This is a genomic window from Janthinobacterium saanense (assembly GCF_014200675.1).
Taxonomy (GTDB): domain Bacteria; phylum Pseudomonadota; class Gammaproteobacteria; order Burkholderiales; family Burkholderiaceae_D; genus Janthinobacterium.
Map to the genome: position 1 here is coordinate 57,672 of NZ_JACHCI010000001.1, position 226,776 is coordinate 284,447.

Below are 226,776 nucleotides of genomic sequence, written 5' to 3' on the forward strand. Positions count from 1 at the left end.
CCTTGCTGCGCCAGCAGGCTTACCTGAACGGCGCCTGGGTTGATGCCGACAGCGGCCAGACTTTTGACGTGACCAATCCCGCCACCGGCGAGACCATCGGCACAGTGCCCCTGATGGGCGCGGCCGAGACGCGCCGCGCCATCGAAGCGGCCAATGCCGCCTGGCCGGCCTGGCGCAAGAAGAGCGCCAAGGAGCGCGCTGCCGTGCTGCGCCGCTGGTACGATCTGATCGTGGAAAACAGCGATGATCTGGCGCTGATCATGACCACCGAACAGGGGAAACCGCTGGCCGAAGCCAAGGGTGAAATCCAGTTCGGCTCGGCCTTCATCGAATGGTTTGCCGAAGAAGCCAAGCGCATTGCGGGCGACACCCTGCAGTCGCCCTGGGCGGACCGTCGCATCATCGTCACCAAGGAGCCGATTGGTGTGTGCGCCGCCATCACGCCATGGAATTTCCCTTCCGCGATGATCACCCGCAAAGTCGGCCCGGCGCTGGCTGCCGGCTGCCCGATGGTCTTGAAACCGGCTGAATCGACACCGTTTTCCGCGCTGGCGCTGGCCGTGCTGGCCGAGCGCGCAGGCGTTCCTGCCGGTGTGTTCAGCATCGTCACCGGCGCGCCGAAAGAGATCGGCGGCGAGATGACGTCCAACTCCATCGTGCGTAAACTCACGTTTACGGGGTCGACCCAGGTCGGCCGTCTGCTGATGGAACAATCGGCGCCAACCGTCAAGAAACTGTCGCTGGAACTGGGCGGCAACGCCGCCTTTATCGTCTTCGACGATGCCGATCTGGACGCCGCCATCGAAGGCGTGATGGCTTCGAAATACCGCAACGTGGGCCAGACCTGCATCTGCGCCAACCGCATCTATGTGCAAGACGGCGTGTATGAAGCGTTCGCCGAAAAACTGGTGGCGGCAGTCGGCAAGCTGAAGGTGGGTAATGGTACCGAAGCGGGTGTCACGCAAGGTCCGCTGATCGACGACAAGGCCGTGCAAAAGGTGGAAGGCTATGTGGCCGATGCGCTGGCCAAGGGCGGCCGCCTGCTGGCCGGCGGCAAGCGCCACGCGCTGGGCCACAGCTTTTTCGAGCCGACCGTGATCGCCGACATGACCAACGATATGCGCGTGGCGACCGAAGAAATCTTCGGCCCGCTGGCGCCGCTGTTCCGCTTCAAAACCGACGATGAAGCCGTCGCCCTGGCCAACAACACGGAATTCGGCCTGGCCTCGTATTTCTACTCGCGCGATATCGGCCGTGTCTGGCGCGTGGCCGAAGGCCTGGAAACGGGCATGGTCGGCGTCAATACGGGCTTGATTTCAAACGAGGTCGCCCCCTTCGGCGGCGTCAAGCAATCGGGCCTGGGCCGCGAAGGGTCGACCTACGGCATGGATGACTATTTGGTGATCAAGTACATCTGCATGGGTGGCATCTAAGTTGGCCTAGCGCGAGCCGCGGCGCGCAGCCAAACGGTCCAGCATGGCCTTGACCGCCGCCATTTGCGTGCCGCTCTTGCGGAAAAATTCCGGATTGAGCGGGTTGATGCTGGTGTAGCCCCAGAAATCCCAGCAGCCTTGCGGGTTGTAGGGGAAGACGGGGCTAGGCTCCGCTTGCGGATACAGCACGATGATCTTGTTGGTCTCTGCTACCTGGTTGTAGCCGGTGCGCGTGTAGAAACGGTCGCCGATATCCTGCGTGGTTTGCAGGCAGCCATGGAAGACTACGTGCACGCGGCAGGTCTCGCTGGTGCACGCTTGCGGTACATAGGCGTAAGCCGTATTGCTCATGCTGGACGCAATCGCGTTCTGAATAAAGCTGCGCTGGTTAAAGGCGATCAGCTTGCCATTCAAGGTGCTGGAGGATGGCTGCAGGTCTGGATACAGGTGCTGCAGGATATCGCGTGCCTGGACAAAATTGCAGTCGTTGATGAAGGGCGACGCCGTCAGGCCGCAAGCCTGGTCCTGGCTGTTGTTGGTGATGATGGCGTGGCCCGCGCCCACCGTATCGACGAAGCGGATTTGCGCGGCCGGCGTGCCGGCCAGTTGATAGAATTTAGCCACCTGTTCCACCACCGGCCGCGTCACGGTCTGGTCTTTCGTACCGCTGAACAGATATATGCGCTGGCGCTGCAGGTAGGCCGTATCGTCAATCTGCTTGTCCCTGGCAAAGCCTTGCGCCGAGCGCAGCAAGCCGCTGGCGTCGGGTGGCGCCACCTGCTTTTCAGCAGGATTCATGCAGGTGGTCAGGGCGTTGTTCAGGTAGGAAATATAGGGAAAGCGGCCAGGCTGGCTGGCGCAGTAATACGGTCCGCCCGCGATGATGCCGGCACCGGATACGGTGGCCGAATAAGCGACGGCAAACTGCGCCGCCATGAACGCGCCCGACGACAGGCCGGATACGGTGGTCTGGCTCAGGTCCACTTGATAGGCGGGCAGGGCGATGACGTCGCCCGTGGCGGCCGCAGTCGTGGTAGTGGTGGCTGCGATGGCTGGCATGGGCAGTGGCGCCAGCAAAACAAGGCTGAGAGCCAGCAGGCCGGTGGTGCGTAGGGCAACAGGGTAGCGCTTGGTCATGAGGATCTCCTCTGTAGGGGGCGTAATGCAGGCCTGAGGGTCGAGCATAAGCAAAAAAACAATCCGCTAGGCAAGTATTGGACGCTGCTTGATGTCGCTCAAGCGGCCCTGGTGCATCGCGGCACACGCCGTCCCGCACATGCTGGCGGTGTTTGGCATAGAATGATTCCTTTGTTCTTTTACTCTTTTTTGATGGTGCCCCCATGTCCAAGACCTTTGCCCAGCTGTTCGCTTTGACCGCCTTGTGCGCGGGCGCGACGATGACCGTCTCCGCTTCCGCCGCCCAGCCTGCAACGGCTGCGCCGGCTGCCGCTGCGGCAGCCCCCGTCGCCTGTCCTGCCATCCTCAAGCAGACTTTCAACCGTTTGCAGGATGAAACGCCGCAAAACCTGTGCCAGTATGCGGGCAAGGTCGTGCTGATCGTCAATACCGCCAGCTATTGCGGTTTTACCAATCAGTACGAAGGACTGGAAGCGATGTACGCCAAGTACGGCAGCAAGGGCCTGGTGGTGCTGGGCTTCCCGTCGAACGACTTTGGCAAGCAGGAGCCGGGCAGCAGCAAGGAAATCGCCGATTTTTGCTATAACACCTATGGCGTGAAATTCCCGATGTTCTCGAAATCGGTGGTGTCCGGCCCGAACCCGAACCCGCTGTACGCGCAATTGATCAAGCTGACCGGTAAAACCCCGGCCTGGAACTTCCATAAATACCTGATCGACCGCAACGGTAAAGTGGTGGAAAGCTTCCCCAGCAAGGTGACGCCGGACGACAGGCAACTGGTGGGCGCGGTGGAAAAAGCGCTGGCGATGTAAGCTGCCTACGAACATAGTGAAGCAGGCCGCTGGCCTGCTTTTTTTATTTCATTGCCGTGCTTGTTGTATTGCTATTGCTGTCCTAAGCTGTCTGTTCTGCTTCTTAAAACAACAGTCGAGGAGATCATCATGGCGTATGTCGATGGATTTGTTGTGCCCGTACCAAAAGCCAAGCTTGACGCCTATCTGGCCATGTCGCGCACCTGCGGCGCCATCTGGCGTGAACTGGGTGCGCTGGAATTTCGCGAATGCGTGGGCGACGATGTCAAGCCGGGAAAATGGACTTCGTTCCCGCAGGCGGTGGACTTGCAGGATGGTGAAGTGGTGGTATTTTCCTGGATCATCTACGAATCGCGCGCCAGGCGTGATGACATCAACGACAAGGTCATGAAAGACCCGCGCATGGCCGACATGATGGATCCGGCCAAGCTGCCGTTCGACGGCAAGCGGATGATCTATGGCGGCTACGAAATGCGCATTGACGCCTAGCTTGTCAGCTGCGCGGCCATCGCACCGCGCAAGGCATTACAGACGACGATGGCTTGCGCTTCGGCCAGCATGGCCCGCGTGATGACGGTTTCCTGCGCATCCCAAGCCGGGTCGGCCAGCATGGCCGCGCGCTGTACGCCCGGCAGCAGGCCGCAGGACAGGGGCGGCGTATGCCAGCGGCCGTCCAGTTTGACGAACACATTGCTGCGCCCGCCCTCCGTCAATTCATCGCGTTCATTAAAGAACAGCATGTCGAAGCAGCCGTACGCCTCGGCGGCGCGCCAGGCGGCGTCATAGCGCGTGCGCACGCTGCTCTTGTGGCGCAGGAACAGGTCGTTCGCCGTGGTGGGCTCTGGCGCCAGCATGATCTTTACGGTAGCTGGCAACGGCAGCAGCGCACCGCTTTGCACCGTGAACCTGCCATCGTGGCGCAGCGCCAGGCGCAGGCGGAAGGGGGCGTCGTCTGAGCGTGCTGCGCATGCAGTTTGCAGGGCGGCGCGGGCAGCGCTGTCATCCCAGACAAAGCCGAAATAGGCGGCTGACGCAGCCAGGCGCACCAGGTGGCGCTTCTGCTGGCGGCAGCCATCCGCACGGCTGGCATACAGGGTTTCAAACAGCTCGAACTCATTCACCAGGCCCGTCAGGAAGCGCGCCTTGAGCTGGCATTCGGCGTATTCATCCTGCGCATCGCTGTCGTAGACGATGCCGGCGCCCACGCCCATTTCGCCGCGCTGCACGCCGTCTGTGCCGGGCGGCTGCAGGGCCAGGGTGCGGATAGGCACGGACATGCAAAAGTCGCCCACGGCGTGGCCTGCACCGGCTACGGGTGGATCGAACCAGCCGATGGCGCCCGTGTACACGCCGCGCGGCGCCGGTTCCAGTTCGGCGATGATTTCCATGGTGCGCCGCTTGGGTGCGCCCGTGATCGAGCCGCACGGGTACAAGGCCTGGAAGATGTCAAGCAGGCTGGCGTCTTCGCGCAGGCGGGCCTGCACGGTGGAGGTCATCTGCAGCACGCTGCTAAAACGGTTCACTTCGAACAGGGCCGGTACATGTACCGAGCCGGTGGTCGCGATGCGGCCGATGTCGTTGCGCAGCAGGTCGACGATCATCAGGTTTTCCGCGCGGTTCTTCGGGTCCTGCGACAGCGCCAGTGCGCGGCGTGCGTTTTCCTCTACCTGTCCGGCCGCAGCGGCTGGCGCCGTGCCTTTCATGGGCCGCGCCGTCAATTCGCCCTGCACATGGCGCACGAACAGTTCGGGCGACAGCGACAGCAGCGCGCCGCCGTCTGGCAGCAGCACCAGCGCGCCATACGGCACCGGCTGGCGCGCCCGCAGCCGGGCATACAGGGCCAGGGGCGAGCCGAAGGCGTCGAAGCGCAAGCGGTAGGTGTAGTTGACCTGGTAGGTGTCGCCAGCGGCGATGTAGTCGTGGATACGGCTAAGTGCGCGCGTAAATTCAGCCTGGCCGACATTGGCAGTGATAGCGGCAATGCCGGCCGGCGTATCCGTGCTTGGCGCGTGATCTGCCAACCATTGCGCCACCTCGTCTTGCGACAGCTGCTGGCAGTGTTCAAACACCAGTATCTGCGCCAGCGGTGGTGCATCGGCAGCAGGAACCCGTGGCGGCATCTCCAGCAGATGCGCCCCCAGTTCATAGCTGCACACGCTGACAGCGTACTGGCCGCGTGCCAGGGCTGCTTGCATTGCGTCGAGCAGCGCCGGCCACTCGCCGGCGGTCTCGCAGCGCAGCATGGCCACCAGGCCCGTGTAGAGGCGCGAGCCGGCGCCTGAGGCGCTGGCGTCGTCGAGCAGGGCAAAGCAATCGGGATGCATGGAAACAGCGATAAGGGCGGCTTAGCCCAGCAGCATGGCGATTTGCAGCGCCGCTTCCTGGGAAGGCTGGATCTTGAAGCCGCTCTTGGCGTAGCGGTGCCAGCGTCCGATGACGAAGCTGACCATCATGGTGGCGCGCGCCGGCACTTCGCTTTCCTTGCCATGGCCTTCGGCGGCGGCCACGCGCAGCGACTGCTTGAGCGCCAGTTCCACGCGGTCGTAGAACTGGTTCATGCGCGCTTGCAGGCGCTCGTCTTCATTGACCAGCGCGTCGCCGATCAGCACGCGCGTCATGCCTGGGTTGCTGGTGGCGAAATTGAGCAGCATGCCGACGATGTCGCGCGTTTGCGTCATGCCGTCGCTGTGCTTTTCCGCGATCTGGTTGATCAGGCCAAACACGCTCGATTCGATGAATTCGATCAGCCCTTCGAACATTTGCGCCTTGCTGGCGAAATGACGGTACAGGGCCGCTTCCGACACGGCCAGTCTGGCGGCCAGTGCGGCTGTGGTGATCTTTTCGCCTTTCGGCTGCTCCAGCATTGCGGCGAGGGCCTGAAGAATTTGTAGCCTGCGTTGGCCCGGCGGTGTACTTGCCATGTTTTCTCTTGTAGTTAAAAAAAAATGCTGCCTTGAGACAGATACGCATGACCGCCGCTAGCGGCCCGGTCTCCGGTGTCAGCCGGAGCGGAGCATATCTGCTTCAACGCAGGCGATGAAGGCGGCGTACCAAATGCCGGACAGATTTTACTTTGACATCGACGTAAGCGGGGCGATTTAACGCTTTTGGCAATCTCGCCACACCGATCGGATCGGCCATTTTCAGGTATTGCGTGACCCAGGCCGTGCGCAGGCCGATTTTTTTTGCGCCCTTCAGGTTGGCCAGGGTATCTTCCACCAGGATGCAGTTACCGGGCCGGATGTGGTGCTTGCGCAGCAGTTTGCGCAGCATCAGGGTCGATGGCTTGGGCCGTAGCTGGCGGTGCACATGCATCGCCTCGATGGCGACATGGTGCGAAAAATGCCGGCGCAGGCCCAGATGGCGCATCACGTCGCTCGAATAGCGTTGCGGCGCGTTGGTCAGTAAAATTTTACGGCCAGGCAGGCGCTTGAGTAAAGTCCCCAATCCCCGTTCCGCCCGTATCATGGCGGTCAAATCGTCGAAGGTGTGCGTTTCGTGCAAAAAATGCGCGGCCTGCACCTGGTGATGCTTGACCATCCCCAGCAAGGTGGCGCCATAGCGGCGCCAGTACGCGGCGCGCGCGGCGTTCACCTCGGTCTCGCCGGCCGGCGTCACGCCATCGCCCAGCACGCGCGCAATATAGGTATTCATATTGGCCGTGATGGTGGGGAAGATGGCGTGCGAGGCGTTATGCAGCGTGTTGTCGAGGTCAAACAGCCAGACAGGCGACGAGCGGTTAAGATGGGGCTGAGGCACAAGAGTCTTTGCTAGTGAATAAAAAATCAACGATCAGGAAAACCATGCGACGCCAGATTATAGTGATGTTCTGCGGATTATTCTTGCTGCCTTTGCCGGCAGCCTTTGCCGAGGCGCCGCCAGTAGCGCAAAACCGGGGGGCCCTGTTCAAGGTGCAGGACGCCAGCCATACGCTGTATTTGTTTGGCACCATCCATGTCGGCGCGCCCGATTTTTTCCCGCTCGAGCCACAGGTGACGCAGGCCTTGCAGAACGCCGGCGCGCTGGCAGTGGAAGTTGACCTCACCGGCGACCAGAAAGCCACCGTCGCTGCCGTGCTCAAATATGGCATGATTGCGCCGGGCGAGGCATCAAAATATGCCTGCCGCGAGGCGCTGATACCCCGTTTGACGCCGCTGTTGCAAAAATACGGCATGCCTGTTGACGCGGTGGCGCCGATGAAACCATGGATGCTGGCCAGCATGCTGGCCATCGGCGAGTTTTCCAGCCTGGGCTACAGCTCGGAACTGGCGGTCGACAATTATCTGTCGCAGCAGGCCAAGCTGCGCAAGATCCCCGTAGTGGAACTGGAATCGACGGAAAGCCAGCTGGCGCTGTTCGGCGCCATGACGCCCGATGAACAGTGCCGCTTCCTGGAAGACGGCATCACCTCGATCAACGACGAGAATGAAAAGCAGGAAGCGCGCGAACTGGCGTTAGCCTGGCGTACGGCCGACAAAGTGGCATTAGACCGCCTGGCGCACGACATGGCCGCTGACCCCAGCTACGCCGCCCAGTTCATGCAAAAAGTCCTGCTCGACGGCCGCAACCCGACTTTGGCAGACGGCATCGCCAAACTGCTGTCGCGCGAAAAGAACAGCCTGGCAGCGATCGGCGTGATGCACCTGGTAGGCGACAACAGCGTCCCCGACCTGCTGCGCAAGCGCGGCCTGAAGGTCGAGCGGGTGTATTAAAAGCAGAAAAGCCGCGATAGACAGGCGGCAGAGCAGATGGAAAACTGTTCAGGGCAAGGCGTATCGCTGAAGACAGTACGCATGTACGGCGAAGCGATACAACGCCGCCATGGACATTTTTTCAGCTGCGGGGAAAATAGAGATAACTGGTGCCCTTGACGTGGATTGAACACGTGGCCTCTCCCTTACCAAGGGAGTGCTCTACCACTGAGCTACAAGGGCAAAAAAATCGGCGCTGCAGACATCGCGCCGAGTTTATTTTTTAGTGCGAACGGATCATAGTGCCAAAAGCTTGTTCGGTCAATACTTCCAGCAATAATGAGTGTTCAATACGGCCGTCGATGATGTGCACGGTGTTCACGCCGGACTTGGCGGCGTCGAGTGCCGACGAGATTTTTGGCAGCATGCCGCCTGAAATCGTACCGTCTGCGAACATTTCGTCGATCTCGCGCGCCGACAAATCGGTCACCAGATTGCCCTGCTTGTCCTGCACGCCGGCGATATTGGTCATCATGATCAGCTTTTCAGCTTTCAGGATTTCCGCGATCTTGCCCGCCACAACGTCAGCATTGATGTTGTAGGCCTGGCCGTCCTGGCCGAAACCGATAGGCGAGATGATGGGAATGAAGGCGTCGTCCTGCAGCGCCTTGACGACGGCCGGGTTGATCGCGTCGATCTCGCCGACGAAACCGATGTCGAGGAATTCACCCGGATGTTCGCGGTCCGGCATCTGCATCTTGCGCGCGCGGATCAAGCCGCCATCCTTGCCGGTCAGGCCCACAGCCTGGCCGCCGTAATGGTTGATCAGCATGACGATGTCTTGCTGGACTTCGCCGCCGAGCACCCACTCCACCACTTCCATGGTTTCTTCGTCGGTGATGCGCATGCCTTGCACGAAGCTGCCTTGCTTGCCGATTTTTTTCAGCGCGTTGTCGATCTGCGGTCCGCCGCCGTGCACCACGACCGGGTTCATGCCGACCAGCTTGAGCAGGATGACGTCGCGTGCGAAGCCGTGTTTCAGGCGTTCGTCCGTCATGGCGTTGCCACCGTATTTGATGACGATGGTCTTGCCGTGGAAATTACGGATGTAGGGCAGGGCCTCGGCCAGAATCTGCGCCTTGATTTGCGGCTCCACCGCTGTCAAGTCGTCATTCATGTCCAGGTTCAAGTTAGCAAGTTGATTCATGGCGAGTCCGGAAAATAGATTTGTGAGATTTTACAGGGAAGACGAAAATCTTGGAGGCATTATAGGACGATCTTGTTGTATTTTCCCTGAGCATCCTATAGTCTGGATCGATATGCTTCCCAGCCAGCCTTTTTACTGCTCCTTACATTTGCGTCATCTTTTGACGCTGCGCGTCACATAGTTATCAATTCATTATCTATCATGAGTCTGTGCACCCTGTGCGGCGCCACTTTTCATTGCGGCCAGGCCGACCCCGTCGCCGCCGGTGCGTGCTGGTGCATGGCCTTGCCACCCGCCGTCCCCGTGCCGGGCAGCACCGCCATCGGCTGCTGGTGCCCGGCTTGCCTGCAAGCGCATATCGCGGCCCAGACTGCAGCCAAGCGTGCGCCAACGTCGTCCAAATAAGCGCTACGGTTGTTAATTTTTTCATAAAATTACTTGCAAAGCATAGGGAAATCCGGTCAGACTTCGTTTTTAAGCGTTTCTGATAGGAAATAATCATGCGTTTCAGGGATCTCCGGATCGGCGTGCGCATCAATGCGGGCTACGCCATCCTGATCGTGCTGATGCTGGTCGTCATCGTGCTCGCGGGCAGCCGCATTTATGCGATACGGGCCGAGAGCGACGCCATCCTGCAGCGCGACTGGGTCGCTGCCAAGGCCACCAGCAAGATCCATGCGCTGGCGCGCGAGGCAGCCACGCGCATCGTCAGCCTGCCGATCCAGCCCAGCGAGGAACTGCGACTTGAAAACCAGGGGCGTTTGGAAACGATCAAGCGCGCGATCGACCGCCAGGTCGGCATATTGGAAAGCCTCGATACGCTGCCGGAAGAGCAGCGCTTGCTGGAGCAGGTGCACAGTGCGCGCGCCGAGTATTACGCCTCCTTGCAGCAGGTGTTCGGGCTGCTCGGTCATGGCCAGCGCGCAGCGGCCGAGCAGGCGATGAAGACGGTGACCCTGCCGGTGCTGGAACAGGTGCTGCTGCATGTGGGCCAGCTCGATGTCTTGCTGCAGCAGCAGATCCGCGATAGCGCCACCAGGATACGCGGCGATATCGACACGTCCTTGCTGCTGATGGGCGGCATCGGCCTGGCGGCGCTATTGGTGGGGCTGATGTTCGCCTGGTCGGCCCGGTCCATCACGCGCCCCTTGGGCCAGGCGGTGGCGATCGCCACGCGCGTGGCCAATGGCGACTTCAGTACCCATATTGAAGTCACGTCGCGCGACGAGACCGGCGAATTGATGCAGGCGCTGAAAAACATGAGCACCAGCCTGGCGGTGGAACAGGATTTGCGCCATGCGGTCGAGGTGGCCGAAGACGCCACCAAGATGAAGTCCGATTTCCTGGCCAATATGTCGCATGAAATCCGCACGCCGATGAACGGCATCATCGGCATGACGCATCTGGCGCTGCAGACGGAACTGACGCCGACCCAGCGCAATTACCTGGAAAAGGTCGAATCGGCGTCGAAGAACCTGTTGTCCATCATCGATGACATCCTCGATTTTTCCAAGATCGAGGCTGGCAAGATGAGCTTTGAAAAAGTCGATTTTTACCTGGAAGACGTGCTGGCGCAGATCGCCGACCTGTCCGTGATGCGGGCTCAGGACAAGGGGCTGGAACTGCTGTTCGATATCGCCGCCGACGTGCCCAATGCGCTGCAGGGCGACCCGCTGCGCCTGGGCCAGGTGCTGATCAATCTCACCAACAACGCCATCAAATTTACGGAGAAGGGCGAGATCGTCGTCAGCATCCGCCTGCAGCAACTGGAAGAGCATGCGGCCGTGCTGCGCGTCGATGTGCGCGACACGGGCATCGGCCTGACGCCTGCGCAGCGCAGCAAGCTGTTCCAGGCCTTTACGCAGGCCGACACGTCCACCACGCGCCACCATGGCGGCACCGGCCTGGGGCTGACCATCAGCAAGCGCCTGGTCGAGATGATGGAAGGCGAGATCAACCTGGACAGCGAGGCCGGTGTCGGCAGCACCTTTTATTTTACTGCCCGCTTCGGCCTGGCCGCCGTGCGCCGCGACAGCCTGCCCGTGCCGCCTTCGTTCAAGGGCTTGCGCGTGCTGGTGGTCGATGACAACCCAAGCGCACGCGCCATTTTTGCCGGCATGCTGGCGGCGCTGGGTTTCGAGGCGCGGGCGGTCTCTGGCGGCGTGCTGGCCATCGGCGCCGTGGCCCAGGCGCGTGCCGAAGGACGGCCCTATGGCCTGCTGCTGATGGACTGGAAAATGCCGGGCATGAATGGCCTCGATGCGCTGGCCGGCATCCGTGCCGACGCCGCTGGCGGCGATGCGCCTCCGGCCTGCATCATGGTCACCGCCTATCACCGCGAGGCGCTGCTGGAATCAGCCAGCCAGCGCGGCTTGCCGCTCGATGGCGTATTGAACAAGCCGGTCAGCCCATCGACCTTGCTCGACCAGATGGTGCAAGTGTTTGGCGGCGTGGCGGGGCAGAGCCGCAAGACGCAGCGCCAGAGCAGCTACAAGGATGACGCGCGCTCCTTGCGCGGCGCCTGGCTGCTGCTGGTGGAAGACAATGAGGTGAACCAGGAAGTGGCGCAGCAAATTCTCGGCGACGCCGGCATCCGTGTCGATATCGCCGGCAATGGCGCCATCGCGCTGGCGAAGCTCGCGGAAAACGCCTATGACGGCGTGCTGATGGATTGCCAGATGCCGGTGATGGATGGCTACCAGGCCACGCGCAAGCTACGCCAGGATGCGCGTTATTCCAGCCTGCCCGTGATCGCCATGACGGCCAATGCCATGGTCGGCGACAAGGAGAAATGCCTGGACGCCGGCATGAACGATTTTATCGCCAAGCCCATCGACGTGGCGCAGCTGTTTGGCACGCTGGCGCGCTGGATCGCGCCGGCCCGGCCGCAGGAAGTGGCCGTGGTGGTAGCGGTGCCGGAAGCGGCGTTGCCGGTAATTGCCGGCTTGAAGCTGGAGGAAGCCTTGCGCCGCATGGGCGGCAATGCGGGATTGATGCGAAAATTGCTGGACCGCTTTGTTGAAACCCAGTTCGACGCCATGCTGCGCATAAGCGCGGCCATCGCGCATGGCCAGCGCGAGACGGCCATCCGCGAAGCGCACACGCTCAAGGGCCTGGCCGGCAATATCGGCGCCGCCAGTTTGGCCGACAGCGCCGCGCGCGTCGAACATTTGCTCAGCCTGGACTCGCACGATGGCTTGCCGCAGGCGCTGGCCGCCTGTTCCCAGGTCCTGGATGCGCTGGTGCCGCGAATCGCCCAGGCCATGCAGTTGTCGGCCGCGCCCAGGGACATTGGCGGTGCTACGGCGCAGGTAGACCTTGCGAATCTGGAAGCGGACTTGCGCGAGCTGTCGCAACTGCTGCAGCAAGACGATGCGCAAGCCGTCAGACACCTTGAGAACATCGCGCCGGTGCTGGTGGCGGCCGGGCAGGCCGAACACGCGCGGCGCTTGAAGCGCATGCTGGGCTTATACGATTTTGAAGGCGCGCTGGTGCAGCTGAACGAAGTGGCTGCGGCGCTGAAGTTGACACTGCAAGGATGACGATGAAGAATGAAGGACGGGCATGGAAGCCTTGAACAACAAGCATGGCAAGCCGACTATTCTGGTGGTCGATGACACGCCCGACAATATCGATTTGCTGCGCGCAGTGCTGGAAAACGATTACCGCACCAAGATCGCCGTCAATGGCGAGCGCGCCCTGAAGATTGCCTTTGGCGCCGACCAGCCCGACCTGATACTGCTCGATATCATGATGCCGGGCATGAGCGGCTACGATGTGTGCCGCGCGCTGAAGGCCGATCCCGCCACTGTCAATATTCCCGTGATTTTTGTCACGGCCATGAGCGAGGTGGCCGACGAGCAGCGGGGCCTGTCGCTGGGCGCGGTCGATTACATCACCAAGCCGATCTCGGCGCCCATCGTGCTGGCGCGCATCAAGACGCAGCTGGCCATGAAGCGCATGCAGGATTTTTTGCGCGACCAGAATCACTATCTGGAAACTGAAGTGGAACGCCGCGTGCAAGAGATCAAGGCGCTGCAGGACGTGACCATCCACGCCATGGCCTCGCTGGCCGAGACGCGCGACAGCGAGACGGGCAATCATATACGCCGCACTTCGCACTACCTGAAGGCGCTGGCGGAAAAGGTGCGCGAGCTGCCCCGCTTCCGTGATTTCCTGACCGACAAGATGATCGAACTGCTGTTCAAGACGGCGCCGCTGCACGACATCGGCAAGGTGGGCATCCCCGACCATATCCTGCTCAAGCCGGGACGCTTCGAGCCGCACGAAATGGCCATCATGAAGACCCATACCACCCTGGGCTACCAGGCCATCCTGGCGGCCGAACAGGAACTGGGGATCGAAGTCGATTTCCTCAGGCTGGCCAAGGAGATCGCCTACAGCCACCATGAAAAATGGGATGGCAGCGGTTATCCACAGGGGCTGGCCGGTGAAGACATTCCCATCGCGGCGCGCCTGATGGCCCTGGCCGATGTGTACGACGCCCTGATCAGCCGGCGCATCTACAAGACGGGCATGGACCACGCGCACGCCGTGGATATCATCGTCGAGGGGCGCGGTACGCATTTCGACGCCGAGATTGTCGACGCCTTTTTACAGATCCAGGACCAGTTCATCGCGATTTCAAACCGCTATGCGGATGGCGTGTCCGAGATCGCCGCCAAGCAGAAGCAGCTGGCGTCGTTTGCCAGTAGCGTCAGCTGACGGTTTTAAAGAAGCGCATCATCTCGCGGCTGGCGTCAGGGCCCTTGGCGTCCGTGTAGCTGCCGCTGTTGCTGCCGCCCGACCAGGCGTGGCCGGCGCCATGGATCACCCAGTACTCGCCCAGCGGCGAGCCGTCGGCCTGGCTGTGCGTGGTGCGCGTGTAGCGGTGGCCATTCGGTACGCTGCCATCGGTGGACGCCGCCTTGGCCGCCTTGCCGCCCGCCTGGCTGCGCACGCCCTGGGCGATCAGTTCATCGCCGTTGCGCAGGTTGACGGTGGTGTCGCGGTCGCCGTGGAAAACGATGATGGGGACACCGCCGGCCGGCGTTTTGCGTTTCGGGTCCGGCATGGCGCCGCCCTTCATGGCAGCCAGCGCCGACGGCAAGTCTTGCGCCGAGGCGAAGGGCAAGCCCGAATGCACGCCCACGGCGGCAAACACTTCCGGATACAAGGTGCCGACGATGACGGCCATGGCGCCGCCCGCCGACAGGCCGGCGACGAACACTTCGTGTTCATTGACCGGGTAGTCGTCGATGATCTGCTGCGCGATGCCGGCGATCAGCGAAGGCTCGCCCTGGCCGCGCTGCTGGTCTATCGCATTGAACCAGTTCCAGCAGCGCGAACTGTTGGCGCCCTGCGCCTGCGCCGGGTAGACCACGAAACACTGCTTTTCTTCGGCCAGCGCATTCATTTGCGTGCCGGCCGCGAAATCGTCGGGGTTCTGCGTGCAGCCGTGCAGCATCACGACCAGCGGCATGGCCTGGCCGTGATAGCTGCTGGGGATATACAGCTTGTAGCTGCGCGTGCCCGCATGGTTGCTGTAGCTGCCAGCCATGAATTGCGCGCCGCTTGGCAGCGGTGCCTGTGTCGCGGCAGGCGCACCAAAGCCGGGCGGCTGGAAGTTCGGCATCTCGAAACTGGACATGTCAAAATCGTGCTGGCCCAGTCGCGCCATGAAATCCTGGGCCATGGTTTGTGCCGCCGATGGGGGCGCTTGCGCAGCTTCCTGTGCCGCTGGTGCAGTCTTGGCCGAGGCGCCTGCCGGCGGCGGATTGATGTCGTGCATGGTGTGCGCCTGCGGCACGTCAGCCTGCTGCGGCGCGGCGGCGCCTGGCGCCAGGCCTGCTGCGGCCAGCGCGCGCTGGATTGCCTCGGTCGCGGCGGCGGGGCTGCTGGCGGAACTGCCGCCCATCAGATTACGGCTTGCTGCGCGCATCTGCGCCAGCATGTCTTGAGCTAGTTTCATGGCCATCCTTTATCGTGCCGCGTAGAAGCTGGACTATCCGCCACCACTACTACGCTAGTGAATTCGCCCTGCAAGGGCGGCTTTGACGACGCTGCTAGCCTGCAGCGCGCCCAATACGAAAATCGATTCAATCGTGGCCAGCGCCAGTTCCACCGAGACGTCGCTGGCGATGCTGGCCATACCCAGTACCTGTATCTGCAAGCGCTGGCCGGCTGCCTGGATCGCCTCCAGGTCGGCACGCGAATAATGCTGCATGCCCAGCACCAGACTGCGGCGGGCCACGGTCTGTTTGACTACGTCTGCATGCGTGCCCAGCTGGTTGCGGATCGCCGTGCGTATCAAGTCCGTGCGGTTGGAATAAAACCCTTCCTGCACCAGCAAATCAATCTGGCCCAGGTCGATCATGCCCAGATTGATGGTGATTTTTTCCGATTCCGCAACTTTGGGCTTGCTATCCTGCTTATGTTCTGGCTTGCTCATAACGCTCCATACACTCCATGTGGCATCCATTTACCATCTGTGTGGATGGTATTATAGTAGTGAAATAAATCAAGTCAAGTCAGAATCTGCCTTTTGATGGCATGGCGTGTGCTCCTACAGCGACTTTGAAAATCATTTCGCGGCATAATGGGCGCTTACCTTTACCGATACTTTTGCCTGATGGTCGACACTCCACCCGCGCTGCCTCCTGTTTTATCCTCTCCCGTGCCGTCGCCGTGCGTCAGCCTGTGCAAGATGAACCGCGACAGCGGCCTGTGCGAAGGCTGCTTGCGCACGCTCGATGAAATCATCGCCTGGGGCAAGGCCGACGATGATTTCAAGCGCGCCGTCTGGGCCCAGTTGCCCCATCGCGACGCCATGCTTGATTTCGACTGAGGACACGATGCCGCTGCTGCCCGACTCAGTCCAGGTATTCGAGCGAGGCTGGCTATCGTCGAATAACATCTTGCTGCACGGGCGCGACGATACGGCCCTGATCGACAGCGGCTACGTGACGCATGCGCCGCAAACCCTGGCCCTGCTGCGCCACAGCCTGGGCGAGCGCCCACTCGACCGCCTGTTCAACACGCATCTGCATTCAGACCATTGCGGCGGCAACGCGCTGCTGCAAGCCCATTACGGCTGCCATACGGCCGTTCCCGTCTCGGAAGCGGACAAGGTGCGCGACTGGGACGTGGACGCCCTCAGTTTCAAGGCCACCGGCCAGCAGTGCGAGCGCTTTGGCTTTGACGCCACAGTCTCGCCTGGCGACAGCTTGATTTTGGCCGACCTGGCCTGGCAGGCGCTGGGCGCCCCCGGCCACGACCCCCATTCGCTGATTTTTTACTGTGCCCAGGAAGGCGTGCTTATTTCCGCCGACGCCTTGTGGGAAAACGGCTTTGGCGTGATCTTCCCCGAACTCGATGGCGGCTCCGGTTTTGCCGAAGCGCGCGCCACCCTGGACCTGATCGCCAGCCTGGATGTGTCGGTGGTCATCCCTGGCCATGGACGGCCATTTGATGATGTGCAAGGCGCGCTGGCGCGTGCCTATTCGCGTCTGGACTATCTGGCGTCCGACCCGGTGCGCAATGCGCAGAACGCCGTCAAGGTGCTGCTGAAATTCCTGCTGCTGGAACGCCAGCGCATCGTGCTGGCCGATGTGCCGGCCCTGCTGCAGGGCATGCCCCTGTTCGGCGAGGCGAACCGGCGCTTTTTGCACCAGGAAACGCTAGCGCTGGCTGACTGGGCCGTATCGCAACTGCTCAAGGCCCATGCCGCCCGTATCGAGGGTGAGTACTTGCTTAATGAAGTTTGAGTTGGATGATAATTAAATTCAGCACGATCGTACTTTTTTTAAACTATAATCGTTGCTCTGGTGTTTAATGCTTTCATCCGATTAACTTTTCAGCGAGTCCGCCATGGCACTGCCTGTAGCGTTGCAAAACCTGTCCCTTCCCGTTATCGGTTCGCCGCTCTTCATCGCCAGCGGACCGGCCCTCGTCGCGGCCCAGTGCAAGGCCGGCATCGTCGGTTCCTTCCCGGCCCTGAATGCGCGTCCCGCCGAACTGCTCGACACCTGGCTGACCGATCTGCAAGCCGAACTGGCTGCCTTCCAGGCTGCCAACCCGGATAAAAAAGTCGGGCCGATTGCCGTCAACCAGATCGTGCACCAGTCGAATGACCGCCTGGCGCATGACGTGGAAGTCTGCGTCAAGCACCAGGTGCCCATCATCATTTCGTCCCTGCGCGCGCCGCCCAAGGAAATGCTGGACGCCATCCACAGCTACGGCGGCATCGTGCTGCACGACGTGGTCTCGATCCGCCATGCGCAAAAAGCGCTGGAAGCGGGTGTCGATGGCTTGATCCTGGTGGCCAGCGGCGCCGGCGGCCATGCGGGCACCCTGTCGCCGTTCGCGCTGGTGGGCGAAGTACGCAAATTCTTTGACGGCCCGCTGGCGCTGTCCGGCTCGATTGCCACCGGCGACGCCGTGCTGGCGGCGCAAGCCATGGGCGCCGACTTTGCCTACATCGGCTCGCGCTGGCTGGCGACCAAAGAATCGAACGTCAGCGACAGCTACCGCGACGCCATCGTCGATTCAAGCGCGGCAGACATCGTCTACACCAATCTGTTTACTGGCGTGCACGGGAATTATTTGAAAAAATCGATAGTCGCGGCCGGACTCGATCCGGACGCGCTGCCTGAAGCAGACAAGAGCTCGATGAACTTCGGTTCGGGCAGCGCCAAGGCCTGGCGCGATATCTGGGGCGCTGGCCAGGGCGTGGGCTTGATGGATGACGTGCCGACGGTGGCCGAGATGGTGGCGCGCCTGAAAGCGGAATACGATGCGGCGCGCGCGCGGCTGAAGCTGTAACCCAACGGCGAAAGGGCCGGGGTCGGACCCTCAGGGTCCGACCCCAGTCTTTGCTACTGGGGTGAAAGTCTGCCTTTAGTTATTCCTGCTTCAAATCCTCAGGCTTGATCGCCCACAGGCCCGGCAGGTTGCGCCAGTAGCCGTAGGCGTCCATGCCGAAGCCGACCACGAAGCGGTTCGGGATCACCAGGCCGACGATATCGGCTTGCACGGGTTTTTTCTTGCCGATCGCCTTGTCGGCAAACACAGCCAGAATCACTTCGGCGGCGCCCATGTCGAGCAGGCGCTGTTTGACGTGGGCCAGGGTTTCGCCTTCGTCGAGTATATCGTCGAGCACGATCACGGTGCGGCCCGCTACGTTCGAACGTGGGATGACTTTCCACACCACTTCGCCACCCTTGTCGTCGTCGCCGTAGCGGCTCACATGAATGTAGTCGAATTCGAGCGGGAAGCTCAGTTGCGGCAGCAGATTGCCGGTAAACACGACGGCGCCGCCCATCACGCCCAGCACCAGCGGGAACTCTTTCGAGTCTTCGGCGTTGAAGCGCGTATTGAGCACGTCGGCCATGCGCGTGATGGACGCTTGCACGGCGTCCTGGTCGAACAGCAGTTCCGCGTTCTTGAACAGGTCACGGGCGCGGTTGTGGTGAAATTCTTGCATGGACTCTTGCATGGCGATGAGTAAGGCTGATGATTAATGCCGATATTATCCTGCAAATCGGCCCATGCGTGCTAGCGGCAGCTGTATAGCTCAGCCGTAGCTCAGCTGTAGTCGCGGATATCATCGATCACTTTGCCGTCCTGCGCCAGGCTGCCTATCGCCACCAGCCTTACCTCGCCCCGTAGCTTGGTCAGTTCACGCACCGTAGCGATCATCGCCGCGATGCCGCTATCGTCCTGCGGGTTTTCGACTTCGCAATGCAAAGTCATTTCATCGTTGGCCATGCGTCCCGACACCACCAGCCGCGCTTTCTTGATCTGCGGATGGCGCCGCGCGATGTCATGCACCTGGGACGGGTGCACGAACATGGCGCGCACCTTGGTGGTCTGGTCGGCACGTCCCATCCAGCCCTTGATGCGCGTATTCGTGCGCCCGCACGGCGAGGCGGTGGCGTCCAGCAGCACGGCCGACAAGTCGCCGGTGGCGAAACGGATCAAAGGGTAGTCGGCATTGAAGACGGTGACTACCACTTCACCCACCTCGCCGGGAGCGACGGGTATGCCGCTGCCGGGGTGGACGATTTCCAGCAGCACGTTTTCATCGATCACCATGCCGGGATTGAGCTTGCCATCGCTGGCCGTTTCATAGGCGATGCTGCCGATATCGGCCGAGGCATAGGTCTGGAACACGTGCGGCACGCCATTGGCGGCAAACCAGCTACGCAGCGACTCAGGCAGCGCTTCCGCGCCCATCACGGCCTTTGTCACGCTGCTGATGTCGGCGCCCATCTCGCGCGCCTTTTCGATGATCAGTTTCAAGAATGACGGCGTGCCGATGTACGTGTCCGGTTTCAAATCGGCCATCGCCTGCACCTGCATTTCCGTCTGGCCGATGCCGGCCGGGATTACCGTGCAGCCGATGCGCGCGGCGCCCCCTTCGACCATGAAGGCGGCTGGCGTGAAGTGATAGGAGAAACAGTTTTGCAGCAAGCCGCCGGCACGCACGCCGGCCGCATACATGGGCCGCGCGAAACGCCACCAGTCCGGCCCACGGCCTTCCGGGTCGAAGATGGGGCCGGGCGAGACGAACACGCGCGACAGGCTATTTTTTGGCGTGGTGTTCAAGCCGCCAAATGGCAAAATGGCTTGCTGCAGCTGTTGCAGGTCAGACTTGCGCGTGACGGGCAATTGCGCCAGCGCCGCGCGGCTGGTGATCTCGGCGGCATCGACGCCATCGAGGATGCGGGCCCAGCCCGGCGCCGCCTGTGCGCGCGCGACCAGCTGCGGCAAACCGGCCATCAATTCGCGTTCGCGCGCGTCAGGCGCGCGCGCTTCCAGACTATCCAGCGTGTCATGCATTACGTCTTCTCCAGGTGATCACAGTCATTCGTCAGCGTTTAGAAATCAAGCCAGCCAGCGCTTGCGCCGGCGATAAAACTTCATGTCGCGAAAACTCTTGCGTCCCGCGCTGGAGACACCCAGGTAGAATTCCTTGACGTCTTCGTTATTGGCCAGCTCCTGTGCCTGGCCTTCCATCACGACCCGGCCGTTTTCCAGGATGTAGCCAAAGTCTGCGTAGCGCAGCGCCACATTGGTGTTCTGTTCGGCCAGCAGAAACGAGACGTTTTCCTTGTGGTTCAGATCCTTGACGATGCCGAATATCTCTTCGACGATCTGCGGCGCGATGCCCATCGATGGTTCATCCAGTAAAATCATCGATGGTTTGGCCATCAGCGCGCGGCCGATGGCGCACATCTGCTGTTCGCCGCCCGAGGTGTAGCCGGCCTGGCTGCTGCGCCGCGTTTTCAGGCGCGGAAAATAGTGGTAGACCTTGTCGAGCGCCTCTTTCAGTTCGCCGCGCGACAGGCTGCGCGTGTAGGCGCCCGTCAGCAGGTTTTCCTCTATCGTCAGATGGCCGAAGCAATGGCGTCCTTCCATCACTTGCGACAGTCCCCGTTTCACCAGTTCATTCGGTGTCAGCTGGTCCACGCGCTCGCCCTTGAACTGGACTTCACCCTTGGTCACGTCGCCCCGTTCGCCGCGCAGCAGGGTGGAGATGGTTTTCAGGGTGGTCGATTTACCTGCGCCGTTCGCACCCAGCAGGGCGACGATCTTGCCCTGCGGGACTTGCAGCGACACGCCTTTCAAGACCAGGATCACATGGTCGTAAATGACTTCGATATTGTTGACCGACAGGTAGGGCGGCGGAACATCTACCTTGATGGCGTTGGCGGTGGTCGTGTGGGTCATGGCTGGTCTACTTCAGGCACGCAGGCGTGATGTTTTTCTCGGCCGCGTATTTGTTCGACGATTCTTCGACGAGTCTGCGTACCAGCGCCTTGTCGCCGACGATCCATTGCGGCGTGATGGCGTTCCATTTCTTGCCATCCCATTGCTGCACTTTTACGGCGCCCGAGCCTTCATGGTCTTCACAGCTGGTTTTCACGTTAGGGAACATGCCCAGCGCGCCGACGGCCTTCTGGCGCGCATCGTCCACGTTCAGGTTTTCCAGGCCCCAGCGCATCTGCTGACCCGTGACCGGTTTGCCCTTGCCGAATTTTTCCTGCGCCGTGCGTATCGCTTCCACCCACAGGATGCCGGCTGTCACGCCGCGCATGTGATACACGGAGCCGATGCGCGACTGGTCGGACAGATTGCCCTTGCCATTGGCGTAGAGTTTTTTGCGGATGTCCTCCAGCACCGGGTAATTGCCGGGTGTGTTGAAAGTCATCGCCGTGTAGCCCTTGGCAGCGTCGCCCGACGGTATCGTGTCTTCTTCGGAACCGGCCCACCACACGCCGAGGATTTTGTCGCGCGGGAAGCCGTTGCGCTGCGCCGTCTTGATGGCCACCGAATTCATCACGCCCCAGCCCCACAGGATCACATGGTCCGGCTTGGCCTGGCGGATCTGCAGCCATTGCGACTGCTGTTCGCTGCCGGGCGGCGCGACAGGAATTTTGACCAGCTCAAAGCCATACTGTTTGGACAGCGCTTCGAGCACTGGCAGCGGCTCCTTGCCGAAGGCCGAATCATGGTACAGGTGGACGATTTTCTTGCCCTTCAATTTGTCCATGCCGCCATCCTTGTCGCCCAGATATTTGATCATGGCGGCGGCCTGGCTCCAGTAGCTGGAGATCAGCGGATACACATAGGGAAAGACCTTGCCATTGGCGGCGTCCGAACGGCCATAACCGATCATGGTCATGGGGATCTTGTCTTGCGCCACGCGGTCAAGAATGCCGTAGGCGACGCCCGTGGACAGGGTTTCCACCAGGGTGGCGCCGCCCTGTTTGGTTTTCAAACGTTCATAGCATTCCACGCCGCGCGAGGGGTTGTATTCTGTTTCGCATTCCTCCCAGCTGATCTTGACGCCATTGACGCCGCCGGCCTGGTTGACCAGGTTGAAGTAATCGATGATGCCGCCGTAAAAACCGGAGCCGCCGGCCGCATACGGGCCCACGCGGTAGGAGGGCAGGGCGATGTATTGATCTTTATCCTGTGCCTGCGCGCTGCCGGCGATACCCAGCGCTGCACTGGCGATGGCGCTGGCCAGCAAAAGCGATTTGATGTGTTTCATTGTGTCTCCTTTTTTATATTGGTATCGGATGCGAATGAAGAACGGTTAATGCGGGAAGGGCCACAGTCTCAATTTCTCTTTGGCGATTTGCCACAGCCGCGCCAGGCCGTGCGGTTCGACGATCAGGAAGAAGATGATCAGCGCGCCGAACACCATCAATTCCAGGTTCGAGGCCACGCTGGTGGGCAGCGCCAGGCCATGCGCAAAGGTGTTCAGAAACACGGGCAGCAGCACGATGAAGGCGGCGCCCAGAAAGGAGCCGAGGATGGAACCCACGCCGCCGATGATGATCATGAACAGGATGCGGAAGGACAGGTCCAGGTTGTAGGCTTCCGGCTCCACCGTGCCCAGGTAGGCATAGGCATACAGCGCGCCGGCCACGCCGCAATAGAAGGAGCTGACGGCAAACGCCAGCAGCTTGGTGCGCATCAACCGGAAACCGATCACTTCGGCCGCCATGTCCATGTCGCGCACGGCCATCCATGAGCGGCCCACATTCGAGCGGATCATGTTCTTGGCCAGCAGCGCCATGCCGGCCACGATGGCCAGCACCAGCAGGTATTTGCTTTGCGGCGTGTCGAACTGGTAGCCCAGAATCGTCATCTTTTGCACCGTGATCACGCCCGAAGAACTGTAGTTGGTCAGGTAGGGAATCTTGGTCAGGCACCAGACGACAAAGAACTGCGTCGCCAAGGTGGACGCAGCCAGATAAAAGCCGCGTATGCGCAGCGAGGGCAGGCCGAAGGCGATGCCCACCATGGCTGCGCACAGGCCGCCCAGGATGAACGACACCAGCAGCGGCAGGCCGGGCAGGCGGGCCATGAAGTTATACGAAGCAAACGCGCCCACGGCCATGAAGGCGGCTGTGCCCAGCGACAGCTGGCCCGCATAGCCGGTCAAAATATTCAGGCCCAGCGCCGCCAGCGCGAAGATCAAAAAGGGAATCATGATCGCCGACAGCATATAGGGCGAGGCGAAATAGGGCAGCAGGAAGACGGCGGCAAGCAAGGTCGCGGTGAAGGCCAGCCTGTCCTGGCGTATCGGAAAAATCTGCTTGTCAGCCTGGTAGCTGGTCTTGAATTGTCCTGCTTCACGATAAATCATGGTCTGTCCTTTGCGATGGCGCGGTGGCGTGGTGTCTTGTGGTTGCTAGATGCGGCGGATGATTTTTTCGCCGAACAGGCCTTCGGGCCGCACCAGCAAGAACAGCAGGGCAAGCACATAGGGGAACCAGCCTTCGATGCCGCCGCCTACCATGGGGCCCAGGTAGACTTCGGCCAGTTTTTCAGACGCGCCGATGATCAGGCCGCCGACGATGGCGCCCGGCACCGAGGTAAAACCACCGAGTATCAGCACCGGCAGCGCTTTCAGGGCGATGAAGGTGAGGGCGAATTGCACCCCATTGCGCGCGCCCCACAGCAAGCCCGCCACCATCGCCACCAGGCCCGCCACGCCCCAGACGACGGCCCAGATGCGCTGCAGCGGGATGCCCACCGCCAGCGCCGCCTGGTGGTCATCTGCGACGGCGCGCAGGGCGCGGCCCACCCTGGTTTTCGAGAACAGCAGGGCCAGGCAAATTACCAGCAGCGCGCAGATGCCGGCCGCCACCACGTCGAACTGCGAAACGATGATATTGAAATGGTCCATCAGGAAGGGCATGGGCACGTCGTCGATGGGCAGGTCCAGCTTGTGCACCTGCGAACCCCACATCAGCTGCGCCAGGCCCTCGATAAAAAACGCCAGGCCGATGGTGGCCATGAAGAGGGTGATCTCGGGCTGGTTGACCAGCGGGCGCAAGACCACGCGCTCAATGGCCATGCCCAGCACGATCATGGTCACCATCGTCAGCGGTATGGCCAGCCACAGCGACAGGCCGAATTTGTCCATGATGCCGACGCAGGTCAGGGCGGCGAAAAACACCATTGCGCCCTGCGCAAAATTGAATACGCCGGAAGCCTTGTAGATCAACACAAAACCGATAGCCACCAGCGCGTACATGACGCCCGACAGCAGGCCGCCGATCAGCACTTCAAAGAAGAAATTGATATTCATACGGATCCCGGGGACTTAATGGCTGGAGCCCAAATAGGCGTTGATGACATCCTGGTTGCTGCGCACCTCGTCGGGCGTGCCGTCGCCGATCTTCTTGCCATAGTCGAGCACCACCACGCGGTCGGAGATATCCATCACTACGCCCATGTCGTGCTCGATCAGCACGATGGTCGTGCCCAGCTGGTCGTTGACGTCGAGGATGAAGCGGCACATGTCCTGTTTTTCTTCCACGTTCATGCCGGCCATCGGTTCATCGAGCAGTAAAATTTCCGGCTCGGCCACCAGCGCGCGGCCCAGTTCCACGCGTTTTTGCAAGCCGTAGGGCAAACGCCCCACGGGCGTCTTGCGGATGGCCTGGATTTCCAGGAAATCGATGATCTCTTCCGCCTTCTTGCGGTGCTCGATTTCCTCGCGCCGGGCCGGTCCCCAGTACAGCGCCTGCAGCAGGAAATTCGATTTCATCTTCAGGTTACGGCCCGTCATGATGTTGTCCAGCACCGTCATGCCCTTGAACAGGGCGATGTTCTGGAAGGTGCGCGCGATGCCGGACTTTGCCGCCGCATAGCAATCCATGCCGCGCCGGTGTTCGCCGCGATAAATGATCTCACCCTGCTGTGGACGGTACACGCCATTGATCACGTTCAGCATCGAGCTTTTGCCTGCGCCATTGGGGCCGATAATGGCGCGGATTTCATGCTGTTTGACGTCGAAGGAGATGTCGGTCAGCGCTTTCACGCCGCCGAAGGATAACGAGATGTTTTTCAGGTCCAGGATCACGGGGCCGGTCTTGCGCGAGGTGCCGAAGTGATTTTCAGGTTCATTCATTTGCATGGTGCTGTGCTCCTTCATGCGGCCAGGCCCTGGGGCCGATACGTTTTGCTGTCCCAGATCTGCAGGTTGGCGCTGGTCGAACCGCTGCGGCCATCCTCGAATTTCACCTGGGTCTCGATGTACTGCGTGGCCTTGCCCTCGTACAGGGCGGCGATCAGCACGGCGTATTTTTCGGCGATGAATTTGCGTCTTACCTTGCGCGTGCGCGTCAGCTCGTCGTCATCGGGATCGAGCTCCTTGTGCAGCACCAGGAAGCGGTGCACCTGCGTGCGGTCCATCAGCGGATCGGCCGCCAGTTCCGCGTTGACCTGTTCGATGCAGTCGCGGATCAAGCCATAGGTTTCGGCACGCGCGGCCAGGTCGGTATAGCCCGCATAGGCGATGCCGCGCCGCTCGGACCAGTTGCCGACCGCTTCGATGTCGATATTGATAAAGGCGCAGACCTGCTCGCGCGCATGGCCGAAGGCCACCACCTCCTTGATGAAGGGGAAAAATTTGAGTTTGTTTTCGATGTAGTTGGGCGCGAAGATGGCGCCGCAGGCCATCTTGCCCACGTCGGCTGCGCGGTCGATGATTTTCAAGTGGCCTTCGCTGTCGAATACACCCGCGTCACCCGTGTGAAAATAACCGTCTGCGTCGATCACTTCGGCTGTCGCTTCGGGGCGATTGAAGTAGCCGCTCATGGTGGTGGGCGACTTGACCAGCACTTCGCCATTGGCCGCCAGCTTGATTTCCACGCCCGGTGCGGGCAAGCCCACGCTGTCAAACTTGATATTGCCGTCCGGTTGCAAGCACACATAGGCGCAGGTTTCGGTCGAACCGTACAGCTGCTTGAGGTTGACGCCGATCGAGCGGTAGAAGCGGAACAGATCCGGGCCGATGGCGGCGCCGGCCGTGTAGGCGACGCGCACGCGCGACAGGCCCAGCACGTTTTTCAGGGGGCCATAGACGAGCAGCTCGCCCAGCTTGTACTGCAGGCTGTCGAGCAGCGGCACGGATTTTCCATCGAGGATCTGGGCGCCGCAGCGTTGGGCCACGCTCAGAAAATAACTGAACATGCGGCGCTTGATGCTGCTCGCGTCTTCCATGCGTATCATCACGCTGGTCAGCATGTTTTCAAACACGCGCGGCGGCGCAAAATAGCAGGTGGGGCCGATTTCGCGCATGTCTATCATCACCGTGTCGCTTGACTCCGGGCAGTTGACGGTGAAGCCGGCCACCATCGATTGCGCCAGCGAAAACAGGCAGTCGCCCACCCACGCCATGGGCAGGTAAGACAGGATATCTTCGCCGTCGGTGAGCTGGTCGAAGGCCACGCAGCCTTCGCCGGCGGCCAGCAGCGCGCTATGGCTCTGGCATACGCCCTTGGGTTTGCCGGTGGTGCCCGAGGTGTACAGGATCACGGCGGTATCGCTACCGCGGCCCGCGTCGACGGAGGCTTCGAAAAAGCCCGGATGTTCGCGGTCATACACGCGGCCCAGTTCCTGCAGGGCGGCGAAGGAAATCAGTTCGGGCTGGTGATAGTGGCGCATGCCCCGCTCATCGTCGTAAGCGATATGGCTGACGTGCGGATACAGGGTTGTGAGTTCCAGCAGCTTGTCGACCTGCTCCTGATCCTCGACGATGGCGTAGCGGATTTCCGCATCCTGCAGCACATAGGCCATATCAAGCGCTGGCGCATCCTGGTACAGCGGCACGGGCACGCCGCCCAGGCTTTGCGCGGCCAGCATGGCCCAATACAGGCGGGGTCGGTTGTCGCCGATGATGGCCAGATTCATGCCGCGCTGGAAACCGAGGGCGGCCAGCCCGCAAGCCAGGGCACGCACTTCATCGTTGACCTGGGACCAGGTCCAGGTTTGCCAGATGCCCAGGTATTTTTCACGAAAGGCGGGCTTGTCGGCGCGTAGTGCGCCGTGTTGCAATAGCCGCCGTGGAAAAGTCGGCATCGCTGCTGTTCTCGTTGTTTGCACCAGTGTCTCCGGTTGCCAGTCTCAGGCTGCCCATCGTTGTGGGCCGCTCTGTGTTTTTATATGTGTTACGTTTGTGTAATGATAGTAGCTTGCGTTGCTATACCGAGTTGTCTTTTCGGGGACATTTGCCCACTTTTCGATGGTGCGTCGCACAATGATGACAACTGATCCCAGCCTGAAAGAGGTCTTGCATACAGCCAATTGGGCGCAGCTGCTGGACGCCGCGCAATTGGCGCGCGTTGAAGCCGAACTGTTTGAAACCTTCGTGCCGAAAGGCGGTTTTGTCTGCCGCAAGGGCGATCCGGTCGAGAACTGGATCGGCATCATCAGCGGCATGGTGAAGATGAATAATTTTTCCGCCTCGGGCAAGGCCATGACCTTTATCGGCGTGCCGCCCGGCAGCTGGTTTGGCGAAGGCTCGCTGCTGAAACGCGAACCGCGCAAGTACGACACCATGGCCCTGCGCGATACGCGCGTGGCGCGCCTGCCCGCCGCTACTTTTCACTGGCTGCTGGAGACGAGTTTGCCGTTTACGCGCTTTTTGCTGATGCAGCTGAACGAGCGCCTGGGCCAGTTCATCGGCATGGTGGAAAACGAACGCCTGCTCGACTTGAATACGCGCGTGGCGCGCTGCCTGGCGTCGATGTTCAATTCACATTTGTATCCCGGTGTCGACAGGCTGGTGCAGCTGTCGCAGGAGGAAATCGGCCTCTTGTCCGGCTCTTCGCGCCAGCGCGCCAACCAGGCCTTGCAGGTGCTGGAGCGACAGGGCTTGCTGCGCCTCGATTACGGCGGCATCCGCATCCTGGACCTGGAAGGCTTGCGCCGCTACGAGGAGTAGCAAGAGTAGCGCAGCACCGGCCCTGCCGTGGCGGCGCAATCGCGGTATCATAGGCGCTTCCCAGTACTGTTCCAGCCGCTTCCATGCAGACTCCAGATCTCTCCAGCCCCGCCCTCCGTTTGTCGCAACTGCGCGTCGCCATGCGCGCGCAGCAGATCGACGCCTATATCGTGCCTTCGGCCGATCCGCATTTGTCCGAATACCTGCCGGGCCACTGGCAGGGCCGTGAATGGCTGTCTGGCTTTACGGGTTCCGTCGGCACCCTGGTCGTCACGCAGGACTTTGCCGGCGTGTGGACCGATGGCCGTTACTGGGAACAGGCGGAGACGGAACTGGCCGGCAGCGGCATCGTCCTGAAAAAAATCCCGTCCGGCGCCAGCGTGCTGTATATCGACTGGCTGGGCGAGACCATGCAGCCGGGGCAAACGGTGGGCGTCGATGGCGCCGTGCTGGGCCTGGCCCATGCACGCTTGCTGCAGCAGGCGCTGGGTGCACAGGTTACGCTGCGCACCGATACCGACTTGCTGCAACAGGTGTGGCAGGGGCGCCCGGCCATGCCGGCCGCGCCCGTGTTTGAACATGGCGCGCCGTATCCGGCCTTGCCGCGCACGGAAAAACTGGCCGCCTTGCGCGCCGCCATGGCGCAGAATGGCGCCAGCCACCACCTCATTTCCACGCTCGACGATATCGCCTGGCTGTTCAATCTGCGTGGCGCCGACGTGCATTACAACCCGGTTTTTGTCGCCCATGCGCTGGTCGGCCCTGAGCGCACGACTTTATTCGTTGCTGACGGCAAGGTGCCGGCCGCGCTGCGGTCCACGCTGGAACAGCAGGGCGTGGACGTGGCGCCGTACGAGCAGGCCGCCGCCGCACTGGCTGCCTTGCCCGCTGCCGCCACCCTGCTGCTGGACCCACGCCGCATCACTTACGGCACGCGCCTGGCCGTGCCAGCCACGGTGTCCGTGGTCGAAGCCATCAACCCGACCACCTTTGCCAAGTCGCGCAAGACGGAAACGGAAGCGGCCCACGTGCGCGCCGCGATGGAGCAGGATGGCGCCGCCCTGTGCGAATTTTTCAGCTGGCTGGACGCCACCCTGGCCGACCCGCAGCGTGCGCCCCTGACCGAAATCGGTGTGGATGAACACCTGACGGCTGCCCGTGCGCGCCGCACCGGCTTTGTCAGCCCCAGCTTCGGCACCATCGCCGGTTTCAACGCGCATGGCGCCATCATGCATTACCACGCCCATGCGGAGACTGCCGCGACGATCGAAGGCGACGGCTTGCTGCTGATCGATTCGGGCGGCCAGTACCTGGGCGGCACCACCGATATCACGCGCGTGGTGCCCGTTGGCGCCATCACGGCGGAGCACAAGCGCGATTTCACCCTGGTCTTGCGCAGCATGATCGCGCTGTCGCGTGCGCAATTTCCGCTGGGCGTGAAGTCGCCCATGCTGGACTCCATCGCCCGCGCTCCGCTGTGGGCCGAAGGCATCGATTTCGGCCATGGCACGGGCCACGGCGTGGGCTTTTTCCTGAATGTGCACGAAGGGCCGCAATCGATTTCGCAGTCCGCCATGCCGGAACCGCAGACGGCCATGCAGCCGGGCATGATCACCTCCGTCGAGCCGGGCATTTACCGTCCGGGACGCTGGGGCATCCGCATCGAAAACCTGGTGCTCAATGTCTCTGCTGGCGAGAGTGAATTCGGCCAGTTCCTGCGCTTTGAAACCCTGACCCTGTGCCCGATCGACACGCGCTGCGTGGAGCGCAGCCTGCTGCGCGACGACGAGGCGGCCTGGCTCAACGACTATCACGCCACGGTGCGCGCGCGTTTGTCGCCGCATCTGGCGGGCAGCGCCCTGGCCTGGCTGGAACAGCGCACGGGAGCCATCTGATGCGCTCGACCCGCGCCACCTCCGCCATCGACCGTCTCAAAGAGCGCACTGGCAACCGCCTGTACACGATGGCGCGTACCGGCGATGAACTGTTCTTCCTGACGGAAGGGCCGGGCTTGCCGCCTCTGTGCCCACCGCTGGAACTCGACGCCTTCGTCGCTTTCGTCAATGGCCTGGGACCGCAAAAGGCGCGCCGCGTCAGCAAGCTCGATGTGGCGTTTGAAAAGCAGCTGAACAAGAAAACCTGAGATGCCGACCGTCGACTTCCTGCGTGCGTACTGGTCGCCAGCTGAACTGGCGACGAATGGGGTGATCCTGCTCAATTTGCTGGGCGCGCTGCTGCTCGGCTTGTTGGTTGGCTATGAACGCTCGTACCACGGGCGTGCGGCCGGCATGCGCACCTATGGCCTGGTGTGCATGGCCTCGGCCGCGCTGACGGTGCTCGGCGGTTATCCCGAGTTCTGGTACGGCGGCCATGGCATGGTGTCGGGCAGCGATCCGACGCGCGTGATCCAGGGCATCGTCACGGGCGTGGGTTTCCTGGGCGCCGGCGTCATCATGCGCGAAGGCTTCAATATCAGCGGCCTGACGACGGCCGCCTCGATCTGGGCCTCGTCGGTGATCGGCGTCATGGTCGGCATCGGGTTTTATCTGTCCGCCATGGGCCTGGCCTTCATGTGCGCGATGGCCATGATTTTCCTGTCCAAGCTGGAAAACTGGCTGCCGTCGCGCCATGCGATTGCCATCACCATGCGCTTCAAGCGCGATTTTATTCCGCGCGAAGATGCGCTGCGGCGCATGGCCGCCAAGCGTGGTTACGACATCGCCGGCGGCTCGCTGACCATCGGCAGCACCGACGGCATGCAGGAATGGCGTTTCGTGGCCATCGCGCATGGCAAGAACACGGGCGCCAGCCTGTCGAACATGTCGGCCGAACTGGCCATCTTCGAGGGCATCGCCGGCTTCCAGCTGTCGCATGCCCGCAATTGATCAAACCCAGGAGAGCAGCATGGATGTGCAGGCGCAGGCAGTACTCGATTTCTGGTTCTTGCCACCCACCGATGCGGGCTACGGCCAGTCGCGGGTGGAATGGTTCCGCAAGGATGCCGCCTTTGACGCGTACATCGTCCAGCATTTCGGGCCGCTGATAGCGGCCGCCATCGCTGGTGGTTTGCGCGACTGGGAAACCACGCCGCAGGGCGCGCTGGCGCGCCTCATCGTGCTGGATCAACTGACCCGCAATGCCGGGCGCGATACGCCGCAGGCGTTTGCCGGCGACGCCCAGGCCCTGGCGCTGGCTTGCCAGTTGACGGACACAGGTAGTGATGAATCGCTGCTGCCGATGCAGCGCGCCTTCGCCTACCTGCCGTTCGAGCATGCGGAAGACCTGGCCATGCAGGCGCGCGCGGTGCAGCTGTTCCAGCTTTTGTCCCAGCAGCACCCGGGTTTCGACAGCATGCTCAATTACGCCGAACGGCACCAGGAAGTCATTGCCCGTTTTGGCCGTTTCCCGCACCGTAACGCCATCCTGGGCAGGGACTCCACGCCGGAAGAAGAGATTTTTCTGCGCCAGCCCGGTTCCCGTTTTTAATGCATTGTTAGGTCATCATGCGTTTTACCCTGAATATGATCGGCGCCGGCCATGTGGGCAAGGTGCTGGGCCGCTTGCTGGCGGCAGCAGATGGTATCGTGCTGCAAGACGTGCTGACGCGTTCCATGGCTACGGCGCAGGCAGCCGTGGACTTTATCGGCACCGGCACGCCCATTGACAGCCATGCCGCCTTGCGGCGCGCCGACGTGACCATGCTGGCGGTGAGCGACGACCAGATCGGCCCGGCCTGCGCCGCGCTGGCAGCGCAAGGCCGTCTGGCAGGGGCTATCGTGTTTCACTGCAGCGGCGCGCTGGCCTCGACCGCGCTGCTGGCCGCCACGCAGGCGGGCGCCTCGGTGGCCAGCGTCCATCCGATCCGCAGCTTTGCCGATCCGGCCCAGGTGGCAGCCAGTTTTGAGGGCACCTTTTGCGGCATCGAAGGCGATGCTCAGGCGCTGGCCGTGTTGAACCCAGCCTTGACGGCCATCGGCGCGCGCCCCGTGCCGATTGATCCGGCTGCCAAGACCCTGTATCACGCGGCTGCCGTGTTTGCCAGCAATTATCTGGTGACGGTGCTGGACGCGGCCTTGCGCGCCTACCAGGCGGCCGGCATCCCCGAGCCGGTGGCGCGCGAACTGGCGCAGCCTTTGGTGACGGAAGCGGTGGCCAATGTATTCCGGCTGGGCGCGGCACCCGCCTTGAGCGGCCCGATTGCGCGTGGCGACATGGCCACGGTGGCGCGCCAGCAGCAGGCGGTGCAGCAATGGGATGGCGCCACCGGCGACTTGTATGCCGCGCTGGTGGCCCCAACGCAGGCGCTGGCCAGGCGCAAACGCGCGCTGTGAATGCCATAAAATAAACACAAAGATGCAAATAGGAAATACTATCTGGGGTATCGTCGCCCACAGGGAGTGTTCCATGTTATTTCTAAAAAGTACTTCAGTGAGCAAGGCCCCCGGTATTTATGAGGTGGACATCGCTGCCAAGCCGCCAGGCAAGACCTTCGGCATCTTTCTCGCCACCGATCCCGATCAGCCCCCGCATGCGCTGCTGGGCCAGTTGAAGGCCCTCGGTTTCGAGAATACCTACAGCTCGGCTTATCTGCACAAGGATCAGGGCAAGGTACTCGACCTGCATTTCCAGAAGGATGGCACGGATATCTTCAAGGGCTGGAAGACAGACGAGTGCACGCACAATCTGGCTGCCATCACGGCGCTGTTCCAGGAACATGGCATCACGATCACGCCGCGCGTGATGTCGATGGCGGAAGCCTACGCCTGAAAGTGAAACATTTCCGGGAGCGTTACTTCTCTTAAGTTTCGCTTAAGTTCTGCCAACTTATTTCAAAATGCCATCATCCTCGTCCTGATGAGGCGTCTTACATCTCGTCACAAATCTTACGGGATCCTGAAGGACGTGGCTATTTCACGGTGTTACTCTTCCCTCATCGCACTTCGCTGAACTGCGAACCAAGGCACGTCAACTTATTGAGAAAGAGAGAACATGATGAAAAAGATCCTGTTTGCAATGATCGCTTCCGTTACTGCAGTCGCCGGTATGAGCGCTGCGCACGCTGATGGTGCTTATGTTGGTGGTGGTGTCACCGTCAACCGTTATAACTTCGATGTTCCTGACGCTACCAGCGCCGGTAACCACAGCGGCTACCAGGCTGGCGGCAAAATCTATGCCGGTTACGATATCGACAAAACCTGGGCGGTTGAAGGCGGCTATGCCGATTTCGGCAGCAAGGACTACAACTACATCACCAGCGCCGGTAGTGGCGCCGTGAAAAGCGATTCCCACGGCTACTACCTGGCTGGCAAGGCCACCATGCCTGTGTCGGAAAAACTGGGCGTGTTCGGCAAGCTGGGCGTGGCCCGCGTGAACACGGGCCTGACCGGCAGCGGCCTGTCGACTGGCATCACGGGTGACAACAAGACGGGCGTCTACGCTTCCGTCGGCGCCCAATACGCAATCAACGAGAAAGTTTCGCTGACGGCTGAGCTGGAACACTTCGGCAAGAGCGCCGATCAAGGCAACAAGGCTACTGGCCTGGCCCTGGGCGCACGCTACAACTTCTAAGTTTCTTTAGAGTTAGCTTGAAAAAAAGGCAGTCACCTCGCAGTGACTGCCTTTTTGCATTGCTACACCAGCTTTATACGGTGAGCGGCTTGTAGCGGATACGTTTTGGTTTCGCGCCTTCTTCGCCCAGGCGTTTTTTCTTGTCGGCTTCGTATTCTTGATAGTTGCCGTCAAAGAAGGTCACTTGCGAGTTGCCTTCGAATGCCAGGATGTGGGTGGCGATACGGTCCAGGAACCAGCGATCATGCGAGATGACCATCACGCTGCCGGCAAATTCCAGCAGCGCATCTTCCAGTGCGCGCAAGGTTTCCACGTCCAGATCGTTCGACGGTTCATCGAGCAGCAGGACGTTGCCGCCCATCAGCAAGGTTTTCGCCAGGTGCAGACGGCCGCGTTCACCGCCGGACAGATTGCCCACCAGTTTTTGCTGGTCCGAACCCTTGAAGTTGAAGCGGCCCAGGTAGGCGCGCGACGGCATTTCAAAGCGGCCCACGGTCAGCATGTCGGCGCCGCCGGACACGTCTTCAAACACGGACTTGTTGTCGGCCAGCGAATCGCGGTTCTGGTCGACGATGGAAACGCGCGCGGTCTGGCCGATGGCGACTTCGCCGCTATCCGGTTGTTCCTGGCCCGTGATCATCTTGAACAAGGTCGATTTACCGGCGCCATTGGGGCCGATGATACCGACGATGGCGCCGGCGGGAATCGTGAAGTTCAGGTTATCGATCAGCAAGCGGTCGCCGAAAGCTTTCGACACGTTCTTGAATTCGATCACTTCATTGCCCAGGCGCTCGGCCACGGGAATGAAAATCTCCTGGGTTTCGTTGCGCTTCTGGTATTCGTGCTCGGACAGCTCATTGAAGCGGGCCAGACGGGCTTTCGACTTGGCCTGGCGCGCTTTCGGATTCTGGCGCGACCATTCCAATTCCTTCTGCAAGGCTTTCTGGCGTGCCGATTCCGTGGCTTCTTCCTGTTTCAGACGGGCTTGCTTCTGGTCCAGCCAGGTCGAGTAGTTACCCTTCCATGGAATGCCATGGCCACGGTCCAGCTCCAAAATCCATTCGGCGGCGTTGTCGAGGAAGTAGCGATCATGGGTAATCGCGACCACGGTGCCCGGGAAGCGTAGCAGGAATTGTTCCAGCCAGTCGACCGATTCTGCATCCAGATGGTTGGTCGGTTCGTCGAGCAGCAGCATGTCCGGTTTCGACAGCAGCAGCTTGCACAGCGCGACGCGGCGTTTTTCACCGCCGGACAAGACGGCGATCTTGGCATCCCATGCCGGCAGGCGCAGCGCGTCGGCGGCCATTTCCAGCTGCAGATTCAAATTGCCGCCGTCGGAAGTCGAGATGATCGCTTCCAGGCGTGCCTGTTCGGTGGCCAGCGCGTCGAAGTCGGCATCTTCTTCGGCATACGCGGCGTACACGGCTTCGAGCTTGGCTTGCGCTTCAAATACTTCGCCCAGGCCAGATTCGACTTCCTGGCGCACGGTTTTTTCAGGATCGAGCTGTGGTTCCTGCGGCAGGTAGCCGATGTTCAGGCCCGGCATCGGCACGGCTTCGCCCTGGATGTCGGTGTCGATGCCTGCCATGATTTTCAGCAGGGTCGATTTACCGGAACCGTTCAGGCCCAGCACGCCGATCTTGGCGCCTGGGAAGAAGGACAGGGAAATATCTTTCAGAATCTGGCGCTTGGGCGGAACGATTTTGCCCACGCGATTCATGGTGTAGACGTAATTAGCCATTAGAAATCTCGGGTGATATACAAAGACGGACAGGATACGGTAAACGCCCGCTTCCGGCCAGCGCTGTGCGCTGCAGGAGTGGGCACTAAGCGGACAAGATCAATAGTGTCAAGCGGTGTTGCGCGAGATACGGGCCGTCCACATCCCTTCGAGCGCATACAGGGCCAGGGCGATCCAGATCACCATGAAGCCGAGCATGCGCTCGGGCGTAAATGCTTCATGGAAGACCCATACGCCGATCAGCAGCTGGCCGGTGGGGGCGATGTATTGCAGCAAACCCAGTACCGCCAGCGGCAAGCGGCGCGCGCCGGCCGCGAACAGCAGCAGGGGAATCGCCGTGATGGGGCCGGAAGCGAGCAGCAGGGCGCGCGTGCCGTGCGATTCCGTATTGACGAAGCCGCTCTGGCCTTGCCAGCCCAGCCACAGCATATAGGCCAGCGCCAGCGGAAACAAAATCAGTGTCTCAAACGACAAGCCTTCTAGTGCACCGAGCACGGCCGTCTTGCGCAGCAAGCCGTAGCCGCCAAAGGTGGCCGCCAGTATCAGGGCGATCCATGGAATTTGCCCTGCCTGCCAGGTCAGCCAGGCCACGGCGCAGCCAGCCAGGCCGATGGCCAGCCACTGCAGGCGGCGCAAGCGTTCGTGCAGCAGCAAGAAGCCCAGCATGACATTGACCAGCGGCGTGATGAAATAACCGAGACTGGCGTCCACCACGTGGTTGTTGTTGACGGCCCAGATATAGACGAACCAGTTGGCGGACAGCAAGAAGGCGCTGGCAATGAAGCTGGCTACCACGCGCGGCTGTGTTTTCAGCTTGCGCAGCCAGCCCCATTGGCGGCGTACGGTCAGCACCAGACCCAGGAACAGCAGCGACCAGACCATGCGGTGGGCCAGGATTTCCTGCGGCGCGACTTCTTCGACGGCATGGAAGTACAGTGGAAACAATCCCCAGCACAAGAAGGCGAGGGAAGCGTACAACATGCCTGGATTCATGATGGCGTTCGCTGGGTAGTAGACAATCTGTCATTATCGCTGAAAACACGGAGGACTGCCCGGCGCTGCTGGCGAGGCGTAGAATGGCAGCAAATCAGCGATACCCCGCTTTTATTCGCCCCTTGGGCAACAAAAAACACGACCTTGGAACAGCCAGCAACCATGCAAAAATACACTTGCTATTTGCCAATACCTATCATATTGTGCGATGCAACAAAACAAAATCGGGTGCTACCTTGACCTCCGAACATAAAAAAAGCAGCCTGGTCGGCTTGACCCTGGCTGCAGTCGGCATCGTGTATGGCGATATCGGCACCAGTCCCCTGTACACCCTCAAGACTGTCTTTGATCCCGCCCACGGCCTGGAACTGACCCACGGCAACTTGCTGGGCATCATCTCGCTGATCTTCTGGAGCCTGACCATCATCGTCTCGCTCAAATACGTGACTCTGGTGTTGCGTGCTGACAACCGTGGCGAGGGCGGCATCATGGCCTTGATGGCGCTGGTCCTGTCCTCCGTCAAGCGCAGTTCGCGCTGGTATTTTGTGCTGATGCTGATCGGCGTCTTTGGCGCCACCCTGTTTTATGGCGACAGCGTGATCACGCCGGCCATCTCGGTGCTGTCCGCCATCGAAGGCCTGGAAGTGGCCACGCCGGCCCTGAAACCGTATGTCGTGCCACTGACGATCTTGCTGCTGGTGGTGCTGTATTCGGTGCAGTCGCATGGCACGGCCGGTATCGGGCGCTTCTTCGCGCCCGTGATGGTGCTGTGGTTCGCGGCATTGGCCATCATGGGCGTGATCAATATCATCAAGGCGCCGGCCGTGCTGGCCGCGCTCAATCCCCTGCATGCCGTCACCTTCCTGCTCAATCATGGCTTCGTGGCCTTTGTTGCGCTGGGCGCCGTGGTGCTGGCGCTGACGGGGGCCGAGGCCTTGTATGCCGACATGGGCCACTTCGGCAAAAAACCTATCCAGGTCGCCTGGTTTTCGATCGTCTTTCCTGCGCTGGCGCTCAATTACCTGGGTCAGGGCGGCTTGCTGCTGATGCATCCTGATGCGATCTCGAATCCGTTTTACCAGCAACTGGGCGCCTGGAGCGTCTACCCGCTGGTGGTGCTGTCGACCCTGGCCACCGTGATCGCCTCGCAAGCGACCATTTCGGGCACCTTCTCGATGACCAAGCAGGCGATCGCGCTGGGCTTTTTGCCACGCATGCGCGTGCGCCACACCTCGGAAAGCGAAATCGGCCAGATCTACATCCCTGCCGTGAACTGGCTGCAGCTGGCCGTGGTATTGCTGGCCGTGATCGGTTTTGGTTCCTCGGAAAACCTGGCTGCCGCCTACGGTATCGCCGTCACGGCCACCATGATGGCCACCACCGTGCTGACCTTCTTCGTCATCCGCTACCGCTGGAAGATGAATCTGTTCCTGTGCTGGGCCGCCACCGGCTTCTTCCTGATCATCGATGTGATGTTCTTCTCGGCCAGCGCCTTGAAGCTGCTGCATGGCGGCTGGTTCCCGCTGCTGCTGGGTTCCATCCTGTTCATCGTCATGCTGACCTGGAAGCGTGGCCGCGAGCTGGTGTTCCAGAACCTGGAAAAACACGCGATTCCACTCGACGATTTCCTCTCCTCGCTGTTCATTTCGGCGCCGCAGCGCGTGGCTGGTACGGCCATCTTCCTGCGCGGCCAGACCGACGGCGTGCCGCATGCGCTGCTGCACAACCTGCTGCATAACAAGGTGCTGCACGAGCGCGTGATTTTCCTGACGGTGTATATGCATGAAGAGCCGTGGGTGGCGCCATCGGAGCGCGTGCGTGTGGAAGACCTGGGCCACCAGTGCTACCAGGTGAACGTGCATTATGGCTTCAAGGATGAACCCGATATTCCGGGTGCGCTGGCGCAGTGTGCGGATCAGGGGCTGGACTTCGAGATGATGGAAACCTCGTTCTTTATCGCCCGCCAGACCATCATTTCCACGCCGGGCGCCGGCATGATGCCATGGCGCGAACACCTGTTTGTCACCATGTCGCGCAATGCACGCACGGCAGCCGACTACTATCAGATTCCGAGCAACCGGGTCATCGAGCTGGGTACGCAAGTGGAAATTTAAGGGGGAGGGCGCGGCAGATAGTTATTTTGACAATGTTGTATTGTCACCCTATTTTCTGCCGTGCTTACCTCTGCTTACAAGTCGGCTTCCCGACACCTGTTAAACTGCGCTATGCACCGGTCCGCACCGTACGGACCTCAGTCACACTCCAATATTTAAAGGGAAACCATGAAATCGGTATTTCAATTGATTGCCAGTATCGCTTGTGCCGTAGTATTGACCGCTTGCGGCGCCGCCGCTTCCGACACCAAACCTGTCGTGATCGATCCAGCCACACAGGTGGCGGCATTAACTGTCACCGATCTGACCGTCGGTACCGGTGCGACCGCTGCCGCTGGCAATAATCTGATCGTGTCTTACACGGGCTGGCTGTACAACTCGGCCCAGCCGGATGGCAAGGGCAAACAATTCGATGCGAGCACGCCTGGTGCCGGTTTTTCTTTCGTGCTGGGCCGGGGTACCGTCATTCCTGGTTGGGACCAGGGCCTGGTGGGCATGAAGGTTGGCGGTACGCGCCGCCTGTTGATTCCGTCCAGCCTGGGCTATGGTCCTGGCGGCAGCCCCAAGGATAGCAACGGCAACCAGACCATTCCGCCGTATGCGGGCCTGGTGTTTGACGTGACACTGATTTCGGTGAATTGATCGTTGAATTGACGACATGAAAAAACGGGCGATCCTGCGGGGTCGCCCGTTTTGTTTTGGGCCCCGATTCAGGCAGGCGCCAGCTCCTGGAAATAATAGGTGGCGCCGCCCAGGTTCGCTGGCGCAGCGTATTGCAGCACTTGCGTGCGGCGCAGCGCGACGGGCGTGCTGAAGGCGGGACCATCGTAGACAAAGGTATGGAATTCGCCATTTTCTCCGCAGGCATCGACGCCGGGCGGCAGGTCGGCCAGGAAGCCGGCGTCGAATTCACGGCCGCAAAAGTCGCGTGACAAGTGCTGGCCATTGACGCAGACGACAATGGCCTTGAAGCTGGCGCCCAGGAATTCATCGACCAGCGCGCGGCGCACTTCTCCCCACAGCGGCAAATGTGCCGTCAGGCCGGCCGCGGCGCAGACTTTTTCTTCCCAGTCGCGGTGCGGCTGCAAATCGATATCGCCAAAGATGGCGTGCTCGATGCCGGCGGCTTTTGCTGCACGCAGCATGGCGATGAATTTTTCTTCGTAGCTGGCCCAACTGGCGTGATAGCGCTGCAATCGGGCGCCCAGGCTGGCCGCCTGCGCTGCCAGCAGCTCCGGTGGCACGCCGTGGGAACGGGACTTGCGGCCATCTTCATCCATCGCCGTGATCAGCAGCGGCACCGCGATGCCAGCGGCGCGTGCGCGCCACAGGGCCAGGCAGGAATCCTTGCCGCCGCTCCAGGAAATGAGCGCCGTCGTCATGCCGTTACCTTGGCGGCGGGGCGCAGCATATCGATGTGCGCGATGCCGTCTTCATCGTAAGGCGCACTGACGGTGACGAAACCGAACGACTGATAAAAGCGCTCCAGGTAGTGCTGGGCGCCGATGCGTATCGCGTGGCCAGGATGCTGCGCTTCGGCGCGCGCGATACCCTCGGTGAGCAACTGCTTGCCGGCGCCACCAGCGCGCGCCTCGGGCGCCGTCAGCACGCGGCCCAGCGACATTTCCGTGTATTTGGCGCCCGGCGCCAGGCAGCGCAGATACGCCGCCAACTGGCGCTGGCCATCGACGCTGCGCCAGCCCAGCAAATGCATGGCTTGCTGATCGTAGCCATCGAGGTCAGGGTAGAGGCATTGCTGTTCCAGCACAAACACGCGCTGGCGCAAGGCCAGCACCTCATACAGCGTGTGCGTGCCGAGTTCCTCGAAGGTGTGCCATTGCCAGTTGATCATGCGTGTTCCGAAAAGTCAGCGAAAGAGCATCATTTTAAAGGTGCACGCGAAAAAAAACCGTACTGCGGTGCAGGCAGCACGGTTTTGATGGCGATACGCTGGCTTGCCGCACCTGACAGAAGCGTAGCGAGCGACAGCGATTTGTGGCCGAGAAGCGCAACCGTGCTGAAGCACGGTGAGCATCGCAGGCCGCAAAGCGCGGCGCGCAGTAGCTTATGCCAGGTGTCCTCAGACGATGGTCAGCGTGACGTCGATATTGCCGCGCGTGGCGTTCGAGTAGGGGCACACGATATGGGCGGCGGCGACCAGCGCTTCGGCGGCGGCGCGTTCCAGGCCTGGCAGCGAGATTTTCAATTCCACTTCGATGCCGAAGCCGGTGTCGATGGCGCCGATGCCGACATGGCCTTCGATAGCCAGATCGGCTGGCACGGCGATCTTGTCGCGGCCGCCGACGAATTTGATGGCGCCGATAAAGCAGGCCGAGTAGCCGGCGGCGAACAGTTGTTCCGGGTTGGTGCCGACGGCGCCATTGCCGCCCAGTTCTTTCGGCGTGGTCAGTTTCACGTCCAGCACATTGTCGGACGAGACGGCGCGGCCTTCGCGGCCACCGGTAGCAGTTGCTTGAGCGCGATACAGGACTTGTTTGATCGACATGATGGTTTCCTTGGTTTTGATGAATAGATAACGACTAAATAGTGTGCTACTTGTTGCGTGCCTAGGCACCCTTGGAGGCCCGTTTGAAACTGTCGCTGCGGCATCCATGTGCTCAATATATATCGCACACTATTTAATTGCAAGCGATTTTATTTTGAGTGCTTTAGCATTAATACTTTATTTCCTTGCCTTTGTCGCCATGACAGGCCTTCCGTCGCATAATGTCCACCGCCGCAAACGCTGCTGCTTATGCTAGGCGCACTACCATATCCAGGGAAAAATCATGACCAGCCTTTTCTTTATTCTGCGCCTGACCTTGGCGACGATGATCACTTACATCATCGTCTCGGCCATTCTGGTCGAAAATTATTTGCGCCATATCTTTTGGCATCCTGATGATTTTTTTGTCACCCTGGGCTTCTTGCTCGCGGCTATCGTCATCAGCAACGCCTTTTCGCATGTGCGGCGGGTGCGCCTGATTGCCAATGAAGTCAATGCCAGCACCCTGTCGAGCCGTCAGCGGCGCCAGATCGAGATTCCGTTCGAGGCCGGTGAAGCATTCGACATGATCGATGCGGCCATCCGCGAGCTGCCTGGCAGCGAAGTGGTGGAAAGTGCGCGCGACAGCCTGCAGGTACAAGCCCGCGTGCGCCGCGCCGCGCCGTACACGCACACCGGTTTGCCACGCATGCGCTTGCTGGCTTTCATGGAACCGCGGCCGAACCAGATCCTGGCCACCATCACGCCGAATGGCGAAGCGGGCAGCGTGACCCTGATTTGCGAGCCGGCACGCAATGCCTGGACCGACTGGTTTATGGTCGATCATGGCAGCAACCTGGAAAACGCCGAAGCGGTGACGCGCGCCATCACGCGCCGGGTGGCGCAGCGCCGTCGCGGTGAACAGGCCGAAGCACGCCAGACGGTGACGGAAAAGGAACTCACGGTCGCCAAGCTGAGTCTGCTGCATGCGCAAGTCGAGCCGCACTTCCTGTACAACACCCTGGCCAGCGCGCAGCTGCTCACGCGCAGCGATCCGGCCCTGGCCGATGAGATGCTGGGCAATCTGATTCTCTACCTGCGCCACTCCTTGCCGCGTACCGAGCAATCGATGTCCACCCTGGGCACGGAACTGGAACGCGCACGCGCTTACCTCGATATCCTGAAGATACGCATGGGGGCACGCCTGAACCTGCAGATCGAGGTGCCGGCCTATCTGCGCCAGGTGGAATTGCCGCCGATGATGTTGCAAACCCTGGTGGAAAACGCCATCAAGCATGGCCTGGAGCCGAAAAGCGGCGGCGGCACCATCTGGATCATGGCGCGCAGCGGCAATGGCACGGTGATCGTCACGGTGGCCGACGATGGCCAGGGTTTCAGGGACGATGGCACGGGCACCGGCATCGGTCTGCGCAATGTGCGCGAACGCCTGCGGCTGACCTATGGCGCGGCCGCCTCGTTTTCCATCCTGGCCAATTTCCCCGATGGCGTGACGGCCACCATCACGGTGCCTGACACGAACGCCCAAGGAGCGGCATATGGATAAGCATACGGCTGGTATGAGCTGCATCATCGCCGAAGATGAATTGCTGCTGCGCGACGCGCTGGTCGCCATGCTGGGCGAAGTATGGCCCGACTTGCGCATCCTGGCTGTGTGCGACGATGGCGGCACGGCGCTCGATGCCATCGCCACCTTGCAGCCCGACGTGGCCTTTCTCGATATCCGCATGCCTGGCTTGTCCGGCATGGAAGTGGCGGCTGGCGCGCTTGAAGCCAGTCCGGCGACCCAGGTGGTGTTCGTCACCGCCTACGACCAGTATGCGATCGAGGCCTTCGACAAGGGCGCCGTCGATTATCTGCTCAAACCGATCGCCCGTGAGCGCCTGCAGGCGACCATGGCGCGCGTGCAGGCCAGGGCCGCGCGGGGCGATGCGCCGGACGCCGCGCTGGCAGGTTTGCTGCAGCAACTGACGGGCGCTCTGCCTGCGGTGTCCAAGGAGCCGCCGCTGGTGTGGGTGACGGCCAGCAGCGGCAAGGATACGCGTTTGATCATGGTCGACGACATCGTCTATTTTCAGTCGGACACTAAGTACACGGCCGTGATTACAGCCGAAGGCGAGGCCTTGCTGCGCAAGCCGATACGCGAACTGCTCGATGTGCTCGACCCGGCTATTTTCAAACAGATACACCGCTCGACCATCGTCAACATGAAGATGGTGGCGTCGGTGACGCGCGATGAAATGGGACGTGGTCTGCTGCGCCTGAAAACGCGGCCGGAAACGCTGAGCGTGAGCCAGCCGTTCATGACCTTGTTCAGGAATATGTAGCGCGGCTTACTCCGCCGTCTCGAAGCCTTCGAGCACGTTGACGACGTTAATGCCCAGCTCTTTCACCGCATAACCGCCTTCGAGGATGAAGGCGGTGGGCAAGTCCAGAAAGGCCAGGCGTTCGCCCAGGCGCAGGAAGTCGCCGCTTTGCAGGGTGAAGTGCGACAGCGGGTCGCCCGCATAGGTGTCGACGCCCAGCGAGACCACCAGCGCATCGGGGCCATACATCTTGATGCGCAGACAGGCTGTTTCCAGCGCGGCAAACCAGTTGGCGGCGGAGGTGCCGGCCGGCAGTGGCAGGTTGAGGTTGTAGCCGGTGCCGGCGCCGCTGCCTGTTTCATCGGCGTGGCCCAGGTAAAACGGAAATTCGTTGCGCGGATCGGCGTGCAGCGAGACAAACAGCACGTCGTCGCGTGCATAAAAAATGCTCTGCGTGCCGTTGCCGTGGTGGTAATCGAGGTCGAGGATGGCGACCCGGCGCGCGCCGTCGTCCAGCAAATGCTGGGCTGCCAGTGCGGCGTTGTTGAGAAAACAGTAGCCGCCAAAGAAATCGCTGCCTGCATGGTGGCCGGGCGGCCGCGTCAGGGCAAAGGTGGCGCGTTCGCCCAGGCGCAGCGCGTGGGCGGCATTGACGGCGCAGTCGGCGCCCGTCTTGGCAGCCGTCCAGGTGCCGCTGGTGAGCGGCGTGCCATTGTCCATCGAATACAGGCCCAGTCTGGCGGCGAAATTGTCGGGCTCGATATCGCTGCGCAAGGTGCGCACGGGCCAGACGGAGGGCAGCGCATCCTTGCTGGCGTTGTCGGGGTCGAGCGCCAGCCAGTCCTGCCAGGCGTGGCGCAAAAAATGCAGGTAGCGCGGCGTGTGGATGCGTTCGAGCGAAGTCAGCGGTACGCCGTGCGGCGTGACGATGCGGCCCAGGTTGCGCCGCCCCAGCTCGGCCACCACCATGTCGGCCCGTTCCGGTTTCTCGAAACAGGGCACCAGCTCGCCGCGGAACATTTCAAAGCGGCCCCGATGCTGGCTGTGCAGTTCATTGTAGAAGGTCAGCATGGGGCGCCTGGTGGAGTATCAATGACTCAAGTGTGGGAACACAGGGTGCTGGCGCGGTAGGCGGCGACGAAATCGTCGAAGCTGCCGGCCGGCGCCGTTTCCAGCGCGCTTTGCTCGGCCAGCGAACTGGCCGCCAGCTGGTCGAAATAGACGCTTTGTTCAGCCGTGGGTGGATGCGTGCGGAAGAAGGCTGCGTGGCGTTCACTTTGCTGCAGGCCGAAGGCCGCAAACGAGCCGCCGTTGGCCCGCACTTCGGCCAATACTTTGGCCGACGGCGTGGCATCCGGATCGGCCAGTTTGCGTGCCTGCGCGGCCAGGCTGTCGGCATGCGCCTTGCCACCCTGGCGCGCGTCGAGCAGGGCCGCCACGGGCGCGATACGCGCCAGCAGTTCTTCGCCCCAGGCTTGCAGGCCGATTTCGACGCCGTCGCGGCGCAGGGTCAAGCCTGGCGTGCGGCCTTCCTTGACGGTGCGCGCAAAGTTATTCGTGTAGCAGGCGCTTTGCTCGGCCGTGATCGGGGCGCTCTCGTCGAGTGCGCAGAACAGCAAAAAGGCGTCGAGGAAGCGGCCCGTTTCCAGGCTGATGCCGACTGGCTCGAATGGGTCGACGTCCATGCAGCGCACTTCGATGTATTGCACGCCGCGCAGGCACAGCGCCTGGATCGGGCGTTCGCCCGTGCGGATCACGCGCTTGGGGCGGATGGTCGAATAGTATTCATTTTCGATCTGCAGCACGTTGGTGGAGAGCTGTATCCACTCGCCGTCTTTTTTCGTGCCCAGCGCCTGATACGGCGGGTAAGGATCATTGACGGCGTGCGTCAGCGCGCTGACGTAGTCTTCCAGGCTGTTTTCGTGCGGACGCAGACCGGACTGGGCATCGTTCTGGTAACCGAGATCGCTCATGCGCAAGCTGGTGGCGTAGGGCAGGAACAGGGTATCGTCTGATAAAGTTTCCAGCTTGTGCGGGCGCTCGCGCAGGAAGCCGGCGGACAAGGCTGGCGAGGCGCCGAACAGATACATCAGCAGCCAGCTATAGCGGCGGAAATTGCGTATCGTCGCCAGATAGCTTTCCGATTGGATATCTTTCGCCGTGGTGCCAGTGCTGGCGCTGGAGGTGGTGCCAGCATCGGCGGCCAGCAACTGCCACAGGCGCTCGTCGAGCGAGTAGTTGTAATGGATGCCGGCGATGCATTGCATGGCCTTGCCATAGCGCAACGCCAGGCCGCGCCGGTACACATGTTTCAGCATGCCCATGTTCGAGCTGCCATAGTTGGCGATCTCTATGTCGGCTTCGGCCGGCAACTGGCTGGGCATCGACTGGCTCCACAGCAATTCATTGCCGAGGCGGCCGTAGGCATAGCGGTGCACGGTGTCGAGCTTGTCCAGCGTGATGCCGATATCGCTTTCGGCCGGGGTAATGAATTCGAGCAGTGCTTCGGCGTAATCGGTAGTGATTTCGGGATGCGTCAGGGCCGAACCCAGGGCGGCCGGATGGGGCGTGGAAGCGAGATGGCCGGCGCTATCGACGCGCAGGGTTTCACGTTCGATGCCACGCAAGCCGCCCAGCAGCGCGCGGTTGGCATCTTCGGTCAGCAATGCCAGGCGGCGAGTCAACAGGTTGGGCAATTTGAGCTTCCTTTCTTGTGCAGCATATAAATAATTTGTGCTGAGATTAACCGAAAATTGGTAAATGCGTCGGCGGCGCTCCAAAAAACGCCGTACCGCTTTTATCTACCCTGTGACAGGGCAGCGTTTCGGTCAGGAATGGGATGATATTTTAACAAACTGCGGGGGGATGCAGCGCATTGCCTGGTCAAGCAATGCGCATGGCAAGACTTCAACCCAAGCGCGCGCCGCTGACTCTTTCGATGCCGGCCAGGTCGCGCCAGCTTTGCGCCTCGGCATAGCCGGCGTCGCTCAGTAGTTGTCGCACGGACTCAGCCTGGTCATAGCCATGTTCCATCAGCAGCCAGCCGCCGGCCGTCAGATGGCGGCTGGAGCCGGCGACGATGGTGCGCAGCGCCGACAGGCCGTCGGCGTGGTCGGTCAGCGCGCCGACCGGCTCGAAGCGCAAATCGCCTTCGGCCAGATGCTGGTCGCCGCTGGCGATGTAGGGTGGGTTCGAGACGATCAGCTCGTAGCGTTCCGTGCCCAGCGCTTCAAACCAGTCGCTGGCCATGAAGGTGATATTGACGCCGTTGGCGCTGGCATTGCGGCGCGCCACGGCCAGCGCTGCACTGCTGACGTCGAGCGCGGTGACGACAGCGTCTGGCCGGTTGTGCGCCAGCGCCACGGCGATCGCGCCGCTGCCGGTGCCCATGTCGAGCAATCGGCCCTGGGCCGGCAAGCGGTCCAGCGCCAGTTCCACCAGTAACTCCGTATCGGGACGCGGTATCAGCACGGCCTCGCTCACTTCGAAGGGCAAGCCAAAGAATTCGCGCTGCCCGACGATGTAGGCGATCGGTTCACCGCGCAGGCGGCGTTCCAGCAAGGCGCTCAAACGCTGCACTTCTTCGTCAGTGAGTACTCGCTCTGACTGCGTGATCAAGCCCACGCGCGACAGGCCCAGCGCGTGGCTGAGCAGGATGCGGTTGTCGAGCGCATCGAGCTGCGGACGGATTTGCAGGGCGCCGACAGTGCTGCCGGCGGGAATCAGGGTTTCTGGCATTGAAATAAGTTGCTTACTGGTTGATTACTTTTGGCGGCGGAACAACATCCACAGCAGGGCGAGGGTAAAGATGCCGAAGCCGAGGAAGGACCATTGCGGGATCGACAAGCCGAAGAATGGCGCCGTGGCATCTTCGCACAGGCCGTCGGCGCGGAAGATGAAGGGCAGATAGGTGGCCGGGTAGATTTTATTCAACATCGTTTCCATCGGATCGATGCCGCAGGAAAAGCCGGGATGGGCCAGCACATACAGATGCTTGCCTGCCACGGCCAGGCCACCCAGCGCCGCCAGCAAGCCGACTCCCGCACCGATTTTTGGCCGCTGCGAGAACGCGCCATACAGGCAGGCGATGGCGATGGCCAGGAACAGATAGCGCTGAATCACGCACAGCGGGCAGGGCAGCATATCCATCACATGCTGCAGATACATGGCCACGCCCAGCATGACAAAGCAGAGGGCGGCGATAAACAGGAGTGCTGGGCGCGAACTTTTCATGGATGTTCCGGTGAAGTGAATGGAGATTTTAGCTAGGCATTCTCGCATATCGGCGAATTTTGATTGCTTAGCCGCTACTTAAACTTGGGGTCGGACCCTTCGGGTCTGACCCCAGCCTTTGCCCGGGGTGATCAATCGCCCAAAGCAGCGAGGAGTTCGGCTTGATGCTCAGCCGCCAGCGCATTGGTCAGTTCCGTCAAATCGCCATCCATGATGAAGTCGAGTTTGTACAAGGTCAGGTTGATGCGGTGGTCGGTCATGCGGCCTTGCGGGTAGTTGTATGTACGGATGCGCTCGCTGCGGTCGCCCGAGCCGATCAGGCTCTTGCGGGTGGCCGCTTCCTTCGATTGCTGTTCGCGCAGCTGCACGTCCTTGATGCGGGCGGCCAGCACTTTCATGGCTTGCGCCTTGTTCTTGTGCTGGCTGCGGTCATCCTGGCATTCCACCACGATACCGGTTGGCAAATGGGTGATACGTACGGCCGAGTCGGTCTTGTTGATGTGCTGGCCGCCGGCGCCCGAGGCGCGATAGGTGTCGATGCGCAAGTCGGCCGGGTTGATGTTGACGTCTTCCACCTCGTCCGCTTCCGGCATCACGGCCACGGTGCAAGCCGAAGTGTGGATGCGGCCCTGGGTTTCGGTGGCGGGCACGCGCTGCACGCGGTGGCCGCCCGATTCGAATTTCAGCTTGGAATAAGCGCCATTGCCCACCAGGCGCACGATCACTTCGCGGTAGCCGCCCAGGTCCGAGTCGGAAGCGGAGACCAGCTCCACCTGCCAGCGATTGCGTTCGGCAAAGCGCGTGTACATGCGCAGCAGGTCGCCGGCGAACAGGGCCGATTCATCGCCACCCGTGCCGGCGCGGATTTCCAGGAAGATATTGCGCTCGTCATTCGCGTCTTTCGGCAGCAGCATGGTCTGCAGCTCGCGTTCCAGCTGGACCATGGTGACTTTGCCCGCTTCGATTTCTTCCTGCGCGAAATCCTTCATGTCCGGGTCACCCAGCATCTCTTGCGCGGTGGCGATGTCGTTGCCCGCTTCCTGATAGCGGTGGTACAGCGCCACCAGCGGCCCCAGTTCGGCATGTTCGCGCGTCATCTTGCGGTAGCTGTCCATATTCGACGTGGCGTCCGGGTGCATCAACAGTTCGTCGAGCTCAACCAGTCGATTCGACAGTTGATCGAGCTTGTCCAGCATGGATTGTTTCATAGTAGTCGCGTCTAGTAAGGTGTAAGGAGGGCGGCACGCCGGAGGCGGTGCGCAAATCGGGGCATGGCTGCGCGGGCAGCCACGGGGCGGCGCTAACGGCGGGGGCGGAACAGTTTGGGCAGCAATGCAGCCAGTTGCTGGCGCTCATCGCCTTGCGCGCGGTGCAGCGCTTGCTGCGGGCCGTGCAGGAACTTGGCCGTCAAGCCTTTCGACAGCGCTTCGAGGACCGCGTCGATGTCGGCGCCCTTGGCCAGCATCTTGCGGGCACGCTCGACTTCCATCAGGCGCAAGGATTCGCTGCTTTCATGCAAATCCTGGATCACCGGCACCATGGCCCGGTCATCGACCCAGCTCATGAACGATTGCACACGCGTCTCGATAATGGCTTCGGCTTGCGCCACGGCTGCCTGGCGGCTTTCCAGGCCCGTTTGCACGACCTTGCCCAGGTCATCGACCGTGTACAAAAACACATCGTTCAGGCGGCCCACTTCCGCTTCGATATCGCGCGGCACGGCCAGGTCGACCATGAACATGGGCTTGTGGCGGCGTGCCTTGATGGCGCGTTCCACCAGGCCCAGGCCCAGCAGCGGCAGCGACGAGGCGGTGCAGGAAATGACGATGTCGAACTGGTGCAGCCGCTCGGGCAGGTCGGCCAGGCGGATGGCGGTACCGTTGAAACGGTGGGCCAGCGCCTCGCCCCGTTCCATGGTGCGGTTGGCGATCGTGATGCTGCGCGGGTTTTGCGCCGCAAAATGGGTGGCGCACAGCTCGATCATTTCGCCAGCGCCGATGAACAGTACATTCTGCTCGGCAATCTTGTCGAAAATACGTTGCGACAGGCGCACGGCGGCGGCCGCCATCGACACGCTGTGCGCGCCGATTTCGGTGGTGCTGCGCACTTCCTTGGCCACTGAAAAGCTGCGCTGGAACAATTGGTGCAGATAAGTGCCCAGGCCACCGGCTTCATCGGCGGTGCGGATGGCGTCCTTGATCTGGCCCAGGATCTGTGTTTCGCCCAGCACCATCGAATCGAGGCCGGAAGCGACGCGGAAGGTGTGGCGCACGGCATCGTGCTGCGGCAGCATGTACAGGTGCGGGCGCAGCTCGCTGTAGCTGAGCTTGTGATAATCGGCCAGGAAATGGGCGCCTGCATCGAGCGGATTCGGTACATGGCTGGCCGCATACAGCTCGGTGCGGTTACAAGTCGACAGTATTGCTGCCTCGTCATTGTCGCGCGCATCGATGCGCTGGAACCATGAGCGCGCAGCCATCACCGCCTGACCCAGATGCTCAGGCGCAAACGCCAGCTGTTCGCGGAGCGACACTGGGGCGGTGGTGTGATTGAGGCCGACGGCTAACAGTTGCATTTCGGGCGATATGAATTCGTTATGCCGACATTATAGCGCTTTGTGCCCGATCTTTGAGCAGTCCGCCCGTTTTGGGGCTGGCCTATACTCTGGCGCCGGCGTCATGACCGCCCAGTTTTTCCAGCCGATAACCATAACTGTAGACGGGCACCAGGCGGTAGCCATGCTCGGGCCTGAGCTGCAGCTTGTTGCGCACCCGCGAGACATGGGTATCCATGGTGCGCGAGGGCAAGGCTGTTTCCCGTTGCCACACCGATTCATGGATGTAGGCGCGCGACAAGGGGCGTCCCAGATTGCGGAAGAACAGCAGGGCCAGGGCGAATTCCTTGTGCGTCACGTCGAGCACTTCGCCATCCTTCAGCAGGCGTCCTGGCCGCGTTTCAAAGGTATATGCGCCGAATTGCAAGTGTTCGGCGCCGGTCTGGGCCGGGTAAGCCACCCGTAACAGGGCCTGGGTGCGCAGCGCCAGTTCGCTGCGCCGCAGCGGCTTGACCATATAGTCATCGGCGCCGGCCGTCATGCCTTCGACGATATCGTCTTCGCCCGAGCTGTTGGTCATGAACAACACGGGCGCCTTGGGCGCCAGTTTTTCGCGGGCGCGGCGCACCACCTCGCCGCCCTCCATATCGTGCACTTGCCAGTCGAGGATCAGCATGTCGCAGCTGTCCTTGCGCAATTGCCCCAGCAGTTCCTTGCCACTCCGAAATTCGTGGCAAGCATGACCGGCGGCAGTGAGCACCTGACAGATCAGTTCTGCCTGACTATGGTCGCTATCGAGTACGGCAATTCGCATAATGGACTGGAGTGTGTAGCAACAAACAGACGGTCTGCTCTGCTTATCGTAATGTTAAGGAATGCTCCTGTGAAATATAACAGAGATTGCAACTGTGTCCAGTGAATTCGGCGTAATACACGTTTCAGTTACACTTGGACATGTTCCCTTCCAAATGGAGTAGCCGTAATGGTCGAGCAGACTAGCCCTGATTGGACCCTGATACCGGGTAGTAGTGCGGAAATCGAGCAGGTGCGCGAGCGTTGCCGCAGCCTGGTGCGGCGCCGCGCCGTGATGTCGGCTGGCGCCTCGGCGATCCCGATTCCCGGTATCGATCTGATGTCCGACGTGGGCCTGCTATCGATGCTGATCAATGATATCAACCATGAATTCGGTCTGACGCCGGAACAGATCGAGCGTTTGAACCCGCAGTTCAAGCTGATGGCCTACCGCGCAGCGGTGGGCATGGGCGGCATGCTGGTGGGGAAATTGGTGACGCGTGAATTGCTGGTGCATCTGCTCAAGCGCAGCGGTGTAAAAATAGCTACCAAGCAAGTGGCGCGTTTCGTGCCGTTTGCCGGCCAGGCAGTGGCGGCGGCGCTCGGCTATGCCGTGTTTCGCCAGATCGGCTATCAGCACGTCAACGCCTGCGCCGCGGTGGCGCAGGAATTGACGGCGGTCAGGCCGCGTTAGCGTATTGCCATGGTAGTCACCCGGCGCATCAGGCGTCGGGCAGCACCACGTTGACGTCCAGCACTTCCAGGTTGCCCTGGCGGTCCAGCGAGATCTTGATGTCGTCGGCGTTGACCTTGGTGTATTTCGAGATGACTTCGATCAATTCCTTGTGCAAGGCTGGCAGGAAGTCTGGTCCATCGCGTCCGTTGCGTTCGCGGGCGATGATGATTTGCAGACGTTCCTTGGCCGCGACCGCCGTCTTTAGCTTGGGTGGAAACAGGAAAGAGAGCAATGCCATATCACTTGGCCCCAAAAATGCGCTGGAGTAGCCCAGGCTTTTCATAATTGGTAAAGCGCAATTCGACTTCTTCGCCGAGGAAGCGCGATACCACGTCTTCGTAGGCTTGCGCCACGTCGGTACCCTTGAAATGGATGGCCGGATTGCCCTGGTTCGAGGCCGCCAGCACTTGCTCCGATTCCGGAATGATGCCCACCAGCGGGATGCGCAGGATTTCCTGCACGTCCTGGTAGGACAGCATTTCATCCGATTCCACGCGTTTCGGCGAGTAGCGGGTGATCAGCAAATGTTCCTTGACCGGCTCGCCGCCCGTCTGCGCGCGGCGCGACTTGGCTTGCAAGATGCCCAGGATGCGGTCCGAATCGCGTACCGACGACACTTCCGGGTTGGTCACGATAATGGCTTCATCGGCAAACGTCAGCGCCATCAGCGCGCCATGCTCGATACCGGCCGGCGAATCGCAGATGATGAATTCGAAGCCCATGTTGATCAGGTCGTTCAACACGCGTTCCACGCCTTCTTCCGACAAGGCGTCCTTGTCGCGCGTTTGCGAGGCGGGCAGGATGAACAGGTTGTCGCAGTGCTTGTCCTTGATCAGCGCCTGGTTCAAGGTCGCTTCCTTGTTGATCACATTGATCAGGTCATAGACGACGCGGCGTTCGCAACCCATGATCAGGTCGAGGTTACGCAGGCCCACGTCGAAGTCGAGCACGGCTGTCTTGTGGCCGCGCATGGCCAGGCCAGTGGAAAAACTGGCGCTTGAGGTCGTCTTGCCGACACCGCCCTTGCCGGACGTCACAACAATAATTCTTGCCACAAATAGTCCTTTTTAGATATCTCTTGAATGGAGCAGCTGTTAAGAGCGGTTCACGGGGGTCACCGGATTGACAGAGTGTATATCGATTCTGTCTCCAGCCAAACGAATTTGCACGGGGCCGCGTGTCATCTCGGCCGGGAAGCCGTCCTCGAAGGTGCGGTACACACCCGCGATCGACACCAGTTCCGGTTCCATTGCCAGCGCAAAGATGCGCGCCTGCGGGTTGCCCGAGGCGCCCGCCAGTGCGCGGCCATACAGGGTGGAATACACGTGAATGCTGCCGTCGGCGATGATTTCAGCGCCATTATTGACGACCGCGGTAATGATCAGGTCGCAGCCGCGCGCATAAATGCGCTGGCCGGCGCGCACCGGCGTATCGATCACCATCACTTGCGCTTCGGCGCCCGTCTGGGCGGCGATGGTGGGGCCATCCTTGGGCGGCGCATCTTCGCGCGTCTTGCCGCTGTCCAGGCTCAAGCCTTGCGCCAGTATCGCTGCATGCAATTCCGGCGCTGCATTGCGCACGGCAACGGCGTTCAAACGGTATTTTTTCAGCAAGGCCACCAACGCCGCCCAGTCGATAGGCGTCTTGACGGTGGGCAAGTCGGCCACGTCCAGCACGGCCAGGTCGTCTTCGAAAAAGTCGGCCACGCCGCCCGTCATGTCGTGCAAGGCACTGTCGAGTGCCCGGATATCGGCGCTATGCAGGATGGCAGAGACAGCGACGACGGTGGAAATCTTGATTTCGATGGGCTTCTGCGACGAACTTTTTGGCATAAACAGTTATAAAAGAAGGGCTTGCTAAAGAGCGCCTGCCGCAGACACGCATCGCGCCTGCCGCCAGCCGGGTATCGTGCCTGCTGTCAAACCCTTGAAAGCAGCGGATTTTCTGCATTTTACTTGAAAAAAATCGGAAAAAGGGGCGCTGTCAACAGGAACCGGCATACCTGCCTGAAAAAAGGGCGCAAGCCGCATGTCAGCCTGATGGGAAGGCGGCAGGCCTGTGCCAACGCAAGCCTGGAGGCCAGGGGATATGCGATATGTATTTCTTCATTTTCAACGGGCAGATGACGCTAGCTGCTCAATAAATATGCAAGGAATATCAAATCATGATAGCATTGACTATGCCTGAAAATAAGTCGCCCCAAGCAGATACCGGCCTTGCGTATCTACTAGGGCTGGATGGAGAAATCCAGGTGCAGAATCAGGATGGGTATTTTATTAAGTTTGAGGTGCATCAAGTGAAGGCGACGCCAGACCGGCCGCACGGAATCAAGTACAGCCTGAGCTTGCATGACCCTCAGGGCCAGCGCCTGATCGGTTTTGATAATGCGCATGCGGGAGTCAAGCCGGCGGGGTCCAGCTTCAAACATGCGGGTATGCACTATCCATTCGACCATTACCACCGGCATGCGCAAGATGAGGGCGTGGCTTATATGTTTGAGACTGCGTACACGCTATTGCGTGATTTTTATACCGAAGTTGATCGCGTACTCACCGAGGTAGCCGTATGAAACACATGAAAATTGGCATCAAAACAGTGGCAGAGCAGCGGCAACGGGCGCTGGAAATTGCTGCTGGCACACTGCAGCCTGCACCGGATGATCCCAAGATATGGTTTCCGTCAGCGGCGGCCATGGCCCGCGTGATGTCGGATGAAAACCTGGCCTTGCTGAAAATTATCCGCGAACAGCAGCCGGCCTCCGTGTCTGCCCTGGCGAAAGCGGCAGGCAAGCACGCACCCAATGTATCGCGCTCGCTTGTTGCACTAGAGCAGTTTGGCCTGGTGCGGCTGGTACAAAAAGGCCGCACTAAAAAACCTGAAGCGACGGCCGATGCAGTGCTGGTTTCTTTTGCCTGAGATGTCAGCGGTATACATGCCAGAAGGGGACGCCTGCATGCTTGCCGGCGTCCCTTTTTATGGTCTTCCCCTCAGTGGGGCAAGAAGTGGGGGTGGAAATTCATGATGTCATCGAGATTTAATCTGGATACGCTAGAGTGTGCGGCAATCTGATTTATAATCAAAAAGAAATATTTTTCCGAATAACGTGAAAATAATTCACGTACAAACTCACACTTTCTCTCCATGTTAGAAATCCGTCACCTGCGCACCCTGAGTGCCTTGCGTTCCTCGGGCAGTCTGGTGCGCGCCGCGCAGCTGCTCAATCTGACCCAGTCGGCGCTGTCGCACCAGATCCGTTTATTGGAAGAGCGCTATAACGCGCCTTTGTTCGAACGCAAGTCGATGCCGATCGCCTTTACGGCTACCGGCAGCCGTTTGCTGGAATTGGCCGACAAGCTCTTGCCCGAGATCGAACTGGCCGAGCGCGATGTGGCGCGGCTGTCGCAGGGCGACAAGGGGCAATTGCGCGTGGTTCTCGAATGCCACACCTGTTTTGACTGGCTGATGCCGGTGATGGACGCGTTCCGCCAGCGCTGGCCGGAAGTGGAAATCGACCTGGTGTCCGGTTTCCATAGTGAACCAGCGGAATTGCTGCGTTCGGGCGAGGCTGATCTGGTGATCGGTTCGCCGTACGGCCCCGATTTCAGCGTGTTTCCGCTGTTCCGTTTTGAAATCCTGGTGGTGATGGCGCAGAAACACCGCTTGCAGGCGCAACGCCGGCTGGCTGCAAACGATTTCGAAGGTGAGACGTTGATTACCTATCCGGTGCCGGAAGAGCGCATCGACCTGATCCGCGAAGTACTGCGGCCCGCTAATATCCACTTTGAGCGCCGTACGGCCGAGCTCACGGTGGCCGTGCTGCAATTGGTCGCCAGCCGTCGCGGCATCGCCGCCTTGCCGAACTGGGCCATCAAAAACTATGTCGATTACGATTATGTGGTGGCGCGTCCGGTGGGCGATCACGGCTTGTGGAGCGACCTGTTTGTGTCGGTGCCCGATGCGCTGAAAGACAAGGCTTATGTGCGCGATTTTGTCAGTGTGATACGGGAACAATGCGCCGCTCGGCTGGACGGTATCAAGTTATTGTCTTGATTGCTGGCTTCTGGAAACAAATGAACAAAAAAAGCTTGAGCTACATCAAGGTTTGTTAATGAACGTCCGCTTAAAGTTGAGTACTGTGCGGTGCAACAAAGTGCCGCCATTTACCCGAGGAGAAAGAAGATGGTGTCATTTTCCGAGCAAGTGTCGCGTGCCAGCCTGGCTGTCTACGAAGCCCAGTTGATCAGTGCCCAGGCTTTCGTCGAGGCTGCCATCTCCAGTGGCGCCAGAGTCATCGATTTGAACCTCGATGCCGCCCGTACGACGCTGGCGGCCGCGACGGTTGTGAACAATCAGCTGCTGTCCGCCAAAGACCCGCAAGAGTTGTTGCAATTGTCGCGCGCGCAATCAAAATTGGCCATAGACCGCATCGGTTCGTATGGTCGCCAGGCAAAGGATGTTGCCCACGAAACCCATGAGAATTTCTCGACTGTGACAAAGGGTGAGTTTGCTGCGGCGCGTCAAAAATTTGGTGAACTCTTGCAGGTCGTAAAAGAAGTCCCGTTACCCCTCGTTATTCCCTTCAATAATTTTCTAAAAAGCCCTTTCAGCAAGCCAGATGAAGGGTATGATAAAAAATAAAACAGGCACGCTGGAAACTAAAACGGCGCCGTTTTCGGCCCGGTTGCGGCTATCCGCCGCGCCCGGTTGTGCGCCCATCACCGACGGCAGCCGAGCTTGCCAGTCACGACGGTGTGGCGTTGGAGTGTGGCCCAGGCCACGAGCAATAAAACACAGCTTGCTGTGTCTTCCCGGATTGATCAACACCTTGGCCATCGTGGCCAGCATATCGGAGAAATAAATGGATGATGTCGTAATCGTGGCCGCCGGCCGTACCGCAGTCGGCAAATTCGGTGGCAGTCTGGCCAAGATTCCTGCGTCCGAATTGGGCGCGCATGTAATCAAGGGCTTGCTGGCACAGACCGGCATCGACCCCAACCTGATCGGCGAAGCGATCCTGGGCCAGGTATTGACGGCCGCTGTCGGCCAGAACGCCGCGCGCCAGGCAGTCATCAAGGCTGGCTTGCCGAGCAGCATCCCTGCGTTCACCATCAACAAGGTGTGCGGCAGCGGTCTGAAAGCAACCCATCTGGCGGCGCAAGCGATCAAGTGCGGCGACGCTAACATCATCATCGCCGGCGGCCAGGAAAACATGAGCGCCGCACCGCACGCGATGAACGGTTCGCGCGACGGCTTCCGCATGGGCGATTTCAAGATGGTCGACACCATGATCGTCGATGGCCTGTGGGACGTGTACAACCAGTACCACATGGGCATCACGGCGGAAAACGTCGCCAAGAAATATGAAATCACGCGCGCCGAGCAAGACGAATTCGCGTTGCAGTCGCAACTGAAAGCGGAAGCGGCGCAAAAAGCGGGCAAGTTCAAGGATGAAATCCTGCCGCTGGAAATCGCCAATAAAAAAGGCACCGTGGTGTTCGACAGCGATGAATACATCAAGCCTGGTTCCAGCCTCGATTCCCTGACGGGCCTGCGCCCGGCGTTCGCGAAAGATGGCACGGTCACGGCCGGCAATGCGTCGGGCCTGAACGATGGCGCCGCCGCCGTCATCATGATGTCCGCCTCGCAAGCCAAGGAACTGGGCCTGAAGCCGCTGGCGCGCATCAAGGCTTACGCCTCGTCGGGCCTCGATCCCGCCATCATGGGCATGGGCCCTGTTTCGGCTTCGCGTCTGTGCCTGAAAAAAGCCGGCTGGACGCATGAAGAGCTGGACTTGATGGAAATCAACGAAGCGTTTGCCGCACAAGCGATCGCCGTCAACAAGGAAATGGGCTGGGATACCAGCAAGATCAACGTGAACGGCGGCGCGATCGCCATCGGCCACCCGATCGGCGCATCGGGGGCGCGCATCCTGGTCACCCTGATCCACGAAATGATACGCCGCGACGCCAAGAAAGGCCTGGCAGCACTGTGCATCGGCGGCGGCATGGGCGTCGCCCTGGCCATCGAACGCGATTAATTCGCTGACCGATGGTTTCGCGTGATTGAGTGACACATTTTTAGCAATAAAACGATATTGAGGTGATGAAATGGCAAGAGTTGCATTGGTAACTGGTGGCATGGGTGGTTTGGGCGAAGCCGTGTGCTTCAAATTGGCGGCACTGGGCTATCGCGTGGTCACCACCTATTCCCCTGGCAATCCCAAGGTCGCGGATTGGCTGGCGACCACCAAGGACATGGGTTATGACTTCAAGGCATTTCCTTGCGACGTGGCCGACTACGATTCGGCTGCCGCTTGCGTGGCAGCGGTGGAAAAAGAAATCGGCCCGGTGGACGTGCTGGTCAACAACGCAGGCATCACGCGCGACATGACTTTCAAGAAGATGGACAAACCGAACTGGGACGCCGTGATGGGCACCAACCTCGATTCCGTCTTCAACATGACCAAGCCGGTGTGCGATGGCATGGTGGAACGCGGCTGGGGCCGCATCATCAACATCTCGTCCGTGAATGGTCAGAAGGGTGCTTTCGGCCAGACCAACTATTCGGCGGCCAAGGCCGGCATGCACGGCTTCACCAAGTCGCTGGCGCTGGAAGTGGCGCGCAAGAACGTGACCGTCAACACCATTTCGCCAGGCTACATCGGCACCAAGATGGTGATGGCGATTCCACAGGAAGTGCTGGACAGCAAAATCATCCCGCAAATTCCGATGGCACGCCTGGGCAAACCGGAAGAAGTGGCCGGCCTGGTCGCTTACCTGGCGTCCGATGAAGCAGCGTTCGTGACCGGCGCCAACATCTCGATCAATGGCGGCCAGCACATGTCGTAAGCGTTGCTAGTTGTTGGTATAAAACAAGAAGACAGCTTAGGCTGTCTTTTTTTATGCGCGGATGCCGTGGGAAAGCAAGAAAGTGGGCAAGCGCGGGCTTGGGCTTAAAATCGGTGTTTCGCTTTTTTCATCTTTCATGATTGCTGCTTCCTCCCTGCGCCGCGCCAGCCTGGCTGCGGTCCTTTTCCTGGCTGCCACCGCCGCGCAGGCAGCTATCGTTTTGCAGATCACGGTGAGCAGCGAGCGCCTGAACCCTGCGGATGCGCCGGTGGCGCAGACGGCGGTGCTGGGCAAGCGTTACCTGAGCGTGCGTGACGGCAAGCGCATGACGGTGGTCGATTTTGCCGCGCGCCAGCGTTACAGCATCGACACGGCAAGCGCCACCTATGAGCAGGAATCGCTGTTTGCGGTGGTGGCTGAGCGTGCCGCCAGCATGCGCCAGCGTAAGGATGTTGCTGTGCTGACACCGCAGCAAGGCGATCAGGCTGTCATCTGGTCGCTGGCCGGCCAGCCGCTGCTGAAAATAGGCCTTGCCCGCCAGCCTGTCAGTGATGACGACGCCAGGGCCTTTGCCCAGTTCCTGCGCTATACCTGGCATGTCCATCCGCTGGTGCTGGACATGCTGGCAGGCGGCAGGCAGATTCCCCATGAGTTTGCGTTGTATCAGCGCGATGCAGCGGGCAGTATCGTGCGCCATTTCCATATCCACTCCTTCACGGCGGATGTGCCAGAGACCGATCCGCTGTCTGGCTACCGGCCGCTTGCGCTATCGGCCAGTGCGCCGCTGCTTGAGCGCTTGCTGGAGCAGGCCACGCGGCTGCAAGCCCTGGGGCCGGAGACCCATGCCACGATGCGGGCCCAGGCGGATCAGGTATTTGCTGCGCAGCACACATTCGAAGCTTTCTTGATGATGCTGGAAGATAATTTGTCCACCGGTGCGCTGGTCGAGCACCTGTCGCGCGAGCAGTTATTGGCCATGCAAGCGTCCGAACCGATACAGCAGTTGCTGCGCGCGCTGTCGGCCAAAGATCTGGAAATCATCGAGGAGGGGCTGGCGAGCGTGCAAGCGCTGCGGGCCCAGCTTGGGCCAGAGCAGCCTATGCTGGCGTTTTTCGAAGCTGGTTTGCGCGGCAAACTGGGGCAGTGGCCCGAGGCGCAGGTCCTGTATCTGCAGGTGCTGCAGGTCAAACCGCATCTGGCGGCGGCCTACAAGGAGCTGGGCGACGCGCTATATGCGCAAGGTCATATGCCCGATGCCTGGCGCAGCTGGGATGCCGGCCGGGCGCTGGCGCCCACGCACCGCGTTTTCAAGAGCGTTGATGCGCTGGAAAAAAGTTTGCTGAAACAATACCCCGCCTTCTTTTGAGCAGGCGGACGAGTTTGCCTATCCTTTTAGCCCATCACCAGCCGGCCCGCCAATAAAACAAACACGGTTGGCAGCACGAACTTGCCGTACGGCGAAGGTTTGCCGCGCAGGCGGCGCGCCAGACGGGCGGCCAGCACGGCATAGATGGCGTCGAACAGCAGTCCCATCAGCACCAGGGTAGCGCCCAGGCGCAGGTATTGCATGCCCATGCTGGCGCTGGCGACATTGACATTAACGAATTGCGGCAGAAACATGCTGCAAAACAACAACGCCTTCGGATTGAGCAGATTGGTCAGAAAACCGCGCACCAGGCTGGCGCGGGCGCCTTGCTCCGTGGCCGGTGCCGCTGCTTCGCTGTCTGGATTGCTCTTCGACAGAGCCGATTGCAGCAGGCGCGCCGCCAGGTAAAACAGATAGGCCGCGCCGGCCCATTTGACCCATTGCAAGGCTTGCGGATGGGCTACCATCAGGGTCGCCAGGCCGGCGCCTGACAAGGTCACGTGCACGGCGCGCGCGCCGGCGATGCCTACCGCCGTCACCAGCGCCGTGCCTACGCCGCGCGCCGCACCCGTTGCCAGCACCAGCGCCATATCGGGGCCAGGCAATAAAAAGGCGCCGGCCAGTGCCAGCAGGTACATCAGGAAGGTAGAATCGGACATGGCGCGTTTTGGCGGAAGAGGGTGTGCAGTGCTGCGCATTATGTTCTTGCGTGATTGAAATGTGCTTGCTATTTCTTCTCGGTATGCCCTAGTATTGAGGTAGATTCCACCCGTAAAAAAACAATAATTAGATGAAAATTTCAGATGTTAGCCTCGACGCCACAGATTTGCAGATACTCAGGCTGCTGCAGGAAGAAGGCCGGCTGTCCAACGCGCGCCTGGCCGAGCGCCTGAAGCTCAGCGAAACGCCCGTCTGGCGCCGCTTGCGCCGCCTGGAAGAAGAAGGTTTTATTACCGGCTATCAGGCGCTGCTTAACCGCAAGAAACTCGGTATTGGCCTGGTCGCCTTCGTGCGGGTGGTGTTTGCCAACCACGGCAACGAGCAACCGTCCCAGTTCGAGCAAGCCATCCTCTCGATCCCGGAAATCCTGTCCTGCCACAATGTGGCGGGCGAAGCCGATTATTTCCTGCAAGTGGTGGCGCGCGACCTGGAAACCTATGGCGAATTCGTCTCGACGGTGCTGCGCCGCCTGCCCGGCGTGGCGGAAATCCAGTCCAGCCTCTCGATGCGCGAAATCAAATCCTCGAACCGCCTGCCCTTGCCGCTGGCCTGAGTGCGCCGGCGCGCACTATAATTGGGCATAGTTGCTGACTCCCTGACCGCTTTCCGAGGACCGCCATGCCCGATACTTTGTCGCCTTTGTTTCCCGCCCTGTCACCCAACCGGCATGGCATGCTGGCGGTCGATGCGGTGCACACCATTTATTGGGAAGAGTGCGGCAACCCGGATGGCATCCCCGTGCTGTTCCTGCATGGCGGCCCGGGCGCCGGCCTGTCGCCGCAGCACCGCCGCTTCTTTGACCCGCAGCGTTACCGCGTAATCCTGTTCGACCAGCGCGGCGCCGGCAAGTCGACGCCGCTGGGCGAGTGGCGCAATAACACCACCCAGTTGCTGATCAACGATATTGAACAGTTGCGGGCCCAGTTCGGCATTAGCCAGTGGCTGGTGTTTGGCGGTTCCTGGGGTTCTACTTTGGCCCTGGCGTATGGCCAGACGCATCCTGAAGCGTGCCTGGGTTTCGTGCTGCGTGGTATTTTCCTGTGCACTCAGGCAGAAATCGACTGGTTTATCGAAGGCGTGCGCTGGTTTTATCCGGAATTGTACGAAGAATTTGCCGCCTTGATTCCGGCCGCCGAGCGCAGCGATCTGCTGGCTGCCTATGTGAAACGCATCCTCAGCAGCGACCCGGAAGTGTACTGGCCGGCCGCGCGCGCCTGGAGCCGTTTCGAAGGGCGCCGCGTGTATCTGATGCCGCAGCCGGAAGATACGCCCAACGATGCGCTGGACCTGGGTGTAGGCCGACTGGAATCGCATTACATGGCCAACCTGGGTTTCCTGGAAGAAGATCAATTGATACGCGACCTGGGCCGCATTGCGCATTTGCCGGCCGTCATCGTGCAGGGGCGTTATGACGCCATCTGCCCGCCGCTGTCGGCTTATCGTCTGCACCAGGCCTGGCCCGGCGCGCAGCTGGAAATCATTCCCGATGCGGGCCATGGCGCGCTGGAACACGGCATCGCCTCGGCATTGGTGCGGGCCACCGAACGTTTTGTGCCGGGACGTGGCTTCGCCTGACGCGATAATGAGCGGCTAAGCTTGTCAGCCTGCTACACTATCGCAATGCCCGCGTCAGGAGCGGGCGCCAGCGTGAACTGACAATTGATTACCCATGAATATACAGATCGGCGATATCGGCCATACCATCCAGCTGGCGATTGCGCCGGTATTCCTGTTGACTGGTATCGGCACCATGCTGGTCGTGCTGACGAACCGCCTGGGCCGCATCATCGACCGCTCGCGCGTGCTGGAAGACCGGCTCGATATCGGCTACAACGATCTCTATATGTTGGAGCTCGATACTCTGTACAAGCGCACCCATCTGATCAATTATTCGATTTCGCTGAGTACGGCCTGCGGTTTCTTTGTCTGCATCATTATCGCCATGCTGTTTCTGGGCGATATATTGAACCTGACCCTGGACAAGTATATCGCCGTGTTTTTCGTGCTGGCCGTGCTATGCCTGATCGGCTGTTTCACTTATTTGCTGCGCGAGATTTACCTCTCCGCTACCGCCCAGATTTTCCGGCGCCATGTGCGCCCGCCAGGCGCGCGGCAGGGCGCGCCAGTTTTACCGCCTGACAAGACCACCCACAAGCACCTCCAAGAGTAGAGATTGAGTCCAGTATGCAAGATTACAAACGCCCACCCACCCTGCACCGTTACGGCCAGCGCAGCGAACTTGAACTGGCCTTGAGCCTGGGCCAGTTCCGTTTGACGCCTGCAGGCAATTGTTTGACCCTCAGTTTTTCGCAAGTGTGGGACAAGAAACTGTTCGACCTGTTCTCGCCCGCCGACAGCTGTTTGATCATTCACAACACCGAAGAATTCGGCGAACGCCTGCACCGCGCCGTGCAGCGTACCTTGCCCAGCTGGGCCGGTATCGATGGCCTGGTGGAATATGGTCAGCGCGCCGCCCTGGGCGCCGTGTTTACCAAGACGCGCGCCGAGGCCGTGGAGCAGGAATGGTTGTTCGCCTGGCGCTCGATGCAGCCGCAAGCGAGCCTGAACCCCGTCACGGTCAAACTGGGCAACCTGGAAAACTTCGCTGAAATCCGCGACCGCGACACGTATTTAGCGTAAATGCTGGCCTAAGTCCGGTTCAGCGCACCTGCGGGCTGTCGATGCGCGCCAGCACGGCGTTCATCATGCGCTCGACATCGCTGCGTATCATGGTCGGGCCCAGCATGCCGGGCACATAGAAGCCCGGCATCAGCCGGCTGTTGAAGACGATGCGCGTGCCGCCCGTCTCGGGGATGGGATACAGGTTCCAGCTCGCTTCATAGTGGCGCATGTCGCCGGAAATGAGGTCGATGCTGATCGCCGAGAGCGGCGTTTCCGTGGCCCGCACCACCAGATGGATGGCGTGGTTCATGAACAGGAAGCGCGCCACGCCCTGTTGCTCGATGATCACTTCATTGCCGTTGCGCGACAGCACGCGGCAGGAACTCATGTCGGGCACGAACTCACTCATGCGCTCATAAGTGGTCAAGGTCTTCCAGACCGAGGCGGGCGGCGCTTGCACGGTGCCGCTGGCGTCCACTTCATACATGCGCTGTCCATCGACTTCGATGCGTCTGACATCGACTTTCAGCTTGGGCGTTTCCAAACGGGGCGCTTGCGCCAGTGCCGGTGTGGAACTGGTCACGGCGCACAGTAGCAGTAGGCAAAGAAAGAATCGCGTCATGGCGGCTAGCCTACGGTAAAGTTGCGTCGGGCACAAGATGCGCGTGCCATCGAGCGAGCGCTAGCGCACATTTAGAATTGCCGGTCTAGAGAAAAGCACTGCAGGCAGGGGCAATGCTTGCTACCGTACAGTCTGTATATTTCCTTTAAGACATCAGACCATGACTTCCTACCCCCATTTGCTCGCTCCTCTCGACCTGGGTTTTACTACCTTGCGCAACCGCGTCATCATGGGATCCATGCACACGGGCCTGGAAGACCGCTTCTACCATTATGGCAAGCTGGCCGCGTTTTACCGCGAGCGGGCGCGCGGCGGCGTGGGGCTGATCGTCACCGGTGGCATTTCGCCGAACCGGCAAGGCTGGCTGCTGCCGTTTGGCGGCACCTTGAATTTCCTTGGCGACGTGCCGAACCACCGCAAGGTGACGCGCGCCGTGCATGAAGAGGGCGGCAAGATCCTGATGCAGATCCTGCATGCGGGCCGCTATGGTTATCAGCCGTTCGTGGTTTCCGCTTCGGCCAGGAAATCGCCGATTTCTCCATTCCGTCCCCGTCCGCTCAGCGAGCGGGGTATCGAACGGACGATCTGCGATTATGTGCGCTGTGCGCGCCTGGCGCGTAAAGCCGGCTACGACGGTATCGAGGTGATGGGCAGCGAAGGTTATCTGCTGAACCAGTTCCTGTGCGCCCGCACCAACTTGCGCACCGACCGCTGGGGCGGCAGCATCGAAAACCGCATGCGTTTGCCGGTGGAGATCGTGCTCCGCATCCGCGCCGCCGTCGGCCCCGACTTCATCATCATGTACCGCCATTCCCTGCTGGATCTGGTCGAAGGCGCCAATACCTGGGCCGACGTGGTGACGGTGGCCAAGGCGCTGGAGCAGGCCGGTGTGACCATCCTCAACACCGGTTACGGCTGGCATGAAGCGCGCGTGCCCACCATCGTCACCTCGGTGCCGCGCGCCGCCTTTGCCAGCGTGGCAGGCCGCTTGCGCCGTGAAGTGAGCATCCCGGTCGTCGCCTCGAACCGCATCAATATGCCGCACGAAGCGAACGCCATCCTGGAGCGCGGCGACTGCGATCTGGTGTCGATGGCGCGCCCTTTTTTGGCCGACCCGTATTTCGTGGCCAAGGCGGCCTCCGGGCGCAGCGATGAAATCAATACCTGCATCGGCTGTAACCAGGCTTGCCTCGACCACACTTTCGCCAACCAGCGCGCCAGCTGCCTGGTCAACCCGCGCGCCTGCCATGAAACCACATTGCTGTACGCAAGGAAAGCCGTGGCCCGCAAGGTGGCCGTGGTGGGCGCCGGGCCGGCCGGCTTGTCGGCCGCCACGGTGGCGGCCGAATGCGGCCATCAGGTGACCTTGTTTGAAGGCAGCGGCAGTGTCGGCGGCCAGTTCAAGGTGGCCATGCAGATACCGGGCAAGGAAGAATTCGCGGAAACCATCCGTTATTTTGCGCGCCGCCTGGACTTGTTGAAAGTCGATGTGCGCCTGGGCCAGCGGATCACGCGTGAACAATTGCTGGCGGGCGGCTACGACGACGTGATCGTCGCCACCGGCATCAAGGTGCGCCTGCCAGCCATCCCCGGTATCGATCACCCGAAAGTTTTGTCCTATCTGGACGTGCTGCAAGCCAAGGCAGCCGTGGGCAAGCGCGTGGCCATCATCGGCGCGGGCGGCATCGGTTTTGACGTGGGTGAATACCTGCTGCACGACCCGTCCCAGCCGCTGCCGCAATCGGTCGCCACCTGGGCGGGCGAGTGGGGCGTGGACTTGCAAGCGCAGAGCGGCGGCGGCCTGGTGCCGGCCGTGGTGGCCGAACCAGTGCGGCAACTGTTTTTGTTGCAGCGCAAGACGTCCAAGGTGGGAGCCGGCCTGGGCAAGACCTCGGGCTGGGTGCACCGGGCGGCGCTGGCGCGCAATGGCGTGGCCATGCTGGCAGGGGTGCAGTACGACAAGATCGACGAACAGGGCTTGCACATCACGGTGGGTGGCAAACAGCGCTTGCTGGCGGTCGATAACGTGGTCATTTGCGCAGGGCAGGACAGCCAGGCGGAACTGATGCCGGAAACGGGCAAGGATGGCAAGCCGCTGGCTGCGGGCGGCCCGCGTTTCCATAAAATCGGCGGCGCCGCGCTGGCGGCGGAACTCGATGCCAAGCGGGCGATACGGGAAGGGGCGGAACTGGCTGCTAGTCTATAGCTGGCTTTTAATACCCCCCAGGTCAAAGGCTGGGGTCAAACCCCGGGGCGGGATGCGCCTTAGTATGAGGCGTCCCGGGCCCTGAGGGTCTGACCCCGGGGATCAATGCCCGCCGTGCGCTTTTTTCGCTTCTTCAAAACTATGCAGCACGTGCTCGGCCATGCCATTGGCCAGTTCGTGTTCGCCGATAAAGATCTTGCCCGCGTTTTCAGCGCGCAGCAGGTCGGCTTCTTCTTCGCTGTGGGTGCGCACCACCGTCAAAATGCCGGGGTTCAGCGCGCGCGCCGTCTCGATCATGGCGCGCACGTGGAAGGTGTCCGGCGTGGCGATGACCAGCATGGTGGCGTGCGTGATGTGGGCCTGGATCAGCACGGCCGGTTCGCCCGCATTGCCGGCCACGGCCGGAATGCCCTGCTTGCGCAGCTGGTCGACGATTTCGCGGTTTTCCTCGGCCACCACAAAGTGGATGCCCCGCTCCATCAGGGCGGCGGCGATGCGCCGGCCTACGCGGCCGTAGCCCACCAGCACGATCTGGCCTGACAGTTTTTCCTGCGGCACCGTCATCGGCAATTCAGCCAGCGGATCGGCCGTGCGTTCGAATTTGCGCGCAAAGTCGCTGTTATTGAGCACGCGCAACAGCGGATTGGCCATGCTGAACACCAGCGGATTCAAGGCGATCGACAGGATGGCGCCGGCCAGTATCAGGCTTTGGCCTTCTTGCGGCATCAGGCCCAGCGACAGGCCCAGTGCGGCCAGGATGAACGAGAATTCACCGATCTGCGCCAGGCTGGCCGAGACGATGATGGCGGTTTTTGGCGGATAACGCAGCGCCATCACCAGCAAAAAGGCGGCGATCGATTTACCGAAGATGATGATGGCGCAGACGGCCAGCACTTGCAGCGGTTTTTCCACCAGGATATTCGGCTCGAACAGCATGCCGACCGAAACGAAGAACAGCACGGCGAACGCGTCGCGCAGAGGCAAGGACTCTTCGGCAGCGCGGTGGCTCAGTTCGGATTCGCGCAGCACCATGCCGGCAAAGAAGGCGCCCAGCGCGAACGACACGCCAAACACTTGCGTGGCGGCATAGGCGATGCCGACGGCGGCGGCGATCACGCACAGGGTGAACAGTTCACGCGAACCGCTGCGCGCCACTTGCCACAAGATCCATGGAAACAGTTTGCGGCCCACCACCAGCATGAAGACGATGAAACCGGCAACCTGGCCCAGGGTGATGACCAGGGTATACCACAAGCTGACGTGTTCGCTACCAGGCGCTACCGTGCCGCCCAGCGCGCCGGAAAATGCCGGTAGCAACACCAGTACCAGCACGGTGACCAGGTCTTCCACCACCAGCCAGCCGACGGCGATGCGGCCATTCAGGGAATCGAGGATGCCCCGTTCTTCCAGCGCCCGCAACAGCACCACGGTACTGGCGACCGACAGCGCCAGGCCGAAGATCAGCCCGCCGCCAAGGCTCCAGCCCCACCAGTGGGCCAGGCCCATGCCCATCGCCGTGGCGACGGCAATCTGCAAGATGGCGCCCGGCAGCGCGATCTTGCGCACATCCCACAGGTCTTCGATGGAAAAGTGCAGGCCGACACCGAACATCATCAGCATCACGCCGATTTCCGCCAATTGCCCGGCCAATTCCGCATCCGCAACAAAACCTGGCGTGGCCGGTCCTATCATGATGCCGGCGGCCAGATAGCCGACTAATGCCGGCAATTTCATACGGGTGGCGATAAAGCCAAAAACGAGGCCGAAACCGAGGGCGGCGGCTATGGTGGTAATCAGACTGATGTCGTGGGGCATGCGCTATGGGTTCCTTATGATACAGATGTAAAAAGATAAATTGGAGCGCTTGAGTATAAACGCAACAAAGCTGCAGCTGGGACTTTTCCCGCCGCTTTTTTACAAAAAATCCATACCCTATCTTCGTCCAGGTGGCTGCGAACGCATGCCTATCCACCTGGAACAGCGCCTAATTCATGCAATCAGCGCTTTTTCAGATATCTATATTGAAGTTGCCGCTTAAAGTTTACGTACTACTACGCAACCGATCGAGTAACCGGCGCCAAACGAGCAGATGACGCCCATCGCGCCTGCAGGCAGATCATCTTGATATTTATGGAAGGCAATAATCGAACCGGCCGACGAGGTATTGGCGTAGGTATCGAGGATCACCGGGGCTTCATGCGCTTCGGCATCGCGGCCCAGGATCAGGCGCGTGATCAGCAGATTCATGTTCAGGTTCGCCTGGTGCAACCAGTAGCGGCTCACTTGCGCCACTTCCACGCCGGCCTTGGCCAGGGTCGCCTTGATCATGTCGGCGGCCATCGGGCACACTTCCTTGAAAACTTTGCGGCCTTGCTGGCGGAACAGCTTGTCGGCCTGGCCCACGCCTTCTTCATCAAAACGGTTGAGGAAGCCGAAATTGTTGCGAATGGCGTTGGAAAAACGCGTTTTCAATTCCGTGCCGACGATTTCGAACTGGTGCCTGGAGACGGCCGTCTCTTTCGCCTCGACCACGATGGCGGTGCAGGCGTCGCCAAAGATGAAGTGGCTGTCGCGGTCGCGCCAGTTCAGGTGGCCGCTGGTGATTTCAGGATTCAAGACCAGCACCGCGCGCGCCTGGCCGCTTTGCACGGCGGCCACCGCTTGCTGGATGCCGAAGGTGGCCGACGAGCACGCCACGTTCATATCGAAGCCATAGCCATCGATGTCCAGCGCATGCTGCACTTCCACCGCCATGGCAGGGTAGGCGCGCTGCATATTGCTGCAGGCAACCAGTACCATGTCGATATCGGCTGCCGTGCGGCCGGCGCGGGCCAGCGCCTCGCGCGCAGCGGCCACGGCCATTTCAGCCTGCAGCGAGATTTCATCGTCGGCCCGCTCGGCGATGCGCGACACCATGCGCGCCGGGTCCAGGATGCCTTCTTTTTCCATCACGTAGCGCGACTTGATGCCGGAGGCCTTCTCGATGAAGGCCACGCTCGACAGGTCCAGCGCCGTCACCGTGCCATCGGCAATCGCGGCCGCATGCTCGGCATTGAACTTTTCCGCGTAGGCATTGAAGCAGGTGACCAGCTCTTCGTTCGAGATCGAGAATGGCGGCGTGTAGAGGCCGGTACCGCTGATGACGACTTGTTTCATGTGAAATCTTTCAAATTAGGCAATCGACGCGACGCCGATAAGTGAAGCAAATTTTACACAAACAGACCGGGCTGTAGAGAGTTTCGTGCCACGCAGGCAGATTGCTGTGGCGTGAGGTGTGGCGTGTATGGCAGAAAAAGACCCGCCGCGCAGGCAGGTCCTTTGATCTTTGCTACGGGAAAATGCGACTTGGCTGATTATTTCTTCGGTTCTGGTTTCGCTTCCGCCTGCGCCACTACCGGTTCCGGCTTGGCCAGTTGCACCGGCAAGCCTTTCAGGTGATTCAGGGCCTGGTTCAGCTGGAAGTCATCCTTGCTGCCGAATTCCAGCGGTTTCTGGGTTTTTTCCAGGGCGATGATGCGCAGCTGCTCTTCCATCTCGTCGTTGACAGGGGCGGCCTTGGCCGTATCCTTGGCTTTGTCGGCATCCTTGTCGCGGTCGTTGATCAAGTGTTTCTGCAAGTCTGCTTCGCGGATGCGCAGGCTGTTCAAGCCGTCGTTGGTGGCGTTTTCATCGACCATCAGGTCGGGCACGATGCCCTTGGCCTGGATCGAGCGGCCATTCGGCGTGTAGTAGCGGGCCGTGGTCAGCTTGACGGCCGTATCGGCAGTCAGCTGGCGGATGGTTTGCACCGAACCCTTGCCGAAGGTTTGCGTGCCGATGATGGTGCCGCGCTTGTAGTCTTGCAGGGCGCCGGCGACGATTTCCGAGGCCGAGGCCGAACCCGTGTTGACCAGTACCACCAGCGGCACTTTCTTGATGGCATCCGGCAGTTTCGCCAGGGCGTCGCCTTCGCTGCGCAGGGAATAGTATTCGGCACGGCCGTAAAACACTTGCTTGGAATCGGGCAACTGGCCATTGGTCGAGACAATCGCACTATCCTTGGGCAAAAAGGCGGCCGCGACGCCGATGGCGCCCTGCAGCACGCCGCCCGGATCGTTGCGCAAGTCCAGCACCATGCCTTTGATATTCGGGTCTTGCTTGTACAGCGCCGTGATCTGGGCTGCCATGTCATCGACGGTCGGTTCCTGGAATTGCGACACGCGCACCCAGGCGTAACCGGGGGCGATCATCTTCGACTTGACGCTTTTCTGGTGGATTTCTTCGCGCGTGATGACGAAGGACAGCGGTTGCGGCTCATCCTTGCGGGCAATGGTCAAGGACACCTTGGTGCCCGGTTCGCCGCGCATGCGCTTGACGTTTTCATCGAGGCTGCTGCCTTTCACGGGCTGGCCATCGAGGCGGGTAATCAGATCGCCCGCCTTGATGCCGGCGCGGTAGGCGGGCGAATCTTCGATCGGTGACACAATCTTGATATAGCCATCATCGCTGAGGCCGATTTCTATACCCAGGCCGACAAACTTGCCTTCCGACCCTTCGCGCAATTCGGCGTAGGCTTTCTTGTCCAGGTAGGCGGAATGGGGATCGAGCGAGGCCACCATGCCGGAAATGGCTTCCGTCAGCAGTTTTTTGTCTTCTACCGGTTCCACATAGTCGGACTTGATCAGGCTAAACACGTCGGCCAGCTGGCGCAGTTCTTCCAGCGGCAGGGTAGGCTCGACGTTTTTTTGCGCCATCGCGGAAAATTGCAGCGAGACGGCAACCCCGGCCACGACGCCGAGGCCGATCAAGCCTGTGTTTTTGAGTTTGCCCATATGTCCACCTAGCTAGAATTGATTTTCTGTGTTGCACAGGCGCCAGTCCCTGTGGAGCGGCGCTGTCTGAAAGTATAGTCCTGAATCCCGGCCCGCGTGGCAGCGCACCGCTAATTTGGTTTAAAGCACAGTGTAGGCAGTAGAAACCGGCAAGTAACTTGCCATATGTTGCTGTTTTGTATGCGATGTATAGTTGTTCTTGAGGGGAGTAAGCATTTGTAATACTCGAAAAAAAGTCTCACACACCGTCATATAGTGAATTCGCATTCTCGACCCGAAGTGGTTTTGCCTGCGTCTCACGACGCAGGCTTTTTTTTATCTGGAGCCCTTATGACATCCCTGACTTTGTTGCCTTCCTTGCGTAGATTCAGCCTGGCCCTGCTGCTCGCCACGACGGCCGTGACGGCATCGGCCATACCGATCACCGAGATGCACCTGGAAGACTTGTTGCCCATGGCGCCAGATTTCAAGACCGAATTGAAGCTCAATGCGAATCAGAACATTTTATGGCAGCAGGTGGAAGCGAAGACGCGGCAACTGCTGCGCGAGCGCAAGGCGCGCCGCGAGCGCTTGCAAGCCAGTGTGCAGGCCGGCCTGGCAGCGCCGCAACTGGAGCTGCGCGACCTGGTCGGGGGGCTTGACAATGAAAGTGCGATCAGCCTGGCCGAAGAAAAACAGTTGCGCGAGTGGTGGCTGACCGTCAACGATGCGCTCGATGAAAGCCAGCGCCATGCCGTGGCCCAGTTTATCGCCGGCCAGATGGCGCGCGTGATGGATGGCGTCGTGCCGCACAGTGAAACGCCAGGCGCGCCCAGTGGTGGCGGACGCAAAGGCGGTGGCCGGGGTGGCGCAGGCGGCGGTTTTGGCGGAAATAGTATCGGCGGCAGCGCTGGCAGCGGCGCCGGCAATGTGGGTAGCGGCGTGAATATTCCGTTCAATTGAACGGTAGAAACTGAGGCGGCAAGCGCTCTGGCGGGGGGGATGGGCGGAAAGTGTTGTATGCGGTGGCAGGGAATTGTTGCTTAATTGTTGTGCAAATGTATCGTAAAGTAAAAAACGGCCACGGCGCCAGCCATGGCTGAGGTCAGGCACCTAGAATACGTTTTTTACATTGCTGAAGCCACAACATTAGCCACAGCGTCACCGTGATCCTGCCTCCTCCCCATGCGTAAATTGTTTTCCGCCGCCAGCCTGGCGCTATTGAGTTCCACTGCGCTGATGGCGCCTGCCTTTGGCCAGTCCGAGCCAGCCGATACCAGCGTGATGGTGAAAGACCAGGATGGCAAGGAGGTGCCGGCCGTCACCGTCAATGGCAGCCGCGCCAGCGACATGGATGAGCGGCGCCAGTCGACGGCGGGCAAGCAGGTGTATGGCCGCGAAGAACTGGACCGCAATGGCGATACCAGCCTGGGCGATGTGCTGAAACGTTTGCCGGGCGTGACCATGGGCGGTAAGCCGGGGCGTGGCGGCGAAATCCGCATGCGGGGCCTCGGTAGCGGCTATACCCAGGTGCTGCTCAATGGCGAGCGCCCGCCGGCCGGCTTTTCCATGGATTCGCTGTCGCCCGATCAGGTCGAGCGCATCGAAGTGATGCGCGGCCCGGTGGCCGAGCACAGCACGCGCGCCATTGCCGGCACCATCAATATCATCTTGCGCGACGGCTACCAGCAGCGCGATATCCAGCTGAAACTGACCGACAGCATCGAAAAGGGCCGGCATGGCCCCAATCTGTCGCTGATGGTGCCGGGCAAGGTGGACGGCCTGACTTATCTGCTGTCCGCTACCGTGTCGCAAAACCGCCAGCAAGACATCAACCGCACGCACAATCTCGATACCGACCTGGCCGATGGTGTGGTGGAAAAAGACCAGCAGGTGCAGGACATCAGCATGCGCCGCTCCACTTCGCTGCACCTGACGCCGCGCCTGTCCTACAAGTTCGACGGCGGCGATACGCTGAACTTCCAGCCTTTCCTGATGAGCAACCGCAGCGATGGCACGACCAGCAGCCTGCTGGACCAGTCCACTGGCCAAATCGCGCCTGAATACCACACCGCCGCCGGCAGCAGCACTTCGTCGAGCACCTTCTTGCGCGGTTTTGGCAACTGGCTGCACAAGATGGACGGCGCGGCCAAGCTGGACGTGAAGTTTGGCTTTGGCAGCGGCAAGAGCGACAGCGATGCGGTGCGCAATCAATATGACGGCAGCGGCAAGCTGCTCGACAACTTCCTCGATACCGACAGCACGCGCGACCGCAGTGTCAATACGGGCGGCAAATACACTTCGCCGCTGGGCAAGGGCCATTTATTGGCGGCCGGCTGGGATGCCGAATGGGGCAAGCGCGAGCAGACCCGCGTATCGCTGGACAATGGCTTGCCCGGTTTCGTCGATTCGGGCGACAACCTGACGGCCGAGACGCGCCGCTTCGCCGCTTTCGCCCAGGATGAATGGGATATCACGCCCCAGTGGGCCGCCTATTTCGGCTTGCGCTGGGAAGGCATCCGCACCATCAGCGACCGCAGCAGCGGCACCATCAGCAATACCAGCAGCGTCTGGAGTCCCTTGCTGCACGGTGTATGGCGCATTCCCGGCCATGAAAAAGACCAGGTGCGCATGAGTTTGACGCGCAGCTACCGCGCGCCAGCCCTGAACGACCTGATCGCCCTGCCGTCGCTGTCGCGCCTGAACAGCGCCACGCGGCCTGACCGCACCGGTAATCCGAATTTGAAACCGGAACTGGCGACCGGCATCGACCTGGCCTATGAGCATTACCTGGGCCGCGCCGGCATCCTCAGCGTGAGCGGTTTTACGCGTCAGATCGATAATCTGATGCGCCGTGAAACCAGCTTGCAAAACACGCTGACCGGTCCACGCTGGGTCTCCACGCCCACCAATATCGGCAATGCGCGTACCAGCGGCATCGAACTGGAGGCCAAGTTCCAGCTGGTGGAATTGATGGCCGATGCGCCCGCCATCGACTTGCGCGCCAATTACAGCCGTTTCTGGTCGAACGTGGACGGCATTCCCGGCCCGAACAACCGGCTCGACCAGCAGGCCAAACAAACGGCCAACCTGGGCCTCGATTACCGCATCAAGCAAGTGCCGCTGACCCTGGGCGGCAGTTATAACTGGACGCCGGCCACCACCATCCAGACCAGCCTGACGGAAACCGTGTATGGCACGGCCAAGCGGGGGCTCGACGTGTATGGCTTGTGGAAATTCGATGTGCGCACGCAACTGCGCATCTCCGCCAGCAACCTGCTGCACGACGATTACATCAATGGCCGCGACGTGCTGACGAATGGCTTGCTGCAAAGCGCATTGACGACGTCGCCGACCAATACTGTCTGGAACGTTCGTCTGGAAACCAAATTTTAATGTTAGTGTAATGCAACAAAGCCACTGCGCCGCAGGGGACTCGGGATGGTCAAGCCTGGACTTGACGTGCTACATTCCTGAAGCTTCTGGCGCGGCGGGCAACCCGCCACAAGCGATCAGCCCGATTTTTTTTGACATGCCCCATAAGGACAATTCGTGAACCGTTACCTCTTGAGCAGCCTGACCCTGACCCTGTTGGCCGCATTTGCCAACGCCGCCGAACCCGTAGCGAACGTTGCCGCACCTACCGTTGCGCCGACCGCAGCACCAGCCGCTGCCGCTGGCGCCATTTCCGGCATCGACGTGCAATACATCGACCCTGCCGTGCGCGTGCAGGACGATTTCTTCAGCCACTTGAATGGCAAGTGGCTGGCTACGGCCGAGATTCCAGCCGACAAGTCGAGCTGGGGTTCGTTCGCCAAGCTGCGCGACGACACCACGCCGCAACTGCGCGGCATCATCGAAGCGACGCAACAGGACAAGAATAAAAAAGCTGGTTCCGAAGCGCAAAAGATCGGCGATCTGTACGCCAGCTACATGGATGAGGCACACCTCGATGCGCTGGGCGTGAAACCGCTGGTTGGCGAACTGAACCGCATCCGCTCGCTGCGTGACAAGAAGGGTGTGCCTGCCCTGATCGCTCACCTGAGCCAGGTTGGCGTCGCCACCCCGTACGCCGTGTACGTGGGCCAGGACGCGCGCGAGTCGACCAAATATGCCGCCTACGTCAGCCAAAGCGGCCTGGGCATGCCCGACCGCGATTACTACCTGGAAGCCAAGCAGGCGCCCGTGAAAGAAAAGTACCAGGCGCACGTGGAAAAAATGCTGTCCATGGCAGGCGACAAGAACGCCGCCGCGCACGCCAAGGCGGTGGTTGCGCTGGAAACCTCGCTGGCCGAAGTGCAATGGACCAAGGTCGAGAACCGCGACCCGATCAAGCGCTACAACAAGACCGAAGTTGCCAAGCTCAATGACCTGACCCCGGGCTACGATTTGAAAGCCGGCCTGGCCGCGTCTGGCATCGCCAGCAAGGTCGATTACGTCATCGTCAACCAGCCTAGTTATCTGGCCGGTTATAACAAGGTGCTGGCCGCTACCGACCTCGATACCCTGAAAGCCTACTTCGAATGGCACTTGCTGCGCAGCTACGCCAGCTATTTGTCGAAAAACTTCGTCGATGAAAGCTTTGCCTTCTACGGCACGGCCCTGAGCGGCGTGACGGAAAATCAGCCGCGCTGGAAGCGTGGCGTGGGCGCTGTCGACAGCGTGCTGGGCGAAGCGGTGGGCAAACTGTATGTGGCGCAATACTTCCCGGCCGACCGCAAGGCGCACATGGAAGAGCTGGTGAAAAACGTGCTGGCCGCCTACAAGCAAAGCATCGACACCCTGGACTGGATGAGCCCGGAAACCAAGAAAGAAGCGCAAATCAAGCTGGCCAAGTTCACGCCGAAGATAGGCTATCCAAACAAATGGCGCGATTACTCGAAACTGCAAATCGTGCAGGGTGACCTGGTGGGCAACATGATGCGCGCAGCCAATTTTGCTTCCGCACGCAATGTGGCCAAGCTGGGCAAACCGATCGACCGCGAAGAGTGGGGCATGACGCCGCAAACGGTGAACGCCTATTACAGCTCGACGATGAATGAAATCGTCTTCCCTGCCTCGATCTTGCAACCGCCATTCTTCGACGCCAAGGCGGACGACGCCGTCAACTATGGCGCCATCGGCGCCGTGATCGGCCATGAAATCAGCCACGGTTTCGATGACAAGGGTAGCCAGTCCGACGGCGACGGCAACCTGCGCGACTGGTGGACACCGGAAGACCGCAAGAACTTCGCCGCCAAGACCGACGCGCTGACCAAGCAATACGATGGCTACAGCCCGCTGCCTGGCTACCACGTCAATGGCGCGCTGACCCTGGGCGAAAACATTGCCGACAACTCCGGCGTGGCGATTGCCTACAAGGCTTACAAGATCTCGCTGGGCGGCAAACCTGCTCCGGTGATCGACGGCTTGACGGGCGACCAGCGCTTCTACATGGGCTTTGGCCAGGTATGGCGCAGCAAAATGCGTGAAGCGCAACAAATCGTGCAAATCAAGACTGATCCGCATTCGCCTGGCCAGTACCGCGCCAATGGCACCATGGTCAACCAGCCTGGCTTCTACGAAGCGTTTGACGTGAAACCTGGCGACAAGATGTATGTTGCCCCGGAAAACCGCGTCATCATCTGGTAACACCACAGTTTGCTGCATTCTTTATGCGTAAATGATATAAACATAGACGCTTAAGCCCAAAAAAGACCACCTTGCGTGGTCTTTTTTTGCATTCCCAGAAAGTTCTTTCTTCCGTTCAATTGCTTATGCTACAGTCAAAAACCGGGCCAGAAGCCTGAGGCGTTCTGACCCTGATATTTCGTACAATAATTCCATATAATATTTGAGGACTACTGTGAATCGTTATCTGTTAAGTGCATTGACACTGAGTTTGCTCGCCGGCGTTTCTGGCATGGCTAGTGCCGCTGATGCATCCAAGAAAGTTGTCGCCACGGCCGCCGCGCCTGCTACGCTGGCTTCTGGCATCGCCACCGAATACGTCGATCCAGCCGTGCGTGCACAGGACGACCTGTTCCAGCACCTGAATGGCAAATGGCTGGCCGACACGGTGATTCCTGCCGATAAGTCGAGCTGGGGCAGCTTTGCCAAACTGGCAGATGACACGCAGACACAGTTGCGCGGCATCGTAGAAGCCGCAGCCGCTGACAAGAGCCGCGCCGCCGGGTCGAACAAGCAAAAGATCGGCGACTTCTATACCAGCTTCATGGATGAAGCCAAGCTGGAAAGCCTGGGGCTGACCCCGTTGAACGCGCAGTTGGCCAAGATCGCTGCTCTGAAAAATACCAGCGAATTGCCAGCCTTCATCGCTCAATTCAGCAAGCTGGGCGTGAGCTTGCCTTACGATTTCGGTATCCATCAAGATGCCAAGGATTCCACCAAATACGTTGCCGACATCGGCCAAAGCGGCCTGGGCTTGCCTGACCGCGATTACTACCTGGAAGAAGGCAAGGCCGATACGCGCGCCAAATACCTGAACCACGTGGAAAAAATCTTGAGCCTGGCTGGCGATCAGAACGCCGCCGCCAATGCCAAGGCCATCCTGGCGCTGGAAACCGAACTGGCCAAAGTGCAATGGAGCAAGGTCGAGAACCGTGATCCGGTCAAGGCCTACAACAAGGTGGACCTGGCCAAGCTGGCCGACGTGGCGCCAGGCTTTGACTGGGCGACCTACCTGAAAGACACCGGTATCGCCGGCAAGGTCAGCTATGTGATCGTCAGCCAGCCTAGCTACCTGAAAGGCTTTGCCGAGATCGCCAACAAGACCCCGATCGAGACCTGGAAAGCCTATTTCCAATGGCATTTGCTGCACGCGAACGCGAGCTACCTGCCGAAAGCCTTCGTCGATGAAAACTTCGCTTTCTATGGCACCACCCTGACGGGCGTGACGGAAATGCGTCCACGCTGGAAACGCGGCGTGAGCGCCGTCGAAGGCGCGCTGGGCGAAGCCGTAGGCCAACTGTATGTTGAGCAATATTTCCCGGCCGACCGCAAGGTACGCATGGAAGCCCTGGTGAAAAACCTGCTGACGGCGTACAAGCAAAGCATCGACAAGCTCGATTGGATGAGCCCGGTCACCAAGAAGCAGGCGCAAATCAAGCTGGCCAAGTTCACCACCAAGATTGCTTACCCGAACAAATGGCGCGATTACTCGGCGCTGACGGTCACCTCGGACGACTTGATCGGCAATATCGAGCGTGCCAATCTGGTGTCGTATAACCGTGAACTGAACAAGCTGGGCCAGCCTATCGACCGCGACGAGTGGGGCATGACGCCACAGACAGTGAATGCTTACTACAATCCGGAGATGAATGAAATCGTCTTCCCGGCGTCGATTTTGCAAGCACCGTTCTTTGACGCCAACGCGGACGACGCGGTCAACTATGGCGCCATCGGCGCCGTGATCGGCCATGAAATCAGCCACGGCTTCGACGACCAGGGCGCGCAATACGACGGCGACGGCAATCTGCGCGACTGGTGGACCAAGTCCGACCATAAAAACTTCGCTGCGAAAACCAAGCAACTGGTGGCCCAGTACAATGGCTTCAGCCCGGTCAAAGGTTATTTCGTCAATGGCGAACTGACCCTGGGCGAAAACATCGCCGACAACTCGGGTCTGGCGATTGCCTACAAGGCCTACAAACTGGCACTGCACGGCAAAAAAGCCCCGGTCATCGACGGCCTGACGGGCGACCAGCGCTTCTACAGCGGCTGGGCGCAAGTATGGCGCATGAAAATGCGTGAAGCGCAGCAACTGGTCTATCTGAAAACGGATCCGCATTCGCCTGGCCAGTTCCGCGTCAACGGCACCGTGCGCAACCAGCCTGGCTACTACGAAGCCTTCGGCGTGAAACCGGGCGACAAGATGTACTTGCCACCGAAAGAGCGCGTCATCATGTGGTAATGCGTTTATTTACGCTGTAATGGAAAGCCGCCCCGCGCAAGCCGGGCGGCTTTTTTACGCCAGCTGAAATGTGCCGGACGAAAAAAAACCGCCTGCGCAGGCGGTTTTTCATATGGAGACGGGTACTTATTTGGCCGGCGCGGAGGCTGCTGCCGATGCCGATGCCGATGCCGCCGCCGATGCGCCGTCAGCTGCTGCAGCAGGCGCCGGCACTTCCGGTTCCTTGAACTTGCCACCCGAAGCGTTGGCCATGTAGACCACCGCGCGTGCCACTTCCACATCGTCGAGGTCAGGATTGCCGCCCTTGGCCGGCATCGCGCGCAAGCCTTCGATGGCGTGTTTCAAGACCGTGTCATAGCCCTGCGCCAGGCGCGCCGTCCAGCTGGCCGCATCGCCAAACTTCGGCGCACCGGCCACGCCAGCGCCGTGGCAAGCCACGCAGGTCGAGGTGTAGATGGCTTCCCCGCTTAACAGTACTTTCGGGCCGCTGGCGTCCTTGAAGGTATAACCGTCATCGGCAACCGGGGCCAGGCGGGCCGCGATGGCATCCGGCGACTGGCTGTCCGAACCGGCCCCAGTCAGTTTTTGGGTCGTGACAAATTGCACCAGCAAGCTGATGGCGATGACGGTGACGAGGAAGAAACCGGCTACGGCGGCAAGCAATTGCTTAGGAGTTTTGATCGCTGATTGTTGTTCGTTATGTGCGTCGCTCATGATGTCCTTAATCCAGATTCGAAACTGATGGCCTTGTACGGTAGCATTTTTACATGCCTGGATGTAAACCTTTATGAAACTCCCAATTATAGGCATAAAAAAAAGGCCATGACATGCAATTGCCCGCGATACGACAGTTTCCATAGACGTAGGTAAAGAAAAACGGTATCCTTCGCATCACTCCAAGTTTCCCCCTACGCGGCTGTAGCTCAGTGGATAGAGTATTGGCCTCCGAAGCCAAGGGTCGTGGGTTCGATCCCCGCCAGCCGCACCAACATTCGCCAATAAATCAACGGTTTGCCATTGCACGGTGACGCGCTGTTGCGCGTGTATCTGCTCGCCTGCGTGCCGTTGCTGTGCCAATTGTCCGGTTTGTCTTCCTGATCTCCACTATTGTTTATCGTTATCTTCGGTGTCACGCAGCTGGCATAAGAGCGTAGAACGGACATATTGTTTCGGCTTGTGAAACGTGGTTGCGTTTATTTCGTTTGTTTCGTATGATGCGTTTATAATGGGGTTAAAGATGATGCCCATAGTCATAAGTCCTGCAAATTAGGAGAAAGTCATGTCGACCGTGATGGATAGGCTGGACAACAAGGAAGATGTCGAGCTTGCTAAAGCGGCCCAGCGCTGCATCGTGAGTGCATTGGATCATGCGCGGGCGGTGAATATTGCCATCGTTGAGGACGGCGTCGAGAGGGTAGCAGACTCGCCGTTGCTCAAGCTGCCACCCAAAGTGTTGCGTCTGTTTGCCGACTTGCTGGGGGCCATGGCTCAGGGCAAGGCGGTGGCGATCATGCCGAAAGAAATGGATGTGACAACCCAGGAAGCCGCGATGTTTTTGCAAGTTTCCCGGCCTTATCTGGTCCGGCTTCTGGATCAGGGAAAGATGCCTTTTCATAAGGTTGGCACGCATCGACGCATCCGCTTTGAGGACGTGGTGGCTTATAAAGAAGCGCGTCAAAAATCAGCACACAGTGCGCTGCAAGAATTGGTTGATCAGGCACAGGAACTTGATATGGGCTACTGATGGCTGGAAGTTATCGGTATACGGCAGTGCTCGATGCTTGTGTTTTGTATCCAGCACCCTTGCGTGACCTGCTTCTGAGTTTAGCGTCAGAGGAATTTTTCGCGCCCGCTGGACCGAGACCATCCATGCAGAATGGACACGGAACTTGTTGATAAAACGGCCCGATTTAAGCCCGGATAAGCTGGCTAGAACGGCCGCTTTAATGAACCAGGCCGTAGAAGATTGCCTGGTTGAGAATTACGAATATCTGATCGACTCCTTGACCTTACCTGACCCTGATGACCGGCATGTCCTGGCCAGCGCGATTGTTGGCCATGCGGATGCGATAGTGACCTTCAATCACAAGGATTTTCCAGAGGCAGCCGTTTCAAAGCATGGTATCGAGATACTCCATCCGGACGACTTCCTGATTGCTCAATACGATCTCAATCCGATTGGTATGCTGAGCATTATCAAAGCGCAGCGTGAACGATTGAGAAATCCTCCCAAATCAGTCGATGAGTTCATCACGACCTATGAACTTCAAGGGTTGCCACAACTGTGTGCCGTGTTACGCCAGGCTGTTGAGCTGATTTAAATTTCAACTAGTTCGCGTTCAACGCCCGATCTTCCCGCTTTCTTTTCCTCACCGCACCAAACTCTCCACAAAATCCAGCAATGCCCTTGTCTTGGCCGGCACATGATGCCGCGACGGGTAGTAGGCGTACAGGGGGAAGCGCTGGTCGGGCCAGTCGGGGAAGCGGCGGATCAACTGCCCTGAAGCGATGTAGTGCTCGAGACCCAGTTCAAGCAGTTGCGCGATGCCGAGGCCGGGCAGGCAGGTGCTGTAGAGGGGGCCGGGGTCGTTGACGGTCAGCGTGCCTTGCGGTTTGACGATCAGTCGCTTCTTGCGCTGATGAAATTCCCACGGGAAGGGCCGGCCGGTCACCGGTTCGCGGAACCGGATGCAGCGGTGCTGTCCATTTTCCAGTTCGGTGGGGGCAGCTGGATGGCCGTAGCGCACCAGATAGGCCGCGCTTCCAGGCGGGCAACAGCCCGGCTTACGCCCGATTGCGACATGTACAGCACTTCGGCGGCGCCGTTAACACTGCGCGTATCGACCACCGCCGTCAGCACGTCCACGCCTTCCAGCAGCTGGGAACTGAGCACCCTCGTTCTTGCCTCTCGCGCATGAATGTAATGCCTTTCATGTTATCGCTATTCAATCTTCACGCTCCCATAATACTTTCAACGCGGCGCCTTCTGACTTTCAGATAGACATGTCGCTACCTTGAAACTGACAGATTGGAGTTAGAAAATGGCACGTATTCTCATCACCGGTTCTTCTGACGGACTGGGCCAGATGGCTGCAAAGCTGCTGGTCGCTGAAGGCCACCAGGTCGTGCTGCATGCCCGCAATGCAGCGCGTGCGGAGCACGCCATGACGCAAGTGCCGGGCGCCGAAACGGTGCTGGCCGGGGACTTGGCCAGCATCGCCGAAACCAGGGCGCTGGCCGGGCGCATCAATGCCCTGGGCGCTTTTGACGCGATGATCCATAACGCGGCCGTTGGCTATCAGGAACCCAAACGTATCGCCACCGTCGATGGCTTGCCGCATGTGTTTGCCGTCAACGCGCTGGCGCCCTACATCCTGACGGCACTGGTGACGCCGCCCAAGCGCCTAGTCTATATCAGTTCCAAACTGCATCAGCATGGCGATATTTCCCTGGACGACCTGAGGTGGGAACAGCGGCCGTGGGATGGCACGCAGGCGTATTCCGATTCCAAGCTGCACAACGCGCTCTTGGCCTTTGCCGTGGCGCGCCGCTGGCCTGGCGTGCTGTCCAATAGCCTGGAACCGGGCTGGGTGCCGACCAAGATGGGCGGTGCAAGCGCGCCCGATGACCTGAACCTGGCGCCACGCACGCAGGCCTGGCTGGCCGCCGGCATTGACCCGGCAACGCAGCTGACGGGCGGCTACTTTTACCATCAACGGCCTGCCGTGGCGCTGAAGGCAGCACGCGATATCGCCATCCAGGAACGTTTTCTTTCGGCTTGCGCGCTGTTGTCCGGCGTCGTCATGCCTTAACCGTTTGCTGTATCTCAAGGAGAACATCATGAGCAACATTACCGTACTGGGCCTGGGTGCGATGGGATCGCGCATGGCGGCCAATCTTCTCAAGGCTGGCCATATACTGACCGTCTGGAACCGCACGCCAGAAGCGGCGGCAACACTGCTTGCGGCGGGTGCGCGGTTGGCGGCAACGCCGCGGGCAGCGGTGGCGGGCGCCGACTTCGTGCTGGCCATGCTGCGCGACGATGCCGCGTCGCGGCAGGTGTGGCTGGATGCCGAACATGGTGCGCTGGCTGGCATGGCTGCGGGTGCTATCGCCATCGAAAGTTCGACCGTCACGCCGGGCTGGATACGCGAACTCGATGCGCAGGCAGCTGAATACGGCGTCGATCTGCTCGAAGCGCCGGTGGCCGGTTCCCGTCCGCAGGCGGAAGCGGGGCAACTGATTTTCCTGGCCGGTGGCGATGCCGCGACCCTGGAGCGTTGCCAGCCGCTGCTCAAGGCCATGGGGGCTGCCGTGCACCTGGTGGGTCCGGTCGGCAATGGCGCTTTGACCAAGCTGTCCACCAATGCCCTGCTGGGCATACAGGTGACGGCGCTGGCCGAAGTGATTGGTTTGCTCAAGCGCAATGGCGCAGACGTGGAAACGGCTTTGAAAGCCATCTCGGCTACGCCGGTATGGGCGCCCGTCAATCACATGCTGGTGTCGACCATGCTTAGCAGCAATTTCGCTCCGCAATTTCCGATAACGCTGATCGAAAAGGATTTCGGCTATGCCGTTGCGGCGGCGGGCGATAGCGAATCTATTCCCACCATCACGGCTGCGCATGGTGTGTTCCAGCAGGCTATCGAGCAGGGTTTGGGCGAGATCAATATGACGGGTGTGGTGCAATTATTTGCTAAATAATTAAATTTTCTTGGCCGCAAGGTCTTGGTTTATGATGTTTCTAGCCATTCATCAACCATGACCTTGTGAGATGCCATGACCCGTGTTGCGACTTCCCCGTCTGTCTCTGTCAGTGCAGCCCCGTTCGGGGTATTGCCCGATGGCACGCAGGTGACTGCTTACACCCTGGTTAACCGCCAGGGCCTGCGCATCAAGGTATTGGACTTTGGCGCCATCATCCAGGCCGTGCATGCGCCAGACCGGCATGGTGCATTCGCTGACGTGGTGCTGGGCTTCGATGGCATCGCACCGTATCTGAGCAATAACTGGTATCTGGGCGCCGTGGTGGGGCGGTTTGCCAACCGCATTGCACGCGGACGCTTCAGCCTCGATGGCCGCGATTACAGCCTGGCCGTCAACAACGGTGTCAATCATTTGCATGGCGGCAAGCAAGGTTTTCACCAGGTACTGTGGTCTGCCGAAGCCTATGAAAAAGAGGGGGCGGCGGGCATCGTGTTGACCCGCAGCAGCCCGGATGGCGAAGATGGTTATCCGGGCCGGCTGGACGTGACCCTGGTCTACGAATTGAACGACGACAACGCTTTGAGCTTGCGTTATCACGCCACGACGGACCAGGCCACGCCCGTCAATCTGACCAATCACAGTTATTTCAATCTGGCGGGGCAGGGCGATATCCTGGCGCATGAAGTGATGATCGCGGCAGACCGCTACACGCCCGTCGATGCCGGCTCGATACCCACCGGGGAATTGGCCGATGTTGCTGGCACACCGTTTGATTTGCGCCGTGCCACGGCGGTCGGCGCCGGCATTGATGCGGTGCATGAACAGATCCGTTTTGGCCATGGCTACGACCATAATTTCGTGCTCAATAAAAAGGCAGGCTCGTCGCTGGACCTGGCGGCCACCGCGCGCGATCCTGCCTCGGGGCGGGTGCTGGAGGTGTACACGCAAGCGCCTGGCGTGCAGCTGTACACGGGTAATTTTCTTGATGACAGTCAACATGGCAAGCAGGGCCCGCTGCAGCGTCGCGGCGCCCTGTGCCTGGAAACCCAGCATTTCCCGGATTCCCCCAACCAGCCGCATTTTCCTGACTGCATAGTGCGGCCAGGTACACCGTATCAGACGCAAACGGTGTACCGCTTTACCACCGATGCCTGATCAGCGCGGCTGGTCTGATTCGGGCACTTCGAAGAAGAACAGTTGCACCAGCCGGCCATTGTCGGCCGTGTCGCCGAACACCTTGCTGATCGAATGAAAGTAATGGCCCTTGTACACAATCAAGCGGTTGTGGCGCATGGGCACTTCCAGCAAAGCTTCCCAGCTGTCGCGCTGGGCTTGCAGTTCGTTGAATTTCTGCACCTTGCTGTTGGGCAGCCAGCGTTTCTGGAATTCCTTGAAGCTGGGGTAGCCGCCCGCCTTGACGTCGGCCTCCGGCAGGCGCCGCGTCCAGCCGCTGGGACGGTGGCGCCAGAAGGTGGTGCCGCCGCTGCATTGTTCGGGTGGGTTCAGATACAGCACGCCCGCATAAAACTGGAAATTATTCCCCGTTTCATTATCGACGTGGATATCGGTGCGCGCCGTCGCATCGGCATGGCTGAGGCGGTAGGACGCGTTGTCGGGTGAAATGAAAAGGATCTCGCGGCCCAGGGCGGTGGCGATGCGCTCCATGATGTCCTGGCAAGGCTGGCCTTCCGTCTGGCTACCCGGATAGTTTTGTCCCGCATAGCGCTGCGGCGCGAAGGGCAGGGTGAGTGCATGGGCACGCCAGGCGGCCGGGTCGGGCAGGAAGTCGTCGATGATGTGCAGATCGATATCCTGCAGGAAGCCGCGCACTTCATTGGCGACCTCCAGCGCGCTCAGTTTTTCGGGCTGTTGCGCTTGCGGGCTGGCAAAGCCGATGCGGCAGGCTTGCGCCATGGCCGGGTGCAGGACCAGACCGGTGGCATAACGGGCGAGCGCCAGTTCTTTCTGCCCGGTACGGTAATACAGTTCGGCCAGCCCCTGCAGGTTTTGCCAGCGCTCGGGGCGCAAGGCGTGGGCGCGTTCCAGTTCGGCGATGGCTTCCGGCAAGCGTTGCTTGCCTAGCAGCAACTCGGAATGGAGGATGGCGAAATCGTGTTCCCCTGGCGCCAGCCGGGCAGCCGTGGCGTAGCTGGCCAGCGCTGCCTCGCTGTCTGTTGCGCGCAGTACATTGCCCAGGTTGTAATGAAACAGGGCGTTGCCGGGTTGTTGCTTGAGAGACAATTTGATCAGTCCCAGGCCCATGGCGTGCTGGCCCAGTTGCAGCATCGCCAGTCCCTGGCCATGCTGGGCCTCGGCCAGGCCTGGATCAAGCTTGTAGGCCGCCTGATAAGCGTTGATGGCTTCGATCAGCTTGCCTGCCTGGTGTAGCTGCTGGCCGGTTGCAAGTTGCTGCGTGGCTAGTGTACTTTTTTGTTCGCCCATGTTGTCGATTCCGCTGGAAGGTGGCAAACAGTGTAACTGAGTCAGCCTGAACGTGCCGAGGCCGCCGACTATGCTGTCAAACAGATAAACAGCTAGGGATTCCCCCTGTCATATGAGAAAATTTCCGCCACGTTTACAGGGATAGAACTATGTTGATCAGCCAGAAAAAAAATAAGACGGCCGCGCTGGCGCTGCTGTTGAGCATGTTCAGCACGGTTGCCCACGCCGATTGTATGGGCATGCAGGTACACGCCCATCGCGGTGCTGGAGATGCAGCAGAGAATTCATTGAGTGCGCTGCGCAATGCGTATTTCGGCACCTGGGATGGGGTTGAGACGGATCTGCAACTGTTGGCTGATGGCAACTGGGTGGCTTACCACGACTTGCTGACGGGCAGGGTGGTCGATACGGGCCAGCCGCGCGCCGTCAAGCAGATGGACAGCGATGACTGGCGCGTAGCCCGCATGAAAAATCACGGTGCGTTGACGGCGGAAACGCCGCCTTTCGTGGCCGACATCGCCGACCTGGCCACGGCGTTTCCCGAGAAAACCCTGAATGCGGAAATCAAGGATGTGGCGCCCTCGTGTGCGCCGGTGGAATCCCTGGTGGCGCAGTTGCGCAGCAACATCAAGCATGGCAACTGGTTCTTGACGTCCAGCGTGCCGAACAACCTCGTCTGCGCCCGCCGTGCCGATCCGCAAGGTTATCTGGGCGTGGTCGTGCTGGACCCTCGCCAGGCCCAGGCGGCTGGCGAAAGCAAGGTCAGCCGCCTTGCCGCGAAGGGGGCTCGTCCGCCCAAGCTGGACAAAGCCTGGCTGCAGCGCATGCAGCAGCAGATCGGCATGCCCATCGGCGTGCACATCGATGCGCGCAGCCTGGACGCCAATCCGCATTTGCTGGGCGACGCCGCCAACCTGGACATGCCCGTCTTCGTGTACGGCGCCGATGGCGACTCGGCCCTGGCCGCCTCCTTGCTGCGCGCACAAAAACGCAGCCACCGCTGGCCCAGCGGCGTAATACTCGACGGTAATCCCGATACCTTTTGCGCGATGCTGGAATAGACGAATCACCTTGCGTGTGGCGTATGCCAGTCGTTCAGGCAATCTGATCGGCTGGCAGCCGGTTGCGATCCTCCCATTGCGATGACAGTACCATCGAGGTGCTGGTCTTGCCGACTTGTCCCAGCGACTTCAGGCATGCCTGCAGGTGTTCCGGGCTTTTCAGGGCCAGGCGTATCAAGGCGCAATGGTTGCCTGTGGTGGCGTGCAGGGCCAGCACTTCCGGACGCGCTGCCGCCCAGGCATCGAGTGCATCGTGCGACTCCACCGTAATATTGATGAAGGCTTCAAAGCTGTAACCGAGTGCGCGCAAGTTGAGCTGTAGCGAGAATTTTCCGATCACGCCAGTTTCTTCCAGGCGCTTGACTCTTTCCGTCACGGCGGGCGCCGTCAGGTGGATACGGCGGCCGATTTCAGAGTAGCTGAGGCGGGAATTTTCCTGTAGCAGGGAGAGAATTTTCCGGTCATAGGCATCCAGTGCATCATTCAAGGCATAGACTCCAAAAAAACTTCAAAACTGTCCCCTTCCGCAGAGGAATTCCTTCGAACCTGCATGGTGTCATACGGTCGCGCTGCCTATCATAGCCACTACTGCAACGGAGGAGGAAAAATGCATCAGTTTTCAAAAGTTCGGCACGTGAATGGCATCCACGATTTTGATTTTCTGTTGGGACAGTGGCATGTGGAAAACCGTAGGCTGAAACATCGGCTGCAGGGTAGTCATGAATGGGAAGAGTTCAGCGCTACCCAGTGTAATCAAGCTTTGCCCGCAGGCATAGGCAATTATGACGACTATATTGCCGCTCACTGGAAGCCAGATTTCGTCGGCTTGTCCTTGCGTCTGTTTAATCCGCAAACACAGTGCTGGAGCATCTATTGGCTCGATAACCAAACCGGTGGACTTGCTGCCAATGGCTTGCTGCAGCCACCCGTGGTGGGCAAGTTCGAGTCCGGCGTGGGCGTCTTCGAGGGCGAGGATATGCTCGATGGGCGGCCGATACGCGTGCGCTATACCTGGAGCGATGTTGCTAGCGGTACGCCTTGCTGGGAGCAATCGATGAGTGACGATGGCGGGGGCCATTGGGAACTGAACTGGCGCATGCGCTTTCGGCGTGTGTCGCCATAAAATAGTGGTGAAAGCAGATGCGGATATGGGATGATTCCTATCCACAATCACACACTATTTACGCCACCGCACCGCTGGATACGCCATGACCATGCAAGCCTTGAACCCATCCGCGACACTCGCCGGCAGCGCCATCGGCGCCATGTTCTTTTCCATTTTCGGCGGCGCCTGGGTGGCGGCCTGGTGTGTGCAAAGCTATGGTCCACAGCCGCTCAAGGTGTTGCCGATCGCTGCCATTGCTGCTTTCCTGTTCATGCTGGCCTGGCGCCAGTTCAGCCGCAACCGCGTCGCCCACAAGGCGCAGGAAGCCACGCCCGAGGCCAAGCGTTCGGGCAGGCTGTTCAACATCATCAACGCGGTCCAGTGGATTGCCATTTTTATCGTCGGTAATGTGCTCAAGAATATGGGATGGCAGGCATGGTTCATTCCCGCTGTTATCCTTATCGTCGGCCTGCATTTCTTTCCGCTGGCCTGGCTGTTCAAGGCCCGCCGCCATGTGGCCATCGGCCTGGCGCTGTGTGTATGGGCCATCGGCTACCCCCTGACCTTGCGCCATGGTCCCGTCAATCCGGGCGGTTGCCTGGGCGCTGGATTGATCTTGTGGACGGCGGCCGTGTCGGCCTTGCGCGCCGGTTTTGCCGTGCAGCACAAGCCGCTCCCGCCCCACAACTAAGCTTTTCCAACGGCCCGGACAGGGCCGTTCCTGCCGCATCGCACCATCGATAATGTTTGCATCGGTTTGCTGCCTGGCTTATAAATGTAATCGATTACATTTATAAAGAAATCCCATGCCACCCGTCGTACCGAATCAGCCGCCGCCAGACTCTGCCGTCTCCATCAGCGCCGTTGCCGCGCATGCCGGGGTATCGGTGGCGACCGTGTCGCGCGTGATGAATCAGCAGAGCGGGGTGCGCATACCCACGCGCGACAAGGTGCTGGCTTCGGTGGCGGCGCTCGGTTACCGCATGAACCATTTGGCGCGCAGCTTGCGCACGGCCGAGAGCCGCATGCTGCTGACCATGGTGCCGGACGTGGGCAATCCTTTCTATGCCCAGATCGTGCGCGGCATCGATACGGTGGCGCGCGAGCATGGTTATTTCGTGTTGCTGTGCGATACGGGTGCCGATGCGGGCCGCGAACGTTCCTACTTTGATTTGCTGCGCATGCACCGCGCCGATGGCGCCATCTGCCTCGATCCCGACACGGTGCAGCATGCCTTGTCGCATGAATCGGCCAGCCTGCCGTGGGTGGCCTGCTGCGAATTCGATCCCGGCGTGGCCGTGCCCTATGTGGGCATCGACAATCACCGGGCGGCCTCCGAGGCGGTCGCGCATTTATTGTCCCGAGGACATACGCGTATCGGCTTGATCAATTCCGATGAGCGCTACCTGTATGCGCGGCAACGCCAGCAGGGTTATCTGGACACGCTGGCCGGCGCCGGCTTGCCCGTTTCGCCGCAATGGCTGAGCACGGTGCAAAGCCTGGACTATGAAGCGGGCAAGCTGGCCACGCTGGACATGATGGCGCAAGCTAATGCGCCCACGGCCATCTTTGCCGTATCGGACACGCTGGCCATCGGCGTGCTGAGTGCGCTGCGCCAGCTGGGCAAGCGGGTGCCGCAAGACGTGGCCGTGATCGGTTTTGACGATATCGCGATTGCCGCGCAAATCGATCCGGGCCTGACCACCATTGCGCAGCCGATGCGCGAACTGGGCGAGACGGCGGCGCGCTTGCTGCTGCAGCGCCTGGCGGACCCGGCGGCGCAAGTGCCTGGGGTGTTGTTAAACCATAACTTGGTTTTGCGAGGGAGTGCATAGTGAGCGTTGCTGTCGGTTTTGAGGGCATCTGCAAGGATTTCGGTCCCGTGCGCGTCTTGCATGGCGTCACGTTTAGCTTGTCGCCGGGGCGCGTGTACGGCTTGCTGGGGGAAAACGGCGCGGGCAAGTCGACCCTGATGAAAATCCTGGCCGGTTATGAAGCCGTGAGCGAAGGGCAATTGCTGATCGATGGCCAGCCGCAGCGTTTTAGCAGTTCGCGCGCGGCGGAGTCGGCCGGCATCGTGCTGATACACCAGGAATTCAACCTGGCCGAACACCTGACGGTGGCGCAGAACATGTTTTTGGGCCATGAAAAAACGCGGGGCTGGCTGCTCGACGAAGCCGCGATGAAGCAGGAAGCGGCGCGCTATCTGCGCCAGGTAGGGCTGGATATCTCTCCCGATACGAAAATCCGCGACCTGATCGTGGCGGAGAAGCAACTGGTGGAGATCGCCAAGGCTTTATCGCGCCGCGCCCGCTTTCTGATCATGGATGAACCCACTGCCACGCTCACGTCTTCCGAGACGCAGCGCCTGTTTGCCGTGATGGCGCAACTGAAGGCCGACGGCGTCACCATCCTCTATATTTCCCACAAGCTTGATGAAGTCGAGCGCAATACGGATGAAGTCATCGTCATGCGCGACGGGCGTTTCGTCACGCGCGAACTGACGGCCAGCCTGACGCGCCAGCAAATGGCGAACTTGATGGTGGGGCGTGAATTGTCGGACATGTTTCCTGCAAAAACGGCGGTGGCGGCGGACGCGCCGGTGCTCCTGAAAGTCGATGGTCTGTCCGTGCCGGGCTGGGCGAAAGAATTATCGTTCGAAGTGCGGGCCGGCGAGGTGCTGGGCTTTGCGGGCCTGGTGGGCGCGGGGCGCACGGAATCGTTTGAAGCCGTGCTGGGTTTGCGCTCGCGCAGCGCCGGCACGATTAGCCTGAATGGCAAGCCGGTCGATATCCGCACGCCCAAGCAAGCCATGCAGCATGGTTTGACCTATCTGAGCGAAGACCGCAAGGGCAAAGGGCTGCATGTGAACCTGGGTTTGCGTGAAAACCTGACCATGATGACGATGGAACGCTACGCCGCGCCCTGGCTGGACGTGAAAGCAGAAAAGGCGGCGCTGGCCACGGCGGTGCAGGATTTCAATATCCGCACGGGCGACCTGGAGAGCCGCGCGCGCATGTTGTCGGGCGGCAACCAGCAAAAGCTGGCGCTGGCGAAATACCTGCATTCCGATCCGCGCGTCATCGTGCTCGACGAGCCCAGCCGTGGCGTGGACGTGGGCGCCAAGCGCGACATCTATTTCCTGATCCACAGACTGGCCGCCGAAGGGCGCGCCGTGATCGTGATTTCTTCCGAACTGATTGAATTGATCGGCCTGTGCCACCGCGTCGCGGTGATGCGCGCAGGCAGTTTGCAAACCACGCTCGGCGCCGAGCACCTGACTGAAGAGGAGTTGATTGCCCATGCAACCGGCACGCACTGACACTACCGTAAATTCCCTGGGCAAACTGGGTGCGCGCATCAAGGGCTTTGGTCCCGTGCTGGGCCTGCTGGCCCTGTGCATCGCGGGCACCTTGCTCAATGGCGACTTCGCCACCATCGACAATATGATGAATGTGCTCACGCGCACGGCCTTCATCGGCATCATCGCCGTCGGCATGACGTTTGTGATTATTTCCGGCGGCATCGACCTGTCGGTGGGCTCGATGGCGGCCCTGATCGCCGGCTGCATGATTTATTTCATGAACCAGCTGGCGCAAGGGGTGGCGGGCGATTTGGCGCCGTTGACCATGCTGGTGCTGGGCATCGCCATGGCCCTGATCCTGGGCGCGGGTTTTGGCCTGATGCATGGCTTGCTGATCAGCAAGGGCAATATCGAACCATTCATCGTGACCCTGGGCACCCTGGGCATCTTCCGCGCCGTGCTGACGTACCTGGCCGATGGCGGCGCCCTGACCCTGGATGCCACCTTGTCCGACCTGTACAGCCCGGTGTATTACACCAGCGTGCTGGGCGCGCCGATACCGATCTGGATCTTTTTGCTGGTGGCAGCGGCCGGCGCCGTGATCCTGAACCGCACTACGTTTGGCCGCCATGTGCAGGCGATTGGTTCCAACGAGCAAGTGGCGCGCTATGCGGCCATCAATGTCGACCGCGTAAAAATCCTCACCTATATGCTGCTGGGCGTCTGCGTGGGCATCGCCACCGTGCTGTACGTGCCGCGCCTGGGCTCGGCCACCCCCACCACGGGGCTGCTGTGGGAACTCGAAGCGATCGCTGCCGTGGTGGTGGGCGGCACGGCCCTGAAAGGGGGCGAGGGACGCATCATCGGCACCGTGATCGGCGCCATCCTGCTCTCCGTGATCAGCAATATCCTGAATTTGACCAGCATCATCAGCGTCTACCTGAATGCCGCAGTGCAAGGTGTGGTGATCATCGCCGTCGCCTTCCTGCAGCGGGGCCGCAAATAAAAAACAGCGGTCTTTTGAAAGGGCAGCCAACGGGCGCCCACAACCTTGGAGGAGAGCAGCATGAAAAGCTTTATTCGTGTAGCAGGGATGGCAGTGCTGGTGATGCAGGCGTGGGCCTTGCCAAACGCGCAGGCGGCAGCGCCTGCTGATAAATTGGTGGTGGGCGTGGCGATTCCCACCGCCACCCACAGCTTTACCTCGGGCATCGTCTGGTGGGCCAACCAGGCCAAGGCGGAACTGGAAAAAGCCCATCCGGGCTTGAAAATCATCGTCAAGACGGCCGCCACGGCGCCCGAGCAGGCGAATCAGTTGCAGGATATGTTGACCGTCAACAAGATCAATACCCTGGTGATTTTCCCGATTGAATCGGCTTCGCTGACGCAACCGGTGGCGCAAGTGAAAAACAAGGGCGTCTATGTGACCGTGGTCGACCGTGGCCTGACCAATACCGAGGCGCAAGATGCGTATATCGCTGGCGACAATACGGCTTTTGGCAAGTTGCCGGCCGAGTACCTGGCCAAGAGCCTGAACGGCAAGGGTAATATCGTGGTGCTGCGCGGCATGCCGACCACCCTGGACAATGAGCGTTTCGACGCCTTCAACAGCGTCATGAAGGGCCACCCGGACATCAAGATACTTGACGCCAAATATGGCAACTGGAACCGCGACGATGCCTTCAAGGTCATGCAGGATTACCTGACCCGCTTCAAGCACATCGACGCCGTATGGGCGGCCGATGACGACATGGCCATCGGCGTGCAAAAAGCCATTCTGCAAGCCAAGCGCACGGATATCAAGCAAGTGTTTGGCGGCGCGGGCGCGAAGGGCGCCGTCAAGAAGATCATGGATGGTTCCGACCCGCTGATCGTGGCCGATGTATCGTACTCGCCGAAGTTCATGTACGACGCCATCAAGCTGACCACGGAAGCGCGCTTGAAAGGCGAGAAACTGCCGGCCAACACGATCATTCCCTCGGTGCTGATTACACGCGACAATGCCAAGCAGTTTTATTTTCCAAAGTCGCCTTTTTAATGTCACTGCCCCGGGAGTCGTTTTCCGGGGCGTAAGGATTTCCCATGAAAACCATCCAGGGCCCGGCCATTTTCCTGGCCCAGTTTCTCGGCGAAGAGCCGCCGTTCGATACCTTGGAACACTTGGCGCAATGGGCGGCGGGCCTGGGCTACAAGGGCTTGCAATTGCCGACGGCGCCACGGCTGTTTGACCTGGAGCAGGCGGCGGCCAGCCAGCAGTATTGCGATGAGGTGGTGGCCTTGCTGGCCCGTTATGGCTTGCAGGCAACGGAATTGTCCACGCATCTGCAGGGCCAGCTGATCGCCGTGCATCCAGCCTACGATGCGCTGTTCGACAACTTTGCGCCGGAGCACGTGCGTGGTGATCCGGCTGCCCGTACGGCCTGGGCCACGCAGCAATTGCTGTGGGCGGCAAAAGCATCGCAACGCATGGGCTTGAAGGCGCACGTGACGTTTTCCGGCGCGCTGGCCTGGCCCTATCTGTATCCGTGGCCGCAACGCCCGGCTGGCTTGGTGGAAACGGCGTTTGCCGAGCTGGCCAGGCGCTGGCTGCCCATCCTCGATGCGTTCGATGCGGCTGGCGTGGACCTGTGTTATGAGCTGCATCCGGGCGAAGACTTGCATGACGGCGTGACGTTCGAGCGCTTTCTTGCTGCGGTGAACGATCACCCGCGCGCCTCGATCTTGTACGACCCCAGCCACTTCGTGCTGCAGCAGCTCGACTACCTGGCTTTTATTGATATTTATCACGCGCGCATCAAGGCTTTCCACGTCAAGGATGCGGAATTCCGGCCTAACGGACGTCAGGGCGTGTATGGCGGTTACGGCGATTGGCAAGACCGGGCCGGGCGCTTCCGCTCGCTGGGCGATGGGCAAATCGATTTCAAGGCGATCTTTTCAAAGATGGCGCAATACAACTTTTCGGGCTGGGCCGTGCTGGAATGGGAATGCTGTCTGAAACACCCGGAAGATGGTGCGGCCGAAGGCGCGCGCTTCATCCGCGAGCACATCATTCATGTGGCGGAACGCGCGTTTGACGATTTTGCGGGCAGCGCTGTGGATCAACATCAGATCAATCATTTGCTCGGCTTGGGCTAAGGAGGCGCGATGCAGCGACGGATACGGCTGGGCATGGTAGGGGGCGGGCAGGGTGCTTTCATCGGCGCCGTGCACAGAATTGCCGCGCGCATCGATGACCAGTATGCACTGGTGGCGGGCGCCTTGTCGTCCGATCCGCAGCGTGCACGCGATAGCGGCGCAGAGTTGCATCTGGCGCCGGATCGTTGCTACAGCGATTACCTGGCCATGGCGCTGGCGGAAAGCGCGCGCGCCGATGGCATCGAAGCGGTGGCCATCGTCACGCCGAATCATTTGCATGCGCCGGTGGCGACAGCTTTCCTCGAAGCAGGTATCCACGTGATCTGCGACAAGCCATTGGGTATTTCTTTGGCCGAAGGACGGGCGCTGGCTGCGCTGGCGCAAGCTAAAAACTTGCTGTTTGCGCTGACGCACACTTACAGCGGCTACCCATTGCTGCGCCATGCGCGGGCGATGGTCGAGGCGGGCGAGATCGGCGAACTGCGGCTGGTGCAGGTGGAGTATTCGCAAGACTGGCTGGCCGAGGCGATTCCCGCTGGCGGCATGGCAGAGGGCAACTGGCACAACGATCCGCAAAAAGCCGGTTTTGGCGGCACCCTGCTCGACGTGGGTGTGCATGCTTATCACCTGGCGCAATTTGTCAGCGGCCAGACGCCGGAGCAATTGCTGGCGGAATTGTCGACCTTTGTTCCGCAGCGCACACTGGACGATCACGTGCAGGTGATGCTGCGCTATGCAAATGGCGCACGCGGCACCCTGTGGGCCAGCCAGGTGGCGACCGGCTGTGAAAACACGGTGCGTTTGCGTTTGTTCGGCAGCAAGGCGCAGCTGGATTTTGATCAGGAAGAGCCGAACGCCTTGTGGTTCACGCCGCAGGGCGGCAACCGTCAGTTGCTGCGCCCGGGCCGCGTGCACAGTGCCGCCGCCGCGCACGCCACGCGGGTGCCGGCCGGCCACCCGGAAGGTTATCTGCAAGCGTTCGCACAACTGTATCTGGATGCGGCGATCAGCATCCGCGCCTTGCAGGCGGGCAAGCCGGTACCGGCGGAAGCGCGCTGGCTGCCCACGGCGGACGATGGCGTGGCCGGGCTGGCCTTTGCCGAAGCGGTGCTGCGCAGCCATCAGCAGGGTGCGGTCTGGACCAGCCTCACCAGCTGATTTGTTACACTGGGGCATGCGCTCCTACACCATCACCCTGATGCCGCAAGGCTGGCAATTCACGGCAGAAGCCGGCACCACCTTGCTGGCTGCCGCCGAACTGGCCGGCATCCGCCTGCTCAGCTCCTGCCGCAACGGTACTTGCCGCACTTGCCTGTGCCATATGCCCGCAGGCCAGGTGCGCTACACGGTGGACTGGCCCGGCGTCAGTCCCGATGAGCGGTTTGACGGTTACATCCTGCCCTGCGTGGCGGTGGCCGAAGCGGACATCACCTTGCAGGTACGGGCCGTACGCCGCGAGTGACAAAAAAATTTCCTTTTTGGATAGAAAGTGTGACTTTTCAAGAAGTCTTTCATGTTAAAACAGGCAATGGACTTTTGGTATTTCGCCATGTTGGCGAAGCAGAAAGCTCTTACATGGAAGATTAATGATTACACCTATTCAATACGCGTTCCGGCCCATCGCCTTGCCCCTCGTATTATTGAGCTTGTTATCCATCGCGGGCTGCGGTGGTGGTGGTGGCGGTGGCGGTGGCGTCTTTGGGCCGACAGACCGTCATGTGCTGCATCTGTCTGAAGTGAGCAGCAACTGCAATATGGCGCCCGCAGAAAATTGTGGGGATATACATGTCGTGGTCAGCAGTGACCTTGCCGAGCGCCCGGAATGGAAGGCGAGCGACTCCAACGGCGTCGCCGTCTTTGATCGTGTGGACAAGGAAAAGCTATCGGATAACACCTGGCGTTTCACGTTCAGGCCGGCAACTGGCTTGGCGCCCGGCACGTACACGGGCAACATCACGCTTTCAACGCTGAACTTACTCCCGATAAACTACAATGATTTGCCTGAAACCATGGCATACAAGGTGACGGTGGCGCCATTGAAAGGCAATCTCTCTGCCTTGGCGCCCCTGCCCGGTGCGGGCGATTGGGAAGGTACGAATGGCAACGCCGCGCATACAGGTGCGGTACCGGTCAGCCTGAACGCCGCTAGCTTCGCGCGCCGCTGGACCTGGCAATACGATAGTGCAGGAAAATATAACCGGCTGAGCCCCGTTGTCGCTGCCAACGGCTTCGTGTATTTTTCGATGGATCAGGCCAGCATCGATAGCCAGGATCCGAACAAAACCATTTACACCACCAGCCTGACGGCCTTGTCGGAGCTGGACAGCACAGTGCAGTGGCGCACATCGCAAGCGCCGGGCGTTGTGCATGGGGCACCAGGCGTGTCAGGTACGCGCCTGGCCGCGACCGATACGAGCAAGGTGTATACCTTCGATGCCGTCAGTGGTGCCCAGTTGGCGAATGCCAAGCAGCCACAAAGCATAGGTTTGCTGTCCGCCGTTTCGCCGCTGACAGCGCCGACCTTGGCTGGGGGCAATGTGTATATCGGCGGCAATGACGATGTGATCAATGCTGACGCCTCGACGGCCCAGAATCTGTGGTCCACCAGCCTGGGATTGCCGATAACGGCTAGTGTGGATGAGTGGACGCCAGCCGTGAATAGCAGCACGGTGTACAGTAATACAGCAGGCACCTTGCGGGCCTTCAATCGTGTTTCTGGTGCGCAGCAATGGAGCTTGGCGGTGCCAGGGCAAGTACTGAGTGGCCTGAACAAGTCCAGCCTGCGCCAGGCGCCGGTATTGCCTGATGATCATACGGTGCTGTTGCTCAACCAGCGCTCGGCTGCCGGTTCCTCAACTGATAATAGTCTGAGCCTGGTCGATACGGACAGCCGCCAGCTGCGCTGGACCGTCAATGGCCAGTTCACCACGCAGCCGGTGACGGCGCAAGGTGTGTTGTACGTGGGTAACCAGGCGACGGCAGCGCTGGAAGCGCGCAGTATTGCAACTGGCGCCGTGTTGTGGAGCTGGCCGCTGTCCGCCGTGAATGAGGCACGTTTTGGCGGCGATGTGATCGTTACCAATAACTTGCTGTTTGTCGCCGGCGAAACTGCTACGTATGCGCTGGATTTGGCTAGTCAGAAAGTAGTCTGGAGCTACCGTGTGGGCGGCAAGCTGGCGCTATCGCGTAATGGCGTGCTGTATATCCGCGCGGTGGCGTCTAACTTCGTGGGAACATCGAGCCTGACAGCAATTAATCTGAAATAAAGCCTGCGATCTAACGTTTGCCGTCTTGCAAACGTTGCAGCAACGCCGCCACACTATCGCTCACGGGCAAGTCGTGGCGGCGCAGCAATTGCACGTGCAGCACGAGGTTTTCCAGCACCAGTTTGGCGGCCACTGCCAGCAAGGCCAGATTGCGGTCTTCCGGCGTGAAGCTTTCCATCGCATCGGCCATTTCGCATAAATGGCTGGCGATCAGGCTGCGCAACTCTTGTTCATCGAAGGGCAGGTCGGCAAAGTCGATGGGATCGGACAATTCCACTTCCTGCATCAGTACTGCGAGCTGGTCCGGGGTGATCGTCATGCCTGCCTCCTGGGTTTGTTTATGCTGGTTGTGGGGTCACGCTGTAGTAGCAAAGAAACATATCGACGGCGATATCCATCACTTCCAGCCGCCGGGCGGCAGTGAGCATGGGTTTGCCCAGGATGATCTGCGGCCAGAAGGCAAAAGTTTTCAGGGGCGCCAGCAGCAGATGCGAGACATCATGCATGTCGGCCTGCTTCAGGCGGCCATCTTTTTGCGCCGCGCGTATCCAATGGCTGAGACTGCTTTCCTTTTCATCCATGCGCGTCACCATCGCTTGCGCCCGTTCCGGCGAATGGATGGTTTCGGCCATCGCCACGCGGGCCAGGTCGAGGTAATGCTCATCGGCCAGCAAGGCCATTTTTTGCTGCACCAGTTCCATCACTTGTGGCCGCAATGCCTGATCTGCCTGGTAGGCGACTGCCGGCTGTGCCGCACTGCCTTCCCACATCCGCTGCAAGATTTCCGCAAATAGACTATCTTTGCTGGGGAAATGGTTGTACACGGTGCGCTTGGAAACGGCGGCCGTGGCGGCAATCTTGTCCATGCTGGTCGCATCAAAACCGTTTGTGCGGAACTCGGCGATGGCGGCATCGACGATGGCTACGCGCTTGCGGTCGGTCAAGCGTTGCGGTGAGGACATGGCAGTGAATCTCCTTTAAAAACAATATTTTACACCTCCTGGTTTACTTTGCTGAAAATAGGAACTACACTGTGTAGTGTAAATTACATCTTGTTTTCTACTGACTGGGCACCATATGTTCTTGCACCATCTTCTATTTCTGGGAATCCTGATCATCATGAGTTCTTGCACCCTGCGCGCCCAGCCTGCGGCCAACCTTGCTTCGGCACAGCAGCATGAAGGCAAATTCCGTAATCCTGTGCCCATGTTCAAGCTGGGCACGGCGGATACCGCCAAGCTGATGTGGACGTTCTTCTTCAACAAGCCGGACGGCACCGTGCCCACCAAGACGGTGCCGGTGCAAGCCCTGACCCAGGCGCAATTGCTGGCCGCGCCCGACAATACCTTGTTCCGTCTTGGCCACTCGACCCTGCTGCTGAAACTCAATGGCCAGTTCTTCCTGACTGACCCGGTGTTTTCCGAGCGCGCCTCGCCGGTGCAGTGGGCCGGACCGAAACGTTTTCACCAGCCGCCGATCAGCATTGCTGACTTGCCGCCGATCAAGGCCGTGATCCTGTCGCACAACCATTACGACCACCTGGACTATGCTGCCGTGCTGGAACTGGCGGCCAAGACCGAACACTTCGTCGCGCCGCTGGGCGTGGGCGATACCCTGGTGGAATGGGGCATACCGAAGGAGAAGGTGCAGCAGTTTGACTGGTGGCAAGGCACGACGATTGCTGACGTGAAACTGGTGGCGACACCGTCGCAACACTTCTCGGGCCGTGGCCTGTTTGACGGCAACAAGACCCTGTGGGCTTCCTGGGTCATCGACGCGCCCGAAGTGCGCGTGTTCTTCAGCGGTGATTCCGGCTATTTCGATGGCTTCAAGAAAATCGGCGAAAAATATGGCCCCTTCGACCTGACCATGATCGAGACGGGCGCCTACGACAAACAGTGGCCGGACATCCATATGCAGCCGGAAGAAACCTTGCAGGCGCACCTGGATTTACAGGGAAAATGGTTGTTGCCCGTGCATAACGGCACCTTCGACCTGGGCCTGCATGTATGGCACGAACCGTTCGACCGCATCGCCGGCCTGGCCGAGAAGAAGGGCGTGGAAATCACCACGCCGCAGATGGGCGAAGCCCTGGCGTTGAAGCAGCCGCACCGCGGCGAGAAATGGTGGTTGCCGGTGTTGCAGCAAGAGCTGAGCGAATAGACTAAGCAGTGGTATTGATCAGGCGGCCTATGGTCTGGCCGATGCTGTTGAGTTGTCCTCCCGGCGGCTGTGTCTGCGCCGGTTTCGGCGGGACGGGGATTTCGATGGCTCTGTCCAGCTGTGGCTGCTTGATGGCAGGCGCGGCGTCCGCCCGCGCCTGCTGGCTGCTGCGTTCGGTATCGCGCAACTGTTCCTGTTCCTTCACCAGCTGCTGACGGCTTTGCGCCAGCTGTTCGCTGTCGCGCTGCACCTGGTTTTGACCCTGCTCGACGCGCTGCTGCGCCGTTGCCAGCGATGCCTGTAGATTGTTGACGGAAGTTAGCGTTACCACGTTGGTCACCTTAGTAAAGGGTGGGGCGAAAGCGGCCGGTAGCGGCAAGCGTGTATTGATAGACGGGAACACCAGCCTGCTTACTTTACCAAAATCAAGATTAGGATAAATTCTCGCATAGTTCCAGTAAATTATGCTTTATTGATAATTCTATCGTGGGCAGAAAACATTGCCATCCTGGTAGCTACGTTTGGCAAGTCTCGTGCCGAGAGTAAGTGCCTGCTTCTTCCCGCTTCCATGAAAACCATGCATGCACGGTGGCCCATCATGCGGACTCAAGCGTACCTGTCGTCAGAAAAAGCCCTTTTCCATCACGTTTATATCGTTGTTTTCCTACCAATCGGCTAACTGCTGAGGCGTGGCTTGTTTGACGGGCTCGGCTATAATCTTGGGCCAGAGTTGGTTTTATTTGTCAGACAGACAGGTAGTTAATACATGAATCTCAAGAGCCTCGCAATTGCCCTCGGCATGTCGAAAACGACAGTCAGCAGGGCGTTGAACGGCTATCCGGAAGTCAATTCCCGCACCCGTGAAATCGTCCTGGCCGCCGCCCAAAAGGTTGGCTACCGGCCCAATCCCCTGGCGCGCAGCCTGGCGGTCGGCCGTAGCAATGTGCTGGGGATGATTTATCCCTTGCTGCCCGGCGACTTGGGCGACAGCCTGTTCCTGTCCGTCGTGAATGGCATGTCCGAGGCGGTGGAAGCGGCAAAGATGAGTTTGATCATCGCCCCGGTATCGCAGACAAATGAACTGGCTTCTTATGAAACCCTGGTGCTGGGCCGCCAGGTCGATGGCCTGGTAGTGTGCCGCACCCGCGTGCGTGACGAGCGCATCGCCTATCTGACGCGTGTGGGTTTTCCTTTCGTGGCCCAGGGCCGCACGCGCGTTGATGCGCCGTATGCGTATTTTGACTATGACAACGACACCGGCATCGACCTGGCGCTGACGTTTCTGCTGGCGCATGGCCACCAGCGCATCGCCCTGCTCAGTGCACCGCTGGATTTGCATTTCGCCCTGGAGCGCAAGGAAAGCTTTATGCGTGGCATGGCGCAAGCGGGCCTGCAGCCCGACCCCCGCTATATGCTCGACAATACCCTGGACCGGCGTAGCGGTTATCACGCCATGCAGCAATTATTGGCGTGCTCGCCACGCCCCTCAGCCGTGATAGTCGACAACCATTTGTCCGGCATGGGCGCCGTGCGTGCGCTGATGGATGCCGGCATCGAGATCGGCAAGGACATCTCGGTGATCGTCTGGGGCAGCCTGGAAGACAGCTTGATCGGCATCAATGTCACCACCATCGACCAGCCCGACCTGCCGCGCGCAGGCGCCAAGATGGTCGAAATGCTGCAAGCCCTGCTGGCCGGCACGCCGCCCGAAAAATTGCAGGAAATCTGGCAACCGGTGCTGTTGCCGGGAGCGACAGTGGGGCGCTGCCCCGATTGAGCAAAAAAAACGCAGAGCCTGGACTCTGCGTTTTTGTTTTTCAAGCTACTGCTTTATGCCGCGTGTTTGCTGCCCTGCGCTAATACCTCCAATAATCTCGCCTTGTCCTTGCGGTAAGTCACAACGGCGGCTTCCTTGACGTGGCCGAAGCCGCGGACTTTTTCGGGCAGGCTGGCCAGTTCCACGCAGGTGCCGTGGTTCTCTGCCGTCATATTGACCAGCAGGCCGGCCAGCATGTCACGGTACTCGACGATGAGGGCGCGTTCCATCTTGCGCTCGGCCGTGTAGCCGAACACATCGAAGGCGCCGCCGCGCAAGCCCTTGGCTTTCGCCAGCAGCTGGAAGGCGCGCCACATCCAGGAACCGAACTCGGCTTTCACGAGGTGGCCCTTGGCATCTTTCTTGGCAAACAGCGGTGGCGCCAGGTTGAATTTCACGGAGAAATTGCCTTCGAATTGCTGCTGCAATTGCTCCACGAACCGGCCATCCGTGTACAGCCGCGCCACTTCGTACTCATCCTTGTAGGCCAGCAATTTGAAGTAGGACTTAGCGACGGCAGTCGACAGTTTCTGGCCCAGTCCCAGGGTGTTTTCGCGGTCGCGCACCTGCTTGACCAGGGTCAAATAACCATCTGCATAGGCGGCATTCTGATAGCTGGTGAGGAACTCCACGCGCTTCTTGATTACGCTATCGAGGCTTTGCGGCATTTGCACGATGATCGCTTGCGACGGCGTGGCGATCTGCGTCACGCGGCGCACGTCGAACGCGGCGCGCCGGCCCCACAGGAAACTTTTCTTGTTCGATTCGATCCCGACGCCATTCAATTCGATGGCGCGCAGCAGGGATGCTTGCGTCAAGGGAATGCGGCCTTTTTGCCAGGCGTAGCCGAGCATGAACAGATTGGCGGCGATCGAGTCGCCCATCAGCGCGGTGGCCAATTTTGTGGCGTCGATGAAATCGGCCGCATCGGCGCCGCCCACGGATTCTTCGATCAGCTGGCGCACTTCGGCCGTTGGGTATTGCCAGTCGGCGTTTTGCGCAAACGTGCCCGGTGGCTGCTCGTGCAGGTTGACCACGGCCAGGCTGCGGCCCGGACGCATTTTCGAGACGGCGTCCTGCGCGCCAGCCGTCAGCATGTCGCAGCCTAAAATCAGGTCCGCTTCGCCGGTGGCGATGCGCTGGGCGCGGATGCGGGCCGGCGAGCCGGCAATCTTCACGTGCGAGGTGACGGAACCGTTCTTTTGCGACATGCCCGTCATGTCCAGCACGGACGCGCCCTTGCCTTCCAGGTGGGCCGCCATGCCCATCAGCGCGCCGACGGTGATCACGCCGGTGCCGCCGATGCCGTTGATCAAGATGTTATACGGCGCATCGCAGACCGGCAGTACCGGCTCGGGCAGGGGGCCGAAGTTGTCCACTTCATCTTTCTTGCCGGCACCGGTCTTGGTCTTTTTCAGGTTGCCGCCTTCGACCGTGACGAAGCTGGGGCAAAAACCCTTGGCGCAGGAATAATCCTTGTTGCACGAGGATTGGTCGATGGTGCGCTTGCGGCCGAATTCCGTTTCTTTCGGCAAGATCGACACGCAGTTCGATTGCACGCCGCAATCGCCGCAGCCTTCGCAGACGGCGTCGTTGATCACCATGCGCTTAGGCAAGTCGGGGTATTCGCCCTTCTTGCGGCGGCGGCGTTTTTCCGCCGCACAGGTCTGGTCGTAGATTAATACCGACACGCCTTGTACTTCGCGCAGTTCGCGCTGCACGGCGTCCATGTCCTTGCGGTCGTGCAAGGTCAGGTGGGCAGGCAGATTGCTGCGGTCGCTGTAGCGGCTCAGGTCTTCCGTCACCAGCGCGATGCGGGCGATGCCTTCGGCCGCCACCTGCTGCGCCATCATCGGCACGGTGATGAGTCCATCGACCGGCTGGCCGCCCGTCATGGCGACGGCGTCGTTGTACAAAATTTTATACGTGATGTTTACCTTGGCCGCTTGCGCTGCGCGGATGGCCAGGTAGCCCGAATGGAAATAGGTGCCGTCGCCCAGGTTCTGGAACACGTGCGGGATGCTGGAAAACGCCGCCTGCCCTATCCACGGCGCGCCTTCGCCGCCCATGTGGGTGGTCAGCTTGTTCATTTCCGGATAGATGGAAGTGGCCATCACATGGCAGCCGATGCCGGCCAGCGCCAGGCTGCCGTCGGGCACCTTGGTCGAGGTATTGTGCGGGCAGCCGGAGCAGTAAAACGCAGGACGGAAGGGCGTGTTGACGGCTTTTTTCAGGACCGCATCCTTGGCGTCGAGAAAGCTCAGGCGCGCCTTGATCAGGTCGCAAGTGACGGGGTCGGAAATCAGCCGCGCGATACGGCTGGCGATCACTCTTGCCACTTGCGAGACGGAAAAATCCGCCTTGGACGTCAGCAGCCATTCGCCGCGTGGCGCCACCCATTCGCCTTTTTCATCGAACTTGCCGATCACGCGCGGGCGCACATCGTCGCGCCAGTTGTACAGTTGCTCCTTGAGCTGGTATTCGACGATTTGGCGCTTTTCTTCGACCACCAGAATTTCATCGAGGCCTTGTGCGAATTCGCGTACGCTGTCCGGTTCCAGCGGCCACGGCATGGCCACCTTGAACAGGCGCATGCCGACCTCGGCCGCCATTTTTTCATCGATGCCCAGCTCTTCCAGCGCTTCCAGCACATCGAGGTAAGATTTACCCGAGGCAATGATGCCCAGCTTGGCGTTCGGGCTGTCGATAGTGGTGTGGTTGAGCTTATTTTCGCGCGCGTAGGCCAGCGCCGCATAGATCTTGTAATCCTGCATCAGCGCTTCCTGGTTGCGTGCTTGCTGGCCCAGCGGAATGCTGGACAGGCGCGCGTTCAGGCCGCCTTCGGGCATGACGAAATCCTGCGGAATTTTCACCTCCACGCGGAACGGGTCGGCGTCGATGGAGGCCGACGATTCGACCGTATCGGCCAGCGCCTTGAAGGCCACCGTACAGCCGGAAAAACGCGACATGGCCCAGCCGTGGATGCCCAGGTCCAGGTATTCCTGCACATTGCATGGGTACAGCACGGGAATCATCGAGGCCGAAAACAAATGGTCGGACTGGTGCGGCAGGGTCGAGGAATACGCGCCATGGTCGTCGCCGGCCACCAGCAGCACGCCGCCCAGTTTCGAGGTGCCCGCGTGGTTCATATGCTTGAAGACATCACCGCAGCGGTCCACGCCGGGGCCCTTGCCGTACCACATGGCAAACACGCCGTCGTACTTGGCCGGGCCGATCAAGTCGACTTGCTGGGAACCCCAGACGGCGGTGGCGGCCAGGTCTTCATTGACGCCAGGCACGAATTGCACGTGGTGCGCTTCCAGCTGCTTCTTGGCTTTCCACAGGTTTTCATCGAGACCGCCCAGGGGCGAGCCACGGTAGCCGGAAATGAAGCCGGCCGTGTTCAGGCCGGCTGCCTGGTCGCGCAGGCGCTGCATCATCGGCAGGCGCACCAGGGCCTGTATGCCCGATAAAAAGATGGCGCCGGAAGTGGCCGTGTATTTGTCGTCGAGGCTGACGGTGGTCAAACGGGAAGTGTCGGGGGGCGTAGATGGCGCGGCACCGGCGTTTCTGGCGAACGCTGCGGAGCCGTTTTCCGTGGTCACGGACATGGCTGTCTCCAAAAGGGTGTTTCAGATGACGTCTGCACAAAACGGCGCCCGGTAAGGCGCGCCCGGTGCAGGCGGAATTGCCGCGTGTGGGCGGCCAGCTCAGTGTAGGGCGAGGGGGAGGTGGTGGCTAATACGGTTTGACGATGGGGGTATAAGAAAAAATGATATGGCTGGCCAGCTGCCATCGCCGTTCGTCTTGTATGTCTACCGTTGATGCATAATGGCACTTCGATTGATGACGCATACCAGCGAGTTTAAGCATGACACATCCGACACATCCTGTTGCCCTGATCACCGGTTCCACTTCCGGCATCGGCGCCGCCATTGCACGCCGGCTGTCGCATGACGGTTATGCCGTGGTGCTGCATTCGCGCGGTTCGCACGAGGCGGGCCAGGCGCTGGCTGCCGAATTGAAAGTGGCCACGTATGTGCAGGCGGACCTGGCGATAGACGCCGAGCGTGTCGAGCTGGTGCGGCAGGCGGTGGCGCACTGGGGACGGCTCGATGTGCTGGTCAATAATGCCGGTATCAGCCAGGTGATCGCGCATGCCGACCTGGCGGCGGCCACCCCGGCAGTCTGGCAAAGATTGCACGAAATCAACGTGATCGCGCCGTTCCGGCTGATCGCCGAGGCGGAATCAGCCTTGCGCGAGTCGGCGCGGCGTGGCGGCCCCGCCTGTGTGGTCAATATCAGCTCGCATGCGGGTGTACGGCCCAAGGGTGCATCGATACCCTACGCGGCCGGCAAGGCGGCGCTGAACCACATGACGCGCTTGCTGGCCGTCTCGCTGGCGCCCGAGATCCGCGTCAACGCCGTCGCGCCCGGCCTGGTGGATACCCCGCTGACAGCCGACTGGACGGCCGCCCAGCAGCTGTGGCGCGAGCGCTCGCCGATGCGCCGCGCCGCCCAGCCGGAAGATATCGCCCAGGCCGTGGCCATGCTGGTCGCATCGAACTACCTGACGGGAGAAATCCTGTTATCCGATGGGGGCTTGAATCTTACGTAAGGGACTCAAGGCTGCGTCCATTGCAGCTTGCGCGGATGCAAGGGATAGGCGGCAGGCGTCAATTCCGGTATCAGGGCATTGAGCGAGTCTTGCGCCAGTTCCAGGGCTTTTTGCGGATTCAGTTCATCGATACTGACACTGCTGATGAAACTGAACCCGTCGCTAAAGCTGAGGTAAACGGGAGGACCGTTTTCTGTGATCGTGAAGGTCGTGCTCTTTTTGTAGAAGGCGAGTTCGTATGTGCCCGGCGGCAGCTCCAGCGCTACATGGGTCCTGGACTCATTATAGTAGCTGGTATCGTTCGCGCGGCCTTGCAGATGGCTGGCCTTGATATGGTAGAAGGTGCTGCCATCCGCGAATTTATTGCTGTCCACGCTTTCTTGTGGCTTGCGGTTAAAGATGATCAGATTGGCTTTTTTGTTGAGTGTCGTGCCGGCTTTACCAGGCTCATTGGAGGGTTCCAGAGCAGTCGTGCGGCGCATGCCTTGCTCCTCTGCTTCGTGCAGTTTTTTTTGCTCCATTATCCCGTTGAGCGTAATAGTGACGTGAAGTGGCCCAATACGGTTTGCCTCTTTGGTCTCGTATTTGAGTCCGTTCATCGCGGCACGTTTAGTTTCGATGGAATGCCAGATGGTTTTGGCGGCAATCCGGTCATAGACCACCGTTTCACTGAGCATGACGAGGGTAGAGTGGCAGCCATAACTGGTGCATTTTCCCAGCGTGGTATCGGCATATTTCCAGTCTACCAGCGCCACATAGCGCCGGCCGGTCGTGCTGGGAGGCAATCCCTGTAAAGTGTCGACGATGGATGGCCGTTTGAACGCAGGCGGCATGGGGATGAAAGCGAGTTTTTCTTCCGGATCATGGGCAGCATCGACATAGGCGCGGCAAGCCCAGCTTTTGAACAGGGAATCGTTGTCTGAAGAAACGATATTGCCCCAGGTATTTTCATGGGTCTTGGGGGTGCAGCTTTCCGGGGCGATAAATACCAGCACCTCGACGTCTTGCCTTTCAATTGGCTCAGTAACCTCGCTGAGCAGCACTTCGCGCAAGGGAAATTCGGATTGGGGGCGGGCCGCTTGGGCCCCCTGCATCAGCAACAGCAGGGCAGCGCCTGCTGCCAGGCGGCGCAGGGAGGTGGTGAAGAATGGCATGGCAGAATGGTGTATGAATAAAATAACATCATATTGCTTTTAAGAAATTATCGGGAGAAATAATGTCAAGTTTCTGGTTTGGTCGATGACAGCATCTGCGCGCCCACCCATCGTCCGCTGGCGCACAGCTCGCCGGCCACTTGCAGCACCAGGTTTTTCACGGCCGTGCCGGCATTGGTGAGCGGGATGTTTTTCGAGGCGCACAGGGCTACGGTGCGCGACAGGGCGGGGCTGTGGATGGCGTAGCTGCGCATGGCGCCGCTGTCCAGTTCGGCCAACAGCGGGGCGGTCGGCAGGATGGTGGCGCCCATGTCGGCCAGGATGGCCGATTTCAGGATGGCAATCGAGTTGATCTCGATCACCTTGGCTGTGTTCAGGCCCGCTGCGCGGGCGCGGCTGGCGATGCGCGGGCGCACGCCATGTTGCAGCGCGGGCAGGATCAGGGTGGTCGCCAGCGCCTGCTGGAACGACAGCGCGTTGCCGGCTGGCGCGAACGCGGAATGGGCGCGGCAAATGAAGCGCATCTCTTCTTCCACCAGCGGGCTGCAGGCAAACGGCGTCAGCTGGCCATCATCGAACAGTACGGCCAGGTTGATGCGGCCCGATTTCAGCTGTTCATTGAGGTTGCCCGTGATTTCTTCCGTCAATTGCAGGGTGATCTCGGGATAACGTTCGCGCGCGGCCAGCAGCAGGGGCAGGGCCAGGGCGCCAGAGATGCTGTGCGGCAGGCCCAGGGTGACGTTGCCCGATGGTCGGGTGGCGCTTTGCGTGACGGCCGAGCGGGCGTCGGCCACCTGTTTCAGGATCGCTTGTGCATGCTCATAGAAAATCTTGCCCGCGTCGGTGGACAGTACGCCTTGCGCCGAGCGGTGCAGCAATTGCACGCCCAGTTCTTCTTCCAGCTGGCGCAGTTGCTGCGTCAGCGCTGGCTGCGCCACGTGCAGGTTTAGCGCCGCGCGCGACAATGAGCCGTGGTCGACAATGGCGACGAAGTATCGAAGTTGACGCAATTCCATGTGCTGCCAGTCTCACAAGCGAAGTCGGTTTCTGCGGTGCGCCAGGCGCTGGCCACAGAGCTTTTGTAGCGGGAAAAACACGCGCTTTATTGGCGCTTGCGCGCACGTCCCCCGTCTTTGCATATTTGCTATACTCATTCTAGCGCTTCCGGTACACCAGCACGCTTATTTGTGGGACGACTGCATGTTCAAGAAAGTAGATTCTTCGCAATTAAAAGTCGGCATGTACATCCACGATCTGAGTTGTGACTGGATGACGCACCCGTTTGTGCGCAACCGCTTCCTGTTGCGCAGCGATGAAGAAATCCGCAAGATCGTGCAAGCCGGCATCCATGATGTGGTGATCGACAGCAGCAAGGGGCTCGACGTGCAGGATGCGCCCACGCTGGCGCAAGCGCAGGCCGCCACCGAGCGCGAACTGGTGCAGATCGTCAGCGCGCCGCCCGTGGTGACGCGCATTTCATTGGGCATGGAGCTGGCGCGGGCGACGCAGGTGCGCAGCCAGGCCACGCATCTGGTGCGGGCAGTGATGGCCGATGCGCGCCTGGGCAAGGCCGTCGAGCTGGACCGGGTGCAGCACACGGTGCAGGACATTACCGAATCGATTTTTCGCAATCCCGGCGCCTTGCCCGGTTTGCTGCGCATCAAGAGCAAGGATGATTACACCTTTTTGCATTCGGTCAGCGTGTGCGCGCTGCTGGTGGCGTTTTGCCGCTCGCGCGGCCTGGACGCCGAAACCACGCACCAGGCAGGCCTGGGCGGCTTGCTGCATGACACAGGCAAGGCGCTGGTGCCCGATAGCGTGCTGAACAAGCCGGGACCGTTGACGCCGGAAGAATTCGAGCTGATCAAGCGCCACCCGCGCGATGGCTACGATATCCTGCGCCAGTCGCCGGAAGTCGGACCGATCCCGCTCGATATCACCTTGCATCATCACGAGCGGCGCGACGGCAGCGGTTATCCGGACAAGCTGGCCGGCGACGCCATCAGCGACCTGGCGCAGATGGCCGCCATCGTCGATGTGTATGATGCGCTGACTTCGGACCGCAGTTATCACAAGGGCATAGCGGCTGCGGAAGCCTTGCGCAAGATCTATGAATGGAGCAAATTCCACTTCAACCCGGTGTTTGCGCAAGACTTCATGCGCTGCGTGGGTATCTATCCGGTAGGCACCATGGTGATACTGGAATCGGGCCGCCTGGCCGTGGTGATCGAGGCGCACGCAAGCAATCTGCTGGCGCCGAAGGTGAATGTGTTCTTCAGTACGAAAAGCAAAACCTACATCAAGCCGGAAACGGTCGACCTGTCGCGCGGCGTCGGTTTTGGCGGCGCCGACAAGATTGTCGGCCATGAATCGGCCGCCAAGTGGCAGGTCGATCCCATGCGCTTTTTATCGTTAGCAGACGCCTAGAAGAACTCCGCCGTGTCGTTGGAGGCGATGGTCGTGAGCATGCCTTTCGCTACCAGCTCATCATAATGGCAGGCAAGATTGCGGCCATGGCTTTTCGCGTAGTACAGCGCCTGGTCGGCCCGCCCCAGAATGATCACGGGCGCTTCGAAGGCGCTGATGCTGACGAAGCCCACGCTGACGGTGACTCTGCCCACTTGCGGGAAATCATGCGCCTCGACATTGGTGCGGAAGCGGTCGATGATTTTCTGCGCATTGTCCAGGGTGATCGAACGCAGCAGCACGACGAATTCCTCGCCGCCGAAACGGAAGATGCGGTCTTGCGAGCGGAATGATGATTGCAGCAGGTTGGCGATCAAAATCAATACTTCATCGCCATACAAATGGCCGAACTTGTCGTTGACCAGCTTGAAATGGTCGACATCGATCACGGCCAGCCACTGGCGTTCCGTATCGCTGTGGTGGCGCCGCTCGGCGTCAAACGGACGGCTCTTGTCGCTGTCGCCGTCGCTGCGGCTTTGCAGGATCTTGGCCAGCTGGTCGTCGAAGGTCTTGCGGTTCAACAAACCGGTCAGCGAATCGCGTTCGCTGTAGTCGAGCAGATTCTGGAAATTACGGTAGACGCTGACGATGCCGCCGATTACCTGGATGGTGGCGCCCGTGTACGGCGTCGGGTTGGTAATTTCCAGGCAGGTGGTGACCTGGTCGCCGATCCAGATTGGCAGCCACAGCAAATGGCGGCCATCGTCGCACAGGGTGTCGGCGCTCGCTTCATGGCGCGTGATGCAGGCCGCCAGCGCCGGATAGTCGGCCAGGGGCTCGCCGGGCGAAGAGGGATCGGGATTGTCTTCCATGCGCGCCACGCTGCCTGCCACGATGATGGCCCGCGAGCGCACGAACACCTGGCCACGCACGGTGGTCAGTGCCAGCACGCGGGTTTGTGACGCGGAAGCGAGTTCCTGGACCGCCGAGATCACCGAGATATCGAGCATCGTGTGATCGCGGTGTCCCGTCATGTCCACCATGTGTTTCAGTAGGGAGTCCATTGTCGTTCTCTGGAAAGTAGTCACACAAGTGTCGTCATACCAGCATTGCGTCAAGCAAGAGCATGTTCGCGTCCGTCTACAAGAAGCCAAGATTTATTTGGTGGCATGACACACCGCAGAGTACCTGAAAAAATGCCCAGTCCGGCATTGTCATGCCTGGGACCGCACGTTTTGATCAGCCACTTTTTTGCCGGGCGATAAGCCTTTCCAAAGAAGAACTAAGCAGGATAATGTCTTTTTGCCTAATAGGCAATTAACGTATGCAAGATTTCATGTAAAAGCATGTGATTCTTGCCTGCCGTTGTAAAAAAATGCTGTCAAGAAGTTTGCAACTCTTACTCGCAACATCGCCTCCGTCATCAGCCTATCTGGGCAGGCCTTGATAATTTCCATGAGGAAATTTGTGACGCGTCAATTTGTCGAACTGCAAGCGTCCTATAGTCACTGCAATGGCGCAGAAATTAACGGTAGGAAACATATTAGCAGGAATGGGCGATGTTTCACATCGGATTGCGCCAGGGACTTGTGATTCACTTTTGGGAGCTTGTCATGCATACCTTCCTGTCGGCAGTACAGCAGTTCGTCAAAGATGAGGACGGGATTACGGCAATCGAGTATGGCCTGATTGCGGCATTGATGGCAACCGCCATCACTGCCGGCTTCTTGCTGATCAAGACCAACTTGCTGTCCGTTCTCACCGAGATTTCAAGCAATCTGGTGTTGACGCCCTAAGCAGGTACCGCCATCGGCCGGCCGGTGGCGGTTTTTTCGAGAGGTATGCCCATGTCCGCCAAGGCACTGTGCGACTTGCTGCTGCTGCTCTTCGTGACGGCCGCCGCTGTCAGCGACCTGGCCCGCCGCAAGATCCCGAATACCTGGGTAGTGGCCGGTATTGCCACTGCGCTGGGCCTGCAATTGTGGCTGTCGCCGCAGCGCTTGCCGCTGGACTGGCTGGGTGGCATGGCGACCGGGTTTTTCCTGTTCCTGCCCTTGTACGTGTTGCGCGGCATGGCCGCCGGCGACGTGAAACTGATGATCATGGTGGGCGCCTTTGCGGGGCCGTGGCCGGCCGTGCTGATCTGCTTTAGCACTTTTGTATGCGGTGGCGTGATGGCGGTATCGATGATCCTCTGGCAGGGCAGCTGGCGTGACTGCCTGCGCAATATGCGCCAGTTGCTGTGGCCGATGATCGCGCGCGCCGCCGGTGCGCCGCTGGCGCCCACCCCGCTCGCTCGCCATGCCAGCGTGGGCAATATGCCGTATGGACTGGCGATCGCCGTGGGCACGCTGGTGGTGCAAGCCCATGATTATTTCTGAAACGCATTCATTGCTATTAATCAATGGGTACCGGGAGCTGCTCGCTAGAATGAATTTCTGATCGCTGTAGTCCTAATCTGCTTGGAGAAGCCGCAATGAGCGAGGTCGACTATTCCCTGCATGCCGAGCACGTGCCGCGTCCATCCGATGCGCAGCTGATGCCGCCTTTGCCGCCGCAGCCGAAGAGCCTGCGCGAGACGGGGCTGGAGCGGCAACTGGTGGTCGAGCTGATCGCCAAGGCTATTTTTTCCGGTGGCAAGACCCATCTGTCCGTGCTGGCCACGCGCTTGCGCCTGTCGATCAATGTCTTGCGCGAAGTACTCGATTTCATGGTGGGCGAACAATGGGCCGAGGTGGCCTGGCGTGGCGATTCCGAGATCGATGTGCAATATCAGCTGACCGGCCCCGGCAAGCAGCGCGCTGCCGCTTTCCTGGAGCGCTGCGCGTATGTCGGCGCCGCGCCCGTCACCCTGGAAGCCTACCGCGCCATGGTGGCGCGCCAATCCTGGCGGGCGCAGGAGCAGCGCGTGGCCAGCGATGACCTGGCGGCCGTGCTGGGCGGCGCCCATGCGGGACCGGGCATGCTCGATCTGCTGGGTGCGGCCCTGTATGCGGGACGCCCGCTATTATTGTACGGTCCGCCAGGCAGCGGCAAGTCGACCCTGGCGCTGCAACTGGGGCAATTGCTGCATGGCCTGGTGGCCGTGCCCTACGCCATCGTGGTCGGTCAGGACATCATTCAGCTGTACGATGCGGCGCAACACTTGCCGCCGGCGCCGCAGCATGTCAGCCATGCGCGTCAGGCGCTGGAGCGGCGCAGCACCGATATCCGCTGGGTGCTGTGCCAGCGTCCGGTGATACATGTCGGTGCAGAACTCGATGCGGACATGCTGGCGCTGCCCTATGACAGCAGCAATGGTTGCTACCAGGCGCCGCCCCATGTGCGTGCCAACAATGGCATGCTGATCGTCGATGACCTGGGGCGCCAGCGCGTGAGCGCAGCCGAGGTGCTGACGCGGCTGATGCGGCCGCTGGTGCAGGGCATGGACCTGCAGAGCTTGCGTGGTGGCATGAAAATCAGCATGCCCTTCGACAATGCCCTGGTGCTGGCCACCAACTTGCCGCCCGGCGATTTGCTCGACGCTGCGCTGTTGCGCCGCATCGGCTACAAGGTCGCCGTGGGGCCGCTCAGCGATAGCGCTTACCGTGCCCTGTTCCGCCAGCAATGCCGCGTCGCCGGTATCGCGATCGACGAGCTGGCGCTCAACCATCTGGTGCAACAGCTGCACGGCGCCGAAGGGCGGCCCTTGCTGGCCTGCTATCCGTCTCAATTGCTGGAGCGCATCGTTGATTTCGCCGGCTTTGCGGGCACGGCGCCAAGGCTGGCGGTGGCCACCCTGGAGCAAGCCTGGAACAGCCTGTTTGCCAGCTGTGATGTGCCGGTCGGCAGCTTGTGCGAGAGCATCGCATGAAAAACCGCCGCGCATTGCTGATGATGGGACTGGCCATTTTGCTGGGCTTGATGGCGGTGCTGCTGGCGTCGCACTGGCTGCTGCGCCAGACGCCTGTCGGCAAGGGCAAGATCGTGGTGGCCGCCGCCGACGTCAACCTGGGCCAGCGTCTGACGCCGGACATGTTGCGTTTGACGGAATGGCCAGCAGAAAGTTTGCCGCAAGGCGCTTTGCAAGATCCGCAGCCACTGGCGGGGCGCGTGCTGAAAAGCAGCATGCTGCGCGGTGAACCGCTGAGCGAGGCCAAGCTGGCGCCCGTCGGCACCCTCGGTGGTCTGTCGGCGCTGATTACGGAAGGGCGGCGCGCCATTACCGTGCGCGTCAACGATGTGATTGGCGTGGCGGGATTCGCCTTGCCCGGCAACTATGTCGACATCATCGTTAGCACCCAGCAGGACGCTGGCGACCGCAATTTTCCGCAGAGCCGCAATATCTCCAAGATTGTGCTCGAACGCATACTGGTGCTGGCGGTGGCGCAGGAAGTGGGGCGCGATGAAACCAAGCCGCGCGTGGTCAATGCGGTGACCCTGGAAGTGACGCCGGAGCAGGCGGAAAACCTCGACCTGGCACGCAGCGTGGGCAGCCTGTCGCTGGTGCTGCGCAACCAGGTCGACCCGCAGCCGGGCGTGACGGCGGGCGCGACCAAGCTGACCTTGCTGGGCGAGCCGCCGCCAGCGCCGCCGGCCGCCCCGGCCACCGTGATGACCGTTGCCGCAGCGGTCAGTCCGCCGCGCCCGGTAATGCGCAGCAAGGAAGAGCCGCCGCGTGATTGCAGCGCGCTGATCGATGGCACGCGCCAGTCGCGCGTATGTTTTTAGCCGCTCCGCAACGATCCACCATGGACCTCCACATGAACCGCGCCCTGCTGACTTTGTGTCTTGCCATGCTGCCGTATCTGGCGGATGCCGCCGCGCCTGTGGCGGGCAGCCCCCGTTGCGGCGGAGAGGCGGCCTCGCCCGGCAAGCTGCTGCTGGAGGTGGGCAAGTCGAGCATGCTGCGCCTGCCCGAAGCCGTGCTGCAGCGCAGCGTCGGCAATCCGGCCGTGGTGCAGGCGATCCTGATGGCGCCCGACACCTTGTATGTGGTGGGCGTCGATGTGGGCAGCACCAACATGATTATCCAGGGCAAGAGCGGTAGCTGCAGCGTGGTCAATGTGATCGTCAGCATGGACCCGGCCGGCTTGCAGGCAACCCTGGCATCCCTGATGCCGGAAGAAAAAGCCATCCGCGTCACGGCGGTGGCCGATACGCTGGTGTTGTCAGGCACGGTGCAGGATGCGGGCGCCGTGCTGCGCGCCGTGGAATTGGCACAGGCCTATGTGCGCCACACACTACAGCCGCTGGCGCTGCCCAAAGCGGCCGATGGCAGCGCACCACCCACGCCTGGCGGTGCGCCGGCCGCGGGTCGCGTCATCAATATGCTCGACGTCAGCGCACCGCAGCAAGTGATGCTGGTGGTACAGATCGCCGAAGTGTCGAAGTCCTTGCTGGAGCGGCTGGAAGTGGGCGCCACCCTGCGCTTTGCTTCCGGCAGCTGGGCCACGACCTTGCTGTCGAATTTCCTGACCGGCACGGCGAATGGCTTGCTCGATGTGCGCAAGTCGACTGGCCAGCAACTGACCATCGAGGCGCAGAAGCAGGATGGCCTGGTGCGCATCCTGGCCGAACCGACGGTGATGGCGATCAGCGGGCAAGAGGGCAGTTTTCTCGCGGGCGGCAAGATTTTCATTCCGGTCGGCCAGGACAATGGCAAGGTCACGCTGGAAGAGCGCGAGTATGGCGTCGGCTTGCGCTTCACGCCGACGGTGCTGTCGGGCGGACGCATCCATTTGAAGGTGGCGCCCGAAGTGTCGGAACTGTCGCGCGAAGGGGTGGGCATTTCCGCTGCCGGCGTCAGCGGGCGTTCCATCTTGCCGGTGATTACCACGCGGCGCGCCTCGACCACAGTGCAATTGTTCGATGGCCAGAGTTATGCCATCGGTGGCTTGATCAAGAATAACCAGGTCAGCAACATCACGGGTGTGCCCTGGCTCAGCGAGCTGCCCATCCTGGGCGCGCTATTTCGCAGCACGGATTTCCAGCACGACCGCACCGAGCTGCTGTTCGTGATTACGGCCCATCTGGTAAAACCCTTGCCGCCCGACACTGTATTGCCGACGACACAGTTGACGCCGCCATCGCGCACGAATTTGATGTTGAACGGCAAGCTGGAAGGGCCACCGCCAGCCCAGTCCAAGTCCAGTCCGCCAGCGCGTGCCGTGCAGGGTTTCGAGTTGAAATGAGACAGGGAGAAATGCCATGCCGAGATCCCATATGAGCCACCTGCTGGTGCTGGCCCTGGCGCTGCAATTGAGTGCTTGTGCGCATCAGAGTACGCCACAGCTGGACCTGCGCTTTGGCGACGCCGTGCGCCTGGCCATGGCGCAGCAGGTTCTGAACCCGGCTGCGGCGCGCAACCAGACCCCGGCCAACGGTCTCGATGGTCCCAGCGCACGCGCCGTGATGGACCGCTATCGCGCTTCGTTCGTCGAACCGAATGGGCAAGCGCAGCAACCGGTGCAGTTCATGCTGGGAGGCAGCGTTGGAAAATAAACGCCAACGCCAGCGGGGGGCGATGCTGATCGCCTTTTCCATCCTGCTCATCGTGGTGCTGGGCTTTATCGGCCTGGCACTCGATGTGGGGCAAGTCATCGGCCGCAAGACTGAATTGCAAAACCTGGCTGACAACGCGGCGCTGGCGGCGGCGCCGGAACTGGTGGGCACGGCCGCCGGCCTGGCCAATGCCGTGGCGAAAGCCAAGAGCAGCGCAGCCGACCGGAGTGCTTTTCAGCATCGCACGCAAGGCGCCGTCTTGTCCGACGGGAGTATCCGCTTCGCCAGTGCTTTTGATGCGCCCGCTACCGCCTGGCATGCGGCCGGCGCCGTGCCCGACCCTGCCAAGGCGCTGTTTGTGCGTATCGATACGCATGACAGCGAACCGTCGCTGGGCAGCGTGAAGACAGCTTTCCTGGGCGCCTGGTCGCCCGCCTTGCGCACGCTCAATGCAGGTGCGCGCGCCGTGGCGGGCCGGGTCAGCGTGCGCTTGACGCCGCTGGCAATCTGCGCGCTGTCGCCGGCGCCGAGTGGCTTGCGTACCAATCCCGGACCGCCCGAACGCAAGGAAGCGCTGGAATATGGTTTTCGGCGCGGCGTGGCCTATAACCTGTTCAACCTGAACCCGAATGGCCCCGCCCCCGCACACTTCCTGCTCAATCCCATGGGGACACTCGGCACGGTAGGTTCGTCGGCGCAAATGAGCAACGCTGCCGTGACGCCGTTTATCTGCAGCGGCAGCATGTTGCACACTGCCATAGGCGGCGCGTCCATCCACGCGCACCGGCCATTTCCCACTGAATTATGGTCGGCATTCAATGCACGCTTCAACCAGTATGCGGGCAATGGCTGCGACCCGCAGACGGCGCCGCCCGACACGAATATCCGCCCCTATCCGAACGCCTTGCCGGGCTGGTGGATGAATATGCCATCGGGGTCGAGCGCCTCTCCCAGCGCCAGTGCCACATCGTTGCTGTCGGTGGCCGACCTGCCGCCAGCGGCCCTGCCGGCCACGATTCCTGCCGCCAGCTATGGGCCGTTATGGTCGTTCGCCAAGGCGGTGCAATACGCCAGTCCGAAACCGGCCGGCGACTACCCGGCTTTTCCCACCAGCGCCTGGGCCGGCCTGTATCCGGGCTTGCCTGCGGCACCGGCCAGTAACGGTTTTTATCCCGCCAGCAGCACACCTTACTTCACGTCAGGCTTGCAGACGGCGCCGGTAGGCAATGTGGGCGTGGCGCAGCGGCGCGTGCTCAATATCGCCTTGCTATCCTGCCCCTTGCCGGGCGGCAGCGACATCCTGGTCAATGTGCTGGCCATCGGGCGTTTCTTCATGACGGCGCCGGCGGCCAGCGGCATGCTGAGCGCCGAATTTGCGGGCCTGGTATCCGAGCAGGCGCTGGCTGGCCCGACGGAGCTGCTGTTATGAGATGGCCGCCTCTGCAACGGCGTCAGCGCGGCGTGGCGGCCATCGAGCTGGCGCTGATCCTGCTGTTTTTCATGGGCCTGTTGCCGGTGGTGCTGCTGTTCGGCAGCGCGCTGCAGGCTTACACGGCATTGCAGAAAAGTACGCATGACGCGGCGCGCTATATGGCCACCTTGCCAATGGTGCAGATGACGAGTATCACAGCCGCCGCCCAGAACAGCGTGTTTGTCCGGAAGATGGTGCTCGATGCGATGGCCGAGACCTCGCCGGCCATGGATGCCAGCAGAGTCGCTTTGGAATGCGTTTACAGCGAGGATGTTTATCCCTGCGGTAGCTTTTCCAGCAAGCCGCTGCAGGTGCGCGTCCGGATCGGCGTGGATATGCCTGTCACTTTCTTGCCCAACCTGGTGCGCAAATGGCTGCCACAGGCGACGTCGATACCGTTGCGCGCCAATGCGACCTTGCGCTATGACAATTAATCTGCACCAGCGACTGCGGCGTCAGGACGGTGTGTTTGCCGTCGAATTTGCCATGCTGGCGATACTGTTTTTTATCTTTTTGTTTGCCATGCTGGAAGTGGCGCGTGCCGTGTACCTGTGGAATATGGTGCATGAGGTGACGCGGCGTGCCGCGCGCGGCGCCGCCGTGGCCGATTTCAGCAATGCCGCTGCGCTGCAAGCCGTGCGCGAACAGGCGATCTTGCGTGCCGGGCCGGGCCGCTTGCCGCTGGGCGGCGCCATCAATGATGCCTATGTGCGTATCGATTATCTGTCGCAGAGTGGCAGCAGTGGCAGTACCCTGGCGCCAGTGCCCGTCAGCGTGCTGCCCGGCTGTCCGCAGCGTAACCGCATCAATTGCCTGAACGACCCGCATGGCGCCAGTTGCATCCGTTTCGTGCGTGCCCGCCTGTGCGTGCCTGGTGGGGGGGCGGGCCAGTGCGAACGGGTGCCTTACCGGCCCATCTTGCCGATGCTGGACATGATGTTTCCGTCGGGAGCGCAAGCGGTGCGCCTGCCCAGCGGTACCACCATGGCCGTGGCTGAATCGCTCGGTTATCACGAGAATGCCGCGTTTTGCCCTTGAACGTATCCCTGCAATACCAGACAGAAGTGAGGACGGCCGATGAAAGCCTTGATGATTACCCGTGATGCCACCCTGCATGATGAAATCGCGGCGCAGGGGGCGGCGCGCATGCCGGTGCTGCGCCTGCTGGAGCGGCGCAGCGGTTTGCGCGATGCCGTCGACCACATGATGAGCGAGGCGCCCGAACTGGTGATCGTCGACGCCAGCGAGATCGAACTGGACGAAGCCGATTTGCTGGAGCGGCTGGCGCGCCAGTATCCGCAAGCCGCGCTGATGCTGCTGACGCGCGGGCAGCAGCAGGATGTGCTGATACGCGCGATGCGCGCCGGCATGCGCGAAGTGCTGCAATTGCCGCTGGTGCACAAGGCGTTTCACGAAGCGATGGACCGGGTGGATGTGCACGCGGGCGTGACGCAGATGCGCGACGGCAAGGTGCTTGCCTTCATCTCGTGCAAGGGCGGCAGCGGCGCCACTTTTCTGTCGACCAATTTTGCCTATGCGCTGGCGACCCTGGCCGGCTGCAAGGTGCTGCTGATCGATCTGCACGGACAGTTTGGCGACGCCACCCTGTACGTGTCGGACCAGAAACCGGCGATGACCTTGTCCGATATCTGCGCCCAGATCACGCGCATGGACGGCGCTTTTCTCGCCTCATGCCTGGTGCACATAACGCCCAATTTCGGCGTGCTGGCGGCGGCCGACGATCCGGCCCACAAGGTCGACATGCAACCCGAGCACATGGACCGCATTTTGGCCGTGGCGCGCCAGCATTATGACTACATCGTGCTCGATGTGGGGCGCCAGATCGATGCGCTGTCCTTGCGCGCGCTCGACAGCGCCGACGCGATTTATCCGGTGCTGCAGCTGGCCTTGCCCGATATCCGCGATGGCCGCCGCCTGCTCGATATTTTCCGCTCGCTCGGTTATCCGGGCGAGCGCCTGCGGCTGATCGTCAACCGCTATGAAAAGGGCGGGCGTTTGCGCCTGGCCGACCTGGAGCAGGCGCTGGGCGCCGAAGTGGTGCATACGGTGCCCAATGATTATCTGGCGGCCACCGATTCGGTCAACCAGGGCATCCCGCTGCTGCAGCTGTCGCGCAGCAGCGCCGTGGCGCGCAGCCTGGCCGACCTGGTGGAACTGGTGACGGCGCGCCGCGTGACGGAAAGCCGCGGCCTGTTCGACCGCCTGTTCAGCCGCAACGAAGTGTAGCGCGGCTCCCGCCGGGAGCCATTACGGGAGCCGAGATGACTTTACGCGAACGTCTGGCAGCCAATGAGCAGACGCGTCCTGCCAGCAATGGGCAGGATGCGCTGGCATTGCACGCCTATCAGGAACTGAAAAAGACCATGCACCAGACGATACTCGACCGTATCGACCTGGAGCGCCTGAAGCGCTTGACGGCCGAACAGTTCAAGCATGAGCTGGCGCTGCTGGTGCAGCGCGTCATCGAAGATGAACACATCGTGCTGAACCAGCATGAGCGGCATAGCCTGGTGCTCGACATCCAGCACGAGATGCTCGGTTTCGGTCCGCTCGAACCGCTGCTGGCCGACCCCAGCGTGTCCGATATCCTCGTCAACACCTGCGATAAAGTGTACGTGGAACGGGGCGGGCGGCTGCAACTGACCGACGTCACCTTTCACGACAATGCGCATCTGATGAAAATCATTGAAAAAATCGTTTCGCGCGTGGGGCGCCGGGTCGATGAATCGAGCCCCATGGTGGACGCGCGCCTGCCCGATGGTTCGCGCGTGAACGCCATCATCCCGCCGCTGGCGGTCGATGGTCCGATTTTGTCGATACGCCGCTTCGCCGTGCATCCCCTGAGCATCGCCAACCTGCTCGACTATAAAAGCCTCACGCCGCCGATGGTGCAAGTGCTGCAGGCGCTGGGCCAGGCCAAGGTCAATATTTTGATCTCGGGCGGCACCGGCAGCGGCAAGACCACCTTGCTCAATGTGCTGTCCGGTTTCATTCCCGGCAGCGAACGCATCGTCACCATCGAGGATGCCGCCGAGCTGCAGCTGCGCCAGCCGCACGTGGTGCGCCTGGAAACGCGGCCACCGAATATCGAAGGCAAGGGTGAAGTCAGCCAGCGCGCGCTGGTGCGCAATGCGCTGCGCATGCGGCCTGACCGCATCATCCTGGGCGAGGTGCGTGGCGCCGAAGCGCTCGACATGCTGCAGGCGATGAACACGGGCCATGAAGGCTCCTTGGCGACCATCCACTCGAACACGGCGCGCGATGCGCTGTCGCGGCTGGAAAACATGGTTGGCATGGCCAGCGTCAACCTGACGCCACGCGCCACGCGCCAGCAGATCTGTTCTGCCGTGACGGTGGTGATGCAGGTGTCGCGCCTGACCGACGGCGCGCGCAAGCTGGTCAGCCTGCAGGAAGTGACGGGCATGGAGGGCGACATCATCGCCATGCATGAAATTTTCCGTTTCGAGCAGACGGGCGTGGACAAGGATGGCAAGGTGCTGGGGCACTTCTGCGCGACCGGCGTGCGTCCCCGCTTCACGGAGCGTTTGCGCATGTTCGGCGCCGCCGTGCCCGACAGCGTGTTTGATCCCGACCGCATCTACGAATAAACAATGGGAGGATGGCATGGACCTGGTGTTCTACGGCTTTGCAGTGCTGCTGTTTGCCGCCTGCATCCTGTTGGTGGAAGGCGCCTGGCTGTGGTGGTCGGGCACGCATGGCAGCGCCGCCAAACGCATCAACCGGCGTTTGCGCCTGATGGCCACGCGTGGTGCGTCTGGCGGTGAACGGGTGTCGATACTCAAGCAGCGCCGTTATGCGCAGTCGCCCGGCCTGGACCGGCTGCTGCGGCGTTCGCCGCAGTGCGCCGCGCTGGACCGTTTGCTGCTGCAATCGGGCCTGTCCTGGTCGGTGGCGCAGTTCCTGGCGGGCGCCAGTGGCGCGCTGCTGGCAGCCGTGTGCGTGCTGCTGCTCTGGCCCTTGCCCTTGCCGGGCGCCTTGCTGCTGCTGGCCGTGGCCGGTGGCGGTCCTGCCATGTTTTTGCTGCGCGCACGCGCGCAGCGGCTGCAAAAAATCGAGGCGCAATTACCCGAGGCGGCCGATTTTTTGGCACGCGCCTTGCGCGCCGGGCATTCGTTTTCGAATGTGCTGCAAATGGTCGGCGAAGAGTTGAGCGAACCGATCAGCGGCGAATTCAAGATGGCGTACGAAGAGATCAACTATGGCGTGTCGATGAACGAGGCGCTGCAAAACCTGGCCACGCGCATTCCGCTGACGGACTTGCGCTACCTCGTCATCGCCGTGCTGGTGCAGCGCGAATCGGGCGGCAACCTGGCCGAAGTGCTGCTCAGCATTGCCCGCATCATCCGCGCCCGCCTCAAATTGCTGGGCCAGGTGCGCGTCCTGTCGGCCGAGGGCCGCATGTCGGCCTGGGTGCTGGGCCTGATGCCGGTGGTCATGATCGGCGTCATGGCGGTGGTCAACCCAAAATACATCAGCCTGCTATGGACCGACCCCAGCGGCATCCGCCTGCTGTGGTATGCGGCGGGGATGGTGGCGTTCGGTATCGTCTGGATGCGTAAAGTTATCCGCATCCGCATTTAAAGTGGAGAAAACACCATGACTGGCCCGCAACTGCTGTTTCTCGCGATCGTGTTTGGCGTGGTGGTGGCGCTGGCGCTGGTGGCCTTGCTGGTGTTTTTCCCCGGCACCTTGCGCCAGCGCCTGTTCGGTTTCATGGCGCCCGCCGTCAGGGATGCCGCAGCCGATGATGGCTGGGTGGAGCGGGTGGCGCGGGTGGCCCAGCCGTTCGGCAAGCTCTCCTTGCCCGAGGAAGGCTGGGAGCACTCGCCGCTGCGCACGCGCTTCATGAACGCGGGCTGGCGCAAGGCCAGTGCGCCGGCCCTGTATTTCGCCGCCAAATCCGTGCTGGCGCTGCTGTTTCCTACGCTGCTGGGACTGTATGCGGCCAGCGCCATGACGGCGCAGATGCGCAGCGTGCTGTTGCTGCTGCTGTGCGTCAGCGCCACTGTGGGTTATTACCTGCCTAACCTGGTGCTGGCCAGTACGGCCAAACGGCGCCAGCGCGAAATCTTTGAAAACATTCCCGACGCACTCGACCTGTTGACCGTGTGCGTGGAAGCGGGCCTGAGCCTGGAGCGGGCGCTGGTGAAAGTGTCCGGCGAGATACACATCAAGAGCGTGGTGCTGGCGCAGGAATTGCAGCTGGTGCTGATGGAAATGCGCGCCGGTTTCAGCAAGGACAAGGCGCTGCGCAACCTGGCCTTGCGCAGCGGCGTGGAAGACGTCGATACCCTGGTGGCCATGCTGATCCAGTCCGAGCGCTTTGGCACCAGCATGGGCGATTCGTTGCGCGTGCATTCTGAAAACCTGCGCGGCAAGCGCAGCCTGCTGGCCGAGGAAGCGGCCGCCAAGATCGCCTTGAAGCTGCTGTTTCCGCTGATTTTTTGTGTCTTTCCCACCTTGATGCTGGTGCTGATGGGGCCCGCCGTGATCGAGGTGTATCGCGTACTCGTGCCCGCCATGGCCAACCGATGAAAGGATCTTTATGCACCCCTCTCTATCCCGCATGGCTGCCGCCTGCGCCTGCCTGAGCCTGGGCGCTTGCGCCAGCAGTGCCGTTCACGCGCCGTCTGTGCAGATGCCTGATATCGCCGGCGCCGATGTGGCTTACGCTGCGGGCCGCCGGCATTTCGATGCCGGCGACCTGCTTGCGGCGCAGGCATCGTACACACTGGCCATGCGCAGCGCGCCTGATCACGTCGATGCGCACAATGGCCTGGCCGTGCTGCATGCGCAGCGGGGCGATCTCGGCGCCGCGATTGGCGTGTGGCAGGCGGTCACTGGCATGGAAGGTCTACGCCAGCCGCAGTACGCCTATGTGTTCGCTAACCTGGGACACGCTTATGCTTTGGCCGGCCGCCATGCCGACGCCTTGCCGATGCTGGAGCAAGCCTGTTTGCTGGCGCCGCTCAACGCGCGCCACTGGCAGCAGTTGGCGCAAGTGCTGCTGCAACTGGGCCAGCAGGAGCGCGCCGAATTGATGCTGGCCCAGGCGCAGAGCCTGCAGGCGCACGACGCGCGCAGCGACTATGCCTTGCTGCAGCAGCACACTGCGCCAGCAGCGGAAGAGAGCGTCGCCCGTGTCGAGATTACGCAAACAGATGGCCTCGCCCGCTTGCAACGCGTGCCGGCCCGCCAGGCAGCCGCGCCGAGCACAGCACCGGCGCAGGCGCCGGTGCTGGCTGTGCCGCTGCGGCCACGCCTGGAAATTTTGAATGGTAACGGTGTGCACGGCATGGCTGCCGCGATGGCGCGCAGCCTGGCTGCCAGTCCCCTGCAGGTGGTACGCCTGGGCAATGAACCGCCTTACCAGGTGCTACGCACGCGTGTCGAGTACCGGCCCGCGCAGGAGCAGACGGCGCGCTTGCTGGCCATGCAGCTGGGGCCGCAGGTCGATGTCATCGCCGCCGATGTCGCCGCCAGCGACTTGCGGCTGATCCTGGGCCGCGACTTCAGCGACCCGGCCATGCTGCACCGCTATTATCTGCAGCAGCTGCAACTGGCGCGCAAGGCGCTGGCGCAGCTCGGTTAAACCGGTACGGGGCGCCGGCGGCGCGTGTAGGCCAGCGCCGCCAGGCCGGTGGCCAGCAACAGCAAGGTGGCCGGTTCCGGCACGGGATCAAGTACGACGATATCGGTGCGGGTGGACTTGGAAAAGTTCAGGGTATAGGTACCGGCGGGCAGCTCGAAATTCGACGTCAGTGAGAATTGCGCAAAAGCATTCGTGAAGCTGCCCGGCGTGCCGGGGTCATTGGTGCCGGCCGTCATGTTCAGGTTGAACGGGTCCAGGCTGCCGGCGCTGTGGTTGCCGTTCACATCACCGCCGTTCATCGGATCGCCATCGGGTACGAACTGGAAGATCACGCCATCGGTCGTGGCGCGCGAGCGGCAGCCGACCGGACTGGCAGCATTGCAGGAAATATTAAAGATATCCATGATCGACACATTCGACTTGTCGCCCGCGGTCGTGACGCTGGTGCGCAGGTCGCGCCGCGCCATGAAACTGAAGGTGATGAAGCCGGTGCTCGACAGGGTCAGGTTGATCGAGCCGGTCAGCGTATCGCCTGCCGTGGCCGAGGCCGCGCCTACCGTGTTACGCTGCGCTTCCGACACGGCTTGCATGGTGGCGCCGCCAGCGGTCAGCATATTGCCGAAAGTATGTGCATCGCCACGCGCAAATTCCAGCACGGAACTGGGAGCGTAGTTGTTCTGTGGCAAGCCGGTGCAGCCGCTGCCGGAACACACTTGCAGCACATCGGCATTGGCGGCCGGCCCGGTATTGACGGCGCGCGGATTGACGGGCGCGCCGCCTTCAAAAAACGCGCTGTCGCTGGCGTTACGGTTGGCGCCCGTCAGCGACAAGGTGCCGGCGCTGGTGGTGATGCGGAAATTATTGATTTCATTGATGGCCAGGCCATAAGCGCCGGCGTGGGCCTGCCCTGTGAGCAGCATGCCAGCCGCAGCCAATGCACCCAGTATGCCCAGGGCCTTGCTTCGTGTGCAATAAACGTTCATCACAGCCTCGCTTTGTTGTTATCCTCGTCATTGGGGGGAGCATCAAACCAGACCCTGCTGGTTTGGATTGCCCTGCTGGACTTTGAGCTAAGCAGCTTGCGTGCCACACGAAAAAAGCGTTTTGTATCAAGGGCTTGCATCAGCCCGCTTGCAAGCGAAAGTGCCGGGTGTAAGAAAGCCCGACACGGCTAGCGAGAGGCTCGCTACAATGCATCATGAGCAAGAAAACTCCGCAATTTCCCGGTGCGCGCACCGGTCGTGGCCAGGTGCTGGCCGTGCTGCTGTCGAACCGCGATCAGGCAGGCGCCGAACCGCTGCAGGGCCGCATCTCGCTGGCCGCCATCGTCAAGGCCCTGAAACGCAAATACCACTGGCCCATCGAAACACATAGTTTTCCCGCCAATACCATCGATGGCCGCGCCAGCTGGGCTACCGTGTACAGCTTGCCGGAAGAAGTGATCGCTGCCGCGCTGGAAGCGGGCGGACGCGAGTGGCTGGAAGGGCGTGCGGCAGGCAAATAGAAAGGGCTGCCAGCGGCAGCCCTTGGGTACTGCTAACTACTTTACTTCAGGCATTACTCTTGCGGCAGCAGCGCCAGTGCCGCGCTGAAGTCGCCCATCGGCTTGCCGCCGTTGGCGATCAATGCCTTGTCGCGCACGCTCAAGCCGTTCAGCACGGGCAGCGAGAAGCGGTGGGTGATCGCGCGCAGGATCGATGCCGAGTCGTATTGCGTATGGTCAACCAGGCCTTTTTTCACGTAAGGCGATACCAGGATGGCTGGCACGCGCGTGCCCGGACCCCAGCGGTCACCCTTCGGTGGCGCCACGTGGTCGTAATAGCCGCCATTTTCATCGTAGGTGACGATCACCAGCATGTTTTTCCATTGCGGGCTTTGTTTCAGCTGGGCGATCACGCTGGCGATATGCGCATCGCCATCGGCCACGCTGGCGTAGCCGGAGTGCTGGTTCAAATTACCCTGTGGCTTGTAGAACGTCACGGCAGGCAGTTTGCCGGCGGCAGCGTCGCTCATGAACTGGCTGTCGAAATCGCGCAAGTGGGCAGCGCGGTAGGCGGGCGCCTTGACCGGGTCCATGTCAGCGAAATAGTTGAACGGCTGGTGATGGAACTGGAAGTTCGGCGGGCTGGGGAAGTTGTTGTTGCGTGCGCTGGCAGTGGCCAGGGCGGTGGTGTCTTTCCATGCGCCGGCATACCAGGCCCAGTCGATGCTCTTGGCTGACAGCAAGTCGCCGATATTGGTTTGCGTCTGTTGCGGCAAGGTGGTGGCCTTGCTGGTGTCGGCATACAGCTTGCTGCTGTCGCCGGCGGCCGGGGCGTTGCTGCTCGGCTGGAACGCTGGCTGCATGGTGTTGACGGCATAGAACATGCCGCTGCTGTCGGCTGGCGTCAAGGTGCTGTCGTTGGCGTACACAGGTGGGCCATTCAAGACCGAGGCGGGCGAGGTGGGCGCTGCCGTCAGGCGCACGAAGTTGCCATTGGCGTCGAGGTCGATCTTCGAAATCGAATTTTTCGCCACCGAGGTGTCGGCGTTCGGATAGGTCGGCGCGCAGGCGCAGATCAGGTATTGGTGGGTCAGGAAGGAACCACCGAAAGCGCCGATGAACAGGTTGTCGGCCAGTGCATATTGCTTGGCGATATTCCACAGCTGCATCTTGCTGCCGTCGTAGTAGCCCATGCTCAGGCCACCGGCGTCGGAATAAGCGGCAAACTTGTCGTTGGCGCCGCCGTTGATCTGCATCTGGTTGTTATAGAAACGGTGGACCAGGTCGCGCGTAATCACCGATTGCGGCAGATTGATCGGACCATTCGGATTGTCGATCTGGAATGGTTGGTTCGGCAGGTTGGCCGATTGCGCCTGGGTGATGACGGTGCTCTGGCCGGCGGCGGTCATGCCGCCCCAGGTAGGTGGCAGCACGGGCAAGACACTGCCGTCGACATCTTTTTGTGGAATGTAGGCCGAGCTCGATGTCGGGTTCACGCCCGGTACGCCGTTGGCGCCAGGGAACAGACCGTACAAGTTGTCGAAGCCGCGGTTTTCCGCGTAGATCACGACGATGGTCTGGATATTGTTCAGCGCCAGGCCGCTATTGAGCGCAGCCAATACGTCGGCCGGTGCCGCAGCGGCGCTGGCGGTGGCGATGACGGAAGTCACACTGGCATTTTCTGCCTTCAGCTTGGTGAGGTCATCACCGGTCGCCTTGTTGAAGTCGGCAGCCAGGGCAGCTTCGGACACGCCGATGCGCGCCGCCAGCTTGCTGCTGGCGCTGGCGAAGTCGCCGCCATTGCTGTCCATGACTTGGGTCAATTCGGTCGACAGGGCGCTGACAAAGTTGCCATGGCCGGCCGGGGCGCGCAGGATCAGCTTTTGCGTGACCTTGGTGCCGGCGTCGCCCAGCACGTCGTGGCGAATTGCATCGGTGCCGATCACGGCCAGTACCGGGCCCTGGCCGTTGACCGTGAAGCTGCCATCGGCGTTGGTTCTGGCCGGGGTCGAATTGCTGTCACAGCTCAGCTTGGTGGTGGCGCTTTCCATACACACCACGGCGTTTTCGTAATAGCTGCCGATCACCTGGCCCTTGGTGGTGACCGGGTTATCGCTGCTGCCGCAGGCCACCAGGCCAGCGCTCAGTCCCAGCGAGATCAATAATGGCAAGGGACGTAAAGCGAATCTTGCGTGCGAATTCATGTTTTGCATGCCTTAGGGGTGGAAAGGTTTGCATGCTATTGAGTAAATATTTCAACTTGATGAAATGTATACGACGTTACATTCCGTAATAATTGCGTTGTGAAATACCCCTTGGCTTTTGCATTTATCCGGCTTTGAGTGCGCTTGTCACATGCCGGTCATATTCGCCCGCTAGGCTGCAGGCCCATCCCATCTTGCGGCACTGCTCTTCGCTGATTTCCATTCATGAAACTGATGTCATCCCTGCTGGGCCTGCTCTGCGCCGGTTTGCTGTGCGCCTGCCAGCCGCAGAAAGACGCGCCCAAAGACGCGGCTGCCGCTGCCCCGGCTTACCTGACGGCTGCCTATGCGCCCACCCTGAAACGCCAGCCGTCGGTGCCGGAAATGACGGCCATGGGACGCGCCATGTTTTTCGAGCCCAGCCTGTCGGTGTCGGGCAAGATGTCCTGCGCCAGCTGCCATAGCCCCGAGCACGCCTATGGCCCGCCCAATGCGCTGGCGGTGCAGCTGGGCGGCCCTGAATTGAAAGATGCCGGCACGCGCGCCGTGCCCTCCTTGCGCTACATCCAGAATGCACCTTCGTTCACCGAACATTTTCACGACGACGATGGCGACGACAGCGTCGACGCCGGCCCGACCGGCGGGCGCAACTGGGATGGCCGCTCGCAATCGGGCCATGAACAGGCGCTGGGACCGTTGCTGTCGGCGCGCGAGATGGGCAACCCGGACGTGGCATCCGTGATCGCCAAATTGCAGCACGGACCGCTGGCGGCGCAATTCCGCAAGACCTATGGCGACGATATTTTTGCGCAGCCGGAACAGGCCTTGCGCTGGGCCTTGATGTCGCTGGAAGTGTTCCAGGAAAGCCCGGCCGATTTCTACCCTTACACCAGCAAATACGACGCCTTCCTGCGCAAGCAGGTGCAGCTGAACCCGCAGGAATTGCGCGGCCTGGCCCTGTTCAACGATGAAAACAAGGGCAATTGCGCCTCATGCCACATCAGCCAGCCGGCCGCAGGCGGCGGCTTTCCCCAATTTACCGACTATGGCCTGCTCAACATCGGCGTGCCGCGCAACCGCAACTTGCCCGTCAATGCAGACCCGGCATATTTCGACCTGGGCTTGTGTGGCCCGGACCGCAGCGACCTGAAGGAGCACAAGGAATACTGCGGCAGCTTCAAGACCCCATCGCTACGCAACGTCGCGCTGCGCAAGGTGTTCTTCCACAACGGCAGCTTCACCAGCCTGGAGCAAGTGCTGCGCTTCTACGTACAGCGCGACACTGCGCCGCAAAAATGGTATCCGAAGAACCTTGATGGCAGCATCCACAAATACGACGACATGCCGCCCGGTATGGAAGCCAACGTCAACGTCGAAGCCCCCTTCGACCGTAAAGCTGGCCAGGCGCCAGCCTTGAACGAAAAGGAGATTGCCGATGTGGTGGCGTTCCTGAAGACCCTGACGGATGGCTACAAGGCGCCCTGAATTGGCTAGGCTCTATTTTCCTGACGCATTGCCAGGCAAAGGAACGGGGCATGGCATCGCCCCGGTTTCCACTGGGGCATTCGTGATGATGGAGAGACGTCCCGCACAGCGTTATTTTTGTGCTTGACTAGCTACCTACTAGAAGGTAGAGTTCTGAGCATGAACAGTCCGCTCAATACTTCTGAAAAAATCCTGCAGTGCGCGCAAACGCTGGTGATTGCGGGCGGTTATAACGGCTTCAGCTATGCCGACATAGCGAAAGTCATTGGTATTCGCAATGCCAGCATTCACCATCATTTTGCCAGCAAGGCCATGCTGGTGCAGTCGCTGGTGCAGCAATATCGCGAGTCCGCCAGGATCGGGATTGCACATCTGGAAAGCAGCATTGCTGACCCGATGGCGCAGCTGCGCGCCTACGTAGGATATTGGGAAAAGTGCATCGCCGATCCCGCTTCCTCGTTCTGCGTGTGCGCCATGCTGGCAGCGGAAATGCCGATACTGCCCGCAGAAATCGCGCTGGAGGTCAAGACGCACTTCAGGATGTTGTCTGGCTGGCTGGCCTCTGTGCTGGAGCGCGGTAAACAACAGGGCGTTATCCGCCTGCACGGGGCGCCGCAGGTGGAGGCGGAAATATGCATGGCGACGGTGTATGGCGCCATGCTGTCGGCCCGCGCCTGCGAAGACGCGGCCATGTTTGGCCTGATCGTCCATCCGATGCTGGCACGTTTCGTGGTTTGAGGCTGAGGGAGCAATGATCCACACCTCAAGTTTGCTCTTAAGGCCTACCTACTAATAGGTATATTCAGGAATCGTTCTCCCTGGGAGCAGGATTCCTCTTGTCTGGCACTTACTTTTGAATAAAGGAAAACACCATGTTTGGCATCTCTCATCTGGGCTGGATTCATACGCTGGGCAGCTTGCCTGCGATTCCCTTGGTCGTGTACATGTTTGCGCGCTACGGACGCATCACGCCGCGCTCCACGCCCGGTGCCGTGTATTTTGTGTCGATGCTGGTGGGGGCCGTTACCGTGTTCCTGGTGGCGCATCAGCCGGTCAGCTATGTCATTGCGCTGGCCACCCTGGCGTTCCTGCTGGCGGGCTATGGCGTCGGGCGACTGCCAGGACTGGGACGTGCAGCACGCTACCTGGAAACCATATTCCTGACGATCACGGCATTCCTGTTGATGGTGCCGACCGTCACTGAAACCCTGCGCCGCGTGCCTGATGGGCACCCGTTTGTCTCCGATCTGAAATCGCCGCTGTTGCTGGGATTCCAGGCGGGCCTGCTGGCGCTGCTGGTGCTCGGCTTGAGCGCCCAGATGCTTTATCTGCGCAAGCAGGGCAAGGCTGCGGCGGCCGGGGCAAGATGACGCGCTTAACTGGAGATCAGGGATGGCGGGCGCCGTGAATTCGGGCACGTCACCGATCAAGGTCGAGATTTTGTTGCCTGGATGCCGGGTCTTCTGGCAAGTCGTCGGTTGATAAAGCCTTCAGTCCGAGGAATTCGGCAAACTTTCTCAGGCCGGCATCCTCGGAGTAAATCGTAGTTGCTCTATTGCATTTTGCGATAGCGACAATCTGGTGATCAAATTTGATCTTTTGCCATGCTGCATCGGGCTGGGCGGCCTTCTTGTCGCGGGAGCGTATGGCATCGGCTATACTGATGGAGCATTCCAGCGCTGCCTTTTCGTCGAAAGAAGCAATAATAAATGCAGATTTTCCCTTGAAATTGGCAAGCACATCGGGGTCTGCCTTGACATAAAATTCAGACAATGCCGGAGTCGGGATGAGGATTTTAGTTTTCGTCTTTTGCAATGATGCTATCAAATAATCCAATTTTTCACGTTGGCTATCGGGTGTTCTGGCATCCAGAAGCTTGATGAGTATTCCTGCATCAAAGAGCACCATCAATCTGATCCTCGTATCTGAAGATGTTCCTTGATGGGATCATCGAGTTCGCTCCAGCCATTGCCTTTGGTATTGCGCGCAGCGTTCACTATGTCGGCTATGGGCTTTTCATCCAGAGGCTCCCAGCCGGTAATCTTGAATTTCTCCAAGGTCCAGGCGCCATTTTCACCACGTAGCCAATCACCCTGCCCGGTGACCCTGATGGGGCTCGCAAGATATTCTTTGACAAGTTCGCGGGCCATGTCGCTATTTGCCTCGCACTTATGGATGGTGCCATCCAGGTCCTTGAGCCATACCGGTACCGTGTTGTCCTTGCCGCCGATACGAATGACCACGCCGTCAAGAACGCTTGCCTCTTTGACGCGATAGGTTTTTTGAAGCGGAGTATTCCTGCCAGGAAACGCCAGAATCACCACACCCTGCGGGTGCTTGATGTCGGCGATTGCCTGGTCAGACTTCAGCATGTCATTGAGATTTTGATAGGCTCTTTGCAGCTCCTCTGGTGCGGCGGCATCGTGCACCAGCCGCAAGCGTGACTTAACCGTTTCCGCTGCGGATGCTTCCACCACGGTTTCCAGGACGGTGCTTCCTGAGTGCAGGCCTTTGAAATGTACACACGGCTCGCTGCCATACAATGCAGCCAGCTGGCCCATATACTCGGCGAGCCGGGACATTGGAATGGTCTCGGGTTTGAATATGTCTATACGAAATTCGAGTGCTTGAGATGTTTCCATGGCGCTACCATACTACAGCTAGGAAATTCAGGAAATCGGGCGCTGAGGATTGCAGAATTATTTTGAGGAGTTGTTGTCAAATAACAAGCCGACTAAAGAACTAACTGTATTTTTATACAGTATCGGCGATGATCGTGAAATGTCAATGCATAGTCCATAGCAATTCTTGCACTCCTTGACCCGTCTGACAGCTGGCCCAAAAAGGGTTTACATCCCTGTAAACCCTACAATAACCTTGTTGCCGGCTACCGGCCTGGCGTGCCGAGAATCACGTTCAGCGCTGCCGCGCTTGGCGCGCCTTGTGCTGTTTGCATGATGCCGTCCGGGTCTTTGTAAAAAATGGTGGGTGTGGCGAAGAAGCCCAGTTCCTGCATCAATTTTTTGTTGCCGTCGAGCTTGGCGCGGATATCTGCTGGAATCGCCGCCATGGCTTGAATGCCGCCACTGGCATGCTGCTTTTCGTGTTGCGTCAGGGCAGCTGGTGGATCTTGGGCGCCCAGGAGCGCGGCGGCTTTGCCAGCGCTGCTGTCCTTGATGATGCCGACCATGATGTGGCGTATCTGTACCTTGCCGGCGTCGACCCAGGGGCGGGCGTCATTCCAGAATTTATTGCAATACGTGCAATTCGGATCGGTAAAGGTATACACGATGCGTTGCGCCCCCTGGCTGCCGTCGGCAATCCAGCTGCTCTGTTCCAGTTTGCTCCAGGTTTTCGCTGTCATCGGTTTGCTGATCAGCTTTTTCAAGGGGGCTGCGGTGAGATCTGCGCCCTTGGCATCGAGCATGGTGCCGACTATCGCCTGTTTGCCATCCGGCGTCAGATAAATACCGATCGGTTTATGTTGCAGGATGCCGGCATAGCCCTGCATTCCGCCTGGCGCATCAAAGCGTCCCATAATCTCGACACCTTGTGTTTGTAGCGCCTTGATGGGTGCCGGCCAGTTGCTTGCGGGGGCGGCCATGGCGGTAGCAATTGCCGCATACATTGCAGTGGCTAGCAGAAATGAGTGTTTGCGCATCTGTGATTTACTCCTGGTTTTTCAAAGTGACGTTGGCTTGTTTGGCAGGCTCATGTAGCTGCCCTAATTTGTCGGCGAGCGACGCTGCCGAGAGTTCGCCGATATGGGTGGCGCGCAGCTGGCCGCTGGCGTCATAGAACAAGGTGGTCGGCAAGGCCATCGAACCGACCGCCTTGCCTAGCGCTGTGTTGCGGTCAAGCACCACATTGGACAGGTTGATGCCGTTTCCGCTCAAATAATCCTGGACGATGTCCTGCTTTTCACCCTGATTGACAAAGACAAAGGCGATGTCGCCCTGTGCTTTCTGGGCCTGCGCCAGCAGCGGCATTTCACGCCGGCACGGTGGACACCAGCTGGCCCACAGATTGACCACCAGCGGCTTGCCGTCCGCCAGACGGGCAAGTCCGGTTGGTTCGCCGGCCAGGGTCGTCAGTGCCGTGGCCGGCAATGCCGCTGGCCCGTTTTTGATCGTCAGACTGGCGCCGGACAACACACCATAGGCCAGCACTCCTGAGGCCAGCGCCAGGCCCAGCGGCTTGCAGCTTGCCGGAATCCGCCAGCCATGCCAGGCCGCCACCAGCAGCGCGGCCCCGATGCCTGCCCAGGGCGTGTAGCCACCGTCGCGGATATCGAGCATGGCCCATGGTGTTGCCCGGTAGAGATCGAGCCACGTCACCACAAAGGCCAGGCGCGCCGTGAGCAGTGCCGCGATCAGCATGTCGGACAGGATGTGTCCGACGCCCCGGGTTTTCTGGCGCCGTCCGATGAGGTGGCTGACACTGAACGCCACTGCTACGGCCGCCATCAGCATGGCCAGCTGCACGGGCAGCACCAGCGGTCCTATGTTTACTGTGAGCATGATCAGGCTTTGTCCTGCGCGCGTTTGAGGCGCGCCAGGAATTCGCCGGCGCTCAGTTCACCGATGATGCGTTCGGCGCGATGTTCCTTGCCGTCCGGACCGATCAACAGGATGGTCGGCGCGCCAAACGCCTGGTATGCGCGCAGCATCGCGACGTCATCGGCAGTGTTGGCCGTGATGTCGGGCCGCAGCAAGCGCATGCCGCCCAGGGCCTGCTGCACCTGCGGATCGGAAAACACATCGCGTTCTATCGCTTTGCAGGAGACGCACCAGTCAGCGTAAAAATCGACCAGTGTCCACTGTCCGTGGCGGCCCGCCTCGGCGATGCCGTCAGCGAGTTGCTGCGGCGACTTGACGGTGGCAAAGCGCTGCATGAAGTCCGGTGTATCGCTGGCGTTCGCGGTGGCGCTGGCGCGGGAGGCAAACGCCAGTGGTTGCAGCGGGTCGTGTCCGCCGGCGGCTGCGCCCAGGACCATCATGCCGCCCCAAATGCCGATGAGTAATGCGATGCAGCGCAACAGCAAGCGGCCGCCACCGAGAACGAACTGCTGCGCCAGGGTGGACAGACTCAATGCGCATGACAGCAGCAAAGCCCCCCACAGTGCCAAGGCTAGGGAAGCTGGCAATACGCGGGCGACGAACAGTATGGCCATGGCCAGCAGGATGAAGCCAAAGCAGGCCTTGACGCGGTTCATCCAGTTGCCCGGTCGTGGCAGGAGTCTCGCGCCAACCGTGCCTACCAGCAGCAGGGGCACCCCCATGCCCAGACCCATGAACAGCAAGGCCAGGCCGCCGACCAGGACATTGCCTGTGTCGCCGATGTAGAGCAGGGCGCCGGCCAGCGGAGCCGTCATGCAGGGACCCACCAGCAGCGCCGACAGCACCCCCATCGCGGCGGCGCCGAGCACGGTGCCGCCACGCTGGCCCTGGCTGGCCTGGTCCAGCCGGTTGCGCAGGAATGCTGGCAGTTGCAGCTCGTAAAAACCAAACATTGCCATTGCCAGCGCGACAAATATCGCGCCAAACACGCCAAGCACCCATGGGTTTTGCAGCATCGCCTGCAGATTGGCGCCAGCCAGTGCCGCAGCTGCGCCAAACACGGCATAGGTCAAGGCCATCGGCAGCACAAAGGCCAGCGACAGGATAAAGCCGCGCCTGGGGCCGGCGCCGCTGCCGGCAATCAGGCTGGACAAGATGGGTATCATCGGCAGCACGCAAGGCGTAAACGTCATCAGCAAGCCCAGGCCGAAGAACACCAGCAGCATCCAGGCCAGGCTGGACTGTGACAATCGATCTGCCATGCTCTGGTCCTCGCCGCGCACATCGCTTGATGCATCTGATGCCGCGTGCAAGGCGATGGTCTGGCTTTGTGGCGGATAGCACAGGCCGGCGTCAGCGCAGCCTTGCCAGCCCACCGTCAAGGTACGGGCGCCAGCGGCGTTGACGATCAGCTCGACGCTGTCGTGGTATACCTCGCTTTCGCCGAAGAAATCATCGGTCTTCATCGTCCCGGCGGGATAGACCATCTGCAAGGCGCTGTCGGCAGGCTCCGCTGCTACCGTCAATTGTTTGCGATACAGGTAATACCCCTCGCTGATATGCCAGCTCAGGCGAACCCGCCCCTGATCCTCCTGAGTCGCGCTGAACTTGAACGCCTGCTCAGGGGGTAAAAAATTGTGCTCGGCATGGGCGGGCATCGCCAGCAGCAGGGGCAATAAAAATACCCATAGGTAGCGCAAAATACGTGACATGGACAGCTCCGAATAAGACAGGTTCCCATGCTGTTCCATGCAGGTTAAGGCTATGTTAACAATGCGATAATCTACGACTGAAATAATGGCCGGCATGGAGGAACACGATGCGTGTATTACTGGTAGAAGATGATGAATTGATCGCCCATGGCATCCTGGCCGGCTTGCGTGCGCATGGCTTGACGGCCGATGGCGTGCGCAATGCAGCGCAGGCCGAAGCCGCGCTGGCCACCTTGCATTGCGACATCGTCATCCTGGATCTCGGTTTGCCGGATGAAGATGGCATGCGCCTGCTGGCGCGCCTGCGCGCCGCAGGCATGGCGCTGCCGGTGCTGGTGTTAAGCGCCCGCGACGCCGTCGAGGACAGGGTGGCTGGCCTGCGTGCCGGCGCCGATGATTACTTGCTCAAGCCTTTCGATCTCGACGAACTGGTGGCGCGCCTGCACGCCTTGCTGCGGCGCGCTGCCGGACGCAGCGTCGACATCATCGAACACGGTCCTTTGCGCCTGGATCCCGGCAGTGGCGCAGTCTTTCTGCACGGCCAACCGGTTGATCTGTCGCGCCGCGAACTGGCGCTGCTGGCCGCGTTATTGCACGCCAGCGGACGCATTCTGAGCGCCGATCAGTTGAGGGATAGTCTGTATCACTTCAATGAAGAGATTGAAAGCAACGCCCTCAGCGTGCATGTCCATCATTTGCGGCGCAAGCTCGGTGCGGAGCTGATCGAAACCGTGCGCGGCCTTGGCTACAAGATTTCCACGGTGAAGCCATGAGCTTGCGGCTGCGGCTGTTGTTGCTTATCGGGATTTCGCTGAGCCTGTTGTGGGGCGCCGTAGCAATATGGATGTTGCGCAGCCTGGACGATGAAGTACACCAGACGCTGGACCAGCGGCTGGCGATGTCGGCGCAAATGGTCGCCGGACTGATGTCGCAGAATCCTGCCGCCTGGGACGGACGCAGCCACACGCAGGATAAATCCGCATTGAGCATGCCGTCCATGGCCAAGGGCTTCGACTGCCAGATCACTTCTTTGCGCGGCGATGTGATCATGCGCACGCCGGGAGCAACCGTGGATGCTGTCGCGATGCGCAAGCCCGGCTATTCCGAACGTGTCATCAAGGGCGAACGCTGGCGCAGCTACACGTTTGAAACCGATAGCTTGCGCGTGACTACCGCCGATCGCCTGGCCGAGCGCGATTTGCTGTTGCAAAATGTGGCGATTGCGGCAGTCGTGCCATTTGTCGTTGCCATGATAGGCAGCTTGATCGTCCTGTGGTTTGGCGTGAAAAGTGGTTTGTTGCCGCTGGAGCGCCTGCGCCAGGCACTCGCCAGGCGCACGCCGGAGACCATGACGCCGATATCCGAGCGGGCGATGTCGCGTGACCTGATGCCCCTGGTAACGACGCTGAACACATTATTGCAACGGGTGCATGTCACCATCCACCGTGAGCGCCGCTTCACCAGCGACGCCGCGCATGAACTCCGGACCCCGCTTACCGCCATCAAGACGCATTTGCAGGTGACGCGTATCACGCAGGGCAAGGACGCTGCGCTCGCGCTGGACTACGCCGAGGAAGGCGTCGCCCGGCTGCAGCGTACACTGGGCCAATTGCTGACGCTGTCGCAAATTGAAGGCCCCTTCTCCTGGGAGGATGGCAAGCTTGCCGATGCTGAAGAAGTGGCGCGGCTGGCCATCCGTGACGCCGGCGCCAGCAGCAATGCGGCCGCCCGCATCGTTTTCAAGACCACGGGCGAGCCGGCGCCATTGGCGTTGCCGCAAGCCCTGGCCATTACCGCATTGCGTAATCTGCTCGACAACGCGCTACGCCATACGCCGGCCGAGCAAGACATTGTGCTGGAATTGCAGTTGGCAGGAAACGCTTGTGTGTTCCGCGTGCTCGATCAAGGCGGCGGCCTCAGCGCGGAAGAACTGGCCATGGTCAAGCAGCGCTTCTGGCGGCGCGGATCTGGCCAGGGCAGCGGCCTGGGCCTGTCTATCGTGGCAGCGATTGCCGAGCGTTTCGGAGGAACAATAGAACTCAGGCCACGGCTGGAGGGCGGCTTGGAGGCCAGCTTGACGCTGCCCATAAAAAATTGAGCAAAAACAAAAAGGGCTTACATTGCTGTAAGCCCTTCCATAATTCTGGTGCCGACTGCCGGTTTCGAACTGGCCACCTGATGATTACAAATCAACTGCTCTACCAAATGAGCTAAGTCGGCAAAAACTGCGCGTTGCGAATTATACGCTATTTAATGCGTGTCAGGGTCGGACGGCCGCCTTTTTTTGGTGGTTCGTCATCACCTGGGGTGGTTGAATCGCGTTGTTCGGGGGAACTGGTCGGGACGGACGACAGGGTCGGCACGCTGGCCACGGGGGCTGGCGGCGGTGGCGGGGCGTCGCTTGATGCGGGGCTGTTGGTGGGGCTGGCGTCCGGGTCGTCGTTGCCGAGTACCGGTTCGAAGGCCATGCCCTGGCCGTTTTCGTTGGCGTAGATGGCCATCACGTTGTCGACCGGCACGTAGATTTCGCGCGAAACGCCGCCGAAGCGGGCGTGGAAGCGGATCGCGTCGTTGTCCATCTTCAGGCCGCTGGTGGCGCCGAAGCTGATGTTGAGCACGATCTCGCCTTTTTTCACGTATTCCATCGGTACCGTGGTGCGCGAATCGACTTTGACCGCGAGATAAGGCGTGTAGCCGCTGTCGGTGCACCACTCATAGATGGCGCGCAGCATATAAGGTTTGGTTGAGATTTCAGACATGATAGGCACTGTGAGGCGGGAGCGCCCCCGCTAGGCGGGCGCACCGGTATTTCAATGAGACGATAGGGCAACTAAGCAATAAACAACCAACAAAGATAGTTTGCCCAAGATGCCCCAGAAAGCGTAGCGAGCAAGCCCGATATCGGCTTCAGTAACGCAGCCGTACTTTAGTACGGCGAGTAACGCCAAGTCGAGAGCGAGCTGCGCAGTAGCTTTATGGGGATATCTTAACGGCGCATGACCTTTTCGGAAGGCGTCAGCGCTTCGATATACGCTGGGCGCGAGAAGATGCGCTCGGCGTATTTCATCAGCGGTGCAGCCGTTTTCGACAGTTCGATGCCGTAGTGGTCCAGGCGCCACAGCAGCGGCGCAACAGCCACGTCGAGCATCGAGAATTCGTCGCCCAGCATGTACTTGTTTTTCAGGAACAGCGGCGCCAGAGTCGTCAGGCGGTCGCGGATTTCCGCGCGTGCCTTGTCGTGGCTCTTGTCGTTGCTCTTGGCGCGTTCGCTTTCCAGCACGTGCACGTGCACGAACAGTTCTTTTTCGAAGTTGAACAGCATCAGGCGCGCGCGGGCACGCATCAGCGGATCAGCCGGCATCAGTTGCGGATGCGGGAAGCGCTCATCGATGTACTCGTTGATGATGTTCGATTCATACAAGATCAATTCGCGTTCGACCAGGATAGGGACCTGGCCGTACGGGTTCATGGTCGAAATGTCTTCCGGTTTGTTGAACAGGTCGACGTCGCGCACTTCGAAGTCCATGCCTTTTTCAAACAGGACCAGGCGGCAGCGTTGCGAAAATGGGCAGGTTGTACCCGAATAGAGAACCATCATTTTTTATAGTTCCTTAGAAACAAAGGGGGTGAAGCCGCGAACGGCTCACCCCAGGTCGCTTGTCCACTCGTGCGGACAACGCAGAAACAGGCACCGACCGGCCTTCGGCCGGCGCCTCACTTATTTGACTTCCTTCCAGAACGACGCGTTAAGGCGCCATGCCAGCAGAGCGAAAACCGACAGGAACAGCAAGACCCACACGCCCAGGCGTTTGCGCGTTTGCTGTGCCGGTTCGGCCATCCACTCCATGTAGCCGACCAGGTCGGCCACCGCAGTGTCATACTCGATCTTGTTCAACGTGCCTGGCTTGACTTGCTCAAAGCCGACAAATTTGTGAATTTTCTTGCCCGCGTCATGCGGATCAGTCTCTTCATCAAACTTGGCAGTCTGGATACCTTGCAACTCCCATAACACATGCGGCATGGCAACATTCGGCACGACCATGTTATTCCAGCCGGTCGGACGAGTGTCGTCTTTATAGAACGTACGCAGGTAAGTATACAGGTAGTCGCCGCCTGTGCCACCGGAAGATGATTTTGCGCGTGAAATTACCGACAAATCGGGCGGTACCACGCCAAAAAATGCCTTGGCATCCTTGGGCGCCAGCGCGGTTGTCATCAGGTCGCCTACTTTATCACCGCTAAACAACAAACTCTTCTTGATCTGGTCTTCCGTCAAGCCCAGGTCTTTCAGGCGGTTGTAGCGCATCGATACGGCGGCGTGGCAATTCAAACAATAGTTGACGAACAATTTAGCGCCATGTTGCAGCGCTGCCAGATTGGTCGAGCGGTCCGGCGCTTTGTCGAGCGGAAAGCTGTCTTCGCTGGCGAAAGCCATGGCAGGCACGAATGCCAGGATGGCGAGCAGTTTTTTTGCAATCTTCATGTGAGGTCCTTTGAGCGTGGCGTGGGATCGGCTTAGTGCGGGTGAAATGTCACACGCGACGGCACGGTCTTGAACTTGCCCATTGCACTCCACCATGGCATCAGCAGGAAAAAACTGAAGTAAATCAGGGTGCACACCTGCGAAATCAGGGTCTTGGTGGCTGTCGGTTCCTGGGTACCCAGATAACCGAGCGTCAGGAACGACAGGCCGAACACGGCATACACCAATTTGTGCCAATCCGGACGGTAGCGTATCGATTTCACCGGTGAATGGTCCAGCCAAGGCAGAAAGGCCAGGATCACCACGGAACTGCCGAAGAACACCACACCCCAGAATTTCGCATCGAGGATTTGCGGCAACATGCCGATAATGGCCAGCAAGGCGATCACGGCGATGATGGATTTCACGGTGATCGACAAGCGCGACTTGAGCCAGATGAACACCACATAGGCGGCCACGGCAGCCATACACACATACATGAACTCGGCCGTGGTGGCGCGCAGCACCGAGTAAAACGGCGTGAAGTACCAGGTTGGCGCGATGTGCGTAGGTGTTTTCAGCGAATCGCTAGGCAGGAAGTTGTTGTATTCCAGGAAATAGCCACCCATTTCCGGCGCAAAGAACACCACTGCGCTGAACAGGACCAGGAAGATCGATACGCCGAACAGATCATGCACGGTGTAGTACGGGTGCGAAGGGATGGAATCGAGCGGGTGGCCATCGGCGCCCAGGGTTTCTTTCACTTCGATACCGTCCGGATTGCTGGAACCGACTTCGTGCAGGGCGATCAAATGGGCTGCTACCAGGCCCAGCAACACCAGCGGAATGGCGATCACGTGGAAGGCAAAGAAGCGGTTCAGGGTGGCGTCGGACACCACATAGTCGCCGCGTATCCACAAGGACAGGTCCGGTCCGATCAGGGGAATCGCGCCAAACAGGTTGACGATCACCTGTGCACCCCAGTACGACATCTGGCCCCATGGCAGCAAATAGCCGAAGAATGCTTCGGCCATCAGGCACAGGAAGATGGCGAAACCGAACAGCCAGATCAGTTCACGGGGCTTGCGGTAGGAGCCGTACAGCAGGCCGCGCGTCATGTGCAGGTAGACAATAATGAAAAAGGCCGAAGCGCCGGTCGAGTGCATATAGCGCACCAGCCAGCCCCACGGCACTTCGCGCATGATGTACTCGACGGAATTGAAGGCCAGCGCCGCATCGGGCTTGTAGTGCATGGTCAAAAAGATGCCGGTGACGATCTGCAAGACCAGCACCAGCATGGCCAGCGAACCGAAGATGTACCAGAAATTGAAGTTTTTCGGGGCGTAGTATTTGCCCCATTGATCATTCCACAGCTTGGAGAGGGGGAAGCGGTCGTCGACCCAGCCTAATGCTTTTTGGGCCGCGGGGGCGTCGGGAGGTAATTTCGTTTCCTTGAAAGCTGCCATGATCAAGCCTCGCCTTTCTCGTCTTTACCTATCAGCAATTTGGTGTCGCTCAGATACATATGACGCGGCACTTGCAGGTTGTCCGGGGCGGGCTTGTTCTTGAACACGCGGCCGGCCAGGTCGAAGGTGGAGCCATGGCAAGGACAGAGGAAACCGCCTTCCCAGTCATTCGGCAACGATGGTTGCGGACCGGGCGTGAACCTGGCCGATGGCGAGCAGCCGAGGTGGGTACAGATACCGACGGCGACCAGGATTTCAGGTTTGATCGAGCGCCATTCGTTGACGCAATAGGGCGGCGTGAACTCGTCGGGGTTGCGTTCGGATTTGGCGTCGGCGACTTCATTGTCGGTTTTTTTGAGGGAAGCGAGCATCTCCGGCGTGCGCTTCAGGATCCAGACCGGCTTGCCGCGCCATTCGGCGGTGCGCATTTCGCCTGGTTGCAAGGTGCTGATGTCTACTTCGACCGGCGCGCCGGCGGCTTTCGCGCGCTCCGACGGCTGGAAGGTGCTTACCAAAGCTCCCGCGGTGGCCAAACCAACGACACTGCCCGCCGCGCACGTGGCGACGAGCAAGCCGCGACGGCCTGAATCGACCTGCTTTTCGTTACTCATGCAAACCCCAATCAGTCAAAATGCGAATCTTTATTATGAGTGGCACCCGCGAAAAGTACGCTGCCGAAGCGCTTTCCCATCGCTTGCCCCAGACCGTCTCTTTGTCCGGTAAAGTGGCAACATCTCTGCGGAACTTCGGGCAATATCGCAGCCCGTGCCGATTTTTTGTTGATGTGCCTGAAGTGCAAAAGCCGCCTCTGGCAACCGCAAATTATAAGTGAAGCAAACAACGAATTAAAGATAAACGTTGCCTGTACCATAATTTATATACTTTTGCAGGCAGTGGCTAGTTCTTTTGAACTATGTGCGCTGCAGCATGCCGGAATTGTTCGCGCACACAACCGCAAGTTGGTGATGATATGAATCAATAGTATGATCGGCATGTTTTTTATATCTACCCGAAGGAGAATAATTCATGGCAATGATGCAAGAATTTAAAGAATTTGCAATGAAGGGCAATGTCGTCGACCTGGCCGTCGGTGTCATTATCGGCGGCGCCTTCGGCAAGATTGTCGATTCATTGGTGCAAGACGTGATCATGCCACCAATCGGCCGTATTTTCGGCGGCCTCGACTTCGCCAATTATTATCTGCCCCTGAATGGCCAGGCCACCAGCATGACTTTGGTGGAAGCGAAAAAGGCAGGGGCCGTTTTAGCCTACGGTAATTTCCTCACCATTTTGCTCAACTTCATCATTCTCGCTTTCATCATCTTCCAGATGGTGCGGCTGATGAACAAGGCCCGCCGCAGCGCACCTGCCGCGCCGGCGCCGGAAGCGGTCACGCCGGAAGACATCGTGCTGCTGCGTGAAATCCGTGATTCCCTGCAGAAGGGCGCACAGAAAAACAACGATCTGGCACAATAAGCTGTCCCGGCATAGGCCGGCTGAACAGGGTAAAGCTCCATGCGACGATTTTGGTTATTGTTTGCGCAAACCGTGACGATCGCGTTGGCGCTGTACTTTGTGTATGGCGCGCTGCGCCCGGCCAGCCGGGTGCAGCAGCTGGGCTCGCAAGCGACCCCGGTGCCGGTGGTGGAAACGGCGTCCAGCAGCCTGGCGCCCGGTTCCTATCGCGACGCGGCGGCGCGGGCCATGCCCGCCGTGGTCAACATCCTCACCACGCAAGCGCCCAAGCGCAGCGCCCATCCGCTGTCGCGCGACCCCTTCTTCAAACGATTCTTTGGCGACCGCACGCCCGGCAATGACGACGATGGCGGCGACGACGACTTGCAAAACAGCCTCGGTTCGGGCGTGATCGTCAGCCACGAAGGCTATATCCTGACGAATAACCACGTGGTCGAAGGCGCCGATGAAATCGAAGTCGTGCTGGCCGATGGCCGCAAGGCGCCCGCCAAGGTCGTGGGCCTGGACCCGGAAACGGACCTGGCCATCATCCGTATCAACCTCGACAAATTGCCCGTCATCGTGCTGGGCCAGTCGGAACAGGCGCGCGTGGGCGATGTGGTACTGGCCATCGGCAACCCGTTTGGCGTGGGCCAGACAGTGACCATGGGCATCATCTCTGCCTTGGGGCGCAATAATCTGCACATCAACAGCTTTGAAAATTTCATCCAGACCGATGCGGCGATCAACTTCGGCAACTCGGGTGGCGCGCTGGTCGATACGCGCGGCAATTTGATCGGCATCAACACGGCGATTTATTCGCAAAGCGGCGGCTCGGTCGGCATCGGCTTTGCGATTCCCGTTTCCACCGCCAAGACCGTGATGGAAGCGATCATCAAGAACGGCCACGTGGTGCGCGGCTGGATAGGCGTGGAAATGCAGGACATCACGAAAGAGCTGGCCGACAGCTTCGGTTTGCAGCGTAGCAACGGCGCCATCATTGCCGGCGTGGTGCGCAACGGGCCGGCCGACAAGGCGGGCATCAAGCCTGGCGATATCCTGCTCAAGGTCGAAGGCAAGAGCGTGGGCGACACCACCGAAATGCTCAATCTGATCGCCCAACTGCCGCCCGGTGAAAAAGCTAAAATGACGGTGCTGCGCAAGAGCCGTGAAGCGGTGCTTGATGTGGTGGTGGGCAAGCGGCCCATCCCGAAAGACCCGTCCAAATAGTTGTGTATCGGAACCTGACACATGCATGTGCGTGATTTGACCCAATTTTTACGTGAACTGAGCGACAACAATAATCGTCCCTGGTTTGTGATGAACAAGCCGCGCTACGACATCTTGCGCGAAGAATTTCTGGCGCTGGTGACCTCCTTGATCGGCGAACTCGGCAAGTTTGACCCTGCCGTGAAATATTGCAACCCGAAGAAAGCCATGTTCCGCATCAACCGCGACGTGCGCTTTGCCCACGACAAGAGCCCGTATAAAACGCGTTTTTCGGCGGCGATTGCGCCGAACGACATGCGCCGTCCCAGCAAGGCTGGCGGCCCAACGTACTATCTGCAGATCGATGGCCAGGGCAATCTGCTGTTCGGCGCCGGCGAATACATGCCGCCGCCGGGCCGGCTGAAGGCGCTGCGCGAGCACATGGTCAACGACGCGCCAGGTTTTTCCAAAGTGCTCAAGAATAAGCGCTTGAAGGCGCGTTACGACACGATCCAGAATGAAGGCAAGCTGCAGCGTCCGCCCAAGGGCTTTGACGCTGACGCCGAGCATATCGAATTCATCAAGCTGAAGAGCTTTTTTGTCTGGACCGAAGTAGCGCTGCCCGTAAATGCACCGGAAAAATTGCTGCCTCTCCTGGCCGAAGGCTTGAAGGATGCATTTGCTCTGGTGGAATGGATGCGCGGCGCGAAAGAGCCGGACGAAGAGCTCGTATAACTACTGGAGGGTGTGATGGCTTTGCCGCATGCAGCATCAGGAGAAGTTATCGATATAGCAGCGAAAAACGGCGGCGACCTGTCGCAGTTTTCCGCCATCGCCCTGGCCAAGACGGATGAGCTGGAACTGATACGGCTATGCATGCCCAAGGGCAAGACCATGCCCGAACATCATGTGCTCGGTGAAATCACTTTGCTGTGCCTGCAGGGGCAGGTGGTGGTGCAGGCCCATGGCGGCCAGCAAGTGCTGGGGCCGGGGCAGATGCTATACCTGCACGGTGGCCAGGCCCATGCGGTGGAAGCCCGTGCAGACAGTTTATTGCTGTTGACTATCTTGATGGCCAAGGCGGGCCGCTAAGCCCGCTTGACCACTTATTGCGCTTCGTCGCGCGGATCACGGGCCAGCAGGCGCTGCACCATGTCTTGTGGCAAATCCCCATCGAACAGCACGCCGGCCACCGCATTGGTGATCGGCATGTCGACCTGCATCTTCTGCGCCAGTGCGCGTACGGCACGTGCGCAGGGCACGCCTTCGGCCACATGGCCCAGCTCGGCCACGATGGTGGCCAGCTGCTTGCCTTGCGCCAGAGCCAGGCCCACGCGGCGGTTGCGCGACAAATCGCCGGTGCAGGTCAGCAGCAAGTCGCCGATGCCGGTCAGCCCCATAAAAGTTTCCGTCTGGCCACCCAGCGCCGTGCCCAGGCGCGTGATTTCGGCCAGGCCACGCGTGATCAGCGCGGCGCGGGCATTCAAGCCCAGGCCCAGGCCGTCGGCCACGCCGGTGGCAATCGCCAGGATATTTTTGACGGCGCCGCCCACTTCCACGCCCACCAGGTCGACACTGGCATACACGCGGATGGTGCCGCCATGCAAGGCTGACACGACCTTGCTGCGCAGTTCGGCATTGTCGGACGCTATCGTCAGGGCGCATGGCAGGCCGCGCGCTACTTCCTGCGCAAACGAGGGGCCGGACAGGGCGCCGCCCGGCACTTGATGCCCCAGTTCCTGCTGCACGATCTGGTGCGGCAGCATGCCGCTGCCGTCTTCAAAACCCTTGCACAGCCAGACCAGGTTGGGAATCTGCTTGTGTTTGAGCTGCAGCAGCAGCGGGCGCAGGCCTGCCACCGGGCAGGCGGCGATCAGCAGCGCCTGCTCGTCGCCGGCATGCGCCACGGCGGCGTCGAAATCGGCCGAGATGAGCATTTGCGGCGGCAGGGCAAAGCCGGGCAGATAGCTGTTTTCGCCACTGGCGGCCATCGCCGCCATGGCGCTGCCATTGCGGCCCCACAGCAATACGTCATGGCGGGCCGCCAGGGCCATGGCCACGGCCGTGCCCCAGGCGCCGGCGCCCAGCACGGTAATCTTGCGGCGCTGGCCAGCAGGGATGGTATCGGAAATGATGTCAGGAGAAACTTGCATGCAACCTCAGTCGGGCAGGGGGAAAGGCGGCGCCGCTATCAGCGCCGGCGGCGCCAGCAGCGCTTACAGGCCCCAGACTTCGCTGGTCTTGACGTAGCCGGTCTGGCCATCCTTGTGGCGGACCTTGACCCAGCCGGAAGTAGGCTGTTCGCTCATTTCGAGCAGCACGCCCTTGTCGACCAGCAGCACCGGCGAGGCATTATCGTCGGGGCTGGCACGGACTTTCAGATTGGCGGTGCGCGCCACAACATTGCGTTTCGGGCTCAGGCCCTTCGCTTCGGTCCAGGCCATTTCGCCAGTGGCGTCGCGTACCTTGACCCATTCGCCATAGCTGAGGACGACTTCGAGCGGCATGCCGCGCGGCGCCACATACAGCTTGCCGCCCTTGACGGAAGGCGCGTCGTACAGGATGACCGGGGCGGCGCCCACCGATTTGAAATCGACGGCGTAGCTGGCCGCTGTCGCCAGCATCAGTACGGCGCCTGCGATCCAACGGAATTTGCTTGTGACCGGATTTTTCAACATGATATTTTTTGAGCCTTAACGAAACACGGCGGTCCAGCCGCCGTGTCATGCTGGCCCAGAGCGGGCCGGCGGGGTCTTGCTTGCAACTATTAGTGCGTTTCGCCAGCAGCGGGTGCTGCTGCGGCAGCGTCAGCAATAGCTTGCAGGCGTTGTTGGTAGAACACTTCGAAGTTGATCTCGGCCAGGTGCACAGGCGGGAAGCCGGCACGGGTGATCACGTCGGCGATGTTGGCGCGCAGGTATGGGTAGATGATGTTCGGGCAGCCGATTCCCAGCAGCGGATCGAGTTGATCGGCAGGAATGTTGCGTGCTTCGAAGATACCAGCTTGTTTGCCTTCAACCAGGAAAGCCACTTTGTCGCCGACTTTGGCGGTCACGGTGATGGTCACGGTCGCTTCAAAGATGCCGTCGGCCAAAGGCGCAGCGCCCACGTCCAGTGCCACTTCGATCGCTGGTGCTTCTTGTTCCAGGAAAATAGCTGGGGAATTTGGTTGTTCCAGCGACATGTCTTTCAGGTAGACGCGTTGGATTTGGAAGACTGGTTGCAGATTTTCGTCAGACATGGAACGCTTTCGTTGTAATGGACAAGAACGGCATACCGTTCAAATATAGTGTTTGCGGCAAACAAACCGCACCGGATAGGTGCGGCCTGATCAGGTGCGAGGCAATTGTATCAAAACAATACTGCCTAAAACCAATTTCGCTAACCGGCTTTATATCAGGCTGCCGTGCCATTTAACAAGGGGTCCAGCTTTCCGGCTTGATCGAGCGCATACAAATCGTCGAAACCGCCGACGTGGGTGTCGCCCACATAGATTTGCGGCACGGTACGGCGACCGGTGCGTTCCATCATCTTGATGCGCTCTTCAGGATCGAGGTCGACGCGGATTTTTTGCACGGCTACGCCCTTAGATTCCAGCAGGCGCTCGGCGCGCACGCAATAGGGGCAGACGGCGGTGCTATACACAATTACTGGGACTGTCATGATATTTTCCTTCAATGAACTGATGCTTACTTGGCCAAGGATAAGGTTTTCAGTGGCAAGCCTTGCTTGTTCCATTCGTCGATGCCGCCTTCCAGGCCGGTTGCTTCGGCGAAACCGGCTTTGCTCAGCAGGCCGACGGCCGTTGCCGAGCGCGATCCTTTCTGGCAAACCACTACAATGGGGCGCGTTTTGAATTTTTCCAGCTCGCCCAGGCGTTTTGCCAGTTCTGGCAAGGGAATATTTTTTGCGTCAGGCAAGTGGCCCTTGGCGAATTCTTCCGGGGTGCGTACGTCAACGATGACGGTTTTGCCACGATTGATCAGTTGTGTGACTTCCAGTACTGTGGCACGCTTGCCGCGCAAGGACAGCAGTGGCCAGAGGAGGGCGCCGCCGGAAATGATGACGATGGCAAACAGAAAAATGTGGTCGATAAAGAATTTCACGTAGGGTCCAATGGTTTAAGTCAATCCGCGCATTATAAAATAGAAGCTGGACGAGGTCTTTTTACGTTTTGCTTTTTTGATTTGAACCCCTTGAGAAGATAGAACTATGTATAAAATCGTTTTCATGCGTCACGGCGAGTCCACCTGGAACCTCGATAACCGCTTCACTGGCTGGACCGACGTCGATCTGACGGAAAAGGGCGTCAACGAAGCCCGGGCCGCCGGCCAGATCCTCAAGGAAGCCGGTTTCACGTTTGACGTGGCCTACACCTCGGTCTTGAAGCGCGCGATCCGTACCCTGTGGCTGTCGCTGGACGCGATGGACATGATGTATCTGCCGATCAAGCATGACTGGCGTTTGAACGAGCGTCACTACGGCGCCCTGCAAGGCCTGGATAAAGCAGAAACAGCGGCCAAGTATGGCGACGAGCAAGTGCTGGTCTGGCGCCGCAGCTACGACACGCCGCCGCCGCCGCTGGCCGAGGGCGACGATCGCGCCTCGTTCAACGATCCGCGTTATGCCGGCTTGCCAAAAGCATCGATTCCGCTGACCGAATGCCTGAAAGACACCGTAGCGCGCGTGATGCCTGCCTGGGATGAGGAAATCGCCCCGGCGATTCGCGCCGGCAAGAAAATCATCATTTCGGCCCACGGCAACAGCTTGCGCGCCCTGATCAAGATGCTCGACGGCATCAGCGACGACGACATCGTCGGCCTGAACATTCCAAATGGCCAGCCGCTGGTATATGAACTGGACGCCGATTTGAAACCGATCCGCCATTACTATCTGGGCGATCCGGCAGCGATTGCGGCAGCCCAGGCTGCCGTGGCGAACCAAGGGAAGGCCAAGTAACTTTGCAGTATTTCTTCCGCGGCACAGCCATCGCCCCCTCTGCTGAACCACCCCTGCCGGCCTGGCGCGCCGGCGCCATGCTGTGCCTGGCGCTGCTGTTTGCCAGCGGCGCCGCGCATGGCGCCAAACCCACCGAACGCAGCAAGCAGAAGGCGGCCGCGGAAGCCCAGCGCGCCGGATTGCAGCAAAAGCTGACGGCCCTCAAGCGCGACATCAGCGTGACGGAAACCGCCAAGGACGATGCTGCCGATACCCTGGCCGAGTCGGAAGAAGCCATTTCCAACGCCAACCGCTCCTTGCGCGACCTGGCGCAGGAGCAAAATGACACCGGCGTCAAACTGACGGCGCTGGGACGTGAGCGCGAGCAATTGACGGCCACGGTCAGCAAGCAAAAGGGGCAGTTGTCCGAATTGCTGCGCGAACAATATGTCGCCGGCAATGAAGACCGCATCAAGCTGCTCTTGTCAGGTGACAACCCGAACCGCATCAACCGCGATCTGCAACTGATGGCCTATGTGTCGCAGGCGCAGGCGCGCCTGCTCGAATCGCTGCGCGCCAACCTGGCGGCGGTGGAAAAAAACCAGGCGGAAGTGCAGAACGCCAAGGATGAACTGGAAGAAATTGCCCAGGAAGAGCGCGATCAAAAAGCCTTGCTGGTGCAGGAAAAAGCACGCCGCGCCACTTTGCTGGCCAATTTGTCGCAGCGCCTGGTGGCGCAGCGCAAGGAAGCTGGCAATGTGGAGCGCGACGAACAGCGCATGGGCAATCTGGTCGACAAGCTGGCCAAGATGATCGCTGAGCAAGCCGCAGCGGAAGCGGCCGAGAAGAAACGCCAGGAATTGCTGGCGGCCCAGCGCGCCGCCGCCAAGGCGGCAGCGGACGCCAAGGCTGCCGAGGAAAAACGCCAGCGCCTGGCCGCCGCGCGCGCCAAGGCGGAAGCCAAGGCAGAAGCGAAGGCCCAGGCTGACCGCGAGCGTATCGCCAGGGAGCAGCAGAACAAGAGCGGCAAGATCAAGCCGCAAACGCCGGCCCCGGTCCCGGTCCCGGCGCCAGCCGTCAAGCTCGATCCTATCGATAATGACGAGCCGCCGCAGGTGGCCAAGGTCGAGCCTAAACCCGAACCTAAAGCGGAGCCGCCGCGCCCCAGCCTGGGGCCGGCCGCGCCCGCTGGTGCTTTCGCCAGCCTCAAGGGGCAGATGCGCGCGCCCCTGCCGGGCAAGGTGGAAGTGCGTTTCGGCAGCAAGCGCGGCGATGGCCCCAGCTGGAAGGGCGTGTTCATCCGTGCCAGCGAGGGGACGGAAGTGCACGCCATCGCGGCCGGCCGGGTGGTGTTTTCCGATTGGCTGCGCGGCTTCGGCAACCTGATCATCGTCGACCATGGTGGCCAGTACATGAGTATTTATGGCAATAACCAATCCGTGCTGAAACGCGTGGGGGATGCCGTCAAGGCCGGCGACGCCATCTCCACTGCCGGCAACAGCGGCGGCAACGAGGAATCGGGGCTATACTTTGAGTTGCGCTATCAGGGCCGAGCCTTCGACCCCGCCGGCTGGGTGAAGTTTTAAAGTGAAATTTCAAATTCCTGCCATCGTTGCAGGATTCTGACTGCATCGTATTTGTAGATTGCGAAGAAGACATGGGCATCAAAGTAAAAAGTATCGGCTTGATCGGTTTGGGCGTATTGGCCGGTATCGGCGCAACGATGCAGTTCCCGGCGATTGCGCAGAAAGTGGCCACTTCTCCGCTGCCGCTCGACGAGCTGCGCCAGTTATCCGATGTCTTTGGCCTCATCAAGACCGATTACGTGGAAAAGGTTGACGATAAGAAACTGCTGACGGAAGCCATTTCCGGCATGGTGTCCTCGCTGGACCCGCATTCTGTCTATCTCGACAAGAATGCCTTCAAGGAAATGCGCGAGAGCGTGGAAGGCAAGTTCGTCGGCATCGGCATCGAAGTGAGCATGGAAGATGGCTATGTGAAAGTCGTCTCGCCGATCGAGGACAGCCCCGCCGCCAAGGCCGGCATCCTGGCTGGCGACCTGATTACCCGTCTCGACAATGTGCCCCTGAAAGGCTTGCAGCTCGACGAGGTGATCAAGAAGATGCGCGGCCAGCCGCACAGCAAGCTGGTGCTGACGATTTCGCGCAAGGGCGAAAGCAAACCGCTGGTGTTCCCCATCGTGCGCGAAGAAATCCGCGTGCAAAGCGTGAAGGCCAAGATGATCGCCCCTGGCTATGGCTGGCTGCGTATTGCCCAGTTCCAGGAACCGACCGTGGGCGACATGGTCAAGAAAATCAATGCCCTGTATGCGCAAGACCCCAAGCTCAAGGGCCTGGTGCTGGACTTGCGCAACGATCCGGGCGGTGTGGTGCCGGGCGCCATCGGCGTGGCCACTGCCTTCTTGCCAGGCAATTCCGTGATCGTCTCGACCAAGGGGCAATTGCCTGAATCGCAGCAAGTATTTTATGGTCGGCGCGAGTTTTATGCGGCGCCGGACAGCAAGACCGATCCGCTGGCCAAGCTGCCGGCCGCGCTGAAAACCGTGCCGCTGGTGGTGCTGGTCAACGCCGGTTCGGCTTCAGCCTCGGAAATCGTCGCTGGCGCCTTGCAGGATTACAAGCGCGCCACCGTGATCGGCACGCAGACTTTCGGCAAGGGTTCGGTGCAAACCCTGCGCCAGCTGACCGCTGATACGGCCGTCAAGCTGACGACGGCCCGTTATTACACGCCGAAAGGCCGCGCCATCCAGGCGCGCGGCATCGTGCCCGACATGCTGGTCGATGAAACGGCCGATGGCGATGGCTGGAACAGCTTGCGCGTGCGTGAAGCCGACCTGGACAAGCACCTGGCCAGCGATGATGGCAAGCCGGAAGCGGCCGCTCCTACCCTGGGCAGCGAGCAGGCGCAACTGGCGGAAGAGCAGCGCCTGATCACCTCGGCGAAAAAGCGCAAGCCACTGGAATACGGCGCCAAGGACGATTTCCAGCTGCAGCAGGCGCTGAACCACTTCCAGGGCTTGCCGGTGCAACTGGCCAAGGCGGACCTGAAAGCCGAAAAGATCAGCGACAAGCCCGAGATCCAGGCCGACATCAAGCCCGATGATAAGAAGATTCCTGTGCAAAAACCGTAAGTTGCGGCCATGAACGACGCCCAGCTGCTGCGCTATTCGCGCCATATCCTCATCGATGAAATCGGCATCGAAGGCCAGCAAGCCTTGCTGGACGCGCATGTGCTGGTGATCGGCGCGGGTGGCCTGGGGTCTCCCGCCGCCATGTATCTGGCGTCCGCCGGGGTCGGCAAGCTGACCCTGGTCGACGACGACACGGTCGACCTGACCAATCTGCAGCGCCAGATCGCCCATACGACGGCGCGCGTGGGCCAGCCCAAAGTGCTGTCGGCAAGCGAAACCTTGCGAAATATCAACCCAGAGATCGTGATTGCGGCCTTGCAGGAGCGTGTCGACGAGGCTCGCCTGGCCGAACTGGTCTTGCCGGCCACGGTGGTGCTGGACTGTACCGACAATTTCGCCACCCGCCATGCCGTCAACCGTGTGTGCGTGGCCCACAAGGTGCCGCTGGTGTCGGGCGCCGTGATCCGCTTCGATGGCCAGGTCAGCGTGTTTGACACGCGCGCCGGTACGCAGCCCTGTTATTGCTGTCTGTTTCCGCAAGACCAGGCATTCACGGACGAGGCCTGCTCTACCATGGGCGTGTTTGCGCCGCTGGTGGGGGTGGTGGGCGCCATGCAGGCAGCCGAAGCTTTAAAACTCATCATGGGCGTGGGCGAGTCGCTGGCGGGCAGGCTGTTGCTGCTCGATGGCTTGCGCATGGAATGGAGCAGCATGCGCGTGGCGCGCGACCCGGCCTGCCCTGTTTGCGGCTAGTCTGACGGCGAATAGCGGCAAGTGGTCTGGTCGGGCTGCAAGTTATCACAGAAAATTTTACCCATATGACAGGCTTTGTCATATTTCGGCTTTATACTCTGCACTCCACTGACCTACTTTTTCTCTTTCTTATGCAAAACGCAGCACACCGTTCGATACGCCAGCGCCTCGCGCGTGGCTTCACACTGATCGAAATCATGGTCGTGGTCGTGATCATGGGTATCCTCGCTTCGCTGGTGGTGCCGAAACTGATCGCCCGTACGGGTGAATCGAAGGTGGCGGCGGCGAAAGTTGACATGGCCACCATCATGCAGGCGCTCAAGCTGTACCGCCTCGATAACCAGCGCTATCCGACCACCGAGCAGGGCTTGCACGCGCTGGTGGAAAAACCCACCGCCGGCCCGGCCGCGAATGGCTGGAAGGCGGGCGGCTACCTGGAAAAAATGCCAAAAGATCCATGGGGCAACCCTTACCAGTACCTGTCGCCTGGCTTGAAAGGCGAAGTCGACATCATCTCGCTGGGCGCCGACGGCCAGCCTGGCGGTAGCGGTGACGACGCCGATATCGGCTCGTGGGAACTGTAAGCTACCTGCATGTGCACCATGACCAGGCAGGGCGCGTATCGCCAGCGGCGTAGCGGCGGCTTTACCCTGATCGAGCTGCTGGTGGTGATGGTCATCATCGGCGTCACCCTGGGGCTGGTGTCCTTGAACGCCATGCCGAATGGCCAGCAAGCCTTGCAAAAGGAAGCCGAACGCATCGCCCTGCTGCTGCAGCTGGCGCGCGATGAAGCCATCGTGCGCAGCCGGCAAGTGGCCTTCGAAGCCGATGAAAACCAGTACCGCTTCCTGGTCTTGAATGAAAAACTGTGGCAACCCGTGACGCAGGACGATTTGCTGCGCGAACGCAGCTTTTCCAATACTCCCATGCTGCTCAGCGTGCAGCCGTCCAATAGCGTGGCCCAGCCGTTGCGCATCATCTTCGGCCGCGAGCCGGTCGACAAGCCCTTCGTGCTGACCCTGGCCAGCGGCGAGCGCAGCGTCGCCATCCGCGCCGACGGCATCGGTCATTTTACGGTCGAACAATGATTTCCTTTCCTTTTCAACGTTCAGGGCGACAGTCCGGCTTCACCTTGCTGGAAGTGCTGGTCGCCCTGGTCATCGTCGGCACGGCGCTGGGGGCGTCCTTGCGCGCCGTGGGCAGCCTGACGCAGAACAGCGATGGCTTGCGCAGCGCCATGATGGCCACCTGGTCGGCTGAAAATCATTTGGTGCGCCTGCGCCTGGCGAAGACCTTCCCGCAGACGGGCACGCGCACGGAAGACTGTCCGCAGGGTGATTTGCAACTGATATGCGAGGAAGAAGTGGTGGCCACGCCGAATCCCCGTATCCGCCAGGTGCGCGTCAATGTCTACGACGCGCAATACCCGGCCCGGCGCATCGTGCGCCTGGTCCTGCTGTCGTTTAACGACTGATGGCGCGCCGTTTCTCCCCCGCCGCGGGCTTTACGCTGATCGAGCTGCTGGTGGCGATCGGCATCCTGGCCATGGTCGCCGTGCTGGGCTGGCGTGGCCTGGACAGCATCATGCGTTCGCGTGAAGTGCTGACCAGCCAGCTGGAACAGGCGCGCGGCATGCAACTGGCGTTTGCCCAGATGCAGAGCGATTGCGACCACCTGGCCGGCGCCGGCCTGAATAATAATCTGCTCAATGGCCGCACCAATCTGTCGGCAGAAGACGACCGGTTGACCCTGGTGCGCCTGGCTGCCTCGGAGCAGGAACCGCAGCAGCTGCAGGTGATCACCTATCGCCTGAGCAACGGCGTGCTGACGCGGCGCGAATCGAATGGCACGCGCGACCTGGCCGTGCTCGACACCTTGTGGCAGGCGGCGCGCGACGATACCAACACCAGCACGGCCGACGTGCCGCTGATGCGCGGCGTTGACAGCATGGTCATGCGTGGCTGGAGCAACGGCGCCTGGAACGTGCTGACGGCGGGCGCCGCCATCTCCACGCAAGTGCCGGGCCTGGAAGTGACCTTGCAGATGCCGGGCCAGGATGCGGGCCTGTCCAAAGTATTTTTACTGGGGCCAGGATGAGACCCAGGATGAAGCCATTTCGCATTCCAGCGCGCCAGCGTGGCGTGGCCGTCATCATGGCCTTGCTGCTGACGGCGCTGGCCATCACGGTGGTTGCCAGCCTGTTCTGGCAGCAGCAGGTGCAAGTGCGCTCGATGGAAAACCAGCGTTTGCGCCTGCAGACGCAATGGGCCATGCGCGGCATGGTCGACTTTGCCCGCTTCTGGCTGCGCCAGGACAATCCCTCGCTGACGGCCGCTGACGGCATCTGGGCCACGCCCATCGAGGAAGCGCGGCTCGACGATTATGTGGACCGTGAAAAGGTCGACACGGAAAAATTCGACGCCACGGTGTCGGGCCGTGCCTTCGATGCGCAGGCGCGTTTTAATATCAGCAACCTGGCCGACGTCATGGGCAACGTCAATCCTCCGCAGGTGAAGGCGTATCAGCGCTTGCTGGCCAACCTGCAGCTCGACAGCGGCCTGGCGCAGGCGACCGCCGATGCGGTGGTGCGCGCGCGGCCCAGATCGAACACACCGAATACCGGCAGCAATGACGGTAATAACGGTGGCACAAACGGTGGTGCAAATGGTGGTAGCAACACCACGGCCCCGAGTTCGGGCGGCGACAGCGCGCCGGTGGCGTTCACGCAGATCGAGGATTTGCTGTCCGTGCCCGGCTACACGCCGCAAGTGATCGAGAAGCTGCGCGACTTCGTCATCGTGCTGCCGACCACGACCCCCAGCGCCGTGAATGTCAATACCGCCCCGGCGGAAGTACTGTCGGCCGTGACGACGCTGTCGGTTTCCGAGGCCAGCGCCGTGACCTTGAGCAATCCGCGTAAAAAGTTTGTCGATGCAGGTAATTTCACGAATAATACCAATGGCAACCTGATCGACGGCGTGCCTATCGATGTGAAAAGCAGCTATTTCCTCGCGGTCATCCGGGTGCGCCTGGACCGCGCGGCGCTCGATGCGCAAGCGCTGGTGTGGCGCCAGCCGAATCCGCAGCGCACTACCAGCCTGGTCTGGTTGCGGGAAAATTAAAACCTGAAAGCGAGTCCCTTTGACAACTCTGTATATCCGGCACCCGGCCAAAGTGTCCACTGACAGTGCGGCGGCCTGCCCCTTCGTGCTGGCCGGCGACGGCGGCGCCCTGCTGCAGCAGGGCAGTACGCCACTGGGCAACCTGGGGCCGCTGATCGCTGGCGCAAAGCAGGTGGTACTGCTGCTGGCGGCAGCCGATGTGACCTTGCTGCGTCTGAAAACCCCGCCGCTGGCGGGCGCCCGCCTGCGCGCGGCCTTGCCCGGCCTGGTGGAAGAACACATCCTTGGCGACGCGCAAGACTGCGTGCTGGCTGCAGGCAGCAGCGATGCCGCCGGTCTGCGCACGGTGGCCGTGGTGCAGCGGGCCTGGATAGAAGTGCTGGTAAAAGCCTTGCTGGCGCAGGGCGCGCGCAAGGTCGCCGTGCTGCCATCGCAGCTATGCCTGCCTTTGCCGCCCGGTGGCGTGACGGCGGCCTTGCAGGCAAGCGGGCAGGGCCTGGAACTGGCTTTGCGCCAGGCGCCGCAAGAAGGCCTGGGCCTGATCCTGCCGGCCCAGCCGCAGCAGGCTTTGACGACCACGCGTGCGTTTGCCGGCGAGGCGCCCCTGACCGTGTATGTGGCGCAGGCCGACGTGGCCCACTACCAGGCGCTGGCCGCCGACATGGCGGGCGTGACGGTGGCAGCCGACCATTGGGCGCACTGGATCGCCGCTGCCCACGCGGCGGGCCTGGACCTGGTGCCGGCGCTGGGAGCCAACGGCGGTGCGGCGCGCGACTGGCAGCGCTGGCGCTGGCCATTGCGGCTGGTGGCGCTGGCCGTGATCGTCAACCTGATGGGCTTGAATATCGAATGGTCGCGCCTGAAGCGCGAGGCCGCTACCGTGCGTACCTCGATGCAGCAAACCTTCAAGGCGGCGTATCCGAATGAAGCGCCGGTGTATGGCATGGAAGCGGAGCAGATGCGGCGCAATATCACTGCCGCCAAGCTGCAAAGCGGGCAGGCCAGCATGGACGATTTCACCAGCCTGAGCGCAGCGCTGGGCGAGGCGCTGGGCGGCCTGGCCGGACGCGGCGTGGTGGCCTCGCTGGAATACCGCGAGCGCAGCCTGATCGTCAAACTGAAACCCGATATGGTGGACGCCAGCGCCCAGGCGCAGGTGCGTGAAGGCCTGGCCGCGCGCAAGCTGTCCTTGAATGTAACGGAGCCGGGCGTGTGGAAAATCACGCTGGCCACGGGAGCGAAAACATGAACGCCGTCGTCAACAAGGGGCGGGTGGCCCTGGCCAGCCGCCAGCAGGCGCTGCAAGTCTTCTGGACCGAGCGCACGCCGCAGGAACGCAAGCTGCTGACGACAGGCAGCGTCGTCGCCGGCCTGGCGCTGGTGTACGCCATCTTTTTTGACCCGGCCTGGAGCGGCCGCACCGATTTGCAAAAGAGCTTGCCCGAGCTGCGCCAGAGTGCGGCCCAGCTGCAGGCGCTGGCGCTGGAAGCGGGTGATCTGGCGCGCCAGACACCGCTGCAGGTGGCGGCCATGAGCAAAGAGAGCCTGGGTGCTTCCCTGAAGGCCAAGGGCCTGACGCCGCAATCGCTGTCGGTAACAGGAGAATACGTCAGGGTACAGCTCAATGACGTGCCGTTTGCGAGTGTCATGCTGTGGCTGGACGGTTTGCGCCGTCAAGACCGCGTCGCGGTGCAGGAAGCCAAGATCACGGCGCAGACCAAGGCTGGCCAGGTCGACGCCACGTTGACCTTGCATCAGAGTCCGGGCGCGACGCGATGAAGCGCCTGCTCGGATGGCTGCTGGCCATCATCGTCAGCGTGGCGGCGACCCTGCTGGTGTTTTTTCCTGCCGGCTGGGTGGCCGGCATCGTCGAGCAGCAGACGGCCGGGCGATTGACCCTGGGCGATGCGCAGGGTACCCTGTGGCGCGGCTCGGCGTTTATCGGCGGGGCGGCCAGCGCGAATGGCGCCGTGACGCCGCTGCTGCCAGGACGCTTCAGCTGGCGCATCTCGCCATCGGTGCTGTGGGGATCGGCCGACGTGGAACTGCAAAACCCCGAAGCCTTGTCGCAAACCGTCAATCTGCACGGTGGCTGGTCGCACTGGCAAGTAAGCCCGGCGTCCCTGCTGCTGCCGGCCGACGGCCTGGGTGGCCTGGGCGCGCCGCTCAATACGGTGGCGCCGACGGGCAGCATGCGCCTGTCGTGGACCACCTTGCAGCTGGCGCTGGAAAAACGGCAGTTTTCGGCGGTCGGGCGCACTACCTTGCAGATGACGGACATGGCCTCGCGCCTGTCGTCGCTGCGTCCGCTGGGCAGTTATGAACTCGATTTCGATTGGCAGGGGCAGCAGGCGTCATTGACCCTGCGCTCCATCAAGGGGCCGCTGCTGCTCGATGGCAGCGGCAGCCTGAATCAGGGGCGCATGCAGTTTTCAGGCCAGGCCCAGGCCGCAGCAGGATATGAAGAGACCTTGGCGAGTTTGTTGAATTTGCTGGGACAGCGCCGTAGCAATAGCGAAAAAAACATCATCGCCTTAGAGTTTAGACAATGAAAAAACCATCCGTGAGCCCAAACAAATCCTCCTTTTCGCTGCGCCGCCTTTCCGCCGCCGCTCTCTTGTGCTGTTCGGTGGCTGGCATGCCGGCGCCTGCCTGGTCTGCACCCGGCGATGAAGCCGCGCTCAATTTCGTCGGCGCCGATATCGAATCGGTGATCAAGGCGGTGGGGCATTACACCAACATCAATTTCGTCATCGATCCCCGCGTCAAGGGCACGATCACGCTGGTGTCGGAGAAATCGATCAGCAAGACCCAGGCTTTCGGCCTGCTCGCTTCCGCGCTGCGCCTGCAAGGCTATGCCGTGGTCTCGGGCGACGGTTACGCCAAGGTGGTGCCGGAAGCGGACGCCAAGCTGCAATCGGTGCCGACCCAGGTGGGCAGCGGCGCCAGCCAGGTCAAGGGCGACCAGATCGCCACCCAGGTGTTTTATCTGAGCTATGAATCGTCGGCCAACTTGCTGGCCGTGCTGCGCCCGCTGATTTCACCGAATAACACCATCAACGCCAATCCCGGCAACAACTCGCTGGTGATCACCGATTACGCCGATAACCTCAAGCGCCTGGCGAAGATCATCGCCGCGCTCGACGTGCCGGCATCGACTGACCTGGACGTGATTCCCGTGCGTTATGCGATAGCCTCGGACCTGGCCTCGATGGTCAACAAACTGATGGAAGGCGGCGGCGGCACGGCAGCCGGCGCCGATGCGGGCAAGGTCTCGGTACTGGCCGATCCGCGTACCAATTCGCTGGTGCTGCGCGCGCCATCGGTGGCACGCGCCAACCTGGCCAAGTCGCTGATCTCGAAACTCGACCAGCCGACTACGCAGCTGGGCAATGTGCACGTGGTGTACCTGAAGAATGCCGACGCCACCAAGCTGGCGCAAACCCTGCGCTCGGTGGTGACGTCCGACGGCACGGCCGCCGGCGGTCAGCAAAACAATACGAACAACGCCAGCAACCAGGGCTTGAATAACCAGGGCATCAACAGCAATAACAACAGTGGCGGCATCAACAGCACTGGCCTGGGTGGCAATACGCAAAACGGCACCTCGGGTGGCGCGTCGATGAACAACGGGCCGCAGCAGCTGTCCTCGGGCGGCGCGGCCGGCTTTATCCAGGCCGATGCCTCGACCAATACCCTGATCCTGACCTGTAACGAAGCTGTCTACCGCAACCTGCGTGCCGTGATCGACCAGCTCGACGTGCGCCGCGCCCAGGTCTATATCGAAGCGCTGATCGTCGAAGTAACGTCGGCCAAGGCATCCGAATTCGGCGTGCAATGGGCTGGCCTGTCGGGTAACAGCAATAGCAATTATCGCGTGGGCGTGCTGCAATCGTTCGCTGGCGGCACCAGCAACAATATCGGCGCCATCGCCACCGGCAAGGGCGCCGTGCTGCCGACGGATGGCCTGAACCTGGGTATTTTCAAGCAGATCAATGGTGCACTGGGTCTGGGCGCCATCGCCCATGCGCTGGAGTCGGATGGCAACGCCAACATCCTGTCGACGCCTAACCTGATCACTCTGGATAATGAGCTGGCGACCATCAAGGTGGGCCAGAACGTGCCTATCCTGACGGGCCAGTACACCAGTACGGCTGGCACCAACACCAATCCTTTCCAGACCATCGACCGCAAGGATGTGGGCCTGACCCTGAAGGTGCGTCCGCAGATTTCCGAAGGCGGCACCATCAAGCTGAGCATCTATCACGAAACTTCCAGCGTGGACCAGGCCACGGCGACGGCTGTCAGCGGCATCACCATCAACAACCGCGTGATCGAGAACAGCGTGCTGGCCGACGATGGCCAGGTCATCGTGCTCGGTGGTTTGATCCAGGACAGCACCAGCGACAATGCTGAAAAAGTGCGCGGCCTGGGCGATATTCCCGTGCTGGGCAATCTGTTCAGGTACCAGACGCGTTCGCGCACCAAAACCAATCTGATGATTTTCCTGCGTCCAGTCATCGTGCGCAGCAAGGAGCAAAGCGGCAGCCTGGCTTCCGACCGCTACGACTATATGCGCGCGGCCGAAGAAATGGCCGTGCCGGCGACGGGTAATCTGATGCTGAAAGACCTGGGCACACCGGTGATGCCGGCCTTGCAAAATGGCCAGCCAGTCGGTGGCGGCTTGATGTCGCGCCCCTTGCCGCCAGCGCCGGCGCCACTGGGTGCGCCGGGCAATGCGGTCACGCCGGCCGCTGAATCGCAGCAGCAACCGCAGCCGCAGAACTGATCGCCGTCATGAGTAATCTTTTACCTTACGCCTACGCCCGCGATTTCGGCTTGCTGGCCCGGCCCGGCGCGCAGGAGGGCGACGCGGTCGAAGTGCTGGTGGCTGCTGCCACTGCACCGGCGGCGATAGCCGAAGTGTCGCGCCGTTTCGGCCAGATCCAGCTGACGGTCATGCCGCGTGGTGAACTCGACGCCGCCATCGCCAGCGCCTACGCGGGCGGCGGCGGTGACGCCTCGCAGATGGCCGATGAATTCGACGCCGACCTGGACTTGACCAAGCTGCTGCAGGACGTGCCGGCCATCGAGGATTTGCTCGAATCGTCCGACGACGCGCCCGTGATTCGCATGATCAATGCACTGCTGACGCAGGCGCTGCGCGAAGGCGCATCCGACATCCATATCGAACCGTTCGAGCAGACCTCGGTCGTGCGCTTCCGCATCGATGGCAGCCTGCGCGACGTGGTACGCCCGCGCAAGGCCATCCACGGTTCGCTCATTTCGCGTATCAAGATCATGGCGCAGCTCGACATCGCTGAAAAGCGCTTGCCGCAGGATGGCCGCATCACCCTGCGCGTGGGCGGCAAGCCGGTCGACGTGCGCGTCTCGACGCTGCCGACCGGCCATGGCGAACGGGCCGTGCTGCGTTTGCTGGACAAGGAAGCGGGCCGCCTCGACTTGCAGCATCTGGGCATGAGCGCGCCGATGCTGAAACAGTTCGATGGCCTGATCACGCAGCCGCACGGCATCGTGCTGGTCACGGGGCCTACCGGTTCGGGCAAGACCACCACCCTGTACGCCGCGCTGTCGATGCTGAACGCCACCACCACCAATATCCTGACGGTGGAAGACCCGATCGAGTATGACCTGGCTGGCGTGGGCCAGACGCAGGTCAATTCGCGCATCGACATGACGTTTGCGAAAGCGCTGCGGGCGATTCTGCGGCAAGACCCGGACGTCATCATGATCGGCGAGATCCGCGACCTGGAAACGGCGCAGATCGCCGTGCAGGCTTCGCTGACGGGCCATCTGGTGCTGGCGACCTTGCATACCAACGACGCTTCGGCGGCCGTGACGCGTCTGCTGGACATGGGTATCGAACCGTTCCTGCTGTCGTCGTCCCTGCTGGGCGTGCTGGCGCAGCGCCTGGTGCGAAAATTGTGCGGCTCTTGCAAAACCTTCGATGGTACCTATTGGCAGGCGGTGGGTTGCGAGCATTGCGGCCACACGGGTTACCAGGGCCGGGTCGGCGTGTATGAATTGCTGCGCACGACAGAACAGATACGCGCACAGATCCACAACCGCGCCTCGGAAGCGGAAGTGCGCACCGTGGCCCTGAAGGACGGCATGACGGGCATGCGCGAGGACGGCGAACGCTGGCTGCGCGATGGCACGACGACGCAAGCCGAACTGCTGCGCGTGACCAAAGACTAGGCCCGCCACCATGCCCGCATTCCGTTATGAAGCCGTCGATGCGCAAGGCGCCACCCGCAAGGGCGTGCTCAATGCCGACAGTCCCCGTTCCGCCCGCGCCGAACTGCGCCTGCAAGGCCTGGTGCCACTGGCCGTCGACCTGATCGCCGCCCAGGTCGATGCGGCCGGCGTCACCAAGCGCCGCGGTTTTGGCGAGCGCCTGACGACCACCGAGCTGGCGCTGTTTACGCGCCAGCTGGCCAGCCTGCTGGAAGCGGGCCTGCCACTCGAGCAGGCGTTTTCCGCGCTGCTGGAGCAGGCCGAACGCCCGTATCTGCGCGACCTGATTGCCTCGATCCGTTCCGAAGTGATCGGTGGCGCGGCGTTTTCCGACGTGCTGTCGCGCCACCCGCGCGACTTTGCCGAGATCTACCGCGCACTGGTGGCGTCGGGCGAGCAGATCGGCCATCTGTCGCGCGTGCTGTCGCGCCTGGCCGATTACATCGAGCGGCGCAATGCGCTGGTGCAGAAGGTCAAGCTGGCTTTTACGTATCCGGCCATCGTGACGGTGGTGGCGTTTTCCATCGTGATTTTCCTGCTCACCTATGTGGTGCCGCAGATCGTTTCCGTGTTCGCCAATACCAAGCAAAAGCTGCCGGTGCTGACCATCATCATGCTGGCCCTGTCCGACTTCGTGCGCCATTACGGCATCGTGGTCGCCATCGCCCTGATCGGCGCCTGGGTGGCCTGGCGGCGCGCGCTGCAGCAGCCGGCCTTGAAGCGGCGCTGGCATACCTGGCTGCTGACGGCGCCTTTGTATGGCAAGTTCGAACGCAGCCTGAACACGGCCCGTTTCGCCAGCACGCTGGCCATTACGACGGGTTCCGGCGTGCCGATTCTGCGCGCGCTCGACACCAGCCGCGATACGCTGACCAATGTGGCGATGCAGGAGCTGGTGGAAGAAGCCAGCGGCGCCGTGCGCGAAGGCGTGAGCCTGGCGCGTGCGCTGTCGGCGCAAAAGCATTTCCCGCCCATGCTGATCCACATGATACGCGCCGGTGAAATCACCGGTGAACTGCCGGCCATGCTCGAACGCGCCGCCAGCGCCCAGGAGCAGGACCTGGAGCGCCGCACCCTGACGATCGCCGGCTTGCTGGAACCGGCGCTGATCCTGGCAATGGGCGTGGTGGTGCTGCTGATCGTGCTGGCCGTGCTGATGCCGATTATCGAGATCAACCAGCTGGTACGCTAACAAGAATTCAAGGAAGCCATGAAGCGTTTGCCTCAATTAACAAGTCTGATCGCCGTCGTGGCGCTGTCCGTGTCGCTGGCCTATTGGGCCATGCAGCTGTTCAAGGCGCCACAGCGGCCCATCAATCCGCCGGCCGTGCCGGTGGTGCAGGACGCCAGAGTGGAAGCCGGCGCGTCGCTGTTCGGTGGCCAGGTCAGCGTGGCCAGCGTCAGCAATTATCAGTTGCGCGGCGTGGTCGCTGCCGGCAATGGCCGTGGTAGCGTGGCCATCATTTCAACCGATGGCAAACCATCGGTGGCCTTGCCAGCCGGCGCCGAAGTGGCGCCTGGCGTGACGGTCAAGGAAGTGCAGCCGCGTTATGTGGTGTTGCTTGATGGCGGCGTGAGCAAACGGCTGGAACTGCTTGCCGACGACAAGGCGCTGTCGCTGCCGGGCACAGTGGGACCCGTGCCCGGGCTACAGCAGCCGGCGCCCAGCCTGGTGCCGCCACCGATGCCGGCCGAAGCACAGCAACGCCCGGGTGGCGTGCTGATGCCGGCGGCAGGGGGCGTGGTATCGCAACCACAGCCGGCCACACCACCGACGAATTGACGATCGCAGCGATGCATCACACCGGCGGCTGCCGTTCAGCCGTCGTCACAGGAGTTCCTATGTTCTTGATCCGCACCCTGCTGCTGGGCTGCGTGGCGACACTGTGCGCCTTGCCAGTTTTCGCCGCCACCCCAGCCACCCCAGCTATTCCAGCCACCCAGCCGGCTGCTGATGCCGCTGCTGCGCCGGCGCGCCCCCGTATCGCGCTGGTGCTGTCTGGCGGCGGCGCGCGCGGTTTCGCGCATATCGGCGTGTTGAAAGTGTTGCAAGAATTGCATGTTCCGATCGATATGGTGGTCGGCACCAGCATGGGCGGCGTGGTGGGCGGCGCTTATGCGGCCGGCGCTTCCGTGGCGGACCTGGAAAAAATGGCGCGTGAAACTAACTGGGACCGGGTGCTGGCGGACCGGCCTGCGCGCGACGACCTGATCTTCCGCCGCCGCGAAGAAGACTTGCTGCTGCCGTCGCGCATCGAGTTCGGCGTCAGCCGCAATGGCATTTCCACCCCGCCGGCTGCGGCCAGCAATGCGGCGCTGGAGATGGCCTTGAACCGCTTGCTGCCCGCTGGCATGCGCGACCGGCCTGCCAGTCAATTGCCGCTGCCTTTCCGCTCGGTGGCGTCGGACCTGGTCAACGGCGAGCTGGTGGAACTGGTCGACACGCCGCTATTCCTGTCGATGCGCGCGTCCTTGGCCGTGCCCGGCGTGTTTGCGCCGGTGCGCGTGAATAACCGCCTGGTGGTCGATGGCGGCCTGGTACGCAATCTGCCGGTCGACATGGCGCGCGCCATGGGCGCCGATATCATCATCGCCGTCAACGTGGGTACGCCGCTGGCGCCGGAAAAAGAACTGGGCAGCGCTATCGGCGTGGCGCAGCAGATGCTGCAGATACTCACGGAGCAGAACGTGCAGCGCTCGATCAAGGAACTGCATCCGCAGGATATCCTGGTGGCGCCCGACTTGGCTGGCGTGAGTTTTCTCGATTTCCAGAATTACGCGCGCGCCATGCGCGCCGGCGAGCAGGCGGCGCAGGCGCTGGCCGCGCGCCTGGCGCCGCTGGCGCTGCCGCCGGAACAGTATGCGGCCAGGGAGCAGCTGCGCCTGGCGGCGCCGGCCCTGCTGGACGTGGCGCTGCCGTTGACGCGTTTGACGGTGGAGAGCGAAGGGCAGATCAATCCACGCATCCTCGAGGCGCAATCGGGGCTGGTCGAAGGCCAGCTGGTGAGCCAGGAGGATGTGCTCAAGGCGGCCAGCAAGCTGTATGGCCGCGGCGACGTGGCGCGCGTGGAATCGGAAGTGGTCGATGTGGGCGAGCAGCGTGAGGTGACCCTGAAAGCTACCGAAGCGCCATGGGCCAGCAACCGCCTGCGCGTGGGCCTGGAACTGGCCAGCGATTTCAATGACAAGAATACCTTTGCCATCAAGCTGATGCATGTGCGCTCGAACCTGAACGACTGGGGCGGCGAGTTGCGCAGCCTGGTGCAGATCGGCACCGACCGCAATTTCTCGATACAGTATTTCCAGCCGCTGGGCGCGGGCAGCCCCTGGTATCTGGCGCCGACCATCCAGTACAACTCCTCGTCGCTCGACCTGTTCGACAAGGGCCGGCGCACTGCCCGCATGTCTTACAATGGCCAGGGCGCCTATCTGGCGCTGGGCCGCCAGTTCGGCTACTGGGGCGATTTGCAGGTGGGCGTGGCGCGCAGCGAGAGCCGGGGCAATATCTCGATTCCGGCCGACCTGGGCGCGCCTGAAGCACGCGCGCTGGGCACCACCAAATTCGTCAAATTCCGTGCCGATACGCTCGATGCACCGGGCTTCCCCACGCGCGGCATGCTGATAGACGCCACCTGGACGCAGTCGTCGACCACGGGTTCTGCCGAAAAAGCGCTGGGGCAGTCTTCGGTCTCGGTGATGAAGGCGCTCGGTAGCGGCAACTGGGCCGGCCATGTGTATGGCGAATGGGCGCGTGCGCAGCGCGGCGAAGCGCCGCTCAGCCTGGGCGGCTTCCTGCGCCTGTCCGGCACGCCATCCGATTCGGTCTCGGGACGCAGCATTGCGCTGGCTCGCTTTGTCATGGCGCGCCGCATCGGCTCCTTGCCCACCACGTTTGGCGGCGCTGTGCGGGCCGGCTTTTCGGTGGAGATGGGCGGCGGTTTCGACCAGAGCGAACCGTTGCGGCGCAGCGTCTTCACGCAGGCGTCCAGCGTGTTCCTGGCCGTCGACACGCGTTTTGGCCCCGCCTATCTGGCCACCGGCTCGAGCAAGGGTAATACGGGCACGGTTTATCTTTTCCTGGGACCGGTCTGGTAAGGCAGCGCGGCCGGCGTGTTCGCCGGTGCGCTGCGGCGCAGGGCCGTGAAGGCGCCAAATTCCCATGAGCGAAAACCCAGCAGCAAGGTAAATCCATCGCGCTCGGCCGGCGCCAAACGCCGGTCGCTCTGGTGCAGCCGCGCCAGTTCCTCGGCCAGCTGGCGTATCTTTTGCACCATTTCCTGGGCGCTGGGCAGGCACAAACGGGCCGGGATGCACATCAGCGTTTCACCGGCGCCATCGAAATGCCCGCTGAAATAATCGGCCACCACGTGCTCACGGAAGTACTGCTGCACGGGACCGTCGGCCAGCCAGTGAAAGGCGTTCGAGACACGCAGGCTGTAGCGGTTCAGCGGCTTGAGTTCGATCAGGCCCAGGCGGTCCAGTTCGGCCAGATAGCCTATGCATTCGGCTTCGCTCAGCGCATACGTTTCGATCACCTGTTCCAGATTCCAGTGCCCCAGGCAGCAGATCGCCACCAGCAGCAGGCGCGGGTGCGCGATCAATGATTTTTCCTGCACCAGGGTGAGCGTGTCGGCATGCGGCGTGATGTCGGCCGCGCCACGCAGCACATCTTCCATGGCGATGCCGGCCGCCTTGCAGATCAGGGCCAGGCGCGATAGTGACATATCGTTCTGGCCGAACATGCGCTTGACACTGGACTCGCTCATGTCGATGCGTTCGGCCAGTACCTTGTAGGTGATGCCGGCGGCGCGCAACTGGGTGCGCAGCACGCGCAAGACCAGTTCGGGCGAACTCATGGCCGTTCTTTCATGGCATATCCTTTTTACAAAATTGGTCGCAAATAACGGTACTCAATGTAGTCTTTAACGGCACTTTGCACAAGCAGATAGTACTTTTTAATAAAAGCACCGACACTGTATCTGCTCGCCCGCATAGCGCGCAAGCACCAGGAAATCCCACCACTTGCAGAGGTTATTCATGTCACCACAACACATCATTCCAGCGGCGATGCTGGCGCTCGCCGCTTTCGCTCCTTTTCACGCTTCGGCGGCAGATGCCAACGCCAACCCAGGTCCCGTCTATGCAGGCGCCAGCTACGGCTTCCGTACCAGCACCGGGCTCGATTGCGCGCCAGGCCAGCAAGATTGCGACAAGAACAGCAAGCGTAGCGCCAAGGCCTACGTGGGTTACAGTTTCGATGCACTGCCCTTTCAGGGCGGCGTTGCCGTGCCTGCGATTGAGCTGGTGGGGTACACCGGCGGCAGCGTCACCTCCGGCTTCGATACGGCAGCGGGAAAAGTGGCGGGACGCGGCAAGTTTAACGGCGCCGGCGTGCAAGGCGTGCTCGCTTACCACTTCGATGCGTTTTCCGTGAGCGGGCGCGCCGGCGTGGCTTACACGAACGCTAAAGTCGATTACCTGACAGGCGGTTCGGACAAGGAGAGCAAGGCGGGGCTGATGTACGGTCTCGGTACGGCTTATGCGCTGAACCAGAACTGGTCGCTGCATCTCGACTGGGACCGCGTGCCCGTGAAATATAACGGCAGCCAGAAAACCAGGGCCGACATGTTTTCGCTGGGCGCGTCTTACCGCTTTTAACGCTCGACTTTGAGCAGCAGCTTCGCCAGCAAGCGTTTTTCTTGCTGGCGCTGGCCAGACACCGTTTTGACGTGCGCCCCGGCCGCGCGCTGCTTGGCAGCGGCGGCAACCGGGTTGCGCGGTTTTTGCGAGGGTTCGACGCGGAACTGCATTTTTTGCCGCGTCGCCAGGGCCTTGTTTGCCACCGTTTCCTCCTTTGCCGTGATTACAGCATGCAGTTACAACACGTAGCGCGACAGGTCTTCGTTGACCGACAGCGCTTCCAGGCGCTGGTTCACGTAGGCGGCATCGATGACCAGCAGGTTTTCGCTGGTGCTACTGCCTTCGCTGGCCGTAAACGATACTTCTTCCAGCAGCTTTTCCATCACCGTGTGCAAACGGCGCGCACCGATGTTTTCCGTGCGCTCGTTGACCGAGTAGGCGATTTCAGCCAGGCGCGTGATGCCTTCCGGCGCAAATTGCAGCTTCAGGTTTTCGGTCGCCAGCAAGGCTTCATACTGCATCGTCAGGCAGGCGTCGGTGCTGGTCAGGATGCGCTCGAAATCGGAGATCGACAGCGATTCGAGTTCCACGCGGATCGGGAAGCGCCCCTGCAATTCCGGGATCAGGTCGGACGGTTTCGACAAGTGAAAAGCGCCCGAGGCGATGAACAGGATATGGTCCGTGCGTATCATGCCGTACTTGGTGTTCACCGTCGTGCCTTCGACCAGCGGCAGCAGGTCGCGCTGCACGCCGGCGCGCGAAATGTCGGCGCCGCCAGACTCCGAGCGCGAGGCTATCTTGTCGATCTCGTCCAGAAAGACGATGCCGTTCTGTTCCACGTTCTGGATCGCCTTCTGTTTCAGCTCGTCTTCGTTGAGCAGCTTGGCCGCTTCTTCCTCGATCAGCAGTTTCAACGCTTCGCTGATCTTGACCTTGCGCGCCTTCTTGCGTGCCTGGCCCGCGCCCGAAAACATGGACTTGATCTGCTCCGTCATTTCTTCCATGCCCGGTGGCGCCATGATTTCCATTTGCGGGCCCGCTTCGGCCAGCTCAATCTCGATTTCCTTGTCGTCCAGCTCACCCTGGCGCAGACGCTTGCGGAAAGTCTGGCGCGTGCTGTCGCCGCTGCCGCTGCCGCCGGTGTCGACTGCCGCTGCCGTATTCGGCGTGAAGCCGAAGTCGCGCGCTGGCGGCACCAGGATATCGATGATGCGGTCTTCCGCCGCATCTTCGGCGCGCACGCGTACTTTTTTCATTTCCGAGGCGCGCGTCTGCTTGATGCCGATGTCGATCAGGTCGCGGATGATGGTGTCCACGTCGCGGCCGACATAGCCCACTTCGGTGAACTTGGTGGCTTCGATCTTGATGAAGGGCGCCTCGGCCAGCTTGGCCAGGCGGCGCGCGATTTCGGTCTTGCCGACGCCCGTAGGGCCGATCATCAGTATATTTTTCGGCGTGATTTCATGGCGCAGCGGCTCGGCCACCTGCTGGCGGCGCCAGCGGTTGCGCAAGGCGATCGCGACGGCGCGCTTGGCCTTGCCTTGTCCCACCACATGCTTGTCGAGTTCAGCGACGATTTCCAACGGGGTCATGTTCATGATCATAATCTGCTCGGCTTTCGTGCTTAATCTAAAGTTTCGATGATGTGCGACATATTCGTATAAATGCACAGTTCGGCAGCGATGGTCAGCGACTTCTTGATCACTTCGGCTGGCGACAAATCCGTATTTTCCTGCAGCGCCTTGGCGGCCGACTGGGCGTAGGTGCCGCCCGAACCGATCGCGCCAATGCCGTCTTCCGGCTCCAGCACGTCGCCATTACCGGTGATGACCAAGGTCGATTCACTGTCGGCCACCAGCAGCATCGCTTCCAGGCGGCGCAGCACGCGGTCGGTGCGCCAGTCCTTGGCCAGTTCTACCGAGGCGCGCAGCAAATTGCCCTGGTGTTTTTCCAGCTTGCCTTCAAAGCGGTCGAGCAGGGTGAAGGCGTCGGCCGTGCCGCCGGCGAAACCCACCAGCACCTTACCTTGATATAGCTTGCGTACCTTGCGGGCCGTGCCCTTCATGACGATGTTGCCCAGTGTTACCTGGCCGTCGCCGCCCAGGGCGACTTGCTTGCCGCGCCGTACGCAGAGGATGGTGGTGCCGTGAAATTGTTCCATATTGACCTCAAAAGTTCGTGCAAAGCCGTGCGATGGCGCACCGATTGTTCAAAAATGGGGATGGAAAAGGCAATTGCAAGCCGGATTCAGGAGAGATGTGCTTGTTCCAGTGTAGCCGGAGCTGGACGAAAAAAAAGCATGCAAGGAAGTTGCATGCTTTTTTCAGGGATGGCCGCCAGGGCCGGGCGATCAGTCGCCGTACAGTTTCTGTTTCAGTTCGCGCCGTTGCTGGGCTTCCAGCGACAGGGTGGCGGTCGGGCGGGCGATCAGGCGGGGGATGCCGATAGGCTCGCCCGTTTCTTCGCACCAGCCGTAATCGCCGCCGTCGATGCTGGCGATCGATTGTTGTACTTTTTTCAGCAGTTTGCGTTCGCGGTCGCGCGTGCGCAGTTCCAGCGCATGCTCTTCCTCGATCGTGGCGCGGTCGGCCGGATCGGGCACCAGCACCGTTTCGCGCAAATGTTCGGTGGTTTCGCCTGCGTTTTTCAGCAAGTCTTTCTCGAGCTGTTGCAGACGCGCCTTGAAGAATGCCAGCTGGGCTGCATTCATGTAGTCGTCCTCGCTCATGGCGCGAATTTGCTCTTCGCTGATGAGAGGGATCTCTTGGTTGGCGGCCGGGGTCGATTTATTAGTTTTGGTCATAACTTCGCTTACCTTCGATACGACAGAGTTTTCAAATTGATCAGTTACTGCGGCGATGCCGAGCAACTGTACAGGTTCCGCTTGGCATTGCTGTCCGGCTGTACTGCTTGCGACCTTGGCTTGCCGGCAGACTGCTATCCGGCTGCATTTGCCATGTTGATAACTTTTTACCGCTATATGCCAGTCTCGCTGTTGCGTGCGTCGACCTGCGTAGTGGGGTGGATCGATTTCATGCCTGGCAATGGCCAGCGGCAGTTTGCCAGCATTTCATGACAGGTTAACGACAAGGGCCGTTTTCGTCGCTGATTTTGGCACGCTTTGCTTTATATTGCCATCCCGATTTGTTGACGGGCAGATCAGATACGGCCACTTGTTGGTTTATTCCAGCAAGTTCCAGCAAAATCGTCGTCAGACAGAGGGAAAAGCGTGTTTTCTTTCCCTTTCCTGTTTGCAACGGGCCTTTTGCAAAACCCGGCTAGTTTATACCAAACATTGTTCGAGTCCGCGAATAAAAATGTCTTTTGGTAGATTTTTGCCAATAAACACCATTTTGCTGCCGCGCACTTCATCTTCGCCCCATTTGGCGCCCAGGTCGCTACCCATCAGCTGGTGCACGCCCTGGAATACGACTTTACGCTCGGCGCCCTGCATCAGCAGCACCCCTTTGTAGCGCAACATGCGCGGACCATACACTTGCACCAGGCCACCCAGGAACTCGTCGAGCTTGGCGCTGTCGAACGGTTGCGTGCTCTTGAAAACAAAGGCGGCGATATCGTCGCTGTGCTGCGGGTGATGATGGTCGTGGTGGCCGCAGTCAGTAGCGCAGGCATCGCTGTGCTCATGCTTGTGCTCATCGGCGTGCTCATGCTCATGCGCATGGTCGTGGTCATGTACATGGGCGCTTTCGGTGGCCAGGAAATCCGGGTCCAGTTCCAGCTTTTCATTCAGGTTGAAACCGCGGATATCGAGCACTTCGGCAATCGGCGCACGGCCAAAATCGACTTTGCCTATCGGTGCGCGCGGATTGATGCGCTTGATGCGGCGCGTCAATGCGGCCACGTCGTCTTCGCTGACGAGGTCGGTTTTCGACAGCAAGAGCTTGTCGGCAAAGCCCACTTGCCGCTGCGCTTCTTCGTATTCGTCGAGCTGTTTCATGGCATGGCGCGCATCGACCACGGTGATGATGGCGTCAAGCATGTAATGACTGCCCACTTCTTCATCGACAAAGAAGGTTTGCGCCACCGGGCCGGGATTGGCCAGGCCCGTGGTTTCGATGACGATGCGGTCAAATGCCAGCAGGCCGGCGTCGCGCTTTTGCGCCAGCGCCGTCAGGGCCACGATCAGGTCGCCGCGCACGGTGCAGCAGATGCAGCCGTTGTTCATCTCGATGATGTGTTCGTTGCTGTCCTGCACCAGGATTTCATTGTCGATATTTTCCTGGCCAAACTCGTTCTCGATCACGGCGATGCGCATGCCATGGTCTTCCTGCAATATGCGGTTGAGCAAGGTGGTTTTGCCGGCGCCCAGGAAACCGGTGAGTATGGTGGTTGGTATCAGTGCCATGAAGAGTGCCTATGCTGTGTGTCGGTGGTGCCGCCGTACAAGTCGGCGAATCCGGACGATTATGCCGGAATTTTGCAAATGCTTGCAAACAGCGGCTATCCGCTTGATATGGATCAGGCTGCGGGTTTGCTTATTTGAGCTTGGCGCGCGGGTGGGCCTGGTCATACACCTGGGCCAGGTGCTGGAAATCGAGCGCCGTGTAGACCTGGGTCGAGGTGATGCTGGCATGGCCCAGCATTTCCTGCACGGCGCGCAGGTCGCCCGACGATTGCAGCACGTGCGAGGCAAACGAGTGGCGCAGCACGTGCGGATGCACATTGGCGGGAATCTCAGCGCTCAGCGCATGTGCTTTCAAACGCAATTGCAGCACCCTGGGCGAAATGCGCGTGCCACGCGTGCTTAAAAACAGGGCAGCGCTGCCATCCCGGGCCGGCGGGCGCACGGCCAGCCAGCTTGACAAGGCGACCAGGGCGGCCTTGCCAACGGGCACCTTGCGCATCTTGCTGCCCTTGCCGGTGACGATGACTTCGAAGCTGGCCATGTCGATCCAGCCCAGCGAGGCGGGCAAGCCGTTTTCTGCCTTGCAATAATGCGTATCGAGGCTGGTCAGCTCGGACACCCGCAATCCGCTGGAATACAGCAGTTCGAACATGGCGCGGTTGCACAGCTGTTCCGGCTCCGGCTTGCCTTGCGGGTGGGCCGCAGGCGCGACCAGGCGCACTGCATCATCGACCGACAAGGCCTTGGGCAGGCTCTTGGCCCGCTTGGGGGCGCGGATGCCGTCCACCGGGTTAGCGTCAAGCACCGTTTCACCGCTGAGCCAATTAAAAAAGCCGCGCCACGAGGACAGCTTGCGCGCGATCGAACGCGGATCGAGTCCGCCCGCATGCAGCTTGGCCGTGTAGCGGCGCACTTCGTTATGCGCCAGCGCGGTCCAGGCGATATCTGCGCTGAGCGTCAGCAACTCGCGCAGGTCGCGCGCGTAGGCCGCCACCGTGTGCGGCGACAGCTTGCGCTGCGTGGCCAGCTGGGCCAGGTAGGCGTCCAGCCAGTCAGCCTTGCTGCGCGAGGCAGGCATATCAGTGCAGCCTGGCTGCCACCAGCGCATGCAGCGCAGCGCTGGCGGTGGCGCCGATATGCACCAGGAAATCGGTGCCCATGCTGGAGGTGAAGCGTTCGCTGTCAGGCGAACCGAGCACCAGCAAGCCGAAGGTGTCGCCCGTGCCCGGCGTGCGCAGGGCGATCATGACGGTCGATTCCACCTTGTCTGCCTGCAGCCATTGCACGGCTTCAAAGTCGTGGTTGCTGCCGCAATACGGGGTTTGCAAGCCATTGGCGAACATGCGCACATCGGCCGTGATGTTCTGGCTATACCAGGCGTCGGCGTATTCGGGCGCCAGCTGCCACAGGCGCAGGCTGACATGGGGCACGCCGAAATTGCTTTGCAGGGCGTCGACCAGCACGCGCGGCATGGCGGCATCGTCGCGCACCTGCAGCATGGCCTGGTTCCAGCCGTGGAATTTGCTGGCAATTGCGCCATTTTCTTCGGCGACGCGGCTCAGTTTGGACATGCGCAGTTCCAGCGCCTTGTACTTGTCGCGCATCACTTCCATCTGCCGCTCCTGCAGCGAGATGGTACGTCCTGTCAGCGGACTGCTGAGCTTAACTTCACCGAGCAGGCTGGTGTGTTCTGCGAAGAAGTCCGGGTGCTCGCTCAGATACTGGGCGACGGTGCTTGAATCGAGTGTGGCAGTCATGGTTGGTGTCAGGAGGAAGAAAGATGAACGCTTGATTCTAACCGAGAGTGCGCTGCAGACGGGGCAAAGTTGGCACTGTTCCTTGTTGGCATGAAAAAAGCGGCATGGTTGCCCATGCCGCTTTGTTTTCTGCGCTGCGAAGGCGCCCGCTGCGGGCGCCCGTTGCCGGCATCAGAAGTTGTGGTGCAGACCGACGCCGATGTAATTGGCCGAGCTGACGGTTTTCTTGTTCGAAATATCTGCGTACAGATAGGTGCGTTTCGACAGATTGTAATCGTAGCCCAGCGATGCCTGCTTGGTCTTGGTGACGCCATCCGGCGTTTTTTGACCGTAACCAGCGCGAATCTTGCCTGGGCCGACATCGTAGTTGGCGCCGACCAGCCACGCCTTGGTGTTGGTGTTGATGATTTTGAAGTTTTCATCATTCTGATGCTGGTACGAAGCCATCAGTTTCAGTCCCGAATCCAGCGGATTGACCGAGCCGCCGACCGACCACAGTTTGGCCTGCAGGGCATTGCGCTCGTAAGCGCCCATCAGTGCAAACAGCGGGTTGGTGTAGGTCACCGAGACCGAGTAAGGATTCGAGCCTGCCTGCGCATTGGCTGCCACGGCGTAGTTGCCGCTCGGGTTAGCTGCCGATGGCGCTACGAATCCGATGGCGGCGTTGCCGGTACCTTCCTTGGACGCCACGGTGGCGTTGAACTGGAAGCCTTCGATGACGGGCGAGTTATAGAACACGGCATTCGAGAAGCGGTTACGCGAGTTGCCAGCCGGGCTCAGCGGATCGCTGCTGTAGCCGGCCACTTGCAGGTCGGTCTGGAAGCCGACTGGCGTAGGCATGCCCGACCATGGTTCAAAGTAGGTGCTCGTTTCCTGGAAAGCGGTCAAGCCACGGCCCAGGCGCACGGTACCGAAGTCGCCTTGCAGGCCGACGCGGCTTTGACCCTGGAACAGGGGACGGGTGTTGTTTTCCAGCGTGCCGGTATCGGATTCGTAGCGGATTTCCAGTTGGAACAGCGCTTTCAAACCGCCGCCCAGGTCTTCCGTACCCTTGAAGCCCAGTTTGTTGTTGTCACGTTTGGTGACGATGGCGGTGTTGCCGGTGGCTTTGGCGATGCCGGCATCGATCGTGCCGTAGATCTGGACGGACGACTGTGCATGTGCGGCACCGGCGAATGCGCCGAAGATGGCGATGGCAACGAGTGATTTTTTCATGTCTGATTCCCTATATAAAAGTGATTTCCGTCAGAGTCCCGAGCAGATTGAAACGCGGCAAATACTGCATTCCGATGAAGCAACCTTAAGTGTTCAGCACGCCAGCCACATGGGATTGGTCAAATAGGCGTGAAAAGATTGGTGAAAAGCACCATAAAGCGCATCGGCTGTTGTATTTTTGTAACGCTGCACAGGGTGGCGGTTCCAGCGTGTTCCCGCTGTCATTAGCTATTTCGCTATTGGTAAAATGATAGCAGCTAGGTGATGAGTGATAAAGAAAATGTTGCGCTAAATCAAGTTTTTGTCCGTTTTCCACGATTTTTTCGGGGTGAGGACGTTACACTGTGAGACAGGCTGATCAATATGACATCTCTTTTTGGGATGGCAGGCGTGAACAGACCCGGAGACTGCACATTATTAGAATCATTGACTCAATATCGAGAATCGATGGCAAATCGCGAAATACTAGGCTTGATCAAAGGGGCCAGGGCCGGCGATGTACGCTGCCAGCTGGCATTGGGCAGGGTGTATCTGTTTGGCCAGGGCGTACCGCGCAGTGTGCCCACCGCCTTGCACTGGCTGGCGCGGGCGGCGCAGGAGCAGAGCGAGGAAGCTTGTTTGCTGATCGGCACGCACGTGCCGTTCGAGGTGGCGCTGCCGTCGGCCAGGACGCTGATCCCCTATTATCAACAGGCGTTTGACGCCGGGCTGGCGCAAGCGGGCCTGGTGCTGGCCCAGCTGGTACTGGGCAACGCCAGTTTTGATTGCAACATCTTGCGGGCCAAGGCCAGGCTGGCACTGGAAGCGGCGGTGCGTGCCGGCTTGCCAGAGGCGCAATGGCTGCTCTCACGCGAAGATGGCCCGGGTCTCGCGGATAGCGATGTCTGCGAACCGGGCGGCATCCATGGCGCGCCGCTGTATGCCTGGCTGGAACAGGCGTGGTGCAGCGGCGACCAGGGCGGCTATGTGTCGCGCGCCTTGCCGCTGGCGCGGGAATTGTTGCGGCGCCAGGCGGTGCAGGGCGCTGGCCGCATGACACTGGAAAGGCAGCAGGTGTTGCTGCTATCGCGCTGTGCCCAGGCGCTGGCCCTGACTGACGCACCGGAAAGCTGGCAATGCTGCGAGCTGGCGGCCCATGGCGGCGACCGCACGGCACAGCTGGAACTGGGACTGGGCTTTGCGCGCATGGATGCGCACGGCCGGCGCCTCGCCACGCGCAGTGGCGCGGCCAATTTCAAGCGCGCCGTGCGCTGGCTGACGCAGGCTGGCGAGCAGGGTCTGGCGGACGCCTGGTTCGTGCTGTCGCGTATCTATATCAAACCTGAATTTTCGCAACGCAATGTGATCGAAGCGCAATCCTGCCTGGAGCGTGCCGCCGACCTGGGGCATGCACCGGCCCAGCTCGAATGCGGCATGCATGCCTGGCGTAACCGGCGCGAAGGCGGCAACAGCGATGTGCGCGCCGCCTACTGGTTGCTGCAGGCGCAAGCGCAGGGCTGCAGCGAAGCGGAGTTGGCGCTGGCGAAGATCGCCCCTTGTGGCGACACTGGCGAGTGGGGCCAGGGCAGCGTGGCCCATGGCGGATCGCAGCGGCGTCAATTGCTTCAAAGCCAGCCCTTGCTGGCGGCGCGGCTGGAACTGGCGCGCTGTTTTCATCTGTCGCGTGCGGAAGCCTTGTTGCTCGATATCCATGCGGCTGATCAGGGGCATTGTCTGGTGATCGATATCAGCGCCACCCACGGTCGTGGCAAACGGCGGCTGGTGCTGATACGCACGGCACAGGAACGCCATCTGCTCGACCGTGTAGTACGCGTGTTCGAGCAGGTCGATTGCGGTGTGGAGGGGGCGGAAGGCAATTATCGCCAGCGCCTGTACCGCTTGAAATGTTATCTGACAGAATTGGAAACACCGCCGGAACGGGAGTTCCTGGCGGCATAGTTGCTGTTGGCTTACAGCTCGATCGTGCCTTCAAACACGGTGACAGCCGGGCCCGTCATCAGCACGCTCTGGCCTTCGCCTTGCCAGGCGATCGACAGTTCGCCGCCGCGGGCGCTGATGCGTACGGGCGAGTCGAGCAAGCCACGGCGGATACCGGCCACGGCAGCGGCGCAAGCGCCCGTGCCGCAGGCCAGGGTTTCGCCGGCGCCCCGTTCATACACGCGCAGTTTTACGTGCTGGCGGTCCACTACCTGCATATAGCCGGCGTTGACCCTGCGCGGAAAACGCCGGTGGTGTTCGATCAGCGGGCCCGAGCTTTCCAGGTCTTGCCCATCGACATCATCGACCACTTGCACCGCATGCGGATTGCCCATGGAAACGACGGACACCAGCACCGTGGCGGCCGTGCCAGGCAGGGCCAGGTCCAGCGGCCACAAGGTGTCTGCACCTTCCGTCACACCGTCGAGGCCGCTCGCATCGAACGGCACCAGGCCAGGCTCCAGTACGGGGGCGCCCATGTCGACCGTGATGCTGCCGTCCAGTTCCAGCCGTGGCGTGATCACGCCGGCCATGGTTTCCACGCTGATGGAGGCTTTGCCGGTCAAGCCTTTTTCGCTGACGAACTTGACGAAGGCGCGCGCGCCATTGCCGCATTGCTCGACTTCGCCGCCATCGTTGTTATAGATGCGGTAGCGGAAGTCGCAGCCGGGCAGGCGGGCTTTTTCCACCACCAGTATCTGGTCGGCGCCGATGCCGAAGCGGCGGTCGGCCAGGCTTTGCCACTGGGCCGGCGTGAAATCGACCTGCTGGTTGATGGCGTCGATGACGATGAAGTCATTGCCGGCGCCATGCATCTTGGTGAACTGGAGTTTCATGGTAGGGCGATCACTGGTCTTGGTTATGGTAGAACGAAGCCTCGCCTTCGGGGCGCGTCTTGAAGCGTTTATGGGTCCAGAAGTATTCGGCCGGCGCTTCGCGCACGCGCTCTTCGATGAAGGCATTCATGCGGCGCGTGGCAGCCGTGATGTCGTCGCCGGGGTAGTCGTCCCACGGTGGATAATACGTCACTTTCCAGCCCTGGTAATCGGGCAGGAAGGTGGCGATCACGGGAATCACCTGGGCCCTGGCGGCCAGCGCCAGGCGCGCCGTGGCGGTCAGGGTAGCGGCCGGCACACCAAAAAAAGGCACGAATTCTGCGTCTTTTTCGCCGAAATCCATGTCAGGCAGCATGAAATAAGGCAAGTTATCGCGCAGGGCGCGCAAGATGGGCTTGATGCCATCCTGGCGGGTAAACAGTTTTGAAGGCTTGAAGCGCGAGCGCCCGTCGCGCAAGGCTTTATCGAACACGGCATTCTTTTGCTGTGCATACATCGACGAAGCGGAAATTTCCATCGCCGTGGCGGCGCCCGCGACGTCGAGGCAAACGAAATGCGGGCACAGCAAAATGGTTGGTTTGGAGGCGATCAGTTGCCCCGGAAACGCAGGCACCTTCTTGATCAGGCGGTTCAGGCGCTCTTCCGAAGCCCACCACAGGATGGCGCGTTCCCATACGCTGCGCGAATAGGCCTGGAAATGCTGGCGCGCCAGCGCCACGCGTTCCTTTTCCGACAATTCCGGCATGCACAGGCGCAAATTGGTCAGCGCGATCTTGCGCCGGCTGGGCATGGCGATGAACAGCAGGCTGCCGACGGCGACGCCAAAGCGGCCCAGAATCGGCAGGGGCAGCCAGTGCAGCAGCCACATCAGGGCAAGCAGCAACCTCATGCCTGCTCTCCTGCATCGCTGCTGGCGGCGCCCGGTGGCGGCGCACCGCGTGGCACTTTATAGCGGTTGTAGCTCCACAGATATTGTGCGGGGCTGCGCGCGATCAATTGTTCCATGGCCGCGTTGATGGTGCGCGCCTGCTGCGCCGAAGGGCAGTCCAGCGACTCGGTGAACGGCACGAAATGCACGCGGTAGCCGCGTCCGCCTGGCAGGCGCTCGGCATAGGTGATGATGACTTCGGCGCCGCCCATATGCGCCAGCTTGGCCGGCAAGGTCATGGTGTACGCGGGGCGGCCGAAGAAATCGGCCCACACGCCTTCGCCCTCTTGCGGCACCTGGTCTGGCAGCAAGCCGATAGGCTGGCCTTTTTTCAGGCATTTGGCAAAGATGCGCACGCCCGACATATTGGCGGGCGCCAGCATCAGGTTTTCGCGCGCGCGGGCGCCTTCGATCAGCGGTTTCAGCGCAGCCCGTTTTGGCGGGCGGTACATCACGGTCAATGCCGTGCGCAGGGCGATTTGCTGCGCGACGATTTCAAAGCAGCCCAGATGTGGCGTCAGGAACACGATGCCGCGGCCATGCGCCAGCGCGCGTTCGACCAGTTCCCAGTTTTCCACGGTGGCATGGCGCGCCACGCGCTCGGCGGGCGCGCACCAGATGAAAGGCAGTTCCAGCACGCTCTTGCCTGCTTCGGATACGGCTGCGTGCAAGTGTTGCGAAAAGCCTGCACGCTGCATGTTTTCACGCATGCGGCGCCGATAGGAGGGGGAAATGGCGTAAATTACCCAGCCAAGCGCACTGCCCACAGCGTGCAAAACAGGCAGGGGAAAAATGGATAAAAAGCGGAAAATGGGGACTAGCATGAATAATCTGTTTTCTACGGTTGGCGTGTTGCCGTGCTAAAAATTTTTAAGAAGCGTAAAATACCACGTATGCAGTACCGCCGAGTTAATAGACAACTTGCGAAGCGGAATATAAATATCGCTAAAGCGTCGCAGGCAAATCCTCTTTACTGCGACAGAACATTCATATCGTAATCAGGAGCTTGCAATGTCAAACGACTATCTCTTCACTTCCGAATCCGTCTCGGAAGGCCATCCGGACAAGGTTGCCGATCAAATTTCCGACGCCATCCTTGACGCCATCCTGACCCAGGACCCGACCGCCCGCGTGGCTGCCGAAACCCTGTGCAACACCGGTCTGGTGGTATTGGCTGGCGAGATTACTACCCACGCCAACGTGGATTATATTCAAGTTGCGCGCGAAACCATCAAACGCATCGGTTACGACAATACAGAATACGGCATCGACTATAAAGGTTGCGCCGTGCTGGTGGCGTACGACAAGCAATCGCCGGATATCGCGCAAGGCGTCGATGAAGGCGCTGGTATTGACCTGGATCAAGGCGCCGGCGACCAGGGCCTGATGTTTGGCTACGCCTGCGATGAAACGGCCGAGCTGATGCCAGCGGCCATCCACTACGCGCACCGCCTGGTCGAGCGCCAGTCGCAGCTGCGCAAGGATGGCCGTTTGCCATGGCTGCGTCCGGACGCAAAATCGCAAGTGACCCTGCGCTACGTCGATGGCCGCCCGGTCGGCGTGCACACCGTGGTGCTGTCGACCCAGCATGCGCCGGAAATCTCGCATTCGCAGATCGAAGAAGCGGTGATCGAAGAAATCATCAAGCCTATCCTGCCGCGCGAATGGCTGACCGACACCAAATTCCTGGTCAACCCGACCGGCCGTTTCGTGATCGGCGGCCCGCAAGGCGATTGCGGCTTGACCGGCCGCAAGATCATCGTCGATACCTACGGTGGCGCAGCGCCGCACGGCGGCGGCGCGTTTTCGGGTAAAGACCCATCGAAAGTCGACCGTTCGGCAGCCTATGCCGCACGTTACGTGGCGAAAAACATCGTGGCCGCCGGCCTGGCGCGTCAATGCCAGGTGCAGGTCAGCTACGCCATCGGCGTGGCCAAGCCGATCAACATCACCGTCTACACGGAAGGCACGGGCGTGATTCCCGATGCGGAAATCGCCAAGCTGGTGCTGGCGCACTTTGATTTGCGTCCAAAAGGCATCGTGCAAATGCTGGACCTGCTGCGCCCGATCTACCAGAAGAGCGCCGCCTACGGCCATTTCGGCCGCGAAGAGCCGGAATTCACCTGGGAACGTACCGACAAGGTCGCCCTGCTGCGTGACGCTGTCGGCCTGAAGTAATCTGGCTGTGTGAAGAAAAGCGCCCCGGCCGCAAGGCCGTGGGCGCTTTTTTACGTCTGTAAACAAAAAAAAGACAGGCGAACCTGTCTTTTTTGCTATTGCTGCTAAAGCTTACTTGGCGGCAGGAGCGGCTGCTGGTGCGGCTTCCGTTTTTGCGGCGTCAGCTTTGGCCTTGGCTTTTTTAGCGTGATGCTTGGTTTTGGTGACTTTGGCTTCTGCCTTGGTGTCGGTAGCTGCCTTCGCTTCGGCTGCTGGCTTGACGGCGGCTTTCATGGCGACCGGTGCGGAAGCGGCAGGAGCCGATGCGGCTGGCGCTGGTGCTTGAGCGAATGCAGCGGAAGCGAACAGGCCGGCGATCAGGGTAGCGATAACTTTTTTCATGATGCAATCCTCAAGTGGTTGTTTGTTTGTGCTGGGATGATTCCCGTGTCACTGAGCAAAAAACGCGGTGGCGCACTGATGCGTTGACGCACATTACAAACGCTTACATTTGCCTGGCGACGCCGAATCGGTTGGCGAAGAGTGGGCGCCAATGGTAAGATATCGGGTCCGAGGAGCGTTGCGACGAAGAAATTCGCCAGGCTCGGAATATCCTGCAACCGCGCTCACGTACCTTTTTCACACTGAAAGGAGGGCGTGATGAACGCCGTACTCAAATCGCAACACGATTATTCCATCGCTGATATCACTTTGGCCGCCTGGGGCGACAAGGAAATCAAGATCGCTGAAACGGAAATGCCTGGCCTGATGGCCATCCGCGAAGAATTCGCCGCTGCGCAGCCTTTGAAAGGCGCGCGCATTACCGGTTCCATCCACATGACCATCCAGACCGCCGTGCTGATCCAGACCCTGGAAGCACTGGGCGCGCAAGTGCGCTGGGCGTCGTGCAATATTTACTCCACGCAAGACCATGCCGCCGCCGCCATCGCTGCCGCCGGCACGCCGGTGTTCGCCGTCAAGGGCGAATCGCTGGACGACTACTGGGAATACACGCACCGCATCTTTGAATGGCCACATGCCGACGGCAAGGCTGTTTATTCGAACATGATCCTCGACGACGGCGGCGACGCGACCTTGCTGCTGCATCTGGGCGTGCGCGCCGAGACCGATCTGTCGGTGCTGGCCAACCCAAGCTCGGAAGAAGAAATCTGCCTGTACAACTCGATCAAGCAGCGTTTGCTGGTCGATCCGACCTGGTACTCGAAGCGTCTGCCGGAAATCCTGGGCGTGACCGAAGAAACCACCACCGGCGTGCACCGTTTGTACCAGATGCATAAAGAAGGCAAGCTGGCCTTCCCTGCAATCAACGTGAACGATTCCGTCACGAAATCGAAATTCGACAACCTGTACGGCTGCCGCGAGTCCCTGGTGGACGGCATCAAGCGCGCTACCGACGTCATGATCGCCGGTAAAGTGGCTGTCATCGCCGGTTACGGTGATGTCGGCAAGGGTTCTGCCCAAGCCATGCGCGCCCTGTCGGCGCAAGTCTGGGTGACGGAAGTCGATCCGATCTGCGCACTGCAGGCGGCGATGGAAGGCTACCGCGTGGTAACCATGGATTACGCTTGCGAACACGGCGACATCTTCGTGACCTGCACCGGCAACTACCACATCCTGACGCACGATCATCTGACGCGCATGAAAGACCAAGCCATCGTTTGCAACATTGGTCACTTTGACAATGAAATCGATGTCGCTTCGTTGAAACAATATGAGTGGGAAAACATCAAGCCGCAAGTCGACCACATCATCTTCCCGTCGGGCCGCCGCATCATCCTGCTGGCTGAAGGCCGTCTGGTCAACCTCGGTTGCGGTACCGGTCACCCGTCGTACGTGATGAGCTCCTCGTTCGCCAACCAGACCATCGCCCAGATCGAACTGTACGCCAACACGGCCAACTACCCGGTCGGCGTGTACACTTTGCCGAAACACCTGGACGAAAAAGTCGCTCGCTTGCAACTCAAAAAGTTGAACGCGCAGCTGACGGAACTGACTGAAGAGCAAGCCGCTTACATCGGCGTGCGTCAAGAAGGTCCATACAAGCCAGAACATTATCGTTATTAATCGGTAGTGCGGGGCTGTACATCACCCTCTGAAGGCCGGCGCCTGCCGCCGGCCTGACCCTTCTTTTTGACAGGCTAGAGAAATGCGCTTGCTACTGACTTGGTTGATCAACGCGGCAGCGCTGTTTGCCGTTCCTTATCTGATGCACTCGGTGTCCATGAGCAGTGGCTGGACGGCGCTGCTGGCCGCTGCCTTGCTGGGCCTGGTCAACGCCCTGCTACGTCCATTGTTAATCTTGCTGACCTTGCCGGTGACGGTATTGTCGCTGGGCTTGTTCATCCTGATCGTCAACGGCTTTCTGTTCTGGCTGGTGGCGCAGGTCATCGATGGTTTCCATGTCACCAGTTTCTGGGCAGCCGTGGGCGGCGCATTGTTGTACAGCGTTATTTCCTGGGCCCTGTCGACCTTACTTTTGAGTAAAAACGATGGCAGACCATAACTTCAGCATTGAGTTTTTCCCGCCGAAAACTCCGGAAGGGACGGAAAAGTTGCGCGCCACGCGGGCAAAACTGTCCGAACTGCATCCTAAGTATTATTCGGTGACCTTTGGCGCCGGTGGCAGCACCCAGCAGGGCACGCTCGATACCGTGCGCGATATTCTGGCGGCCGGCGAAGAAGCCGCGCCCCATCTGTCGTGCGTGGGCGGTACGCGCGAGTCTATCCGCAAGGTACTGGCCGACTTCAAGGATGCCGGCGTGGGCCGTATCGTGGCCTTGCGCGGCGACTTGCCCAGCGGTTACGGTGGGGCGGGCGAGTTCCGCTACGCCAATGAACTGGTGGAATTCATCCGCGCCGAGACGGGCGACCATTTCCATATCGAAGTGGCCGGCTATCCGGAAATGCATCCGCAAGCCCGTTCGCCGCAAGACGATTTGCAGGCGCTGGTGCGCAAGGTGCAGGCGGGCGCCGATTCGGTCATTACCCAGTACTTCTACAATGCCGATGCGTATTTCCAGTTTATCGAGCAAACGCAGAAGGTGGGCATCAACGTGCCTATCGTGGCCGGCATCATGCCGATCACGAATTACACGCAATTGTTGCGCTTTTCTGAGATGTGCGGCGCGGAAATTCCGCGCTGGGTGCGTTTGAAACTGGCCAGCTTTGGCGACGATAGCGCTTCCATCAAGGCTTTCGGGCTGGACGTGGTGACCTCTCTGTGCGAACGCCTGCTCGAAGGTGGCGCGCCTGGCTTGCATTTCTATAGTCTGAACCAGGCGGCCGCCACCACGGCCCTCTGGCAGCGCCTGGTCAAATAGGTCAGCTTGCAGCTACAAGATATCGCCCTCGGTCACGATGTGATCGAGGGCGATGTCGTATGGGCCGCAGACAAATTCGGCCGCCAGGCAGGCATAGGCGATGCCGACCGTGCGCGGACGCGGCGCTGGCGCCAGGGTACGGTCGTAATAACCGCCGCCATAGCCGAGCCGGTAACGTTCTGCGTTAAAACCCAGGCAGGGCACCAGCAGCGCGGCGGGCGCCGGGCGCAAGCGCAAGAGGCTGGGCACGGCCACGCCCATGCCATCCTTGACCATCGTCTCACCAGGCGTCCAGGCCGAAAACGCCAGCGGCGCGTGTTTTTCCAGCACCACCGGCAAGACCAAGGCCACGCCGCTGGCCGCCAGCTGCGCATATGCCGCGTGCAGATCGGGCTCGCCCTGCAGCGGCCAGTACACGCCCAGTTGCGTGATATTTTCTTGTGCGCACCAGTCCAGCAGGCGCCGGGCGATGGCCTCATCCCACTGCAGGCGCGTGGCTTCGGGCAAGCTGCGCCGCGTGGTCAGCAGCGCTTTGCGCAAATCGGCTTTTTCCTCTGGTGCGATGGGTGGCCGGGTAGCCGGATCGCATGTTATTCTAGGGTCGCTGTTCATATCGCCATCACGTTAGAATTGAGAGTCGTACATTGATTTCGCCATTAAAATGGATTGCCGGTACGATGCTGTGTGCGGCGTCGGCCATGTCCCCCCTGGCTGCCTTGGCCCAGGCCCTTGCCACTCCTGCCGCTGCAGGCGCCGTGCCCGCAGTTGCCCCCTTAGTTGCGCCGGTGCTGGCCGCCGATACGCGCAGCGATGACGATGCCTTTTTGCTGCTGCGCGACGCCGCGCGCAAGGACGACATCGAGAAGGCGGACTTTTATGCCGACCGCCTGACAAATTACCAGATTCCATCCTATGTCGACTATTATCGGCTGAAACCGCGCATCAAGCAGCTCACTGAAGCGCAGTTCCGCGATTACCTGAACCGCTATCAGGGCAGCGCCATCGCCGACCGTTTCCGCAATGACTGGCTGCTGGAACTGGGCCGCAAGCGCGACTGGGTGGTATTTGACGAGCAATATCCCCAATTCGTGCTCGATGACGATACCCAGCTCAAGTGTTATGCCCTGATGTCGAAAGTGGCCAAGGGCCAGAACGTGGCGGCCGATGCACGTAAATTGCTGCTGTCGCCGCCCGGTTATGGCGAAGCCTGCGGCAGCCTGATCGGCGCGCTGGCGCAAAGCGGCCAGTTCGACAGCAATGATTTATGGGCGCAAATCCGCCTGGCGGGCCAGACCAACGCCACCGGTCCGGCGCGCCGCATCGCGCTGCTGCTGGGTGCATCGGATGCAAAAATGGCGCAAGCCATCGATTTGCCCGCTTTGGTACTGGCCAAGGGGCCGGGCCTGAGCCGCGCCGACCATGAAATGTACCTGGTGGCCGTGGCCCGCATGGCGAAAAGCACCTTGAAACTGGGCGTGGTGGCGCTGGACAAAGCCAGTGCCAAACTGACGCCGCAAGAGCGCGCCATCGGCTGGTCCAGCCTGGCCTTGCAAGCGTCGTATGCGCTGGCGCCGGAAGCGTCGGATTATTGGCAAAAAGCCACCGGCGCGCCGTTGAGCTCGGAACAGATACAGTGGAAGGCGCGGATTGCCTTGCGCGAAGGCAACTGGCCGCAGGTGAAATCGGTGATCCAGTCCATGCCGCAAGCCTTGCGTGACGATCCGACCTGGATTTATTGGCTGGCACGCGCGCTGCAGGCCGAAACGCCGGGGCGTCCGAATGCCCAGGCCGAGTCGCTATACCGCACGATTGCCGACCAATCGAACTTCTATGGCCTGCTATCGAACGAAGAGCTGGGCAACCATTTGATCTTGCCGCCGCCCGGCAAACCGGTCAGCCCGACAGAAATTGCCGCCATGGCCGCCAATCCGGGCTTGCAGCGGGCGCTGAAGTTTTTCAATATGCGTTTGCGCTTTGAAGGCACGCGCGAGTGGAACTGGGAATTGCGCGGCATGACGGAGCGCCAGTATCTGGCCGCCGCCGAGTTTGCACGTCAAAACAATATCCTCGACCGCATGGTCAACACCTCGGACCGCACGCGCCTGGAAATCGATTACACGCAGCGTTATCCGACCCCGCACGATGACGTGATGCATCCGGCCACGCAAATGCTGGGCCTGGACAAGGCCTGGGTATATGGCTTGATACGCCAGGAATCGCGTTTCATCATGGATGCGCAATCGCATGTGGGCGCTTCCGGCCTGATGCAGGTGATGCCATCGACGGCCCGCTATGTGGCCAAGAAGATAGGCCTGACCGATTTCGTGGTGGAAGCCTTGAGCGATGTGCGCACCAATGTCATGCTGGGCACCAATTACCTGAACATGGTGCTGGGCGGCCTGGACGGTTCGCAAGTGCTGGCCAGCGCCGCCTACAACGCGGGCCCGGGCCGGCTGCGCATCTGGCGCGCCGCCATGACGGGGCCGCTGGAAGGCGCTGTCTTCGCGGAAACGATTCCCTATTCGGAAACGCGCGGCTACGTGAAAAACGTGATGTCCAATGCCACGTATTACGCCGCCCTGTTTGAAAAAAGCCCGCAGTCGCTGAAATCGCGCCTGGGGACAGTCGGGCCGAAAAACAGCGCCATTTCCGCCGACTTGCCGGCATCCAACTAACCATAGCTGACCCATGCAAACGACCATCCTCGATCCCAGCCTGACGCAAGCCCTGGCTGCTGCGCGCGAGCCCGGCCTGACCCTGATCATCGGCAACAAGAATTATTCGTCCTGGTCGATGCGCCCGTGGGTGGCCATGACGGCGTTCGGCATTCCCTTCCAGGAAGTGCGCGTCTTGCTCGACCAGCACGATACGGTGAATAAAATCGCCGAATACTCGGCTTGCGGCCGCGTGCCCGTGCTGCTGGCCGGCGAAATGACCATCTGGGACAGCCTGGCCATTTGCGAATACCTGGCCGAGCAGTTCCCGGATAAACATCTGTGGCCGCAAGACGTGGCCGCGCGCGCCATGGCCCGCAGCATCTGCGCTGAAATGCACGCGGGCTTTGCCGGCTTGCGCCGCGACATGTCGATGCATATCAAGGCCAGTCTGCCCGGCCGTGGCCGCACGGCTGCCGCCCAGGCGGACATCGGCCGCATCAGCGAAATCTGGGAAGAGTGCTTGTCGCGCTTTGGCCATCACCAGTTCCTGTTCGGCGACTTTTCGATTGCCGACGCGTATTTCGCCCCCGTCGTCATGCGTTTTCGCACCTATGGCGTGACCCTGGCGCCAGCCCTGAACGCCTATTGCGAGCGCGTACAGGCGCACCCGGCCGTGGCCCGCTGGATAGCAGAAGCACTGGCGGAAACGGAAACGGCGCCCAAGCACGACGCCGCCTTACCCGATTAAAGAGAAGTTCAATATGAAGATTTACACGGTCGGTGGCGCAGTGCGCGACCAACTGCTGGGTTTGCCCATCAAGGACCGCGATTATGTGGTCGTCGGCGCCACGCCCGACGATATGCTGCGCAAGGGCTTTCGTCCGGTCGGCAAGGATTTCCCCGTTTTTTTGCATCCGAAGACGCAGGAAGAATACGCGCTGGCCCGCACCGAGCGCAAGACGGCCCCCGGCTACCGGGGCTTTGTGTTCCATACGGCGCCCGACGTGACCCTGGAGGAAGACCTGGTGCGGCGCGACCTGACCATCAATGCCATCGCCCAGGCCGATGATGGCAGCTTGAGCGACCCGTTTGGCGGCGTTGCCGATATCCACAACAAAATTTTCCGCCATGTATCCGAGGCGTTTGGCGAAGACCCCGTGCGCATCTTGCGCCTGGCCCGCTTTGCCGCCCGCTTCGACGGTTTCACGGTGGCGCCCGCCACCATGGACTTGATGCGCAGCATGGTGGACGGCGGCGAAGTCGACGCCCTGGTGGCCGAGCGCGTGTGGCAGGAAGTCGCCAAGGGCTTGCTGGAAGCCCATCCATCGCGCATGTTGACGGTGTTGCAAGAGTGCGGCGCCCTAGTGCGTATCATGCCCGAACTGCCCATCGACGCCCGTCTGCTGCAAGTGATAGACGAGGCCGCCGCGCGTGGTCTTGACTTGCCCGTGCGCTTTGCCGTGCTGATGCGGCAAGTGCAAGTCAAACTGATCGATCAATTGAGTCTGCGCCTGCGCGTACCGAATGACTGTCGCGAACTGGCCGTGATGGTGGCGCGTGAGTCAGCCAAGGTAGAACTTGCGCCAAGCGCGTCGGCGGAAACCCTGGTCAGCCTGTTCGAACGCTGCGACGGTTTTCGCAAGCCGCAGCGCTTTAGCCAGCTGCTGCAGGCGCTGCAATGCGGTGCAGGTGATGATTTTTCGCAAGCTAGTTTGTTGCAGGATGGGCTAGATGCAGCGCGCGCCGTCAATGCGGGCGCCTTGGCGCAGGGCTGCGTTGATGATCCCAAACGCATTCCGGCTGTCATCCATGCCGCACGCGTCGAGGCTGTCAAGACCCGCCTGGGCCTGGCCGATGGCCCGTCAGCCTGAAGCGCGGGAATACGCTACAATGGCCGGATGTTGCACTGCACAATAATGCTATTTGATAACATTTTGTGCAGCGACACCGCCCCCAGGAGTTGACGTGAGCTTAGCCAAATTATTTCAAAACCCGCTCAGGCGCTGGCTTAATCGCACTGGCGCTGGCAGCGCGCGTCCGAGCGTGCTGGTCAAGCAGCTGCATGAGCGCGACCGCCGGCGCATGATGAAGCACTTCCTGTCGCTCGAGAAGAGTGACCGCTTACTGCGGTTTGGCAGCGCCTTGCCGGATGAACTGGTCGCGCAGTATGTGCAAAAGATGAATTTCTCGCGCGACATGATTTTTGGCGTGTATAGCAGCAGCTTCAAGCTGGTGGGCGTGGGCCATCTGGCATTTGCTCCCAGGGAACAGGCGCCGGCGAAAAACGTGGTGACGACCAAGGAGCAGGTGGCGGAGTTTGGCGTGTCCGTGTCGAAATCCATGCGCGGCATGGGGGTGGGCTCCAAGCTGTTCCAGCGGGCAGCGATCCATTGCCGCAACAATGATGTCGATACCCTGTATATGCATTGCCTGTCGAGCAACAAGACGATGATGCATATCGCCAAGAAGGCGGGCATGGAAATCCAGCGCGACTATGGCGAAGCCGATGCTTACTTGAAAGTATTGCCGCCCGACCCGTCCAGCATGCTGAAGGAAGCCGTGCAAGAGCAGTTCGCCATGTTCGACTACACCTTCAAGGCGAACGCCCGGGCCGCCTACAAACTGTTCGAGCGCTTGCCGGGCCGCAAGAAATCTTTGCCGCCGCAGTAAACTAGAGCAGCGGCAGGGCGGTGGTATCCTTGATGCGCTGCAAGGCAAAGCTCGACTTCACATCCAGCACGGCCGGGTGGCGCAGCAAGGTGGCCATCATGAAGCGCGAAAAATGCTCCATGTCTTCCACATGCACGCGCAGCAGATAGTCCATTTCTCCCGTCATGGCGTAACAGGCCACCACTTCCGGCCATTGCGCGACAGCAACAGCGAAGTCGGCGCGCGGCGAGGTAGTCGTCACCAGATTGGGCGCCAGCACCCGCGCCGTGCTGTGGGCGGTGGCGTCGCTATGCTTTTCCAGCCGCACATTCACATAGGCCAGCAAGCCCAGGCCGATCTTTTCCGGGTCCAGCAGGGCCACATATTGGCGGATCACGCCTGCTTCTTCCAGCCGTTTTACCCGGCGCAAGCATGGCGATGGCGACAGGCTGACTTGCTCGGCCACGTCCTGATTTGACAGGCGGCCGTCGGCCTGCAGGACAGAGAGGATCTTGCGGTCCGTTTTATCCAGCGTAATTTTGCTCATGCTTCCTCCGGTGGTTCGACTTTCACGCAATATTATTGCGCAAATCACGGTTCATCGGGAGATCTTTGGCATTTAATGCCCGCAGACCACGCCTATACTGTGCGCTACTTCTTGGAGGAGACATCATGCAATTTCAGCCCTGGGATAACCCGATGGGTACCGATGGTTTCGAGTTTGTAGAATATGCAGCGCCAGACCCAAAAGCATTGGGCAAGCTGTTCGAAAACATGGGCTTTACCGCCATCGCCCGCCACCGCCATAAAGATGTCACCCTGTATCGTCAAGGCGACATCAATTTCATCATCAATGCCGAACAAGATTCGTTCGCGCAGCGTTTTGCCCGTCACCACGGCCCGTCCGTGTGCGCCATCGCCATCCGCGTCGATGACGCCGCGTTTGTGTACCGCCGCGCGCTGGAACTGGGTGCCTGGGGTTTCGACAATAAAACCGGGCCGATGGAACTCAATATTCCCGCCATCAAGGGCGTGGGCGATTCGCTGCTGTACTTCGTCGACCGCTGGCGCGGCAAGGGCGCCGACAAGGAAAACGCCGCAGCGCCTGGCGGCATCGGCGACATCAGCATCTATGACGTGGATTTCGTCGCCATTCCCGGCGCCGTCGCCAACCCGGTCGGCCATGGCCTGACCTATATCGACCACCTGACGCACAATGTGCACCGTGGCCGCATGAAGGAATGGGCGGGCTTTTATGAAAGCCTGTTCAATTTCCGCGAAGTGCGCTACTTCGATATCGAAGGCAAGCTGACGGGCCTGAAATCGAAAGCCATGACTTCGCCTTGCGGCAAGATCCGCATCCCGATCAATGAATCGTCGGACGACAAGTCGCAGATCGCCGAATACCTGGACGCCTATCACGGCGAAGGCATCCAGCACATCGCCCTGGGTACGGACGATATTTATTCATCGGTACAAGGCATGCGCGACACGGGCATCGACTTCCAGGACACCATCGAGACGTATTACGAACTGGTCAACCGCCGTTTGCCGAATCATGGCGAGCAGCTGGAAGAATTGCGCCGTTTGCGCATCCTGATCGATGGCCACAGTACGGAAACCGAGCGCGAACTGCTGCTGCAAATCTTCACGCAGACGGTGATCGGTCCGATCTTCTTTGAAATCATCCAGCGCAAGGGCGACCAGGGTTTTGGCGAAGGCAATTTCCGCGCCCTGTTCGAATCGATCGAGCTGGACCAGATCAAGCGTGGCGTGCTGCAGGATAAAAACGTAGCTTAAAGTAACAACAAGTAATAAAAGAGCGCCCGGCAGGAGTGCAGTGCAGCAAAGAACTGTGCGCATTCCTGTGCTAGTCTATGACTATCAGTCATTTTTTCGCACCGGCCTGCCCACAAGGCAAAGCCGGTACGTGTGAGTTCAAGCGACTTGGCACGGCGTAGTACAGAGAATAATGGAGACACATAATGAACGCACCCCTGAAAGGCTCGGATCTCGAGCCAGGCACGCACGCAGCTGACATTTCACTGAACGACAAATACACCCTGGAGCGCGGCCGCGCCTTCATGACGGGTACCCAAGCGCTGATACGCCTGCCCATGATGCAGCGCGAACGCGACTTGAAAGCGGGCTTGAACACGGCCGGCTACATCACCGGCTACCGTGGTTCGCCCGTCACTTCCGTCGACATGACGGCCGTGAAAGCCAAGAAATACCTGGACGAACACCACGTCAAATTCCACCCCGGCCTGAACGAAGACCTGGCCGCCACGGCCGTCTGGGGCACCCAGCAAACGAATTTATTTGAAGACGCCAAATACGATGGCGTGTTCGGCATGTGGTACGGCAAGGGCCCTGGCGTGGACCGCTGCGGCGACGTCTTCAAGCACGCCAATAATGCGGGTTCGGCCAAGCATGGCGGCGTGCTGGTGCTGGCTGGCGACGACCATGCGGCCAAATCTTCGTCCACCGCGCACCAGTCCGACCATATCCTGAACGCTTGCGGCATCCCCGTGCTGTACCCCTCGTCGGTGCAGGAATACATCGATTACGGTCTGCATGCCTGGGCCATGAGCCGCTACACGGGTTTGTGGGTGTCGATGAAATGCGTGACCGACATCATCGAGTCGGGCGCCGCCGTCGATTTCGATCCGGACCGCGTGCAAATCACCCTGCCGACCGACTTTGAAATGCCGCAGGGCGGCTTGAACATCCGCTGGCCAGACACGGTGCTGGAGCAGGAAGTGCGGATGAACAGCTATAAGTGGTATGCCGCGCTGGCCTATGCGCGCGCCAACAAGCTCAATAAAATCATCTGGGACAGCCCGAAAGCGCGCATCGGCATCATCACGGCCGGTAAATCGTACCTGGACACGCGCCAGGCGCTGGCCGACCTGGGCATCGATGAACAGACCGCCTCCGACATCGGCATCCGCCTGTACAAGATCGGCATGACCTGGCCGCTGGAAGCGGACGGCGTGCATGAATTCGCCAAGGGCCTTGATGAAATCCTGGTGGTGGAAGAAAAGCGCCAGATTCTGGAATACGCGCTGAAGGAAGAGCTGTATAACCTGAAGGATGGCGAGCGTCCGCGCGTGGTCGGCAAGTTTGACGACACGGGCGAGTGGAGCAATCAAAAAGGTACAGGCCACGGCGACTGGCTGCTGCCGGCTACCTATGAGCTGAATCCGGCCATGATCGCCCGCGCGATCGCCAGCCGTATTTCGCGCTACTACGCCGGCCACCCGGTCGAGCAGCGCGTCAAGCAACGCATCGCCTACCTGGAAGCCAAAGAAAACGTGCTCAAGGCGATCAGCGTAAAACCTGATCCGCAAAAAGACCGCACGCCGTTCTTTTGCTCGGGCTGCCCGCACAATAGTTCGACCAAAGTCCCTGAAGGCTCGCGCGCGCTGGCCGGCATCGGCTGCCACTACATGGTGCTGTGGATGGACCGGGAGACATCGACGTTTACCCATATGGGCGCCGAGGGCGTGACCTGGGTAGGCCAGGCGCCGTTCACGAATGAAAAACACGTGTTCACCAATCTGGGTGACGGCACGTATTTCCACTCGGGTATCCTGGCGATCCGCGCCGCCGTCTCGGCCAAGGTCAACATCACCTACAAGATACTGTTCAACGATGCAGTGGCCATGACGGGCGGCCAGGAATTCGATGGCCCGCTGTCGCCAGCCATCATTTCGCGCCAGATCGCCGCTGAAGGCGTGGGGCCTATCATCGTCGTCACCGACGAACCTGAAAAATACCCATCCGATTACGCCTGGGCGGAAGGCGTCACCGTACGCCACCGTTCGGAGCTGATGGATGTGCAGCGCGAACTGCGCGACATGCCCGGTGTGTCGGCCATGATCTACGACCAGACCTGTGCCTCGGAAAAACGCCGCCGCCGGAAACGCAATGAATACCCGGACCCAGCCAAGCGCGCCGTCATCAACGAAGCCGTCTGTGAAGGCTGCGGCGACTGTTCCGTGCAATCGAACTGCCTGTCGGTGGAACCGCTGGAAACAGATTTGGGGCGCAAGCGCCAGATCAACCAGTCGTCCTGTAACAAGGATTTTTCGTGCACCACGGGTTTTTGCCCCAGCTTTGTGACGGTGGAAGGCGGCGGCTTGAAAAAGCCGAAGAAAGCAGCCAGCGCCGAGAAGGGCGGCCCTGCCGTGCCGGCCTTGCCGACGCCAACGATTCCTTCGACGATGGAGCCGTTCGGCATCCTGGTAACGGGCATCGGCGGTACCGGCGTGGTCACCGTCGGCCAGATTCTGGCGATGGCGGCGCACGTGGAAGGCAAGGGCTGTTCCGTGCTCGACATGAGCGGCCTGGCGCAAAAGGGCGGCCCCGTGATGTCGCACGTACGTCTGGCGGACCGTCAGGCAGACATCCACTCGACCCGCGTCGGCACCGGTGCGGCCGACCTGGTGATCGGTTGCGATTTGATCGTCACCGCCAGCCGCGACGCCCTGTCGCGCATGGGGGAAGGCCGCAGCTGGGCCATGATCAACTCGACCAGTTCGTCGACGGCGGCCTTCGTGAAAAATCCGGACTGGCAATTCCCCGGTGTCGGTGCACGCCTGGAAATTGAAAAAGCTTGCGGCAGCGACCATGTGGACTTTATCGACGCGGGCCAGATCGCCACGGCATTGATGGGCGACTCGATCGCAACCAATATGTTCATGCTTGGCTACGCCTGGCAAAAGGGCAAAGTGCCTTTGACCGAAGCGTCCATCATGAAAGCGATTGACTTGAACAACGTCTCGGTGGCGTTCAACAAGGCCGCCTTCAACTGGGGCCGCGCAGGCGCCCATGACGCCGCCAGCCTGGTGCGCATGACGACGCCGGCCAAGGTGGTCGAGTTCAAGCGCATCGACACGCTGGACGACATCATCGAGAAGCGCGTGCAGTTGCTGACGGCCTACCAGGACCGCGCTTATGCGCAGCAGTATCTGGACTTCGTTGGCCAGGTGCGTGTTGCCGAAAGCGCCCTGAACGGCCCGCATCTGCGCCTGACGGAAGCCGTGGCCCGTTATTTCTACAAGCTGATGGCCTACAAGGACGAATATGAAGTGGCACGTCTGTACACCGATGGTGCGTTCAAGGCCAAGATCGACGCCATGTTCGAAGGCGACGTCAAGCTGAAATTCCATTTGGCGCCGCCGTTGTTCGCCAAGACGGACAGCCAGGGCCACCTGGTCAAGAAGGAATTCGGTCCGTGGATGATGAAGGCTTTCGGTGTGCTGGCCAAGTTCAAGGGCTTGCGTGGCGGTGCTTTCGACGTGTTCGGCTATACCGCTGAGCGCAAGATGGAGCGTGCGCTGATCGCCGAATATCGCCAGACCGTGGGTGCGCTGTTGCCGAAACTGACGACGGCCAAGCTGGCGCAAGCGGTGGCGATTGCCAGCATACCGGAAGATATCCGCGGTTACGGCCACGTCAAAGAGCGTCATTTGACGGCCGCCAAGGAGAAGGAGGCCAGCCTGATCATCGCCTTCAATGCCCCGCCTGCAGTACCATCGGCAGTCTTGCCGGTGCCTGCCGTGGCAGCACCGGTGGCTTGATCCGACTGTCAAGTTGAAAGTACAAGATGGCGCCTGCGGGCGCCATTTTTACGTGGATGCCGCATGGCGATGCCCCCTCCATTACCTTGTCCTTTGACATATTTATTTTGGCAACACATTTACTACAAGTCACACTATAATTATTGTTTCTCCGCGGAAAGGTGTTGGAATGAAAGTGTTGCAATGTTTGAGTCTGGCTAGCTTGTTGGCATTGGCCGCCTGCGGCGGCGGCGGTAGTTCCGCACCCGCGACCAATACCGCCGGCAATGGAAATGGCACCGGCACCGGTAATGGCGGTAATAATGGCGGTGCGACTGTCTTTGCGCCTTCCGCCACCCTGGTCAACCGTTGTGAAAAACCCCGTGCCGGCAATAGCACCGACAAGCCAGGCAGCTTGCGCAACGAGCAGGACTGGGTACGCAGCTGGATCGATGAAAGCTATCTCTGGTACAACGAAGTGCCCAATACCTATCTGGCGCAAAACTACAGCACCGCCACCGCTTATTTCGATGTGCTGAAAACCTATGCCACCACGCCTTCCGGCAAGCCGAAAGACCAGTTCCACTTCACTTATACGACGGCCGAGTGGGAAGCGTCGCAGAGCGGCGTCGAGTTCGGTTACGGTTTCCTGATGGCCAATGACAGCCTGCGCCCACCGCGCAAGGCGGTGATCGCCATGGTCGAACCTGGTTCGCCTGCGGCCCTGGCTGGCCTGCAACGGGGCGATGTGCTGCAGCGCGTCGATGGGGTCGATTTCGTCTATGCAGGCGGCTCGGCCAGCGTGGATGTATTGAACGCGGGACTATTCCCCGACAAGAAAGTCAGCCACACCCTGGTCTTCAGCCGTAACGGCACCCAGATCAGCGCCACCATGACCGCCGGCGACATCAACACCACGGCCGTGCAGAACGCGAAAGTCATCACGACGCAGACCGGCAAGGTGGGTTACCTGACCTTTAACACGCATAACTATGTCTCCGAGCGTCAGCTGATCGAGACGATGCAATCGTTCCAGACGGCTGGCGTCAGCGATCTGGTGCTCGACGTGCGCTATAACGGTGGCGGCTTGCTCGATGTGGCCAGCGAACTGGCTTACATGATCGCCGGTCCGCAGCAAACGACAGGCAAGACGTTTGAACAAACCGTCTTTAACGACAAGACGAAATCGGAAGCGCCCGTGCCTTTCCACGCGCGCAGCATCGGCTTTGCCGCACCGAATCCCGTGCAGAAAAACCTGGCCTTGCCTTACCTGGGCTTGAAAAAGGTCACCGTGCTGACCACGGCGAACACCTGCTCGGCCAGCGAGGCGATCATCAACGGCTTGCGTGGCGTGGATGTGGAAGTGAACCTGATCGGTGGCACGACCTGCGGCAAACCATATGGCTTCTATCCACAGCCCAATTGCGGCACCACCTATTTCGCCGTCAACTTCAAGGGCGTCAATGCCAAGGGCTTTGGCGACTATGCCGACGGCATGGCGCCGACCTGCGCTGCCAGCGATGATTACCAGCACGCATTGGGTGATACCGCTGAAGGCATGCTGGCGCTGGCGTTGCAATACCGCAACAACCAGAGCTGCGCCTTGCCTACCGGCAAGGCACAGTTGCTGAGCCAGTCGGTCGACTCGAGCGCCACGGCCATGCGTTTGCTGCGTCCGCAATACCGCGAGATTTCGGTGCGCTAAGCCTGAGAATACCGACGTATGGCGAGCTGGCGCAGGGAGCAATCCCGGCGCCTTTCTTTTATATCAATTGAAAACTTATACATAAAAAATATTTCGATATAACAATAGCGATATAAGCAAGAACGAAAGCATTCGTTCTGTACTGGCTATCACTTTGATACCTTTCGCTCTTTCTCCAGCCTTGAGAAGTGCAAAGATGTCGATACAACTGAAGTTAACACCACTGAGCGTGGTGATCATGGCCGCCCTCAGCTGCACCGCCTGGCAGGTACACGCGCAGTCGTCTACCGCCGAAAATGCTTCCGCAGCCGCGCCTCAGGCCGTGGTCGTGACCGGTTCGCGCATCCCGCGCGCCGGCCTGGAAGGACCTTCCGCCGTGACTGTAATTACGGGCGATGAGATCACCCGCCAAGGGTATAGCAATGTGTTTGATGCACTCAATAACCAGACGCAAAACAGCGGCGTGACCCAGGGCGCCGATTACGGCAATACCTTTACCCCATCGGCCAATGCCATCAGCCTGCGCGGCCTGGGCCCGAACCACACGCTGATCCTGCTGAACGGGCGCCGCATGGCCGATTTCCCGGTCGCTTACGATGGCGCGGTCAATTTCACCAATCTGGCCAATATTCCATCGAGTATCGTCGACCGGATTGAAATCCTGACCGGCGGCGCCTCGGCCATTTATGGCTCCGACGCGATTGCCGGCGTGGTCAACGTGATCCTCAAGAAACAGGCCGACGGCCTGACCATCAACGTCAAGGCGGGTGACACCACCCGTGGTGGTGGCGGCAACCAGCGCGTGCAACTGACGGGCGGCGGCACTTACGACAAGCTCACCACCCTGTTCAGCGCCGAATTGAGCCAGCGTGATGCGGTATGGAGCCGCGACCGCGATTTCATGGCCAGCCGCTCTGGTACACCGACGGTGATCGCGGGCCGTAAAGACCTGACTACGGGCAAATATATCGACCTGGGCGGCACCTGCAACAACTTTGGCGACCTGTTCGAGCACAGCGTGAGCAAGTACACGGGCAGTAGCGGCAGTTATTGCGGCAGCCAGAATGCCCGTCCGGACTTCTGGACCACCCAGACCAAGAATGAAAGCCAGAACGTCTTCGGCAGCCTGAATTACGAGCTGACGCCGGAGCAGACCCTGTTCGCCGACTTTTTGATCGGCAATAACGCCACCGCCAACAATACCCGTGGCCCGTCGTGGACGTCTTCCTCGCTCAATAACAGCTATTTCCTGAACCAGAATACCGGTCACTACGAGAGCTGGACCCGTTTCATTTCGCCGGAAGAGATCGGCGGCGTCACCCGTTACAACCGTAAGTGGAATGACTTTTCGACCTCCATTTCGCTGGGCGCCAAAGGCCGCATTCCCGGCACCGCCTGGAATTACGAAGCGGGGTACAGCGCGTCGCTGTACCAGAGCGACAGCCATACCCAGCGTCCGCTGGCCAATATCGATACCTTTTTCCTGGGGCCGAAACTGGGCGTCGATGCCGATGGCACGGCCATCTATGCACCGGACCCATCGCGTTTGTCGCGCCGTTTGACGCCGGAGGATTTCAACAGCATCACCGGTACCGTCAATGGCAAGGATAAATCCTGGACCAATACCCTGAGCCTGGCCACTAATGGCGATTTGTTCGAATTGCCAGGCGGCACCGCCAAGGTGGCGACCATCGCCGAATGGGGCAAGCAGGGCTTCAGCAATAATCCGGATGAGCGCATCAACCAGGGTTATTTCAACCTGGCGCCGACGGCCCAGACGACGGCCGGCACGCGCGACCGTTATGCGCTGGGTGCAGAATTTAACTTGCCGCTCACCCAGATCCTGACGGGCACCCTGGCTGGCCGCTATGACCGCTACAGCTTTGCCGACCGCAGCGATGGCAAATTCACCTATAGCGGTGGGCTGGAACTGCGCCCGACCAAGACGCTGCTGGTGCGCGGCAACTATTCCACCAGCTTCCGTGCGCCGGACATGAACTATATTTACCAGGCACGCGGCACCGGCTATTTTGAAAGCACCACCGACTACTACCGTTGCGCACAAGCGAACCAGGATGTTGCCAACTGTGCTTACGCCAGGGTAGCGCCGGGCGCCGATTATGTACAGACCGGCAGCAAGGACTTGAAATCGGAAAAAGGCAAATCTTTCGGCCTGGGCGTGGTATGGTCGCCGAGCAGCAATTTTGACGTATCGGTCGATTACTGGAACATCAAGATCGACGACATGGTCACCAACCTGAGCGCCGATCAGATTTTGCGCGATGAATCCAATTGCCGCCTGGGTAATCTCGATATCACTTCGCCGACTTGCGTCGATGCACTGAACCGTGTCCAGCGCTTTGCAGCCAATGCCGTGAACCGCCCGGGCGAGATCCAGACGATTACGGTGATGCCGATCAATGCGGCGATGGAGCGTAGCAGTGGTATTGACCTGAGCGGCAAGTATCAGATCCGCACCGCCGATTACGGTAATTTCTCGCTGAGCGCGAATTACTCCAAGGTCTTGAGCAAGAAATCGAAGCAATTCGATGCCGACAGCGAAAAGAACGACCTGACGTCGCTGGACAATACCGACTGGCCGGACAAGTTGATCGCCAGCCTGAACTGGAGCCGTGGCGACTGGTCCGATACGCTGACCGTGACGCGTTACGGCAAGGTGCCTAACGCGGCCCAGACCGCGTATCTGACGCCGACCGGCATCGCCAACTTCAGCACGGTCTACAAGCTGTCACAGCAAACTACCGTGTCGTTCATCGTCAACAATGTGCTCGACACCATCAAGCGCGACACCAGCGATGGCTGGCCTAACTATCCAGTCGGCAGTTTCAGCCCGCTGGGCCGCCAGATATGGCTGGAGTTGAACCACCGTTTCTGATGTCGCGGTAAATAGAAAAGCAGTCTGCTGTATTTGCCGGGGGCCAATGTCCCCCGGTTTTTTTACTTGCGCAGTAGCGGCCTGATGCCGTCGATGGGCGTGCCTGATGCTGGAATATTGCTTATATTAAAATATTTGTATATGGCAATAATGGTATATGCAAAAGTGAAAGTATTCGTTTTTAGGTAACTGGCATTTTGATATCTTCGCTTTTCTTCAACCTCGAGAAGCGCAAAAATGCCAACACAATTAAAACTAAAACCCCTCTGCATGGTCGTCCTGGCCGCGCTCAGTGGCGCCACATGGCAGGTGCACGCACAAACGCCGTCGTCCAGCGCCGATAATACCGCTGCCGCTACACCTCCGGCCGTTGTCGTCACCGGTTCGCGCATTCCGCGCGCCAGTCTCGAAGGCCCGTCGTCGGTGACCATACTGACGGGTGAAGAAATCACCAGGCAAGGCTATAAAAACGTCTTCGATGCGCTGAGCAACCAGGTGCAGAACAGCGGTTTTACGCAAGGCGAAGACTTCGGCAACACCTTCACGCCGTCGGCCAACACCATCAGCCTGCGCGGTCTGGGCCCCAACCATACCTTGATCCTGTTGAACGGCCGCCGCCTGGCCGACTTCCCTGTCGCCTATGAAGGCACGGTCAACTTCACCAACCTGGCCAATATCCCGTCGAGCATCGTCGACCGCATCGAGATCCTCAACGGCGGCGCTTCGGCCATTTATGGCTCGGATGCGATTGCCGGCGTGGTCAACGTGATCCTGAAAAAACAGACCGAAGGTATTGATATCAACGTCAAGGCCGGCGGCACCACGCGCGGTGGCGCAGGCAACCAGCGCGTGCAGGTGACGGGCGGCGGCAATTTCGACAAGCTGCACACCCTGTTCAGCGTGGAGCTGAGCCAACGCGATCCGCTGTCCAGCCTGGACCGCGATTTCATGGCTACCAAGGGCGGTACGCCCACCAATATCGCTTCGCGCCGCGTGGTCAAAGCGGGTACTTCGGGCACCTACCAGGACCTGGGCGACACCTGTAACCAGTTCGGTGACTTGTTTGGCGGTAGCGTCGTCAAGTATCAGGCCAAGAATGGCACGTATTGCGCCAGTCCGAAAGTGGGCCCGACCTACTGGACCACGCAGACCAAGAACAAGAGCCAGAATGCGTTCGGCAGCGCCAACTACGAGCTGTCGCCGGACACCACGCTGTTCGCCGATTTCCTGATCGGCAAAAACGCCACCGAGAACAATACGCGCGGACCGTCGTGGACCTCGTCGTCGACCGGCAGCAGCTATTTCAAGAACCAGAACACGGGCAATTACGAAGCATGGACACGCTACATCTCGCCAGAGGAAATTGGCGGCGTATCGCGCTACAACCGCAAATGGGATGACCTGGCCACCGCTATTTCGATAGGCGCCAAGGGCCGTATTCCTGGCACCGCATCCTGGCAGTATGAAGCCAACTACAACGCGTCCCTGTACAAGAGCGAGAGCCATACACCGCGCGCGCTGGCCAATATCGATACCTTTTTCCTGGGGCCGAAACTGGGCACTGACGCCAATGGCGTGCCTGTCTATGCGCCTGATCCTTCGCGCCTGTCGCGCCGCCTGACGCCGGCTGAATTTGACAGCATCACCGGCAATTCCGACAGCGACGACAAGGCCTGGACCAATACCCTGAGCCTGTCCACCAATGGCGACCTGTTCCAGCTGCCGGGCGGCGTGGCGAAAGTGGCTACCATCGCAGAGTTGGGCAAGCAAGGCTTCAGCAATGTGCCTGATCCACGCCTGAACGCCGGCTATTTCAACGTTGCTACCAAGTCCGATATCACGGCGGGTACGCGTACCCGCGGTGCACTGGGCGCCGAGCTCAATTTGCCGCTGCATGAAAAACTGATCGCCACCCTGGCCGGCCGCTATGACCGCTACAGCTTTGCCGGCCGCAACGATGGCAAGTTCACCTATAACGGTGGGCTGGAACTGCGTCCTGCGCCAGACCTGCTGTTCCGCGCCAACTACGCCACCAGCTTCCGCGCACCGGACATGAACTACATCTACAAGGCGCGCGGCACGGGCTATTATTCCAGCACCACCGACTACTACCGCTGCGGCGTCGCCAAACAGGATATCGACAAGTGCGATTACGCCAACCTCTCGCCTGGAGCCGATTACATCCAGAACGGCAGCAAGGATTTGCAGTCGGAAAAAGGCAAATCCTTCGGCGTGGGCGCCGTCTGGTCGCCTAGCACCAATTTCGATGTCTCGGTCGACTACTGGAACATCAAGATCACGGACCTGGTGACCAACCTGAGCGCCGACAAGATCTTGCGCGACGAAGCTGATTGCCGCCTGGGCAAGCTCGATATCACGTCGCCGACCTGCGTCGATACCCTGGCGCGCGTCCAGCGCTACGCAAGCGACGCATTGAACCGTGCCGGCGAGATCAAGACCATCACGGTCAATCCGATCAATGCGGCCAGCCAAAGCACCAGCGGTATCGATATCAGCCTGAAGTATCTGCTACCTACCAATAACTATGGCCGCTTTGCCTTCAAGGCCAATTATTCGAAAGTGCTGACCAGCAAATCGCAGCAGTTTGCGGGCGATGAAGTGATCGACGGCACCAAAGACCTGAACAATACGGATTGGCCGGACAAGCTGAACCTGAGCGTCAACTGGAGCGCAGGCAAGTGGTCGAACACCTTGCTGGTCAGCCGTTATGGCAAGATACCTAACGGTGCCGGCACGGCTTATCTGACGCCGACGGCGCTGGCCAATATCAGCACCGTGTATCAGATCAACGACCGTGCCACCATATCGCTGATCGTCAACAACGTGCTCGATACCATCAAGCGTGACGATAGCGGTGGCTGGCCGTACTACCCGGTGGGCAGCTATAGCCCGCAGGGACGCCAGGGCTGGGTGGAGTTCAATTACCACTTCTGATGCTGTTTGACGGTCAGTCATTCCCAAAAAGCGCCCCTGCCAGCCAGGTCCGGGCGCTTTTTTACAGGCTTGTACTGCTTGAATGACTTTCTTGTACTTGTTTCATACTTCAATACATGGACCGCCGCATGCCGCCTGGCGTGGCAAAGCGGTCTATAATTTCCGGCTACCTTGTTTGCCATCGATCTGGAGTCCCACCCATGTTACGTTCTGCCCTGTTGCTGGCCATGCTGGCTGCCCCTTTGGTCCATGCTGCACCCGATGCCTTGAGCACCATTTCCGAGCGTTCCGGCTTCCTGAAAACCGGCCGCTATGATGAAGTGGTCAAGCTGTGCAGCGCCTTCCAGCACGCCTATCCTAAGCAGGTACGCTGTTTTGAGTTTGGCCGCACGCCGGAAAACCGTCCCATGCTGGCGCTGGCCGTCAGCAACACGGGCGCCCTGACGGCTGCCGAGGCGACGCGCCGCAAGCTGCCGGTGCTGCTGGTGCAAGGCGGCATCCACTCCGGTGAAATCGATGGCAAGGATGCCGGTTTCCTGGCGCTGCGCGAAGTGCTGGAAGGGAAGGTCGCGCCCGGTGCGCTCGACAAGCAGGTGCTGCTGTTCGTGCCGGTGTTTAATATCGATGGCCATGAGCGCTTCGGCCAGTGGAACCGTCCCAACCAGCGCGGTCCGGTGGAAATGGGCTGGCGCAGCACGGCGCAGAATTTCAATCTGAACCGCGACTACATGAAGGCCGATGCGCCCGAGATGCAGCACATGCTGGCGCTGGTCAATCAATGGGATCCGCTGGCCTATGTGGACTTGCACGTCACCGATGGCGCCCAGTTCGAGCCCGATATCTCGATCCAGGTCGAACCCGTGCATGCGGGTGACGCCGACTTGCGCGTGGCCGGCACGGCGCTGCGCGACAATGTGCTGGCCGATCTGGCCAAACAGGGTTCGGACCCGAAACCGTTTTATATGTCGTTTGCCGAAGAAGACAATCCGCAATCGGGCTTTGTCGATTCGACGCCGAACCCGCGTTTTTCGCACGGCTACTTCTTGCTGCGCAACCGCTTCGGCATGCTGGTGGAAACCCATTCGTGGAAGGATTATCCTACCCGCGTGCGCATCACCCACAACACCATCGTCTCGCTGCTGTCGCAAATGGCCCAGCATGGCGCGCAGTGGCGCAGCATCGCGCAGCAAGCGGACGCCCGCTCGGCTGCACTGGCTGGCGCCACGGTCCCCCTCAGCTACACCACCACTGAAAAAAGCCATCTTGTTGAGTTTCGCGGTTATGCCTACACGCGCACCCTGTCCGAGGTATCGGGCGCCCTGATGACGCGCTACGATGAAAAGACGTCGCAGCTGTGGACGGTGCCGCTGCGCGATGAAATCGTGCCCAAGCTGCAGGTCGAGGCGCCGCAAGCCGGCTACCTCGTGCCAGCGGCGCAAGCGCAGATGGTGGCGGAAAAGCTGCGCCAGCACGGCGTGTCTTATCAAGTGCTGAAAACGGGCTTCGGCAAGCAGCCGGTGCAAACCTTCCGCGCCACGCAAGTGAAATTTGGCGCCTTATCGTTCGAGAGCCGCCAGACAGCCAGCGTCGAGGGTGAGTGGCAAAAAGAAGAACGCGAAATCGGCGCAGGTGCCCTGTATGTGCCCATCGCCCAGCCGAAGGCGCGCCTGGTGATGGCGCTGTTAGAACCCCGCGCACCCGATTCGCTGCTGGCCTGGGGCAGTTTCAATACCGCGTTTGAAAGCAAGGAGTACATGGAAGACTACGTGGCCGAAGACGTGGCGCGCGCACAGATGGCGGCCGACCCCGCGCTGGCGGCGACCTTCAAAGCCAGGCTGGCCAGCGACCCGGCTTTTGCGGCCAACCCGCGCGCCCGCCTGGAATTTTTCGCCCGCCGCCACAGTTCCTGGGACGAGCGCTTGAACCTGTATCCGGTGCTGCGCACGGATGTGGCGCCGGCGCTCTACAAGACCGGTTCGTGATGCTTCAGGTATTCGATATCCTGTAGCGGTGGAGCGCCGAACAGGCGCCGGTATTCGCGGCTGAACTGGGACGGGCTTTCATAGCCGACCTGGTAAGCCACGGTGGCCGCTTCCAGCTTGCCCGTCAACAGCAGCTTACGCGCTTCGAGCAAACGTATCTGTTTTTGATATTGCAGGGGGCTCATCACGGTGAGCGCCTTGAAGCGGTGGTGCAGGCTGGACACGCTCATGCTGACCGACTTGGCCAGCTGCTCGATTTTCAAGGGCTGGTCGTAATGGTGCTTGATCCATAGCATCGCTTCATTGACGCCTTTTTCCTGCGCGTGCGCCGTCACGCTCTCGTACAGCGCTTCGCCGCCGCGCGCCGTCAGCAAGCGGTACAGGATTTCCTGCTTGAGCAGGGGGCCGATGGCGGCCAGGTCCTGCGGTTTTTTCAGCATGCGCAGCAGCCGCAAAAACGCTTCGCGCAACTCGGTGTCGGCTTCTTCGACATAGGCTGCGGCCGGCTGCTTGCGCCGGCTGTCGGGTACGGCCAGCTGCATGTCGATCACCAGCGCCGCCAGTTCGCGCGCATCAAGGGCGATGCGCAGGCCGATATACGGCGCTTGCGGTGACGCCTGCGCCACCTGGCCCGAGACGGGCAGGTCGATTGCCGACACCACATAGCTGCCGGCGCCGTAATGGGTGATTTGCTGGCCGATCAGGATAGTCTTTTCCCCTTGCAGCACCAGGCACATCGACGGCTCCAGCATGCCGCGATTGAGTTCTGTCGTTTGCGTAAAGCGGATGAAGGACAGATAGGGCAGCGCAGTCGGCAGCTCGCGCTGCGCCAGGGGCATACCCTGGAACAGCGCGAGCGCTTCTTCACGCAGCAGTGCCAGCGTGGTAGAGGCGTGGGTAGCGTCAATAGATTTCATTGCTAGCAGAGTAGCCCATCATGGCTTTCGGCTCAAGGTAAGCTTCCAGGCCATAGGTACCGAATTCGCGGCCGATTCCCGATTGCTTGAAGCCGCCGAAGGGCGCCAGCGGTTCGTCATACAGGCCATTGATGAACACGCGGCCCGCCACCAGTTGCGCCGCCACACGGTTGGCACGCGCCTGGTCGCCCGAGCTGACATAGGCTTGCAAGCCATACACCGTATCGTTGGCAATCGCGATGGCTTCTTCTTCGCTGTCGTAGCTGATGATGGACAGCACCGGGCCAAAGATCTCTTCCCGTGCGATGGCCATGTCGTTGCGCACGTTCACAAACACGGTTGGTTTGACGAAATAGCCGTTTTCCAGGCCTGCCGGGTGGCCGGCGCCGCCCGTCAGCAAGGTCGCGCCTTCCTCTGTACCCAGGGCGATATAGCGCTGGACGCGCGCATATTGGGCGGCGTTGACCAGCGGGCCGATTTGCGTGTCTGCGTTGGCCGGATCGCCCACTTTCAAGGCATCGACGGCCACCTTGATGCGCTGCTTGATCTCTTCCAGGCGGCTGGCCGGCACGATCAGCCGCGTGCCTGCCAGGCAGGCCTGGCCACTGTTGAAGGTGAAGGCGGCGACGGCGGTGGGAATGGCGAGGTCCAGGTCGGCATCGTCCAGCAGCACATTCGGCGATTTGCCGCCCAACTCCAAAGTCACGCGTTTCAGGGTATCGATGGCGCCACGGGCGATGTGCTTGCCGACGGCGGTCGAGCCGGTAAATGAAATCTTGGCGATGTCCGGATGGGCCGTGATGGCGTTGCCGACGATTTCGCCGCTGCCATTGACGATGTTGAACAGGCCAGGTGGCAGCTGCGCCGCGTGCAGGCATTCGGCCAGGATCTGGGTCTGGGCGGCGCTCAATTCGCTCGGTTTGATGACGGCCGTGCTGCCGGCGGCCAGCGCGGTGGCCAGTTTGCTGCAGATAAAACCGTAGCTGGAATTCCACGGCGTGATGATGCCGACCACCCCCAGCGGTTCGAGCACCACGCGCGCCGAACCGGCCGTGCGCACGAAATCAAAAGTTTCCAGCAGCTGTTTGGTCTGCAAGAAGCTGTTGGCAGCGCGCTGCACGCTGGCGCGGCAAAATGCCAGCGTGCCGCCATATTCTTCCACCATCACTTGCACCAGCTCCTCGCTGCGGGCGGCCACGGCTTCGTGCAGGCGCTGCAAGATCGCCATGCGTTCCTGTTTGCTGGTGCGCGAGTAGGCGACATAAGCGGCCTTGGCGGCGGCGACGGCCGCATCGACGTCGGCCGCGTCGCCGAGTACCACGCGGGTGGCGAGCTGTCCGGTGGTGGGATTGATCAATTCCTGCTGCTGCGTGCCGTGTGGCGTGAGGAATTGGCCGTTGATATAAATCTGATCGATGGTCTTCATGGTCGCTCCGCTAAGGTAGGTTCAGGTAAGTCAGGACTCCATCTTGCACCTGTACGCCTGGCTGGCGGTAGACCAATGCTGTGCGAAGATTGCCTGATTCTGCAAATTCTGTGAGCGCCGTCGACTTCAGGCATGATGACGTTTTACATATATTTTCCCGGATTACTCCCATGGAACACCACGGCTTTTTAATCAATCTTTTGTTTTACCTGGTCGCCGCCATCGTCATGGTACCGCTGGCCAAACGCCTGGGCATGGGCGCCGTGCTGGGCTATCTGGTGGCTGGCGTCATTATCGGACCGTGGGGACTGGGCTTGATCAGCAATGTCGACGTCATCCTCGATTTTTCCGAGTTCGGCGTGGTACTGCTGCTGTTTTTGATCGGCCTGGAGCTGGAACCGAGACGCTTGTGGCTGCTGCGCCGGCCCATCTTCGGCTGGGGCGGGGCGCAGGTGGCAGTCGTCAGCGCAGGCTTGTGCGCCGCCGCCATGGCCTTAGGCGTGGACTGGCGCACGGCGCTGGTCGGTGCGCTGGGCTTGTCGCTGTCGTCGACCGCCATCGTGCTGGCCACCCTGGGCGAACGCAAACTGATGTCTACCCCGGCCGGTTCCGCCGGTTTTTCCATCTTGCTGTTCCAGGATGTCGCGGCCATTCCCATGATCGCGCTGGTGCCGCTACTGGGCGGCCTGGTCACGCACGCCGGCGAACCGGGCTGGCTGCGCGTGGCCAAGCTGGCCGGCGTGCTGGCGGCGCTGGTGATCGGCGGGCGCTGTTTTGTGAACCCCATCCTGCGCTTTATCGCCAAGACCGAATTGCGCGAAATCTTCACGGCCTTTGCGCTGCTGCTGGTGATCGCCATCTGCGTGCTGATGGAATCGGTGGGGCTGTCGATGGCGCTGGGGACCTTTGTTGCGGGCGTGCTGCTGGCCGATTCCGAATACCGGCATGAGCTGATCAGCGACCTGGAACCGTTCAAGGGGCTATTACTGGGTCTGTTTTTCATTGCGGTCGGCATGTCCGTCGATTTTGGCGTGCTGCGCGCGCAGCCGCTGTTGATCCTGGCGCTGGTGGCGGGCCTGCTGGCCATCAAGATCGGCCTGCTGTATGGCTTGTCCAAGCTGTTCGACATTCCCCGTGGCCAGCAGCTGTTCTTTGCGCTGCTGCTGTCGCAGGGCGGCGAGTTTGCCTTCGTGGTATTCGCCACGGCGGTGGCCGCGCATGTGTTGTCACCCGAGACGGGCGCCGTGCTGGTGGTGGTGGTTACCCTGTCGATGGTGGCCACGCCCTTGCTGCTGCTGTTGCACGACAAATTCGTGGCGCCCCGCTTGCAAAGCGATAGCAAACGCCGCCCTGACGACCATATCGATGCGCAGGACAACCCCATCGTCATCGCCGGTTTCGGGCGTTTCGGCCAGATCATCGGCCGGCTGCTGGCGGCCAACAAGATCGGTGTGACGGTGCTGGACCACGACCCGGACCAGATCGATTTGCTGCGCAAATTCGGTTTCAAGGTGTTTTATGGCGATGCCACGCGGGTCGATCTGCTGGTGGCGGCCGGTATTGAAAAGGCGAAGGCGCTGGTGATCGCCATCGATAATGTCGATGACAGCCTGGCCCTGGTCGACGCCGTGCGGCTGCGGCTACCGCAGCTGACGATACTGGCGCGGGCGCGCAACGTCACGCATTACTATGAATTGATGAAGCGCGGTGTGACCCTGATCGAACGCGAAACCTTCGAATCGGCCCTGCTGCTGGGCGAGCAAACCTTGCTGCAGGTGGGCTATCCAGCCGAGCGGGCGCGCCGCGCCGCCGCCATCTTCCGCGCCCACAACCTGAAAACCCTGCTGGCAGTGGCGCCACACTTCCAGGACCAGCAAAAAGTACTGTCGATCGCGCATCAGGCACGCGAGGAACTGGAAGACATGTTTGAAGGCGATGCGGCTGCCTATGCTGCCGAGGAAGCGGCGGGGTCGGTAGCGGAAGCAGCGGGGTCAGACCCTCGGGTCTGACCCCAGCCTTTGCTGTTGGGGCTAATAATGGAGGAAACTTACTTGCCCCGCTTGCTCTCAATCGCTTCGATCTGGTCCATGATGCTGTTCATGCGCGCCGCCAGGGCCTGGTATGGTTTTGGCGAGGCCAGGTCGACGCCGGCTGCCTTCACCAGGTCATACGGGTAGGCCGAGCCGCCCGAGCTGAGCATTTTCAGGTAGGCCGCCAGCGCGCCTGGTTCCTTGGCCAGGATGCGCTGCGAGAATTCCTGCGCCGCCGCGATCGAGGTGGCGTACTGGAACACATAGAAGGCATTGTAGAAGTGCGGAATATAAGCCCATTCCACCGTGTACAGCGGGTCGACTTTCATCACGCCCTGCGCTTCACCGTGGTAGCGCTTGAGGATGCCGCCATAGATGCTGGAGATTTCCTCGCCCGTCAGTGCTTCACCCTTGTCTACCTTGGCGTGGATGGCAGCTTCGAATTCGGCCAGCATGGCCTGGCGGAAGTAGGTGCCGCGCAAGCCTTCCAGCGCCGCGCCCAGGTACAGCAAACGCTCGTCGTCATTCTTTGCCTGCTTCAGGCGCTCGTCCAGCAGCAGCGCTTCATTGGTGGTCGAGGCGATTTCCGCCACGAAGGTGCTGTAGGACGCGTAGATCGCTGGCTGCGCCTTGTTGGCCAGCACCGAGTGCATGGCGTGGCCCCATTCGTGGGCCAGGGTGGTGGCCGATTCATAGTTGCCCGTGTAATTGAGCAGCACATACGGGTGGACGTCATACGCTTCGCCTATCATGTGCGCGCCCGAAGTCTTGCGCGGACGCGGATAAGCATCCATCCAGCGCGCATTGACGGCAGCATTCAGGGTTTTCACGTAGTCCGGTCCCAGCGGCGCCACGGCGTCCAGCATCATCTTCTTGCCATCGGCCAGCGGGAAGGTCTGGTCGCTGTGCAGCAGCGGTGGGTACAGGTCGTAATACGCCAGGTCCTTGATGCCCAGCATGCGCGCGCGCAGTTTCAGGTAGCGGTGCAGGGTCGGCAGGTTGGCATTGGTTTGCGCGATCAGGGTCTGGTAGACGGCCGGTGGCAAATGGTCGCCATCGAGCGCCGCCGTTTGCGAGTCAGGGTAATGGTGGACCTTGGCATAGGCGGCGTCGCTTTTCAGCTGGCCGTACAGGGTTTCGCCAAAAGTACGTTCGAATTCTTTCCACTTGCCCCAGAAAGCATCGAACACCAGCTTGCGGTCGGCGCGGTTGCCCTGTTCGCGGTATTGCGTGTAGGCAGCTTGATCGAGTTTAACTTTAGTGCCGTCGGACAAGGTCACCGTCGGCCAGGGGATTTCCGAGCTGGATAAAGTCTGGTAGATGGAACCGGCCGAGCCCGTCGCCAGGCCAAATTGCGAGATCAGCTGCTCGCCAGCGGCGTCCAGGGTGTGCGGCGCATTGCGCAAGATGTTGTCCAGCTGGAAGCGGTATAGCTGCAAGCCCTTGTCCTGGGCCAGCATGGCCTGGATGCGCTTGGCGCCGACGGCGAGGATTTCCGGCTGTATGAAGGCAGCGGCCTGGCCGAATTCATTGTTCATCAAGGCGGCGCGCTGGTTCAGCTGGTTGCCCGTGTTGTCGCCCGTATCCTGGTCATAGTATTGCGAAGCGTACACATTCAAGAGGTTGATACGCTTGCGCGCATCCGCATACAGGTCGAGCGCGCTTTTCAAACGGGCCGATGAGGCGCCCAGCTGTCCCTTGTACCCGGCCAGTTGCTTGAGCTGCGCCGACAGTTTGGTAGAGTCGGCGTCGAAATCGGCCTGGCTTTTATACAGCTCGCTCAAGTCCCAGCGGTCGGCCGGCTGCTCTATCGCTACGGGGGCGGTGGCGGGCGCGGGCGAAGGTGCAGCAGCGAAGGCCGAGGAAATGGCCAGGCTGAGTGCCAGCATGGTAAACAAGGGGCGCTTGAGTGCGGATGACGTCATGGATGTTCCAGTCAGGTTATCGGAAGGATATTAGCGGTCCGCGGGGCAGGGATGCGTGCGGCAGGCTGCACCGGCAGAGCTACTGACGGTACATCAAACGAGGGAAAATGTGCTGCGGAAATGACGCCGCCACCAGGACGGTGGCGGCGAAACAACAGAGATGATGCGTTAGACGATGCGTCCGTTATCAGTCCGTTATTGATTGCAAGCTAATCGTCGCACCGAACGGACTCGGCGTTGCACACGGCTCTTCATCGAAGGCGATATCGCCCAGCGGGCTGGCCACGCCATCGGCCTTCAAATCCTTGAAGCCGTGCAGTTTCGGGTCCATCAGGTGTGAGGGCGCCACATTGGCCAGGGACGAGAAGATGCTTTCCACGCGGCCAGGGAATTTCTTGTCCCAGTCGCGCATCATGGCCTTGATCTGCTTGCGCTGCAGGTTTTCCTGCGAACCGCACAGGTCGCATGGAATGATGGGGAAGCCTTTGACTTCCGCATAACGCAGCGTATCGGCTTCCTTCACATAGGCCATCGGGCGGATGACGATGTGCTTGCCGTCATCCGATTGCAGCTTGGCCGGCATGCCTTTCAGTTTTCCACCGAAGAACATATTCAGGAAGAAAGTTTCCAAAATATCATCGCGGTGATGGCCCAGGGCGATCTTGGTCGCGCCCAGTTCATCGGCCACGCGGTACAAAATGCCACGGCGCAGACGCGAGCATAGCGAGCAGGTAGTCTTGCCTTCCGGGATCAAGCGCTTGACGATGCTGTAGGTATCCTGGTTTTCGATGTGGAAAGCCACGCCCAGTTCCGTCAGGTAGGCCGGCAGGATTTCCGGCGGGAAGTTCGGCTGCTTCTGGTCCAGGTTGACGGCGACGATATCGAAATGGATAGGCGCGCGCTCGCGCAAGGTCATCAGGATGTCCAGCAGGGCGTAGCTATCCTTGCCGCCCGACAAGCACACCATCACCTTGTCGCCTTCTTCTATCATATTGAAGTCGCCGATGGCCTGGCCCACCAGGCGGCACAAGCGCTTGTGCAGCTTGTTGTTTTCCAGGGCGATCTTTTCCGCCTTTTTCTTGGCGGCCTGCTGCGCTTCCGGGTTGGCCGGGATGGCGACGGCCGTTTCGACTGCTTCTACCGTCGCTACTTGATCGAGTACGGCGCTGTTGTTCATATCGTTCATACATCATCCTTGATTTGGAATACTTCCACGCCCACGCCTTCGCAGTCGGGATAGACGTCCGGTTTCATGCTCGAGACGCGTGCGGCGCGTACGCGCGGGTGGGCCAGCATGGCGGCCAGCACGTCGTCGACCAGGCTTTCCTGCAATTGCACATGGCCTTGCGCCATGCGCTTGGCGATGGTTTCACGCATGAAGTCGTAATCGACCACTTCTTCCAGCTGGTCATCTTTCGGCGTCGACAGGGCCAGCGGAATGTACAGGTCGACGTTGATGAGGACGCGCTGCTCGCCCTTTTTCTCGAAGTCGTAGACACCGATATTGATGAGAACCTCGTAATTGCGCAGGAACAGCCGGCGGCAGTCAAGCAGGCGGGGGTGAGACAGGGCGGACGACATAGTTTTACCTTTTAGGGGATGCTTTAATACTAATGTTTTATAAGTGTTCGGTATGGCTGCTGCTGATTCTTTATTTGGCCAGGAACATCACGTCGCGCGGCAGGCCGATCAAGTGCTGGCCGCCATCGACCAGCAAGGTGGTGCCCGTCAGTGCGCGCGCGCCAGCCACATAACAGACGCTGTCAGCAATATCCTGCGGCGTGCTGGAACGGCCCAGCGGCGTATTTTCGTGCGCCGTGGCAAAGTTTGCTTCTGTTTGCTCGCCGGAAACCATGGTGATGCCGGGCGCGATACCAACCACGCGCACCTTGGGCGCCAGCGCCTGGGCCAGCATGGTGGTCGCCGATAACAGCGCCGCCTTGGATAATGTGTAGGACAAAAAATCAGGATTGAGATTGTACAGTTTTTGGTCCAGCAAGTTGATGACAACCGCCTGCCCGCCTTCCGGCGTTGCCTGATATAAAGCTTGTGCCAGCAGTACGGGCGCGGCCAGATTGGCGTGCATATGGGCGTCCAGCGCGGCGACGGAGAAATCGGCGGCGTTGTCGTATTCAAACAACGATGCATTGTTGACCACGCAGCTGACGGGGCCCAATACGGCTTGCGCCTGCGGCAGCAGCTGGCGCACGGCGCTTTCCTGCGCCAGGTCGCAGGGGAAAGCGTGGGCGCGCCGGCCCAGCGCGGTAATTTCCGCCACCAGCGTCAGGGCTTCTTCGCGTGACGCGCGGTAATGCACGGCGATATCCCAGCCGTCGCGCGCCAGGCCCAGTGCGATGGCGCGGCCGATGCGGCGCGCCGCGCCCGTGACGAGGGCCACGCGCGGGGTGCTGGCTAAGGGCGTTGTGCTTGCTTGATTCATGTCTTTGCTATGGTTGAGAGTGAGGTGTACGGCCCATGACTGGCGGCAAGCGCCGCCGATTCGCTACAATGCCGGAATGTCCCTACCCGAACCCGATAGCGACGCGCTGGCCGCGTCCCATGCCTTGCAGCACCTGATTGCCGCTGAAATCGCGCGCAATGACGGCGCCATTCCCTTTGTCCGCTTCATGGAGCTGGCGCTGTATGCGCCCGACCTGGGCTATTACAGCGGCGGCGCCGCGAAGCTGGGCAAGGATGGCGATTTTACAACCGCGCCGGAAATCTCACCGCTGTTCGGCGCCAGCCTGGCCCATGTGGCAGCCGCTATTATGGCGCAAACGGCCCCGCGCATCCTCGAATTCGGCGCCGGCACAGGCAAGCTGGCCTTCGATATCCTGACGGAAGCAGCCAGCGCCGGCATCGTTGTCGAGCAATATGCCATCGTCGAATTGTCCGGTGAATTGCGTGCGCGCCAGGAACTGGCCCTGGCGGCGTTCCCGCAAGTGGTGTGGCTCGATGGTTTCCCTGAGTCATTTGAAGGCGCCGTGTTCGGCAATGAAGTGCTCGACGCCATGCCCGTCAACCTGATCAGCAAGACGCCCGACGGCTGGTGCGAGCTCGATGTCGGCATCGCCGATGGCAAGTTCGTCTGGATCGAACGGCTGGCCGATGCCGAGGTGGCGGCGCAGATCGCCAGCCAGGTGCCCGAGGCGGATGACTTGCCGGTCGGCTATGTCAGCGAAATCCACGGTGTCGCCTGCGGCTTCATGCGTTCGCTGGCGCGCATGCTGACGAATGGCAAGGGCGGCGCGGCCGTGCTGTTCGACTATGGTTTCCCGGCCCACGAGTATTATTTTGTCCAGCGCGCCACCGGTACCCTGATGTGCCATTACCGCCACCATGCCCACGCGGAACCGTTTTATCTGCCCGGCTTGCAGGATATTACCGCCCACGTCGATTTCACGGCCATGGCCGTGGCGGCGCAGGAAGCGGGCCTCGATGTGCTCAGTTATATGAGCCAGGCGGCCTTCCTGCTGGGCGCTGGCATCGGCGACTTGTTGCTGCGCAGCGATCCGCTCAAGGTGCAGACGTATTTGCCGCAGGCGAGCGCCGTGCAAAAACTGCTGTCGCCTGCCGAGATGGGCGAGCTGTTCAAGGTGCTGGTGGTGGGCCATCAGGTGGAATTGCCAGACAGCTTGTTGTCGGGCGACCGTTCCCACCGCTTGTAAGCCGATCAGCAGGGCAGGGGGCGGCCCAGCCCAGTCCTGCATTTTCGCTGGCCCAGGCGGTTATTGTCTTGTCATTTCGTATATGATGCTTGATACAGCACGGTTTCCATGCATCAGCACCCGTCGCCGCACCGATTTCAAGATAAAACGATGGGAAAGATACATACACACTATGACAACCTGAAAGTGGCGCGCCTGGCGCCGCAGGAAGTCATACGTGCCGCGTACAAGGCCCTCAGCCAGAAATACCATCCCGACAAAAATCCCGGCGACGAAAAGGCCGCCCGCATCATGGCGATCTTGAATAGCGCCTATGGCATCTTGTCCGACCCGCAGCGGCGCCGTGAACACGATGAGTGGATCGCTGCTGAAGAGTGGGAGATCGCCTGGCTGGAAAGCACCCATCAGGAAGAAGGCAAGCACAGGGATGGCCGTCCCAAGGGCCAGGCCGGAACGCAGAACACCAGCTGGGCGCAGGATGTGCCGTCGCCAAATGGCGGATCGCGGCGCCGGGGCCGGACCACCTGGCGCAACTGGCGCTGGTGGCTGAGCTTGAGTGGCTGTCTGCTGCTGGGCTGGCTGGGCGCCATGTTGATGCTCGATCACTCGCCTGCCGTTCCCGTTGCGCTGGCTTCGGCCTGGAATGGCCTGGCCCGCGATGGCGTGAAAGCTGCCGATGCCGAGCGCAGCTTGCCGCCGGCGCCGAAAACGGAAGCGGTGGCCGTCGATAGTTGGGCGGTGAGCAAGCCGTCCGCGCCGGAGCCCGCACAGCTCAAGGCGCCCGAGATCAAGGTGCTGGCCGTGTCGCAGCTGAGCCTGAACGCTAGCCATGGCGCTTGCGATGGAGTAAATCAAGCCCAAGCGCAAGCCCTGGTGGCGCCGAATGGCGAACCGTGGCCGCGCCAGTCCGGGTATGTGGATGGATTCCCGGTGAGCAACAAGGGCAGCGATCTGGAATTGATGCTCGACAATAGCGCGAATGCGGCGCCCGTCTTCGTCAAGCTGTACGACCTGGAGCGGCGCTCGAACGTGCGCTACCTGTATATCCTGGCGCACGACAAGCTGAACGTGGAACAACTGAGCGCGGGCAAATATGAAGTGCGCTACCAGTCGCTGGCCCCGGGTGCCGATGGTTGCGCCAGCAAGCCGGCCATCGGCGCCGTGAACCCGCCGCCCGTCTCGCCAGCGGCGCAGGAGGGCGTGCAGAATCCTGTTGTAAGCAGCATCTAATCTGATTATCCTTGATAGTGATCTATCATCGTATCCATCCATCAGGAGTCCCCATGACTGACCGCAATGCCGATGCAGATGATAATTGGCTGCTCGACGAGGATGAACCAGCGGCCGCTCCCACTGGCTTGGCAGCGCCTGACCAGCGCCTGTGGCGTGTGCTGATCGTCGATGATGATGTCGATGTGCATGCCGTCACGCGGCTGGCGCTGCGCAACGTCAGCTTCAAGGGGCGCGAGCTGGAACTGTTTTCCGCCTATAGCGGCCAGGAAGCGTATGCCATCTTGCGCGACACGCCCGATATCGCGCTGGTGCTGCTGGACGTGGTGATGGAAACGGATGACGCCGGCCTGATACTGGCCAGGCGCATTCGTGCCGAGCTGAACAATTCCATCGTGCGCGTGGTGCTGCGCACGGGCCAGCCGGGCCAGGCGCCCGAGCAGCGCGTGATCATCGAATACGATATCAATGACTACAAGGCCAAGACCGAGCTGACCACGCAAAAGCTGTTTACGACGGTGATTTCAGCCCTGCGCGCCTATGAAAGCCTGATGATGCTCGAACGCAGCCGCATCGGCCTGGGCAAGATATTGGCGGGCGCCACCAATCTGTACCAGATCCATTCCTTGCGCGAATTCGCTTCCGGCGTGTTGAACCAGGTCAGCGCCATCCTCGACGTGGGCGCCGATGGCGTGCTGTGTTTGATGCAGTGCGGCTCCGGGCGGCCCGAAGTAGTGGCTGCCACCGGTTCCTATGCTGCGCTGGCCGACGCAGAAAACATGCCGCTCGGCCATGCCCTCACGCCCACCATCAACAAGGCTTTCGCGGAAAAGCGCAGCCAGTTTGAGCATCCGGCCAATGTGCTGTTCATCCATACGGAAAGCAAGCGCGAGCTGGCCATTTCCGTCACGCCGCCGTGGCCGCTGGCGCAAATCCAGCGCGATCTGCTGGAAGTGTTTTGCCAGCGTATCGCCGCCGCCTTCGACAATCTGTATATGTTTGGCCAGCTGCGCAAGGCGCAGGAAGCCACCGTGGTGGCGCTGGCCGACCTGGCGGAGTTTCGCGACAGCGATACGGGTGGCCATGTGCGGCGCGTGCAGCAACTATCCGACGCTATCGCCCGCCGCCTGCAGCAGCGCGGCGCCTATCCCGATGAGCTGACGGCGCAGCTGATCGACATGATAGGCCTGGCCAGCATCTTGCACGACGTGGGCAAGGTGGCCACGCCGGACGCCGTGCTCTTGAAGCCGGGCCGCCATACGGATGAAGAGCGGGTGCAGATGCAGCTGCATGCCGGCGTGGGGCGCACCATCCTGGAACGGGCGGCCAATATGGTCGATGGCGTCAGCTACCTGACGTATGGCGCGCAGATTGCCGGCGGCCATCACGAACATTTTGATGGCGCCGGTTATCCGCAGGGCTTGAAGGGGAGCGAGATTCCCCTGTCTGCGCGCATCGTGGCCGTGGTCGACGTCTTTGATGCGCTGTTGCACGAGCGGCCGTACAAGGAACCCTGGCCATATCCGCAGGTGCGCGCTTATATAGAAGAGCGCAGCGGCAAGCAGTTCGATCCGGAAGTGGTGGCGGCGCTGCTCGAACTGATCGACCATGATCCTGCACTGTGGCATCCTGAACGTAACAGTCCCTGACACGGCGGCTTTCTGCGCCGCGCCATTCCCTTGTGCGCGGCGCCGTCATATACTCGGCAGCCTCAGGCGGTCTGGCGCCACGCACCAGTGTGGCGCGCCGCTGAGTTTTCGGATACCGACATGAAAGAACTGCAAGGCCTGACGGCCCTGATTATCGAACCGCATCCGGGCATGCGGTCGAGCCTGCACAATATGCTGAACCTGTGCGGCCTGGCGAAAATCGACGATGCGGCCAGTTCCGGCCAGGCGATCCGCATGCTGGGTAATAAATCCTATGATTTGATACTGTGCGAGTACACGCTCGAGGGCGGTCAGGACGGCCAGCAGATGCTGGAAGACTTGCGCCACCACAAATTGATCCATGCCTCGACCATGTTTTTCATGGTCACTGGCGAAGGCAGTTTTGCCAAAGTGGTCAGCGCCGTGGAACTCTTGCCCACTGACTACATCCTCAAGCCCTTCACGGCCGACCGCATGCTCGAGCGCATCGGCCGCGCGCTGGACAAGCGCAATGCCTTCGTGCCCGTGTACCAATTGACCGATGTGGGCAATGAACGCGCGGCGATTGCCGCCTGCAGCGAAGGCGTCTCTTTATATCCACGCTATGCGACCGATTTTCTGCGCTTGCGCGCGGAATTGCATCTGCTGCTGGGCGAGGCGGCCGAAGCTGAACCCATCTATGCCGCCTTATATGAAAGCAAGGCGATCGGTTGGGCGCGCCTGGGCCAGGCCAAGACCTTGTTCCAGCGCGGCGAGTATGCCGCTGCGCAGAGCATGCTGGAAGGTTTGCTGGAAAACAATAATCGCTTTCTCGACGCCTATGACTGGCTGGCCCGCACGCATCAGGCCCAGGGCCGTCCGCAAGAAGCGCAGCAGGCACTGAGCGAGGCGGTGGCCTTGTCGCCGCATGCGGTGCGCCGTTTGCGCAGGCTGGCCGAGGCGGCCGTGGCGGCCGACGATATGGCGGTGGCGGAAAAAGCCCAGAAGCTGGTCGTGATCAAAGCCAAGTATTCCGAGTTCCGCGATCCGGAAGACCAGGTGCGCCTGGTGCAGACGCTGGTGCGCAAGGGCGACCCGCTGCAGGCGGGCGCCGTGATCCGCGAGCTGGACAAAACCATGGGTGGCCAAAAGAACGTGGAATTATGCAGCGCGCTCTGTAGTGTCATGTTGCATGCCCATACGGGTAATCAGCAGCGCCTGGAGGAATCGCTGGAGGCCGCACTGAACGCCAACCGGCACAGCGTGGGCGGTTCGAATGCCGTCAAAACTGAACTGGCGCGCCTGTGCCTGGCGCATGGCCGCGAGGAAGGCGCCGCCGAAGTGATGCGCGAAGTCATGCGCAATGCACCGGACAGCGCCGCCATGACGCAGGCGATGGCGGTGTTCGAGCACAGCGGGCGTGAAGAGCTGGCCAGGGCGCTGGCGCGGCAAAGCCGGCAGGAAGTGGCCGAGATGGTGGCCGCCGGCGCCGCCAAGGCGGGCGAGGGCGACTTCCGTGGCGCCGTCGAGTTGATGCGTGTAGCGGTCACGCGTTTACCCGACAATCCGCAAGTGGTGTTCAACGCGGCCGTGGCGGTCCTGAAATGCCTGGAGCATGAAGGCTGGGATGAGCGCCTGGGCCAGCAGGCGCTGGCCTTGATTGCCGGGGTGCGCCGCCTGGACCCGCGCAACCCGAAATTGCCGGTGCTGTCGGGCTTGCATCAGCAGATATTGCGCAAGTACCAGCCGCGCGGCCTGGCCTGGATGCATCCGCCTGACGCCTTGTAATAAGGTGATATGCGCAGTGCAATAAGCAGTGGTTGACGGAAAAATGCGGGATGCGGGCAGGGGCTAAAAAAAATTACGATTTTTTTCTTCGAACCCTTGCACATTCTCAAATCGGAAGCTTATAATCACGCCCCGAAGCAGCCAACTTCTTCTTTATAAGCAAATGCGGTAGTTAAGCACCAGCAAATAAGGTTGACAGTTGTGAGTAGGTGCTTCATACTCTGCGGTTCCCGCGGAGGGGTGGCCGAGTGGTTAAAGGCGACAGACTGTAAATCTGTTCTTTCGAGTACGCTGGTTCGAATCCAGCCCCCTCCACCAAGTTTTCAGGTTTTTGAACGGAAAACTGGGTCGTAGTAAGTGAAGATGAAGTGAACGATACCTCGCGGGTGTAGCTCAATGGTAGAGCAGAAGCCTTCCAAGCTTACGACGAGGGTTCGATTCCCTTCACCCGCTCCAGTCCCCGTTCAGATGCTTGATGCATCGCATGCAACAAATTACAGCCCTTGTAGCTCAGTGGTAGAGCACTCCCTTGGTAAGGGAGAGGCCACGTGTTCAATCCACGTCAAGGGCACCAGAATTCGCAGCAAATTCGCAGCAAGTAATAAACAGAAGCAAATTCAACCAGACCGTCGGGCGTGTGCCTGAGCAATCTAATCAAATCATTAGGAGTTCAAAATGGCAAAAGGTAAATTCGAACGGACCAAGCCGCACGTCAACGTCGGCACCATCGGCCACGTCGACCACGGTAAAACCACCCTGACCGCTGCAATCGCAACGGTACTGTCGAAGAAATTCGGCGGCGAAGCTAAAGCATACGACCAGATCGATGCAGCTCCAGAAGAAAAAGCACGCGGCATTACCATCAACACCGCACACGTTGAGTACGAAACGGCTACCCGCCACTACGCTCACGTTGACTGCCCAGGCCACGCCGATTACATCAAAAACATGATCACCGGCGCAGCACAGATGGACGGCGCGATCCTGGTTTGCTCGGCAGCTGACGGCCCAATGCCACAGACCCGCGAGCACATCCTGCTGGCCCGCCAAGTTGGCGTTCCATACATCATCGTGTTCCTGAACAAGTGCGACCTGGTCGACGACGCAGAGCTGCTGGAACTGGTTGAAATGGAAGTGCGCGAGCTGTTGTCGAAGTACGAATTCCCAGGCGACGACGTGCCTATCATCAAAGGTTCGGCCCGTATGGCGCTGGAAGGCAAAGAAGGCGAAATGGGCGTTGACGCAGTATTGCGTCTGGCTGATGCGCTGGACAGCTACATCCCAACCCCGGAGCGCGCTGTTGACGGTGCCTTCCTGATGCCAGTAGAAGACGTGTTCTCGATCTCGGGTCGCGGTACGGTTGTTACCGGTCGTATCGAGCGCGGTATCGTCAAAGTCGGCGAAGAGATCGAAATCGTTGGTATCACCGATACCGTCAAAACGACTTGCACCGGCGTGGAAATGTTCCGCAAACTGCTGGACCAAGGTCAAGCAGGCGACAACGTTGGTCTGCTGCTGCGCGGCACCAAGCGTGAAGACGTGCAACGTGGTCAAGTGCTGGCAAAACCAGGCTCGATCAAGCCGCATGCGCACTTCACCGGCGAGATCTATGTTCTGTCGAAAGATGAAGGCGGCCGTCATACGCCATTCTTCAACAACTATCGTCCACAGTTCTACTTCCGCACGACGGACGTAACTGGTTCGATCGAGTTGCCAGCAGACAAAGAAATGGTTATGCCAGGCGATAACGTGTCGATCACCGTCAAGCTGATCAACCCGATCGCGATGGAAGAAGGCCTGCGCTTCGCTATCCGCGAAGGTGGCCGTACCGTTGGCGCCGGCGTGGTTGCAAAAATCCTCGCATAAGGAAATGTTATGCTTCCACCCGAGGCGTCTTGGGTGGTAGAATAGCGCTCCACTAAAGTTTTACGTAGGGACGTAGCTCAATTGGCAGAGCGTCGGTCTCCAAAACCGAAGGTTGGGGGTTCGATGCCCTCCGTCCCTGCCACCGTCAAGGTGCAGGGCACCGAAAGTAGAAAAATGTCAAATCAATCCGTGCAAACCGTTAGCACGTCGAGTGACAAGATAAAAGTCGCGCTGGCAATAGTGGCGGCGATTGCAGGAGTAGTCGGGTTTTATTACCTGGCAGGCCAACCAGCTCTGGTGCGCGCAGGCGCGCTTGTGGCTGGTTTGCTTATTGCTGTTGCGTTCTTGTGGATCTCGACGACCGGCCGTGAATTCCTGAATTTCGCCAAAGAAGCTGTGCGCGAAACCAAGAAAGTCGTTTGGCCTACCCGCAAAGAAGCGACGCAGATCACCTTGATCGTGTTTGCTTTTGTGTTGGTCATGGCGATTTTCCTGTGGGGCACGGATAAATTGCTTGAGTTTCTGTTGTATGACGTAATTCTTGGTTGGAAAAAATAATGAGCGAAAATGTGCATGATGAAGCGACGGGCGAATCCGTGTCGGGCGATACGCCGGCAGTGGAATCTGGCGCAGCGCTGAGCGTACCGGTAAGCAGCAAGCGCTGGTATGTCGTGCACGCTTATTCCGGCATGGAAAAAAGCGTCATGCGTGCCCTGACCGAGCGTATCGAACGCGCGGGCATGCAAGACCAGTTCGGCCAGATTCTGGTGCCGATCGAAGAAGTGGTTGAAGTCAAGAATGGTGTGAAGTCGGTTACCGAGCGTCGTTTCTATCCTGGCTATGTGCTGGTTGAAATGGAAATGACGGACGAGAGTTGGCACTTGGTCAAGAATACCAGCAAGGTTACCGGTTTTATTGGTGGCAAATCGAACAAGCCGACGCCGATCTCTGCGCGCGAAATCGATGCCATCATGCGCCAGATGCAGGAAGGTGTTGAAAAGCCCCGTCCAAAGACCTTGTACGAAGTGGGCGAGCAAGTGCGTATCAAGGATGGTCCGTTCACCGATTTCAACGGCAATGTCGAAGAAGTCAATTACGAGAAATCCAAAGTACGCGTTTCGGTCACCATCTTCGGTCGTGCTACTCCGGTAGAGCTGGAATTCGGCCAGGTCGAAAAAGTTTAAATCAGTATCAAGCGCCACCAGGAGCGTCGCGGCAATTCAGCGAAATCCGGTCAGAGGAGCCCCGCCAGGGTAGTATCGGCGGGGCGCTACTACTCAATCCAAGATAGGAGCCATCATGGCAAAGAAAATCATTGGTTTTATCAAGCTGCAAGTACCAGCTGGTAAGGCAAACCCATCCCCACCAATCGGTCCAGCTCTGGGTCAACGTGGTCTGAACATCATGGAATTCTGCAAAGCGTTCAACGCGCAGACCCAAGGTCTGGAACCAGGCATGCCGATCCCAGTTGTGATCACCGCATTTGCTGACAAGTCCTTCACCTTCGTGATGAAGACGCCTCCAGCAACCTACCTGATCAAAAAAGCTGCTGCGATCACCAAAGGTTCGCCGAAGCCACATACCGACAAAGTCGGTACGCTGACCCGCGCACAAGCTGAAGAAATCGCTAAATTGAAAACCCCTGATCTGACCGCTGCCGACATGGATGCTGCTGTACGCACCATCGCTGGTTCCGCACGTTCGATCGGTATCACGGTGGAAGGTGTTGTATAATGGCTAAGTTATCCAAACGTATCAAGGCTTTCAAAGCCAAAGTTGACCGTACCAAAGCGTACGGCTTCGACAACGCTGTCGCTCTGATCAAAGAGTGCGCAACGGCCAAGTTCAATGAATCGATCGACGTATCGGTACAACTGGGTGTTGATCCTAAGAAATCCGACCAAGTGGTACGCGGCTCCGTCGTGTTGCCAGCTGGCACCGGCAAAACCGTACGCGTGGCTGTATTCGCGTCGGGCGAAAAAGCGGAAGCTGCTAAAGCAGCTGGCGCCGACATCGTTGGTATGGAAGACCTGGCTGAGCAAATCAAAGCCGGCGACATGCCTTTCGATATCGTGATCGCTTCGCCAGATACCATGCGTATCGTTGGTACCCTGGGTCAGATCCTGGGCCCACGCGGCCTGATGCCTAACCCGAAGGTTGGCACTGTTACTCCTGACGTCGCTACCGCCGTGAAAAACGCGAAAGCCGGTCAAGTTCAGTACCGTACCGACAAATCCGGTATCATCCACGCTACCATCGGCCGTAAATCGTTCGCTGACGCAGATCTGAAATCGAATCTGGTCGCACTGATCGACGCACTGAACAAAGCTAAGCCAGCATCGAGCAAAGGCGTGTACCTGCGCAAAGTCTCGCTGTCGTCGACCATGGGCGCTGGCGTCCGTGTTGACCAGGCTAGCCTGGCAGCTTAAGTAAAGAATCAAGTCCTGTGGCGCCTTAGGGCGCTGCAGGCGCATCTTTGGGCTGTCTGTGTGGTGTTTTCACCATGCAGGCAGACAATCAAAGACCGTTGGGCCGACTGGGACTGCAGGTACAGAAGGTTAATAGGCTTCCTGGCAACGGGAAGTGCCCAACGCAGATGGTGTACCCGAACAAGTTTTGTAGTCCTCATGCTGCGTGAATCCATCCGCTCAGTTTAGTACTTCTTGACTTCGGACGCCGTGTTCGAACCGATGCAAGACGCTTTACCACTCGGTAAAGAGTGTCGAACATCATTTAAGGAGGTTGACCGTGAGTCTCAATCTGAATGACAAAAAGGCCGTCGTCGCCGAAGTTTCCGCACAAGTAGCAACTGCGCAAACTATCGTCGTGGCCGAATATCGTGGCATCCAGGTTGGTCACTTGACGCAACTGCGTGCTAAAGCACGTGCCCAAGGCGTGTACCTGCGTGTGTTGAAAAACACATTGGCTCGTCGCTCCGTCGAAGGCACCCAATTCGCCAGCCTGGCCGATTCCATGACCGGTCCGTTGATCTACTCGATCTCGGCCGATGCCGTTGCAGCAGCTAAAGTCATCGCTGACTTTGCTAAAACCAACGACAAACTGGTTATCACCGCAGGTAACTACGCCGGCAAATCGCTTGATAAAGCGGCTGTCGTAGCACTGGCGAGTATTCCTTCCCGTGAAGTCCTCATTTCGCAGCTGTTGGGCGTTATGCTGGCTCCGGTGTCGGGCTTTGCACGTGGTCTGGCTGCTCTGGCAGCGAAAAAAGGCGAAGGCGCCGCTCCTGCAGAAGAAGCAGCAGTGGAAGAAGCCCCAGCAGCCGCTTAATCGCGCGCGCTTTTTTCTCTCAGTACCAATCTGATGTAACTAACGTAATAAATTTAGGAGTTTCAAAATGGCAATTAGCAAAGACGATATCCTGGAAGCAGTTAGCGCCATGTCCGTAATGGACCTGAACGACCTGGTTAAAGCATTCGAAGAAAAATTCGGCGTGTCCGCAGCAGCGATGGCTTCGGCCGGTCCTGCAGCAGGCCCAGCAGCAGCTGCTGAAGAGCAAACCGAGTTCAACGTTATCCTGGACACTTTCGGCGCAAACAAAGTTGGCGTTATTAAAGCAGTTCGCGAAATCACCGGCCTGGGCTTGAAAGAAGCTAAAGACCTGGTCGATGGCGCACCAAAAACTGTGAAAGAAGCAGTGTCGAAAGCTGACGCTGAAGCAGCACAGAAGAAACTGGTAGAAGCCGGCGCAACCGCTTCGATCAAGTAATATCTGTACTGGCGTCAGTTAGCGCCCGAGCCAAAGTCTGAGATTTCCCCTTGCAAGGGGGGAAATCCGACTTTGGCTCCTTTGTCGTCTGCATTGTATTTGTAATGTATTCGTAGTTTATTTGTAGCAATATCTGTCGCAGTTTTGTTCGATTCAAGCCGGAAAGCAGAGCCTTGAGGTTTCGTCTGTGTCACACGCAGCGTTGCAAATGAACACTTGCAAAACCTGAATTTTCTATCCTTTCTGTCACTCACGGAGTGTCCATGCACTACTCATTTACTGAGAAGAAACGCATTCGCAAATCATTCGCGAAGCGCGCCAACGTTCACCACGTTCCGTTCCTGCTGGCGACCCAGCTCGAGTCTTATCATAGCTTCTTGCAAGAGGACATAGCACCGTCCGGCCGCAAGAACGATGGCCTGCAGTCGGCCTTCACTTCGATTTTCCCTATCGTTTCGCACAATGGTTTTGCGCGTCTCGAATTCTTGTCGTACGTTCTGGGCGATCCTGCCTTTGACGTCAAAGAATGCCAACAACGTGGCCTGACGTTTGCCTCGCCGCTGCGCGCGAAAGTGCGTCTGGTGATCCTGGACAAGGAATCGCCAACCAAGCCAGTCGTCAAGGAAATGAAAGAACAAGAAGTCTACATGGGCGAATTGCCGCTCATGACGACTACCGGTTCCTTCGTGATCAACGGCACTGAGCGTGTGATCGTTTCCCAGTTGCACCGTTCGCCTGGCGTGTTCTTCGAGCATGACCGCGGCAAGACTCACTCGTCCGGTAAACTGCTGTTCTCGGCACGTATCATTCCTTACCGTGGTTCGTGGCTGGACTTCGAGTTCGACCCGAAAGACATCCTGTTCTTCCGCGTCGACCGCCGCCGCAAGATGCCAGTGACGATTTTGCTCAAAGCAATCGGCATGTCGCATGAACAGATCCTGGCCAATTTCTTTGTCTTCGACAATTTCAACCTGCGCTCCGAAGGCGCGGAAATGGAATTCGTCGCCGAGCGTCTGCGCGGTGAAGTGGCGCGTTTTGACATCGTCGACAAGTCGGGCAAGACCCTGGTGCTGAAAGACAAGCGTATCAACGCCAAGCACGTGCGTGATATCGAATCGGCTGGCATCAAACATATTTCCGTACCGGAAGACTACCTGCTGGGCCGCGTATTGGCGAAGAATATCGTCGATGGCGACACCGGTGAAGTCGTAGCAAACGCGAACGATGAGCTGACCGAAGACTTGCTGGGCCGTCTGCGCGA

The 226,776-nt window shown here is 60.4% G+C and carries 213 protein-coding genes, 7 tRNA genes, 1 pseudogene and 1 riboswitch (2 of these 222 running past the window's edge); of the genes and pseudogenes, 134 read left to right on the forward strand and 87 right to left on the reverse strand.

Going from position 1 to position 226,776, the window contains the following annotated elements:
• Positions 1–1,433, forward strand: partial view of an NAD-dependent succinate-semialdehyde dehydrogenase gene (locus HDE72_RS00260; protein ID WP_183736623.1) — the 3' portion only. 22 nt of this gene lie to the left of the window's left edge; only the last 1,433 of its 1,455 coding nucleotides appear in the window; its start codon lies beyond the left edge, outside the window; the stop codon is at positions 1,431–1,433.
• A 6-nt stretch (positions 1,434–1,439) separates the two neighbouring features.
• Here HDE72_RS00260 and HDE72_RS00265 read toward each other — a convergent pair whose 3' ends face one another.
• Positions 1,440–2,570, reverse strand: coding sequence for an extracellular catalytic domain type 2 short-chain-length polyhydroxyalkanoate depolymerase (locus HDE72_RS00265; RefSeq protein ID WP_183736624.1), 1,131 nt, complete (start codon positions 2,568–2,570; stop codon positions 1,440–1,442).
• 203 nt (positions 2,571–2,773) lie between these two features.
• Here HDE72_RS00265 and HDE72_RS00270 point away from each other — a divergent pair, with 203 nt between their 5' ends.
• Both HDE72_RS00270 and HDE72_RS00275 read left to right on the forward strand, forming a co-directional pair.
• Entirely contained in the window at positions 2,774–3,382 is a 609-nt protein-coding gene (locus tag HDE72_RS00270) for a glutathione peroxidase (protein WP_183736625.1), read from the forward strand.
• A gap of 129 nt (positions 3,383–3,511) precedes the next feature.
• Positions 3,512–3,871, forward strand: coding sequence for a DUF1428 domain-containing protein (locus tag HDE72_RS00275; protein ID WP_183736626.1), 360 nt, complete (start codon positions 3,512–3,514; stop codon positions 3,869–3,871).
• Here HDE72_RS00275 and pabB read toward each other — a convergent pair.
• The 3 genes from pabB to HDE72_RS00290 form a co-directional block, all read right to left on the reverse strand.
• Positions 3,868–5,706, reverse strand: coding sequence for an aminodeoxychorismate synthase component I (gene pabB, locus HDE72_RS00280; RefSeq protein WP_183736627.1), 1,839 nt, complete (start codon positions 5,704–5,706; stop codon positions 3,868–3,870). The two genes, HDE72_RS00275 and pabB, sit on opposite strands and share 4 nt — an antisense overlap.
• A 21-nt stretch (positions 5,707–5,727) precedes the next feature.
• Positions 5,728–6,303, reverse strand: a complete 576-nt coding sequence (gene slmA / locus HDE72_RS00285; RefSeq protein WP_183736628.1) for a nucleoid occlusion factor SlmA — start codon at positions 6,301–6,303, stop codon at positions 5,728–5,730.
• Between the two features lie 103 nt (positions 6,304–6,406).
• Positions 6,407–7,141 carry a pyrimidine 5'-nucleotidase gene (locus HDE72_RS00290; RefSeq protein ID WP_183736629.1) on the reverse strand — a complete coding sequence of 245 codons (735 nt, stop codon included), beginning with the start codon at positions 7,139–7,141 and terminating at the stop codon, positions 6,407–6,409.
• A gap of 44 nt (positions 7,142–7,185) precedes the next feature.
• Between HDE72_RS00290 and HDE72_RS00295 the strand changes: the two genes are divergently transcribed.
• Entirely contained in the window at positions 7,186–8,094 is a 909-nt protein-coding gene (locus HDE72_RS00295; protein ID WP_183736630.1) for a TraB/GumN family protein, read from the forward strand.
• A 147-nt stretch (positions 8,095–8,241) separates the two neighbouring features.
• Here HDE72_RS00295 and HDE72_RS00300 read toward each other — a convergent pair.
• Positions 8,242–8,316 (reverse strand) — tRNA-Thr (locus HDE72_RS00300).
• Positions 8,317–8,356: 40 nt separating this feature from the next.
• Positions 8,357–9,250, reverse strand: a complete 894-nt coding sequence (gene argB / locus HDE72_RS00305; RefSeq protein ID WP_183679873.1) for an acetylglutamate kinase — start codon at positions 9,248–9,250, stop codon at positions 8,357–8,359.
• Between the two features lie 231 nt (positions 9,251–9,481).
• Here argB and HDE72_RS00310 point away from each other — a divergent pair, with 231 nt between their 5' ends.
• From HDE72_RS00310 to HDE72_RS00320, 3 genes are all read left to right on the forward strand, one after another.
• Positions 9,482–9,685, forward strand: a complete 204-nt coding sequence (locus tag HDE72_RS00310; RefSeq protein ID WP_183736631.1) for a cysteine-rich CWC family protein — start codon at positions 9,482–9,484, stop codon at positions 9,683–9,685.
• Positions 9,686–9,780: 95 nt separating this feature from the next.
• The gene (locus tag HDE72_RS00315; RefSeq protein ID WP_183736632.1) at positions 9,781–12,822 is read left to right on the forward strand and encodes a response regulator; all 3,042 of its coding nucleotides are present in this window, start codon (positions 9,781–9,783) and stop codon (positions 12,820–12,822) included.
• Between the two features lie 22 nt (positions 12,823–12,844).
• Positions 12,845–14,005: a response regulator gene (locus HDE72_RS00320; RefSeq protein ID WP_183736633.1), complete on the forward strand. Its 1,161-nt coding sequence runs from the start codon at positions 12,845–12,847 to the stop codon at positions 14,003–14,005.
• On the opposite strand, the gene HDE72_RS00325 is transcribed toward HDE72_RS00320, so the two are convergent.
• Together HDE72_RS00325 and HDE72_RS00330 are read right to left on the reverse strand one after the other, a co-directional pair.
• On the reverse strand, positions 13,998–15,251 hold the full coding sequence (locus HDE72_RS00325; protein WP_260176335.1) for an extracellular catalytic domain type 1 short-chain-length polyhydroxyalkanoate depolymerase: 1,254 nt from the start codon (positions 15,249–15,251) through the stop codon (positions 13,998–14,000). The two genes, HDE72_RS00320 and HDE72_RS00325, sit on opposite strands and share 8 nt — an antisense overlap.
• 54 nt (positions 15,252–15,305) lie before the next feature.
• Positions 15,306–15,731, reverse strand: a complete 426-nt coding sequence (locus HDE72_RS00330) for a CopG family transcriptional regulator (RefSeq protein ID WP_183736634.1) — start codon at positions 15,729–15,731, stop codon at positions 15,306–15,308.
• A 180-nt stretch (positions 15,732–15,911) separates the two neighbouring features.
• Between HDE72_RS00330 and HDE72_RS00335 the strand changes: the two genes are divergently transcribed.
• From HDE72_RS00335 to HDE72_RS00345, 3 genes are all read left to right on the forward strand, one after another.
• Positions 15,912–16,127, forward strand: a complete 216-nt coding sequence (locus HDE72_RS00335) for a DUF1289 domain-containing protein (protein WP_183736635.1) — start codon at positions 15,912–15,914, stop codon at positions 16,125–16,127.
• Positions 16,128–16,134: 7 nt separating this feature from the next.
• Entirely contained in the window at positions 16,135–17,046 is a 912-nt protein-coding gene (locus tag HDE72_RS00340) for an MBL fold metallo-hydrolase (protein ID WP_183736636.1), read from the forward strand.
• A gap of 103 nt (positions 17,047–17,149) precedes the next feature.
• A complete protein-coding gene (locus tag HDE72_RS00345; RefSeq protein ID WP_183736637.1) occupies positions 17,150–18,103 on the forward strand; it encodes an NAD(P)H-dependent flavin oxidoreductase in 954 nt (317 codons plus the stop codon).
• A 79-nt stretch (positions 18,104–18,182) separates the two neighbouring features.
• On the opposite strand, the gene HDE72_RS00350 is transcribed toward HDE72_RS00345, so the two are convergent.
• The 8 genes from HDE72_RS00350 to HDE72_RS00385 form a co-directional block, all read right to left on the reverse strand.
• Positions 18,183–18,764, reverse strand: coding sequence for a hypoxanthine-guanine phosphoribosyltransferase (locus HDE72_RS00350; protein ID WP_183736638.1), 582 nt, complete (start codon positions 18,762–18,764; stop codon positions 18,183–18,185).
• Positions 18,765–18,865: 101 nt separating this feature from the next.
• On the reverse strand, positions 18,866–20,122 hold the full coding sequence (locus HDE72_RS00355; protein WP_183736639.1) for a phenylacetate--CoA ligase family protein: 1,257 nt from the start codon (positions 20,120–20,122) through the stop codon (positions 18,866–18,868).
• Between the two features lie 45 nt (positions 20,123–20,167).
• Positions 20,168–21,013: an ABC transporter ATP-binding protein gene (locus HDE72_RS00360; RefSeq protein ID WP_183736640.1), complete on the reverse strand. Its 846-nt coding sequence runs from the start codon at positions 21,011–21,013 to the stop codon at positions 20,168–20,170.
• Positions 21,014–21,020: 7 nt separating this feature from the next.
• Positions 21,021–22,340 carry an ABC transporter substrate-binding protein gene (locus HDE72_RS00365; protein WP_183736641.1) on the reverse strand — a complete coding sequence of 440 codons (1,320 nt, stop codon included), beginning with the start codon at positions 22,338–22,340 and terminating at the stop codon, positions 21,021–21,023.
• A 45-nt stretch (positions 22,341–22,385) separates the two neighbouring features.
• Positions 22,386–23,444, reverse strand: coding sequence for a branched-chain amino acid ABC transporter permease (locus HDE72_RS00370; RefSeq protein ID WP_183736642.1), 1,059 nt, complete (start codon positions 23,442–23,444; stop codon positions 22,386–22,388).
• Positions 23,445–23,489: 45 nt separating this feature from the next.
• Positions 23,490–24,386 carry a branched-chain amino acid ABC transporter permease gene (locus HDE72_RS00375; RefSeq protein ID WP_183737172.1) on the reverse strand — a complete coding sequence of 299 codons (897 nt, stop codon included), beginning with the start codon at positions 24,384–24,386 and terminating at the stop codon, positions 23,490–23,492.
• A gap of 21 nt (positions 24,387–24,407) precedes the next feature.
• Positions 24,408–25,223 carry an ABC transporter ATP-binding protein gene (locus HDE72_RS00380; RefSeq protein ID WP_260176336.1) on the reverse strand — a complete coding sequence of 272 codons (816 nt, stop codon included), beginning with the start codon at positions 25,221–25,223 and terminating at the stop codon, positions 24,408–24,410.
• A gap of 14 nt (positions 25,224–25,237) precedes the next feature.
• Positions 25,238–27,169: an AMP-dependent synthetase/ligase gene (locus HDE72_RS00385; RefSeq protein ID WP_183736646.1), complete on the reverse strand. Its 1,932-nt coding sequence runs from the start codon at positions 27,167–27,169 to the stop codon at positions 25,238–25,240.
• 178 nt (positions 27,170–27,347) lie between these two features.
• On the opposite strand from HDE72_RS00385, the gene HDE72_RS00390 reads away from it, so the two are divergent.
• The 8 genes from HDE72_RS00390 (at position 27,348) to HDE72_RS00425 (ending at position 33,602) form a co-directional block, all read left to right on the forward strand.
• Entirely contained in the window at positions 27,348–28,034 is a 687-nt protein-coding gene (locus tag HDE72_RS00390) for a Crp/Fnr family transcriptional regulator (RefSeq protein ID WP_183736648.1), read from the forward strand.
• A gap of 83 nt (positions 28,035–28,117) precedes the next feature.
• Entirely contained in the window at positions 28,118–29,929 is a 1,812-nt protein-coding gene (locus tag HDE72_RS00395) for an aminopeptidase P family protein (RefSeq protein ID WP_183736650.1), read from the forward strand.
• Positions 29,929–30,177 carry a hypothetical protein gene (locus tag HDE72_RS00400; RefSeq protein WP_183736651.1) on the forward strand — a complete coding sequence of 83 codons (249 nt, stop codon included), beginning with the start codon at positions 29,929–29,931 and terminating at the stop codon, positions 30,175–30,177. The genes HDE72_RS00395 and HDE72_RS00400 overlap by 1 nt, the downstream gene beginning before the upstream one ends.
• 1 nt (position 30,178) lies before the next feature.
• A complete protein-coding gene (locus HDE72_RS00405) occupies positions 30,179–30,919 on the forward strand; it encodes an MgtC/SapB family protein (RefSeq protein WP_183736653.1) in 741 nt (246 codons plus the stop codon).
• A gap of 19 nt (positions 30,920–30,938) precedes the next feature.
• Complete coding sequence (locus HDE72_RS00410) at positions 30,939–31,520, forward strand: DUF924 family protein (RefSeq protein ID WP_183737173.1); 582 nt, start codon at positions 30,939–30,941, stop codon at positions 31,518–31,520.
• 17 nt (positions 31,521–31,537) lie between these two features.
• Entirely contained in the window at positions 31,538–32,365 is an 828-nt protein-coding gene (locus tag HDE72_RS00415) for a Rossmann-like and DUF2520 domain-containing protein (protein ID WP_183736655.1), read from the forward strand.
• Positions 32,366–32,438: 73 nt separating this feature from the next.
• Positions 32,439–32,801: a hypothetical protein gene (locus HDE72_RS00420; protein WP_183736657.1), complete on the forward strand. Its 363-nt coding sequence runs from the start codon at positions 32,439–32,441 to the stop codon at positions 32,799–32,801.
• A 222-nt stretch (positions 32,802–33,023) separates the two neighbouring features.
• Positions 33,024–33,602: a porin family protein gene (locus HDE72_RS00425; RefSeq protein WP_260176337.1), complete on the forward strand. Its 579-nt coding sequence runs from the start codon at positions 33,024–33,026 to the stop codon at positions 33,600–33,602.
• A 73-nt stretch (positions 33,603–33,675) separates the two neighbouring features.
• On the opposite strand, the gene ettA is transcribed toward HDE72_RS00425, so the two are convergent.
• Together ettA and rarD are read right to left on the reverse strand one after the other, a co-directional pair.
• Positions 33,676–35,343 (reverse strand): energy-dependent translational throttle protein EttA, encoded by a 1,668-nt coding sequence (gene ettA, locus HDE72_RS00430; protein ID WP_183736659.1) that lies wholly within the window; start codon positions 35,341–35,343, stop codon positions 33,676–33,678.
• Positions 35,344–35,451: 108 nt separating this feature from the next.
• Positions 35,452–36,336, reverse strand: a complete 885-nt coding sequence (gene rarD, locus HDE72_RS00435; RefSeq protein ID WP_183736660.1) for an EamA family transporter RarD — start codon at positions 36,334–36,336, stop codon at positions 35,452–35,454.
• A gap of 236 nt (positions 36,337–36,572) precedes the next feature.
• Between rarD and HDE72_RS00440 the strand changes: the two genes are divergently transcribed.
• Both HDE72_RS00440 and HDE72_RS00445 read left to right on the forward strand, forming a co-directional pair.
• A complete protein-coding gene (locus HDE72_RS00440) occupies positions 36,573–38,450 on the forward strand; it encodes a potassium transporter Kup (protein WP_183736662.1) in 1,878 nt (625 codons plus the stop codon).
• 168 nt (positions 38,451–38,618) lie between these two features.
• Positions 38,619–39,092, forward strand: coding sequence for an FKBP-type peptidyl-prolyl cis-trans isomerase (locus HDE72_RS00445; RefSeq protein ID WP_183736664.1), 474 nt, complete (start codon positions 38,619–38,621; stop codon positions 39,090–39,092).
• Positions 39,093–39,160: 68 nt separating this feature from the next.
• Here the strand turns inward: HDE72_RS00445 and HDE72_RS00450 are convergent, their stop codons facing one another.
• From HDE72_RS00450 to HDE72_RS00460, 3 genes are all read right to left on the reverse strand, one after another.
• Positions 39,161–39,832, reverse strand: a complete 672-nt coding sequence (locus tag HDE72_RS00450; protein WP_183736666.1) for a Dph6-related ATP pyrophosphatase — start codon at positions 39,830–39,832, stop codon at positions 39,161–39,163.
• The gene (locus HDE72_RS00455) at positions 39,829–40,302 is read right to left on the reverse strand and encodes a GNAT family N-acetyltransferase (protein WP_183736668.1); all 474 of its coding nucleotides are present in this window, start codon (positions 40,300–40,302) and stop codon (positions 39,829–39,831) included. Before HDE72_RS00455 ends, HDE72_RS00450 begins: the two co-directional genes overlap by 4 nt.
• Positions 40,303–40,530: 228 nt before the next feature.
• Positions 40,531–40,956, reverse strand: a complete 426-nt coding sequence (locus HDE72_RS00460) for an organic hydroperoxide resistance protein (protein WP_183736669.1) — start codon at positions 40,954–40,956, stop codon at positions 40,531–40,533.
• A gap of 283 nt (positions 40,957–41,239) precedes the next feature.
• Here HDE72_RS00460 and HDE72_RS00465 point away from each other — a divergent pair, with 283 nt between their 5' ends.
• Together HDE72_RS00465 and HDE72_RS00470 are read left to right on the forward strand one after the other, a co-directional pair.
• Positions 41,240–42,499 carry a histidine kinase gene (locus HDE72_RS00465; RefSeq protein WP_183736671.1) on the forward strand — a complete coding sequence of 420 codons (1,260 nt, stop codon included), beginning with the start codon at positions 41,240–41,242 and terminating at the stop codon, positions 42,497–42,499.
• A complete protein-coding gene (locus HDE72_RS00470) occupies positions 42,492–43,280 on the forward strand; it encodes a LytR/AlgR family response regulator transcription factor (protein WP_221291121.1) in 789 nt (262 codons plus the stop codon). The genes HDE72_RS00465 and HDE72_RS00470 overlap by 8 nt, the downstream gene beginning before the upstream one ends.
• A 6-nt stretch (positions 43,281–43,286) precedes the next feature.
• Here the strand turns inward: HDE72_RS00470 and HDE72_RS00475 are convergent, their stop codons facing one another.
• From HDE72_RS00475 to HDE72_RS00505, 7 genes are all read right to left on the reverse strand, one after another.
• Positions 43,287–44,330: a histone deacetylase family protein gene (locus tag HDE72_RS00475; RefSeq protein ID WP_183736673.1), complete on the reverse strand. Its 1,044-nt coding sequence runs from the start codon at positions 44,328–44,330 to the stop codon at positions 43,287–43,289.
• A gap of 26 nt (positions 44,331–44,356) precedes the next feature.
• Positions 44,357–45,955 carry a glutamate--cysteine ligase gene (gene gshA, locus HDE72_RS00480; RefSeq protein WP_183736675.1) on the reverse strand — a complete coding sequence of 533 codons (1,599 nt, stop codon included), beginning with the start codon at positions 45,953–45,955 and terminating at the stop codon, positions 44,357–44,359.
• Between the two features lie 211 nt (positions 45,956–46,166).
• Positions 46,167–46,997, reverse strand: coding sequence for a peptide chain release factor N(5)-glutamine methyltransferase (prmC, locus tag HDE72_RS00485; protein ID WP_183736677.1), 831 nt, complete (start codon positions 46,995–46,997; stop codon positions 46,167–46,169).
• A 24-nt stretch (positions 46,998–47,021) separates the two neighbouring features.
• Positions 47,022–47,492 carry a disulfide bond formation protein B gene (locus HDE72_RS00490; RefSeq protein WP_183736679.1) on the reverse strand — a complete coding sequence of 157 codons (471 nt, stop codon included), beginning with the start codon at positions 47,490–47,492 and terminating at the stop codon, positions 47,022–47,024.
• Between the two features lie 131 nt (positions 47,493–47,623).
• Positions 47,624–48,700 (reverse strand): peptide chain release factor 1, encoded by a 1,077-nt coding sequence (gene prfA / locus HDE72_RS00495; RefSeq protein WP_183736681.1) that lies wholly within the window; start codon positions 48,698–48,700, stop codon positions 47,624–47,626.
• Positions 48,701–48,792: 92 nt separating this feature from the next.
• Positions 48,793–50,067: a glutamyl-tRNA reductase gene (hemA, locus tag HDE72_RS00500; RefSeq protein WP_183736683.1), complete on the reverse strand. Its 1,275-nt coding sequence runs from the start codon at positions 50,065–50,067 to the stop codon at positions 48,793–48,795.
• An 82-nt stretch (positions 50,068–50,149) separates the two neighbouring features.
• Entirely contained in the window at positions 50,150–50,860 is a 711-nt protein-coding gene (locus HDE72_RS00505) for a response regulator transcription factor (RefSeq protein ID WP_183736684.1), read from the reverse strand.
• A gap of 168 nt (positions 50,861–51,028) precedes the next feature.
• On the opposite strand from HDE72_RS00505, the gene HDE72_RS00510 reads away from it, so the two are divergent.
• Positions 51,029–51,532, forward strand: a complete 504-nt coding sequence (locus tag HDE72_RS00510; protein WP_183736686.1) for a hypothetical protein — start codon at positions 51,029–51,031, stop codon at positions 51,530–51,532.
• Between the two features lie 28 nt (positions 51,533–51,560).
• Here the strand turns inward: HDE72_RS00510 and minE are convergent, their stop codons facing one another.
• From minE to minC, 3 genes are read right to left on the reverse strand one after another with little or no spacing between them, the layout of a single operon-like run.
• Entirely contained in the window at positions 51,561–51,812 is a 252-nt protein-coding gene (gene minE, locus HDE72_RS00515; RefSeq protein ID WP_183736688.1) for a cell division topological specificity factor MinE, read from the reverse strand.
• A 1-nt stretch (position 51,813) separates the two neighbouring features.
• A complete protein-coding gene (gene minD / locus HDE72_RS00520; RefSeq protein ID WP_010393629.1) occupies positions 51,814–52,629 on the reverse strand; it encodes a septum site-determining protein MinD in 816 nt (271 codons plus the stop codon).
• A gap of 39 nt (positions 52,630–52,668) precedes the next feature.
• Positions 52,669–53,406, reverse strand: a complete 738-nt coding sequence (minC, locus tag HDE72_RS00525; protein ID WP_183736690.1) for a septum site-determining protein MinC — start codon at positions 53,404–53,406, stop codon at positions 52,669–52,671.
• 332 nt (positions 53,407–53,738) lie between these two features.
• Between minC and HDE72_RS00530 the strand changes: the two genes are divergently transcribed.
• The 7 genes from HDE72_RS00530 (at position 53,739) to HDE72_RS00560 (ending at position 59,788) form a co-directional block, all read left to right on the forward strand.
• Complete coding sequence (locus tag HDE72_RS00530) at positions 53,739–54,143, forward strand: toxin-antitoxin system TumE family protein (protein ID WP_260176338.1); 405 nt, start codon at positions 53,739–53,741, stop codon at positions 54,141–54,143.
• 5 nt (positions 54,144–54,148) lie between these two features.
• On the forward strand, positions 54,149–54,490 hold the full coding sequence (locus HDE72_RS00535) for an HVO_A0114 family putative DNA-binding protein (RefSeq protein ID WP_183736692.1): 342 nt from the start codon (positions 54,149–54,151) through the stop codon (positions 54,488–54,490).
• Between the two features lie 225 nt (positions 54,491–54,715).
• Complete coding sequence (locus HDE72_RS00540) at positions 54,716–55,624, forward strand: LysR family transcriptional regulator (RefSeq protein ID WP_183736694.1); 909 nt, start codon at positions 54,716–54,718, stop codon at positions 55,622–55,624.
• A 129-nt stretch (positions 55,625–55,753) separates the two neighbouring features.
• On the forward strand, positions 55,754–56,212 hold the full coding sequence (gene phaP / locus HDE72_RS00545) for a TIGR01841 family phasin (RefSeq protein ID WP_183736696.1): 459 nt from the start codon (positions 55,754–55,756) through the stop codon (positions 56,210–56,212).
• Positions 56,213–56,432: 220 nt separating this feature from the next.
• On the forward strand, positions 56,433–57,611 hold the full coding sequence (locus tag HDE72_RS00550; RefSeq protein WP_183736698.1) for an acetyl-CoA C-acetyltransferase: 1,179 nt from the start codon (positions 56,433–56,435) through the stop codon (positions 57,609–57,611).
• A 70-nt stretch (positions 57,612–57,681) separates the two neighbouring features.
• Positions 57,682–58,422: an acetoacetyl-CoA reductase gene (phbB, locus tag HDE72_RS00555; protein ID WP_183736700.1), complete on the forward strand. Its 741-nt coding sequence runs from the start codon at positions 57,682–57,684 to the stop codon at positions 58,420–58,422.
• Positions 58,423–58,558: 136 nt separating this feature from the next.
• The gene (locus tag HDE72_RS00560; protein WP_183736702.1) at positions 58,559–59,788 is read left to right on the forward strand and encodes a tetratricopeptide repeat protein; all 1,230 of its coding nucleotides are present in this window, start codon (positions 58,559–58,561) and stop codon (positions 59,786–59,788) included.
• Positions 59,789–59,814: 26 nt separating this feature from the next.
• Here HDE72_RS00560 and HDE72_RS00565 read toward each other — a convergent pair whose 3' ends face one another.
• A complete protein-coding gene (locus tag HDE72_RS00565) occupies positions 59,815–60,447 on the reverse strand; it encodes a LysE family translocator (RefSeq protein WP_260176339.1) in 633 nt (210 codons plus the stop codon).
• A 131-nt stretch (positions 60,448–60,578) separates the two neighbouring features.
• On the opposite strand from HDE72_RS00565, the gene HDE72_RS00570 reads away from it, so the two are divergent.
• From HDE72_RS00570 to HDE72_RS00585, 4 genes are all read left to right on the forward strand, one after another.
• The gene (locus tag HDE72_RS00570) at positions 60,579–61,061 is read left to right on the forward strand and encodes an Lrp/AsnC family transcriptional regulator (protein WP_183679614.1); all 483 of its coding nucleotides are present in this window, start codon (positions 60,579–60,581) and stop codon (positions 61,059–61,061) included.
• Positions 61,062–61,126: 65 nt separating this feature from the next.
• On the forward strand, positions 61,127–62,083 hold the full coding sequence (pip, locus tag HDE72_RS00575) for a prolyl aminopeptidase (protein ID WP_183736704.1): 957 nt from the start codon (positions 61,127–61,129) through the stop codon (positions 62,081–62,083).
• A 94-nt stretch (positions 62,084–62,177) separates the two neighbouring features.
• Positions 62,178–62,678 (forward strand): DUF2721 domain-containing protein, encoded by a 501-nt coding sequence (locus HDE72_RS00580; RefSeq protein WP_183736706.1) that lies wholly within the window; start codon positions 62,178–62,180, stop codon positions 62,676–62,678.
• Positions 62,679–62,692: 14 nt separating this feature from the next.
• Positions 62,693–63,148, forward strand: coding sequence for a hypothetical protein (locus HDE72_RS00585; RefSeq protein WP_183736707.1), 456 nt, complete (start codon positions 62,693–62,695; stop codon positions 63,146–63,148).
• Positions 63,149–63,167: 19 nt separating this feature from the next.
• Here HDE72_RS00585 and HDE72_RS00590 read toward each other — a convergent pair whose 3' ends face one another.
• A complete protein-coding gene (locus HDE72_RS00590) occupies positions 63,168–63,713 on the reverse strand; it encodes an SRPBCC family protein (RefSeq protein WP_311735182.1) in 546 nt (181 codons plus the stop codon).
• 199 nt (positions 63,714–63,912) lie between these two features.
• Here HDE72_RS00590 and HDE72_RS00595 point away from each other — a divergent pair, with 199 nt between their 5' ends.
• Positions 63,913–65,958: an NADPH-dependent 2,4-dienoyl-CoA reductase gene (locus tag HDE72_RS00595; RefSeq protein WP_183736710.1), complete on the forward strand. Its 2,046-nt coding sequence runs from the start codon at positions 63,913–63,915 to the stop codon at positions 65,956–65,958.
• 102 nt (positions 65,959–66,060) lie between these two features.
• On the opposite strand, the gene HDE72_RS00600 is transcribed toward HDE72_RS00595, so the two are convergent.
• From HDE72_RS00600 to HDE72_RS00610, 3 genes are all read right to left on the reverse strand, one after another.
• Positions 66,061–67,773 carry a cation:proton antiporter domain-containing protein gene (locus HDE72_RS00600; RefSeq protein ID WP_183736712.1) on the reverse strand — a complete coding sequence of 571 codons (1,713 nt, stop codon included), beginning with the start codon at positions 67,771–67,773 and terminating at the stop codon, positions 66,061–66,063.
• Positions 67,774–67,992: 219 nt separating this feature from the next.
• Positions 67,993–69,114, reverse strand: coding sequence for a beta-ketoacyl-ACP synthase III (locus HDE72_RS00605; protein ID WP_183736714.1), 1,122 nt, complete (start codon positions 69,112–69,114; stop codon positions 67,993–67,995).
• 197 nt (positions 69,115–69,311) lie between these two features.
• Positions 69,312–70,769, reverse strand: a complete 1,458-nt coding sequence (locus HDE72_RS00610) for a S41 family peptidase (protein ID WP_183736715.1) — start codon at positions 70,767–70,769, stop codon at positions 69,312–69,314.
• A 330-nt stretch (positions 70,770–71,099) separates the two neighbouring features.
• Here HDE72_RS00610 and HDE72_RS00615 point away from each other — a divergent pair, with 330 nt between their 5' ends.
• From HDE72_RS00615 to HDE72_RS00630, 4 genes are all read left to right on the forward strand, one after another.
• Complete coding sequence (locus tag HDE72_RS00615) at positions 71,100–71,711, forward strand: hypothetical protein (RefSeq protein WP_183736717.1); 612 nt, start codon at positions 71,100–71,102, stop codon at positions 71,709–71,711.
• Positions 71,712–71,933: 222 nt separating this feature from the next.
• Positions 71,934–74,144: a TonB-dependent receptor plug domain-containing protein gene (locus HDE72_RS00620; protein WP_183736719.1), complete on the forward strand. Its 2,211-nt coding sequence runs from the start codon at positions 71,934–71,936 to the stop codon at positions 74,142–74,144.
• Positions 74,145–74,300: 156 nt separating this feature from the next.
• Positions 74,301–76,379 carry a M13 family metallopeptidase gene (locus tag HDE72_RS00625; protein ID WP_183736721.1) on the forward strand — a complete coding sequence of 693 codons (2,079 nt, stop codon included), beginning with the start codon at positions 74,301–74,303 and terminating at the stop codon, positions 76,377–76,379.
• A 271-nt stretch (positions 76,380–76,650) separates the two neighbouring features.
• Positions 76,651–78,660 (forward strand): M13 family metallopeptidase, encoded by a 2,010-nt coding sequence (locus HDE72_RS00630; RefSeq protein ID WP_183736723.1) that lies wholly within the window; start codon positions 76,651–76,653, stop codon positions 78,658–78,660.
• Between the two features lie 126 nt (positions 78,661–78,786).
• On the opposite strand, the gene HDE72_RS00635 is transcribed toward HDE72_RS00630, so the two are convergent.
• Positions 78,787–79,374 (reverse strand): c-type cytochrome, encoded by a 588-nt coding sequence (locus tag HDE72_RS00635; RefSeq protein ID WP_183736726.1) that lies wholly within the window; start codon positions 79,372–79,374, stop codon positions 78,787–78,789.
• A 198-nt stretch (positions 79,375–79,572) separates the two neighbouring features.
• On the opposite strand from HDE72_RS00635, the gene HDE72_RS00640 reads away from it, so the two are divergent.
• From HDE72_RS00640 to HDE72_RS00650, 3 genes are all read left to right on the forward strand, one after another.
• Positions 79,573–79,648 (forward strand) — tRNA-Arg (locus HDE72_RS00640).
• Between the two features lie 291 nt (positions 79,649–79,939).
• Positions 79,940–80,404 carry a helix-turn-helix domain-containing protein gene (locus tag HDE72_RS00645; RefSeq protein WP_183736728.1) on the forward strand — a complete coding sequence of 155 codons (465 nt, stop codon included), beginning with the start codon at positions 79,940–79,942 and terminating at the stop codon, positions 80,402–80,404.
• Positions 80,405–80,552: 148 nt separating this feature from the next.
• Positions 80,553–80,981 carry a PIN domain-containing protein gene (locus HDE72_RS00650; RefSeq protein ID WP_311736746.1) on the forward strand — a complete coding sequence of 143 codons (429 nt, stop codon included), beginning with the start codon at positions 80,553–80,555 and terminating at the stop codon, positions 80,979–80,981.
• A 48-nt stretch (positions 80,982–81,029) separates the two neighbouring features.
• On the opposite strand, the pseudogene HDE72_RS00655 reads toward HDE72_RS00650, so the two are convergent.
• Positions 81,030–81,416, reverse strand: a pseudogene (locus HDE72_RS00655) (LysR substrate-binding domain-containing protein); the annotation flags it as partial.
• Complete coding sequence (locus HDE72_RS27925) at positions 81,329–81,553, reverse strand: helix-turn-helix domain-containing protein (RefSeq protein ID WP_221291122.1); 225 nt, start codon at positions 81,551–81,553, stop codon at positions 81,329–81,331. The gene HDE72_RS27925 and the pseudogene HDE72_RS00655, both read right to left, overlap by 88 nt.
• A 148-nt stretch (positions 81,554–81,701) precedes the next feature.
• Between HDE72_RS27925 and HDE72_RS00660 the strand changes: the two genes are divergently transcribed.
• The 3 genes from HDE72_RS00660 (at position 81,702) to HDE72_RS00670 (ending at position 84,522) form a co-directional block, all read left to right on the forward strand.
• Entirely contained in the window at positions 81,702–82,472 is a 771-nt protein-coding gene (locus HDE72_RS00660) for an SDR family NAD(P)-dependent oxidoreductase (RefSeq protein WP_183736730.1), read from the forward strand.
• Positions 82,473–82,500: 28 nt separating this feature from the next.
• Positions 82,501–83,364 (forward strand): NAD(P)-dependent oxidoreductase, encoded by an 864-nt coding sequence (locus tag HDE72_RS00665; RefSeq protein WP_183736732.1) that lies wholly within the window; start codon positions 82,501–82,503, stop codon positions 83,362–83,364.
• Positions 83,365–83,439: 75 nt separating this feature from the next.
• Entirely contained in the window at positions 83,440–84,522 is a 1,083-nt protein-coding gene (locus HDE72_RS00670; RefSeq protein ID WP_183736734.1) for an aldose epimerase family protein, read from the forward strand.
• On the opposite strand, the gene HDE72_RS00675 is transcribed toward HDE72_RS00670, so the two are convergent.
• A complete protein-coding gene (locus HDE72_RS00675; RefSeq protein WP_183736736.1) occupies positions 84,523–85,809 on the reverse strand; it encodes a DUF6445 family protein in 1,287 nt (428 codons plus the stop codon). It abuts the gene before it with no gap.
• 149 nt (positions 85,810–85,958) lie between these two features.
• On the opposite strand from HDE72_RS00675, the gene HDE72_RS00680 reads away from it, so the two are divergent.
• Complete coding sequence (locus HDE72_RS00680) at positions 85,959–86,870, forward strand: glycerophosphodiester phosphodiesterase (protein WP_183736738.1); 912 nt, start codon at positions 85,959–85,961, stop codon at positions 86,868–86,870.
• A 34-nt stretch (positions 86,871–86,904) separates the two neighbouring features.
• Here HDE72_RS00680 and HDE72_RS00685 read toward each other — a convergent pair whose 3' ends face one another.
• The gene (locus HDE72_RS00685) at positions 86,905–87,357 is read right to left on the reverse strand and encodes an Lrp/AsnC family transcriptional regulator (RefSeq protein ID WP_183736739.1); all 453 of its coding nucleotides are present in this window, start codon (positions 87,355–87,357) and stop codon (positions 86,905–86,907) included.
• Positions 87,358–87,477: 120 nt separating this feature from the next.
• Here HDE72_RS00685 and HDE72_RS00690 point away from each other — a divergent pair, with 120 nt between their 5' ends.
• The 10 genes from HDE72_RS00690 to HDE72_RS00735 all read left to right on the forward strand — a co-directional run bounded on the left by HDE72_RS00690 (position 87,478) and on the right by HDE72_RS00735 (position 97,680).
• Positions 87,478–87,993, forward strand: a complete 516-nt coding sequence (locus HDE72_RS00690) for a hypothetical protein (RefSeq protein ID WP_183736741.1) — start codon at positions 87,478–87,480, stop codon at positions 87,991–87,993.
• Between the two features lie 85 nt (positions 87,994–88,078).
• Positions 88,079–88,666 (forward strand): hypothetical protein, encoded by a 588-nt coding sequence (locus HDE72_RS00695; RefSeq protein WP_183736743.1) that lies wholly within the window; start codon positions 88,079–88,081, stop codon positions 88,664–88,666.
• A 115-nt stretch (positions 88,667–88,781) separates the two neighbouring features.
• Complete coding sequence (locus HDE72_RS00700; protein ID WP_183736744.1) at positions 88,782–89,810, forward strand: LacI family DNA-binding transcriptional regulator; 1,029 nt, start codon at positions 88,782–88,784, stop codon at positions 89,808–89,810.
• Entirely contained in the window at positions 89,810–91,297 is a 1,488-nt protein-coding gene (locus HDE72_RS00705) for a sugar ABC transporter ATP-binding protein (RefSeq protein WP_183736747.1), read from the forward strand. The genes HDE72_RS00700 and HDE72_RS00705 overlap by 1 nt, the downstream gene beginning before the upstream one ends.
• Positions 91,278–92,285 carry an ABC transporter permease gene (locus HDE72_RS00710; RefSeq protein ID WP_183736749.1) on the forward strand — a complete coding sequence of 336 codons (1,008 nt, stop codon included), beginning with the start codon at positions 91,278–91,280 and terminating at the stop codon, positions 92,283–92,285. The genes HDE72_RS00705 and HDE72_RS00710 overlap by 20 nt, the downstream gene beginning before the upstream one ends.
• Positions 92,286–92,345: 60 nt before the next feature.
• On the forward strand, positions 92,346–93,317 hold the full coding sequence (locus tag HDE72_RS00715) for a substrate-binding domain-containing protein (RefSeq protein ID WP_183736751.1): 972 nt from the start codon (positions 92,346–92,348) through the stop codon (positions 93,315–93,317).
• Between the two features lie 44 nt (positions 93,318–93,361).
• Positions 93,362–94,414 carry a sugar phosphate isomerase/epimerase family protein gene (locus HDE72_RS00720; protein ID WP_183736753.1) on the forward strand — a complete coding sequence of 351 codons (1,053 nt, stop codon included), beginning with the start codon at positions 93,362–93,364 and terminating at the stop codon, positions 94,412–94,414.
• A gap of 9 nt (positions 94,415–94,423) precedes the next feature.
• On the forward strand, positions 94,424–95,572 hold the full coding sequence (locus HDE72_RS00725) for a Gfo/Idh/MocA family protein (protein WP_260176340.1): 1,149 nt from the start codon (positions 94,424–94,426) through the stop codon (positions 95,570–95,572).
• 16 nt (positions 95,573–95,588) lie between these two features.
• On the forward strand, positions 95,589–95,876 hold the full coding sequence (locus HDE72_RS00730) for a 2Fe-2S iron-sulfur cluster-binding protein (RefSeq protein ID WP_183736754.1): 288 nt from the start codon (positions 95,589–95,591) through the stop codon (positions 95,874–95,876).
• A 124-nt stretch (positions 95,877–96,000) separates the two neighbouring features.
• Positions 96,001–97,680 (forward strand): outer membrane protein assembly factor BamB family protein, encoded by a 1,680-nt coding sequence (locus tag HDE72_RS00735; RefSeq protein WP_183736756.1) that lies wholly within the window; start codon positions 96,001–96,003, stop codon positions 97,678–97,680.
• A 10-nt stretch (positions 97,681–97,690) separates the two neighbouring features.
• Here HDE72_RS00735 and HDE72_RS00740 read toward each other — a convergent pair whose 3' ends face one another.
• Entirely contained in the window at positions 97,691–97,999 is a 309-nt protein-coding gene (locus HDE72_RS00740) for a hypothetical protein (RefSeq protein ID WP_183736758.1), read from the reverse strand.
• A gap of 19 nt (positions 98,000–98,018) precedes the next feature.
• Positions 98,019–98,642 carry a TetR/AcrR family transcriptional regulator gene (locus HDE72_RS00745; protein WP_183736760.1) on the reverse strand — a complete coding sequence of 208 codons (624 nt, stop codon included), beginning with the start codon at positions 98,640–98,642 and terminating at the stop codon, positions 98,019–98,021.
• Between the two features lie 157 nt (positions 98,643–98,799).
• Here HDE72_RS00745 and HDE72_RS00750 point away from each other — a divergent pair, with 157 nt between their 5' ends.
• On the forward strand, positions 98,800–99,843 hold the full coding sequence (locus tag HDE72_RS00750; RefSeq protein ID WP_183736762.1) for an MBL fold metallo-hydrolase: 1,044 nt from the start codon (positions 98,800–98,802) through the stop codon (positions 99,841–99,843).
• A gap of 1 nt (position 99,844) precedes the next feature.
• Here HDE72_RS00750 and HDE72_RS00755 read toward each other — a convergent pair whose 3' ends face one another.
• Positions 99,845–100,174, reverse strand: a complete 330-nt coding sequence (locus tag HDE72_RS00755; RefSeq protein WP_183736763.1) for a hypothetical protein — start codon at positions 100,172–100,174, stop codon at positions 99,845–99,847.
• Between the two features lie 435 nt (positions 100,175–100,609).
• Here HDE72_RS00755 and HDE72_RS00760 point away from each other — a divergent pair, with 435 nt between their 5' ends.
• Positions 100,610–101,620 carry a substrate-binding domain-containing protein gene (locus tag HDE72_RS00760; protein ID WP_183736765.1) on the forward strand — a complete coding sequence of 337 codons (1,011 nt, stop codon included), beginning with the start codon at positions 100,610–100,612 and terminating at the stop codon, positions 101,618–101,620.
• A 53-nt stretch (positions 101,621–101,673) separates the two neighbouring features.
• Here HDE72_RS00760 and HDE72_RS00765 read toward each other — a convergent pair whose 3' ends face one another.
• Entirely contained in the window at positions 101,674–105,270 is a 3,597-nt protein-coding gene (locus HDE72_RS00765) for an indolepyruvate ferredoxin oxidoreductase family protein (RefSeq protein ID WP_183736768.1), read from the reverse strand.
• 260 nt (positions 105,271–105,530) lie between these two features.
• Here HDE72_RS00765 and HDE72_RS00770 point away from each other — a divergent pair, with 260 nt between their 5' ends.
• Positions 105,531–106,277 carry an SDR family NAD(P)-dependent oxidoreductase gene (locus tag HDE72_RS00770; protein WP_183736770.1) on the forward strand — a complete coding sequence of 249 codons (747 nt, stop codon included), beginning with the start codon at positions 105,531–105,533 and terminating at the stop codon, positions 106,275–106,277.
• A 5-nt stretch (positions 106,278–106,282) separates the two neighbouring features.
• Here HDE72_RS00770 and HDE72_RS00775 read toward each other — a convergent pair whose 3' ends face one another.
• Both HDE72_RS00775 and HDE72_RS00780 read right to left on the reverse strand, forming a co-directional pair.
• The gene (locus tag HDE72_RS00775) at positions 106,283–107,431 is read right to left on the reverse strand and encodes a hypothetical protein (protein ID WP_183736772.1); all 1,149 of its coding nucleotides are present in this window, start codon (positions 107,429–107,431) and stop codon (positions 106,283–106,285) included.
• A gap of 65 nt (positions 107,432–107,496) precedes the next feature.
• Positions 107,497–108,447, reverse strand: coding sequence for a LysR substrate-binding domain-containing protein (locus HDE72_RS00780; protein ID WP_183736773.1), 951 nt, complete (start codon positions 108,445–108,447; stop codon positions 107,497–107,499).
• A gap of 184 nt (positions 108,448–108,631) precedes the next feature.
• Here HDE72_RS00780 and HDE72_RS00785 point away from each other — a divergent pair, with 184 nt between their 5' ends.
• A complete protein-coding gene (locus tag HDE72_RS00785; RefSeq protein ID WP_183736775.1) occupies positions 108,632–109,858 on the forward strand; it encodes an HD-GYP domain-containing protein in 1,227 nt (408 codons plus the stop codon).
• Here HDE72_RS00785 and HDE72_RS00790 read toward each other — a convergent pair.
• Positions 109,855–110,901, reverse strand: a complete 1,047-nt coding sequence (locus tag HDE72_RS00790; protein ID WP_183736777.1) for a GGDEF domain-containing protein — start codon at positions 110,899–110,901, stop codon at positions 109,855–109,857. The two genes, HDE72_RS00785 and HDE72_RS00790, sit on opposite strands and share 4 nt — an antisense overlap.
• A 495-nt stretch (positions 110,902–111,396) precedes the next feature.
• Here HDE72_RS00790 and HDE72_RS00795 point away from each other — a divergent pair, with 495 nt between their 5' ends.
• The 14 genes from HDE72_RS00795 (at position 111,397) to HDE72_RS00860 (ending at position 124,425) form a co-directional block, all read left to right on the forward strand.
• A complete protein-coding gene (locus tag HDE72_RS00795) occupies positions 111,397–111,633 on the forward strand; it encodes a Flp family type IVb pilin (RefSeq protein ID WP_409254942.1) in 237 nt (78 codons plus the stop codon).
• Between the two features lie 51 nt (positions 111,634–111,684).
• Positions 111,685–112,218 carry an A24 family peptidase gene (locus tag HDE72_RS00800; RefSeq protein ID WP_183736781.1) on the forward strand — a complete coding sequence of 178 codons (534 nt, stop codon included), beginning with the start codon at positions 111,685–111,687 and terminating at the stop codon, positions 112,216–112,218.
• 95 nt (positions 112,219–112,313) lie between these two features.
• Positions 112,314–113,690 carry an ATP-binding protein gene (locus HDE72_RS00805; RefSeq protein ID WP_183736783.1) on the forward strand — a complete coding sequence of 459 codons (1,377 nt, stop codon included), beginning with the start codon at positions 112,314–112,316 and terminating at the stop codon, positions 113,688–113,690.
• Positions 113,687–114,547, forward strand: coding sequence for a Flp pilus assembly protein CpaB (cpaB, locus tag HDE72_RS00810; RefSeq protein ID WP_183736785.1), 861 nt, complete (start codon positions 113,687–113,689; stop codon positions 114,545–114,547). The genes HDE72_RS00805 and cpaB overlap by 4 nt, the downstream gene beginning before the upstream one ends.
• A 32-nt stretch (positions 114,548–114,579) precedes the next feature.
• The gene (locus HDE72_RS00815; protein ID WP_183736787.1) at positions 114,580–116,010 is read left to right on the forward strand and encodes a type II and III secretion system protein family protein; all 1,431 of its coding nucleotides are present in this window, start codon (positions 114,580–114,582) and stop codon (positions 116,008–116,010) included.
• A gap of 16 nt (positions 116,011–116,026) precedes the next feature.
• Positions 116,027–116,320, forward strand: coding sequence for a hypothetical protein (locus tag HDE72_RS00820; protein ID WP_183736789.1), 294 nt, complete (start codon positions 116,027–116,029; stop codon positions 116,318–116,320).
• Positions 116,310–117,749 carry a pilus assembly protein TadG-related protein gene (locus HDE72_RS00825; RefSeq protein ID WP_183736791.1) on the forward strand — a complete coding sequence of 480 codons (1,440 nt, stop codon included), beginning with the start codon at positions 116,310–116,312 and terminating at the stop codon, positions 117,747–117,749. The genes HDE72_RS00820 and HDE72_RS00825 overlap by 11 nt, the downstream gene beginning before the upstream one ends.
• Positions 117,746–118,225, forward strand: coding sequence for a TadE/TadG family type IV pilus assembly protein (locus tag HDE72_RS00830; protein WP_183736793.1), 480 nt, complete (start codon positions 117,746–117,748; stop codon positions 118,223–118,225). Before HDE72_RS00825 ends, HDE72_RS00830 begins: the two co-directional genes overlap by 4 nt.
• Positions 118,215–118,829, forward strand: a complete 615-nt coding sequence (locus tag HDE72_RS00835; RefSeq protein ID WP_183736795.1) for a TadE/TadG family type IV pilus assembly protein — start codon at positions 118,215–118,217, stop codon at positions 118,827–118,829. Before HDE72_RS00830 ends, HDE72_RS00835 begins: the two co-directional genes overlap by 11 nt.
• A 39-nt stretch (positions 118,830–118,868) precedes the next feature.
• Positions 118,869–120,038, forward strand: coding sequence for an AAA family ATPase (locus HDE72_RS00840; RefSeq protein ID WP_183736797.1), 1,170 nt, complete (start codon positions 118,869–118,871; stop codon positions 120,036–120,038).
• Between the two features lie 35 nt (positions 120,039–120,073).
• The gene (locus tag HDE72_RS00845) at positions 120,074–121,420 is read left to right on the forward strand and encodes a CpaF family protein (protein ID WP_183736799.1); all 1,347 of its coding nucleotides are present in this window, start codon (positions 120,074–120,076) and stop codon (positions 121,418–121,420) included.
• Positions 121,421–121,436: 16 nt separating this feature from the next.
• Positions 121,437–122,414 (forward strand): type II secretion system F family protein, encoded by a 978-nt coding sequence (locus tag HDE72_RS00850; RefSeq protein ID WP_183736801.1) that lies wholly within the window; start codon positions 121,437–121,439, stop codon positions 122,412–122,414.
• Between the two features lie 15 nt (positions 122,415–122,429).
• Positions 122,430–123,368 (forward strand): type II secretion system F family protein, encoded by a 939-nt coding sequence (locus tag HDE72_RS00855; protein WP_183736803.1) that lies wholly within the window; start codon positions 122,430–122,432, stop codon positions 123,366–123,368.
• Positions 123,369–123,378: 10 nt separating this feature from the next.
• Entirely contained in the window at positions 123,379–124,425 is a 1,047-nt protein-coding gene (locus tag HDE72_RS00860) for a LytR C-terminal domain-containing protein (RefSeq protein WP_183736805.1), read from the forward strand.
• On the opposite strand, the gene HDE72_RS00865 is transcribed toward HDE72_RS00860, so the two are convergent.
• Positions 124,422–125,408 (reverse strand): EDSAP-1 family PEP-CTERM protein, encoded by a 987-nt coding sequence (locus HDE72_RS00865; RefSeq protein ID WP_183736807.1) that lies wholly within the window; start codon positions 125,406–125,408, stop codon positions 124,422–124,424. The genes HDE72_RS00860 and HDE72_RS00865 overlap by 4 nt on opposite strands.
• Positions 125,409–125,623: 215 nt before the next feature.
• Here HDE72_RS00865 and HDE72_RS00870 point away from each other — a divergent pair, with 215 nt between their 5' ends.
• Entirely contained in the window at positions 125,624–125,929 is a 306-nt protein-coding gene (locus HDE72_RS00870; protein ID WP_183736808.1) for a hypothetical protein, read from the forward strand.
• 53 nt (positions 125,930–125,982) lie between these two features.
• On the opposite strand, the gene acpA is transcribed toward HDE72_RS00870, so the two are convergent.
• Positions 125,983–128,112, reverse strand: coding sequence for an acid phosphatase (acpA, locus tag HDE72_RS00875; protein WP_183736810.1), 2,130 nt, complete (start codon positions 128,110–128,112; stop codon positions 125,983–125,985).
• A 225-nt stretch (positions 128,113–128,337) separates the two neighbouring features.
• On the opposite strand from acpA, the gene HDE72_RS00880 reads away from it, so the two are divergent.
• From HDE72_RS00880 to HDE72_RS00890, 3 genes are all read left to right on the forward strand, one after another.
• Positions 128,338–129,597: a cytochrome-c peroxidase gene (locus tag HDE72_RS00880; protein ID WP_183736812.1), complete on the forward strand. Its 1,260-nt coding sequence runs from the start codon at positions 128,338–128,340 to the stop codon at positions 129,595–129,597.
• A 159-nt stretch (positions 129,598–129,756) separates the two neighbouring features.
• Entirely contained in the window at positions 129,757–130,335 is a 579-nt protein-coding gene (locus tag HDE72_RS00885) for a TetR/AcrR family transcriptional regulator (protein WP_183736814.1), read from the forward strand.
• A gap of 134 nt (positions 130,336–130,469) precedes the next feature.
• A complete protein-coding gene (locus HDE72_RS00890; protein ID WP_183736816.1) occupies positions 130,470–130,967 on the forward strand; it encodes a hypothetical protein in 498 nt (165 codons plus the stop codon).
• Positions 130,968–131,016: 49 nt separating this feature from the next.
• Here HDE72_RS00890 and HDE72_RS00895 read toward each other — a convergent pair whose 3' ends face one another.
• From HDE72_RS00895 to dsbD, 5 genes are all read right to left on the reverse strand, one after another.
• Positions 131,017–131,505 carry a hypothetical protein gene (locus tag HDE72_RS00895; RefSeq protein ID WP_183736818.1) on the reverse strand — a complete coding sequence of 163 codons (489 nt, stop codon included), beginning with the start codon at positions 131,503–131,505 and terminating at the stop codon, positions 131,017–131,019.
• Complete coding sequence (locus HDE72_RS00900; protein ID WP_183736820.1) at positions 131,505–132,239, reverse strand: MFS transporter; 735 nt, start codon at positions 132,237–132,239, stop codon at positions 131,505–131,507. Before HDE72_RS00900 ends, HDE72_RS00895 begins: the two co-directional genes overlap by 1 nt.
• Before the next feature lie 245 nt (positions 132,240–132,484).
• Positions 132,485–133,258, reverse strand: a complete 774-nt coding sequence (gene dsbG / locus HDE72_RS00905) for a thiol:disulfide interchange protein DsbG (RefSeq protein WP_183736822.1) — start codon at positions 133,256–133,258, stop codon at positions 132,485–132,487.
• Between the two features lie 7 nt (positions 133,259–133,265).
• A complete protein-coding gene (locus tag HDE72_RS00910) occupies positions 133,266–134,117 on the reverse strand; it encodes a TlpA disulfide reductase family protein (RefSeq protein ID WP_183736824.1) in 852 nt (283 codons plus the stop codon).
• 2 nt (positions 134,118–134,119) lie between these two features.
• Complete coding sequence (gene dsbD, locus HDE72_RS00915) at positions 134,120–135,868, reverse strand: protein-disulfide reductase DsbD (RefSeq protein ID WP_183736826.1); 1,749 nt, start codon at positions 135,866–135,868, stop codon at positions 134,120–134,122.
• A 107-nt stretch (positions 135,869–135,975) separates the two neighbouring features.
• On the opposite strand from dsbD, the gene HDE72_RS00920 reads away from it, so the two are divergent.
• On the forward strand, positions 135,976–136,641 hold the full coding sequence (locus tag HDE72_RS00920; RefSeq protein WP_183736828.1) for a response regulator: 666 nt from the start codon (positions 135,976–135,978) through the stop codon (positions 136,639–136,641).
• Entirely contained in the window at positions 136,638–137,966 is a 1,329-nt protein-coding gene (locus HDE72_RS00925) for an ATP-binding protein (protein WP_183736830.1), read from the forward strand. The genes HDE72_RS00920 and HDE72_RS00925 overlap by 4 nt, the downstream gene beginning before the upstream one ends.
• Before the next feature lie 46 nt (positions 137,967–138,012).
• Here HDE72_RS00925 and HDE72_RS00930 read toward each other — a convergent pair.
• From HDE72_RS00930 to petA, 6 genes are all read right to left on the reverse strand, one after another.
• Positions 138,013–138,088, reverse strand: a tRNA-Thr gene (locus tag HDE72_RS00930).
• 26 nt (positions 138,089–138,114) lie between these two features.
• Complete coding sequence (locus tag HDE72_RS00935; RefSeq protein ID WP_183736832.1) at positions 138,115–138,627, reverse strand: ClpXP protease specificity-enhancing factor; 513 nt, start codon at positions 138,625–138,627, stop codon at positions 138,115–138,117.
• A 227-nt stretch (positions 138,628–138,854) separates the two neighbouring features.
• Positions 138,855–139,466: a glutathione S-transferase N-terminal domain-containing protein gene (locus HDE72_RS00940; RefSeq protein WP_008443913.1), complete on the reverse strand. Its 612-nt coding sequence runs from the start codon at positions 139,464–139,466 to the stop codon at positions 138,855–138,857.
• A gap of 120 nt (positions 139,467–139,586) precedes the next feature.
• A complete protein-coding gene (locus HDE72_RS00945) occupies positions 139,587–140,351 on the reverse strand; it encodes a cytochrome c1 (RefSeq protein ID WP_183736834.1) in 765 nt (254 codons plus the stop codon).
• Positions 140,352–140,383: 32 nt separating this feature from the next.
• Entirely contained in the window at positions 140,384–141,796 is a 1,413-nt protein-coding gene (locus HDE72_RS00950) for a cytochrome b (protein WP_183736836.1), read from the reverse strand.
• Positions 141,797–141,798: 2 nt separating this feature from the next.
• A complete protein-coding gene (gene petA / locus HDE72_RS00955; RefSeq protein WP_183736838.1) occupies positions 141,799–142,407 on the reverse strand; it encodes a ubiquinol-cytochrome c reductase iron-sulfur subunit in 609 nt (202 codons plus the stop codon).
• Positions 142,408–142,822: 415 nt separating this feature from the next.
• Here petA and mscL point away from each other — a divergent pair, with 415 nt between their 5' ends.
• Genes mscL through HDE72_RS00975 form a run of 4 tightly spaced genes read left to right on the forward strand, consistent with a single transcriptional unit; the run spans position 142,823 to position 145,552 of the window.
• Complete coding sequence (gene mscL / locus HDE72_RS00960) at positions 142,823–143,272, forward strand: large conductance mechanosensitive channel protein MscL (RefSeq protein ID WP_183736840.1); 450 nt, start codon at positions 142,823–142,825, stop codon at positions 143,270–143,272.
• A 39-nt stretch (positions 143,273–143,311) separates the two neighbouring features.
• On the forward strand, positions 143,312–144,481 hold the full coding sequence (locus HDE72_RS00965) for a Do family serine endopeptidase (RefSeq protein WP_183736842.1): 1,170 nt from the start codon (positions 143,312–143,314) through the stop codon (positions 144,479–144,481).
• A 21-nt stretch (positions 144,482–144,502) separates the two neighbouring features.
• Complete coding sequence (locus tag HDE72_RS00970) at positions 144,503–145,195, forward strand: DUF2461 domain-containing protein (protein ID WP_183736844.1); 693 nt, start codon at positions 144,503–144,505, stop codon at positions 145,193–145,195.
• 15 nt (positions 145,196–145,210) lie between these two features.
• Positions 145,211–145,552, forward strand: coding sequence for a cupin domain-containing protein (locus HDE72_RS00975; RefSeq protein WP_183736845.1), 342 nt, complete (start codon positions 145,211–145,213; stop codon positions 145,550–145,552).
• 14 nt (positions 145,553–145,566) lie between these two features.
• Here the strand turns inward: HDE72_RS00975 and HDE72_RS00980 are convergent, their stop codons facing one another.
• From HDE72_RS00980 to HDE72_RS01000, 5 genes are all read right to left on the reverse strand, one after another.
• Positions 145,567–146,613, reverse strand: coding sequence for an NAD(P)H-dependent glycerol-3-phosphate dehydrogenase (locus HDE72_RS00980; protein ID WP_183736847.1), 1,047 nt, complete (start codon positions 146,611–146,613; stop codon positions 145,567–145,569).
• A 63-nt stretch (positions 146,614–146,676) separates the two neighbouring features.
• On the reverse strand, positions 146,677–147,138 hold the full coding sequence (locus HDE72_RS00985; RefSeq protein ID WP_183736849.1) for an SH3 domain-containing protein: 462 nt from the start codon (positions 147,136–147,138) through the stop codon (positions 146,677–146,679).
• A gap of 89 nt (positions 147,139–147,227) precedes the next feature.
• Positions 147,228–147,701, reverse strand: a complete 474-nt coding sequence (secB, locus tag HDE72_RS00990; protein WP_183736851.1) for a protein-export chaperone SecB — start codon at positions 147,699–147,701, stop codon at positions 147,228–147,230.
• 155 nt (positions 147,702–147,856) lie between these two features.
• On the reverse strand, positions 147,857–148,123 hold the full coding sequence (gene grxC, locus HDE72_RS00995; protein WP_034753025.1) for a glutaredoxin 3: 267 nt from the start codon (positions 148,121–148,123) through the stop codon (positions 147,857–147,859).
• 26 nt (positions 148,124–148,149) lie between these two features.
• Positions 148,150–148,566: a rhodanese-like domain-containing protein gene (locus HDE72_RS01000; protein WP_183736853.1), complete on the reverse strand. Its 417-nt coding sequence runs from the start codon at positions 148,564–148,566 to the stop codon at positions 148,150–148,152.
• A gap of 106 nt (positions 148,567–148,672) precedes the next feature.
• Between HDE72_RS01000 and gpmA the strand changes: the two genes are divergently transcribed.
• The 17 genes from gpmA to HDE72_RS01085 all read left to right on the forward strand — a co-directional run bounded on the left by gpmA (position 148,673) and on the right by HDE72_RS01085 (position 166,777).
• Positions 148,673–149,419, forward strand: a complete 747-nt coding sequence (gene gpmA / locus HDE72_RS01005) for a 2,3-diphosphoglycerate-dependent phosphoglycerate mutase (RefSeq protein ID WP_183736855.1) — start codon at positions 148,673–148,675, stop codon at positions 149,417–149,419.
• 77 nt (positions 149,420–149,496) lie between these two features.
• Positions 149,497–150,984: a murein hydrolase activator EnvC family protein gene (locus HDE72_RS01010; RefSeq protein WP_183737180.1), complete on the forward strand. Its 1,488-nt coding sequence runs from the start codon at positions 149,497–149,499 to the stop codon at positions 150,982–150,984.
• 71 nt (positions 150,985–151,055) lie between these two features.
• A complete protein-coding gene (locus HDE72_RS01015) occupies positions 151,056–152,549 on the forward strand; it encodes a S41 family peptidase (RefSeq protein ID WP_183736857.1) in 1,494 nt (497 codons plus the stop codon).
• A gap of 9 nt (positions 152,550–152,558) precedes the next feature.
• Entirely contained in the window at positions 152,559–153,302 is a 744-nt protein-coding gene (locus tag HDE72_RS01020) for a HesA/MoeB/ThiF family protein (RefSeq protein WP_183736859.1), read from the forward strand.
• 131 nt (positions 153,303–153,433) lie between these two features.
• Entirely contained in the window at positions 153,434–153,886 is a 453-nt protein-coding gene (gene gspG, locus HDE72_RS01025; RefSeq protein WP_183736862.1) for a type II secretion system major pseudopilin GspG, read from the forward strand.
• Between the two features lie 9 nt (positions 153,887–153,895).
• Positions 153,896–154,390 carry a GspH/FimT family pseudopilin gene (locus HDE72_RS01030; protein ID WP_260176342.1) on the forward strand — a complete coding sequence of 165 codons (495 nt, stop codon included), beginning with the start codon at positions 153,896–153,898 and terminating at the stop codon, positions 154,388–154,390.
• Positions 154,387–154,776: a type II secretion system minor pseudopilin GspI gene (gspI, locus tag HDE72_RS01035; protein ID WP_183736865.1), complete on the forward strand. Its 390-nt coding sequence runs from the start codon at positions 154,387–154,389 to the stop codon at positions 154,774–154,776. Before HDE72_RS01030 ends, gspI begins: the two co-directional genes overlap by 4 nt.
• Entirely contained in the window at positions 154,776–155,399 is a 624-nt protein-coding gene (locus HDE72_RS01040) for a prepilin-type N-terminal cleavage/methylation domain-containing protein (protein WP_183736868.1), read from the forward strand. Before gspI ends, HDE72_RS01040 begins: the two co-directional genes overlap by 1 nt.
• A gap of 8 nt (positions 155,400–155,407) precedes the next feature.
• Entirely contained in the window at positions 155,408–156,424 is a 1,017-nt protein-coding gene (gspK, locus tag HDE72_RS01045) for a type II secretion system minor pseudopilin GspK (protein ID WP_183736869.1), read from the forward strand.
• 52 nt (positions 156,425–156,476) lie between these two features.
• Positions 156,477–157,673: a type II secretion system protein GspL gene (gene gspL, locus HDE72_RS01050; protein WP_311735179.1), complete on the forward strand. Its 1,197-nt coding sequence runs from the start codon at positions 156,477–156,479 to the stop codon at positions 157,671–157,673.
• Positions 157,670–158,203, forward strand: a complete 534-nt coding sequence (gene gspM / locus HDE72_RS01055; protein WP_183736873.1) for a type II secretion system protein GspM — start codon at positions 157,670–157,672, stop codon at positions 158,201–158,203. The genes gspL and gspM overlap by 4 nt, the downstream gene beginning before the upstream one ends.
• On the forward strand, positions 158,200–158,976 hold the full coding sequence (locus HDE72_RS01060; RefSeq protein WP_183736875.1) for a type II secretion system protein N: 777 nt from the start codon (positions 158,200–158,202) through the stop codon (positions 158,974–158,976). The genes gspM and HDE72_RS01060 overlap by 4 nt, the downstream gene beginning before the upstream one ends.
• Positions 158,973–161,213, forward strand: coding sequence for a type II secretion system secretin GspD (gene gspD, locus HDE72_RS01065; protein ID WP_183736877.1), 2,241 nt, complete (start codon positions 158,973–158,975; stop codon positions 161,211–161,213). Before HDE72_RS01060 ends, gspD begins: the two co-directional genes overlap by 4 nt.
• Before the next feature lie 8 nt (positions 161,214–161,221).
• Positions 161,222–162,643 (forward strand): type II secretion system ATPase GspE, encoded by a 1,422-nt coding sequence (gspE, locus tag HDE72_RS01070; RefSeq protein ID WP_183736880.1) that lies wholly within the window; start codon positions 161,222–161,224, stop codon positions 162,641–162,643.
• A gap of 10 nt (positions 162,644–162,653) precedes the next feature.
• Positions 162,654–163,874 (forward strand): type II secretion system inner membrane protein GspF, encoded by a 1,221-nt coding sequence (gspF, locus tag HDE72_RS01075; protein WP_183736882.1) that lies wholly within the window; start codon positions 162,654–162,656, stop codon positions 163,872–163,874.
• A gap of 18 nt (positions 163,875–163,892) precedes the next feature.
• The gene (locus HDE72_RS01080; RefSeq protein ID WP_183736884.1) at positions 163,893–164,465 is read left to right on the forward strand and encodes a type II secretion system protein N; all 573 of its coding nucleotides are present in this window, start codon (positions 163,893–163,895) and stop codon (positions 164,463–164,465) included.
• Between the two features lie 59 nt (positions 164,466–164,524).
• Complete coding sequence (locus tag HDE72_RS01085) at positions 164,525–166,777, forward strand: patatin-like phospholipase family protein (RefSeq protein WP_183736886.1); 2,253 nt, start codon at positions 164,525–164,527, stop codon at positions 166,775–166,777.
• Here HDE72_RS01085 and HDE72_RS01090 read toward each other — a convergent pair.
• Positions 166,750–167,538, reverse strand: coding sequence for a helix-turn-helix domain-containing protein (locus HDE72_RS01090; RefSeq protein WP_183736888.1), 789 nt, complete (start codon positions 167,536–167,538; stop codon positions 166,750–166,752). The genes HDE72_RS01085 and HDE72_RS01090 overlap by 28 nt on opposite strands.
• A gap of 181 nt (positions 167,539–167,719) precedes the next feature.
• Between HDE72_RS01090 and HDE72_RS01095 the strand changes: the two genes are divergently transcribed.
• Positions 167,720–168,340, forward strand: a complete 621-nt coding sequence (locus tag HDE72_RS01095) for an outer membrane protein (protein WP_183736890.1) — start codon at positions 167,720–167,722, stop codon at positions 168,338–168,340.
• Here the strand turns inward: HDE72_RS01095 and HDE72_RS01100 are convergent.
• From HDE72_RS01100 to HDE72_RS01135, 8 genes are all read right to left on the reverse strand, one after another.
• Positions 168,337–168,525 (reverse strand): hypothetical protein, encoded by a 189-nt coding sequence (locus tag HDE72_RS01100; protein WP_183736892.1) that lies wholly within the window; start codon positions 168,523–168,525, stop codon positions 168,337–168,339. The two genes, HDE72_RS01095 and HDE72_RS01100, sit on opposite strands and share 4 nt — an antisense overlap.
• A 33-nt stretch (positions 168,526–168,558) precedes the next feature.
• Positions 168,559–169,920, reverse strand: coding sequence for an ATP-dependent protease ATPase subunit HslU (gene hslU, locus HDE72_RS01105; RefSeq protein ID WP_311735178.1), 1,362 nt, complete (start codon positions 169,918–169,920; stop codon positions 168,559–168,561).
• Positions 169,921–169,946: 26 nt separating this feature from the next.
• Complete coding sequence (gene hslV / locus HDE72_RS01110; RefSeq protein ID WP_183736896.1) at positions 169,947–170,483, reverse strand: ATP-dependent protease subunit HslV; 537 nt, start codon at positions 170,481–170,483, stop codon at positions 169,947–169,949.
• Positions 170,484–170,672: 189 nt separating this feature from the next.
• Positions 170,673–171,125, reverse strand: a complete 453-nt coding sequence (dksA, locus tag HDE72_RS01115) for an RNA polymerase-binding protein DksA (protein ID WP_183736898.1) — start codon at positions 171,123–171,125, stop codon at positions 170,673–170,675.
• Between the two features lie 480 nt (positions 171,126–171,605).
• The gene (locus tag HDE72_RS01120; RefSeq protein ID WP_183736900.1) at positions 171,606–172,688 is read right to left on the reverse strand and encodes a CobW family GTP-binding protein; all 1,083 of its coding nucleotides are present in this window, start codon (positions 172,686–172,688) and stop codon (positions 171,606–171,608) included.
• Between the two features lie 130 nt (positions 172,689–172,818).
• On the reverse strand, positions 172,819–173,766 hold the full coding sequence (locus HDE72_RS01125) for a tyrosine recombinase XerC (RefSeq protein WP_183736902.1): 948 nt from the start codon (positions 173,764–173,766) through the stop codon (positions 172,819–172,821).
• A 1-nt stretch (position 173,767) separates the two neighbouring features.
• Positions 173,768–174,445, reverse strand: coding sequence for a DUF484 family protein (locus HDE72_RS01130; protein ID WP_183736904.1), 678 nt, complete (start codon positions 174,443–174,445; stop codon positions 173,768–173,770).
• Between the two features lie 171 nt (positions 174,446–174,616).
• Positions 174,617–175,660 carry a porin gene (locus HDE72_RS01135; RefSeq protein ID WP_183736906.1) on the reverse strand — a complete coding sequence of 348 codons (1,044 nt, stop codon included), beginning with the start codon at positions 175,658–175,660 and terminating at the stop codon, positions 174,617–174,619.
• A 447-nt stretch (positions 175,661–176,107) separates the two neighbouring features.
• Here HDE72_RS01135 and HDE72_RS01140 point away from each other — a divergent pair, with 447 nt between their 5' ends.
• Entirely contained in the window at positions 176,108–177,598 is a 1,491-nt protein-coding gene (locus tag HDE72_RS01140; RefSeq protein ID WP_183736908.1) for a tetratricopeptide repeat protein, read from the forward strand.
• Positions 177,599–177,609: 11 nt separating this feature from the next.
• On the opposite strand, the gene dapF is transcribed toward HDE72_RS01140, so the two are convergent.
• From dapF to HDE72_RS01155, 3 genes are read right to left on the reverse strand one after another with little or no spacing between them, the layout of a single operon-like run.
• Positions 177,610–178,473 carry a diaminopimelate epimerase gene (gene dapF / locus HDE72_RS01145; RefSeq protein ID WP_183736910.1) on the reverse strand — a complete coding sequence of 288 codons (864 nt, stop codon included), beginning with the start codon at positions 178,471–178,473 and terminating at the stop codon, positions 177,610–177,612.
• Between the two features lie 10 nt (positions 178,474–178,483).
• Entirely contained in the window at positions 178,484–179,362 is an 879-nt protein-coding gene (locus HDE72_RS01150; protein ID WP_183736912.1) for an LpxL/LpxP family acyltransferase, read from the reverse strand.
• Complete coding sequence (locus HDE72_RS01155) at positions 179,359–180,225, reverse strand: lysophospholipid acyltransferase family protein (protein WP_183736914.1); 867 nt, start codon at positions 180,223–180,225, stop codon at positions 179,359–179,361. The genes HDE72_RS01150 and HDE72_RS01155 overlap by 4 nt, the downstream gene beginning before the upstream one ends.
• Positions 180,226–180,412: 187 nt before the next feature.
• Here HDE72_RS01155 and metK point away from each other — a divergent pair, with 187 nt between their 5' ends.
• A complete protein-coding gene (gene metK, locus HDE72_RS01160; RefSeq protein ID WP_183736916.1) occupies positions 180,413–181,579 on the forward strand; it encodes a methionine adenosyltransferase in 1,167 nt (388 codons plus the stop codon).
• A 111-nt stretch (positions 181,580–181,690) separates the two neighbouring features.
• Here metK and HDE72_RS01165 read toward each other — a convergent pair whose 3' ends face one another.
• Positions 181,691–181,960, reverse strand: coding sequence for a hypothetical protein (locus tag HDE72_RS01165; protein ID WP_183736918.1), 270 nt, complete (start codon positions 181,958–181,960; stop codon positions 181,691–181,693).
• A gap of 164 nt (positions 181,961–182,124) precedes the next feature.
• A riboswitch (S-adenosyl-L-homocysteine riboswitch) is annotated at positions 182,125–182,193 on the forward strand.
• Positions 182,194–182,218: 25 nt separating this feature from the next.
• On the opposite strand from HDE72_RS01165, the gene ahcY reads away from it, so the two are divergent.
• From ahcY to metF, 3 genes are all read left to right on the forward strand, one after another.
• Complete coding sequence (gene ahcY, locus HDE72_RS01170; protein WP_183736920.1) at positions 182,219–183,643, forward strand: adenosylhomocysteinase; 1,425 nt, start codon at positions 182,219–182,221, stop codon at positions 183,641–183,643.
• Between the two features lie 82 nt (positions 183,644–183,725).
• Positions 183,726–184,082: a phage holin family protein gene (locus HDE72_RS01175; protein WP_183736922.1), complete on the forward strand. Its 357-nt coding sequence runs from the start codon at positions 183,726–183,728 to the stop codon at positions 184,080–184,082.
• Positions 184,069–184,899 carry a methylenetetrahydrofolate reductase [NAD(P)H] gene (gene metF, locus HDE72_RS01180; RefSeq protein ID WP_183736924.1) on the forward strand — a complete coding sequence of 277 codons (831 nt, stop codon included), beginning with the start codon at positions 184,069–184,071 and terminating at the stop codon, positions 184,897–184,899. The genes HDE72_RS01175 and metF overlap by 14 nt, the downstream gene beginning before the upstream one ends.
• A 12-nt stretch (positions 184,900–184,911) precedes the next feature.
• Here the strand turns inward: metF and HDE72_RS01185 are convergent, their stop codons facing one another.
• Positions 184,912–185,511: a 5-formyltetrahydrofolate cyclo-ligase gene (locus HDE72_RS01185; RefSeq protein ID WP_183736926.1), complete on the reverse strand. Its 600-nt coding sequence runs from the start codon at positions 185,509–185,511 to the stop codon at positions 184,912–184,914.
• An 86-nt stretch (positions 185,512–185,597) separates the two neighbouring features.
• On the opposite strand from HDE72_RS01185, the gene HDE72_RS01190 reads away from it, so the two are divergent.
• From HDE72_RS01190 to HDE72_RS01205, 4 genes are all read left to right on the forward strand, one after another.
• Entirely contained in the window at positions 185,598–187,574 is a 1,977-nt protein-coding gene (locus HDE72_RS01190; RefSeq protein ID WP_260176343.1) for a lytic transglycosylase domain-containing protein, read from the forward strand.
• 13 nt (positions 187,575–187,587) lie between these two features.
• Positions 187,588–188,304 carry a glutathione S-transferase family protein gene (locus tag HDE72_RS01195; RefSeq protein WP_183736928.1) on the forward strand — a complete coding sequence of 239 codons (717 nt, stop codon included), beginning with the start codon at positions 187,588–187,590 and terminating at the stop codon, positions 188,302–188,304.
• 13 nt (positions 188,305–188,317) lie between these two features.
• A complete protein-coding gene (locus HDE72_RS01200) occupies positions 188,318–189,427 on the forward strand; it encodes a multifunctional CCA tRNA nucleotidyl transferase/2'3'-cyclic phosphodiesterase/2'nucleotidase/phosphatase (RefSeq protein WP_183736930.1) in 1,110 nt (369 codons plus the stop codon).
• Positions 189,428–189,521: 94 nt separating this feature from the next.
• Entirely contained in the window at positions 189,522–190,226 is a 705-nt protein-coding gene (locus HDE72_RS01205) for a GNAT family N-acetyltransferase (protein WP_183736932.1), read from the forward strand.
• A gap of 1 nt (position 190,227) precedes the next feature.
• Here HDE72_RS01205 and HDE72_RS01210 read toward each other — a convergent pair whose 3' ends face one another.
• Positions 190,228–190,752 (reverse strand): Lrp/AsnC family transcriptional regulator, encoded by a 525-nt coding sequence (locus tag HDE72_RS01210; protein WP_183736934.1) that lies wholly within the window; start codon positions 190,750–190,752, stop codon positions 190,228–190,230.
• 125 nt (positions 190,753–190,877) lie between these two features.
• On the opposite strand from HDE72_RS01210, the gene hppD reads away from it, so the two are divergent.
• From hppD to HDE72_RS01240, 6 genes are all read left to right on the forward strand, one after another.
• Positions 190,878–192,005 carry a 4-hydroxyphenylpyruvate dioxygenase gene (gene hppD, locus HDE72_RS01215; RefSeq protein ID WP_183736935.1) on the forward strand — a complete coding sequence of 376 codons (1,128 nt, stop codon included), beginning with the start codon at positions 190,878–190,880 and terminating at the stop codon, positions 192,003–192,005.
• A 185-nt stretch (positions 192,006–192,190) separates the two neighbouring features.
• Positions 192,191–195,793 (forward strand): indolepyruvate ferredoxin oxidoreductase family protein, encoded by a 3,603-nt coding sequence (locus tag HDE72_RS01220; RefSeq protein WP_183736936.1) that lies wholly within the window; start codon positions 192,191–192,193, stop codon positions 195,791–195,793.
• Between the two features lie 169 nt (positions 195,794–195,962).
• Positions 195,963–197,477, forward strand: a complete 1,515-nt coding sequence (locus HDE72_RS01225; protein WP_183736937.1) for a S41 family peptidase — start codon at positions 195,963–195,965, stop codon at positions 197,475–197,477.
• Between the two features lie 196 nt (positions 197,478–197,673).
• Positions 197,674–200,373 (forward strand): TonB-dependent receptor plug domain-containing protein, encoded by a 2,700-nt coding sequence (locus HDE72_RS01230; protein ID WP_183736938.1) that lies wholly within the window; start codon positions 197,674–197,676, stop codon positions 200,371–200,373.
• A gap of 237 nt (positions 200,374–200,610) precedes the next feature.
• A complete protein-coding gene (locus tag HDE72_RS01235) occupies positions 200,611–203,328 on the forward strand; it encodes a TonB-dependent receptor plug domain-containing protein (RefSeq protein WP_183736939.1) in 2,718 nt (905 codons plus the stop codon).
• Positions 203,329–203,528: 200 nt separating this feature from the next.
• Entirely contained in the window at positions 203,529–205,310 is a 1,782-nt protein-coding gene (locus HDE72_RS01240) for a M14 family metallopeptidase (RefSeq protein ID WP_183736940.1), read from the forward strand.
• On the opposite strand, the gene HDE72_RS01245 is transcribed toward HDE72_RS01240, so the two are convergent.
• Both HDE72_RS01245 and HDE72_RS01250 read right to left on the reverse strand, forming a co-directional pair.
• The gene (locus tag HDE72_RS01245; RefSeq protein WP_183736941.1) at positions 205,292–206,227 is read right to left on the reverse strand and encodes an AraC family transcriptional regulator; all 936 of its coding nucleotides are present in this window, start codon (positions 206,225–206,227) and stop codon (positions 205,292–205,294) included. The genes HDE72_RS01240 and HDE72_RS01245 overlap by 19 nt on opposite strands.
• Positions 206,214–207,653, reverse strand: coding sequence for an aldehyde dehydrogenase family protein (locus HDE72_RS01250; protein WP_183736942.1), 1,440 nt, complete (start codon positions 207,651–207,653; stop codon positions 206,214–206,216). The genes HDE72_RS01245 and HDE72_RS01250 overlap by 14 nt, the downstream gene beginning before the upstream one ends.
• 170 nt (positions 207,654–207,823) lie before the next feature.
• Here HDE72_RS01250 and kefC point away from each other — a divergent pair, with 170 nt between their 5' ends.
• A complete protein-coding gene (gene kefC / locus HDE72_RS01255) occupies positions 207,824–209,662 on the forward strand; it encodes a glutathione-regulated potassium-efflux system protein KefC (protein ID WP_183736943.1) in 1,839 nt (612 codons plus the stop codon).
• A 38-nt stretch (positions 209,663–209,700) separates the two neighbouring features.
• Here the strand turns inward: kefC and pepF are convergent, their stop codons facing one another.
• The 4 genes from pepF to HDE72_RS01275 form a co-directional block, all read right to left on the reverse strand.
• Positions 209,701–211,608 carry an oligoendopeptidase F gene (gene pepF, locus HDE72_RS01260; RefSeq protein ID WP_183736944.1) on the reverse strand — a complete coding sequence of 636 codons (1,908 nt, stop codon included), beginning with the start codon at positions 211,606–211,608 and terminating at the stop codon, positions 209,701–209,703.
• 187 nt (positions 211,609–211,795) lie between these two features.
• Positions 211,796–212,794 carry a tRNA 2-thiocytidine(32) synthetase TtcA gene (gene ttcA / locus HDE72_RS01265; protein WP_183736945.1) on the reverse strand — a complete coding sequence of 333 codons (999 nt, stop codon included), beginning with the start codon at positions 212,792–212,794 and terminating at the stop codon, positions 211,796–211,798.
• Positions 212,791–213,189, reverse strand: coding sequence for a dihydroneopterin aldolase (locus HDE72_RS01270; RefSeq protein ID WP_183736946.1), 399 nt, complete (start codon positions 213,187–213,189; stop codon positions 212,791–212,793). Before HDE72_RS01270 ends, ttcA begins: the two co-directional genes overlap by 4 nt.
• Positions 213,190–213,259: 70 nt before the next feature.
• A complete protein-coding gene (locus tag HDE72_RS01275) occupies positions 213,260–214,048 on the reverse strand; it encodes an SDR family oxidoreductase (protein ID WP_183736947.1) in 789 nt (262 codons plus the stop codon).
• A 76-nt stretch (positions 214,049–214,124) separates the two neighbouring features.
• On the opposite strand from HDE72_RS01275, the gene HDE72_RS01280 reads away from it, so the two are divergent.
• From HDE72_RS01280 to rpoB, 16 genes are all read left to right on the forward strand, one after another.
• Entirely contained in the window at positions 214,125–215,276 is a 1,152-nt protein-coding gene (locus tag HDE72_RS01280) for a class I SAM-dependent methyltransferase (RefSeq protein WP_183736948.1), read from the forward strand.
• Positions 215,277–215,426: 150 nt separating this feature from the next.
• A complete protein-coding gene (locus HDE72_RS01285) occupies positions 215,427–216,506 on the forward strand; it encodes a J domain-containing protein (RefSeq protein ID WP_183736949.1) in 1,080 nt (359 codons plus the stop codon).
• A 53-nt stretch (positions 216,507–216,559) separates the two neighbouring features.
• Positions 216,560–218,155, forward strand: a complete 1,596-nt coding sequence (locus HDE72_RS01290) for a DUF3369 domain-containing protein (RefSeq protein WP_183736950.1) — start codon at positions 216,560–216,562, stop codon at positions 218,153–218,155.
• 120 nt (positions 218,156–218,275) lie between these two features.
• On the forward strand, positions 218,276–219,922 hold the full coding sequence (locus tag HDE72_RS01295; protein ID WP_183736951.1) for a tetratricopeptide repeat-containing response regulator: 1,647 nt from the start codon (positions 218,276–218,278) through the stop codon (positions 219,920–219,922).
• A 234-nt stretch (positions 219,923–220,156) separates the two neighbouring features.
• Positions 220,157–220,240 (forward strand) — tRNA-Tyr (locus tag HDE72_RS01300).
• Between the two features lie 64 nt (positions 220,241–220,304).
• Positions 220,305–220,378 (forward strand) — tRNA-Gly (locus tag HDE72_RS01305).
• Between the two features lie 43 nt (positions 220,379–220,421).
• Positions 220,422–220,496, forward strand: a tRNA-Thr gene (locus HDE72_RS01310).
• Between the two features lie 101 nt (positions 220,497–220,597).
• Positions 220,598–221,788 (forward strand): elongation factor Tu, encoded by a 1,191-nt coding sequence (gene tuf, locus HDE72_RS01315; protein WP_183736952.1) that lies wholly within the window; start codon positions 220,598–220,600, stop codon positions 221,786–221,788.
• A gap of 66 nt (positions 221,789–221,854) precedes the next feature.
• Positions 221,855–221,930 (forward strand) — tRNA-Trp (locus tag HDE72_RS01320).
• 32 nt (positions 221,931–221,962) lie between these two features.
• Positions 221,963–222,346 (forward strand): preprotein translocase subunit SecE, encoded by a 384-nt coding sequence (gene secE / locus HDE72_RS01325; RefSeq protein WP_183737182.1) that lies wholly within the window; start codon positions 221,963–221,965, stop codon positions 222,344–222,346.
• Positions 222,346–222,972 (forward strand): transcription termination/antitermination protein NusG, encoded by a 627-nt coding sequence (nusG, locus tag HDE72_RS01330; RefSeq protein ID WP_183736953.1) that lies wholly within the window; start codon positions 222,346–222,348, stop codon positions 222,970–222,972. The genes secE and nusG overlap by 1 nt, the downstream gene beginning before the upstream one ends.
• A gap of 115 nt (positions 222,973–223,087) precedes the next feature.
• Positions 223,088–223,522, forward strand: coding sequence for a 50S ribosomal protein L11 (gene rplK / locus HDE72_RS01335; RefSeq protein WP_034753131.1), 435 nt, complete (start codon positions 223,088–223,090; stop codon positions 223,520–223,522).
• The gene (gene rplA / locus HDE72_RS01340; RefSeq protein ID WP_183736954.1) at positions 223,522–224,217 is read left to right on the forward strand and encodes a 50S ribosomal protein L1; all 696 of its coding nucleotides are present in this window, start codon (positions 223,522–223,524) and stop codon (positions 224,215–224,217) included. The genes rplK and rplA overlap by 1 nt, the downstream gene beginning before the upstream one ends.
• Positions 224,218–224,536: 319 nt before the next feature.
• Entirely contained in the window at positions 224,537–225,076 is a 540-nt protein-coding gene (gene rplJ, locus HDE72_RS01345) for a 50S ribosomal protein L10 (protein WP_183736955.1), read from the forward strand.
• A 67-nt stretch (positions 225,077–225,143) separates the two neighbouring features.
• Positions 225,144–225,515 (forward strand): 50S ribosomal protein L7/L12, encoded by a 372-nt coding sequence (rplL, locus tag HDE72_RS01350; protein WP_034753136.1) that lies wholly within the window; start codon positions 225,144–225,146, stop codon positions 225,513–225,515.
• Positions 225,516–225,778: 263 nt separating this feature from the next.
• Positions 225,779–226,776 carry the start of a DNA-directed RNA polymerase subunit beta gene (gene rpoB, locus HDE72_RS01355; protein ID WP_183736956.1) on the forward strand. The gene runs 3,109 nt beyond the window's last position, so only the first 998 of its 4,107 coding nucleotides appear in the window; it begins with the start codon at positions 225,779–225,781; its stop codon lies beyond the right edge, outside the window.

Bases quoted from the DNA above. Each gene is read 5' to 3' on its own strand.
- HDE72_RS00360 (WP_183736640.1), bottom strand. From the start codon at position 21,013: ATGACCCACACGACCACCGCCAACGCCATCAAGGTAGATGTTCCGCCG.
- HDE72_RS00720 (WP_183736753.1), top strand. From the start codon at position 93,362: ATGAAAACCATCCAGGGCCCGGCCATTTTCCTGGCCCAGTTTCTCGGC.
- argB (WP_183679873.1), bottom strand. From the start codon at position 9,250: ATGAATGACGACTTGACAGCGGTGGAGCCGCAAATCAAGGCGCAGATT.
- HDE72_RS01185 (WP_183736926.1), bottom strand. From the start codon at position 185,511: ATGAACAGCGACCCTAGAATAACATGCGATCCGGCTACCCGGCCACCC.
- HDE72_RS00920 (WP_183736828.1), top strand. From the start codon at position 135,976: ATGCGTGTATTACTGGTAGAAGATGATGAATTGATCGCCCATGGCATC.
- HDE72_RS00265 (WP_183736624.1), bottom strand. From the start codon at position 2,570: ATGACCAAGCGCTACCCTGTTGCCCTACGCACCACCGGCCTGCTGGCT.
- HDE72_RS01010 (WP_183737180.1), top strand. From the start codon at position 149,497: ATGCTGTGCCTGGCGCTGCTGTTTGCCAGCGGCGCCGCGCATGGCGCC.
- HDE72_RS00935 (WP_183736832.1), bottom strand. From the start codon at position 138,627: ATGTCTGAAATCTCAACCAAACCTTATATGCTGCGCGCCATCTATGAG.
- pepF (WP_183736944.1), bottom strand. From the start codon at position 211,608: ATGACGTCATCCGCACTCAAGCGCCCCTTGTTTACCATGCTGGCACTC.
- HDE72_RS01250 (WP_183736942.1), bottom strand. From the start codon at position 207,653: ATGAAGACCATCGATCAGATTTATATCAACGGCCAATTCCTCACGCCA.
- minC (WP_183736690.1), bottom strand. From the start codon at position 53,406: ATGCCAAAAAGTTCGTCGCAGAAGCCCATCGAAATCAAGATTTCCACC.
- HDE72_RS00795 (WP_409254942.1), top strand. From the start codon at position 111,397: ATGTTTCACATCGGATTGCGCCAGGGACTTGTGATTCACTTTTGGGAG.
- metF (WP_183736924.1), top strand. From the start codon at position 184,069: ATGGCAGACCATAACTTCAGCATTGAGTTTTTCCCGCCGAAAACTCCG.
- HDE72_RS00645 (WP_183736728.1), top strand. From the start codon at position 79,940: ATGTCGACCGTGATGGATAGGCTGGACAACAAGGAAGATGTCGAGCTT.
- HDE72_RS00970 (WP_183736844.1), top strand. From the start codon at position 144,503: ATGCATGTGCGTGATTTGACCCAATTTTTACGTGAACTGAGCGACAAC.
- HDE72_RS00660 (WP_183736730.1), top strand. From the start codon at position 81,702: ATGGCACGTATTCTCATCACCGGTTCTTCTGACGGACTGGGCCAGATG.
- gspE (WP_183736880.1), top strand. From the start codon at position 161,222: ATGAGTAATCTTTTACCTTACGCCTACGCCCGCGATTTCGGCTTGCTG.
- HDE72_RS00895 (WP_183736818.1), bottom strand. From the start codon at position 131,505: ATGGTGCTCTTTGATGCAGGAATACTCATCAAGCTTCTGGATGCCAGA.
- HDE72_RS00925 (WP_183736830.1), top strand. From the start codon at position 136,638: ATGAGCTTGCGGCTGCGGCTGTTGTTGCTTATCGGGATTTCGCTGAGC.
- HDE72_RS00860 (WP_183736805.1), top strand. From the start codon at position 123,379: ATGCACCCCTCTCTATCCCGCATGGCTGCCGCCTGCGCCTGCCTGAGC.
- HDE72_RS00335 (WP_183736635.1), top strand. From the start codon at position 15,912: ATGGTCGACACTCCACCCGCGCTGCCTCCTGTTTTATCCTCTCCCGTG.
- HDE72_RS00780 (WP_183736773.1), bottom strand. From the start codon at position 108,447: ATGGAATTGCGTCAACTTCGATACTTCGTCGCCATTGTCGACCACGGC.
- HDE72_RS00490 (WP_183736679.1), bottom strand. From the start codon at position 47,492: ATGAAAAGTTCGCGCCCAGCACTCCTGTTTATCGCCGCCCTCTGCTTT.
- HDE72_RS01165 (WP_183736918.1), bottom strand. From the start codon at position 181,960: ATGAAAAAAGTTATCGCTACCCTGATCGCCGGCCTGTTCGCTTCCGCT.
- grxC (WP_034753025.1), bottom strand. From the start codon at position 148,123: ATGACAGTCCCAGTAATTGTGTATAGCACCGCCGTCTGCCCCTATTGC.
- HDE72_RS01030 (WP_260176342.1), top strand. From the start codon at position 153,896: ATGTGCACCATGACCAGGCAGGGCGCGTATCGCCAGCGGCGTAGCGGC.
- HDE72_RS00320 (WP_183736633.1), top strand. From the start codon at position 12,845: ATGGAAGCCTTGAACAACAAGCATGGCAAGCCGACTATTCTGGTGGTC.
- HDE72_RS00270 (WP_183736625.1), top strand. From the start codon at position 2,774: ATGTCCAAGACCTTTGCCCAGCTGTTCGCTTTGACCGCCTTGTGCGCG.
- HDE72_RS00855 (WP_183736803.1), top strand. From the start codon at position 122,430: ATGACTGGCCCGCAACTGCTGTTTCTCGCGATCGTGTTTGGCGTGGTG.
- gpmA (WP_183736855.1), top strand. From the start codon at position 148,673: ATGTATAAAATCGTTTTCATGCGTCACGGCGAGTCCACCTGGAACCTC.
- HDE72_RS00845 (WP_183736799.1), top strand. From the start codon at position 120,074: ATGACTTTACGCGAACGTCTGGCAGCCAATGAGCAGACGCGTCCTGCC.
- HDE72_RS01085 (WP_183736886.1), top strand. From the start codon at position 164,525: ATGTTCTTGATCCGCACCCTGCTGCTGGGCTGCGTGGCGACACTGTGC.
- HDE72_RS00710 (WP_183736749.1), top strand. From the start codon at position 91,278: ATGCAACCGGCACGCACTGACACTACCGTAAATTCCCTGGGCAAACTG.
- HDE72_RS01235 (WP_183736939.1), top strand. From the start codon at position 200,611: ATGCCAACACAATTAAAACTAAAACCCCTCTGCATGGTCGTCCTGGCC.
- HDE72_RS00865 (WP_183736807.1), bottom strand. From the start codon at position 125,408: ATGAACGTTTATTGCACACGAAGCAAGGCCCTGGGCATACTGGGTGCA.
- HDE72_RS00385 (WP_183736646.1), bottom strand. From the start codon at position 27,169: ATGCCGACTTTTCCACGGCGGCTATTGCAACACGGCGCACTACGCGCC.
- mscL (WP_183736840.1), top strand. From the start codon at position 142,823: ATGGCAATGATGCAAGAATTTAAAGAATTTGCAATGAAGGGCAATGTC.
- HDE72_RS00765 (WP_183736768.1), bottom strand. From the start codon at position 105,270: ATGTCCGTGACCACGGAAAACGGCTCCGCAGCGTTCGCCAGAAACGCC.
- HDE72_RS01295 (WP_183736951.1), top strand. From the start codon at position 218,276: ATGAAAGAACTGCAAGGCCTGACGGCCCTGATTATCGAACCGCATCCG.
- HDE72_RS00410 (WP_183737173.1), top strand. From the start codon at position 30,939: ATGGATGTGCAGGCGCAGGCAGTACTCGATTTCTGGTTCTTGCCACCC.
- HDE72_RS01220 (WP_183736936.1), top strand. From the start codon at position 192,191: ATGAACGCACCCCTGAAAGGCTCGGATCTCGAGCCAGGCACGCACGCA.
- HDE72_RS00695 (WP_183736743.1), top strand. From the start codon at position 88,079: ATGACCATGCAAGCCTTGAACCCATCCGCGACACTCGCCGGCAGCGCC.
- minE (WP_183736688.1), bottom strand. From the start codon at position 51,812: ATGGCATTGCTCTCTTTCCTGTTTCCACCCAAGCTAAAGACGGCGGTC.
- HDE72_RS00940 (WP_008443913.1), bottom strand. From the start codon at position 139,466: ATGATGGTTCTCTATTCGGGTACAACCTGCCCATTTTCGCAACGCTGC.
- HDE72_RS00805 (WP_183736783.1), top strand. From the start codon at position 112,314: ATGAGCGAGGTCGACTATTCCCTGCATGCCGAGCACGTGCCGCGTCCA.
- HDE72_RS00390 (WP_183736648.1), top strand. From the start codon at position 27,348: ATGATGACAACTGATCCCAGCCTGAAAGAGGTCTTGCATACAGCCAAT.
- HDE72_RS00345 (WP_183736637.1), top strand. From the start codon at position 17,150: ATGGCACTGCCTGTAGCGTTGCAAAACCTGTCCCTTCCCGTTATCGGT.
- nusG (WP_183736953.1), top strand. From the start codon at position 222,346: ATGAGCGAAAATGTGCATGATGAAGCGACGGGCGAATCCGTGTCGGGC.
- rplA (WP_183736954.1), top strand. From the start codon at position 223,522: ATGGCTAAGTTATCCAAACGTATCAAGGCTTTCAAAGCCAAAGTTGAC.
- HDE72_RS00880 (WP_183736812.1), top strand. From the start codon at position 128,338: ATGAAACTGATGTCATCCCTGCTGGGCCTGCTCTGCGCCGGTTTGCTG.
- HDE72_RS00890 (WP_183736816.1), top strand. From the start codon at position 130,470: ATGTTTGGCATCTCTCATCTGGGCTGGATTCATACGCTGGGCAGCTTG.
- phaP (WP_183736696.1), top strand. From the start codon at position 55,754: ATGGTGTCATTTTCCGAGCAAGTGTCGCGTGCCAGCCTGGCTGTCTAC.
- HDE72_RS00740 (WP_183736758.1), bottom strand. From the start codon at position 97,999: ATGACGATCACCCCGGACCAGCTCGCAGTACTGATGCAGGAAGTGGAA.
- HDE72_RS00570 (WP_183679614.1), top strand. From the start codon at position 60,579: ATGAAAATTTCAGATGTTAGCCTCGACGCCACAGATTTGCAGATACTC.
- kefC (WP_183736943.1), top strand. From the start codon at position 207,824: ATGGAACACCACGGCTTTTTAATCAATCTTTTGTTTTACCTGGTCGCC.
- acpA (WP_183736810.1), bottom strand. From the start codon at position 128,112: ATGAATTCGCACGCAAGATTCGCTTTACGTCCCTTGCCATTATTGATC.
- HDE72_RS00530 (WP_260176338.1), top strand. From the start codon at position 53,739: ATGATAGCATTGACTATGCCTGAAAATAAGTCGCCCCAAGCAGATACC.
- HDE72_RS00405 (WP_183736653.1), top strand. From the start codon at position 30,179: ATGCCGACCGTCGACTTCCTGCGTGCGTACTGGTCGCCAGCTGAACTG.
- HDE72_RS00450 (WP_183736666.1), bottom strand. From the start codon at position 39,832: ATGACGACGGCGCTCATTTCCTGGAGCGGCGGCAAGGATTCCTGCCTG.
- secB (WP_183736851.1), bottom strand. From the start codon at position 147,701: ATGTCTGACGAAAATCTGCAACCAGTCTTCCAAATCCAACGCGTCTAC.
- HDE72_RS00840 (WP_183736797.1), top strand. From the start codon at position 118,869: ATGAAAGCCTTGATGATTACCCGTGATGCCACCCTGCATGATGAAATC.
- HDE72_RS00425 (WP_260176337.1), top strand. From the start codon at position 33,024: ATGATGAAAAAGATCCTGTTTGCAATGATCGCTTCCGTTACTGCAGTC.
- HDE72_RS00830 (WP_183736793.1), top strand. From the start codon at position 117,746: ATGAGATGGCCGCCTCTGCAACGGCGTCAGCGCGGCGTGGCGGCCATC.
- HDE72_RS00950 (WP_183736836.1), bottom strand. From the start codon at position 141,796: ATGGCAGCTTTCAAGGAAACGAAATTACCTCCCGACGCCCCCGCGGCC.
- HDE72_RS00350 (WP_183736638.1), bottom strand. From the start codon at position 18,764: ATGCAAGAATTTCACCACAACCGCGCCCGTGACCTGTTCAAGAACGCG.
- HDE72_RS00610 (WP_183736715.1), bottom strand. From the start codon at position 70,769: ATGGGCAAACTCAAAAACACAGGCTTGATCGGCCTCGGCGTCGTGGCC.
- HDE72_RS00455 (WP_183736668.1), bottom strand. From the start codon at position 40,302: ATGATCAACTGGCAATGGCACACCTTCGAGGAACTCGGCACGCACACG.
- HDE72_RS00630 (WP_183736723.1), top strand. From the start codon at position 76,651: ATGGCTAGTGCCGCTGATGCATCCAAGAAAGTTGTCGCCACGGCCGCC.
- HDE72_RS00565 (WP_260176339.1), bottom strand. From the start codon at position 60,447: ATGTCCGATTCTACCTTCCTGATGTACCTGCTGGCACTGGCCGGCGCC.
- HDE72_RS00715 (WP_183736751.1), top strand. From the start codon at position 92,346: ATGAAAAGCTTTATTCGTGTAGCAGGGATGGCAGTGCTGGTGATGCAG.
- HDE72_RS01080 (WP_183736884.1), top strand. From the start codon at position 163,893: ATGAAGCGTTTGCCTCAATTAACAAGTCTGATCGCCGTCGTGGCGCTG.
- HDE72_RS00355 (WP_183736639.1), bottom strand. From the start codon at position 20,122: ATGCATGACACGCTGGATAGTCTGGAAGCGCGCGCGCCTGACGCGCGC.
- hemA (WP_183736683.1), bottom strand. From the start codon at position 50,067: ATGCAACTGTTAGCCGTCGGCCTCAATCACACCACCGCCCCAGTGTCG.
- HDE72_RS00505 (WP_183736684.1), bottom strand. From the start codon at position 50,860: ATGCGAATTGCCGTACTCGATAGCGACCATAGTCAGGCAGAACTGATC.
- HDE72_RS00675 (WP_183736736.1), bottom strand. From the start codon at position 85,809: ATGGGCGAACAAAAAAGTACACTAGCCACGCAGCAACTTGCAACCGGC.
- HDE72_RS00815 (WP_183736787.1), top strand. From the start codon at position 114,580: ATGAACCGCGCCCTGCTGACTTTGTGTCTTGCCATGCTGCCGTATCTG.
- HDE72_RS00965 (WP_183736842.1), top strand. From the start codon at position 143,312: ATGCGACGATTTTGGTTATTGTTTGCGCAAACCGTGACGATCGCGTTG.
- HDE72_RS00395 (WP_183736650.1), top strand. From the start codon at position 28,118: ATGCAGACTCCAGATCTCTCCAGCCCCGCCCTCCGTTTGTCGCAACTG.
- HDE72_RS00580 (WP_183736706.1), top strand. From the start codon at position 62,178: ATGAATATACAGATCGGCGATATCGGCCATACCATCCAGCTGGCGATT.
- HDE72_RS00975 (WP_183736845.1), top strand. From the start codon at position 145,211: ATGGCTTTGCCGCATGCAGCATCAGGAGAAGTTATCGATATAGCAGCG.
- HDE72_RS00615 (WP_183736717.1), top strand. From the start codon at position 71,100: ATGACATCCCTGACTTTGTTGCCTTCCTTGCGTAGATTCAGCCTGGCC.
- pabB (WP_183736627.1), bottom strand. From the start codon at position 5,706: ATGCATCCCGATTGCTTTGCCCTGCTCGACGACGCCAGCGCCTCAGGC.
- HDE72_RS00635 (WP_183736726.1), bottom strand. From the start codon at position 79,374: ATGAGCGACGCACATAACGAACAACAATCAGCGATCAAAACTCCTAAG.
- HDE72_RS01225 (WP_183736937.1), top strand. From the start codon at position 195,963: ATGAAAGTGTTGCAATGTTTGAGTCTGGCTAGCTTGTTGGCATTGGCC.
- HDE72_RS00750 (WP_183736762.1), top strand. From the start codon at position 98,800: ATGAGTTCTTGCACCCTGCGCGCCCAGCCTGCGGCCAACCTTGCTTCG.
- HDE72_RS00595 (WP_183736710.1), top strand. From the start codon at position 63,913: ATGACTTCCTACCCCCATTTGCTCGCTCCTCTCGACCTGGGTTTTACT.
- gspK (WP_183736869.1), top strand. From the start codon at position 155,408: ATGAAGCCATTTCGCATTCCAGCGCGCCAGCGTGGCGTGGCCGTCATC.
- HDE72_RS00775 (WP_183736772.1), bottom strand. From the start codon at position 107,431: ATGCCATTCTTCACCACCTCCCTGCGCCGCCTGGCAGCAGGCGCTGCC.
- HDE72_RS00680 (WP_183736738.1), top strand. From the start codon at position 85,959: ATGTTGATCAGCCAGAAAAAAAATAAGACGGCCGCGCTGGCGCTGCTG.
- HDE72_RS00800 (WP_183736781.1), top strand. From the start codon at position 111,685: ATGTCCGCCAAGGCACTGTGCGACTTGCTGCTGCTGCTCTTCGTGACG.
- HDE72_RS00735 (WP_183736756.1), top strand. From the start codon at position 96,001: ATGATTACACCTATTCAATACGCGTTCCGGCCCATCGCCTTGCCCCTC.
- HDE72_RS00700 (WP_183736744.1), top strand. From the start codon at position 88,782: ATGCCACCCGTCGTACCGAATCAGCCGCCGCCAGACTCTGCCGTCTCC.
- HDE72_RS01020 (WP_183736859.1), top strand. From the start codon at position 152,559: ATGAACGACGCCCAGCTGCTGCGCTATTCGCGCCATATCCTCATCGAT.
- hslU (WP_311735178.1), bottom strand. From the start codon at position 169,920: ATGAACATGACCCCGTTGGAAATCGTCGCTGAACTCGACAAGCATGTG.
- HDE72_RS00540 (WP_183736694.1), top strand. From the start codon at position 54,716: ATGTTAGAAATCCGTCACCTGCGCACCCTGAGTGCCTTGCGTTCCTCG.
- HDE72_RS01015 (WP_183736857.1), top strand. From the start codon at position 151,056: ATGGGCATCAAAGTAAAAAGTATCGGCTTGATCGGTTTGGGCGTATTG.
- HDE72_RS00770 (WP_183736770.1), top strand. From the start codon at position 105,531: ATGACACATCCGACACATCCTGTTGCCCTGATCACCGGTTCCACTTCC.
- HDE72_RS01285 (WP_183736949.1), top strand. From the start codon at position 215,427: ATGGGAAAGATACATACACACTATGACAACCTGAAAGTGGCGCGCCTG.
- HDE72_RS00400 (WP_183736651.1), top strand. From the start codon at position 29,929: ATGCGCTCGACCCGCGCCACCTCCGCCATCGACCGTCTCAAAGAGCGC.
- HDE72_RS01150 (WP_183736912.1), bottom strand. From the start codon at position 179,362: ATGAGGTTGCTGCTTGCCCTGATGTGGCTGCTGCACTGGCTGCCCCTG.
- HDE72_RS00600 (WP_183736712.1), bottom strand. From the start codon at position 67,773: ATGCCCCACGACATCAGTCTGATTACCACCATAGCCGCCGCCCTCGGT.
- slmA (WP_183736628.1), bottom strand. From the start codon at position 6,303: ATGGCAAGTACACCGCCGGGCCAACGCAGGCTACAAATTCTTCAGGCC.
- hppD (WP_183736935.1), top strand. From the start codon at position 190,878: ATGCAATTTCAGCCCTGGGATAACCCGATGGGTACCGATGGTTTCGAG.
- HDE72_RS00665 (WP_183736732.1), top strand. From the start codon at position 82,501: ATGAGCAACATTACCGTACTGGGCCTGGGTGCGATGGGATCGCGCATG.
- HDE72_RS01245 (WP_183736941.1), bottom strand. From the start codon at position 206,227: ATGAAATCTATTGACGCTACCCACGCCTCTACCACGCTGGCACTGCTG.
- hslV (WP_183736896.1), bottom strand. From the start codon at position 170,483: ATGGAACAATTTCACGGCACCACCATCCTCTGCGTACGGCGCGGCAAG.
- HDE72_RS00420 (WP_183736657.1), top strand. From the start codon at position 32,439: ATGTTATTTCTAAAAAGTACTTCAGTGAGCAAGGCCCCCGGTATTTAT.
- HDE72_RS00465 (WP_183736671.1), top strand. From the start codon at position 41,240: ATGACCAGCCTTTTCTTTATTCTGCGCCTGACCTTGGCGACGATGATC.
- HDE72_RS00380 (WP_260176336.1), bottom strand. From the start codon at position 25,223: ATGCAAATGAATGAACCTGAAAATCACTTCGGCACCTCGCGCAAGACC.
- HDE72_RS01060 (WP_183736875.1), top strand. From the start codon at position 158,200: ATGAAGCGCCTGCTCGGATGGCTGCTGGCCATCATCGTCAGCGTGGCG.
- HDE72_RS00460 (WP_183736669.1), bottom strand. From the start codon at position 40,956: ATGTCGATCAAACAAGTCCTGTATCGCGCTCAAGCAACTGCTACCGGT.
- rarD (WP_183736660.1), bottom strand. From the start codon at position 36,336: ATGAATCCAGGCATGTTGTACGCTTCCCTCGCCTTCTTGTGCTGGGGA.
- HDE72_RS01210 (WP_183736934.1), bottom strand. From the start codon at position 190,752: ATGAGCAAAATTACGCTGGATAAAACGGACCGCAAGATCCTCTCTGTC.
- HDE72_RS01090 (WP_183736888.1), bottom strand. From the start codon at position 167,538: ATGAGTTCGCCCGAACTGGTCTTGCGCGTGCTGCGCACCCAGTTGCGC.
- ahcY (WP_183736920.1), top strand. From the start codon at position 182,219: ATGAACGCCGTACTCAAATCGCAACACGATTATTCCATCGCTGATATC.
- HDE72_RS00325 (WP_260176335.1), bottom strand. From the start codon at position 15,251: ATGAAACTAGCTCAAGACATGCTGGCGCAGATGCGCGCAGCAAGCCGT.
- secE (WP_183737182.1), top strand. From the start codon at position 221,963: ATGTCAAATCAATCCGTGCAAACCGTTAGCACGTCGAGTGACAAGATA.
- gspD (WP_183736877.1), top strand. From the start codon at position 158,973: ATGAAAAAACCATCCGTGAGCCCAAACAAATCCTCCTTTTCGCTGCGC.
- HDE72_RS00620 (WP_183736719.1), top strand. From the start codon at position 71,934: ATGCGTAAATTGTTTTCCGCCGCCAGCCTGGCGCTATTGAGTTCCACT.
- pip (WP_183736704.1), top strand. From the start codon at position 61,127: ATGCCCGATACTTTGTCGCCTTTGTTTCCCGCCCTGTCACCCAACCGG.
- dksA (WP_183736898.1), bottom strand. From the start codon at position 171,125: ATGACCAAAACTAATAAATCGACCCCGGCCGCCAACCAAGAGATCCCT.
- HDE72_RS00275 (WP_183736626.1), top strand. From the start codon at position 3,512: ATGGCGTATGTCGATGGATTTGTTGTGCCCGTACCAAAAGCCAAGCTT.
- cpaB (WP_183736785.1), top strand. From the start codon at position 113,687: ATGAAAAACCGCCGCGCATTGCTGATGATGGGACTGGCCATTTTGCTG.
- HDE72_RS01290 (WP_183736950.1), top strand. From the start codon at position 216,560: ATGACTGACCGCAATGCCGATGCAGATGATAATTGGCTGCTCGACGAG.
- HDE72_RS00820 (WP_183736789.1), top strand. From the start codon at position 116,027: ATGCCGAGATCCCATATGAGCCACCTGCTGGTGCTGGCCCTGGCGCTG.
- ettA (WP_183736659.1), bottom strand. From the start codon at position 35,343: ATGGCTAATTACGTCTACACCATGAATCGCGTGGGCAAAATCGTTCCG.
- dsbD (WP_183736826.1), bottom strand. From the start codon at position 135,868: ATGTCACGTATTTTGCGCTACCTATGGGTATTTTTATTGCCCCTGCTG.
- HDE72_RS00510 (WP_183736686.1), top strand. From the start codon at position 51,029: ATGGTCGAGCAGACTAGCCCTGATTGGACCCTGATACCGGGTAGTAGT.
- HDE72_RS01280 (WP_183736948.1), top strand. From the start codon at position 214,125: ATGTCCCTACCCGAACCCGATAGCGACGCGCTGGCCGCGTCCCATGCC.
- HDE72_RS00690 (WP_183736741.1), top strand. From the start codon at position 87,478: ATGCATCAGTTTTCAAAAGTTCGGCACGTGAATGGCATCCACGATTTT.
- gspI (WP_183736865.1), top strand. From the start codon at position 154,387: ATGATTTCCTTTCCTTTTCAACGTTCAGGGCGACAGTCCGGCTTCACC.
- phbB (WP_183736700.1), top strand. From the start codon at position 57,682: ATGGCAAGAGTTGCATTGGTAACTGGTGGCATGGGTGGTTTGGGCGAA.
- HDE72_RS01190 (WP_260176343.1), top strand. From the start codon at position 185,598: ATGTCCCCCCTGGCTGCCTTGGCCCAGGCCCTTGCCACTCCTGCCGCT.
- HDE72_RS01120 (WP_183736900.1), bottom strand. From the start codon at position 172,688: ATGGCACTGATACCAACCACCATACTCACCGGTTTCCTGGGCGCCGGC.
- HDE72_RS01040 (WP_183736868.1), top strand. From the start codon at position 154,776: ATGGCGCGCCGTTTCTCCCCCGCCGCGGGCTTTACGCTGATCGAGCTG.
- HDE72_RS01135 (WP_183736906.1), bottom strand. From the start codon at position 175,660: ATGAAAAAATCACTCGTTGCCATCGCCATCTTCGGCGCATTCGCCGGT.
- dapF (WP_183736910.1), bottom strand. From the start codon at position 178,473: ATGAAACTCCAGTTCACCAAGATGCATGGCGCCGGCAATGACTTCATC.
- HDE72_RS00790 (WP_183736777.1), bottom strand. From the start codon at position 110,901: ATGGACTCCCTACTGAAACACATGGTGGACATGACGGGACACCGCGAT.
- petA (WP_183736838.1), bottom strand. From the start codon at position 142,407: ATGAGTAACGAAAAGCAGGTCGATTCAGGCCGTCGCGGCTTGCTCGTC.
- HDE72_RS00725 (WP_260176340.1), top strand. From the start codon at position 94,424: ATGCAGCGACGGATACGGCTGGGCATGGTAGGGGGCGGGCAGGGTGCT.
- HDE72_RS00850 (WP_183736801.1), top strand. From the start codon at position 121,437: ATGGACCTGGTGTTCTACGGCTTTGCAGTGCTGCTGTTTGCCGCCTGC.
- HDE72_RS00535 (WP_183736692.1), top strand. From the start codon at position 54,149: ATGAAAATTGGCATCAAAACAGTGGCAGAGCAGCGGCAACGGGCGCTG.
- HDE72_RS00370 (WP_183736642.1), bottom strand. From the start codon at position 23,444: ATGATTTATCGTGAAGCAGGACAATTCAAGACCAGCTACCAGGCTGAC.
- gspF (WP_183736882.1), top strand. From the start codon at position 162,654: ATGCCCGCATTCCGTTATGAAGCCGTCGATGCGCAAGGCGCCACCCGC.
- HDE72_RS00315 (WP_183736632.1), top strand. From the start codon at position 9,781: ATGCGTTTCAGGGATCTCCGGATCGGCGTGCGCATCAATGCGGGCTAC.
- HDE72_RS00835 (WP_183736795.1), top strand. From the start codon at position 118,215: ATGACAATTAATCTGCACCAGCGACTGCGGCGTCAGGACGGTGTGTTT.
- HDE72_RS00585 (WP_183736707.1), top strand. From the start codon at position 62,693: ATGCAAGATTACAAACGCCCACCCACCCTGCACCGTTACGGCCAGCGC.
- HDE72_RS00415 (WP_183736655.1), top strand. From the start codon at position 31,538: ATGCGTTTTACCCTGAATATGATCGGCGCCGGCCATGTGGGCAAGGTG.
- HDE72_RS00730 (WP_183736754.1), top strand. From the start codon at position 95,589: ATGCGCTCCTACACCATCACCCTGATGCCGCAAGGCTGGCAATTCACG.
- HDE72_RS00945 (WP_183736834.1), bottom strand. From the start codon at position 140,351: ATGAAGATTGCAAAAAAACTGCTCGCCATCCTGGCATTCGTGCCTGCC.
- HDE72_RS00605 (WP_183736714.1), bottom strand. From the start codon at position 69,114: ATGAAACAAGTCGTCATCAGCGGTACCGGCCTCTACACGCCGCCATTC.
- rplL (WP_034753136.1), top strand. From the start codon at position 225,144: ATGGCAATTAGCAAAGACGATATCCTGGAAGCAGTTAGCGCCATGTCC.
- HDE72_RS00985 (WP_183736849.1), bottom strand. From the start codon at position 147,138: ATGTTGAAAAATCCGGTCACAAGCAAATTCCGTTGGATCGCAGGCGCC.
- HDE72_RS00340 (WP_183736636.1), top strand. From the start codon at position 16,135: ATGCCGCTGCTGCCCGACTCAGTCCAGGTATTCGAGCGAGGCTGGCTA.
- rplK (WP_034753131.1), top strand. From the start codon at position 223,088: ATGGCAAAGAAAATCATTGGTTTTATCAAGCTGCAAGTACCAGCTGGT.
- HDE72_RS01140 (WP_183736908.1), top strand. From the start codon at position 176,108: ATGGCAAATCGCGAAATACTAGGCTTGATCAAAGGGGCCAGGGCCGGC.
- HDE72_RS00670 (WP_183736734.1), top strand. From the start codon at position 83,440: ATGACCCGTGTTGCGACTTCCCCGTCTGTCTCTGTCAGTGCAGCCCCG.
- HDE72_RS00760 (WP_183736765.1), top strand. From the start codon at position 100,610: ATGAATCTCAAGAGCCTCGCAATTGCCCTCGGCATGTCGAAAACGACA.
- HDE72_RS00475 (WP_183736673.1), bottom strand. From the start codon at position 44,330: ATGCTGACCTTCTACAATGAACTGCACAGCCAGCATCGGGGCCGCTTT.
- prmC (WP_183736677.1), bottom strand. From the start codon at position 46,997: ATGCCAGAAACCCTGATTCCCGCCGGCAGCACTGTCGGCGCCCTGCAA.
- HDE72_RS00870 (WP_183736808.1), top strand. From the start codon at position 125,624: ATGAGCAAGAAAACTCCGCAATTTCCCGGTGCGCGCACCGGTCGTGGC.
- HDE72_RS01240 (WP_183736940.1), top strand. From the start codon at position 203,529: ATGTTACGTTCTGCCCTGTTGCTGGCCATGCTGGCTGCCCCTTTGGTC.
- HDE72_RS00560 (WP_183736702.1), top strand. From the start codon at position 58,559: ATGATTGCTGCTTCCTCCCTGCGCCGCGCCAGCCTGGCTGCGGTCCTT.
- gspG (WP_183736862.1), top strand. From the start codon at position 153,434: ATGCAAAACGCAGCACACCGTTCGATACGCCAGCGCCTCGCGCGTGGC.
- HDE72_RS00445 (WP_183736664.1), top strand. From the start codon at position 38,619: ATGAAATCGGTATTTCAATTGATTGCCAGTATCGCTTGTGCCGTAGTA.
- HDE72_RS00745 (WP_183736760.1), bottom strand. From the start codon at position 98,642: ATGTCCTCACCGCAACGCTTGACCGACCGCAAGCGCGTAGCCATCGTC.
- HDE72_RS00885 (WP_183736814.1), top strand. From the start codon at position 129,757: ATGAACAGTCCGCTCAATACTTCTGAAAAAATCCTGCAGTGCGCGCAA.
- dsbG (WP_183736822.1), bottom strand. From the start codon at position 133,258: ATGCGCAAACACTCATTTCTGCTAGCCACTGCAATGTATGCGGCAATT.
- HDE72_RS01275 (WP_183736947.1), bottom strand. From the start codon at position 214,048: ATGAATCAAGCAAGCACAACGCCCTTAGCCAGCACCCCGCGCGTGGCC.
- HDE72_RS00910 (WP_183736824.1), bottom strand. From the start codon at position 134,117: ATGCTCACAGTAAACATAGGACCGCTGGTGCTGCCCGTGCAGCTGGCC.
- HDE72_RS00310 (WP_183736631.1), top strand. From the start codon at position 9,482: ATGAGTCTGTGCACCCTGTGCGGCGCCACTTTTCATTGCGGCCAGGCC.
- HDE72_RS01095 (WP_183736890.1), top strand. From the start codon at position 167,720: ATGTCACCACAACACATCATTCCAGCGGCGATGCTGGCGCTCGCCGCT.
- HDE72_RS00365 (WP_183736641.1), bottom strand. From the start codon at position 22,340: ATGAAACACATCAAATCGCTTTTGCTGGCCAGCGCCATCGCCAGTGCA.
- HDE72_RS01130 (WP_183736904.1), bottom strand. From the start codon at position 174,445: ATGACTGCCACACTCGATTCAAGCACCGTCGCCCAGTATCTGAGCGAG.
- HDE72_RS01155 (WP_183736914.1), bottom strand. From the start codon at position 180,225: ATGCTAGTCCCCATTTTCCGCTTTTTATCCATTTTTCCCCTGCCTGTT.
- tuf (WP_183736952.1), top strand. From the start codon at position 220,598: ATGGCAAAAGGTAAATTCGAACGGACCAAGCCGCACGTCAACGTCGGC.
- metK (WP_183736916.1), top strand. From the start codon at position 180,413: ATGTCAAACGACTATCTCTTCACTTCCGAATCCGTCTCGGAAGGCCAT.
- HDE72_RS00785 (WP_183736775.1), top strand. From the start codon at position 108,632: ATGTTCAAGAAAGTAGATTCTTCGCAATTAAAAGTCGGCATGTACATC.
- HDE72_RS01230 (WP_183736938.1), top strand. From the start codon at position 197,674: ATGTCGATACAACTGAAGTTAACACCACTGAGCGTGGTGATCATGGCC.
- HDE72_RS01195 (WP_183736928.1), top strand. From the start codon at position 187,588: ATGCAAACGACCATCCTCGATCCCAGCCTGACGCAAGCCCTGGCTGCT.
- HDE72_RS00900 (WP_183736820.1), bottom strand. From the start codon at position 132,239: ATGGAAACATCTCAAGCACTCGAATTTCGTATAGACATATTCAAACCC.
- HDE72_RS00295 (WP_183736630.1), top strand. From the start codon at position 7,186: ATGCGACGCCAGATTATAGTGATGTTCTGCGGATTATTCTTGCTGCCT.
- HDE72_RS01270 (WP_183736946.1), bottom strand. From the start codon at position 213,189: ATGTCGTCCGCCCTGTCTCACCCCCGCCTGCTTGACTGCCGCCGGCTG.
- HDE72_RS00470 (WP_221291121.1), top strand. From the start codon at position 42,492: ATGGATAAGCATACGGCTGGTATGAGCTGCATCATCGCCGAAGATGAA.
- HDE72_RS01125 (WP_183736902.1), bottom strand. From the start codon at position 173,766: ATGCCTGCCTCGCGCAGCAAGGCTGACTGGCTGGACGCCTACCTGGCC.
- HDE72_RS00330 (WP_183736634.1), bottom strand. From the start codon at position 15,731: ATGAGCAAGCCAGAACATAAGCAGGATAGCAAGCCCAAAGTTGCGGAA.
- ttcA (WP_183736945.1), bottom strand. From the start codon at position 212,794: ATGAACGATATGAACAACAGCGCCGTACTCGATCAAGTAGCGACGGTA.
- HDE72_RS00980 (WP_183736847.1), bottom strand. From the start codon at position 146,613: ATGCAAGTTTCTCCTGACATCATTTCCGATACCATCCCTGCTGGCCAG.
- HDE72_RS01200 (WP_183736930.1), top strand. From the start codon at position 188,318: ATGAAGATTTACACGGTCGGTGGCGCAGTGCGCGACCAACTGCTGGGT.
- prfA (WP_183736681.1), bottom strand. From the start codon at position 48,700: ATGAAACAATCCATGCTGGACAAGCTCGATCAACTGTCGAATCGACTG.
- HDE72_RS00550 (WP_183736698.1), top strand. From the start codon at position 56,433: ATGGATGATGTCGTAATCGTGGCCGCCGGCCGTACCGCAGTCGGCAAA.
- gspM (WP_183736873.1), top strand. From the start codon at position 157,670: ATGAACGCCGTCGTCAACAAGGGGCGGGTGGCCCTGGCCAGCCGCCAG.
- HDE72_RS01175 (WP_183736922.1), top strand. From the start codon at position 183,726: ATGCGCTTGCTACTGACTTGGTTGATCAACGCGGCAGCGCTGTTTGCC.